The organism is Microbacterium sp. ARD31, from assembly GCF_031844425.1.
The window spans coordinates 1-213617 of record NZ_JAUZVE010000010.1; the positions used below are offsets into that span (position 1 = coordinate 1).

Genomic DNA, 213617 nt, shown 5'->3' on the forward strand with positions numbered 1-213617 from the left:
AAAGAACGGCGCATCATGCGGCGTCGTGACCACCAGAATCTCGTCGATCCCCGCCAACATCAACGTCGACAACGGGTAATAGACCATCGGCTTGTCATACACCGGCACCAACTGCTTCGACACACCCAACGTGATCGGATGCAACCGCGTCCCCGACCCACCCGCAAGAACAATGCCCTTCATGGGGCGACCCTTCGTGAATGCGCGAGTTCGAGGCCCTCGCGGCGACTTGCTTCGGACTCCGAGTGGAGATCTGCTACTAGTCGTAGAGAACTATGTATAGACGCGCCTAGATCGACCAGGTTGGAACTTCGCTCATTCGCGACGCCTGTAATGCTCAGGTGGGAATAGACAGTCTTCCGGATGTGCAGGCTGCCGGCAGTGAGTGTGCGGCTCCCGATCCGTTCCAAGATTTGGGGATGGCCCTTGCCGGTCGGGGTGCAGGTGATCAAACTCGCCTCCGGTCATCGAAGCGCTCAAATATGATAAGCGCAATCATTCCCGCGACGGCACCCGAAACGCTCGCCCAAGCAATTCCGACTTCGTTGTGTGTGGAAAGCGGCACTGATAGCACGAGAATAGTGGCTATGCCAAAAAGCGCCGAAACGCTGTTGCGATAGGCCTTTCCCCGAGAAAGATTCCTTTGGACGTAAAGCGTGGATAGGCCAAACAGTGCGAATGAAACTACCAGAACAAGCGCCACGGGCACCGATGCGGCGTACTGGTCGCCGAACAGAATGTGGATGACGGGAAATGCCACCGCCGCCATTATTGCGGCAACCGTCGCAATCAAGGTGGGTGTGACCCATGCTCCCCGCAGGCGATCCTCAATGTGGCCCGAAACCTTGCCCAGAGCTATGGTGTGAGCAAGCGGGTAAAGCATAAATGCGTAACTCCACCCAACAGAGTAGATGCCGCCAGCGGCGAGACCGAGAATGGCCGGTGCGATGAGTTGATCAACTCGCATGAGCATCAACTCGCCAAACTGCCCAGGTATCGAGGAAAGGGCATACTTCAGGCGGAACACTGGAGCGCTCTCCGACTCTTTCCAGACGAGAGGGCGGCTCGATATCGCGAACGTGATTATCGCTACGGACGCGTAGGCGAGACATACGCTTGTGACGGTCAGTGCATCTAGGGCGAAGAGTCCAGAGATAATGGCCAACGTCGAGATTCCCTGAACAAAGCTGTTTCGTGTGACGAGATCAACGCGCCCCAGAGCTATTGACGCCGAAAGAACCGCATTGCGGTAGCTCACTAGTGCCGCGATCGCGAGGAGAGCCGCTACGGACCATCTTTCCGCCGTACTTGAGAGCGGCATCGCGTGCGCTAACAGTACCGCCATAGTTGCGGAGACTGCGAGGCCAACCCACGAGTGATGGCGCAGGCGCCGATACGCGTCGGAAGGGGAAGATCCTGCCGCCGCGAGTGCTCGAAATAGTGCCGGTCCACCAAAGGAAACGACGGTTGGAAGAACGGCAAACAGCACCAGGACGATTGCGAGTAGTCCACGGTCTGTTGGACCGAGCGCGCGCGCCACCATGGGGCCGGTGATTAGTTGGGTTGCAAGCGAGAGATACTGTGATCCCCCTAGCGAGACAATGCGGCGCACTTAGAAAGCTACCGCTTCCATCATCGACTCGAGGTTGAGTCGAGCGGAATTCGCCGCGCGCAGGCGGGCCTCGCTCCTCAGATCATTCGGACGCGACCGGGCTTGTTTAACCATCATGGGCAATGTCGCCACGTCGGTGCAAACATCTACGACGTCTGGGGACCATGTGCGAGCGTAGTCCTCAAGCTTTTTCACACCGCCCAGTGCGACGCATGGCGTCTCGTTTGCAATCGACACGATATGACCGTGGAGGCTGCTGCCCGAAAACGTTGTGGCGTTTCTAATCACTTCCCAAATCTCAGATACGGACGAAGCGTCGTTCGCGGTCACACGCGCGCCGGCTCGTCTGAGGCGATCCAGCGCTTTTGCATCGCTATGGCCAGCGACCTGTCCGATCGATAGGAACTCAACTCGCCAGCCTTCAGCCGCCAGTTCATTGATCGCGTTCACAAGCTCGTGAACACGTGGGCGGACCCACTGATCCGAAGCCTGCAGGACAAATGTGCGGGGCAGGCGTTCCGTCGGCGGCGTATGCAATCCAAACACCGCCACCGAATCTGGAGCCAGCGCCGCATCCACGCCAATTGTGGCCAGGATGGCTTGGGTCTCTCGATCCCGTACTGATATGTACCGCGCGGCTTGCATTGCGGACCTTAGATACTCAATTTCGCGGCGATCGAGCGCATGGATGTGGCTCCCGCTTACGGAACTATATGCAACCGCGGTTGCGCTACATATGTCTGGAGGCGGAACGAATGGCAGGGGCCACGAACCACTAAGGGCGCGCCGTGCCATTTCGTTCATGACTGGCTGCGGAAGCAATCGATTTGCTGCACGAGCAACGAAATCAACCTTCTCTGACTGTAGATGCCACCACGCGCCCAACCACGAGGCCGACAACACATCCCCACCACCAACAATCAACGAATCACCAGGCGAGAGGACCACGTCTTGAACCGCTACTGTCTTGACGCCTCCCCGTTCAGACAGATCCACTCGCGTTGTACTGATATGCGACACGGGCTCCGGCGAATACCTATCTATTGCATGGGGGAAGAGGAGGTCTCCGAAGTTAAACCGGTCATATGCGCCAATGGAGTATCTCATGCGTTCGCTTGTCTGATAGGTAGGGCCCGGCGCGACATCAGCCGAGCGGCGCTACTCGCGTAGATCCGGAATCGCTCTGCCTGATATCTGTCTCTATGTCGATATGCAAGGTGACGGGCCTGAAACCCCCCCCACGTGGTCAGAAGCCAGATTGTGCGCCGGAACGTTCCAGGGCTGTAGCGAACGCAGTACAGATCAAACAAGTTTTCCAGCCATAGCGTGGAAACCCTACCGTCCTGCCCTGCGGAGCTTTGACCAGTTTCGTGGGTGGCGTTGACTTCGGAGTCGAGCGCGACGCGCCAGCCCGCATCTTTCAGCTTGAGGCACATGTCGATGTCTTCCGCGTACATGAACCATCGTTCGCTCAGTCCTCCGATCGACTCAAGGGCAGCGCGACGGACGAGTACGCACCCACCCGACACCCACTCCACATCGATCGATCCGCTACTGCGAAGTACATGCCGTAGTTGGGCATAGTGTCCCCGCAGGGCGCGCAGCGGCAGAGTAGAGAGCCCCGACATGTGGGTCATCATGCGAATGATCGTTGGGGCGCTGCCTGCGGCAATTGTTGGTCTAACCGGGCCAGAGGGCGTTACGAGCGGTGCGATTGCACCGACGTCAGCTTGTCGAGAAAGGCTCCCGGCGAGGGCGCGAAGAGCGCCAGCTGTTATGTAGGCGTCGGGATTTAGCAGGAGTACCGATGATCCCCTGGCGTGTCGGACGCCTTCATTCACTGCTACCGCGAACCCTCCGTTGTCTGTGCGCTCAACGACTTTGGCGGTCGGTGCGGCCTCCCGCGCCGCCTGCGCACTCCCATCGGAAGAGCAGTTGTCGACAACGACGATATCGACCTCGTCATCCAGCGCACTCAAGTGACTCAGGCATCCCCGGAGGAGATGTGCGCTGTTGTACGTGACCACCACGACGGTGATCATGCTGCCGCCTCCGCGCAGTCGAGCGAGCGGCGTATCCGGTGGACGATGGTGTGCCAGTCGTGAATAGTCGCGGGTGCCCGCCGCTGAGGTGACTGTGCCGCCACTACTCGCGCGATCGCCCGAACATCCAACGGATCGACTAGGCAAACGTGAGGGCCGAACTCCTCCCGAAAGACCTCTATATCACTCGCCAAGACTGGAGTGCCGAAGCCGACCGCCTCGGCTATCGGGAGCCCGTATCCCTCATCTAGCGAGAGCATCAAGAAAACGTCGGCGCGCCTGTAAAGCCAACTCAACTCAGCGTCGCTCACAGGACCGAGTAAGCGAACGCGGCCGTCGTCGATCGCCCTCCGGGCGCCGCTTGACCAGGATGTGTGTCTTCCTGAAGCCTCTCCCACGACGACGAGCGGTCGGTCGGGGCGAAGGGTGCCGGATTCAATGCATCCTTCGACTGCCGCGCTCAGGTTTTTCCTCACATTCAGTCGCCCTACCGCGAGTAAGAACGTCGACGGCGGGGTTGCGGCCGGCGCGTCTGGCAGGGTCTCAAGCAACTCGGGGGAGATTGCGAGTCCGACGGGAATTGCTTGTCGGGCGCAAAGTCGTTCGATTCTCCGTGCTTCGGTTTGCGAGGAAGTGACGAGGTGGCCACGTGTCCTTCGTGCCGATGCGGTCATCACCCGGAAGTATGAGTTTTCAGCCCTGGTGAACCACTCGGGGTGATCCATGAACATCAGATCGTGGATGAAAGTAGCGGAGATCGCGGTGCGTGGAGCAAAGTTATGGGCGATGATCGCGTCGACGCGGTGACGTCGAGCGAGTCGGGGGAGATGAACCAGATTGAGTGCCGCCTGGACCGGGGCATGATCCACCTGCAAGAGTTCAGCGTAATCAGGAACATCCTCTGCTGATCGGTGACTAGGCACCGCAACAACTAGATCGTCCGCTGGGAATTCTTGAGCCCACGTTTGGATGATCTGTCGTTGCACCATCCGGTTGCTAATGGGTCCGCGGAACCACCAGTAACCATCGAACATGACCCTCACGCTCGACTCCGAATCGGCACCGGAGCGTCGGCCGGCATGATCGCCCGGAGATTCTTCTCATATCCACTGCAGATTTCGTCCCACGAGTATCGAGAGCGGGCGCGGAGCCGATTTCGTCGGGAGCATTCGTCCTGACGTTCCGGATTGCCCAGAAGCGTAATGATGCTCGAGGCAATGTCGGAGCTGCTCGGTGCGCTCAGCTGGGAACTGTCACCGAGGACCTCTGCGTTGTAGACAGTGTCTCGCGCAACGACCGGGGCGCCCGAGGCCATCGCCTGGACCAACGCGGGATTCGTGCCTCCTACTGAGTGACCATGGAAATACACGCCCGCGTTCTGCCACAACGCCGATAGGAGGCTGTCATTGCTGACATGCCCGAGCCACTGCACACGGTCGTAAGTTCGGTCTAGTTCGGCGGCACGGTCGTCGAGGTCGCCGCCATAACCAGTCGATCCGACGATGATGACGGGCGCTTCCTGCTGGATTCGGGGTACAGCGTCAAAGAACGCTGAGATGCTGTTTTCCGGCACGAACCTGGCAACGACCAGGACATACTTGCGTCGCTCCAAATTCAGAGGAACTTCGAGCGGTTCCCCCGCCTCGCCACCGTAGGGCAGGAAGACGCCGTCCCGCCCTAAGTCCTTTCGCCAACGCGCGCCGATCGCCTCAGCGTCGAATACCAGTTCTGAAGCGTACTTCGCGGTGAGCTTAGCTCCTTGGATGAAGGCCCGCTTGGCCAAGCCATTCCACTTGTCTCGGTCCCACTCGATGCCGTCGACGTTGACAAGAGTCGGGATGCCCGCACGCTTGAGCATCGGCAGCCAGTAGCCATTCGCGACGTTCATGACCAGGGCGACGTCTACGCGGCGGCGAATAGCGTCGCGGGTCGCGAAATACCCATAGCTGAGTGTCGAGAGCGACTTGGATTCGATGCCCCATGTTTCGACGGCATCTACGCGCGGATCGCGGTCCTTATCGTCGCCGCGAGTTGTCCCGGGCCGCCCGTAGACTGTGACATCCCAGCCAGCGTCGCACAGGTAGGGCGCCAACTTCCGCACTGCAGTCTCGAAACCCCCGTAGTAGCTGGGGTAGCCTCGCGTACCGATGATCGCAACTGAAGGCATTTCTTCTCCTCGATGCTTGGGTCAATGTGCTGTCTCGCCGGGTGCGAGTGCAGCCTTGGCGGTCTTCGCGAGGATGGCGATGTCACCCACGAGTGACCAGTTCTCGACGTAAGAGAGCTCTAGCCGGACAGTGTCTGCCCACGAGAGGGTCGAGCGCCCGCTGACCTGCCACAGTCCGGTGATCCCGGGCTTCACGAGGAAGCGACGGTGAACGTGATCTGCATATTGCGCGACCTCGCTGGGTAGCGGCGGCCGAGGACCTACGAGCGACATAGAGCCGCCGATCACATTGCACAGCTGTGGAAGCTCGTCAAGGCTGAACTTTCGCATGATGCGACCGATCGATGTCACCCGCGGGTCGTTCTTCATCTTGAAGAGCACCTGGTTGCCCGTATCACGGTTCTGCTCGCGGAGGTCTACCAGCAACTCCTCCGCGTTGACGACCATAGAACGGAATTTGAGCATCGTGAACTCTCTGCCCCCCAGTCCGATACGGGTCTGACGGAAGAGGATTGGGCCTGTACTCGACAAACGCACGCCAATCGCAAGAAACAGCAGCAGCGGGCTGATCGCCACGATTCCAAGGAGGGAGATGATCAGGTCCATCACCCGCTTCACGACGCGTTGCCCTCGGCTGAACCGTGGCGTCTCCACGTGGATGAGAGGTAGTCCAGCGACAGGCCGCATGTGAATACGGGGACCCGCGACGTCGATAATGCTCGGGGCTAAGACGAGGTGTTGCTTGCCCGCTTCTAATCCCCACGAGATCTCTTTAACCTTCTGGGGAGGTAATTCATCGGTGCTCGTGACGGCGACGGTATCGGCACCAATGGCTGCGATGGCTCGATCAACGGCGTTGACACTGCCCATGATGGGGATGTCCGTGCCTTCGATAGTTCCTGCGATCCGCCCTGACGGAACACAGGCGCCAACCACGTGATACCCCGCGTGCGGTGATCGGGCCAGTTCTCTCGCGATCTCGGATACCGAGTGTTCGGAGCCGACGAGGAGAACGCGGGCGGCGTACCCGCCGAGTCGTCGCTGTGAAATCAACCATTGACGCCAGAGCCAGCGCACTGCAATAAGGACCAGCACGCCCGCTGGAAGGCTGATGAGGAGAAACCCGCGAGCAACTTCGACGCGGAAGAGGAACGCCGCGATCGCGACCACTCCGAATAGGCGGAAGCTCGCATCGACGACCCGAACGTACTCGGTGTTGCCGGAACCCATCACGCGGTGGCTGCGAGAGTCCGCAAGTGTCAGCGCCATCATCCATGCGATCACCAGTGCGCCCGAGAACAACCAATAGGAAACTTCGCTAGTGCGCGAGTCCTCGCGCATCGCGACCTGCGCGTTACCGAGTCCGAACCACGCAATCTGTGTGCCGTACACCACCCACACCAGCGCAAGCAGGTCGGTTGCCCAGATGCGACGCGCGTAGCGCTGCCGCCAGTTGTCGGCGGGTGGCGGCGTGGGAATGAACGCAACAGACCGCGGGACGAGTGACTCTGCACCCGTCACCGCGGCTCCCGCTGCTGACGGTTCCGGCATTCTCGAATGCGACGTCTGTGTCGCGTCGACCTGATCCAGGCTCGACGTCACGGACCGTCCTCTCGGCGTCTCGACTAGCTGCTTCGCGTTCGAGAGTAGCTAAGGATTGTGTCGTCGATGTGCAGGGTTGGCGTCGGCTTTGCGGCGAAATGCCGGAATATCGCGGGTTTGTCCCCCGAAGAGGGGACGCTTAAGTGGGGGGATGTGACCGGATTGTGATGAACCGATCCGCGTCGTAGCGACGCCCGGCTGGTCGCGCATGCATAGGGTGAGCGAAGCTGATGGGGAATCGGCAGGGGGAGCACCATCACATGCACGTTCGCGCGCGCGTGGCACTGATTGCCGCGGCATCCATCGTTTCGTCGTTGTTCATCGCGGCACCGGCGGCGCAGGCTGACACGATCACCGCGGCGCAGCTGCCTGGGCTGCTCACTGTTGCGGCCGAGACCACGACCCCGTCCTACGACCGCGACCTGTTCGAGCACTGGATCGACGCCGACAGTGACGACTGCAACACACGGTACGAAGTGCTCATCGACGAGTCCACGACGCGGGTCACCGTCGACGACGGCTGCTGGATCTCGGGCGGCACCTGGGTCTCGCCGTACGACGGCGTCACGGCTTACGCCCCCTCGGGCATCGAGATCGACCACGTCGTCGCCCTGGCGGAAGCGTGGCGCTCGGGCGCCTCGGGCTGGACGAACGAGCAGCGGCGTGCTTTCGCCAACGATCTGGACGTCCCGTACGCGCTGACTGCGGCATCCAGCACCTCGAACCAGTCGAAGGCCGACAAAGACCCGGCGGAGTGGCTGCCCACCAACTCCTCTTACGTGTGCGAGTACGTCACGTCGTGGGCGCTCGTGAAGTACCGGTGGTCGCTCACCGTCGACCAGGCAGAGTTCGATGCGCTCTCGTCCGTCCTGAGCGGCACGTGCGGATCGCAGTCGGTGACGCTGCCGCCCCTGGGCGACTCGACTCCCGCCCCCACTCCGGTCACGTTCTCGGACGTATCGACCAACCACGTGTTCTACGACGAGATCCGGTGGCTGGCCGACGCCGGCATCTCGCGCGGGTGGAAGGTCGGCGACACCTACGAGTTCCGCCCGGCACGCTCGATCGCGCGGGGCGAGATGGCCGCGTTCCTGTACCGGATGGCGGGAGAACCCGCGTACACGCCGCCGGCGACCTCGCCGTTCGTCGACGTGCGCACCTCGCACGTCTTCTACCGCGAGATCGCCTGGCTCGCCGATACCGGCATCTCGAAGGGGTGGAACACCTCGAAAGGCACGGAGTTCCGGCCGGGCTGGTCGACGTCACGTGAAGTGATGGCCGCGTTCCTCTATCGCTTCGAGGGCAGCCCCGCCTACTCGCCCGACGGGGAATCTCCCTTCCGCGACGTCTCGTCGTCCCGCACCTTCTATAAAGAGATCCGCTGGCTCGCCGCGGCAGGCATCTCCACCGGCTGGAACGTCGGCTACGGATGCCGGGACTATCGCCCGCTCGTCACGGTCAAGCGCGCCGAGATGGCCGCCTTCCTCTACCGTCTCGAGAACGGCGGCACGACCCCCATCACCGCGAGTGAGTGCTCGCCGCCGCCCTCGCCGCTGTACTCCGGCACGGTGACGGCCGGCGCGTTCTGCGCCCGCGATTACGCCGGATGGTACGGGTACACCTCGGGTGGAACGCTCATGCAGTGCAAGACCTCGTCCACCGACACGCGGCTGCGTTGGCGGCAGGTCTGAGCCCTAGGCCTGGGGTCGCGGCGACGCGTTGCGGTCACCAGGCGGCGGCGATCGTCTCGCCGATGATGCGCTGCCCGTCGCGATCGGTGTGCAGCTTGTCGTCCTGATACTCGAGCTCGAGGTCGAGGAGGGAGACGTACTGGACGCCGGCGTCTTCGGCCGTCTTGGCGAATGCCTCTTCTACGCGTTGCAGCGCCGCCGCGGTGCGAGCCGGGGGAGAAGGGGGACCGACCACCATCACCCGGTCGGCGTCGATCTCGTCGAGGACCGCGGCGAGAGCCTCGCGCAGACGGGTGCTCGAAGCAGTGGTGTCGTTGAGGCCGGCCTGGATGATGACGGCATCCGGCTCGATGCGGTTGATCTCGTCCACGCGCTCGGCGAACGACGCCTCGGGGCAGAAGGTCGAGCCCGTCACGCCCGAGCCGGCGAAGCCATCGACGTAGACGGCCGTATCGGTTTGCTCGCCGAAGGTTGCGGGCCAGGCCTCGCTCGGCCCGCCGACGGACCAGCCCTGAGAGTACGAGTCGCCGAGGACCGCGACGGTCTCGTCGCCTTCGGTGATCGGTGCCTCATCGAGGTGCTCCGAGACGGAGTGGATCTGCGAGCAGATCTCGGCGAGGCGGGCGTTCGCGTTGGCCTCGCGCACCGCGAGCAGGGATGCGACCGCGATCGCGAGGACGGCCACCGCAACGGCGGCGATCGTCCACGCCGGGTGGCGTTTCAGGAGCGCGGGCATCCGGCGATGCTCTCACGGGGTGGCTGGGGGATTGGTGGAGGCTCATGCGCCGAGCCGGCGAGAGTCAGCTACGCACGCTCCGGCCGAGTAGCCGCGCTGTCAACGCTTGATGTGTCGTTCACGCGCGGGGCGGCACCCCGAGCTCCCGTCAGGAACCAAGCCGCCGGGAGCGCGACAAGCGCCAGCCCCAGCGCCCACGAGGCGACGATCGTGATCAGGAGCCCGGCCACCGAGCCGTCTCCCAATGCGTCAAGGGCGCTGGCGATGGGCACGTGAACGAACATCACAACGAGTGACGACATCGACAGCCAAACCACCGTCACCGACAACGGACGCGGCATCCGTGAGAGGTACGCGCGAGCGGTCACGATGAGCCCGCCACCGATCAGGACGGCTGTGAGAATCCCCACGACGGGCACTCCGAAGTGCAGGCCTTTCACGTCTACGAAGCTGTCGGGGAAGAGCAGAACGAGCGCCACCCCGCCGGCCAGCATCGACGGGCCCACCACGCCGTCACGATTCATGCGCGCCTGAGCACGGCGCAGCGTCTGCCCCGCCACGACGAAGACGAATGCGCCAAGGCCTTGCCCTATCGCGAGCGGGAGAAACGCCAGCTGCGTGCCCGGCACATAGGCGGTCACGATCAGCAGAGCCAACGCAACGCACCACTGCCAGGGCAACGCGAGTCGAGAAACGGGAACGTACAGAATGGTCGCCACGAACAGTGCCGTGGGGAACCAGAAGGCCCAGAACGGTTCGGACTGAAGAGGGCCACCCCACACCTGTCCAGCCGCAACGCGTGGATTGAACGTTCCCTGTACCAGCTGGAATCCCCACGTGATCGAGGCGATGATCGCGAACCAGCACGCGTAGGGGACGAGCAACGTCCGCGCGCGTACCGCGGCCTCGCCCTTGATTCCGCGCCGACCGCTCCACAGGTAGCCCGTGAGGATGAAGAACAGCGGCAAATGCCATGTGTAGAGCCACTGGCGTGTTTCCGGGTTGATCCAGACGTGACCCGCCACGACGGCGACCATGCCCACCACGCGTACCGCGTCGATCGCCGCCGACCGTTCACCCATAGCAGCCGAGCCTAGCGATGCCGTGTCAGGCGTGGTCGGGTGGCTTCGCGGCATCCGATGGGGGCTAAAGCCAGTTGCGGCGCTTGAAGACGACGTAGAGGATCGCGCTGGAGGCGAGCATGAGGGTCAGGGCGAAGGGGTAGCCGAAGTCCCACGACAGCTCGGGCATGTAGTCGAAGTTCATGCCGTAGACCGCGCCGATCAGGGTCGGGGCGAAGAGGATCGCCGCCCACGACGAGATCTTCTTGGCCTGCTCGGTCTGAGCGAGGCTCATCTCCGACATGCGGTGCATCTCGAGGTTCTGGCGACGGGCGACGACGTTCGCCTCGACCGTGAGGGCGTTGTCGAGGATCGCGCGGAAGGACTCCGCCCGCTCGGTGACGCGGATGGCATGGTCGTGCACGTCTCGGAGGTTGTGCTGCAGTTCGACATCGACCTGGTACTTGTCGAATCCGCGGAGGAGGGCTTCCAGCATCCCGACCAGCGGCTGGGTCGCCCGCTGGAAGTCGAGCACCTCGCGCGACAGCGCGTAGATGCGGCGCGAGACGTCCACGCCGTCGTCGAAGAGCTGGTCTTCGATCTCGTCGATGTCGTTCTCGAGCCCGGCGATCACCGGTGCGTACTCGTCGACCACCTGGTCGAGCACCGCGTAGAGCACCGCCTCGGGACCACGCGCGAGCAGTTCGGGATCCGCCTCGAGGCGCTCGCGCACCGAGGCGAGGTCGCACGATTCGGCGTGGCGGACCGTGACGACGAAGTCAGGGCCGATGAAGACGTGCAGCTCGCCGAACTCGACCGTCTCGCTGTCGTCGATGTACCGGGCGGGACGCAACACGATGAAGAGCGTGTCGCCGTAGCGCTCGAGCTTGGAGCGTTGGTGGCCGGCGAGGGCGTCGTCGACGGCGAGCGGGTGCAGGCTGAACTCGGCGGCAACACGGTGCAGCTCGTCGAGGTCGGGACGGTAGAGGTCGATCCAGCTCATGCCGCCGCGTTCGCGCATGGTCTCGAAGGTCTCTTCAAGGCTCACCGGATTCGCCGTGCGGCGCCCGTCGACGTACACGCCGTTGTCGATCACCGTCATCGGTGGGCCTCCTGCTCGTGGGAACCTCTCGACGATACGCGCGTTGGGGCGCTTCGTCTCGCTGCGCTCGCTCAGCGACCGGGGGAGAAGGCGCGCTTGCTCAGCGACCGGGGGAGGCGAGGGGCGGTCGCTCAGCGGCCGGGGAGGGGAGGGGCGGTCGTTCGGCGGGCGGGGCGCTTCGTCTCGCTGCGCTCGCTCAGCGGCCGGGGCGGGCCGGTGCTCTGCGGGATCTCGATGTTGCTCGGCTACTCGAGCTACTCCTGGAGCTCGATAGTGAGCAGCGGATTGACGAACTCCGTGTGATCCAGTGTGTCGATGTGGCCGTTCGCGTAGAGAACGAACTCGTACTTCGGCTCCCACATCTCGAACGACAGCGTGGGTTGCAGCTTTCCGAAGAGCTCCGAGACCAGTCGTTCGGCGATGACATCGGCGCCCTGATCGTACATACCGCTGGTGGATGCGAACGTGCCGACGAACTCACGGAACTCCCTCATCAGGCTTCCGATCTCATTGACTGCTCGCTCCTCGATGGCGCCTGCCAAGCCGTCCGGGACCCCCGCCTTCCGCAACTTCGATGCCAGCTTCTCAGTGGCGGAAATGAACTTCCAACTCACCTCGGATGACCACTCGAGGAGCTCTGCATCGAACTCCGGAGAGCCGTAGCCGTATCTCACCAGGACCTTTTCGATCTTGTTCTTGAGCGCCTTGGTGGCCTTGTTCTCGATCTGCCCCTTCACCCCGAGCTTGTCGAACAAGACCATCGGATCGAAGTCGATGGTGAACACGGCGGAGGCGTAGGCGTGAGCCGGCGACGCGGGGGTACCGGCCTGGACATCGATGGATTCGGCTTCGTAGCCGACCTCGAAGCCGAAGAGATCGAGGACGGCAGTATCCAGGCCAGGGTCGGTCGCAGCCTCCCACGTGACGACGTCGAAGTCGGCCATCTGGCCGTTCCAGCAGGCGATGAAGGAAGGCCCGAAGGTGTACAGGTGTGCGTCCGGCGACAGCGCGACCACCACTCGAGCTGTGTATGTGGGATCGAACAGCTCCCACGACTTCTCGACCGAGTCGCAGGAGAAGTTCGACGGGCATCCCGTCGTCGCGTCTCCCGCGAGCAGGGGACACGCATCCCTTCCATCCAGAACGGTGTCTCCGTCAGAGTCGGGGTCGCGCGGGTCCAAGCCGGCACCTGGCTCGTCGGCATCCGCGTAGTCGTCGCCGTCGGCGTCGAGGTCGCAATCATCACCGGCGCCATCCCCGTCCAGGTCTGCTTGGCCGGCGTTGGCGACTGTCATGCAATTGTCGACGAAGTCGTTCACGCCATCTCCGTCGTAGTCGGGGCAGCCCCCCGCCGACGCAGGGCCTGCTATCGAAGGACAGTCGTCCGTGCTGTCGGGGATCCCGTCGCCATCGTTGTCGGGATCATTGTCGTCGGACGGGTCCGCGGGATTCGTGCCGTTCTCAAACTCGGTGCAGTCGCTGACTCCGCCGCTATCGGTGTCGACGGTGTCGTCGCAGACCGTGCGGCGAAGGTTCCACGTCGTCGTCTCCGTCGAGTTGACGGTGTACCCATTTGCGCTCGTAGATACCGTGTAGACACAAGCGCCCTGAGCGACCTGCGCATCCTCCGTTAGGTAGTAGTCGGTGAGTACGGCGTCCTCTTGACAGATCGTGCTGAGACTCTTCACTCCGACTGAACCTGATTCCGAACGCGAGACGGCTCCTTCGCCGCAGTCGCCGGAGCCGAAGACTTCGACGCTCCCGCTCATCGACTCGGTTATAGAAGTGGAGAACGCGGGGAAGTATCTGCCGCTCAGGTCCGGACCGTCGACGATGCCGCCGTAGCTTCCCGTTCCCGCACCAGAGAAATTGTTGGTCAGGGTATCGACGATCGTGTTGCACACACCCTCGTAGCTTGAGTAGAAGTCGGCGGTGTAGCTTCCCGCCCACTTCAGACCACACAACTCGCCATCGACGGGAGCTGAGACGACGCTCGTCCTCTCCTCTACGACCTGGCGGGAAAAACTGGTGGTGGTGTTCTCGATGAACTCCCGCGACATCGTGCCGTACCACTCGCACGCGTCCGAGGGCGGGACCGGCTCTTCGGACGTTGCGATCAGAACCTGATGCGGAAGGCTGCTTTCGTGTACGTCTGCGGCCAGCGCGGGCGTTGTGCTGGACAGCAGCAGCGCGAATATCGCGGCGGCGGCAATGGCTGCGCGCTTGGCGCTGATGAACCGGTGCATGTCGACCATCCCCACGCGAGGAAACGGCGTGCCCGTCGGGTAAGCGGACACCTCTGGTTCGCGTGTCGGCGTCGATGAGCGCTCCGCGCTGAACGCCCGTTGGACGGCATACTCCCCAGTTGGCCCTGACGATAGACCTCGGTTGCCGGGCGCGCAAGGTCGTCGGCGGGGCGCTTCGTCTCGCTGCGCTCGCTCAGCGGCCGGAGAAGGAGGCGTGCTCGCTCAGCGACCGGGGAGAGGCGTGCTCGCTCAGCGACCGGGGTGAGGGGGGTGCTCGCTCAGCGGCGGGCGCGAACCGCGAGGGCGCGATCAGGTGGCGGACGCGCGGATCAGCGGCACGGGGAAGGTGGACGCCCGCAGCGGGTCGAGGTGGGTGTCGGTGATGCCGGCGGTGAACGGATCGAGGTCCGCGATGCGGAAGAGGGCGTCGCGGCCGAACTTCCAGCTGTCGGCGACGAAGAAGGCTTCGTTCGCGACCGACAGCATGGTCCGCTTCAGCTCGATCTCATAGCTGGAGGTGCTGTAGAGCCCGTCGTCCATCACGGTGTCGCAGCCCAGAATCGCGACGTTCACACGCAGGTTGCGCAGCTGCTCGACAGCCGTCGGTCCCCACATCGACCAGTCGTTGGGCAGCAGCTCGCCGCCGATGAAGACGAGATTCGCCGTCTGGCGTTCGGCGATCGCCGTGCCGATCTGCAGGTCGTTCGTCACGACCGTGATTCGCGAGCTGCGAAGGTGCCGGGCGACCTCGAGTGTCGTGGTTCCGCTGTCCAGCAGCACCGTCTGCCCGTCGAGGATGCGATCGGCCATCGCCTTGCCGATGGCGATCTTCTCGCGCCTGTGAAGGGTCTTGTCGATAGCGACCGGCAGATCCGCCGCGCGGATCGGAAACGCGCCGCCGTGCGTGCGCTGGACGAGCTCGCGCGTAGCGAGATGCTCGAGATCGCGCCGAATCGTGGACGGCGCGACATCGAGCGCGTCGGCGAGTTCGGTCACCGACTGGAACCCCCGCTCGGTGAGCAGTTCCACGATCTGGGCTTGGCGCGTCATCGCGGGGCTGTCCTCTCTCGCTCCTTCGACGACTATAGCGGGACCGTCTGCGCGATATCGAGCATTCTTGCGCGTTATCGATTCGTAATGCTCGATAACGGTTGACGGGGTGAGTGATGCTGAGTAGTGTCGAGCCCCAGATCGTCGCGAATGCGCACCAGTGCCGCGACCGGATCACACAAAGGAGTGAGTATGAAGCGCAAGAGTTCTGCAATCGCGCTGCTGGCCGGCGCGACAGTGTTCGCCCTCGCAGGCTGCGGCACCACGGCCGGCGGCGGCTCGACCGACCCCGGCGCCGGCGCCGGCGACGGAGGAGATGGCGCCTCGGGCGCCTACGTCACCGTCGTCAAGGCGACCGGTATCGGCTGGTTCGACCGCATGCAGGTCGGCGTCGACGAGTGGGCTTCCGAGACGGGGGTCGACGCACGTCAGGAAGGTCCGGCCGACGCCACCAACGAGGGTCAGGTCGAAATCATCCAGAACCTGATCGCACAGGAGCCGGCAGCGATCACAGTCGTCCCGAACGATGTCGCCGGACTGGCTTCGGTACTCGGTGAGGCCCGGGATGCCGGAATCGTCGTCGTGTCGCACGAGGCAGCCGGCATCGAGAACGTCGACATCGACATCGAGGCGTTCGAGAACACCGCCTACGGTGCGCAGATCATGGACAACCTCGCCGAGTGCATGGGTGAGGAGGGCGGCTACGTGCAGTTCGTCGGCCGTCTCACCAACGGCTCGCACAGCGAGTGGGTGCAGGGCGCCCTGGACAACCAGGAGTCGAACTTCCCCGACATGAACCGTCTGGAAGACCCCATCGAGTCCGAAGAGGACGAAGAGGTCGCCTACAACAAGGCGAAGGAACTGCTGGCGAAGTACCCGGACATCAAGGGCTTCCAGGGCTCGGCCGGCACCGACGTCGTCGGCATCGCCCGCGCCGTCGAGGAGGCCGGCAAGGCTGACAGCGTCTGCGTCATGGGCACCTCGATCCCGTCGGTGGCGGGCAGCTACCTCGACTCGGGGGCGATCGACAAGATCTTCTTCTGGGACCCGGCCCTCGCGGGCAAAGCCCAGCTGGCGATCGCGCAGATCCTCGTCGACGGCGGCACGATCGAAGAGGGCACCGACCTCGGTATCGAGGGATACGAGTCGCTCGTGAAGCTCGAGGGCTTCGACAACGTATTCGCCGGCGAGGCCGGCGTCGTGGTCGACGCCTCGAACGCCGCCGAGTACGACTTCTGATCCCGTCCTCGCCCGTGCGGGGGCGCTCGCCCAGGTGAGCGCCCCCGCACGGCGACTCGAAGGAGCCCCACGCTCATGAGTCCCGCCGAAACGGTCCTCGAGGTGCGCGACGTCGTCAAGATCTACGGCGGCGTCCGTGCCCTCGGGGGCGTATCCCTCACGCTCGAAGCCGGCCAGGTGCACTGCCTTGCCGGCGAGAACGGCAGCGGCAAGTCCACCCTCATCAAGGTCATCAGCGGCGTCGAGCGCCCCGACTCCGGTGTGCTGATCATCGACGGCGAGAGCCACAGCCATGTCACCCCGTCGCAGGCCATCCGCGCCGGCATCCAGGTGATCTACCAGGACTTCTCGCTCTTCCCCAACCTCACCGCCGCCGAGAACATCGCGATGCTGAGCGAGCTGGCCGACCGGCGCAAGCTCTCGTCCCGCCGCCGCATCCGCGAGGCGGCGGAGAAGATCGTCACCGAGCTCGGCCTCCACCTCGACCTCGACGCCGATGTCGAGCACCTGTCGGTCGCCGACCGTCAGCTGATCGCCATCTGCCGTGCCCTCGTCGGCGAGGCGCGCGTCCTCATCATGGATGAGCCCACGACGGCACTCACCCACAGCGAAGTGGATCGTCTTTTCGCCATCGTGCGGCGCCTGCAGGAGCGCGGCGTCGCCGTGATGTTCGTCAGCCACAAACTCGACGAGGTGCTCAAGATCTCGCAGTACGTCACCGTGCTCCGAAACGGCGAAGTCGTCGAGTCCGGGCCCGCCTCCGACTACACCGGTCGCAGCATCGCCAAGGCCATGACCGGGCGCGACGTGAGCGAGGAGCGTCTCGTCGAAGAGCTTCCTTCGGGTCTCGCCCCTGTCATGCGCGTGTCGGGTCTCGGCCGCAAGGGCGCGTTCCGGGACGTGGACTTCGAGCTGCGCCCCGGCGAGATCCTCGGCATCACCGGCCTGCTGGGCTCGGGCCGCAGCGAGATCGCCGAGGCGATCTTCGGTGTCGCGCCCGCCGACTCAGGCCACGTCGACATCAATGGCTCGCCTCGCCGCATCCGCTCGATCAACGACGCCGTCCGCGCGGGCATCGGCTATGTGCCCGAAGACCGGCTGACCCAGGGCCTGTTCCTCGAGAAGTCGATCGCCGACAACATGGTCGCCGCGTCGCTGGACTCCTACCGAGGCAAGGCGCTGCTCCTGGACCGCGCACGCATCCGGCGGTCCATGGCACTGCTCTTCCAGCGGCTGCGTGTGAAGGCACCGAACGTGCAGGCCCCCGTCCGGTCGCTATCCGGGGGCAACGCCCAGCGCGTCGTCATCGCGAAGTGGCTCGACCGCAAGCCCACCGTGCTCATGCTCAACGGGCCCACCGTCGGCGTCGACATCGGCTCGAAGGAGGAGATCTTCGCGATCCTGCGCGAGCAGGCTGCGGAGGGGATGGGGATCATCGTCATCTCCGACGACATCCCCGAACTCGTCTCGAGCTGCCACCGCGTGCTCATCGTGCGCGCCGGGCGCATCGTGGCCGAAGTCACGGGCGACGACATCGCCGTCGACGCGATCCAAGAGAGGATGACCGCCTGATGGATGTGCTCCGTCGCCTCCGCGGCGCCAACAACGAAGGCGTGCTCGTCGCCGTCATCCTCGTCGTGATGATCGCGATGTCGCTGGCCAGCCCCGCCTTCCTCACCCCTGGCACGTTCTTCGGACTCGTGCGCAGCTCGCTCGTCCCGCTGATCTTCGCGCTCGGTGTGCTGCTGGTCATGATCTCGGGCGGCATCGATGTCTCGTTCCCCGCCATCGCGATATTCGCCGCGTACACGACGGTCGCGTGGTCGAGCGAGAACAGCTTCGATCCCACGCTCGTCGGCATCTTCGTCATCGCCATCGTGATCGGCGCCCTGTGGGGGCTGCTCAACGGCGTGGTGATCGCCCGCTTCCGTCTGCCCACGCTGATCGTCACCCTCGGTACGCAGGGGATCATCAAGGGCATCCTCCTCACCTACATCGGCTCGGCCTACATCTCCGCCAGTCGGCTGCCCCCGAGTGTCGCCGAAGCGGCGGACGCCCACCTCGTCGACGTGCCCGGAGCCGGGTACCTGCACGCCATGATGGTCCCGGTCGTCGTGATCGTCGCGGTGGTGTGGTGGATGCTGAGGTACACCACCTTCGGCCGGAGCATCTACGCCATCGGCGGCGACATCGAGGCCGCCCGCCGCGTGGGCATCCGGGTGGTCCGCACCCAGATCCTGCTGTACGTCCTCGTCGGTGCGCTCGCCGCCGTCGGCGGCGTGATCTTCGTCATCCTCGGCAAGAACGCCAACCCGCAGTCGCTCGTCGGCACCGAGCTCGACATCATCGCGGCCGTCGTGCTGGGCGGGGCGTCGATCTTCGGAGGACGCGGTTCTGTCCTCGGCACCGTCCTGGGTGTGCTGCTCGTCCAGTTGATCAACAACAACCTCGTGCTCATCGGGGTTCCGAGCACCTGGCAGCGCGCTGCCGTCGGGGTGCTGCTGCTCATCGGCGTCAGCGTCCAGGCGCTCGCCGCCCTGCGATCGCGGCCGTCCGCCGTGCTGCTCGAAGAGGAGGTGAGCCGCGCATGACCGACCACGGCTCCAACGGGCTCGGCCAGGCGAACCGCCGGCTCGACGAGAGATTCGGCTCGCTGATCTCGCGCATCCAGGTGCAGCGGGGCTCGGGACGCATGATCATCTTGCTCGTGGCGACGTTCATCCTGTTCGCCGTACTCAACCCGCGCGTCTTCCTCAATCCCGTCAACCTGCAGAACATCGGCGTCGGTGCACCCGAGATCGGCCTGATCTCGCTGGCGATGATGCTCGCGATGCTCACCGGCGGCATCGACCTCTCGGTGGTGGCGATCGCGAACATGTCGGCGATCACCGTGTCGTCGCTCTACACGGCGATCTCTGCATCAGCGGGCGCGGAGACCGCCGAAGGGCTGGCGCCGCTGCTCATGCTCGCGGGGCTCGCCGTGGGTGCCGCCCTCGGCGCGGTCAACGGTGCACTGATCAGCATCGTCGGCATCACTCCGATCCTCACCACCCTCGCCACGATGCAGCTGTTCAACGGCATCGCGCTCGTGTGGACCGGCGGCGTGACCATCTCGGGTGCGCCGACCGTGCTGCGCGACATCGGGCGGGCCACGGTCATCGGGGTACCGATCCTGTTCGTCATCCTCATCGTCGCGGCGATCGTCCTCGCGATCGTCGTCGACCGCACCCCGATCGGGCGCAAGATCCAGCTGCAGGGCGCCAACCCCGTCGCCGCGCGGTATTCGGGCATCAGCGCCCGCTCGACGCTCATGCTGACCTACATCATCAGCGGACTGCTGGGCGCCCTCGCCGGACTCATCTTCCTGGCGCGCAACCCGTCGGCCAGCGCCGACTACGGCTCCAGCTACATCCTGCTTGCGATCGTGATCGCCGTTCTCGGCGGGACGAACCCCAATGGAGGCTTCGCCACCGTCCTCGGCGTCATCCTCGCAACGCTCACGCTGCAGGTGGTGTCGAGCGGGTTCACCGCGCTGCGGCTCTCGGCATACGAGTACGCCATCGCGCAGGGCGTCCTGCTCATCGCGGTGATGGTCATCGACCAGATCAGATTCCGGCGCCGGGCGAAGGCCTCGCCGCCGGCGTCGAGCGAAACGGTGGCGGTCGCCACTCAGAAACGTGGACTCACACAGACCCGTGGAAAGGACGGATCCCAGTGAAGAAGATCATCAACGCCCCCGAGGCGTTCGTCGACGAGTTCGTCGAGGGCATTCTGCTCGCCCACCCCGACCTCGTTAAGACGCCCGGTGACGACCTGCGCGTGCTGGTGCGCGCGGACGCACCCCAGCAGGGCAAAGTGGGGATCGTGACCGGCGGCGGATCCGGTCACCTGCCGCTGTTCAAGGGATATGTCGGCAAGGGGCTGTGCTCGGGCGTGGCGATCGGCAACGTCTTCAGCTCGCCCAGCTCCGACCAGATCTTCCAGGCGACCAAGGCTGTCAACGGCGGCGCCGGCGTCCTCTACCTCTACGGCAACTACGGCGGCGACGTGTTCAACTTCGACCTCGCCGTCGACCTCGCCGAACTGGACGACATCCCCACCCGCACGGTGCTGGGTCGTGACGATGTGGCGAGCCAGCCCAAGGACCGCAAGCTCGACCGCCGTGGCGTCGCCGGCATCCTGTTCGCGTACAAGGCAGCGGGCGCCGCAGCCGAGCGCGGCGACACGCTCGACGAGGTCGCCGCGATCGCCGAGGACGTCATCGAGCACACCGCCACCATGGGGATCGGGCTCGCACCCACGATCCTTCCCACGACGGGTCAGCCCAGCTTCGAGCTGCCGGACGGCGAGATGGAGATCGGCATCGGTATCCATGGCGAGCCCGGCACCCGCCGCGGCCCCCTCGAGACCGCCGACGAGATCGCCGAGCATCTCGTCACGCCCCTGGTCGAAGACCTCGGGCTCACCTCGGGTGCGCGTGTGGCCGTGCTCGTCAACGGAATGGGCGCCACACCCCTCGAGGAGCTCTACGTGCTCTACCGCAAGACCCATCAGGTCCTGTCAGGCCTCGGCATCGAGATCGCCAAGAACTACGTCGGCGAGTACGCCACGAGCCTCGAGATGGCCGGCGCGTCGATCTCGCTGCTCGAACTCAACGACGACCGTCTCGCGCTGCTCAACGCACCCGCGCGCTCGCCCTTCTTCGAGGAGAACTGACGAATGAACCCCACTGACCTGAACGCCCGGCTGCGCGGCAGCCTCGCGCTGCTGGTGAACTCTGCGGACGAACTGCGCGACCTCGACCAGCAGCTCGGTGACGGAGACCTCGGCATCACCGTATCGGCCGGCTCCCATGCCGTCATCGAAGCGCTCCAGCAACTGCCGGCCGACGCCACACCGACCGACATCGCCCGTGCGACGGCGAAGGCCTTCGCGAACGCGAACCCCTCGACGATGGCGGCGCTCGTGGCCGGCGCACTGCTCGCCGGCTCACGCGTGTGGGCTGACAAGACAGACATCACCATCGCCGACACCCAGGCCTTCGCCGACGCCGCCGCCGCGAGCATCGCCCAGCGGGGCAAGACCCAGTTGAACGACAAGACCATCTACGACGGGCTGGCTGCCGTCGCCGACGCGCTCAAGGGCCAGACGGATGCCGCAACCGCGGTCGATGCATCCGTGGCGGCCGCAGCAGATGCGGTCGAGCGCACGAAGCCGCTGCAGTCCCGCCGCGGCCGAGCGTCGTGGCTGCAGGAGCGGAGCATCGGACTCGCCGACCCCGGAGCCACCGCTCTGCTTCGCTTCGTCGAGGCCTGGCGCGACGCCGACACCGCGAAGGAGTCGGCCGCGTGACCACCTGGCTCGACGAGGTCTTCAGCGTCCGCAAGCCGATCATCGGCATGTGCCACCTTCCGGCTCTGCCCGGTGACCCCGCCTACGACAAGTCCGCGGGGATGGATGCCATCATCGCGCACGCCCGGCACGAGATCGCCGCGCTGCAAGAGGGAGGCGTCGACGGCATCCTCATCTCCAACGAGTTCAGCCTGCCGTACCTGACGAAGACCGAGCCGATCACCGCCATCACCATGGCCCGCGTCATCGGGGAGGTGCGCGATGAGATCGCTGTGCCGTTCGGAGTCAATGTGCTGTGGGACGCCGTGCGGTCGATCGACCTCGCGGTGGCCACCGGAGCGGCCTTCGTCCGCGAGATCTTCACGGGCGTCTACGCCAGCGACTTCGGGATGTGGGACACCAACGTCGGACGGACCGCCCGCCACCGCCTCGCCGTGTCGGGCGAGGACGTGCGGCTGCTGTTCAACATCGTGCCCGAGGCCGCGTCGTACGTCGCCGAGCGCGAGCTGGCTGCGCTCACACGATCGACGGTTTTCAACTGCGTGCCCGACGGTCTGTGCGTATCCGGCCTCACAGCGGGCGCGCCCACCGACACATCGACGCTGAAGGTCGTGAAAGAGAACGCGGGAACCACCCCCGTGGTCGTCAACACCGGCGTACGGCCCGACACGCTGGCCGACAGCATGCAGTTCGCCGACGCCGGGATCGTGGGCACGTTCTTCAAGAAGGACGGCATCTTCGAGAACGATGTCGACGTCGCCCGGGTGAAGGACCTCATGAGCGTCGCCCGGAGCGTGCGCTGACGATGTTCCTCGGGATCGACGTCGGCACGTTCGAAAGCAAGGGCGTGCTCGTCGACGCCGGTGGTGTCGTGCTCGCACAAGCACGGCGCCACCACGGCATCGCCACTCCCGCGCCCGGACACGTCGAGCAGGATCCCGAGAGCGACTGGTGGGCGGATGTGTGCGCCATCTCGCGCGACCTTCTCTCCGGAGTGGACCCGCGCGAGGTCGCGGCCGTTGGCGTGAGCGCGATAGGGCCGTGCGTCGTCGCAACGGACGCCGCTTTCACTCCGCTCCGACCGGCGATCCTGTACGGCATCGACACGCGCGCAGGCGATCAGATCCGGGCCCTGACCGAGCGACTCGGCGTCGAGACCATCCGCAGCCGGAGCGGCAACGTGCTCACGAGTCAGTCGGCCGGACCCAAGATCGCGTGGCTGGCGGAAGCCGAGCCCGAGGTCTGGCAGGCGGCGCGGTGGTTCATGACGAGCCAGTCCTGGCTCGTCGCGAAGCTCACCGGCGAGGTCACGATCGACCATGCCACCGCCGGCTACTTCCACCCGCTCTACGACCTGGCGGCCGGCCGCTGGGATGTCACGGGGTGCGAGGAGTTCGTCGATGAGACCCGGCTGCCGCGGATCGGCTGGAGCAGCGAGATCGCCGGCACGGTGACCGATGCCGCGGCCGATGTCACCGGCATCCCCGTCGGCACACCGGTGATCATCGGAACGACGGATGCTCCGGCCGAGGCCGTCGGCTCGGGTGCCGTCGCCGACGGTGAACTCATGGCGATGTACGGGTCGAGCGGGTATTTCATCCGCGTCGGCGACCGGATCCGCACCAGCGAGCAGCTGTGGGCCGCACCGTTCGTGTTCGAAGGCACAGCGGTCCTGGCTGCCGGGACCTCGACGGCCGGGACGGCCACCCGCTGGATCGCCGACCTGCTCGGACTCACCGCCGACACCGATGAGGAGACGTTCGGACGCCTCATCGCGCTGGCTGCGGAGTCGACGCCGGGAGCCCGCGGAGTGCTCGCCATGCCCCACTTCTCGGGTGAGCGCACTCCGTTCCAGGATGCCGCCAGCCGCGCGGTCGTGATGGGGCTGGGGCTCGAGCACACCCGAGCCGACGTCGCCCGCGCGTTCCTCGAGGGGGTCGGCCACTCGATCGCCGCCGCGATCGGAGCCTACGCAGCCGAGGACGCGCCGATCGAGCGCGTCGTGGCGGTGGGTGGCGCGACCAAGAACCCCTTCATCATCGAGAGCGTGTCCGCCATCACCGGTTTCGACCAGCACGTCGTCGACTCGCCCGGCGCGTCGCTCGGCGACGCGTTCCTCGCCGCCTTCGGCGTCGGGGCGGTGTCGTCTGCCGAGGACGTGCGCGCGTGGGTGGGTCTGCGCGAGACCGTTCGTGCGGACGCGGTGCCCGTCGATGCGCTCCGCCGCGACCACGAGGACTACCTCGCGCTCTACGACGCGGTCGCGCCCCTGCAACGACGGAGAGCGGAATGAACGCGGAGACCAGTGACACGACCGCCGGCGCGGAGGAGTGGCGACGGATCGCCGTCCTCGTCGCGGACGGCGTCGCGGTCGCGGCGGGCGACCGGGTGTCGGTATTCGTCACGGACAGTTCAGCGATGGACGCGGTCGCCGCGTTCGTCGACGAGTGCTGGCGCCGGGGGGCCCTGCCGCAGGTCATCTCGACCGACGAGCGCTTCGATGCCGGGGCACTTCGATGGGCATCGCTCGACACGTTGACGCAGGCCCCTCCGCTCGAAGTCGCGGCCATGGAGTGGTGCGATGTGCACGTGTCGTTCCGGGCCATGACAGCGCCAGTGGTCGACGCCGACCCCGCCCGGATCGCTGCGTTGCGCCACGGCCGCGGTGTCGTCTCGACGCTGCGCTGGCAGGGGACGCGTTGGGCGCTGGTTCGGGTGCCGACTCCCGCGTGGGCCGCAGCGACGGGTCTCGACGATCAGGTGCTCCGCTCGGAATGGACAGCGTCGTTCGATGCGGACTGGTCCGACGCGGCCGAGCGCATGAACGCGCTGTGCGCGCGTCTGAACTCTGCGCAGACCGTCGTGATCGAGGACTCGGGGCGTCGGCTGGAGCTGCCGGTCGCGGGCCGGCGGTGGGTCGCCTTCGCGGGCGAGGCCAATTGGCCCGACGGTGAGATCGCCACAGCGCCGCTCGAAGGCGGCGTGAGCGGCAGCATCCGATTCCCTGGAGATTTCTACTTCGCCGGTGTGCGCGTGCGAGACCTCACCCTGGAGTTCGAGAACGGCCTCGTGGTCGGCGAATCCGCCGATGACGGCATCGAGTTCGTGCGCGAACTGCTCGATACGGATGCCGGGTCGCGCCGTGTCGGTGAGTTCGGTATCGGCACCAACGCCGCGCTCAGCACGCCGACCGGCGATCTGCTGATCGACGAGAAGATCCTCGGCACCGTCCACCTCGCGCTGGGTCGCGCCTACCCCCAGTGCGGCGGCGTCAACGACTCGGCCCTGCACTGGGACATCGTCCGCGATCTCCGCCGCCGCGGCGGCGCGCAGCACGGCACGCTCACCGTGGACGGCGAGCCCCTCATCCTCGACGGCGTGGTGCAGCCCGTGCTCCGCGACATCGCCGTCGCCCACCCCGTCGGGTCCTGACCCGTTCGACCGACACCCCTGACGACCGATCCAAGGAGAACCCACCGTGTACGCGAATCAGCTCGACACTCCCGCACCGCTCGACCAGCATCCGCTCGAATGGCGGGAGTCCCCGACGCCCGAACCCGGGCCCGGACAGCTGCTCATCGAGGTCGCGGGCTGCGGGGTTTGCCGCTCGAACCTGCACACGATCGAAGGTGACTGGGTGGACGGCGGCGTTCCGGCGATCAGCCCGATCGTTCCCGGCCACGAGGTCACCGGGCGCGTCTCGGCTCTCGGCGAAGGCGTCACCGGCTTCGCCGTCGGCGATCCCGTGGGCGTCCAGCCCCTGTGGTGGACGTGCGAGAAGTGCGAGTTCTGCACGAGCGGGCGCGAGCACCTGTGCCACGAGCGTCTCATCACCGGCGAGCACGTCGACGGCGGGTACGGGGAGTTCATGCTCTCGCACGCCGCCCACACCTATCACGTGCCCGACAACCTCGATCTGGTCGACGCCGCGCCGCTGTTCTGCCCCGGCATCACCGGGTACGGCGCGATCGCCAAGCTCGACCTCGGCCCGGGCAAGCGCGTCGGCGTCTTCGGGCTCGGCGGTGTCGGGCACCTCGCGCTGCAGTTCGCCGTGCTCACCGGTGCCGACGTCATCGCCGTCGCACGCAGCGCCGACCACCTCGACGTCGCCCGCGAGCTCGGTGCGCGCGAACTCGTCGATGCCTCGGTGGTCGACCCGGGCGAGGAACTCGAGGACAGCCTCGATGCGGCGGTGACCTTCGCGCCGTCGGACGAGGTCACAGCTCAGGCCCTGCGCGCGTTGAAGTGGGGTGGGACTCTGGTGTCGGGGGTGCCGCTGAACGTCGAAGGTTTCCACTTCAACAAGGAGCAGACCATCAAGGCCTCGATCCTCGGTCCGCGGAGTGCGATGCGCGAAGTGCTGCGCCTCGCATCCGAGGGCAAGATCCGCACCGTCGTCGACCGATACGCGATGTCGGATGCCGAGACCGCTCTCGAACTCCTCGCTGCGGGGCGTCTGCGCTCGCGGGCAGTCCTCGCCAACGAGTGACCGCAACCCGCGCTCGGGCGGGTTGCGGCATCCGATCAGACAGCCCTGGAGCGGGTAGGCCGGGGCTCGGTCGGGGCGCGGGTCAGGCGGGCTTGGTCGCCTTGCCGTCGAGCCAGAGCACGTCGGAGTCGTCGCGATGCGTGCCGGTCGTGCCGACGTGCTTCTGGTCGATCTGCGGCCCCTTCTTGATCACGTGCACGAGAGCCATGCCGTGGCCGCGCCCGAGGTCGTAGTCGGCCTTCAACCATTCGAGGATCTCGCCGGCCTTCACGTTCGGATCGTCGTACCCCTTGCTCTTCGCCATCTCGAGCAGCTGACGCGGCGTGAGACCGGTCTTGTCTTCGATGGTGTCGAGATAGGCCTGGAAAGACATGGCGGGTCCCCTCGTCGGGTCGTTGGCGGTGTTCCTTCAGTGTGGACCGTAGGGCTGACGTTGCGGCATCCGGCCTACGGCGGGTCAGCCGGTGGACTCGACCGTCCACCACGCGATGTCGACGATGCACAGGCCGTCATCTGTGTCGCGGAAGAAGAGGTCGCCCGGGAACACCCGGCCGTCCTCGGCTGAGCCGCCCATCTCAAGGTTGATGGACCAGTCCGGCTCGAGCGCGGCCTGGTCGGGCCAGTAGTCGGCCGTGAAGCCTTCGGGTTCGCCGGCGGAGAGTCCGCGCCAGTCCTCCGGTTCGCCGAAGTCGGCGGCCGAGTCCGCGCATGCGAAGGCGGTCATGTCATCGGCCGAGGCAGCGGCGATGGCCTGCTCGGTGGTGTCGATCACGCGGGCGCCGTCGGGCCCCCAGATGAGGAGGTCGGGGGAGCATCCGGTGAGTGCGACGGCGAGGAGGGCGATGGCGGCCGCTGCAGCGCGACGATGTGCGGTCGACATGGTCCCAACCTAAACGCGAGGGGGCGACCCCTGGTCGCGGACGCTCTGCGGGGATACGGTCGCGGTGAGCGCCGGTGCGATGGAGCCCCGGCTGAGGGGAACATCATGACCGCGCACACCTACCGCGTGACCGAGATCGTCGGCACGTCTCCTGACGGCACCGACGCCGCCATCCGCAACGGACTCGACCGCGCCGCCGAGACGCTGCGGCACCTCGACTGGTTCGAGGTCGTCAGCACGCGTGGTGCGCTCGCCGACGGGCAGTTGCACTTCCAGGTGACGATGAAGGTCGGCTTCCGGCTGGAGTGATGGGGCCGGCGGGGCGCTTCGTCTCGCTGTGCTCGCTCAGCGACCGGGGAGTGGCGTGTGCTCGCTTGCCGGGAGGGGCGCTTCGTCTCGCTGCGCTCGCTCAGCGGCCGGGGAGTGGCGTGCGCTCGCTCAGCGACCGGGGAGGGGCGTGCGCTCGCTCAGCGGCCGGAAGCGGGGGCGCGGCGGATCCGTGGAGTCGGTCCGTCACGAGGCTGCGTGTGCGACGATCGCAGCATGAACCGGCGGATGCTGCGCCTTGCGGCCGTCGCCCTCGCTTTCGGCGCGGCGGTGTGGCCGACGGGGTGCGCGCCCGGAGAGATCGGCACCGAGGCCGAGGCGTGCATCAGCTGGATCTACCTCGAGACCCCCGCCGACGCGGTGGAGCAGTCGGACGCCGTCGTGCGAGCCCGCGTCATCGACGAGGCGGGTACCCGGCCGTACGAAGTGCTGACCTCCACGACGTTCACCGTCGAGGTCGACGAGTGGATCAAGGGGTCGGGCGAGAGCGAGATCGTGGTCGCGTCCCTTCCGCGCAGCTGCGGCGACACCGGAGACTCGATGGCCGACGCGGCCGGCGGCGAGCCGGTCGTGCTCTTCCTCCGCTCGACGCCCGAGGGCTGGGAGACCTTGACGCCGTTCCAGGGGGTGGTCGCGCCGGGCCCCGACGGCGGCGCGCCCGAGAAGTGGCCCGAACCCTAGGCCGCCGAGCTCACTCCTGCGCGAACCCAGCCGCCGTCGTGCGCCACGATCGCACCGGCGCGGGCGAAGGCGTCCAGCCAGCCCCGCATCGGCCAGGTGCCCCAGCGCGCGGCGAAGATGCGGCCGTTGCGAAGGATGTCGTCCAGATGCGCCCACGGCGGCGACGACGTCGGATGCCACTGGTGATAGGCGTGGGCGCCGCCCACCCATCGCAGGGGGATGCCGTGCTCCCGAGCCCGCCACGCCAGGTCGGTGTCTTCGGCGCCGTACCCCTCGTAGTCGTCGGAGAATCCGCCGAGCCGCTGCCAGGTCGCGGGGGTCACCGCGAACGAGAGTGACCAGAAGAGGTCGTACGCATCGGGATCGGCCTGCTCGGTCGTGCCGTCGGACGGGGACGGGCGGGCGGGGTGCGGCCGGGTCATCGCGCCGAGCTCGTCGGCACGGGTCGGGCGCTGGATGCTGGGCAGATAGGTGACCGGACCCGCGAGCAGAGCGTCGGGATGCCGCTGGGCGGCGGCGACGTAGCGCGAGAGCAGGTCGGGACCGGGCAGGCAGTCGACGTCCAGAAAGACGAGCACGTCCGCACCCTCGCGCAGCGCGACCTCGGCCACGGCGTTGCGGGCCGCGCCGACCCGCATGCCGGACGCGCCGGGCGGAACATGAACGGTGGCGTCGGCCCCGGACCGCGGGCCGTGCGTCGCCCGCAGCGGTGGCTCCGGGTCGAGCCACGCCTCGATGCGCAGGATGTCGAGGTCGGCGGGCGCGACGTCGCGCAGCACGCCGCGCTGGGTCTGCAGGTGGCCGAAGCGGGACGCCGAGGCGACCGTCATGACGGCGACCCGGGTCATGCGGCGACCTCGTCACGGTCGGTCTCGGTCTTGGCGTCTGCTGCTATGGCTTTGGGGGCGAAGCCCGTGGGGGAGTCCGCACGTGCGGCGACCTCGTGGATGACGGCGGCGGCGCGGGCGGCGGCCCCGCTCACCTGCCACACCGACCAGTCGGCGGGCTCGGCCGCTGCCTGCTCGATCAGGCTCACGAGCTCGTGGGGGCTCGGATCTCCCGCGGGAACAGTCGCGCACCCCAGCGCCGCGACCGCTCTCGCGGTGTGGTGCTGCTCGTCGAAGGGACGCTCCTGCGGGATGACGACGGCGGGGATCCCTGCCGCAGCGGCGTCGGCGATGCTGTTCTGCCCGGCCGCGGTCACCACCACAGCACTGCGGCACAGCAGCGGCCAGACGTCGTCGACGCGGTCGTCGGCGGTGCCGGCCGACTCGACCTGCCAGCCGGCAGTTCGCAGCAGCTCGACCGTGTGCGCGAGGTGCTCGGGTGGCAGCATCCGACCGAGGAACAGCACCCGGCGCGGCTCGCGGGGCGTCAGGATGTCACGACCGTCGTGACGGGAGATGCCGCCGACGCGCACCACGCGCTCGCCGCGGGCGTCGAGTGACGGTGTGCGATGCGTCTCGGGCGCCCACGGGGCGAGGATGCGGTCGGCGAGGTCGTACGCGAGGGTGTGCGCGGGATCGGTGCGCTCGCCGGGCTGGGTGACGACGACGGTGCGCACGCCGAGCAGGCGCACGAAGGCGGACACCTCGGCGCTGACGTCGACGACGAAGGCGGCCGGGTGTATGTCGGCGATCCACGTCGCGATCGTCGCGAGCCGGGTGCGATGGCCCGCGTGGCCGATCGGCGCCCAATGCAGCGCCCCGTTCGCGGTGGGGTCGGCGTCGCGGGGGTCCCGTGTCGCACCATCCGGAGCGACCGTGACGTCGGCATCCGCAGGGAGAGCGACCCAGGTCGTCTCGGGCGGAAGCACGGCGGGCGCCTCCAGGCTCGAGAAGACGGTGACGGGCTCGCGCAGGTGCGGGCGCACGGCGAGGAACCGCGTCAGGTGCCCGTGCCCGTGATGATGCACGTACCAGCCGATCACCCGACCACCGCGCGTTCCACGGTCGCGGGGCTTCCCATGGCGGTGTGGGCGAGGACCCGCTCGACGTCGCGGTCGCGTCGGTCCAGCGAGTAGCGCGCGACCGCCGCCCGCCGGATCGCCGCGCGCTGGCCGATGCCCCGCGCCTGCGTCGCCAGCATGGTCGCGGCGTTCGACAACGCACGCACGTCGCCGGGTGCGACGACCGCGGCCCCCGGCATCCCGTCGAGCACTTCGCCGACTCCGCCGGCGTCGAACGCCGCCACGGGGGTACCGGTCGCGAGCGCCTCGGCCAGGACGAGACCGAACGGCTCGGACCAGACCGGGGTCACGAGCGCCACCGCAGACGAGCCGACGAGCCGGCTCAGCGCCGGCTGGTGCAGCGGACCCGCGTAGTGCGCGTCGTCGCCGAGCAGCGGGGCGATCTCGCGCACGAAGTACGTGGGGTCGCCGATGCGGCCGGCGAGCACGATGCGCGCCCCGGCGAGCCGGGCGGCGTGGATCGCGAGGTGCGGCGCCTTCTCGGGAACGATGCGCCCGAACCACACCCAGTCCTCGCGGGTCCTGCCGCCGCTGATGCCGCCTCCGTCGCCGAGTCGCCAGCGGGCCGTGTCGACGCCGTTCGGGAACACGAACGCGTCGACGCCCGCGGCCGACCAGGCCCGCGCGGTGTGCTGGCTGACGGCGACGAACCGATGCGGCGCATCGCCGACGTCTCCTGCGGCCTCGACGATCTCGGGCAGCGGCGGCGTGTGAAGGGTGGTCACGACGGGGATGCCGGCGGTGCTGCTCCAGCGGATCGGGTCGCCGTGCAGGCTGTGGTTGTCGACGACGTCGACGCTGCGGCCGGGGGCGAGCAGGCTCTCGAGCACCCGGTCGAACGCGGCCGTCATCGCCCGGCGGTGCCCCGGCGGGTTGGTGCTGTCGGACGCATCCTGCGCCCGCATCCACTGCGGACTGGGGAGCCTGAGCTCGGGGCGGTCGCCGAGGAAGTCCGACCCGTCGGCCGCGCACAGCGTCACGTCGTGTCCGCGTCGGCGCAGTCTGCGGACGCGGTCCCACACGACGGCCTCGAGCCCACCCGCGTGCGGCTGCCGCAGGGCGTGGCGCTCGGGCGCGACCACGAGCACGCGCAGCCGCCGGTGCCCCGCCGTCACGCGCCGGCCCGTTCGCCGAGCGCCTGGTTCGCCATCGCGCGGAGGTAGACGTCGAGGTGCTGTGCGCGCACTTCGTCGCGCTGGGTCTGACGACGGGCGCGGCGTCGCGCCACCTCGGCGTCGCGGTTGGGGCCGGTGCGGGTGCGTGATGCGACGTCGTCGAGCGCGTCGACGAGCGACGAGGCATCGTCGAGGTCGAAAGCGAAGAAATCGGCCGGATGCTGCGACCGCACATGCCCGACCCGCGTGCCGACCACGGGGACGGCGAGGTCGTAGCAGAGCTCCACCCAGCCCGAGTGAGTTCCGTGGCGGTACGGAAGGACGAAGGCGTCGAGAGTGGCGAGCCAGCCGGCGAGCTCGTCGTCGGACAGGCGCTCGCCGCGGTGGATGCGCACTCTGCTCTCGGCGGTGGCGGTGGCGGCGGCGTCGGCGGCGCGCGCGAGGCGGTCGGCGAGGTCTTCGTCGCGCACGCGCGTGTTCAGTCGCACCTCGACCTCGGCCGAGATGCCGCGCAGCCCCAGGGCGGCGACGGCCTCGGCGAGGACGGCGACCGCGCGCTCGGCATCGATGTTCGGGCGCAGGTCGCGCAGGTGCAACCCGATCCGAAGGGTGTCGGAGGCGTCGGTGATCGCGTGGGGCCCCGGCGCCGGGGACGTCTCGAGCAGGGAGGGGTGCGCGATGACGGTGCACGCGCGGTTCCAGCGGCGGCGCACCTCGGCGGCGGCCGTGGGCGTGAGCGTGAGGACTTCGTCGGCGGACGGCACGATGACATCGAGCAGTCGCAGGTACGCGGCCTGATCGGTCAGCTGCGGATTCTCGAGGTCGTGCACCGTGTAGATCACGGGTCGACCGTGCCTGCGCGCGCGATCGAGGGCGCGGGACAGTTGGTCGGGGGTGAAGGACTCGAGCCCGAAGTGGATGTGGAGCACGTCGAACTCGGGTGCGTGCTCATCGAGCCAGCTCGGTGACAGGACGCGGGGCGGCCACCACTGACCGGCCGGCGCGCCGGGGTGGACGGGATCGGGCAGCAGCTCGATGTGCTGCGGGTCGGTGATCGCGCGCACGTAGGGGTGGTCGGCCGGGACGGCGGCGACGCGAACGGGCGTGGTGTTGATGGGAACTCCCTCGTGCGTGGCGGTGCGAGCCGCACGCGTATAAAGCATTCGCGGGGGCGGCGCAATGCAACGGGTGAACAGAAGGGCGAGGAGTCCGACGATGTACGTTCACAGTATGAAGACGGCCTCTGACACCGGTGAGACCATTGCGTCACCGGCACCCGAGGTGATATCGCGTCGCCGGCACTACGGCGCGTTCTACGGGCTCGACCCGCTTCCCCAGGCCTTCGGACTCGTCGTCGGCAACTGCCAGGCCGAGTCGCTGCGGATCGTGCTGGACGGGCCCGAGCGGCCCACCCTACGCGTCCCACCCGTGCATGAGATGACAGTGGAGGACGCCGAGCTGCTCCACGGCCTCGTCGCGGGTGCGGAGTTCGTCGTCGCCCAGCCGATTCGCGACGACTATCGCGGTCTTCCGCTCGGCACGCGTCAGCTGGGCGAGAGCGCGCGGCGCGGCATCCCGGTGATCACCGTGCCCTCGGTGCGGTTCGCGGGACTGCATCCGTTCCAGGTGGCGATGCGGGTACCGGGAGTGGATGAAGACCCGCCGATCGTGGCCTACCACGACGTCCGCACGCTCTCCGTCGCGGCGGGCCTGCCGGTGGCCGACCGGCTCGATGCGGAGGGTGTGCGGCGGATCGCCGAGGCGTCCGTCGCCGAACTGCGTCGGCGCGAGGACAGCATCGACGTGCCGGTGTCGGACCTGCTCCAGCCGGTCGCCGAGGGCCTCATGCGGACGGTGAACCACCCCGGCAACGACCTGTTCCTGCCCCTCGCGGCGCGCGTGCTCGACAAGCTCGGCGGCGGGGACCCGACCGACCCCGGGCGGCCGCTGCTGGCCGCGGTGCAGGCGCCGCTCGAGGCGTGGGTGGTCGACGCGTGGCAGCTCGATACGGAACGGCGCGCGCACTGGATCGTGGGCGGGGAGCCGGTCGACCCCGACGAGGTGCGCGACGCGCATCGGGAGTGGTACGCACGTCATCCGCAGTTCGTGACCGGTGCCGCGGAGCGGCTCGGCGACCTGCTGGCCGTGTGGCGGGCGGCATGACCGACGCCGTCCACCCGGTGCTGCTGACGCACGAGGGACCCCACGGCGTCGCGATCTACGCGCGCGATCTGGCGGATGCCGTTCGCGGCATATCTCCGTCCGAGGTCGGTTCGTGCGACCTGTCCCGCCTCGACGAACTCGCGCCCGGAACTCCCGTGCATGCGCAGTTCACCGACCGGCTGTGGGGGAGTTCGCCCGAAGAGGCGGCGCGTGCTTTCGCGGGCGTGGCGCGGCGGCATCCGCTCTCGGTCACCCTGCACGACGTGCCGCAGGCCTCGGACGGCGCGCGCAACCTGCCACGGCGCCGGGCCGCGTATGCCGCGGTCGCGAGGGCGGCGACGAAGGTCGCGGTCAACAGCGAGCACGAGCGTGCCCTGCTGGTCGAAGAGCAGGTCTGGGACGACGGGGCGACCGTCATCGCGCTGCCCGTGCCGACTGTGTTCGGCGGCGGAGATGGTGAGGGCGGTCCCGGCGGCGGGGAGCGGCCGGTGCCCGACGGGTCGGTCGGCGTGCTCGGATACTTCTACCCCGGCAAAGGGCACGACGAAGCACTCGCGGCAGCGGTTGAGGCCGGCGCCGGGCGGCTGACCGTTCTGGGCCGCGCGTCGGACGGCCACGCCGGCGAGCTCGACGCCTTCGTGCGCCGTGCCGCGTCGACGGGAGTCCACGTCGAGGTGACGGGATGGCTCGACGACGACGCCATGGCCGCGCGGTGTCGGGCGGTGTCGGTGCCGGTCATCGCGCATCGGCACGTGTCGGCATCCGGATCGCTGGTGTCGTGGATCGGGTGGGGGCGTCGGCCCGTCTGCGTCGAGAACCGCTATGTGGACGAGATGGCGCGGCTTCGCCCCGGAACACTGACGCCGGTTCGCGAAGACCGCCTGGCGGATGCCGTGCGCACGGCGCTCGACGTTCCCGACAGCACGTGGCATGACATCGAGCGGATGCCGATGGCCCGCGCCGATGTCGCGGCGGCGTATCTGCGCTGGTGGGCGGGAGACGTCGTGTGAGCGAGCCGGGTGCGGTGCGGGATGCCGCGGCGTCGGGTCGCGGGGTGGAGGGACCGGGCCGGCCGGACGGTCAGCGCCGGGTTTCGGAGGACCGCTGGGTGCCGGGGAACCGCTGGAATCTCGTTGACGGACTGGTCCCGGACCCGCTGCCCCGGGTGTCGGTGATCGTCGCCCACTACGAGCAGGGCGATGCCTTGGCCCGAACGCTGCGCGCGCTGGCTCGGCAGGAGTATCCGCCCGAGCTGCTCGAGGTGATCGTCGCGGACGACGGGTCGCGGCATCCGATCGATGTTCCCGAGGGTGTGCGGGTGGTTCGGCAGGAGGATCGCGGGTTCCGGCTGTCGGCGGTGCGCAACCTCGGCGTGCGGGCGAGCACGGGCGAGGTGCTGTGCTTTCTCGATGCCGACACGGCGCCCGAGACGGGATACGTGCGCACGCTCACCCGCCTGCCGGCTCTGCTTCCGGACGCGGTGACCGTGGGGCGACGCCGGCACGCCGACCTTTCGCGGCTGCCGGCCGATGCGCCGATCAGCCGCGCGGCCGAGACCGCGCTGCCAGAACCCGAGTGGCTCGCCGACGAGTATGCGCGGACAGGGAACCTGCTCGAGGCCGACGACCGCTCCTATCGTTATGTGATCGGGGCGGTGATGGCGTGCTCGCGGGCGCTCTTCGACGAGGTCGGGGGCTTCGACGAGAGCTTCACCGAGTACGGCGGCGAGGACTGGGAGTGGACGCACCGGGCGTGGCAGGCCGGAGCCGTGCTCGCTCACGTTCCCGAGGCTGTCGCGTGGCACGACGGTCCCGACTGGGCCGGCCGCGAGGACGACCGACGCGACGCCGCCAACACCCAGACACTGCGGTTGGCGGCGGCGATCCCGGTCGCGGGCTCTGCGGGGCGCGGACTCCTGCCGAGTACGCCCGACCTGGTGGTGCATCTGCGCGGGGTGCACGCTGCGGCATCCGTGTTCGTCTTCGTCGATTCGGTGCTCGCGGCGTTCCCGCTCGCGCGTGTGGTGCTCGACGAGGTGCCGGATGTCGACGTGCTGCGCGGGGATCCGCGGGTCGTGCGGGCGGATGCCGGAGGCGGCGCGGGTTCCGTGGGTGGCGGGGGCGGGGTTGGCGACGGGGTCGGGTTCGGGGCTGGCGACGGTGGCGGCGTCGCGGTTGTCGGCGGGGCTGACGACGCGCGCGTGACCTGGACGCTCGACCATCCCGTCGGCGTCCTCGCGTCGGCGGGGCGGATGCTGGCCGATCGACTCTCCGGCCTCGGAACCGGCTCCGTGGGGAGCCTCGAACTGCGGGCGGGTGACGGCAGACCGGCGGGGACGGTCGTCTCGCGGCGCGCTCGCCGACGCGCGGCGCGGTGGGGGACGAGCGCGGGTTTCGACGTCGAGAGTCTGATCGTCGAGGGTCTGCGCGTCCTGACGGCCACCCCCCATGTCGAGGCCTATGTCGGCGGGTGGGGAACGCCGGATCGCATCGCGGGCCGGTAGGCCGCCGTCTCGCAAGTCCGATGTCGGAACCCTGTTCTAACGTTTCCGGTATGACATTCGATGATGCGTTCGATACACCGGGCGATGCATTGGAGCCGGGTCCCATCGGTCCTGATGATCCGGGTGCGGGGGCTTCGGCAGGCGCCGAACCGGACGGCTACGGACCGGAGGGCGTCGAGCCGGACGGTATCGGACCGTGCCAGGCCGGTGCCGATGGGCTGGATTGGGCCGACGCCGGCGAGGACTGGCCTGAGGTCGATGGTGATGTGAGCGCGGGTCCGTATGGTCCGTTTGGTCCGGATGAGTTCGACCGGGTGGTCGAGGTTGCCGGGTTGCGGGCGGTGATGTTCGCGGAGCAGGTCGCGGCGATTGATCGGTTGCGGTCGGTGCGGATCGAGCAGGCGGGTGTTGCGGGGCGGGCGTTGTCGGATGTGTTGGATCGGTCGTTGCGGTTGGAGCTGGTGGCGGGATTGGGGATCACCGAGCATGCCGCGCAGGAGTTGCTGACGATGACGGACGCTCTGGTGCACCGGTATCGGGGGGTGTTCGAGGTGCTGTCACGGGCGGAGGTCACGGAGCAGCACGCGCGGGTGTTCGTGTCGGTGATGGATGGGATCGAGCCCGCATTGGCTGCGTCGCTGGAGGGTGAGGCGGTGGGGTTGGCGGTGGCTCATCCGGTGGGTGTGTTCCGGCGGTTGCTGCGCAAGCTGGTGGATCAGGCGCGGGTGGACACGCTCGCGCAGCGGCAGGAGCGTGCCGTACAGGCACGGCGGGTGTGGGTGGAGCAGGTCGGGGATGGGATGGCGTGGGTGCATCTGTATGCCCCGGCGGTGGAGGCTCATGCGATCTTCGACCGGGCGACCCGGATGGGTAAGGAGTGGAAGAAGGCGGAGGGAGAGTCGCGGAGTCTGGATCAGGTGCGGGCGGATGTGCTGGCGGATCTGATGATCGACGGGACCGTGCCCGAGCATCCCACTGGGGTGCGGGGGATCCGGGCGAGTGTGGTGGTCACCGTTCCGGTGTTGTCGCTGCTGGATGACGAGCACGCTGCGCGGGCGGATGCGGCGGTGGTGGAAGGTATCGGGCCGATCCCGATCGCCACGGCCCGGGACTTGTGTGGTGTGGCCCGCTCATGGATGCGGGTCCTCACCCATCCCGAGACGGGGATGGTGCTGTCGGTGGGGCGGGATTCGTATGAGCCGCCTGCGGCGTTGCGGAAATTGGTGAAGTGGCGGGCGGACCGGTGTTTGGCGCCGGGGTGCAGCATGCCCGCGTCGCGGTGCGAGATCGACCACACCCTGGCGTGGTCCGCCGGGGGTGAGACCGCCGCCTGGAACCTCGGACCGTTGTGCAAGGGCCATCACATCGTGAAGACCCACGGCGACTGGGACGTCAGACAACGCCCCGGTGGGGTGCTGGAATGGGAATCACCCACCGGACGGGTTTACCTCGTCGAACCCGAACGCCGGGTCCCCACCTTCCGACCCCAACCCGACACCACCCCCGCACCCTTCTAACGCCCCACCCCCGACGCAGGGGAGAACTCTGCCTACTTCTCGGTCGCCTCGCTCGGGGCTGCGAGCTGCGCGAGGAACTCATCCGCCATCTGCACCTGCGCGGCCAGTTTGTCGCGCCGTGCCGACGCCTCTGCGCGGATCTCGGCAAGGCGCTCGGCGAGCTCGGCGCTCCGTGCGTCCGCGCCCGGAGCGCCTGTGCCCGGTGCTCCCGCGCCCGGTGCTCCCGCGCCCGGTGCGTCCGCGCCTCGCGCCTCCCCACCAGCCGCACGGATGCCGGCCACGACGGCCAGCACTTCGCTCATCTCCTCGAGTGAGTACCCGAGCGGCTTCATGCGACGAACCACCATCAGTCGAGCGACGTCGCTCTCGGTATAGAGCCGGAATCCGCCGTCCGTGCGCGCCGACGGGGTGGCCAAGCCGATCTCGTCGTAGTGGCGCAGTGTCCGGAACGACAGTGACGTCAACTCGGCGACCTCCCCGATCCGCATCGTCTTCTCGTCGTTCACGTCGCCTTCCACTTACGGTCGCCCTTCGATTCGCACTCAAACCTCACGTCACGTTAGAGTCATGGTCGAGCGCGATTCTCGTGCCCAACTCCCCATTCTTTCGCGTCGATCTGAACGACGCCTGCGCCCATGATCACCGCCGCCACCGGAGCCATCGCCCTCGTCGTCGCGCCCGTCGTCCGCGATCACGGCGTCGACTATCTGATCGCCACCGTGCTGCTCGGCGGACTCATCCAGATCGTGCTCGCCGCCCTCGGCGTCAAGCTCATGCGCTTCATCCCGCGCTCCGTCATGGTCGGCTTCGTCAACGCGCTGGCCATCCTCATCTTCACGTCGCAGTTCCCACAGCTCATCGGCGTGCCGTGGCTGGTGTACCCGCTCGTGGCCATCGGCCTGCTCATCATGTACTTGATGCCGCTGTGGACGAAGGTCGTCCCCGCCCCGCTCGTCGCGATCGTGCTGCTGACCATCGCCGTGGTCGCCCTCGCCATCAACGTGCCGAACGTGGGCGACCAGGGCGAACTGCCGCAGAGTCTGCCCGAGCTGTTCTTCCCGGCTGTGCCGTTCACGCTCGAGACGCTCGGCATCATCGCGCCCTACGCCCTCGGTGTCTCGGTCGTCGGCCTGCTCGAGTCGCTCATGACCGCCAAGCTCGTCGACGACATCACCGACACCCACTCCCGCAAGACCCGCGAGGCCTTCGGCCAGGGCGGCGCGAACATCCTCTCGGGCCTGTTCGGCGGCATGGGAGGCTGCGCAATGATCGGCCAGACCATGATCAACGTCAAGGCGTCGGGCGCCCGCACGCGCATCTCGACCTTCCTCGCCGGCGTCTTCCTGCTGATCCTCGTGCTCGTGCTCGGCGACATCGTCGCCATCATCCCGATGGCCGCCCTGGTCGCGGTCATGATCGTGGTCTCGGTCGCGACGTTCGACTGGCACAGCATCCGCCCCGGCACCCTCAAGCGGATGCCGAAGAGCGAGACCGCCGTCATGCTCATCACCGTGGTCGCCACCGTGTGGACCCACAACCTCGCCATCGGCGTCATCCTCGGCGTCATCGCCGCGATGCTCATGTTCGCCCGTCGCGTCGCACACTTCGTCACCGTCACCCGCACCGTGGACGACGAGCGCGCCGTCGCCCGCTACACGGTCGAGGGCGAGCTGTTCTTCGCCTCGAGCAACGACCTCACCACCCAGTTCGAGTACACCCACGACCCCGACCGCATCGTGATCGACATGACCCGCTCGCACATCTGGGATGCTTCGACCGTCGCTGCCCTGGATGCCGTCATCACCAAGTACGACCACCTCGGCAAGTCCGTCGTATTCGAAGGGCTGAATGACACCGCCGCAGCACTCCAGGCGCGCCTGACCGGAAACCTCGGCGCCGGGCACTGACCGACGGCGCCGACGGCGAAGCGCCCCCGACCTGAGATTTCCAGGTCGGGGGCACTTCGTCTCGCTTCGCTCGCTCAGCGTCCGGTGGGTGGGGCCTCCGGCGCAGAGCTCGCTCAGCGTCCGGTGGTTGCGAACCTCCGTCGCAGGAGGGCGAAGCCGCCCAGCATCGTGAGGATCAGCCCGAGCGCGATGCCGAGGGCACCGTCCGCACCGCCGGTGCTCGCGAGAGCCCCGCCGTTGCCGTTGCCGTTGCCATTCCCGTTGCCAGAACCGTTCCCGTTGCCGTTGCCGTTGCCGTTCCCGTTGCCGTTCCCGTTGCCGTTCCCGTTGCCGTTCCCGTTCCCGTTGCCGTTCCCGTTCCCGTTCCCGTCACCACCGCCGTTACCGCCGCCGTTGCCCGGGTTGCCCGGGTCGATCGGGTCGACGGGGTCGACGACCTCGGCGAGCAGTTGCAGACGATCCAGCGATACCCCGCCCGCGGCCGCGGCCGCCGGCATCCGCTCGTCATCGGTCGCCACCGCACCGGCGCTCACGCCGTAGCCGCGCACCGCGGTGAGCGTCAGGCCGTCGTTCGGTGCACCCTCGGGCTGCGTCGCCGACCGCTCGAACGCGTCGAACGGCACCTCGACGAAACGCCAGCCCTCGGTGTCGTCCGCGAACGACGCCTCGAAGCGCTCCGCCGTGTCGGGCGCCTGGTAGACGCGCACGTAGTCGACGAGCAGCTCCTGCGGGAACTGAAGGTCAGCACCCAGCGGGCCGCCGAAGTTGCCGCCCACGGCCATGTTCATCAGCATCGTGAACGGGTGCTCGAACACCCAGTCGCTCGGCGCGACGTCCTCGGGCGTAGCGGTGTGGAAGAGGATCTCTTCGCCGCCATCGCGCTGGACGTACCAGCGGATCTCGCCCTCTTCCCACTCCGCCGCGAACGTCAGCCACTCGCCGCCGAGGTTCTCGCCGAAGTCGTACGTGTCGCCGTACGCCTGACCGCCGCTGTAGCCGGGGCCGTGGATGGTGCCGAAGATCTCGTTCGGCAGCTTGCCGACGTACTCCATGATGTCGATCTCACCGGTGCGCGGCCAGCCGACGTCACGGAAGTCGTTGCCGAGCGTCCAGATCGCCGGCCAGATGCCCGGCTCGCCGTCCGGCATCTTCGCGCGCGCTTCCATGCGCCCGTGCTTGACCTCGACCTTGCCCTCGGTGATGAGGCGTGCCGACGTGTACTCGCAGTCGCCGTACCAGCAGTCCAGACCCGCGGCAGCCGGATCCTCGACCTTGCGGGTCGTGATCACCATGTTGCCGTCGCCGTCGTGCGCGGCGTTGTCGGTCGAGTCGCTGTAGTACTGCAGCTCGTCGTTGCCCCAACCCCAGCCGCCGGTCTCGTAGGTCCAGAACCGCGGATCGGCAGGCGTGCCCGCCGCGGCCTCGAACTCGTCCGACCATGCCAGCTCCCAGGCCTCGGGGCCCGGGTCCGCGGCGGCGTTGTCGTGCAGCGTCACCGTCACCGGCGCACCGTCGCCCTGACCGTAGAACCACATGCCGAGACCCTCGTCGCCCGAGAAGTCCCGCGGCTGCTGCAGCGTGCGCTCGAAGCCGCCGTCGCCGACCATGTCGAGCACGGTCTCGTACGAGTCCTGCGTCGGGTAGGCGTCGGCGTCGGATGCCGCGATCTCACGGTCGTCCAGCTCTGCGTCCCCGGTGGGACGCAGCAGGCCGATGCCGTTCTCGAAGTCCTCGAGCATCGTGCCGTCGGCCACGTCGTTGTCGGCGATGCTGACGCGCGCCAGCGCGAGCGGGTTGAGCTCGGCACCCTGCGGGTCGCTCAGACGAACGAGGAAGGTCTCGTCCACCTCGGGCTTGGCGTCGTCGATCGTCTCGACCGGGATGAAGGCGCTGCGCTCACCGGCCGGGATCGTCACGGTGCCCTCGGTCGAGACGTAGTCCCGCTCCGCCGTAGCCGGAAGGTCCTCCGTCGACGTGCGCTCGGTCGCCTCTTCGGTCCGGTACGAGACGGTGACGTCCTCGTCGGCGACGCGCGTGAGCCGCACCTCGACGTCGACGGTGTCGCCCTCGGTGACCGGGAACGTCGAACGCGCGACGTTGATCGTGACGGGACGCACCTCGGCCGTGCCGATCAGCTGCACGTCGTCGATGCGGATCGTCGGCGTCACGCGCGTGGAGGTCTGCTCCACGCCGATGCCGAAGCCGTGCACCTCGGTCAGGGTGAACCCGTCGTCGGGAGCGCCGTTGCCGATGTTCTTGCGCGCGAACTGGTCGAAGGGGACCTCGATGAACTTCCACCCGGTGAAGTCGTCGGCGAAGCGCACCGAGAAGCGCTCGGCGTCATCGACCTCGGAGTCGGGGTTGCGGTTGTCGAGCACGTCGAGGAACATCGGCGCACCCGAGTTGGTGCCGTACATCCAGAACCCGAGCGAGTTGTAGGTGCTCCAGTCCTGCGGGGCCCACGTCGACCCGTCCGGCGTGAAGTTGTCGATCACGACAGCCCACGAGGCGGTGTCGAGGCCGATCTGCAGTGCGTCGTTGCCCTCGGTCGCGTCAGGACGCGTGGTGTCGGGCGTGCGCTCGAACGTCGGAACGTTGCCCGCACCCGCGACCGCGAACCAGCCGAGCGGCGGAACCGCGGCCGGGTCGCCCAGGATCAGTTCGGACTCGAAGTCCTCGATCACGAAGCCGGGCTCGCTCGGACCGGTGGGCTCGCCCGCGTCGTCGTCGCGGATGGTCACCGTCGAGGTGCCCGCACCGAGCGTGGCGCCCGCCGGGCTCGACAGGGCGAGGGTGAATGTGCGGTTGCCGTCGGCGAGGTCGTTCGCCGTCGTCGGAACCGTGATGTTCGCGGTCGTCTCGCCCGCGGGGATCGTGAGCGTCCCCGAGGTCGCCGTGTAGTCGGTGCCGGCGACACCCGTGCCGTCGGCGGTGGCGTACTCGACGGTCACATCCGTGTCGGCTGCGGTGTTCAGCGACACCGGGATGACGGCATCCGACCCCTCGGTGACGTTCAGCGAGGTCGCACCCACGCCGACCGAGGGAGCCACGACGGCACCGGCGTACAGCTCGATGTCGTCGATCTTCACGACGCCTGCGCCGCTGTTGCCGGGGAAGAGGATGCCGCGCACGAAGTCCAGGTCGAGGCTGCCGTCATTGGGGGCGCCGCCGTCCTGGTAGTCGGTCGCGCGCTGGAAATCCGCGAACGGAACCTGCACCAGGCGCCAGCCGACCTCGCCGACGGGAACCACGATGTCATAGCGGTCGGTCACGCCGGGGTCGGCGCTGACCGCATCGAGCAGCTCGACCTGCATCGTGCCGCCCTGGCCGTCGCCGTACAGCCAGAACTGCACGCCGTCGTACGACGACCAGTCCTGCGCGGGCTGACCGCCGGCGAACTCGAAGCCCATGCCGCCGTAGTAGTTCGGCCCGGCGACCAGGTCGAAGCCGTACGAGAGCATGTGCGTGTTCGGCTCGGCGTCGGGGGTCGGGATGCCGGAACCCTCGTACGCCTGGACTCCCGCCCCGGCGTCACCCCACTGGATGTGGCTGGAGGTGCCGTCTTCGAAGTCGTAGAGCGTCAACTCGGTCTCGGCGGCGCCGGCTGCGGAGGCCGTGGCGCTCAAGGTGGTCGCCGTCAGCGCGACGGCGATCGCAGCCGCCGCTGGGCGGCGCAGGGCAGGGGTTTTTCGCATGGACTTCCTCGTCTTGTCTTCGTCCTCGAAGGATGCAGGAGTGCTCGCACGCCACGGCGAGTTTGTTGTGGGAGCGCTCTCACGGGGTCAGGCCATGTTAGGTAACGGGGTCCCCATGTGTCAACCGTTCAGGTCCGGGCGGGACCTCCGACCCTCCCGTCCGCGGCCGCATGGCCCATGCTGGGGGTATGAACGAAGCAACCGAGCGCGCCCCGCTGTATCGCCGCATCGTTGTCGGCGTCGACGGCTCGTCGCAGGCCGCGGCCGCTCTCGGTCACGCCTGGCAGCTCGCCGAGGCCACGGGTGCGGAGCTCGTCGTCGTCGCGGCCTGGACGTATCCGCCCGTCTTCACCGGCTACACCGACTCGATCGATCCCGAGGCCGACGCGTGGGCCGTGCTCGATCAGGCCCTCACCGGCCGGTTCGACGGCACCGTCCCCGAGGAGATCAGCAAGAAGACCGTCCCCGGCCCGGCCGCGGCCGCCCTCATCGAAGAGAGCAAGGACGCCGACCTGCTCGTCGTCGGCAGCCGAGGCCACGGCGGCTTCTCGGGCCTGCTCCTCGGCTCGGTCAGCGCCCAGTGCGCCGAGCACGCGCACTGCCCCGTTCTGGTCCACCACTGATGGTGGTGCACCGCTGATGCTGGTCGTCGGCTCGATCGTCATCCGCGTGCAGGATCTCGGCGCCCAGCTCGCCTTCTGGTGTGCGGCCCTCGACTACGTGCCGCGAGAGCCCGTCGAGGCGGACTTCGCCGTCCTCACGCCGCGCGCCGGCCGAGGTCCGAACGTCTCACTCGACGCCGTGCCGTCCGAGCGCGTGCTGCCACCGCGCATCCACCTCGACCTGTATGCCGACGACCAGGCCACCGAAGTCGAGCGGCTGCGACGGCTCGGTGCCCGGGAAGTCATCTGGGACAAACGCCCCGTCGATGCCGACTACGTCATCATGGAGGACCCCGAGGGCAACCGCTTCTGCGTCATCGACGCCGCGGACTGGTCCGACTGGCGCCCGCCGAGGGAGCTCGGGAACTAGCCGGCGGCTGACGTCTTCAAAGCGCCGGTCGCCGCATCCGGTTCGACAGGGCCGATCCGGCGAGGACGCCGAGGGCGATCGCGACCATCGTGGCGAGCGTCGTCACCAGAGAATCGGATGCCGCGGCGTCGCCGCCCAGCACATCGGCCACTCCGACCAGGCCCAGTGCTCCCGGAACCAGCAGCCAGAACGCCGGCGTGAAGGTCACCATCGGGGCGGGTCCCGTGGGCTGTCGCGCGACCAGCGACGTCACCGGCGTCACCACGAGCGCACCGATGAATGCCGACAGCACGCCGCCGACGGCGAGATCGCCGAGCACCTGCGCGGAGTACGCGACGTACAGCACGAGCAGCATCCACGGCAGCGCGCGCGGGGGAGCGGAGCGGTGTACGCAGATCCCCACGGCGAACACGGCGACCGCGATCCACGGTGCGATCTCGCCGAGGGGGCTGGGCTGCTCGCTGAAGTCGAGGTCGGGCACGCCGACGACCGCGCCCGCGGTCATGATGCCGGCGCCCAGCAGCACCAGCTGCATCGCACCGGCGGCGAGGCGTCCGGCGCCCGACAGCATCTGGCCGGTCGTGAGCTCGAGGACAGCCGTCGTCAGCAGCGCGCCCGGGAGCAGGACGACCAGCGGTGCGAGCAGGGCGGGAAGGATGCCGGTACCCAGCCCCGTGCGAAGGAGCAGGAACACCGTGAGCGCCACGACGAACGCGATCGCCACCGTGATGAGGGCGCCGTACCGCGCGGGCACCCGCTCGCTCACCAGCAGCGCCGTACCTGCCACGAGGCCGAGCGCGACCGACAGTGCGACGCCGTTCCAGGTGGCGCCCAGCAGGACCGAGAGCGCGCCGCTCAGGAACATGTAGCCCACGACGCGCAGCACCCGGCCGTACAGCGGCTTCATCTCGCGGATGCGGTGGATCTTCTCGACCACCGAGTGGGGGTCGATCACCCCGGTGCGCGCGCCGTCCGCCGTCCGCTGCACCTCGTCGATCTGAGACAGCAGCAGCTGGCCGCTGCCGCTCGAGACCGCACCGGTGCGCTGCTGCCCTCCGCCGCGCGCCGAGACGAGCAGGGCGTTCGGGAAGACGAGCGCCTCGCTCTCGGGCAGATTGTTCACCTTGGCGACGTCGGCGATGACGTCCTGGATGGTGTCGACGGAGTACCCCGCCTGGGTCATGATCGCCCCGAGCGATTCCGCCGCGGCGAGGGCGGCTGCGGCATCCGGCTTCTCGTCGGGCGACACCGGCACGGCGCCGGTGACGGCGGCCGCGCGCGCGGCGACGGTGATGTCGCGCTCGGCACGACCGCGCGAGGCGATCAGCAGGATCGCAGCGGCGACGAGCACGACGATCGCGGCGATGGTCGAGATCACGGGGTCTCTCTTCCGGCGGGGGTGCGAAGCATTCTGCCACGCGCCGGTGAGGATCCGGGCTGCCGGTTCATGCCTCGCGAGCGACCCCTCGCCCAAGAAATACTGATATATCGTCCCGTGTCCCCCAAAATACCGACATACATCCGCGCGGGAAGCGTCTACCGTTAGGACCACGGGCATCCCCAGTGCCCTTCTTCAACCGCCTTCGTCCACTCCGCTTCGGGTGCGTGAGCAGACGAGCTCCGGCGGTCAGCGGCCCGCGAGTCCCCAGCTTGCGGGCCGCTTCACTTTGTCCGGCGTGGGTGCGGGTCGTCCCCCGAAATGCCGACAGACAGCGCGGGGCGCCGCGCCTAGCCTGAGGCGTGGAGGCGCCATCGCCTTCACCCGTCGGGGCGAAGACTGATCGCCGCAAGCAGCCGACGGCATTGCCCCCGGGCGCACTTTCTCCCCCGCGTCCGGGGGCACGCCTGTTTCTTGTCCCCCAAAGTTCCGACAGACATCCGTTTCGCCGGCGCTTACCGTGGAAGCACAGAGGGTCCCCAGCTCTCTGTTCTGATCCGCCATCGTCGGCATCGCTTCGGGTGCGAGGGCCCACGAATTCTACGGCGGTCAGCGGCCCGCGAGTCCCCAGCTCGCGGGCCGCTCGTTCGTTTGACCGCCGGGTGCAGACAGAGCGCGACCGGCTCAGGCGTGCGTGAAGCCCTCGAGGTCCGGGTCGTAGCGTGCACCCTCGGGTTCCGTCACCCCGTCGGCGTCCGACTCGACCGCGCGATGCGGGTAGGCGTCATGCGACTTCAGCTCGTGCGCGGCATGCGAGAAGTCGGGCTCGGCGCCCTCCCACTCCACGGGCACCGACAGCACGTCGTTGCCGACGCCGATGACGAGCTCCGCCTCGCCGATCTCGTCGCTCTCTCGGAACACGATCGGGATGCTCACCGCCTCGGCCGCCCCCAAGGTCGCGATCGCGGCGGTCAATTCCACGAGCGCTTCGGCGACATCATCGGTCGTGATGACCGTCTCGCCCGCGTATGTGATGCATCTCATGCGCTCACTATCTCGTGCGCCGCTGTGCGCACGGGGCCCTTGCCGAATCGGGCCGCGCACGGTAAGCCGACGCCCGTCAAGCCGTACGCCGCGTCACGCCGCTGCGCCACACCACGGTGTTGCGGGTACCCGTACGGTCATCCCACTCGACCACCACGACCCGGTCGTTCCATCCGATCGCCCGGGCCGGGATGCGCTCGGCAGGCTTGTGGGGCCACGAGATCCAGGCCCACACCGCCTGCTTCTCTCCCGGCTTCGCCCAGCGCAGCTCCTGACGGCCATAGGCCTGATGGGGGAGCGTGCACGGCGGGATCCGTACCTCGTCGACGCCCTCGCGTGTCTGGCGGTCGTGCGCGAGGCGGTCGTAGTGCTGCGCGTAGCGCTTCGACGTCGACACGGTGAGCCGGATTCCCTTCTCCGGCCGAGACACCTACAGCGTACGACGAGGCCGCCGACATCGCTCGTCGGCGGCCTCGTCGCAGGGGTGTCAGCGGGTGGAAGGCGCCGTCAGTCCTCCGAGATCTCGGCGACCGTCTCGCCCGTCTCGGTCGGCGACATCGACAGCGCCACGTCGGCCTGGCTGATGATGCCCACCAGCCGGTGTCCGTCGATCACGGGGAGCCGGCGCACCTGGTGCTCCTGCATCATCGTGAGCGCGTCGCGGATGTCGTCGTCGGCGCCGATCGTCACCGGCTTGCCCTCGGCCAGATCGCCCGCGGTCACAGTCGACGGGTCGCCGCCGTCGGCGATGCACTTCACGACGATGTCGCGATCGGTGAGCATCCCCTTCAGCTTGTCGTCGCTGCCGCAGATCGGCAGGGCTCCGACGTCAAGCTGCCGCAGCAGCCGCGCCGCCTCCACCAGTGTGTCGCCCTCCTTGATGCAGGTGACATCTCTGGTCATGACTTCTCGTGCCGTAGTCATCCTCGGCTCCTTCCGACGGGTCGGGTTATGGACCCGTCCGACCTTCCTCCGTCGATGCCGTGCGCGCACGGGGGTTGACAGGACGCGGAAAGAGATCAGTGACGCGGGGGCGCGACCTCGTCGGCGGTCGGCGTCGCGGCATCCGCTCGCTCATCCGCGATCACCGTCCGGCGGTCGTCTCGACGCGTCTTGGCCAGGCTCGCCCACGTGGCCACGGCCACGGTCGCGGCGATGAACAGCAGCGAGAACCAGATCGGGATCTCGGGCGCCCACAGCACCGGCTCGCCGCCGTTGATGAACGGCAGCTCGTTGACGTGCAGAGCGTGGAACACGAGCTTGACCCCGATGAAGCCGAGGATGACCGCGAGTCCCTGCGCGAGGTACACCAGACGCTGCAGCAGACCGCCGATGAGGAAGTACAGCTGACGCAGTCCCATCAGCGCGAACGCGTTCGCGGTGAAGACGATGTACGCCTCTTCGGTCAGCCCGTAGATGGCCGGGATCGAGTCGACCGCGAAGATCAGGTCGATGAAGCCGATCGCGATGATCGTCAGCAGCATCGGCGTGACGAGGCGCTTGCCGTTTCGCACCGTGAAGAGCTTGTCGCCGTCGTACTCGTCCGCCACCGGGAGGTGACGGCGAACGAACCGCATGAACTTCCCGTCCGCGGGGTTGCTGTCGTGATCGCCGAAGGCCTGACGGTACGCCAGGAACAGCAGCAGCGCACCGAAGATGTAGAAGATCCACGAGAAGTTCGCCACCAGGCTCGCGCCGACGGCGATGAACGCTCCGCGCATGATGAGCGCGATCACGATCCCGATCATCAGCACCTTCTGCTGGTAGATCCTCGGCACCGCGAAGCTGGTCATGAGCAGCAGGAAGACGAAGAGGTTGTCGACCGACAGGGCCTTCTCGGTCAGGTAGCCGGCGAAGTACTCGCCGCCGAACCGCCAGCCCGACACGACGCCGATGCCGACGCCGAACAGCAGCGCGAGCCCGATGTAGAAGGCCGACCAGCGAGCCGCTTCGCCGATGCTCGGCTCGTGGGGTTTGCGCACATGCGCGTAGAACTCGTATACGAAGAACGCGATCGTGACCGCGATGGTGATGAGCCAGACGAGCGGGGTGACATCCATGGGTACTCCTGAGACCTGGGCGAACAGATGGGCCCAAGGTCTCTTCCACCCGGATCACCGGACCGACGACGCGGGGTCACATCTTCGGACCCGTAATGACGCATTCGTCGCGTGGGAGTACTCCCCTTGCTGCTGATCAGAGTAGGGGCGATTTGCTGAGAACGCGCCGAGAATGGATGCCGCGACCGGCGTCAGGGGCGTCCCATGCCGTGGTAGGTCCAGCCGGCGTTGCGCCAGGCGGTGGCGTCGAGGCAGTTGCGGCCGTCGATGATGATGGTGCCGCGGGTGAGGGTTTTGGCGTGGGTGGGGTCGAGTTCGCGGCGGTATTCGTCCCATTCGGTGACGACGATGACGGCGTCGGCGCCGGTGAGTGCTTCGTCGCGGTCGTGGATGTAGGTGAGTTGGGGGTGGATGTTCTTGGCGTTGGTGATGGCTTCGGGGTCGGTGACGGTGACGTGGGCGCCGAGGCCGTGGAGGCGGACGGCGACGTCGAGGGCGGGGGAGTCGCGGATGTCATCGGAGTGGGGTTTGAAGGCGGCGCCGAGGACGGTGACGTTCTTCTCGAACACGGATCCGCCGAGGGCTTGGACGGTGAGGGTGACGGCGTGGTCGCGGCGGCGGAGGTTGATCTCGTCCACTTCGCGCAGGAACGCCACGGATTCACCACGGCCGAGTTCTTCGGCGCGGGCGGAGAAGGCGCGGATGTCTTTGGGGAGGCAGCCGCCGCCGAAGCCGATGCCGGCGCCGAGGAAGCGGCGGCCGATGCGGGCGTCGTGGCCGATGGCGTCGGCGAGTTGGGTGACGTCGGCGCCGGTGACTTCGGCGATCTCGGCCATGGCGTTGATGAAGCTGATCTTCGTGGCGAGGAACGCGTTGGCGGCGACTTTGACCAGTTCCGCGGTGGCGTAGTCGGTGACGATGAACGGGGTCCCCTTGCCCACGGAGGGGTGGTAGACCTCGCGGAGGATGTCCGCGGCCCGTTCCCCCTCGGGCCCGGTGGGGACGCCGGCGACGAGACGGTCGGGGTCGACGGTGTCCTGCACGGCGAAGCCTTCGCGGAGGAACTCCGGGTTCCACACCAACGTCGCCCCCGTCGCGCTCACGCGGGGGGCGAGGTCGGCGGCGGTGCCGACGGGGACGGTGGACTTGCCCGCGACCAGGTCACCGGGGGACAGGTGGGGAAGGAGCGCGTCGACGGCGGCGTTGACGTAGGTGAGGTCGGCGGCGTAGCCGCCTTTCTGCTGCGGGGTTCCGACGCCGACGAAGTGCACGACGGCGCCCTTCGCGTCGGCCATGTCGGTGGTGAACCGCAACCGGCCGGCGCTGATGCCCTCGGTCAGGATCTCCTGCAGGCCGGGTTCGAAGAACGGCGCCCGCCCACTGGCCAGGGCCTCCACCTTCGCCTGGTCCACATCGATCCCCACGACCTCATGCCCGATCGACGCCATCGCCGCCGCATGCACAGCCCCCAGATACCCACAACCGACAACAGACAAACGCATGAGAACTCCTGGGGGCGCGAACGGACGCTCCCATCCTAGAAGTCGCGTCGGCGTGGTTCGGAGCGGATACTCCGCCCGGGTACCCTAGAGTCGGTGGCGCGAAGGTGTTCTTCGTGCCGCGATGCCCGTTGTCTGCCCCCGGACGAAACGTTCTTCACCCGTGCTCTCACTCCTCCTCGCGATCCTGAAGTGGTCCGCCGTCGCCCTGTGCACGGCGATCGGCCTCGCCCTCGCGGCCTACGCCACCACGGTGCTGAGCACCCGCCGCGCCGTCTACTTCCACTACGGCGACTGAGACGCGGAGAGCGGGACCCCCGGCATCCGGATCACGACCGGATCACATCGCGGCGAGCATCTGCTCCATCTGCTCGATCTCGGCGGTCTGCGATTCGACGATCGTCTGCGCGAGCTGCTGCACCTGAGGGTCGGAACCGTCGTCGATGACGTCTTCGGCCATGTCGATGGCGCCCTCGTGGTGCTCGATCATCTGCTCGAGGAACAGGCGCTGCGCCTCGTCGCCCGTGGCCTCTTCGAGCTCCTCGATGTCGTCGTCCGACATCATTCCGTCGCCGTGGTCCATTCCGCCCATGTTGCCCGCGGACGGCATGCCCCACTCGTCGAGCAGACTCTCCATGAGTTCGATCTCCGGCGTCTGGGCGTCCTTGATCTGCTGCGCGAGGGCCGCGACATCGGCGTCGATCCCATCCTTCGCCAGGAGGATGTCGCTCATCTCGATGGCCTGCTCGTGGTGGGGGATCATCATCTGCACGAACATCGTGTCGGCCATGTCGCCCGCGCCCGGTGACTGACTGGAGCCGTGGTCCATACCCGGCATCCCGTTGCCCGGTGCGGTGACGACCGTGCAGCCGGTCAGCGACAGCGCGACGGCGAGGGGAAGGGCGGCGAAGCGGGCGGTGCGTGACGTGCGGGGGGAGGTCATACGTCAACGATACCCCTGTGGGGTATGAAGTGGGGCGTCGTATGCACAGTACCCCCGCGTACGGCAACCCCCGGCTGACGCCCAGAAACCCCGCGATACACTGACGCCCACCCCGCAGACGACTGGGGACAGGGGCGAATGAGAAGATCTCGAGGCTCAGGCGGCACTCCGAAACCCGATCGGGCCGCCGGCAGCGACACACCGGAAGCCGGCGGAGACGACGGCGCACGCGGGAGCGCCGACGAGCGCGCCCTTACACTCTCCGACCTCTTCGGCTCCGGCGAGCGCGTCGACCCTCCCGCGCGAGACGTCTCTGACGACCGCCTCGCCGCCCTCTTCACTGTGCCCCCGCGTCCGCCGCTGCCGGGCGAGGCCGCGGTGTCCGCTGACGATGCCGCGAACGACGATGTCCCGGTCGACGAGGTCCCTGTCGACGATGCCGCGGACGACGACGCTCCCGTTGACGACGAGCCCGCCGACGAGGTCGTCGATGAGCCCGCCGACGAGGTCGTCGATGACGACGTAGACGACGTCGTGCCTCCTGCCGACGACGGCGATGACGACGATCTCGACGACACCACGGTTTTGCACCAGCCGCTCGCCGCCGGTGGGGGTGCTGCAGCGGCCACCGCCCTCCTGCCCGCCGCCGCGTCGACCCGCGCGACCGAGCCCGAGACCGAACTGCTGCCGGCAGACGCCGCGCGTCCGGCCTACGCCCGCTCGGTCGCAGATCTCGACGAAGAGCGCTCGGACGAGGATCCCGTTCCTCCGCGCGAGCGTCGCGGACTCGCGGCGTGGGGTGTGCGGCAGTGGTCTGTGGTCGCCGGAATCGTGCTGGTCATCGCCATCGTGCTGGCGGCCCTCTTCCTCTTCCCCGCACTGGCCGCAGGCGACCGCGTCGCGTCGGCCCGCGCCGGCCTCGAGCAGACCGAGGCCCGCATCGACGAGCCCCGATCGCAGCTGGATGCCGCGGCCGAGGCCTACGCGGCACTCGCCGCCGATGCCCGTGCCGCCGCCGACAGCGCCGCACCCGCCCTCGCGGTCATCGCCGGCATCAGCCCCAGCGGCGCACGCGTGGCGGCAGAGGACGCACTTCAGGCCCTCCGGGAACGGCTCGATCTCGCCTCGCCCGCGATGCCCGAAGAGTACGCGCGCGAGAACTTCGACGAGTCCGACCCTTCGGCGTACTCCGACGCCGCCGCCCGTGCCGACGAGTACCGCGTCGCGGTGGAAGCGGCCATCGCCGAATACGCCGATGCGACCGCCGCGCTCGAGCAGGCGCTCGCCGGACTCCGCGCCGCCCAGTCGGCCGTCGGAACGAGCCTGCCCGGCTTCGCCGAGGAGTTCGTCGCCGAGTTCACCCTGCCCGAGCAGAAGTTCCGCGACGCCGTCGTCTCAGCCGCGCGAGCCGTCGGCAAGGCGCAGGAGGCGGGCGGGTCGGGCGACGCCGAGCTGTGGGACTACTCCCGGGCCGTGTCGGCGCTGCGCGACGAGCAGGAGCGCATCGAGATCGAATCGCCGTGGCTGGTGCCCTTCACGCCCGTGAACCCGGCGCCGCCGCCACCGCCCGCTCCCAACCCGGCCCCGGCTCCCGAACCGGCGCCCGAGCCGGAGCCGGCCCCCGAGCCCGAACCGGAGCCCGAACCCGAGCCCGAACCGGAGCCGGAGCCGACCGTTCCGATCCCGGCGCCGACCCCATAGTCCCGCCCCGGTGCCGCCCGTTTGGCCGCGGCATCCGGATGACGTAGACTGACTCTTTGGTGCGTGCGTCCTGCTGACTGCGCACTGCGAACGTGAGCCCTCCACTGGCGTGTTCCGCCGGCCCTCGGCCGGAGAACCACCCCGGAGCGGGATTCACGAACTTCTCCGTTCGATCAAGAAAGCAGCACTACAGTGACGCGCACTTACACCCCCAAGGCTGGCCAGACCCAGCGCGAGTGGCTGGTCATCGACGCGACCGACGTCGTCCTCGGACGCCTCGCCTCGCACGCGGCCGCCCTCCTCCGCGGCAAGCACAAGCCGACCTTCGCCAACCACATCGACAGCGGTGACTTCGTCATCATCGTCAACGCCGACAAGGTCGCCCTGACCGGTCAGAAGCTCCAGAAGAAGAAGGCCTACCGTCACTCGGGCTACCCGGGCGGCCTCAAGTCGGTCACCTACGAAGAGCTCCTCACGAAGAACCCCGAGCGCGCTGTCGAGAAGGCCGTCCGCGGCATGCTCCCCAAGAACAGCCTGGGTGCCCAGCAGCTCACCAAGCTCAAGGTCTACCGCGGCGCCGAGCACCCCCACGGTGCGCAGCAGCCCAAGACGTACACCCTCGACCAGGTCGCCCAGTAAGCGCCGGACAGACTAAGGACACTTTCGTGGCGAACAACGACACCCCGCAGAACTTCTCGACCGAGACCCCCGTCGACACCGCCGCCGTCGCGGCCGAGCGCCCCGTGCTCTCGGTTCCCGGCGCCGCTGTCGGTCGTCGCAAGGAGGCCATCGCTCGCGTGCGCCTCGTTCCGGGCTCGGGCACCATCACCATCAACGGCCGCTCGTTCGAGGACTACTTCCCGAACAAGCTGCACCAGCAGCTGGTCACCGACCCCTTCACGGTGCTGAACCTCACCGACGCGTACGACGTCATCGCCCGCATCTCGGGTGGCGGCCCCTCGGGCCAGGCAGGCGCACTGCGTCTGGGCATCGCCCGCGCGCTCAACGAGATCGACGCCGAGCACAACCGCCCGACGCTGAAGAAGGCCGGCTTCCTGTCGCGTGACGCTCGCGTCAAGGAGCGCAAGAAGGCCGGTCTCAAGAAGGCCCGCAAGGCGCCTCAGTACTCGAAGCGCTGATCCCGCGGGTTCCGATGCCGCTTTTTGGCACGGACGGGGTGCGGGGGCTGGCCAACGGCCCCCTCACCGCCGACCTCGCACTCACCCTGGCCCAGGCGACCGCGGTCGTCCTGGGCCAGGGCCGTACGGCCGAGGCGCGCCGCGCCGCCGGCAAGCGCCTCACCGCCGTCGTCGCACGCGACCCGCGCATCTCGGGGGAGTTCCTCTCCGCCGCGGTCGAAGCCGGTCTCGCCTCGTCGGGTGTGGACGTCCTCGACGCGGGCGTTCTGCCGACCCCGGCGACCGCGTTCCTCATCGCCGACATGGACGCCGACTTCGGTGTCATGGTCTCGGCGTCGCACAACCCCGCGCCCGACAACGGCATCAAGATCTTCGCCCGCGGTGGCGTGAAGCTTCCCGACATCGTCGAGCAGCGCATCGAGGCGGCCCTGACCGGGCCGAAGCTGCAGCCGACGGGCGCACAGGTCGGCCGCATCCGGCGCTTCGCCGACGCCGAGGACCGCTACGTGGTGCACCTGCTCGCGTCGCTGCCCCACCGGCTCGACGGACTCCACGTCGTCCTCGACTGCGCGCACGGTGCAGCCTCGGGCGTGTCGCCCGAGACGTTCAAGGATGCCGGTGCTCAGGTCACCGTCATCGGCGCCGACCCCGACGGCTGGAACATCAACGACGGTGTGGGCTCCACCCACCTCGACGGACTCGCCCGCGCGGTGGTCGAAGCCGGTGCCGATGTGGGCATCGCCCACGATGGCGACGCCGACCGTTGCCTCGCCGTCGACGCGCAGGGGCGCGTCGTGGACGGCGACCAGATCATGGCCATCCTCGCGCTGTCGATGAAGACGCGCGGACGGCTCAAGGACGACACCCTCGTCGCCACCGTCATGAGCAACCTCGGCCTGCACCGCGCGATGGCCGATCACGGCATCCGCGTGCTGCAGACCGGCGTCGGCGACCGCTACGTGCTCGAGGCGATGACCGAGGGCGCCTACACGCTGGGCGGCGAGCAATCGGGTCACGTCATCATGAGCGACTACGCCACGACCGGCGACGGCCTTCTCACCGGCCTTCACCTCGTGGCCGAGATGGCCCGCACGGGCCGCACCCTCGCCGAACTCGCCTCGATCATGACCGTCTACCCCCAGGTGCTCGTGAACGTGAAGGGCGTCGACCGCGACGGCGTCTCGGACCCGGAGGTGACCGCGGCCGTCGCCGCCGCCGAGGCCGAACTCGGCGACACCGGACGCGTGCTTCTGCGGGCGTCGGGAACCGAACCGCTCGTGCGCGTCATGGTCGAAGCGGCATCAGAAGAGGACGCCCGCCGGCACGCCGACACCCTCGCCGACGTCGTCCGCGAGCGCCTCGCCCTGTAGCGACCGCGCCTCGGGGCGGGGTGCCCGGGTCCTCGCGCCATAGGCTGGGCGGATGGACGGCGGACGCACGGAGGCGAGACCGACCGGACGCGCGCGCGTCAGCGATGTCGCCAAGGCCGCGGGCGTCTCGCCCACGACGGTCTCGCACGCCCTGAGCGGCGCGCGGGCGGTCAATGCCGAGACACGCGAGCGCATCCTCGCCGTCGCGCGCGAGCTCGGATACGTCCCCGACCGCGTGGCGAGTGGTCTGCGCCGCCGCCGCACCGGCCTGGTCGCGCTCATCGGCGACGACCTCGCCGCGACGCCCTTCGCCGGCCGCATCATCGAAGGCGCCCGCCGTGCCGGACTCGAGCGGGACGTGCTGCTGATGGTGGGCGAGAGCGGCGGCGACGCCGAGGCAGAGCGCGACCTCATCGCCCGGTTCCTCGCCCAGCGGGCCGACGGGCTGCTCATCGCGCGCATGTACCACCAGCGCATCGCGAAGCCCGACGTTCCCGGCGACGTGCCGGTCGTCCTCGTGGATGCCGCTCCCGACCCCGACTGGGTCGTCGACGCGGTCGTGCCCAACGAAGCGCAGATCGCCGCCGTCGCGGTCGAGCGGCTGCTGCGCGACGGCCACCGCGACATCGCCTACATCGGCACGACCGAGTCCCGAGCGGCGCGGGGGCGTCTCGCGGGCATCCGCACCGCGCTCGGTGACGCGGGCATCGCGCTCCCCGACGAGCGGCTCGCCTTCTGCTTCGCGGATGCCGCCGGAGGGCGCCACGTCGGAGGCGAGCTGCTCGACTGCGAGCACCCGCCCACGGCCGTCATCTGCTTCAACGATCAGATCGCGATGGGTGTCATGCAGGCGGCCGCGCGTCGCGGCATCCCCGTCCCGGAGGGACTGTCGGTCATGGGCATCGACGACCTGCACCCGGTCGCCGACGCCCTCGACCCCGGACTCACCACGGTCGCCCTGCCCCACGACGAGATGGGGCGCTGGGGTATGGGGCGGCTGCTCGAGCGCATCGACGGCGCACCCGTGCTCGACGGCGTCCATCAGCTGCCCGGGCGGCTGGTCGAGCGGGGCTCGGTGGCCCCGCCCGCCCGCTGATCCGGCGTCAGTCGACCCGCTCGATGGGCGCCACGCGCAGCGGCGTCAGGCTCGCGTCCGACACCGTCACCGGACCGCGCGGGGCCTCGATGCGCACGTGGCGGTCGCCGGGGGCGCCGAACGTCGCCATAGTGAGCGAAGCCTCACCGTCGCCGGCGAACACCTCGATCGAGGCGACGTCGATCACGACATCGAGCGTCACGCGCCCGTCCCGCGTGGCGACGGGCGCCGTGCGCACGGTGCGGTACTCCTCCGGCATCCCCGCGGCGATCGCGTCGGCGTCGCGCGCGACGAAGGCGACCTGCGCGTCGAAGTCGTAGCCGACGGTCGCGAACCGCCCGTCGCCGGTGAGCACCTTGACGCGCACCTCGCCGGAGCCGTCCGCCGAGCCGGCGTCCAGCCGCAGCCGGTAGGCATCGGATGCCGGGTCGCCCACGTCGATCGTGCCACCGGCGTCCAGCGCCGCGTCCGCGAGGGGTCGCGGCTCGCCCTCCAGCATCCGCAGCTCTTCAGCCGGCGTCGACAGCAGCCGCACGGCTCCGTCACCCTCACCCTCGCCTGCGCCGGCGTCCGATGCGAGCCGGATGCTGCGGATGATCGAGTCGGATCCGCCCTGCCAGTCCTCGGTGGGGAACTCGCCGGCGTACGCCCAGTTGTTCATCCAGCCGATGCTGTAGCGCGAGGCGAGGCGCTCCTCGGGGGCCAGGCGCGGATCGTCCCACGTGACGGCGGCGTAGTAGTCCGCGCCGTGGTCGAGCCAGCGGTGGCCGGAATCGTCTGCGGTGAAGCGCTCGCCGTCCCACGTGCCCGTCCAGTAGACGGTGCCGGTCGTCTTGCCCTCGCCGGCGCCGTTCGCGCCGGCCATCAGCACCCACCGGATGTCATCGGGGTCGCCGTCGACGGCCATGGGGAAGATGTCGGGACACTCCAGGACTCCGAGCCCGTCGGTGTCGACGTCCGAGACGTACGTCCACTCCCGCAGGTTCGGCGACGTGTAGAACCCGATGCGGTCGTGTTCGGCCAGCGCCATCACCCAGTGTCCGGCGGCGTCGTCCCAGAAGACGCGCGGATCCCGCCAGTCGTCTGCGCCCGGATTGTCCATGACGGGGTTGCCCTCGTACGACGAGAAGCTGTACCCGCCGTCGGTCGAGACGAACAGCGACTGGCGCTGCACACCCTCGTGCTGCTGGGTGACGAGGGCGATGACGGCGCCGGCGCCGAATCCCGCGGTGTCGTCGTGATCGACCACGGCCGTACCGGTCCAGATGTCGCCGAGGCCGTTGCCGTACTTCTCGATCGCGACGCCCTGATCCTCCCAGTGGATGAGGTCGGTCGAGGTCGCGTGGTACCAGGCGGTGCCGTTCCCCTCGGGGTGGTCGGGGTTGTAGAGGTAGTAGTAGTGCCAGAGCCCGTCGAGGAAGAAGGGCTTCTGGGGGTCGTTCATCCAGTCCTGCCCGGGCGTGACGTGCACGGCCGGGCGGTGCTCCGACCACTCGGCCGGACGCTCGAAGGGGTTCGGGCCCGGAGCCGGCGCAGCCATCGGCGAGGGGTCGGGTGCGGCATCCGTCTCACCGGTCCGGGTCACCGCGACCGTGATGAGCGTCGCCACGAGGGCGACGGCCGCGACGATCGCCGCGATCACCAGAGCGCGGCGGCGGGCCGTGCCCGTGTCGGGGGTGTTGGCATCCTGATCGGTCATGTCGACGTCCTTCCGTCGGGCGAGGTGCCCGGAACGACACGCGTTCCGGGCACCTGCGGGGGAGGGGATCAGCGGATGGGCGTGATCTTCCCGCCCGGGTTGATGTTGAGGTTCGCCGGCACATCGGCCCAGCCGCCGAGGCCGCCGTCGCCGTAGGAGTAGTCGACGCTGGTGGTGTCGCCCGAGATGTCCATCTTCACCGTGGGAGCGAGGGTGCCGCCGCGGACGAAGTCGTCGTGCGTGCCGATGGTGTCGATGAACGACTGCACCAGACCGCCGGGCATCACGTAGTGCGAGTAGGCCTGGAAGGCGCCCGGGTGCTGGTTGTAGTCCGGCGCGAACGGCTGCCCCTGCGCGTAGTTCAGGTTGGTCGGGTTGCCCAGCGCCAGACCGGAACCGCCGTTGAGGGGCTGGAAGTCGGACCGGATGCCGTCGCCGACGAAGCCGTAGACGCCCTCGGGGCCGTCGATACCGGCCGCGTACGTGCCGCGGTGCGTGATGGTGAACAGGTACGCCTTGCCGTCCTTGAAGATGAACTGCGGACGCTCGGTCTGGTCGGTGACGCAGTTGGCCGACAGGATCGGCGGGAGGAACTCCCACTCGGTCAGGTCGTCGTTGGTCGCCTTGGCGAGGCCCACGTTCGCGATCTGGTACGGCGCGCCCGAGGCGTTGACCTCTTCGACCGTCTCGGCGAACGGGTCGCCCGGCTGGTAGCCGAGGTCCTCCTCGGTGCAGTAGGCCTCTTCACGGGGCATCGCGGTGTTGCCCTCGAAGACCATGTAGGTCTCGCCCGGGTTGGCGGGGTCCTCGAAGGTGAACGGGTCGCGGAAGTTGAAGAACGGGTTCTGCTCGCCGGTCTGGTAGTACTCGCCGTCGGCCTGCAGCAGGTCGTGCACGCTGTCGAAGCCGGTGAGCTTGACGTCCTTGCCCGTGGCGTGGACCTTGCCGACGCTCAGCGCCAGACGCGGGTCGTAGGGCTTGCGGTCCTTGCCCTCCTCGTCACGGTAGAAGGCCACGTCGGTGAAGAAGAGCTTCACCTCGCCGCCCTTGAACACGCGCGCCGAGCCCGACCACTGGGTCTGGTGGCTGAAGGACTTGTCCTCGAAGATCTCGCCGGTGACGCCCTCGTCGAACACGAGGCCGCCATAGGTCCAGCCGCCGTTCTCGGGACGCTCGTCGGCGGGGACGCCGGCCGGGCGGTGGAAGTAGCCGATCTTGGCGTAGACGTGACGCTCGTCGAAGCCGAGATCGCGGTCGGCCACGAGCGAGAAGATGACCTCCTGGCCGTTGATGGAGTACTGGTTGCCGTCCTCATCCGTCAGCGGCCACGTGTCCCACACCCACACCTGCTCGTTGGACATGTCGGGGAAGTCCTGGGGGACCTCCGGCATGGTCAGCGACGCGGGCATCGAGTTCTCGCGCGACGGCGTCGTGGGGTCCGACAGACGCTGCAGTTGGCGGGCGTCGGCCCGCGTCCACTTGGCGGTGAAGTCGTCCTCGGGGTCGTAGGCCTGCTGGGTGTGGACGGTGGGCTGGGGGCCGTCCTGCAGGTCGGGCAGTGCCGTGGCGGCGGGGGCCGCCGCAGCGGCCGAGGGCAGGCCGATCAGCGCGGACGCCACGAGGGCGGTCGCGGTGACACCGCCTGCCAGCAGGCGCCGCGCGCCCTGGGTGGGAGTGTTCATGGATGTCTCCTTGGGTTCCGTTACGCAACATGCAAATCGATTTGCATTGCGTATCCATAGTGACACGGTGCCGAGGATGCCGCATGTCGGACATTCGGGGGACACGGCTCTCGCGCGTGATCACGACGGGCGTTATGGACGTGTTACTTGACGCGGGCGGCGAAGGAGGTTCATAATCATGCCTGTCGGATAAATCGATTTATCACAAGGATGTGGAAGCGTGGTTCGGGCTCGGATCTCAGATGTCGCCGCGGCGGCGGGCGTGTCGGTGACGACCGTTTCGCTCGTCATGAACGACGTCGAATCCCGCATCTCGGCCGAGACGCGCCAGCGGGTCCGCGAGGCCGCCAAGGCGATCGGCTACGCCCCGAGCTCGGTGGCCCGAGGGTTGCGCACCCAGCAGACCCGCACCGTCGGTCTCATCTCCGACCAGATCGCGACGACGCCGTTCGCCGGTGACATGCTCGCCGGCGCGCAGGACGCTGCTCGCGAGAACGGCCACCTCGTCTTCCTCATCGACACCGGAGGCGACAGCGCGATCGAAGCGGACGCGATCCGTGCCCTCACCGCGCAGCAGGTCGACGCGCTCATCTACGCGTGCATGTGGCATCAGGTGGTCGCGGCGCCGGCCAGTCTGCCCGCGGGCACGGTCTTCCTCGACTGCCGGCCGGAGAACGGGGGATTCCGCTCGGTGGTCCCCGACGACCGCGCCGGGGGAGTGTCGGCCGTGCGCGAACTCGTGGCCGCCGGTCACCGGCGCATCGCCTACATCGACACCGACGACGCCCCGATCGCGTCGGAGCTGCGCCACGAGGGCTACCTCGAAGTGCTCGCCGATGCGGGCATCGCGGTGGACCCGGCGCTCCACGTGCGCGGCGAGACGACGGCCCGCGGCGGCCGCATCGCCACCGACCGGCTGCTCGAGCTGCCCGAGGATCAGCGTCCCACCGGCATCTTCTGCTTCAACGACCGCATGGCCGTCGGCGTCTACACCGCCGCGCACCACCGCGGCCTCGAGATTCCGCGAGACCTCTCGGTCGTCGGGTACGACGACCAGCAGCTGATCGCCGCGGAGCAGGACCCCCCATTGACCACGATCGCGCTGCCCCATTACGACATGGGGCGCTGGGCGATGGAGGTCGCGCTCGGCGTCCGCGCGGGGGACGAGGACGTCACGCACCTGATGGAGTGCCCCGTCATCCGACGAGACTCCGTGGGCCCGCCGCCGGCGTATGTCGGCAAACAGAACCGGCGACGGGCTTGACACACCGAAGGGCCGCCGACGGCGCCCCCCGACCGGTGCTCCACGTGGGAGTGGAGCACCAAGAAAAGGAAACCACAATGATGCGCAGGACGACGCCGATCTTCGTATCGGCAGGACTCGTCGGGGCTCTGGCCCTGACCGGATGCGGGCAGGCGGGTCAGGGCGACGCCACGACCGAGGACGGCCGCACCCAGCTGACCATGTGGACCCACTCCGCCGGCAACCCGGCCGAGCTCGAGGTCTACGAACGGATCATCTCCGACTTCAACGACTCGCAGGACCAGTACCAGGTCGTGCACGAGTCGTTCCCGCAGGGCGCCTACAACGACGCGATCGTCGCGGCCGCGGCATCCGGCGATCTCCCCTGCCTTCTCGACCTCGACGGCCCGATCATGCCGAACTGGGCGTGGGCGGGCTACCTGCAGCCGCTCGGGCTGCCCACCGAGCTCACCGACTCGCTGCTGCCGACCGCCGTCGGCGAGTGGGACGGCGAGATCTACTCCGCCGGGTACTGGGACGCCGCCCTTGCGATCTTTGCCCGCCAGTCGGTGCTCGAGGCAGCCGACATCCGCATCCCGACCGTCGAGGAGCCCTGGACCGCTGAGGAGTTCAACGCGGCCCTGGCGACGCTGAAGGCAGCCGGCTACGAGACGCCGATCGACATCGGCGCCGAGGACACCGGCGAGTGGTGGCCGTACGCGTACTCGCCGTTCCTGCAGAGCTTCGGCGGCGACCTCATCGACCGCGACAGCATGCTGACCGCCGACGGCGCCCTCAACGGACCCGAGGCGGTCGCGTGGGGCGAGTGGTTCCAGGGCCTCTTCGCCGACGGCTACGCCGGCAACAGCGGCACCGTGGGCAACCAGGAGTTCATCGACGACGAGGTGGCCCTGAGCTACACCGGCGTCTGGAACGCGGTCACGGCGCTCGACGAGGTCGGCGACGACCTGCTGATCCTGCCCCCGCCGGACCTCGGCAACGGCCCCAAGATCGGCGGCGGCTCGTGGCAGTGGGCCATCTCGTCGGAGTGCAACGACGCCGACGGCGCCCGCGAGTATCTGGAGTTCAGCTTCCAGGACGAGTACATCACCGAGTTCGCCGACAAGCAGATCGTGATCCCGGCGACCGAGAGCGCCGCCCAGGCGTCGCAGTACTTCGGCGACGACGGCGAGCTGCGCCCGTTCGTGGAGTTCTCGCAGGAGTACGCGGTGCTGCGCCCCGAGACCCCCGCCTACGCGGTGATCTCCACCACCTTCGAGACGGCCGCGAAGGACATCATGAACGGCGCCGACGTCCAGGAGACGCTCGACCGCGCCGTCTCCGAGATCGACGCGAACATCGCTTCGAACGACGGCTACGGCTTCTAGCCCATCATCCAGGTGCGCCGGCGGGGGCGATCCCGCTCCCGCCGGCGCGCTCGAGAAGAGCACACCATGACTGTCACACCTCCGACGGTCGCCGCCGAGCAGCCTCGGCGCGCCTCCCGTCGCTTCCGCTCCATCCGGGGCCGAGAGACCTGGGCGGGATTCGGCATGATCGCCCCCGCCGGCATCCTGCTGGTCCTGTTCCTGATCATCCCGGTGATCCTCGCCTTCACCCTGTCCTTCACCAACGCGCGGCTCATCTCGCCGAACCCGCCGCGGTTCGTCGGCTTCGACAACTTCATCCGCGCCTTCGCCGCCGACCCCGTCTTCGTGCAGTCGGCCTGGAACACCGCGCTGTTCGCCCTCGTGGTCGTCCCCGTTCAGGCCGGTATCGGCCTGCTGCTGGCGGTGCTGGTCAACCGCCGGATGCGCGGGGTCACCGCGTTCCGCGTGATCTTCTTCATCCCGGTCGTCACCTCGATCGTCGTGGTGTCGATCCTGTGGAAGTTCATGTACCAGCGCGACGGGCTCATCAACTCGCTGATCGACGCCGTCACGTTCGGCGCCTGGCAGGGCACCGACTGGCTGAACAACCCCGACACCGCGCTCGGCGCCATCATCGTGCTGTCGATCTGGCAGGCCGTCGGGTTCCACATGATCATCTGGCTGTCGGGGCTGCAGACCATCCCCGAGGAGCTCTACGAGGCCGCGAAGATGGACGGCGCGAGCCCCTGGCGCCAGTTCACCAACGTCACCTGGCCGGGCCTTCGCCCCACCATGGTCTTCGTCCTGGTCACCATCACCATCGCGGCCCTCGGCCTGTTCGTCCAGATCGACGTCATGACCCAGGGCGGTCCGGTGAACTCCACCTCCACCATCGTCTTCCACGCCGTGCGCAAGGGCTACGAGCAGCAGGAGATCGGCTACGCCGCCGCGATCTCGCTGATCTTCTTCGTGGCCGTGCTCATCATCGCGCTCATCCAGCGCCGGCTGACGCGAGAGAAGGACTGACATGTCCGCCACCAAGCCCCAGAGCGAGTCGTCCCACCGCATCCGCGGCAAGATCGCGCTCTACGTCACGATGTCGCTCTTCGGCATCCTGTTCCTGTTCCCGCTGGTGTTCATGTTCGTCTCGAGCCTCAAGCCCGACGCGCAGATCCTGCAGGACATCGACTCGCCCATGGCGTTCCTTCCCGTCGGCGACATCAGCCTCGACAACTACTTCGGGGTGTTCGACCGCGTGCCCGTCGCGCAGTTCCTGTTCAACTCGGTGCTCGTCACCGTGCTGACCGTGGGGCTCGGACTGGTCGTGAACTCCATGGCCGGCTTCGCCCTGTCGCGCCTGGAGTGGAAGGGGCGCTTCGTCGTCCTCGCGATCGTCATCGCCACCCTCATCGTCCCGTTCGAGACGATCGCGGTGCCGATGGTCTACTGGGTCGCGCAGCTGCCGACGCTCGTGATGGAGGGCGGCATCCTCAAGTACGACTTCGGCTGGCTGAACACCTACGAGGTCCAGATCGTCCCGTTCATCGCGAACGCGTTCTCGATCTTCCTGTTCACGCAGTACTTCTCCACGATCCCGAAGTCCCTCGACGAGGCCGCGCGCATCGACGGTGCGAGCTGGTTCACGATCTATCGCCGCATCCTCGTGCCCCTGTCGGGACCGGCGTTCGCGACCGTGGCGATCCTCACCTTCCTGCCGGCGTGGAACCAGTACCTGTGGCCCCTCATGGTGGTGCAGAAGGAGGAGCTGCGCCCGGTCATGGTCGGCATGCAGTACTTCTTCCAGCTGAACACCGCGTGGGGTGAGGTCATGGCCTACACGTCGCTCATCACGCTGCCGGTGCTCATCGTCTTCCTGGTGTTCCAGCGGGCGTTCGTCTCGAGCATCGCCGCGAGCGGGGTGAAGGGATGACCGGGCCATCGCGCATCGTCGTGGTGGGCGAGGCACTCGTCGACGTCGTCCACCGCGCCGACGGCACCGTCGACGAGGCCCCGGGCGGCAGCCCCGCCAACGTCGCGCTCACCCTCGGGCGCCTCGGACGCGACCCGCTGCTGATCACCCGACTCGCCGATGACGACCACGGCCGGCGCATCCGCGACTGGCTCGCCGCGTCGGGCGTCGAGGTCGCCGCGACCCCGGCGCCCCGTACCTCGACCGCGATCGCCCGCCTCGACGCCACCGGCGCTGCGCGCTACGAGTTCGACCTGGAGTGGAACCTGGCCGCGGATGCCGCGGGTGATGCCGCGGCATCCGCGGGCGTCCTGCACATCGGCTCGGTGGCCGCGGTGATCGAGCCGGGTGCCGGCCAGGTCGTCGCGCTGGTCCGACGCCTGCGGTCGTCCGCGACGGTCATGTACGACCCCAACATCCGCCCGTCTCTCGTCGACGATCCCGCAGCCGTGCGTGCGCGGGTGGACGAGCTCATCGGGCTCGCGGACGTCGTCAAGGCCAGCGACGAGGACGTGCGGTGGCTCCACCCGGGCCGTCCCGTCCAAGACGTCGCGCAGGAGTGGCAGCGGCGCGGTCCCGCGCTCGTCGTCATCACCCTCGGCGGCGAGGGCGCCCTCGCGGTGACCGCCGACGGCGTTCACCGCATCCCCGCCGTCCGCGCCGCCGTCGTCGACACGGTCGGCGCCGGCGACACCTTCATGGGCGCGATCGTCGACGGCCTGGTCTCGCTCGACGCGACCGCCGGCCGCCTGCGGGCGCCGGGGGGCGGCATCCGGCCCGACGACCTCGATCGGATGCTGCGACGCGCAGCCCGCGCCGCGGCCATCACCGTCTCGCGGCCCGGAGCCGACCCGCCCCGCCGCGACGAGCTCGAGCCGCTCGACACGCACCCCCATACCCCCGCGCCCAGCGCGCGCTGACGACCGAAGGATTCACCATGTTCGACCTCCCCGGCTCCTGGGTGTGGGACTACTGGTTCGCCGACGACGGCGAGACGTACCACCTGTTCTTCCTCTACGCCTCACGCGCGCTGCACGATCCCGACGCGCGCCACTACCGCGCCTCGATCGGCCACGCCGTCTCGACCGACCTCATCGAGTGGACGCAGGTCGCCGACGCCCTCGTGCGCAGCGACGCCCCCGCGTTCGACGACCTCGCCACGTGGACGGGCTCGGTCATCCGGCACCCGGACGGGACGTGGTTCCTCTTCTACACGGGCTCGTCGCTGGCCGAGAACGGCAAGAACATCCAGCGCATCGGCTATGCGACCTCACGCGACCTGCTGACGTGGACGAAGTCCGGGGGACCGGTGCTCGAGGCAACAGGGCCCTGGTACGAGAAGCTCGACAGCGACGCGTGGCATGACGAGGCCTTCCGCGACCCCTGGGTGTTCGCCGATCCCGAGGGGAACGGCTGGCACATGCTCATCACCGCACGCGCTCCCGAGGGACCCGTCGACGGTCGCGGCGTCGTCGGCCACGCATGGTCGGCCGACCTGCGCGACTGGGAGCTTCGCGAGCCGCTGTCGGTCCCGAGCGACGACGGCTTCGGTCAGCTCGAGGTGTTCCAGGTCGAGGTGGTCGACGGGCGCCCGGTGCTGCTGTTCTCGTGCCTGGAGGACCAGGCCACCCCAGCCCGGCGCGGATCTCGCGGCGGCACGTGGGCGGTGACGGCCGACAGCGTGCTCGGTCCGTTCGACATCAGCGCCGCGTACCCGCTCACCGACGACTCGCTGTACGTCGGGCGTCTGCTGCGGCGGCGCGAGGACGGGCAGTGGCTGCTGTTCGCGTTCCGCCACGCCGACGACGAGGGACGATTCGTGGGCGGAGTCACCGACCCGATGCCGGTGGCCTGGCACGGAGACCGGCTGGTCGCGCAGGGTGCTACGCGCCCGGGGCGTTCCAGCTGAGCGACTCGATGTAGCGCAGGAGCACGCCTTCGCGAAGCGCCCACGGCGAGACTTCGAGCTCCTCGACATCCATGGCCTTCATCGCCTGGTGCAGCACCACCGCGCCCGCGACGATCTGGAACGTCCGGTCGGCGGTGATGCCGGGCAGCTCCTGCCGCGTGTCGGCGGGGATGCGCGCGAGCCGTGGGATCCACGCCTTGAGCTCTTTGCGGGGGAGCACCATGCGCTCGATGCCCGACCAGCCGGGCACCGGGTAGCCGGCGAGCTTGGCGAGCGAGCGGATCGCCTTGGACGAGCCGACGACGTGGTCGGGGCGCGGCTGGGCGGAGAAGCGTTCGGCGACCGGCGCGAGCACCCCTGCCGCGTGCGCGCGCAGGGCGTCGATCGCGTCGGCGCCCGGCGGGTCGTCCGGCAGGAACTGCACGGTCATGCGGCCGGCGCCCAGCGGCACCGACTCGGCCACGTCGGGCAGCTCGTCGCCGCCCGCGGCCAGTTCGAGCGACCCGCCGCCGATGTCGAACAGCAGGATCTGCCCCGCCGACCAGCCGAACCACCGGCGGACGGCGAGGAAGGTGTAGCGCGCCTCGGTCTCGCCGCCGAGCACTTGGAGGGGCTGCCCGAGGGCCTCCTCGATCCGGGCGATGACCTCGGTGCCGTTGGCGGCCTCGCGAACGGCCGAGGTCGCCGTCGCGAGGAGCTCGTGGACGTTCTCGGCGGCGGCGACCCGTCTCGCCTCCGACACCGCGGACACGAGTGCGGCGACACCCTCGTCGGTGATCTCGCCGTCGGGTCCGAGATAGCGCATCAGGCGCAGCACCGTGCGCTGACTTGTGGCCGCGAGGGGCCGACCGCCGGGCCGGACGTCGGCGACGAGCAGATGGACGGTGTTCGACCCGATGTCGAGGACTCCCAAGCGCACGGACCAAGGGTAGTGGTGCGGAGTCGCCCCGCCGATTTCACGGATAGATACCCCCGGGGGTATTATTTCCACGAAGCGCGGACGATCGACGTCACGCAGAACAGGAGAGCACCCATGTGCCGAGCCGTCAGCTGCCGCACCTGCGGAAAGACCACGTGGGCCGGTTGCGGTCAGCACGTCGACCAGGTGCTGCGGGGCATCCCGAACTCGCAGCGCTGCCAGGGCCACGACCAGGCGCCCTCGTCCGGGTTCTTCGCGAAGCTCTTCGCCCGCGGGTAGATCCCGTCGGTCCGCAGCCGCCGCGGGGCCGGCTGGCGGTCCCGCTCGCGACGGGCGCACGACTCCCCACCGCGGCAGTTCGCGGCATCCGCTATACCGATCGATGGCGCGGATGCCGCAACCTGCAGCGGTGGTGTGACTCGGCTGCCGCGAGATGGCGCGGATGCCGGAACCTGCAGCGGGTCTCGTCTCAGAGCTTGCGCAGCAGCACTCGTTCGACCGTGTGGTCCACGGCCTTCTCGAGCACGAGCGTGGCGCGATGCTTGGTGGGGAGGACGTTCTGGCGCAGGTTCGGCAGGTTGATGTCGTTCCAGTAGCCGAGCGCCGTCTCGACCGCCTCGTCGTCCGAGAGGTGAGCGAACACGTTGAAGAACGAGTTCGGGTTGGCGAACGCCCCGCGCCGCAGCGCCAGGAAGCGGTTCACGAACCACCGCGTGATGTCGTCGGTGTCGGCGTCGACGTAGATCGAGAAGTCGAACAGATCGCTCACCGCCACGTCGTTCGGCGTGGGCGGCGGCTGCAGCACGTTCAGGCCCTCGACGATGACGACGTCGGGGCGGCGCACGGTCACGTGGGCGTCCGGCACGATGTCGTACCGCATGTGCGAGTAGAAGGGCGCCCGCGCCTCGGCCGCGCCGCTCTTGACCTCGGTGAGGAAGGCCACGAGCGCACGGCGGTCGTAGGACTCCGGGAACCCTTTGCGGTCCATCAGTCCCCGCCGCTCGAGCTCGGCGTTGGGGTAGAGGAAGCCGTCCGTCGTCACCAGCTCCACGCGGGGGGTTCCCGGCCAGCGGCTCATGAGCTCGCGCAGCAGGCGCGCGATCGTGGACTTGCCCACGGCGACGGAACCGGCCACCCCCACCACGAACGGGGTCGTGGCCGCGGCATCCCCGAGGAACTCCGCCGTATCGTCGCCCAGGCGCTTCGTCGCTTCGGCGTACAGCGACAGCAGGCGCGACAGCGGCAGGTAGACCTGCGCCACCTCGGCGATGTCGAGACGGTCGCCGAGGCCCCGGATCTGGACGATCTCGGTCTCGCTGAGCGGCTGCGCCATCCCCGCCGCCAGCCGCGACCACTCCGCCCGGTCGATCTCGCGGTACAGCGAGAGGGCGGGTGCGGTCGCGGTCGCGTCGTCGGCGGACATCGCGCCCATCGTAGCGTCAGGGATGCCGCGCCCGGCGGTCGCGGCATCCGATCCGTTCAGCCATCTTGCATGCCGGGCCGGGATAGCATCGAGCCCATGTGTGGAATCGTCGGATACGTGGGCCCGCGTCAGAGCCAGCCCATCCTCCTCGCCGGCCTGTCGCGGCTCGAATACCGCGGCTACGACTCGGCGGGGATCGCCGTCATCGACGGCGGCGGCGACCTGGGGATGCGCAAGCGCGCCGGCAAGCTGAAGATCCTGCGCGACGACCTCACGGCGCACCCGCTGAGCGACGGCACGACCGGCATCGGCCACACCCGCTGGGCCACCCACGGCGGCCCGACCGATGCCAACGCGCACCCGCACCTGGCCGACGACGACAAGCTCGCCGTCATCCACAACGGCATCATCGAGAACTTCTCCGAGCTCAAGAGCGAGCTCGTGGCCGAGGGCTACACCTTCCGCAGCGAGACCGACACCGAGGTCGCCGCCGTGCTCCTCGGCCGCGAGTACCGCGAGGCCGGCGGCAACCTGGTCGAGGCGTTCCGCATGGTCGTCGCCCGGCTCGAGGGCGCCTTCACCCTGCTGGCGATGCACCGCGACCACCCCGGCCTCGTCGTCGGCGCGCGCCGCAACTCGCCGCTGGTGATCGGCCTCGGCGACGGCGAGAACTTCCTCGCCTCGGACGTCGCCGCCTTCGTCGAGCACACCCGTCGCGCCCTCGCGATCGGACAGGACGAGATCGTCGCGATCACGCCCGAGGGCGTCGAGGTCACCGACTTCAGCGGCGACGAGGTCGACGTCGAGCCGTTCGAGGTGATGTGGGATGCCGCAGCCGCCGACAAGGGCGGATGGTCGTCCTTCATGGCCAAAGAGGTCTCGGAGGAGCCGGACGCCGTCGCCAACACCGTCCGCGGACGAGTGAAGGACGGCGCAGTGGCCATCCCCGAGCTCGACGGCCTCGACGGGCTGTTCGCCGACATCACGCGCATCATCGTCATCGCGTGCGGCACCGCCGCCTACGCCGGCGTCGTCGGCAAGTACGCCCTGGAGCAGTGGGCCCGGGTGCCGGTGGACGTCGAGCTGGCCCACGAGTTCCGCTACCGCGACCCGGTGATCGGACCCGACACGCTCGTGGTGTCGATCTCGCAGTCGGGCGAGACCATGGACACGCTCATGGCCGTCAAGTACGCCCGTGAGGCGGGGGCCAAGACGCTGTCGATCTGCAACACGCAGGGCGCGACGATCCCGCGCGAGTCCGACGCGATCGTCTACACCCACGCAGGTCCCGAGGTCGCGGTCGCCTCGACGAAGGCGTTCGTCGCGCAGATCACCGCCCTGTACCTGCTCGCCCTCCACATCGGCCGCGTGCGCGATGCGCTGACGGCAGAGCAGGCCGCCGACAACGTGCGCGAGCTCGAAGCCGTGCCGGCGAAGATCCAGCAGGTCCTCGACCGCGAGCAGAGCCGCATCGAGCAGTTCGCGCACTGGATGGCCGACACCCGGTCGGTGCTGTTCCTCGGACGGCATGTGGGCTACCCGATCGCGCTCGAGGGCGCGCTCAAGCTCAAGGAGCTCGCCTACATCCACGCCGAGGGCTTCGCCGCCGGCGAGCTCAAGCACGGCCCCATCGCGCTCATCGAGCCGGGACAGCCGGTGTTCGTCATCGTGCCGTCGCCGCGCGAGTCCGCCGAGCTGCACAAGAAGGTCGTGTCGAACATCCAGGAGATCCGCGCCCGTGGAGCGCGCGTGATCGTGATCGCCGAGGAGGGCGACGCCGCCGTGCTGCCCTTCGCCGACGAGGTGCTGCGCATCCCGCTGGCCGGCCCGCTCTTCGAGCCTCTCCTGGCCGTGGTGCCGCTGCACATCTTCGCGATGGGCCTGGCCACGGCCAAGGGCCTGGACGTCGACCAGCCGCGCAACCTCGCGAAGTCCGTCACCGTCGAGTAGGGGAGGTCCGGTGATCGTCGGCATCGGGGTCGATCTCGTCGACATCGCCCGCTTCGAGCGGACGATCGAAAGAACGCCGCGGCTCCTCGAGCGGCTGTTCTCCGACGCCGAACGCGCCCTCAAGCCTCGCTCCCTCGCCGCGCGGTACGCCGCCAAAGAAGCCCTCATCAAGGCGCTCGGCGGCTCGGACGGGTTGCACTGGACCGAGATCGAGATCACCCCCGAGGCCTCGGGCCGGCCCTGGTTCACCCTCACCGGCTCGACCGCCGCCGTCATCCGCGAGCGCGGCATCACCGCGCTGCACCTGTCGATGTCGCACGACGCGGGCCTGGCCACCGCCTACGTCGTCGCCGAGTCGACGCCCGCATCGACGCCCGCATCGGCGTCTGCGAACGAGCCCGCCGCCACGTCGCCCACGGGAGGCTCCGCATGACCCGCATGCCTCCCGGCGTCATGCGCGAGGCGCTCATCGACGTCTCGGCGATCACCGCGAACGTGCGCCATCTGCGGCGCCTCACCGACAGCGAGGTCATCGCGGTGGTGAAGGCCGACGGCTACGGCCACGGCGCGGTGCGCTCGGCGACGGCCGCCCTCGAGGGCGGGGCGGCACGACTGGGCGTCGCCGACGTGGCGGAGGCGATCGCCCTCCGGCGCGGCGGGATCAACGCACCCCTCGTGGCGTGGCTGCATGCTCCCGGCGCCTCGTTCGCCGAAGCGGCCGCCCTGAACATCGAACTCGGCGTCTCGAGCTCCGACCAGCTCCTCCAGGCCGCCGCCGCGGCGACGGTCGACCGTCCGGTCTCGGTGCACCTCAAGCTCGAGACCGGCCTCAGCCGCAACGGCATCGCGCCATCCGACTGGCGTGTCGTGCTCAGCGAGGCCGCGCGGCTGGAGCGCATCGGCAAGCTCCGCGTCCTCGGCATCTTCAGCCACCTGTCGAACACGTCCGCCGACGACGACCGCGCCGCGCTGCGCTCGTTCCACGAGGGGCTCGGCGTCGCGGCATCCGTGGGGCTGGCCCCGCCCCTGCGGCACATCGCCGCCACGCACGCCGCGATCGACCTGCCCGAGGCCCGTCTCGGGTGCGTGCGCCTGGGCATCGGGATCTACGGGCTCTCGCCCTTCGCCGACCGCACGTCGGCCGACCTCGGACTGCGGCCGGCCATGACCCTCCGCGGCGCGATCGCGGCCGTCCGCCGGGTGCCGGCGGGGCAGGGCGTGTCGTACGGGTACGTCCACCGCACGACCCGCGACACGACCCTGGCGCTCGTGCCGCTGGGGTACGCCGACGGCGTTCCCCGGCAGGGGTCCACGTGGGGGCCGGTGACCATCGGCGGCCGCCGCTTCACGGTGGCCGGCCGCATCGCGATGGACCAGTTCGTCGTCGATGTCGGCGACCACCCCGTCACCGTCGGCGACGAGGTCGTGCTGTTCGGCGACGCCACCCTCGGCGTCCCGTCCGCCGACGACTGGGGCGACGCCGCCGGCACCATCAACTACGAGATCGTCACCCGCATCGGGCCGCGCGTGGCGCGACGGCAGGTGTCGCAGTGAGCGGGGGAGGACGCCCATGACCGGACTCGACGTGCTGGCCGGGCGCCGCGAGATCGCCTCGCCCGACGACATGGAGGCACTCGGCGAGGAGATGGGCCGGATGCTGCGCCCCGGCGACCTGGTCGTCCTGACCGGTCCGCTCGGAGCCGGCAAGACCACCCTCACCCGCGGCATCGCTGCGGGACTGGGCGTGCGCGGACCCGTGCAGAGCCCGACGTTCGTGATCGCGCGCACGCACCCGTCGCTCGTCGGCGGAGCCCCGCTCGTTCACGTGGACGCCTACCGCCTCGGCTCGGCCGTCGAACTGGACGATCTCGACATCGACCTCGACGCCTCGGTCACCATCGTGGAGTGGGGACGAGGGATGGTCGACGCGCTCCGCGACACGTGGTGGGAGGTCGAGCTCGACCGGGAGTGGCACGGTCGCGGCATGGACGACGCGTGCGCGGCGAATCCCCAGGCCACCGCAGAGCTCGACGCCGACGCCCCCCGCATCGTCACGATCACCCGCCGGGCGCGCGACTAACCTGGTACGCGTGATCCTCGGCATAGACACGTCCCTCGGCACCGCGGTGGCGGTCGTCGAGCACGACGGCGTCGTCCGGGCCCAGCTCGAGAGCGCCGATCCGCGCGGGCACGCCGAAGTCATCGGCACGCTCCTGCAGCGCGTGCTCGCCGAGGCGCAGGTGGCGGCATCCGACATCACGCACGTCGCCGCGGGCATGGGGCCCGGACCCTTCACCGGTCTGCGCGTCGGGATCGCCGCCGCGCGCACCTTCGCCCTCGGCCGCGACGTGCCGGTCATCCCGGTGCCGAGCCACGACGCCGTCGCCCTCGAGCTGCTGCTGCACGACGCCCTCACCGGAGGCTACGAGGAGTCGATCGACCAGCCCTTCGCGGTGGCCACCGACGCGCGACGGCGCGAGTACGCCTACACCGTCTACCGCGGCCTCGACGACGACGGACTGCCGGTCCGCCTCTCCGAGGCAGCCCTCGTGCCCCGCGACGAGCTCGACGGCGTCCTCGAGGGCCGGGGGGCGCTCCGCCGGGATGCCGAGCGCATCCCCGCCGCCATGCTCGCGCTCGCCGGTGCCCGCGCCCTCGCCGCCGGACGCACGATCGGTCCCACCGACGCGCTGTACCTGCGCTCGCCCGACGTGACCGCGCCGACCGGCCCGAAGCGGGTGACGGCATGACCACGCGCCCTGCGACCGTCGACGACCTCGACGCGATCATGGCGCTCGAGCGCGCCTCGTTCCCGACCGACGCGTGGTCGCCGTCGATGATGCGCGAAGAGCTGACCTCGCCCCACGGCTGGTACGTGGTGGTCGAGGAGGCCGGGCGCCTCATCGGGTACGCGGGCCTGCGGGCGGTGCAGGGGGCGGCGGATGCCGACGTCCAGACCATCGCCATCGCCGACGGTGCGCGCGGCCGCGGTCGCGGCCGCGAGCTGCTGCGCACCCTCATCGCCGAGGCCGCGCGGCGGGGTGCCCACGACCTCTTCCTCGAGGTGCGCGCCGACAACCCGGTCGCGCAGGCACTGTACGCCTCGGAGGGCTTCCAGGAGCTCGGCCGCCGGGCGAACTACTACCAGCCGGACGGCGTGGACGCCGTCGTCATGCGACTGAAGGTCGCCGGATGGGCGGCGGCATGAACCGCGACGAACCCCTGGTGCTCGGCATCGAGACCAGCTGCGACGAGACCGGCATCGGCATCGTCCGCGGCCGGACGCTGCTGAGCAACACCATCGCCAGTTCCATGGACGAGCACGCCCGCTACGGCGGCGTCGTGCCCGAGGTGGCCGCGCGCGCCCACCTCGAGGCGCTCCAACCGGCGATCCACGCCGCCCTGGCCGAAGCGGGAGTCACCCTCGGCGACCTCGACGCCGTCGCGGTGACGAGCGGCCCCGGGCTCGCCGGTGCGCTCATGGTCGGCGTCGGTGCCGCGAAGGCCCTCGCCGTCGCGCTCGACCGGCCGCTCTACGCCGTCAACCACCTCGTCGGACACATCGCCGCCGACATCCTGGACGCCTCGGCGCCCCCGATCGAGTACCCGACGGTCGCGCTGCTCGTCTCGGGCGGCCACACCTCGCTGCTGCTCGTGCGCGACCTCACCTCGGACGTCGAGATGCTGGGCGAGACCATGGACGACGCCGCCGGCGAGGCGTTCGACAAGGTCGCCCGTCTGCTCGGCCTGCCCTACCCCGGCGGCCCCGAGATCGACCGCGCGGCCGCGAGCGGCGACCCCGCGGCGATCCGATTCCCGCGCGGGCTCTCGCGCGCCTCCGACATGGCGCGGCACCGGTACGACTTCTCGTTCTCGGGGCTCAAGACCGCCGTCGCGCGGTGGGTCGAGCAGCGCACCGCCGAGGGCGGCGACATCCCGGTCGCGGACGTCGCGGCATCCTTCCGCGAAGCGGTCGTCGACGTGCTCGTCACCAAGGCGCTCGCGGCGTGCCACGACCACGGCGTCCCGCGCCTCCTGCTGGGCGGCGGCGTCATCGCCAACAAGCGGCTTCGCGACGCCGCGATCGAGAGAGCGGATGCCGCGGGCGTCACGGTCCGCATCCCTCCGCTGTCGCTATGCACCGACAACGGGGCGATGATCGCCGCGCTCGCCGCCGAGCTGATCCGATCCGGTCGGCCGCCGTCGACGCTGGAGTTCGGCGCCGACTCGACCCTGCCGGTCACCGAGATCCAGGTCGCCGCGCGCACCGCAGGCGACCCGGACGACAGCCGTGACAGAGACGGCGACGCCGCGTGAGCGATCCCGCCGCCGAGAAGCCGCAGCTGCGGGTCGAGCCGCCGTCGTCGGACGTCGAGTCGTCCGCGGCCTCGTCGACGCTGCCCGGCCAGCACCGCGGCGGCTTCTCGCGCCTGCCCACCGGTCCAGTGGACGTCACCGTCCCCACCGGCCCGACCGTCGACACCGACGCGGTCTGGGCGCCGATCCAGCCCGCCGGACCACAGCGGGGCCTGGCGGCGTGGGCGCTCGCCTTCGCGGTGATGGGGCTCGCCGCGTCGCTCTTCGTCGGCTGGGGCTTCCCGATCGGGCTCGTCGCGGTGATCTCGGGCATCCTCGCCCTCCGCCGGCCCACCGAGAGCCGCTCGGTGGCGATCTGGGCCATCGTCCTGGCCGTGCTGTCGATCCTCTACAGCGCGGGGTGGCTGTGGTTCGCCGCCACGCAGGCCAACCTGCTGAGCGCGATTCCGACGAACTTCCTGGGCTGAGCCGGCGGTCGACCCGGTGTCAGGCGGCGTCGACGCGGTCGGCGAGGATCGTCGTGCGCCTCGACCCGATGCGGGTGACGAACAGCGTCGCGGCCTCGTCGCCGCGCAGCTTCAGTTTCGTGCGCAGCGTCGCGGGATCGATGTCGACGCCGCGCTTCTTGATCTCCAGACGCCCGATGCCGCGCGCCCGCAGCGCCGCGCCGAGCGCCTTGGTGTCGCTGGGCAGCACCTCGCGGACGCGGAAGGACTGCACGAACGGGCTCGTCACCGCGGCGTCGCCGGTGAGGTACGCGATGCGGGGATCGAGCGTGCCGGCCTCGAGCGAGCGCGCCACCTCGCCGATGAGGCGTGCGCGGATCACCGCGCCGTCGGGTTCGTGCAGGAAGGCGCCGAGCTCGCGGGCCGGCTCGTCCTCGGCATCCGCGGCCGCCGTCAGCTCCCAGGCCGCGTCCCCGCGCATCACCAGCGCCGCGCGCGCGATCCCGGGGCGCGCCAGCGCTCCCGACCAGATCACGAGCTCGATCGTCGACCCGTCCGCGCTCACCCACTGGGCCTCGCCGCCGTCCGGCAGGAGGTCGCGGTCGAGCCCCGGCCCGAGCTTGATGCCCGCCGGCACCCGATCGGTCAGAGCGAACGACCACTCCAGCGACGGCGACCAGTCCGAAGGCGCGGTCCGTGCGGTCTCGCCGTGGCCCGCCGCGCGCCGGGCGGGGTCCAGCCACACCGCCTGCGCAGCCTCGCTCGCGCCATCGGCGAACAGGTCTTCAGCCGCCTGCTCGGCCGTCGCATGACGCACCCGTGCGGTCTCGCCGAACGGAGCGAGGTTGTACGCCGCGATCGCCGCGGTCACCTCGTCGGCGTCGACGGCATCGACCGTGATGCCGAGCGCGGCGAGTCCGAGGGCGTCCCCGCCGATGCCGCAGCCGAGATCGGCGACCCGTGTGAAGCCGGCATCGCGGAAGCGCGCCGCATGGCGGGCGGCGACGCCCAGGCGCGTGGCCTGCTCGAGGCCCGCGCGGGTGAAGAGCATGCGGTCGGCGAAGGGGCCGAACTTCGCGGCCCCCTTGGCCCGCAGCCGTGCCTGACCGATGACGGCCGACACCAGATCGGGGGAGTGGCCCGCCTTCCGCAGGCGCGAGACGGCCGCGGCGACCTCATCGGTCGACGTCACCGTTCCCAGATCGTCGAGCAGGCGCAGGCCCTCGGGAGTGAGCAGCGCGGTCAGCTCGGCCATGTCCATCGCACCAGCCTAGGCGCGCTCGCGGTGGGCGCTCCGGGGGCGGCGGATGCGGCATCCGTCATCATCTGGCACTCACGTTGCGAGAGTGCCAGGTGCTTGCCTAGACTCTCGTTAGCACTCTCAGCGTGTGGGTGCTAACGAGTCTTGATTCTCAAGGAAAGCAGAGGTAGACCCGTGTCGGTTTCCATCAAGCCGCTCGAGGACCGCATCGTCATCAAGCAGGTCGAGGCCGAGCAGACCACGTCCAGCGGTCTGGTCATTCCCGACACCGCCAAGGAGAAGCCCCAGGAGGGCGAAGTCGTGGCGGTCGGACCGGGACGTATCGACGACAACGGCAACCGCGTCCCGCTCGACGTCGCCGTCGGCGACCGTGTGATCTACAGCAAGTACGGCGGCACCGAGGTCAAGTTCGGCGGTGACGAGTTCCTCGTCCTGTCGGCTCGCGACGTCCTCGCCGTCGTCGTTCGCTGACGCTTCGCGCACCACGCGCACAGAGAGGGTCGGATGCTTCGGCATCCGGCCCTCTTCGTCGTCCGGCCGTAGGCTGATCCGGTGAACCCAGATCCCCGCACGGCCGACACGGTCGTGCCCGCGGAGCCCGCTGCCGACGACCCCCGCGAACGCGCGCTGGGCGGTGTGTACGCCTTCACCGCGTACCTGCTGTGGGGCTTCCTGCCGCTGTACTTCCTCGCGCTCGCGCCGACCGGTCCGTGGGAGGTCGTCGCATGGCGCATCCTGCTGTCGCTGGCCTTCTGCGCCGTGCTGCTGACGGTCACCCGCGCGTGGCGGAAGCTCTGGGCGATCCTTCGCAACCGCCGGCTCGTGCTGTGGACGGTACTGGCCGGCGGGCTGATCTACGTCAACTGGCAGGTCTTCCTCATCGCCACCCTCACCGGGCACGTGATCGAGACGAGCCTGGGCTACTTCATCAACCCGATCTTCACGGTGCTGCTGGGCGTGCTCATCCTGCGCGAGCGGCTGCGGATCACGCAGTGGGTGGCGCTCGGCATCGCCGGTGTCGCCGTGGGCGTCATCATCGTCGGCTACGGCACGTTCCCGTGGATCGCGCTGTCACTGGCCTGCTCGTTCGCCCTGTACGGGCTGGTGAAGAAGCGGATCGGGCCCTCCGTCGACGCCGTCAGCGGCCTGACCCTGGAGTCCCTGTGGCTCGCGCCGGTGGCCGTCGCCCAGCTGATCGCCGTCGCCGCGACGGCAGGCATCACCCTCGGAACCCTCGGACCGTGGCACACGACGCTGCTGCTGCTGGCGGGCGTCATGACCGCGACGCCCCTGCTGTTCTTCGCCGCCGGCGCCCGCCGCGCCCCGCTCACGCTCATCGGGCTGCTGCAGTTCGTCGCGCCCATCCTGCAGTTCATCACCGGCGCGTGGCTGCTGGGCGAGCCGATGCCCCTCGAACGCTGGATCGGCTTCGCCCTCGTGTGGGTCGCTCTGACGGTGCTGACGATCGACTCGCTCAGCGCACGAGGCGCGCGATCGCCTGCGAAGCCTCGGTGATCTTCGCCTCGGCATCTGCACCGCCGGTGCGCGCGGCGTCGACCACGCAGTGCCGCAGGTGATCGTCGAGCAGCCCCAGCGCGACGGCCTCGAGGGCCGAGGTCAGCGCTGAGACCTGAGTCAGGATGTCGATGCAGTACTTCTCGTCCTCGACCATCTTGTGGATCCCGCGCGCCTGACCCTCGATGCGCTTGAGCCGATTGAGGTACTTCGCCTTGTCGGTGATGTAGCCGTGGTGGGCGTGCTCTTCGGCGTCGGCCTCGACGGGGCCGGATGCCTCGACGGGGCCGGATGCCTCGAACGAGGTGGATGCCGGTGCTTCGAGTGTCATGAGTGCTCCTGACGGGGGAGGTTCCGACTGCGGAAGCGCCGCAGCCGCAGACTGTTGCCGACGACGAACACGCTCGAGAACGCCATCGCCGCGCCGGCGATCATGGGGTTGAGCAGCCCGAGCGCCGCGAGCGGGATCGCGGCGACGTTGTAGGCGAAAGCCCAGAACAGATTGGTCTTGATCGTACCGAGCGTCGCGCGCGAAAGACGGACGGCATCGGCCGCGCTACGCAGATCGCCCCGCACGAGCGTGATGTCGGAGGCCTCGATGGCGGCGTCGGTGCCGGTGCCCATCGCCATGCCGAGATCGGCCTGCGCGAGCGCGGCGGCGTCGTTGACGCCGTCCCCGACCATTGCGACGGTCCGTCCCTCGGCCTGCAGCGCCCGCACCACGGCGACCTTGTCGGCGGGGAGCACCTCGGCGGTGACCCGGTCGATGCCGACCTGGCGTGCGATCGCGGCGGCTGCCGTGGCGTTGTCGCCGGTCAGCAGCACCGGCTCGAGTCCGAGGGCGCGCAGCTGCGCGACCGCTTCGGCGCTGGTGGGCTTGACCTGATCGGCCACGACGAGGACACCGCGAGCCGTGCCGTCCCACGCGACCGCCACCGCCGTGCGGCCGTGCGCCTCGGCATCCGTCATCGCCTGTTCGAGATCGGCGGGCAGCGCCACGGCCCACTCCGCGAGAAGGGCTCGGCGACCCACGACGACCGCATGGCCCTCGACGACCCCCGTGACGCCGTGGCCGGCGTGGGAGCGGAAGTCCTCGACCGCGGGCAGGTCGCCACCGGCGTCGGCGATCGCGCGGGCGATCGGATGCTCCGACGCGTGCTCGACGGCGCCGGCCCGTCGCAGCAGCTCGGCGCGATCCTGGCCGGCGACCGGGACGACGTCGACGAGCGCCATGCGCCCGGTGGTGACGGTTCCGGTCTTGTCGAGCACGATCGTGTCGACCCGGCGGGTGGACTCGAGGATCTCGGGGCCGCGGATGAGGATGCCCAGCTGCGCGCCCCGTCCGGTGCCGACCAGCAGCGCCGTCGGCGTGGCGAGTCCGAGGGCGCACGGGCACGCGATGATGAGGACCGTGACGGCCGCGGTCACGGCCGAAGCGGCGGGGAAGCCCAGCAGCAGCCACACGGCGAGGGCCGCGAGGGCGATGACCAGGACGATGGGCACGAAGACGCCCGAGATCCGGTCGGCCAGCCGTTGCACGTCGGCTTTGCCTGACTGCGCCTGCTCGACCAGCCGTGCCATCTGGGCGAGCTGGGTGTCATCGCCCACCCGGGTCGCGCGGACGACCAGCCGGCCGCCGGCGTTGACCGTCGCGCCGACGACGGGGTCTCCGGGCTCCACTTCGACGGGCACCGACTCGCCGGTGACCGTCGAGGCGTCGACCGCCGACGACCCCGAGACGACGACGCCGTCGGTGGCGATCTTCTCGCCGGGCCGCACGACGAACTCGTCGCCGACGAGCAGCTGGGCCACGGGAACCCGCAGTTCGACGCCGCCGCGCAGGACCGCCGCGTCTTTCGCGCCGACGTCCAGCAGCGCCCGCAGGGCGGCGCCGGCGCGGCGCTTCGACCGCAGCTCGAAATAGCGTCCGGCGAGGACGAAGGTCGTCACCCCGGCGGCGACCTCGAGATAGATGTCGCCGGCACCGTCGGAGCGCTGGATCGTCCACTCGAACGCGTGCGTCATGCCCGGCATCCCGGCGTGGCCGAGGAACAGTGCGTAGAGCGACCACAGGAAGGCGGCCGAGACCCCCATCGACACCAGGGTGTCCATGGTGGCCGCGCCGTGGCGCAGATTCACCGCGGCGGCGCGGTGGAAGGGCCACGCCCCCCACACCACGACGGGTGCGGCCAGCGCCAGCGACGCCCACTGCCAGTACGTGAACTGAAGTGCGGGGATCATCGCCAGGAGGATCACCGGCACCGAGAGGATCGCCGACCCGATGACGCGCTGGCGCAGCCTCGTCAGATCCGCGTCCTCGGCCGGCGCGGAGTCCGCCGCGGGCTCGCTCCGCGGGGGAGCGGGGACGGCGGCGGTGTAGCCGGTCTTCTCGACCACGGCGATGAGCGCGGCGGCGTCGACATCGGGGGGAACCGAGACGAGTGCCTTCTCGGTCGCGTAATTCACGGATGCCGCAACCCCCGGCATCCGGTTGAGCTTCTTCTCGATGCGCGCCGCACACGACGCGCACGTCATGCCTCCGATCTGGAGTTCGACGCGCGCGCCCGCGAGGCCGCCGCCGGTCGCGGACGCGGAGGTCATCAGGCCCGGACCGCCGCGTAGCCGGCCTCGTCGACGGCGGCGAGCACGTCGGCATCGGTCAGGGGCGCCTCGGACTCGACCACGAGTGTGCCGGTCTTCGCGCTCACGTCGACACCGGTTACGCCGGTGAGCTGCGACACCTCGCTGCGGACGCTGGCCTCGCAGTGGCCGCAGGTCATGCCGGTCACGCGGTACTCGTACTTCTCGGTCATCGTGTCGCCTTTCGCTCGGGGATACCCCTTGGGGGTACTGCTTCTCGAGTGTATACGCCTCAGGGGTATGCGGGGGCCGCCGGCGAGGCTTTCGGGTCCGTTACACATCGTTAACGAATGGCAACATTCACGAGACCCTCCCAGGGCTAGGTTTAGGGGAACTGGGGGCCCTCGGGCCTGCCCGACTCACACACAGCAAGGAGCACAATGAGCGTCTTCACACGTTCTCGCGCCGGCAAGTTCCTCGGCGGCATCGCCGCGGTCGGCGTCAGCGCACTCATCCTGGCCGGCTGCAGCTCGACCAACGGCGGCGGTGGCACGGATGACTCCGACGGCCCCGCGGAGCCGATGGACGAGATCAGTCTCAAGATCGGCACGGCCCTGCCCCAGACCGGAAACCTGGCCTTCCTCGGTCCGCCCGAAGAGGCCGGCGTCGCCTTCGCCGCGGCGCAGATCAACGAGGTGTCCGAAGAGACCGGACTCGACATCGAGGTCGTCTACGGCGACTCGGGCGACACCGACAACAAGGCGTACGAGACCGAGATCCCCCGCCTCCTGGGCGAGGACGTCTCGGCCGTGATCGGCGCGGCATCCTCGGGCACGTCGCTGCAGTTCATCGACCAGCTCGTCGGCGCCGGCGTCATCCAGTTCTCGCCGGCCAACACCTCGGACGCCTTCACCACCTACGAGGACAACGGGCTGTACTTCCGCACCGCGCCCTCGGACGTGCTGCAGGGCGACGTGCTCGGCAACCTGATCGCCGAGGACGGCAACCAGACCCTCGGCATGATCGTGCTGAACGACTCGTACGGCACGGGCCTGGCCCGCTACGTCACCGAGGCGTTCGAGGCAGCCGGCGGCGAGGTCGTGGCAGCGCCCACGTACAACACCGGCGACACCACGTTCGACGCCCAGATCAGCGAGGTCGTCGCGGCCGACCCCGACGCGATCGCCCTGATCACGTTCGAAGAGGTCGCCACGATCCTCCCGAGCCTGCTCGGCGAGTTCCCCGGCGAGAAGCTCTACTTCGTCGACGGCAACCTGTCGAACTTCGGGGACGACCTGCCCGAGGGCTCGCTGACCGGCGCCAAGGGCACCCTGCCGGGTCTGTCGATCGACACCCTGACCGACTTCACGTCGGAGCTCGACGCCTTCCTCGAAGAAGAGGGCGACGACCCGCTAACCGAGTACAGCTACGCGGCGGAGTCGTTCGACGCCACCGTGCTGCTGGCGCTCGCGTCGCTGGCCGCAGCCTCGGACGACCCGGCGGCCATCGCCGAGAAGCTCATCGAGGTCTCGGGCGGCTCCGGCGATGGTGAGAAGTGCGACACCTACGCCGCGTGCGCCGAGATCATCGTCGGAGGCGGCGTCGCCGACTACGACGGCATCTCGGGTCCGATCACCTTCAACGAGGTCGGCGACCCGACCGAGGCGTCGATCGGGATCTACGAGTACGGCGAGGACAACAACTACGTCGCGTACGAGGGCTGAGCACCTCTCGCGCTGACACGGTGAGGGCCCCGGATCTTCGGATCCGGGGCCCTCGCTCATGCCGCGGCCGTGTCGCCGGGGTGCCGGTGGCGCCGGGGTCCCGGTGGCGCCGGGGTCCCGGTAGCGCCGGGGCGGTGGCGCCGGGGTGCCGCGTGCGCACGCGCCCCCGGCGTGCGGGGGAATCACGCACGCGTGTGCCGCGTGCGCACGCGCCCCGGCCGCGCGCCACGCGCCCCGGCCACGCGCCCCGGCCTCGCCGCGGCCCGGCCCGACCACCCGTGCCGCGCGGCGGGGTGGTCAGGTGCCGAGCGTGCCGAGGTACAGCTCGGTGACCTTCGGGTCGTTCAGCAGGTCGCGGCCCGACCCGGTGTACGCGTCGCGCCCCTGGTCGAGGACGTAGCCGCGGTCGCAGATCTGCAGGCACCGGCGGGCGTTCTGCTCCACCATGATGCACGTGACGCCGGCCTTGTTGATCTCGGAGACGCGGATGAACGCCTCGTCCTGACGGACGGGCGACAGACCCGCCGAGGGCTCGTCGAGCAGCAGCACCTTCGGGTCCATCATGAGTGCGCGGCTCATCGCGACCATCTGCCGCTCGCCGCCCGAGAGCGAGCCGGCGCGCTGCTTCAGGCGCTTCTTCAGCTCGCCGAAGATGCCGGTGACGAACTCCAGCCGCTCGGCGTACGCGGACGGGCGCTGGTACAGCCCCATCTGCAGGTTCTCTTCGATCGTCAGCGACGGGAAGACGTTGTTGGTCTGCGGGATGAACCCCACTCCGCGCGAGACGAGCTGATTGGCCTTGAGCCCGGTGATGTCGTCGCCTTCGAGGATCACGACGCCGCTGCGGACGTTGACCTGGCCGAAGATCGCCTTCAGCAGCGTCGACTTGCCGGCACCGTTCGGGCCGATGATGCCGATGAGCTCGCCCTTGTGTGCGACGAGGTTGCAGCCGTTGAGGATGTTCACGCCGGGGAGGTAGCCCGCGTGGACGTCCTCGACGACGACGACCGGTGTCCCGGTGGCGGTGGCGCTGGTCACTTCGCGTCCCCCTGCTTCTCTTCGGACTCGAGTTCGGCGGCGGCTTCGGCCTCGATCTGGTCTGCGCTGGCCCGAGCGGATGCCGCGGCATCCGTCGTCCGGTCCGCATCGACGACGTCGATGCGTCCTGTCACGACACCGAGGTCGACCTCTTGGTGGGCCCCCAGGTAGGCGTCGATCACGGCGGGGTCGCGCATGACGCTGTACGGGTCGCCTTCGGCGACGATGCGGCCTTCGGCCATCACGACCACCCAGTCGGCGATGTGGCGGACCATGTGCATGTCGTGCTCGACGAACAGCACCGTCATGCCCTCGTCCTTGAGGTCGAGGATGTGGTCCAGCAGCGACTGCGTCAGGGCCGGGTTCACCCCGGCCATCGGCTCATCGAGCATGACCAGCGTCGGCTCGGTCATGAGGGAGCGCGCCATCTCGAGGAGCTTCCGCTGGCCGCCCGAGAGGCTGGCGGCGAAGTCGGACGCCTTCGTGTCGAGCTTGAACTTCCTCAGGATCTCCATCGCCCGCGTCTCGAGCGCCTGGTCCTGCTTGCGCCACAGTGCCGGGATGAGGCTGGCGAAGAACTTCTCGCCGCGCTGGTCCTTCGCACCGAGCTTCATGTTCTCGAGCACCGTGAGCAGTCCCAGCGCCTTGGTGAGCTGGAACGTGCGCACGAGTCCCATCCGCGAGACCTTGTACGCGGGGACGCCCGAGAGGTCCTTGCCGTCGTAGCTCCAGGTGCCCTCGTTGGGCTTGTCGAACCCGGTCAGCAGGTTGAACAGCGTGGTCTTGCCGGCGCCGTTCGGGCCGATGAGCGCGGTGATGGCCCCACGGGGGATCTCGAGGTGATCGACGTCGACGGCGTGCACGCCGCCGAACGAGCGACGCACGCCGTGGGCGATGATGATCGGGTCGACTTTGGCGCACCCGGGTGCGGCGTCGCCCTTGTGCAGGCCCGTGGTCTTGGGCCGGGCGACCGGCGCGGTCGACGGCGGCGGCTCGGCCGGAGCCTCGTAGGCGGAGTCACTTGACAAAGGTCAGCTCCTTCTTGTTTCCGAGCAGCCCCTGCGGCATGAAGATCACCAGCAGCATCAGCGCGACGCCGACGAGGATGAACCGCAGCGTGGCCGCCTGGATCGACGACATGCCGAACAGCAGGCCGGCCGACGCCAGTGCGGGGAGCACGTTGGAGAGGAACGTCTGCAGCACCCAGAAGATGAGCGATCCGAGCAGCGGTCCGAACACCGTCGCCGCGCCGCCCAGCAGCAGCGCCGTCCAGACGAAGAACGTCAGCGAGGTCACATAGACGCCCGGGCTGATGGCCGCAGGCAAGGCGTAGACGATCCCTCCCGCCGCGGCGATCACCCCGCCGAGGACCAGGGACTGCATCTTGTACGCGTAGACGTTCTTGCCGAGCGAGCGCACGGCGTCCTCGTCCTCGCGGATGCCCTTGAGAGCGCGGCCCCAGGGGCTGTGCGTCAGCATCCACACCACGAGCGCCGCGATCGCGATCGTGATGACGCCCATGATGCGCACCCACCACTGCGTCTCGTTGTACGTCCACGGACCGAAGCCGTAGATGCCGTCGGGGATCGGGTTGGATGCGCGGAAGCTGGCGTGGTACCCGCTCAGGCCGTCGGCCGAACCCGTCACATCGTCGAAGGCCGTCGTGAGGAACAGCAGGCGCAGCACCTCGGCGGCGGCGATCGTGACGATCGCGAGGTAGTCGCCGCGCAGTCGCAGCGTCGGGATGCCGAGGATGAGCGCGAAGATCGCCGCAGCCACGAGCCCGAGGATCGCCGCGAGCCACCACGGCAGCCCGAACGTGAGGATCGAGATCGCGTAGCCGTAGGCGCCGATGGCCATGAAGCCGGCGATGCCCATGTTGATCAGGCCCGCGTAGCCGAAGTGCATCGCGAGACCCAGTGCGGCGAGGGCGTAGCCCATCGTCGCCGGGCTCAGGATCGACGAGGCGGAGTTGGAGAGAATCTGCAACCAGTCCATGGGTTCGCCTAACCTATTCTCTCGCGCCGGCCGAGGATGCCTTGTGGCCGGAACAGCAGGATCACGATGAGGATGAACAGCGCGCTGGCGAACTTCAGGTCCGCCGGGATCCACAAGCTCGACGCCTCGACGAGGATGCCGACGATCAGCGCTCCGACGAGGGCGCCGTACGCCGTGCCGAGACCGCCGAGGACGACCGCGGCGAACATGAGCAGCAGCACCTGCGCACCCATGTCCCATCGGATGCCGGGACGGTAGTACGCGTAGAGCACGCCCGCGAGGCCGGCCAGACCCCCCGCGACGATCCACACCACCCGCACGACGGCGTCGACGTCGATGCCGGATGCCGCGGCCAGCGACGGATTGTCCGAGATCGCCCGCGTCGCCTTGCCGAGCTTGGAGCGGGTCAGCCACAGGGCGAAGGCGACGATCACGACGATCGAGATGCCGATCGACACCATGTCGATGATGCTCATCTGCACGACCCCGAACAGCGGGATCTTCGGCGTCGACGAGAAGGGCAGCTGTGCCGTGCCGCCGCCGATGAAGAACTGGAACAGGTAGCGCATCGCCAGCGAAAGGCCGATCGAGACGATCATCAGCTGGACGACCCCGACACGGCGACGGCGCAGGGGTCGCCAGATGATCATGTCGAGGACGAGTCCCAGCACGGCGCTGAGGATCACCGCCACGGGGAAGCCGAGCCACCACGGCAGGGCCAGGCTCGCCGGTCCCACCAGGATCAGGGCGGCGACGGCGCCGAAGGTCACCATCTCGCCATGCGCGAAGTTCGAGATGCCGGTCGTGCCGTAGACCAGGGTGAGGCCGACGGCGGCCAGGGCCAGCATGAGGCCGAAGCTGATGCCCTGCACGAGACGCTGCACCAGCTGGTCGAAGAAGCCGGTGACGTTGCGCTCGCCCTCGCCGATGAAGAAGTTGACGGTCACCCGACCGCCCTGCGACATCTCCACCTCTTTGACGTTGGGGGTGTCGTCCTCGTCATCGACCACGGCGATGCCCTCGGGGAGCGTGTTCTCGTCGAGCGTGATGACGTACTCCTCGCCCCGTTCGGGGACGCCTACGCGCCACTGCCCGTTCTCGTCGGTCTCGACCTCCTGCAGCCCGCCGGGACCGTCGATGGTGAGGCTCACTCCTTCGAGTGGCTCCCCGTCGAGCTGCACGTTGCCGCTGATGCGGTACGGGTCGTCCTCGGCGGCGAAGGCGGGCGCCGACGTCGCGAAGATCCCGAGGAGCACCAGGAACAGGGCGAAGAGTGCGAAGACCGTTCTCGGACGCGCGGCGCGCATCGCGACCTCAGTCACAGGACTCACGAAACCTCCCAGTACGGCACACCGCGCGCCGATTACCGGGTCGCATCGGCCGTGATGAACGACGGTACGAGCGTAATGTGTCCGCGGTGTTTCGGGCGAGACACGCTCGCAAGACGTGACCTAATCGGGATCGCTTAGAATCATGCGTGGCGCGGTAGCGCGCGCCGGCCGCCGTCGTCCCCCCTCGAGCAACGCGCCCGATGCAGGCCAGGCACGCGCGCAGGAGAACCACATGGACCAGCACGACCCGTTCGGCTTCGTCGGACTCACCTACGACGACGTCCTCCTCCTGCCCGGTCACACCGACGTGATCCCGAGCGAGGCCGACACCTCCAGCCGCGTCACCCGCCGCATCACGGTGGCGACCCCGCTGCTGTCGGCGGCGATGGACACCGTCACCGAGGCCCGTCTGGCGATCGCCATCGCGCGCGAGGGCGGCATCGGCATCATCCACCGCAACCTCTCGATCGAGGATCAGGCGGCGATGGTCGACCGTGTGAAGCGGAGCGAGTCGGGCATGATCACCGACCCGATCACGACCACCCCCGACGCCACCATCGAAGAGGTCGACACCCTGTGCGCGACCTATCGCATCTCGGGCCTGCCGGTCGTCGGCGAGGAGGGGCGCCTGGTGGGCATCGTCACCAACCGCGACATGCGCTTCGTCTCGGGCTTCGAGCGCCAGACGACGCTCGTCCGGGACGTCATGACGACCGAGAACCTCATCACGGCGCCCGTCGGCATCGGCGCCGGCGACGTCATCGCCACCTTCGCCAAGCACCGGGTCGAGAAGCTGCCGCTCATCGACGAGGACGGCAAGCTCGCCGGTCTCATCACGATCAAGGACTTCGACAAGAGCGAGAAGTACCCGCTGGCGACCAAGGACGAGCAGGGACGCCTCCGCGTCGGGGCGGCCATCGGCTTCTTCGGCGACGCGTGGGAGCGCGCCGGCGCGCTTCGCGACGCGGGTGTCGACGTCATCGTCGTCGACACCGCCAACGGCCAGTCCGCCGGTGTCATCGACATGGTCCGTCGCCTCAAGGCCGACGCGTCCTTCGCGCACATCGACGTCATCGGCGGCAACGTCGCCACCCGCGAGGGCGCCCAGGCTCTCATCGACGCCGGTGTCGACGCGGTGAAGGTCGGCGTCGGCCCGGGCTCGATCTGCACCACCCGCGTCGTGGCCGGCGTCGGCGTGCCGCAGGTCACCGCGATCTACGAGGCGTCCCTCGCCGCGCGCGAGGCCGGCGTGCCGGTGATCGCCGACGGCGGCCTGCAGTACTCCGGAGACATCGCCAAGGCGCTGGTCGCCGGCGCCGACACGGTCATGCTCGGCTCGCTCCTGGCGGGCACCGACGAGTCGCCCGGCGAGATCGTCTTCCAGGGCGGCAAGCAGTTCAAGCAGTACCGCGGCATGGGCTCGCTCGGGGCGCTGCAGACGCGGGGCAAGAAGACCTCGTACTCGAAGGACCGCTACTTCCAGGCCGACGTCCCCAGCGACGACAAGCTGATCCCCGAGGGCATCGAGGGCCAGGTCGCGTACCGGGGCCCCGTGTCGGCGGTCGCGTACCAGCTCGTCGGCGGCCTGCGTCAGTCGATGTTCTACGTCGGCGCCCGCACGATCGACGAGCTCAAGGCCAAGGGCAAGTTCGTCCGCATCACGCCCGCGGGGCTGAAGGAGTCGCACCCCCACGACGTGCAGATCGTCGTCGAGGCGCCCAACTACAAGCGCTGAGACCCACGCGCTGACGACCCCCGTGACGGATGCCGCGACGCGGCGTATCCTCGCGGGCATGTGCCGGAACATCCACACGCTCCACAACTTCGCGCCCGCCGCCACCTCGGACGAGGTGAACGCCGCCGCGCTGCAGTACGTCCGCAAGATCGCCGGGACGACCAAGCCGTCCAAGGCCAACCAGGAGGCCTTCGACCGGGCGGTCCACGACATCGCGCACGCCACCCAGCATCTGCTCGCCGACCTCGTCGCCACCACCCCGCCCAAGAACCGCGAGGAGGAGGCGGCTAAAGCGCGCGCCCGCGCCGTCGCCTCGGGCCGCTACTCCGCCGCCTGACCCACCGTCCGACCGCCCCGTTCCACGGCCCCGCCCCGCAGCCCCGCGGCGGCGTGAGCCCCGGCGGGTAGGCTTGACCCCGTGACCATGGAGATCGAGCTCGGCCGCGCCAAGCGGGCCCGTCGCGCCTACACGTTCGACGACATCGCGGTCGTGCCCTCGCGCCGCACCCGCAACCCCGAGGACGTGTCGACGGCGTGGACCATCGACGCCTTCCAGTTCGACATCCCCGTGCTCGGGGCGCCGATGGACTCGGTCGTCAGCCCCGAGACCGCGATCGCGCTCGGCAGGCTCGGAGGCCTCGGCGTCCTCGACCTCGAGGGCCTCTGGACCCGGTACGACGACCCGGCGCCACTGCTCGAAGAGATCGCTTCGCTTCCGGATGCCGGGGCGACGCGTCGCATGCAGGAGCTGTACTCCGAGCCCATCAAACCCGAGCTCGTCCGCGACCGTCTCGCCGAGATCCGCGCCGCCGGTGTCACGGTCGCCGGAGCGCTCACCCCGCAGCGCACCCAGGAGCTGTACGAGACGGTGGTCGCCGCCGGCGTCGACCTGTTCGTCATCCGCGGCACGACCGTCTCGGCGGAGCACGTCTCGAGCGTCGATCAGCCGCTGAACCTCAAGAAGTTCATCTACGACCTCGACGTGCCCGTGATCGTCGGCGGCGCCGCGACCTACACCGCGGCGCTCCACCTCATGCGCACCGGCGCCGCGGGCGTCCTCGTCGGCTTCGGCGGGGGAGCGGCCTCCACGACGCGCGCCACCCTGGGTCTGCACGCTCCGATGGCGACGGCCGTCGCCGACGTCGCCGGCGCACGCCGCGACTACCTCGACGAGTCGGGCGGACGCTACGTCCACGTGATCGCGGACGGCGGCGTGGGCACCTCGGGCGACATCGTCAAGGCGCTCGCCATGGGTGCGGACGCCGTCATGCTGGGCGTCGCCCTCGCCCGCGCCACCGACGCGCCCGGCCGGGGATTCCACTGGGGTCCCGAAGCCCACCACGCCAAGCTGCCCCGTGGGCGCCGCGTCGCCGTCGACCAGATCACCACGCTCGAGTCCGTGCTCTTCGGCCCGGCGCCCGTCGCCGACGGCACCGCGAACCTCATCGGGGCGCTCCGCAAGTCCATGGCCACGACCGGGTACTCCGACCTGAAGGAGTTCCAGCGCGTCGAGGTCGTCGTCGCGCCGTACAGCACGAGATGACCGACGCCCCGACACCGGCCGAGCCCGAGGTCGGGCCCGAGCCCGAGGTCGAGGTCTTCCCGCCGACGCTGCGCGAGGTCATGCTGCGTCCGCGGTGGATCGCGCTGCTGCTGCTGTGCCTCGTCGTCGCCGGCGTCCTGGGCTGGCTCGGGCAGTGGCAGCTCGGCCGCGCCATCGACACCGACCCGCTGCCCCCCGGCGCCACCGAGCAGGTGCAGCCGATAGGCGATGTCGTCGAGCCGGGCGCCTACCTTCCCGAGCCGCTCGTCGGGCAGAAGGTCGAGGTCGCCGGCTGGTGGATCGACACCGACTTCCTCATCGTCCACTCGCGCTTCAACGACGGCGTCGAGGGCTATTGGGTCACGGGGCAGTTCCGGCTGTGGGACGGCGAGGGGGGCTTCGATCAGACGCCGCCGGTGTCGCTGGCCGTCGCCGTCGGCTGGGCCGAGACCTTCGAGCAGGCGCAGGATGCCGCATCCGCCCTCGAGGCCGACTTCGCCGCCAGGGATGCGGACGCACCCCTCGAGCTCACCGGGCGCCTGGTCTCGGACGAAGGCCCCGCCCTCCCGCCGCGCGACGGCGACCCGCAGGTCATGACGCGGATGTCGTCGGCCGCTCTTCTCGGGCAGTGGTCCGAGACCGAGGACCTCGTCGTCTACCGCCCGCACCTCATCGCCGACGAGCCCGCCGGCGGTCTGCAGCCGATCTCGTCGCCCGCGCCGGCCGAAGGCTCCAGCGTCAACTGGCTCAACATCTTCTACGCCGCGGAGTGGGCCGTCTTCGCCGGCTTCGCCTTCTACCTCTGGTACCGCCTCGCCAAGGACGCGTGGGAGAAGGAGCTGGAGGACCTCGAGGATCTGGGCGATCCGGGCGACGGTTAGACTGGTGGCCATGCCTCGCGCCCCCAGACTCTCGTCTTTTCCGGCGATCCGCGGAGCGCTCAGGTTCTACCAGATCGCCTCGATCATCACCGGTGTGGGCCTGCTGCTGCTGGTCGCCGAGATGATCCTGAAGTACACGCCGCTGCACGTCGAGCTGTTCCTCGGCGGCTCCGGCGGCTTCCTGTGGTTCGCTCCCGCGATCGCCGGGCCCGAGTGCCTCTGGTACTCCCTCTTCATCCCCGGCGGCCAGGGGTGCGAGATGATCTCGACCGGCGACGGCATCAACATCTCGCTCGCGATCCTGGTCGCCCACGGCTGGTTCTACGTGGTGTACCTGTTCGCGTGCTTCCGCATCTGGAGCCTCATGCGCTGGCCGTTCCCGCGGTTCATCCTGCTGGCGCTCGGCGGCATCGTGCCGCTGCTGTCGTTCTTCATGGAGACCCGCGTGGCCCGTGAGGTCCGCACCCACCTCGACTCGCGGGAGGCCGCCGCCGCGGCATCCGCCCCTGACAGCGTCCCCACAGCGGAAGGCACCCGGTGACCGAACAGACCGACACGTCGCCCGATCAGGCTTCGGCCACCGAGCAGCGCCCCGTCCTCGTCGTGGACTTCGGCGCCCAGTACGCGCAGCTGATCGCGCGGCGCGTGCGCGAAGCCGGCGTCTACAGCGAGATCGTCCCGCACACCGCGTCGGCCGACGACATCGCCGCGAAGAACCCGGTCGGCATCATCCTCTCGGGCGGACCGTCGTCGGTGTACGAGGAGGGTGCGCCGCAGCTGGACAGCGGCGTGTTCGACCTGAACGTTCCCACGCTCGGCATCTGCTACGGCTTCCAGGTGATGGCGCAGGCGCTCGGCGGCGAGGTCGCCCACTCCGGGCTGCGCGAGTACGGAGCCACCGACGCCAGCATCATCCACGAGGAGGACATCCTCTTCGACGGGCAGCCGGTCGAGCAGAACGTGTGGATGAGCCACGGCGACCAGGTCTCGAAGGCCCCCGCCGGCTTCGAGGTGCTCGCGCGCACCGGTGCGACTCCGGTCGCCGCGTTCGGCAGTGCCGAGCGCAGGATGTACGGCGTGCAGTGGCACCCCGAGGTCAAGCACAGCGACCACGGCCAGCGCATCATCGAGAACTTCCTGCACAAGGCCGCGGGGCTTCCCGCCGACTGGAACAGCGGCAACGTCATCGCCGAGCAGGTCGCCCGCATCCGCGAGCAGGTCGGCTCGGCCCGGGTCATCTGCGGTCTGTCGGGCGGCGTCGATTCCGCCGTCGCGGCGGCGCTCGTCCACAAGGCCGTGGGCGACCAGCTCGTCTGCATCTTCGTCGACCACGGGCTGCTGCGGAAGGGCGAGCGCGAGCAGGTCGAGCAGGACTACGTCGCCTCGACCGGCGTGCGCCTGGTGACCGTCGACGCGCGCGAGCGCTTCCTCACGGCGCTGGCCGGCGTCAGCGACCCCGAGCAGAAGCGCAAGATCATCGGCCGCGAGTTCATCCGCACGTTCGAGCAGGCCGAGAAGGAGCTCGTCGCCGAAGCGGCCGCCGACGGCGAGCCGGTGCGCTTCCTGGTGCAGGGCACCCTGTATCCCGACGTCGTCGAGTCCGGCGGCGGATCGGGTACCGCGAACATCAAGAGCCACCACAACGTGGGCGGCCTCCCCGACGACCTGCAGTTCGACCTGGTCGAGCCGCTGCGCACCCTGTTCAAGGACGAGGTCCGCGCGATCGGCCGCGAGCTGGGACTGCCCGAGGTCATCGTCGCGCGCCAGCCCTTTCCGGGCCCCGGCCTCGGCATCCGGATCGTGGGCGAGGTCACCGCTGACCGCCTCGAGATTCTGCAGGACGCCGACGCCATCGCCCGCGCCGAGCTGACGAAGGCCGGCCTCGACGCCGAGATCTGGCAGTGCCCGGTGGTGCTCCTGGCCGACGTCCGCTCCGTCGGAGTGCAGGGCGACGGTCGCACGTACGGGCATCCCATCGTGCTGCGGCCGGTGTCGTCCGAGGACGCCATGACCGCCGACTGGACGCGCCTGCCCTACGACGTGCTCGCCCGCATCTCGAACCGCATCACCAACGAGGTGCGCGATGTCAATCGCGTCGTGCTCGATGTCACGAGCAAGCCCCCGGGGACCATCGAATGGGAGTGAGTCGCGGCAAGATGGGACGGTGACCACCTTCCCCGACGCCGAGTACCTGATCCTGTCGAGCCGGCTCATCCCGGACCACGACGGCGGGTACACGTTCGCGACCCTCGCCCGTGCCCGTCAGATGGCGGCGGCGGGCGTGCACGGCGGCGCAGGCCCGCTGCTGCTGACGGTCGATCCCGGCACGCGCGAGGACCACGCCCGCCACCGGGCGACCTTCGACGGACGCGACCTGGTCGTCGATCCGTCGCGCATGCGCAACCTGTTCGATGAGTCGGATGCCGCTCACGGCGGCGCGGCGGACTGGCTGCGCGCGGCATCCCACCCCGGCGAAGCCGACCCCGCGCTGCAGTACCGGGTCGTCGCCGGGCGCGACGGCTCGCCCGCCGTCGGGCTCCCCGTCATCGCGGGCGACCCCGACTGGCACATCAGCGACGCGCCGGTCGTGGTCTACGGCAGCGGGGGGCGCGTCGCGGGTATCGTCGACGGCTTCGGCGCGCTCTACCGGGCGTGGCTGGATCACGTCGTGGCGGAACTGCGCGCGGGCGACCCGGCACGTCCGGTGGTCGTGGTCTGCGAGTCCCGGCAGCTCGGCGAGCTGCTGGCCGGCTGGGCCGATCCGGGAGTCCGCCTCGTGCACGCCATCCACACCATCCACCTCGAGCCCCCGTTCGATCCCGAGGCCGACCTCAACCCGCTGTGGTCGCGCTGGTTCACCGTGGCCGAGAAGTTCGACGCCGTGCTGTGGCCGACGCGCGCGCAGCGCGCCGACGTCGCCGCGCGCTTCGGCGACGCGGGCGTCCACGTCGTGGTGCCCCACGCGGTGCCCGCCGGGTCTTCGGTGGTTCCGGCATCCGATCGCGTGCCCGGCCGCGCCGTGATGCTGAACCGGCTCGCGCCCGGCAAGCGGGTGGACCTCGCCGTCCACGCGTTCGTCGACGTCATCGCGCGCGTGCCGCACGCGACCCTCGACATCTTCGGCGCCGGCGCCGAGCAGGAGGCGCTCCAGCAGCTCGTGGACGCGCTCGGTCTCGGCGCGCACGTGGTGCTCCACGGCGCGACGGATGACCCCGGACGCGTGCTCGACGCCGCGTCGGTGTTCGTGTCGACGTCGGCCTACGAGGGCCAGGGGCTGTCGCTGGCCGAGGCGCTCGTGCACGGCACCCCCGTGGTGGCGTTCGACGTGCGCTACGGGCCGCGAGAGCTGCTCGCCGAGGGGGGAGGGGTGCTGGTTCCCGACGGCGACATCGGCGCGCTCGCCGACGCCCTCGTCCGCGTGCTGTCCGATCCCGACGAGCACGCCCGCCTCGCCCGCGAGGCGATCACCGCCGCACGCCGCGTCGACCCCGAGCACGCCATGACCGCCCTCGCGCAAGCCGCGCGCGACGTGCTGTCGCGTCCCTCGCGCCGCGGCTGACCGTCAGGTCTGCTGACCGTCAGGTCTGCTGACCGTCAGGTCCGGCCCTCCCACGGGTCGTAGTCCGCGATGAGGTCCTCCTGCGCCGGGCGCTCGTCCTCGGGCACGTGCTGCAGGTTCACCCGCACGCGATACCACAGCGAGCTCGAACCCCGCATGCCGTCGACGAGCACGTCGGCGGGGTGCAGATGCGAGACGGGGCCCGGATGCCGCGCCTTCCACTCCTCGAGGGCCTCCAGCGCCTCGGGCTTGGTCTTGGTGCGCGCGACCTCGATGAGCGGCATCACCGACTGCCGCCGCCCGTCGCCACTCGAGCCGCGAGGCGGCTTCTCGGCCGGACCCAGTTCTTCGGCGAGGGCGAGCAGGCCGTCGAGGGTGCCCACCGCGTCGTCGAGGCCGGCGTGCGGATCGCCGATCGCGGCGAAGCGCTCGGGCACGGTGAGCACGGTGAACTGCTCGGGTCGGCAGGCGCGCACCTCGTCCCATGCCAGCGGTGTCGACACGCGCGCGTCCGCCAGCGGCCTGATGGAGTACGCCGAGGCGACGGTGCGGTCCTTGGCGTTCTGGTTGAAGTCGACAAACACGCTCTCGCCGCGCTCCTCCTTCCACCAGCGTGCGGTGGCCAGACCCGGCGCCCGGTTCTCGACCTCGCGTGCCAGGGTCTCGGCCGCCAGGCGCACCTGGGTGTACGTCCACCGCGGTGCGATGCGCACGAGGATGTGGATGCCGCGCGACCCACTCGTCTTCGGCCACCCCACGAGGCCGACGTCGTCGAGCACGTCGCGCGCCACGAACGCCGCGTCGACGATCTGGGCCCAGTCCACGCCCGGCATGGGGTCGAGGTCGATGCGCAGCTCGTCGGGATGATCGAGGTCCTCGGCGCGGACCGGGTGCGGGTTCAGGTCGAGGCAGCCGAGATTGACCACCCACGCCAACCCTGCGGCATCCCGGATCACGGCTTCTTCGGCCGACGTCCCCCGCGCATAGTGCAAGGTCGCGGTGTCGACGAAGGACGGGTGGTTCTCGGGCACCCGCTTCTGGAAGAACGGCTCGGCGTCGATGCCTTTCGGGAAGCGCTTGAGCACCATGGGGCGACCGCCGGCTCCGCGCAGGGCGCCGTCGGCGATCGACAGGTAGTAGCGCACGAGGTCGAGCTTGGTCAGGCCCGGTTCGGGGAAGACCACCCGCGTGGGGCTCGACACCCGAACCTCGTGCCCGGCGGCCTCGACGGTGACGGCATCCGATCTCGACGGGCTCATAGCGCCAGCATGCCCCGCAACAGCAGCCACAGGTAGAAGGTCAGCGATGCCGCCGCCGACACCGACAGCAGGATGCGGTGCAGCAGCGTGCCGTCGTCCTGCACCCACGCGCGCACGAGGAGCACGATCAGCAGCACCGTCGTGACGAGGGCGCCGAGCGGCAGCAGAAGTGCCGGCCACACCGCCGGCGGCAGGCCGAATGCGAGCAGCTGCCGATCGGCGTTCACCAGGATCAGGCCGAGGATCCCCGCGAACCCGAGATGCAGGGCCGCGGAGGTGACGGCGGCGAGCACGCCGCCCTCGGGGATGTCTCCGCTCAGCCGCAGGCCACTGCGCAGGGCCACGACGGCACCGTAGACCAGGGTCGCCAGCAGCAGGATGAGCGAGACCCCGAGCACGCCGAGCTGCACGGGGTCTCGCTGCTCGAGGACGTCGCGGTCGAGGCGGTAGATCGCCGTGGTCGGGTCGATGTCGGCCGTGGTGAGGAAGGCGGCCGGTCCGGATGCCGCAAGGCACGACGCCTCGAGATCCTGCGCCGGATCGGCCAGGAACTGCCGGGCGAGCGCGCGCGCGCACGCCCCCGCATTCGCCGGCTCTCGGGCCCCGATCGTGCCGTGTCCCGCCCCGGAGACGAGCGCCACCGTCGCGGCCGGGAGCGTCTCCGCCGTCGCGAGTCCCCAGCGGTGGGGCGTGAGCGGGTCGAACGTGCCGGTGAGGATGAGCGTCGGCACCTCGCCGGCGACCGGGCTGGTCTCACGGTCGCCGAGCGCCGGCACCTGCCAGATCTCGCACTCCGCGAAACGGTCCGGCACCGGGACGAGGTGAGCTGAGATCGGGTCGCCGGCCGCGACCTCGACGACGGCGGCGGGGTCGTTGAACGGCACCTCCTCCGCGCACTCGAGCGAGAGTTCGAGGCCCTCCACGCGCGCGTCCGCGCGGTCGACGCTGCGCTGGACGAGCGGCAGGGCCGCCGAGACGTTCCCGCGATCGAGCTGGTCGATGAGGAAGGGCAGCGAGCGGGTGGCGTCGCCGCGTGCCAGGGCGTCGGACAGGCCCTGCGCGAGGACGGCGTCGTCCAGCTCGACCGTGAGCAGTGAGCCGTCCGCGGGGCTGTCCACCGCCACGTCGAGCGGTGAGCGCGCAGCATCCTCGAGCACGCCCGCGAGGGTGTCGTCGAGGTCCGGGTACCGGTCGGCGCAGGCGGCATCCGCCTTGCACGAGGCGACCAGCTGATCCACCGCCTGGGCGAACGCCACGGGCGTGCGCTGGTAGACGTCGACGTGCAGCGGCGCGGGCCCGTCGAGGATGAGCGCGCGCAGACCCGCCGCCTGGTCGCGCAGCACCGTCAGCGCCAGACGCGTGTCGTACGAGACGGCGAACAGGTTCCAGGTCTCGTAGCCGAGAGCCGCTCGCAGGTCGGCGAGGTCTCCCGCGGACGCGCGGGTCGTGTACGCGGCGAGGTCGACGCCGTCCTCCACGAGGCGGTCGCGGCACGCCTGCAGGCCCGCGAGCCGGCGATCACCGCGGGCGTCTCCCGAGGCCACGACGCCGTCGGACGCGAGCCGGTCGATCGCGACTTCGGGGCAGTCGAGCGTGGGCTCGGACAGGCCTCCGCCGCGCTGCTCGATCACGATGACGTCGCGGTCCGCGTTCGCCCAGGCGCCGTCGGCGGCGAAGGTGCGCACCGTGTGGGCGAATGCGCCCTCGGCCGAGACGGTCGCGGGGCGCCCGACCGGGACGACGAGCGGGTCTTCGCGGCGCTCGGTGTCCGTCGCGGAGATGACCGCGTAGGGGATCCGGATGACCCGCTCGGGATCGTTGTCGTCGCCGCGGCGCTCCGGCACGATGAGCACGCCGCACTCCACGCGATCGGCCGCCGTGGCGGGCACCGGGACCGGGCACTCCGTGCGCTCGATGGGCTCGGGCTCCACCTCGAACGCGGCGATGCCGGCGGGGGCGGCGGAGGCGGAAGCGGGTCCGAGTCCCAGCACGAGCGACGTCAGCACCGCCGCGATGATGGCCCCCACTCGTGCCCTCGGCGCAGACGGCGTGCGAGCGGCGACCATGCCGTCACTATACGGAGGTTCGCGGACGGTCACGCGCGACCCGCGCCGGACACGACGAAGGGGGCCGCCCTCGGGCGACCCCCTTCGCGTGATGCGTCAGGTGCGACGTGCGTCGCGTCAGTTGCTGCTGCGGACGATCGCGATGATGCGCAGGATCTCGACGTACAGCCACACGACGGTGACCATGATGCCGAAGCCGCCGAGCCAGCCGTACTGGCGGGGAGCGCCGTTGCGCACACCCTGCTGGATCTGGTCGAAGTCGAGCACGAGCGAGTACGCGGCCATGAGCACCACCAGGACGCCGATGATGACGCCCAGCGGAATACCCATGATCTCGACCGAGCTGTGGAGGCCGAACATCGCGCCCTCGGGCAGCACGCCGAAGAACATGAGCCCCACGTTCAGCAGCGAGAACACCAGGTAGCCGATCATCGCGATCATGAAGATCTTCGTGGCGCGCTTCGAGGCGCGGACCTTGCCGCTGGCGAAGAGGGCGAGGGTCACGCCGACGACCGCGAGGGTGCCGAGCGTGGCCTGCATGACGATGCCGGGGAAGAGCATCTCGAAGAAGGCCGAGATGCCGCCGACGAACAGACCCTCTGCGGCCGCGTAGGCGAAGATGAGCGCCGGGCGGACCTTCTTGCGCGAGGTGAAGATGATGACCATCGACAGCACGAAGCCGACGAGGCCGCCGATGATCCAGGGGAGGATGGTGGGGGCACCGGTCTCGGCGACGGGGGACATCGTCCACACCCAGCCGACGACGGCGGTGGCGACGAGGATCGCGAAGAGGCTCACGGTCTTGACGACGGTGTCCTCGACGGTCATGCGGTCGGTCTCACGGGCACCGGCGGCGGGAGCGGCGTACATGCCCTCCATCTGCGCCTGGGCTGCGACGTCCGCACCCATCCGCTGCGCGGAGGAGAACTGTCCGGGCCCGCCGATGCCTGCGGCCTGAGGGCCGCCCGGGTAGGTCTGAACGGCTCGAGGGTCCTGGAACGCCGGGTTGTTGAACGCGGGGTTGTTGAGGGCCACTGCTCTCACACTCCAAAGTCGGGGTATACAGCACCGTGCTGTGGATCCACGATAGCCGAGAACCGCGGTTTTCCGCCGTTGTCCGCTGAGAGAGGACTCGGAGCCGCGCGAGGGTAGCCTGAGACGGTGCCGCGCCGCAGACCGCTCGTCATCGGCCACCGCGGAGCTCCCGGCTACCGCCCGGAGCACTCGCGGTCGTCGTACGACCTCGCCCTCCAGATGGGGGTCGACGCCGTCGAGCCCGACATCGTCGTCTCGCGCGACGGGGTGCTGGTGGTCCGGCACGAGAACGAGATCTCGGGGACGACCGATGTCGCCGACCGGCCGGAGTTCGCCGATCGCCGCACGCGCAAGCGCGTCGACGGCATCGAGCTCACGGGCTGGTTCACAGAGGACTTCACGTGGGAGGAGCTCTCGACCCTCCGCTGCCGCGAGCGGCTGCCGGACGTCCGCCCCCACAGCGCCACGTTCGACGATCGCCAGCCGGTGCTGAGGCTCCGGGACGTGCTCGATCTCGTCCGTGCCGGGGGACTCGCGCAGGGACGTGAGATCGGCGTGGTGCTCGAGGTGAAGCATCCGACGTATTTCGCCTCGGTGGGCTGGGATGTCGCCGCCCTCATCGAGGACGAGCTGCGCGCGGCGGGCTGGGCGGACGGCGAGCTGCCGCTGATCGTGGAGTCGTTCGAGTCGACGCTGCTGCAGGACGTGAAGCAGCGCGGCATCCGGGGCTCGTACATCTATCTGCTCGAGGCGTCGGGGAGCCCGTTCGACCTCGTCGCGGCCCGGGGCGCGGCGGCACCCACCTATCGGGCCACGGCCGCGCCCGCGGGACTGGACGCCCTCGCGGGACTTGTCGACGGCATCAGCGTCGACAAGCGCATGATCCTCGCCCCCGACAAGCTCGGGCGGATCACCGGACCATCGCCCGTGATCGCCGATGCCCACGCCCGCGGGCTGCGCGTGTTCACGTGGACGTGCCGGCCCGAGAACCGCTTCCTGGTGCGCAGCCTGCGCCGCGGCGGGGGCCCCGGCGGCTATGGGGACTACGAGTCGGAGTGGGCGGTGATCCGGGATGCCGGGATCGACGGCGTCTTCGTCGACCACCCCGATCTGGGTGTGGACTTCTTCGGCTCGTCGGTCTGAGTCCCGTCACGACGTCCCCCTAGGCTGACGCCATGACGACCGCCGGCAGTGATTCGACGGGTATCCCCGCGACGGGTATTCACGCGAGAGGGGTGCGGCGGTCCTTCGGTTCCGTCCACGCCGTGCGCGACGTGTCGCTCGACGTGCCCGCCGGACGGGTGACGGGTCTGGTCGGCCCGAACGGCTCGGGCAAGACGACGCTGCTGCTGATGCTGTCGTCGCTGCTGGCCCCCGACGCGGGCGAGATCCGGATCGCGGGCATCGACCCGGTCGCCGAGCCGCAGAAGGCGCGGGCGCTGCTCGGCTGGATGCCCGACGCCCTCGGCGCGTGGGGCTCGCTGACCTCGCGCGAGACGCTGCGGGTGACCGGGCGGCTCTACGACCTGCCGGCGGCCGAGGCCTCCCAGCGCGCCGATGCCCTGCTGGCGGACGTCGGACTGACCGACCTCGCCGATGCGCCCGCGCGCGTGCTGTCCCGCGGTCAGAAGCAGCGCCTGGGACTGGCGCGCGCTCTCGTCCACGACCCGCGCGTGCTGCTGCTGGACGAACCCGCCTCGGGTCTGGACCCGCAGGCGCGCATCGACCTGCGGCTGCTGCTTCGCCGGCTCGCCGCCGAGGGCCGGACGATCCTCATCTCGAGCCATGTGCTGTCCGAGCTCGAAGAGGTCGTCGACGACGCGGTGTTCCTGCTCGAGGGCCGCACCGTCGATCCCGCGCGCGTCGAAGCGGCATCCCGGCGCGCGCAGCCGTGGCGCGTGCGCCTCGCCGGCCTGGCGCCTCTCGACGCGGTCGCGCCCGTGTCCGCCGCGCTCCGGCTCGACGCCGCACACGTCGGAACGGATCGTCGCGACCTTCTCGTGTCGTTCGCCTCGGACGACGACGCCGCGGCCGCCCTGCGGGAGCTGATCGCCGCGGGTATGCCGGTGGTGGAATTCGCCGCGGCCCAGGGGAGTCTGGAACGCACCTTCCTCGACCTGGAAGCAGGTGCGCCACCGGCATCCGCGGACCCGGCCTCGTCGGACGCACCGGAGGGACGAGCATGAGCGCCTCGCGCATCGGCACCATCGTGCGCCTGGAGCTCACCCAGCGCACCCGGAGCCTGGCATGGTTCGTGCTGCTGGGCGTGTTCGCGGTGCTGCTCATCATCGTGACCGTGCTCTCGTTCGCCGCGTGGGGCTTCGCCGAGGAGCCCGGGTCGGCGATCTTCTCGACCATCGTCTACATCACGCTGCTGCTGGTCGTGCTCGTCTCGCCGACCCTGAGCGGCAATGCCGTCAACGGCGATCGGGATGCCGCGACGCTCGCTCCGGTGCAGGTCACCCTCGCCACGACGGGGGAGATCATCGCCGGCAAGTTCCTGGCGGCATGGATCACCGGTCTGGCCTTCGTCGCCGTGTCGGTGCCGTTCCTGCTCATCGCCACGATCGGCGGGGGAGCGGACCCGCTGACGGTGCTGGTGTCGCTGGTGATCCTCGTGATCGAGATCGGGGTGATCTCGGCCGTCGGAGTTGCGTTGAGCGGCATCCTCGCTCGTCCGCTGTTCTCGGTGGCCAGCACCTACCTCGTCGTCGCCGCACTCGTGATCGGGACGCTCATCGCGTTCGCCCTGAGCGGCTACACCGTGCGTTCCGAGGCGACGAACTCCTATCGGTCCTACGACGTGGGCACCGGCGCAGCCGGGTCGTTCCCGTGCTTTCCGGGCGAGGAGCCCTCGGCGGACTACCCGTGCGATCCGGAGCTCGAGATCGAGTGCGGAGACTGGCAGACCGACACGTATGAGGTGCCGCGGTTCGACCGCGTGTGGTGGATGCTCGCCCCCAACCCGTTCGTGATCCTGGCCGACGCGACTCCTTCGCGGTTCGACGACTCCGGGTACCCGGTCGATCTGTTCGGCCAGATCAAGACCGGGGTCAGGCAGGCTCAGCAGCCGCCGGACCTCGAGACGCGCTGGGACGACTGCGCCCCCCTGGTGATGGAGGACTACCCCACGCCCGAGGAGATGGTCGACGGGTCGACGCCGAGCTGGTTCGTCGGCCTCGCGCTGCAGGTGGTCCTCGCCGCCGGGCTGCTGTGGTGGGCGTGGGCGCGCACGCGCACCCCCGCGCGCCGGCTGCCGCCCGGGACGCGCATCGCCTGACCTGCCGGAGTCGGCCGCGCTCGGGGTTCGGTTTCACGCCGGCGCGCCAGGTTGCGGCATCCGCTGTGTCGATCGGTGGCGCGGACGCCGCGAGGTGGCGCGGTGGTGTGGTTTGCGGTGCGGCGTGGTGGCGCGGATGCCGTGAGGTGGCGCGGTGGTGTGGTTTGCGGTGCGGCGCGGTGGCGCGGATGCCGTGAGGTGGCGCGGTGGTGTGGTTTGCGGTGCGGCGCGGTGGCGCGGATGCCGTGAGGTGGCGCGGTGGTGTGGTTTGCGGTGTGGCGCGGTGGTGTGGTTTGCGGTGCGGCTCGTGGCGCCCTGTCAACCCTGCCGTGCGGAACCGGGGGGTCGGGTAGCTTCGCGACAGGAGGTGCCCCCTTGCCGCACGACAGCCACGCCGCCCCGCACTCGCTCAGCCTCGTGCCCGGGCAGCCCGCTCCCGAGACCGTCGCCACCGCGCTTCAGACCGCCGCGGCGATCGAGGATTTCGGCACGGACCTCGGCGCGACGCTGGACTGGTGCCGGGAGGTCGGCCGGTGGGCGCCGCGCGCGGGCGAAGGGCGCACGCGCGAGCTGTGGGAGCTGCTGGCGGGCACCGCTCGGCTGAGCGTCGCGGCCGGTCGCATGCTCGAGCCGCACCTGGATGCGCTGACGATCCTCGCGCAGGCCGGCGCCGTCGATCTCGAGGGCATCGCCGCGGACTCCGACGCGACGTGGGGAGTGTTCGCCGCCGAGGGGCCGCACGGTCGGGTGCGCGCGACCGAGACGGAGGACGGCTGGACGCTCACGGGCACCAAGCCGTGGTGCTCGCTCGCTCAGCACCTGAGTCACGCGCTCGTCACCGCGTTCGTCGACGACACCGAGCGCGCGCTCTTCGCCGTCGACCTGCGCGACGCCGGAGTCGCACCCCACGCCGGCCCGTGGCACGCGCGCGGACTCCGGCAGGTGGTGAGCGCCCCCGTCGACTTCGCCGACGCACCGGCGGTGCCGGTCGGAGGACCGGGGTGGTACCTGCGGCGCCCTGGCTTCGCGTGGGGCGGCATGTCGGTCGCCGCCGTGTGGTGGGGAGCGGCGGAAGGCCTGCGGTCGCCGCTCGAGCGGGCGGCGTCGTCCGAACGAGCCGATCAGCTGTCACTCGTGCACCTCGGCACCGCGGACGCGGCCCTGTGGTCGGCGCGCGCGGTCCTCGCCGAGGCGGCGACCCTCATCGACGCCGACGCCGACGCCGACGCCGACGCCGACGCCCCGACCCGCGACAGCGACCCCACGGACGCCGGCGCGCAGCCCGACGCCCCCACCGCGGTCGATCACGGACTGCTCGCCCAGCGCGTCCGCACCGTCGTCGCCCAGGCGGCCGCCCGCGTGCTCGCCGAGGCCGACGCCGCGCTCGGACCCGGCCCGCTCGTGGCGGACGAGCACCACGCCGCCCGCGTCGCCGACCTGCACCTGTATCTGCGGCAGGACCACGCGGCCAGAGACGTCGCCCGCATCGGCCGCGATCTGCTGAGGAATGCGTGATGCCGGCCTTCTCCCACCTCGACGCCGGGACGTCCGAGCGCGTCTGGCAGGACGATGAGCGGATGCCGCGACTGCCGTCGTGGGCGGAGCCGGTGGACCATCTCGTCGTAGTGGCCGCGCATCCCGATGACGAGACCCTCGGCGCGGGCGGGCTCATGCGCACCGTGCACCGGGCCGGAGGACGCGTCACGGTTGTCGTCGCGACCGACGGCGACCGCTCGCACCCCGACTCGCCCACGCACACGCCGGCACGGCTCGCGGCCCTCCGCCGGGCCGAGGTGACCGCCGCGGTGCAGCATCTCGCCCCGGGTGCGACCCTCGTCTTCGCGGGGCTCCCCGACGGTGGCCTGGAGGATCGCCGCGATGACCTCGCCGCACGCGTCGCGGCGGAGCTCGAGGTGCGGGGCGACCACGGCGGCGATCGGGCGGTCGTCGCCGCTCCGTGGTCCGGTGACGGGCACCGTGACCACCGCATCGTGGCCGAGGTGGTCTCCGACGTCTGCGCGGGCCGGGCGGCGCTGCACCTGGGGTATCCCATCTGGCTGTGGCACTGGGGTGCACCCGATGACCTGCCGTGGGAGTCGGCCCGCGGCGTGCGCCTGGACGCGGACGCGCGGGGTGCGAAGGCCGCGGCGCTCGCGTTGCACGTCTCGCAGACGGAGCCGCTGTCGGACGCGCCGGGCGACGAGCCGATCCTGCACGACCGCGCTCTCGAGCACTTCGATCGTGATGTCGAGGTCTTCGTCGTGGAGGGCGAGTATGCGCACGGAGCCGGGCGCAACAGCCCCGGCGATGCGACGCTGACGGGGGAGTACTTCGAGCAGTTCTTCGGGCGGCACGACGACCCGTGGGGCTTCGACTCCCGGTGGTACGAACAGCGAAAGCGCAGCGTGCTGCTGGCAGCGCTGCCCACCCGCGGGCTCGGCAGGGTGCTCGAGATCGGCTGCGCCACCGGTGCGCTGACCGCCGAGCTCGCCTCGCGCGCCGACAGCGTGCTCGCCGTGGACGTCGCTCAGGCCGCGGTCGATCGGGCGCGCGCGCGTCTGGCCGGCGAGCCGCACGGCGAGCGGGTCACGGTGACCCGGCTGGACGTGCCCGGGCAGTGGCCGTCCGGCACCTTCGACACCATCGTGCTGTCGGAGGTGGGGTACTACCTCTCGGACGACGACCTCGCCGCGGCCATCGCCCGCATGGACGGTGCGCTCGCCGCGGACGGCGTGGTCGTGGCGTGCCATTGGCGGCATCCCGTGGCCGACTATCCGCGCAGCGGCGACAGCGTCCACCGCGCCCTGCGCGCGCACCCCGGCTGGGGGGTGTCCGTGTCGCATCTCGAGCGCGACTTCGTGCTCGAGGTCTTCGAGAGGTCGCCGGTGTCGTCGGTGGCCGAGCGGGAGGGGCTCGCATGACCCGGATGCCGGTGCGCACCGTCATCGTCGTCGTGCCCGCGCACGACGAAGAGCTGCTGCTCGGGCGGTGCCTCACCGCTCTGGACCGCGCGGTGGTGCGCGCCGATGCGCGGGGAGTGCGCTGCGTCGTGAGGGTGGTGCTGGATGACTGCTCGGACGGATCGGCGCTCGTCGCCGCGCGCCACAGGGCGCCGGTGGTGAGTGTCGCGCACGCTGCGGTCGGGTATGCCCGGGCGGCCGGCATCGCCGACGCCCTCGAGGCCGTCGAGGATGCGCGGGGCGTGTGGATCGCGAACACCGACGCGGATTCCGCGGTTCCCGAGAACTGGATCACCGCGCAGCTCGACGCCGCTGCGGCCGGCGCCGACGTCTACCTCGGCACGGTGCGGCCCGACTTCGCCGAACTGCCGGCGGTGTACGAGCGTCATTGGAGGGCGACGCATGTGCGTGGCCGGCCGGCGGGGCACGTCCACGGCGCGAGCCTCGGCATCCGGGCCGAGGTGTACGACGCGGTCGGCGGCTTCGGCGGGCTGAGGGAGCACGAGGACGTCGACCTCGTCACCCGGGCGCGTGCCGCCGGCGCACGGGTCGTCGCGAGCGATGTCGCCGAGGTGCTGACCTCGGGCCGGTTCGTCGGCCGCACGCCGGGCGGGTATGCCGAGTTCGTCAGGCGGCAGGCGGCCGTGCTGATGAGCGGCGCGTCGGTGCTGAGTCCGGCTGTCCGGTGACTCCGAGGAAGCGGATGAACACCGCGATCCACCCGAAGATGAGGGCGAACACGATGATCTCGAAGGCCGTCAGGGAGAAGTACTGCACGACGAACAGAACGAGCGAGACGACCAGCGCAGCCAGGAACGCCCACGACGACAGGAACTAGGTGCGCGGCATCCCTCGCAGCATGCGCGGCCCGCTGGCGAGCAGTATGAGGAACATCACCGCCATCCCCATGGCCGAGAGGTTGTGCAGCAGGAGGTTGACGTTAACGGGGAAGATCCCCACGCACGCCAGCATGATGCCCATCACCACGAACAGCACCGACACGAACCGCGGCGAGCCCGTGCGTGCGAGCTTGCCCTCGGCGACCAGCGACTCCATGTCGGCGGCGATGTAGACGGCGAACGTCGTCACGAGCAGTCCGCCCGCGATGAGGGTGCCGTTGAACACCAGGCTCGACAGCGCCCAGAAGCTGCCGAGGTGGCTGAAATGGATCATCCACCACTGCGGATCGGGCGTGGTGATCATGGCGGTCAGGGTGCCGATGACGATGAACGCCATGAGCAGCGACGACATGCGCTGGGTGTCGATGCGCGACACCGAGAGGTAGACCAGGTAGGCCGTCAGCCCGAGGGTGATCGCCATGAGGGTGATCGACCAGAACCTGCTGACGACCAACCCGATGAAGCCGCGGCTGAGCACGAGGTAGACCACCAGGGTCGCCAGAGCCGCGAGGACGACGTGGACCACGACCACCGACGTGGTGTTCACCGTGAACTTCCATGACGACAGGCGCAGGCGCCACTCCTGGCCGGTCAGGCCCCGGGAGCGCCAGTAGCCCGTGCCGGATGCCGCTCCGGCGACGATCGCGGCCCCGATCGCGGCAGCCGTGCCGAACGACCAGTCCTCACCGGAGAGGGGCAGGGCGGGCCAGATCAGCGCGACGATCAAGCCCCACAGTGCACCGACGACACCGGTGCCGAGTGCGGCGTAGACGGCTTCGGATTCCGCGCGCAGTGTCGGGCGCGCCGGAGGCGCGCCGGAGGATGCGGGGACAGCGGGCGAGGTGGGCGAGGGCGCCGTCATGGCCACAGTGTAGGGCCGGCCGCGCGCGTCCCGGAGGGACCTTCGACCCGCCCGCGCGACGCGACGTGACCTCGCCCCGACGTCTCGCGACACGCCCGGGGCGGTCTAGGGTGGAACGATGGCGACGGCGGCGCGCAAGGGCACACTCGCGGTGGCCCTCGCCACCGGGCTGGCGGTGCTGGGCGGGATCGCCGTTCCGCTCACCGCCGCGCTCTTCCTCGTGCGCCCCGGGGCGGCCGGCGACGCACCAGCCCTCACCTGGGCTGCGCGGGGGCTCCTCTTCCTCGCGCTCGCGTGGCTCGTGATCGGGATGCTGGCCGCCCGCACCCGTCTCGTCCGGCGTCCCGGTGCGGCTGCGGCCCGGGCGACGTGGATCTCGTCGACGCGGCCGTGGCGCGCGCGCGAGTCCTCGCTCGGGCTGCTCCCGCTCGACCGGTGGCTCATGCTCGGCGTGCCGGCGGCGCTCCTGGTCGGAACACGGGTCCTGCAGTCCGAGCTCACCGCCTGGAGCCACCTGATCGCCGTCCTGGCGGGGTGGGCCGTTTTCGCCGGCGTCGTGAGGCTCCTGGTCGGCCGGCGCTCGCCGTGGCCGGTCATCGCGGCGGTCGGCGGCGGCGTCGTGATTCACAGCATCCTGGCCCTGGCCGTCACCTCGATCGGCGGACCCGACCAGTGGTGGGGTGCCCTCGCGTCGTCGCGCATTCTGCTCACCATCAGCGCGGCCCTCGCGTTCGCCGCCATGGCGTGGACGTTCGTGGCGGGCGGCTGGGCGCTCGCCGGAACGTTCGGGGCTCGCCGTGCGGCGGGCACGATGCTCGCGGGAGTCGGTGCCGGCGTCGCGGTGACCGCCACCCTCCTCGCCGTCCTCGAGGATCCCGCGGGGCCGACGGCGCTGCCTTCGCCGTGGATGGTTGCGGTCGTGGCCGCGCTGGTGGCCGTCGCAGGTGCGGTGACCGCCCTGGTCGCGGGCGAGCGAGCGGTCCGTGACCGGGTCTGACGACGACCCGGACGGCGCCCTGGGCGATGTCGCCGCGAGGATCGTGCGCGCAGCGGCGGACGAGGTCCGCGAGACGTGGGGTGCCGCGAAGGCGGACGAGCCCGACGGCGTCCACCAGCACCGGGTGCGCGTGCGACGGCTTCGCAGCATCCTCGCCGGGCTGCGCGACGTGCTCGATCCCGCCGCCGCCCGGCGGCTGCGCGTGCGCTTCGACGAATGGGGCGCCGAACTCGGAACGGTGCGCGACCTCGAGGTCCTCGCCGAGCTCGCCCGGTCGGCGCTCGAGGACTGCGGCATCGACGATGCGCACATGTCCCGGCGGCTCGTGACCGACGTGCGTGCGGAGTACCACCGCGCACACGCGCGACTGCTCGTGCTCGCGGACCATCCGAGAGCACACGAGCGGGAGCGTCTGCTCGCCGCGTTCGCCGACGATCCGCCGATCGTGGAGCCCGCGGCATCCGCTCGATCGGCACTGGCGCGCGCTCTGCGACGCGAGGCTCGGCGCGTGCGCCGTGCGGCCAAGAGCGCGGACGGGACGATCGAGACCCTGCACGATCTGCGCAAGGCGGGTCGTCGGCTGAGGTACAACGCGGAGGCCGTGCTCGCCGCCGCGCCCGATCTGTTCGGTGACGAGGTGTCGGAGCTGGCGGAAGCGGGCGATGCGCTGCACGACGCGCTGGGAGACCACCGCGACGCCCTGGTGCTCGGGCGCTCGCTCGAGCTGACCCGGGCGCGCGCCGGGCGCGCCGGTGAGCCGGTCGCCGGCTACGACGTGCTCATCTCCCATGTCGCGGCCGGGGGCGAGCGCGCGCTCCACGAGGTCGACGACGCGGTCGCCCGGGCGCGCGCCGCCGCCGGGCGGCTGCCGTCCTGAGCTCGTCGGATCGGCGTGAGGACGGTGGTGCACGTCGCGCACGGCGCGGCTGTCGGCACCTCGACCTAGACTTGTCGGGCCATGACCGACGCCTCCATCCCCCTCATCGTCGGCGGTGACCGCGGGCCTCGCCCCGGTGCCGTGCGCCCTGACGAAGACCTTCTCGCCGGACTCAACCCCCAGCAGCGCGAAGCCGTGCTCTACCGCGGCCCCGCGCTGCTCATCGTCGCGGGCGCGGGATCGGGCAAGACGAGCGTGCTCACCCGCAGGGTCGCCTCGCTGCTGCGCACGAAGGACGCGTGGCCGAGCCAGATCCTCGCGATCACCTTCACCAACAAGGCCGCCGGCGAGATGCGCGAGCGGGTTCGGCAGCTCATCGGCGACCATGCCCAGGGGATGTGGATCTCGACGTTCCACTCGGCGTGCGTCCGGATCCTGCGCCGTGAGGCCGATCAGTTCGGGTTCACGAAGGCGTTCACCATCTACGACTCCGGCGATTCGCGAGCGCTCATCAAACGTCTCGTGAAAGAGCACGAGGCCGACGCGTACGGCCTCACCCCCGCCGCGACGCAGGGGCGCATCTCGAAACTCAAGAACGAGCTCGCCGACGCGGAGTCCTACGCCCGCCAGGCCAACATGAACGACCCCGCCGAGCGCGTCTTCGTCGATGTGTTCGCCGACTACCAGCGCGCCCTGCAGCGGGCGAACGCGTTCGACTTCGACGATCTCATCGCGCAGACGGTGTACCTCTTCCGCGCCTTCCCGAAAGTCGCCGACGTTTATCGCCGCCGCTTCCGACACATCCTCGTCGACGAGTATCAAGACACCAATCACGCCCAGTACGCGCTCATCAACGAGCTGACCAAGCCGATCGGGTCGGATGCCGCGCCCCTCGCCGCGGGCGGCGGAATGATGATCTTCGAGGCGGAGCCCGACGCCGACGACGCCGCATCCCTGACCGTGGTCGGTGACTCGGATCAGTCGATCTACGCCTTCCGCGGTGCGGACATCCGCAACATCACCGAGTTCGAACGCGATTATCCCGGTGCGAAGGTCGTGCTGCTCGAGCAGAACTACCGATCGACGCAGAACATCCTGTCGGCGGCCAACGCGGTGATCGGCCACAACTTCGACCGCAAAGACAAGAAGCTGTGGACCGACGTGGGCGCGGGGGAGCAGATCGTCGGGTTCACCGGCTATTCGCAGCACGACGAGGCGCAGTTCGTCGCCGACGAGATCGAGCAGCTGCGACGTGCGGGGGTCGACTACGCGCAGATGGCGGTGTTCTATCGCACGAACTCGCAGTCGCGCGCGCTCGAGGAGATCTTCATCCGCTCGGCCGTCCCGTACAAGATCATGGGCGGCACCAAGTTCTACGAGCGTGCCGAGATCAAGGACGCCCTGGCATACCTCGTCGCCGTGTCCAACCCCGCCGACGAGATGGCCATGCGCCGCATCATCAACCGGCCGCGCCGCGGCATCGGAGACGTCACGATCGAGGCCATCTCGCGATACGCGCAGGACGAGCAGATCACGTTCCGCGACGCGCTCGCCAACTCCTCGGCGCTCGCGGTCGGACCGAAGATCCAGGCGGCGATCGCCCACCTCGACGCCGTGCTCGCCGAGGCCACCGCGGTGATGCTGCCGGCTTCGGGTGAACTCGCCCCGCCGACGGCCGTGGCCGAAGGACTGCAGCTGCTGCTGAACAAGAGCGGCTACAGCGACGCGCTGCGCGCCAGCAAGGACCCGCAGGACGAAGCGCGTCTCGAGAACCTCGACGAGCTCGTGGCCGTCGCCCGCGAGTTCGCACGCAACAATCCCGAGGGCACCGTCATCGACTTCCTCGGCGAGGTCGCGCTGGTCTCGGATGCCGATGATCTCGACGACGCGACCGGTTCGGTCTCGCTCATGACACTGCATACCGCCAAGGGACTGGAGTACGACGCGGTCTTCCTCACCGGCGTCGAAGAGGACCTCATCCCGCACCGGATCTCGGCGGGCGAGCCGGGCGGGCCGCAGGAGGAGCGTCGCCTCTTCTACGTCGGCATCACGCGGGCGCGGAAGCGTCTCTACCTGTCGCTCGCGATGACCCGCGCGCAGTTCGGCGAGGTCACCGTGGCCATGCCGAGTCGCTTCCTGCAGGAGATCCCGGCCGAGCTGCTCCACTGGCGCCAATCGCCCGGCGACGTGAATTCGCGGGGCGGCACGCAGTCCCGCGCGTTGAACGCGCGGCGCGGGCCGGGCGGGGGATCCGGCGGCGGAGCGAAGCGGTACGGCGACGACCTCGTGCCGCTCGCGCGCCGCGAGCCGCGCGCCGACATCGAGAAGTTCGCCAACCGCATTCCCGCGAAGGTACGCGACAACGGCGACATGGAGCTGGCCGCCGGAGACCGCATCCGTCATGAGGACTTCGGCGAAGGACGCGTCGACGCCGTGACGGGCGAGGGCGCGAAGCGGGTGGCGCACGTGCGTTTCGACGGTGCGGGTGCCAAGAAGCTTCTGATCAAGATCGCGCCGATCCAGAAGCTCTAGCGGCCTTTCGGCATCGCCGGGGCCGCCGACGGGAGAGCGTTATCCGTTCGTTATGATCCTCGAGCGGAACATGCTCGCGTCGGAACATACCGCACCCCTAGAGTCGGATCGTTCGAGCGCAGTGCTGCGAGCCGCCGCCGGCGCCCCGGCGTGATGTGAAGGCCACCGCTGTGATCGACGCTCTCTTCTCGCGCGCGCGCATACTGCTCGCGATCCTCCTCTGCTCCGTCCTCGCGGGCGCGCTGCTCATCAGTGTCGAGCCGGCGCATGCGCTCGCGGGGTCGGTGCCCGCCGCGGAGGAATCGATCGAACTCGATGAGACCGAGAGTCCGACGGTCGAGGCGCTGCAGATCGCCGAGGGTGCGCCGCCGGCGCCCGCCGAGACGTCGGCGGAGGAGGTCGTCGCGCCGAGTGTGTCGGGCACCGTCACGGACGGGGACGGCATCGCCGGCATCGCCGGCGTTCAGGTGAGCGCATTCCGTCTGATCGGCGAGGAGTACGAGTTCGTCCAGACGGTGGCCACCGACGATGCCGGCGCGTACGCCTTCGCCGCGCTGCCGGCCGGCGAGTACGACTTCTTCTTCGATCCCGCCGAGCGCACCGACCTGGCCTGGGGCTGGTACGCAGGCTTCGCCGTGCCCTCGTATGCGATCCCCGCCACCGTGACCGAGGGCGGCTCCGTCCACCTCGAGCCGCGCAGGATGTACGAGGCGGGGGCCGCCTACGGCGTGGTCACCAACGCCCGCACGGGTAACCCCCTGCCCGGCGTCACCGTCACGCTGTGGGCGACCGACGGTGCGGACGAGACCGGGAGCGCCTTCTTCCAGCCGATCCTGCAGGCGACCACGAACGAGTACGGCTTCGTCTTCGTGCAGCTGCCTGCCGGCGACTATCTGGTCGAGTACGCGCCGCCGTCGGTCAGCTTCCGCGGCGAGTGGTGGGACGACACGACGACTTTCGACGACTCGACCATGCTCACCCTCGCACCCGGGGAGGAGCGCGAGGTCAGCGCAGACCTGCTCGTCCACCTCGCGGCCGCGACGCCGAGCATCTCGGGCACCGCCGCCGTCGGCGCGCTGATGACGGCGAAGCCGAACTCGTGGACCACGGGAGCGACGCTCACCTACCAGTGGCTGGCTGATGGGATCGCCATCGCGGGGGCGACGAGCTCGTCGTTCACAGTGGCGACGGCGCAGGACGGGAAGAGGATCTCCGTCGCCGTCACCGGGACCAAGCTCGGGTACACGACGGTGACGAAGACGTCGGGTCAGACAGCGGCGGTCATGAGATTCGCGACGCCCAAGATCGCGGGCCCGATCGCGGCGGGTCACACGGTTCGCGTGGACCGGGGCACGTGGACGTCCGGGGCCGCGTTTACGTATCAGTGGTACGCCGACGGCCGGGCGATCTCGGGCGCGACGTCCTCGTCGTACAAGATTCCGAGCACGCTCAAGGGCAAACGGATCTCGGTGAAGGTCACCGGCAAGAAGTCCGGTCACACGACCGTGTCGAGGACGTCGGCCGTCTCGGGCAAGGTCGGCACCGCGATCACCCCTTCCATCTCGGGCACCCGTGCGGTCGGGGCGACACTGACGGCCAAGCGGGGCACCTGGACCTCGGGCACCACCTACAGCTACCAGTGGTACGCGAACGGCAACGCCATCTCGGGCGCGACCGGATCCACCTACCGGCTGTCGTCGGGCACCGAGGGCAAGCGGATCACGGTCAAGGTGACAGGTCGGGCGTCCGGGTACGCGACGGTGTCGCTGACCTCGTCGGCGACATCGCAGATCCTGCGGGCCGGCACGCCCACGATCGGCGGCACGACCCAGGTCACCAAGACCGTGACCGCCTCTCGCGGCACGTGGACGACCGGGACGTCGTTCTCGTACCAGTGGTACGTCAACGGCTCGGCGATCAGCGGCGCCACCGGCTCCACCCTGAAGCTCACGACCTCGCACGTCGGCAAACGGATCACCGTGAAGGTGACGGGGCGGCTGTCCGGCTACGCCACCATCTCCAAGACGTCGGCCGCGTCGGCGACCGTCGGCTACCCGAGTCGGACGGCACCGATCAGCACGTGGAACTGTCCGTCGTGGGCGCCCATCAAGGGCAACGCCGACTCGATGATCTACCACATGCTCGGCGGACGATATTACAGCGCGACCCAGCCCGAGGAGTGCTTCCGGACCGAGACCGCCGCGGTGTCGGCCGGTTACCGCAAGTCGAAGCTGTGACCGTCGCACGGTGAGACCGGCGGGCTAGGCTCGAACGATGGCGATCTTCTCACGAGGCAAGCGTTCGAACGATCGAGCAGCCGAGCAGACTCCCGACGTCCCCGCGACGGAGCGGGGCGACGACACGCGGGCGGCTGAAGGTGCGGCGGCGGGGGAGACCCCGGCCGAACCGGTGCCGCACGTCGGGATCTCGCTGTCGACCTTCGGGCAGCCCGCTCCCGCGGCGGCTGCTCCTGCGGCGAAGCGCCCTCCGAAGCCCCGGTCGCAGGCCCCCGAGGTCGCCCCGGTGCCCACCGAGACGCTTCCGGGCCTGCGCGACAACACGCTCGTGGCGGCCACTCTCGCGACACTGCCCGAACAGCCCGACGGCGTCGACCTGATGAATGTCGCGCGTCAGCTGCTGCAGGGGCACCTCTTCCTCCGGGTCAAGGGAGACGCGCGCGCTCTCATCGCCGAAGGCAAGAACCTGCCGCTGGCCATGGCCACCCTCGGCGAGAAGAAGTTCGCCCTCGCCTACAGCAGCGGCGCCGCGCTGCAGGCGAGCGTCCGCGCCGACGGCGACACCGCCACCTCGGCCATGGGTCAGCCCGTCATCGCGGTGATCCGGCACGTGCTCAGCGGCGATTACGACGGTCTCGTCATCGACCACGCCTCCGCACCGGCGCGCGCCGTGCTGCCGACGGCGCTGCTGGAGAAGATGGTCGAGAACTTCGACGAGGAGCTCACGCTCAAATCGCTCCTCGCCGGCGAACGCGGCCCTGACACCGCGGCGCGCGTGGCTCAGGCTCTCACGCACGCCAAGCTCTGGGTCGCTGTCAACCGCGCCGAGGAGGACGGCCCGGTGGGCGTCGCCGAGTCCCGCTCCAGCGACGGCTCCCGCTATCTGGAGGTGTACTCGCACCCGCTCGAGGTCGTCGCCGGGGGTCGCGGCGACCAGGCAGCGCCCATCACGGGCGACCAGCTCGCCCGTTCACTGCGCGGCGACGCGAACCTCACGGGTGTCGTCGTCGATCCGCGCGGACCGTTCCTCCGTCTGACGCGGGACGATCTCGCACCCGTTCTCGCCCTCGCCGACTGACGTCGCACCGCTACCTTGGCATCATGGCCTCCGAGCGGATCACCCTCACCGTCCCCGGACCCGACGGCGACCGCGAGGTCGGACTGTCGAGTCCGAACCGCGTGCTGTGGCCCGAACTCGGCATCACCAAGCGCGAGCTCGCCGAATACCTGATCGCGGTTTCCGGACCGTTCCTCGCGGCCAACGGCGATCGGCCGGTCTCGCTGGAGCGGTTCCCCGAGGGCGTGGACGGTGAGCGGTTCTACTCCAAGAATCCGCCCAAGGGGGCTCCTGCCTATCTCGAGACGGTCACCGTCCGTTACAACAGCGGCCGGCGGCACCCGCAGATCGTGCTCACCGAACCTGCCACGGTGGTGTGGGCGGCGCAGATGAACACCGTCGTCTTCCACCCATGGGCCTCGCTCACGGCGAACACCGACAACCCGGTGGAGCTGCGCATCGACCTCGATCCGCAGCCGGGGACGGGTTTCTCGGATGCCGCCGCTGTCGCCCCGGCACTGCGAGAGGTGCTGGCCGAAGCGGGACTCACCGCCTTCCTCAAGACGAGCGGCAACCGGGGCATCCACGTGTTCTGCCCCATCGAGCCCACCCACGAGTTCCTCGACGTGCGGCACGCGGTCATCGCCGCCGGTCGCGAGCTGGAACGTCGCCTGCCCGACAAGGTCACCATGAACTGGTGGAAGGAGGAGCGTGGCGAACGCGTCTTCATCGACTTCAACCAGGCCAACCGCGACCGCACGATGGCCGGCGCGTACTCGCCCCGGGCACTTCCTGCGGCGACGGTGTCGACGCCGATCACGTGGGACGAGCTCGCCCACGTCGACCCGGCGGACTTCACCGTCCGCACCGTCCCGCAGCGGCTCGCCGACGTCGGCGACCCGTGGGCAGACCTGCTCGCCGAGCCGGGACGAATCGACACGCTGCTGGAGTGGTGGCAGCGCGACCTCGACGCCGGTCTGGGAGAGCTGGCGTTCCCGCCGGAGTTCCCCAAGATGCCCGGCGAGCCCCCGCGCGTCCAGCCGAGCCGCGCGAAGAAGCCCGACTAGCGCTACTCGAGCACCGCACCGACGTCGTACGCCGACACCGCCTCGAGCTGATCGAACCGGCACGATGCGGGATCGCGGTCGGGACGCCAGCGGGCGAACTGGACCGTGTGGCGGAACCGGTTCTTCTCGAGCTGGTCGTAGCGCACCTCGAGCACCCGCTCGGGTCGCAGCCTGACGAACGACGAGTCGCGGTCGGCCGCAGAGAATCGCGACTTCTCGCCCTCGCCCGTCAGTGCCGCCCCCGATTCGTCGGTCTCGACGAGCGGAGCCAGCTCGTCCACGAGTTCCAGACGCCGCTTGTCGCTCCACGCCGACACCGCACCCACGTTCCGCAGCGTCCCGCCGTCGTCGTAGAGGCCGACCAGCAGCGAGCCGACCCCGCGACCGGACTTGTGGATGCGGTACCCGATCGCCACGACATCGGCGGTGCGCGCGTGCTTGATCTTGAACATCGTGCGCTTGTTGGGGGCGTAGGGCTGCGCGAGCGGCTTGGCGATGACGCCGTCGAGCCCGGCCCCCTCGAACTCGTTCAGCCAGCGGCGCGCGATCGCGGCATCCCTCGTCGTGCGGGTGACATGGATCGGATGCGGCAGCCCGGCGACCAGGTCGACCAGCTGCGCCCGGCGCTCTTCGAACGGCTCGCTCTGCAGATCGCGGTCGCCGCGGGCGAGGAGGTCGAAGGCGATGAACATCGCCGGGGTGGTCTCGGACAGCATCGCCACGCGGGAGGCGGCCGGGTGGATGCGCTGCGTGAGTGAGTCCCAGTCGAGCCGCTGCGACCCCGGCTCGCCGCGGGGAACGACGACCTCGCCGTCCAGCAGGCAGGGTTCGGGCAGGAGCCGTGAGAACGCCTCGACCAACTCGGGGAAGTACCGCGTCAGGGGCTTGGCGCCTCGCGAGCCGATCTCGACCGTCTCTCCGTCCCACGACACCAGTCCGCGGAAGCCGTCCCATTTGGGTTCGTAGCTGAAGCCGCCGGTCGCGGCATCCTGCTCGGGCACCTCGGGAACCGACTTCGCCAGCATCGGCGCGGGGATCTCGTACGGCACGGCTACTCCTTCTCGAGCTCGGCCTGCTTCGGTCGCGCCCAGCGCGCGGGAGTCTTCGGCCCGTCCCACACCTGCACGACGCCCCAGGCGGCCGCAGCGATCGGGACGGCCAGGACCGCCCCGACGATGCCGCCGAGCACGGCGCCGACGGTCAAGGCGACGAGGATCACGAACGCGTGGAGCTTCATCGAGCGGCCCATCAGCACGGGCTGCAGGAAGTTGCCCTCGAGCTGGTTGACCAGCACGACGACGCCGACGACGATGAGCGCGTTGACCCAGCCGTTGGCGACGAGGGCCACGAGCGCGGCCAGGATGCCGGCGAGCGTCGCCCCGACGATCGGGATGAAGGCCAGGAGGAAGACCAGCACCGCCAGGGGGATCGCCAGCGGCACCTGCAGGATCAGCAGGCCGATCAGGATGCCGATCGCGTCGACCGCGGCCACGGTGGCCGTCCCGCGCACGTACGACCCGAGCACGGAGACCGTCTTGTCGCCGATGCGGTGGGCGCGGTCGTAGTCTTCACCGCGGAACGGTCGCAGCAGGAACTCCCACATGCGGGGGCCGTCCTTCAGGAAGAAGAACAGGATCGTGACCATCAGGATGAACCCGGTCACGAAGTTGAACACGGCGTTCACTCCGGCCAGGGCGCCCGAGCCGAACTGCGCGCTGGTGAGGAAGTCGGTCACCGCCTGCAGCCACTCGTCGAGCTGCTGCTGGGTCGGCGCGAAGGGGAGGTCCTGCGCCCATTCGACGACCGACTGCAGGCCCGTCTCGGCCTGCGCGTACAGCTCGTCCCACTGGTCGCGCACCGCCCACACGATGAGCCAGCCGATGCCGGTGAGCAGCAGCACGATCGACAGCAGCGTGATCACCGTCGCCAGAGCGGACGGCACCCCCCTGCGGCGCATGAACGCCATCACGGGGTGGAAGGCGCACGCGAGGATGAGCGCGATGACCAGCGGAATGGTCACGAGCGTGAGCTGACGGATGCCGAAGATCATCAGCGTCGCGAGGGCGACCACGATGAGCACCTGCAGGGCGCGGGTGGCGAGCTTGCCGAACCCGTCGCTCCACAGTCTGACCGGGGGAATCGCGGCGGCGATCGGAGCGCCCGCGCCAGCGCGGTCGGTGGTGCGTCGGAACAATCCCATGACAGCGACAGTAGCCGTCCGGCGATCCGGCGCAGAAGCCTTGCGCGTGCGCGAGGGAACCACTACGCCGTCGCCCGCCGGCGGCGGCGGGTCGGGGGATCAGGCGAACGCGCTCATCCCGGTGATGTCACGGCCGATGAGCAGCGCCTGCACGCTCTCGGTGCCCTCGTACGTGTGGATGGCCTCGATGTCGGCCATGTGCTGAATCACGCGATACTGCAGCAGGATGCCGTTGCCGCCGAGGAGGTCGCGTGCGGTCGCCGCGATCCGACGCGCCGCACGGGTGTTGTGGTATTTCGCCAGCGACGCTTGCGTGGGGCGCAGACCGCCCGAGGCCTCGAGATCGGCGAGATGACGGCAGTACAGCTGCATCGCCGTCAGCTCCTCGAGCATCTGGGCCAGGCGCTCCTGCACCATCTGGAACCTCGCCAGGGGCTTGCCGAACTGCTCGCGCTGCTGGGCGTACTGGAGTGCCGCCTCGTAGCATGCGGTGGCGTGCCCGAGCGCCGACCAGGCCACGCCCGACCGCGTGGAGTACAGGACGGTGGAGGCGTCCTTGAACGAGCGGGCACCGGGCAGGAGCGCGTCGGCGGGCACGCGCACACCGGAGAGGGTGATGTGGGCCTGGTGGATCGCCCGCAGCGAGGCCTTGGCGAGGATCGGCTCGCCGCGGTAGCCGGCGGCGTCCTGGGGGACGAGGAAGCAGCGCACCGCGCCGTCGTCGTCATCACCGGGTGCGGCGACCCGCGCCCAGACGAACGTGATGCCGCCGGAGGCGCCGTTGCCGATCCACTTCTTCGCCCCGTCGATCACGTACGAGCCGTCGGGCTCGCGCCGCGCGCGCGTCTCGAGCGAGACCGAGTCCGAGCCGTGATCGGGCTCGGTCAGGGCGAATGAGCCCAGCACCTCGCCTCGTGCCAGCGGCTGCAGGTGGGCGCTCTTCTGCGCGTCGCTGCCGAACAGCGCCAGCGTCCGCAGCGCGAGGCCGCCCTGCACGGCGAGGATCGTGCCCATCGAGCCGTCGCCGCGCGAGACCTCCATGTTGATCAGGCCCGCCGCCAGGGGGGACAGGTGGGTCAGGCCCGCGTGGTCGATGCCGTCGGTGAAGAGGTCGAGCTCTCCCATGCGGCGCGCGAAGCCGAGGTTGTACTCGCCGCGGTCCCAATACCCGTCGATGTCCGGAAGGATCTCGTCCACGAACGTCCGTGCCCGCTGCCATGCCTCGCGCTCGGCGGGACTCAGATCGGAGAACACGGCGTAGTAGTCGGTGTCGAGGGCGCGCGAGACGTCGTAGGACTCCGTCTGCTGGCCGGGCACGGGCAGGAACTCGCTCATGTGGCGAGTGTAACGGAACGGGATCTCAGGGAGGCTGGAACTGCGTCTCAGGAGCCTGGGTCGCGAAGCCGATCCTGAATGCGTCGGGCGACCTCGGCGTGCGGCATCCGCTTGGGGAAGACGGCGACCACGACGTCGTCGTCGCGGGCGTCCGCGGCCTCGAGGACGCCGAAACGGCGCATCGCGTCGTCGAGGGCGTGTCGCAGCGACGAGACCGGCACCCGCTTCGGGCCGCGCAGCAGCTGGCGGAGCACATGATTGTGCACGGCGGTGACGAGGGCGGCGAACCCGACGGCGTCGATCGGGTCGATGCCGGGCAGCGCGCGCCGGAGGTACTCGTCGAAGAGGCGCTCGTACCGGAAGACGGTCACGATCTCGCGCTCGCGGAGCGCCGGCACCTGGCGGACGACCTCGTAGCGGCGCCGGGCGAGCTCGGGGTCGGCGGCGAAGTGCGTGAAGACCCGGATGGAGGCCTCGCAGACCGCCGCCCACGGGTTCTCGTGGGCATCGGCGAGGAAGCCCCGCAGCTCGTCGAGCAGCAGCTCGTGGTCGGCGAAGACGACGTCGTCCTTGCCGCCGAACTGACGGAAGAAGGTCGACCGCGACACTCCCGCCGCCCGCGCGATCTGCTCGACGGAGGTCTGGTCGAAGCCCTGCTGCGCGAACAGCTCGAGGGCGGCTCCGACGACCGCGGTTCTCGCGGCGGGGGGCGCGGCCTCGTCTGTCACCCGTCGAGCCTATCGACGCGCGTGCCGCGTGGCACCATGCCCGGTGCGGTGTCAACCCCGTGGAGTCCGACGGGGAAACGGCGTTGGGTGGGTGGATGGAACCCCTGTGGCGGGCCGACGACGGCCCCGACGACACCCCGTTCGTTCCCGGAGCCACGCACGACGTGATCGTCGTCGGGGCGGGCGTGACCGGGCTCACCACCGCCCTCATGCTCGTGAGAGAGGGGTACGACGTCGCGGTCGTCGAGGCCGAGCGGATCGGGGCGCTCGCCAGTGGCGCGAACACCGGCAAGCTGTCGCTGCTGCAGGGGAGCGTGCTCTCCACGCTCCGCCGGCACCACCCCTCCTCGCTCGCGCGGGCGTATGTCGAGGCCAATCGCGACGGGGCGCAGTGGCTCCGGGACTTCGCTGCGGAAGCGGGCGTGCCGCTCTCGGCCCGCACCGCGTTCAGCTATGCGCAATCGGATGCCGGCGCCTCGACCATCGACGACGAGACGGCCGCGGCGGCCGAAGCCGGGCTGGCGGTGCGCCGCGTGCCGGCCGGGGCGGACGCAGACCTCCCGTTCCCGTTCGCCGCCGCCGTCGCGCTCGACGACCAGGCGGCCCTCGACCCGCAGCGACTGCTGCACGCGCTCGCGCGGGCGTTCCTGGCCGCGGGAGGGACCCTGCACACCGGCGCGCGCGTCACCCGCGTGCACGCCGTGCCGTCCCCCTGCATCGAGACGGATGCCGGGTCGATGCGCGCCGACCACATCGTGCTCGCGACCGGTGCGGCCATCCTCGACCGCGGGCTGTACTTCGCCAAGACCCGGGGACTGCGCTCGTACTGCGTCGCCTTCGCCTACGACGGCGACGTGCCCGACGGGCTGTACCTGTCGGTCGACGGTCCGACGCGCTCGATCCGCTCGGTGACGCCCGAGGACGGCCCGGGCGATCGCGCCCAGCTGATCGTCGGAGGGAACGGCCACCCGGTGGGCCGCGTCGGGTCCGAGCAGGAGCGCGTCGACGACATCGTCGCGTGGACGCGCGAGCACTTCCCCGGTGCGGAACCGGTCGCCCACTGGAGTGCGCAGGACTACGAGTCGCACAACCTCATCCCGTTCGTGGGCGCGCTGCCGCGCAGCCTCGGCCGCGTGCGCTTCGCCACCGGCTACGGCAAGTGGGGGCTGTCGAACGGCCCGGCGGCCGCGCTGCGGCTGAGCGCCGAGATCCGCCGCGTTCCCCGGCGGGAGCGCCCGCGGTGGATGTCGGTGATCGCGCACCGGCTGACCGTGCCGGCCGATCTCGGCCGCGGCGGTGTCGAGAACATCCGCGTCGGGTGGGAAGCGGCATCCGGGTGGCTCGGTGCCCAGCGCGTGCCGGTTCCGGTCCCGCGGCCCGCCGAAGGCGAGGGGGTCGTGGCCAGCCGTGGCGGGCAGCCGGTCGGGGTCTCGACCGTCGACGGTGTCACGCGCGCGGTGAGCGCCGTGTGCACGCACCTCGGCGGCGTGCTGTCGTGGAACGACGCGGAGTGCACGTGGGACTGCCCGCTGCACGCGTCGCGGTTCACCGCGGACGGCGAACGCATCGAGGGCCCCGCCCTCGACGATCTGCCGCGGCTCGACGACCCGTCCGCACCCGCGGTCGAGGGCGACCCCGGCGTCACGCGGTCGAGGGCGCAGGAGCGGCGGTAGTAGGCTGGGTGACCGGTCGAATATCTCGACGTCAAGACAATCCGGCGCTGATGTCGGCGCCGCCCATTCGCCACAGCGAAGGACTGCACGTGGATCTCTACGAGTACCAGGCACGCGATCTGTTCGAGAAGTACGAGGTGCCGGTGCTCGCCGGCATCGTCGCGGACACCCCAGAAGAAGTGAAGGCGGCCGCTGAGAAGCTCGGCGGCGTCGTCGTCGTCAAGGCTCAGGTCAAGACCGGCGGACGAGGAAAGGCCGGCGGCGTCAAGGTCGCCAAGAACCCCGACGAGGCGTACGAGGCGGCCAAGGCCATCCTCGGCCTCGACATCAAGGGCCACGTCGTCAAGCGCGTCATGGTCGCCGCAGGCGCCCGCATCGCCGAGGAGTACTACTTCTCCGTGCTGCTGGACCGCGCCAACCGCTCCTACCTGAGCCTGTGCTCGGTCGAAGGCGGCATGGAGATCGAGCAGCTCGCGGTCGAGAAGCCCGAGGCCCTCGCGAGGATCGAGGTCGACCCGCTGACCGGCATCGACCAGGCCAAGGCGCTCGAGATCGCCCGCGCCGCGAACTTCCCCGAAGAGCTCGTGCCCAAGGTCGCCGACGTCTTCGTCAAGCTCTTCGCCGTGTACAAGGGCGAGGACGCCACCCTGGTCGAGGTCAACCCCCTCGTCCGGACCGAGGACGGCGACATCATCGCCCTCGACGGCAAGGTCTCGCTCGACGAGAACGCCGAGTTCCGTCACGCCTCGCACGCGCTGCTCGAAGACAAGGACGCGGCCGACCCCCTCGAGGCCAAGGCCAAGGAGAACGACCTCAACTACGTCAAGCTCGACGGACAGGTCGGCATCATCGGCAACGGCGCGGGCCTGGTCATGTCGACCCTCGACGTGGTCGCCTACGCCGGCGAGAACCACGGCGGCGTCAAGCCCGCCAACTTCCTCGACATCGGCGGCGGCGCCTCGGCCGAGGTCATGGCCGCGGGCCTGGACGTCATCCTCGGCGACCCGCAGGTGAAGTCGGTGTTCGTCAACGTCTTCGGCGGCATCACCGCGTGCGACGCCGTCGCCAAGGGCATCGTCGGCGCGCTCGCCGAGCTCGGCTCGACGGCATCCAAGCCCCTCGTGGTGCGTCTGGACGGCAACCGCGTCGAAGAGGGCCGCAAGATCCTCGAAGACGCCGGCCACCCGCTCGTCACCCTCGCTGCGACCATGGACGAAGGCGCCGACAAGGCCGCCGAGCTCGCCAACGCCTGATCCCGGATAAGGACTTCCAGATATGTCGATCTTCCTCAACAAGGACTCCAAGGTCATCGTCCAGGGCATCACCGGCGGCGAGGGCACCAAGCACACCGCGCTCATGCTCAAGGCGGGCACCAACGTCGTCGGCGGCGTGAACGCGCGCAAGGCCGGCACCACGGTGCTGCACAAGGACAAGGACGGCGCCAGCGTCGAGCTCCCCGTCTTCGGCTCGGTCGCCGAGGCGATGGAGAAGACGGGGGCGGACGTGTCGATCGCGTTCGTGCCCGCAGCCTTCACCAAGGCCGCGATGATCGAGGCCATCGACGCCGAGATCCCGCTGCTCGTCGTCATCACCGAAGGCGTACCGGTCGGCGACAGCGCCGAGGCCTGGGCCTACGCGCAGTCCAAGGGCAACGCGACCCGCATCATCGGGCCGAACTGCCCGGGCATCATCACCCCCGGAGAGTCGCTGGTGGGCATCACCCCCGCCAACATCACCGGCAAGGGCCCCATCGGCCTGGTGTCGAAGTCGGGCACCCTGACCTACCAGATGATGTTCGAACTGCGCGATCTGGGCTTCTCGACCGCCATCGGCATCGGCGGCGACCCGATCATCGGCACGACGCACATCGACGCCCTCGCCGCGTTCGAAGCCGACCCCGAGACCAAGGCGATCGTCATGATCGGCGAGATCGGCGGCGACGCGGAGGAGCGCGCGGCGGACTTCATCAAGGCCAACGTCACCAAGCCCGTCGTCGGATACGTGGCAGGCTTCACCGCCCCCGAGGGCAAGACCATGGGCCACGCCGGCGCCATCGTCTCGGGCTCGGCGGGTACCGCCCAGGCGAAGAAGGAGGCCCTCGAGGCCGCCGGTGTCAAGGTCGGCAAGACGCCGTCCGAGACCGCCACCCTCATGCGCGAGATCATCGAGTCGCTGTAACGCACCACGAGGGGCGGATGCCGGAGTGCGAACTCCCGGCATCCGCCCTTCGTCGTTCCGCCGACGTTAGGGTGGGAGCCATGCCGCTGACCGGAGAGTACAAGCCGTCCACCTCGGAGTGGGCGCGCACGCAGGCCGAGGTCTTCGAAGCCTCGGGCGGGACCGAGATGAACACCCTGCGCGGGGTGCCGATCATCGTGCTCACGACCCTCGGCGCGCGAAGCGGCGCGCTGCGCAAGACCGCCCTGATGCGCGTCGAGCACGACGGGCGCTACGCCGTGGTCGCCTCGAAGGGCGGTGCTCCCGACGAGCCCCGCTGGGCGGCGAACATGCGCCACCAGCCGCTCGTGGAGCTGCAGGACGGCGCCGTCAAGCGCGACTATCTCGCACGCGAGCTCGAGGGTGCCGAGCGGGACGAATGGTGGCGGCGTTCGGTCGAGGTCTGGCCCGACTACGCGCAGTACCAGACCAAGACCGACCGGCTCATCGCCGTCTTCGTGCTCGAGCCGGTGGACGCGGACTAACCCAGCAGCGCCTCGAGCGGTCCCCGCGCGAAGTAGAGCACGAAGCCGGCCGCGACGATCCACAGCAGCGGGCTGATGCCGCGCGCCTTGCCCGACAGGGCCCGCACGATCACCCACGCGATGAAGCCGGCCCCGATGCCGTTGGCGATCGAGTACGTCAGCGGCATGACGGTCACCGCCAGGAACACCGGCAGCAGCACCGAGAAGTCCGAGAAGTCGATGAATCGGATCTGCGCCATCATGAGCGCCCCGACGATGACCAGCGCCGCGGCGGCGACCTCGGTCGGCACGATCGACACCAGCGGTGTGAAGAACATCGCCACGAGGAACAGTCCACCCGTCACGACGTTCGCGAGTCCCGTGCGCGCGCCCTCGCCGATGCCCGATCCCGACTCGATGAACACGGTGTTCGACGAGCTGGAGGTGAGACCGCCGGCGACGGCGCCGACTCCCTCGACGATGAGCGCCGAGCGGATGCGGGGGAAATCGCCCTTCTCGTCGGCGAGTCCGGCCTCCTTCGACAGCCCGGTCATGGTGCCCATGGCGTCGAAGAAGTTCGTGAACACGAGCGTGAAGACGAGCATGAGGGCGGCCAGGATACCGATGCGCTCGAACGAGCCGAACGAGATCTGGCCGACCAGCGACAGGTCGGGCACGCTGACCAGCGAACCCGGCAGCTCGGGCACCGACAGGCTCCAGCCGCCCGGGTTGACCTGGTCGCCGTCGAACTTCGGCCCGAGGTTCCAGATCGCCTCGACCACGACCGCGACGAGCGTTCCGGTGACGAGTCCGATGAGGATGCCGCCCTTCACCTTCCTGGCGACCAGCACGCCGGTCAGCAGCAGCGTGAAGACGAAGATGAGGGTCGGCACCGTGCTGACCGAGCCGTCCACGCCGAGCCCGACCGGGGGAGAGGACGCGCCGGTGGCGGTGACCAAGCCGGCGTCGACGAAGCCGATGAAGGCGATGAACAGCCCGATGCCGACGGTGATGGCGAGCTTCAGCTGGATGGGCACGGCGTCGAAGATCATGCGCCGAAGCCCGGTAGCCGCCAGCAGCACGATGATGAGCCCGTTGATCACCACGAGCCCCATCGCCTCGGCCCACGTCACCTGGCCGACGACCGAGACGGCGAGGAACGAGTTGATGCCGAGGCCGGCGGCGAAGGCGAACGGCAGGCGCGTCACCAGACCGAACAGCACCGTCATGACGCCGGCCGTCAGCGCGGTCGTCGCGGCGACCTGCGGGAACCCGAGGGTGCCGCCTTCGACGTCGACCCCGCTGGAGAGGATGATCGGGTTCAGGATGACGATGTAGGCCATCGTCACGAAGGTCACCACGCCGCCGCGGATCTCGGCGCCGACGGTCGAGCCGCGCCGCGTGATCTCGAAGAACCGGTCGACCCGGCTGCGGGGTTCGGGCGCGCCGGTCGACGTGGTCGCGGTGGACGGAATTGTGTTGCTCATTCGAGACCTCCGACGAGAACGTTAGTCGCTCCGCGGACCCCGGCTCGCCATCCGGGCACCGGCCACCGGCGCAGGTAGGGTCGATGGCGCATGCATCGCCTCACCGTCGTCCTCCTCGCCGCCGTCGACGCCGCCATCGCGGTGGCCGTCGGCATCGCGGCGACCCTCGCGCCGCTCACCCTGCTGTGGGTCGTGGCCTTCGGCGGTGTCGCCGACTGGGCGGCGCTCTGGCCCGCCGCCGCGTCCATCTGGCAGCTCGGCCACGCCGTGCCGCTCGACGTCGAGCTCGCCGGCGCGTACGTCGCCGCGGTGGGCGTCGATCCGTCCGCCGAGTCCTTCGCCCTCTCGCTGGGGCCGCTCGCGTTCGCGGCCTTCACCGCGATCTTCGCCGCTCGGTCGGGCATCCGCGCCTCCCGCGCCGAGGCGTGGGTGACCGGGGTGGTGACCGGTTCGGTGGTGGTGGCGGCGCTGTCTGCGCTCGTCGCGTTCACGTCGACGTCGGCGGTCGTGACCGCCACCACGTGGCAGGCCGTGCTGCACCCGACCCTCTTCTTCCTCATCCCCGGCGTCATCGCCGCGGTGGCCACCGAATGGCGCGAAGCCGGCTCCGGCGCGATCGCCCGTCTCCGCGACCGCATCGAGTCCGCACCGCACGGCTGGGGCCTCGTCCCGGCGCTCGTCGCGCGGGGCGCGGCGGTCGCCGTCATGGGGCTGCTGGGGGCGGGAGCCCTCGTCCTGGCGGTGGGGATCTTCACACGGGGCACCGAGATCATCGGGCTTTACGAAGCCGGCAACGTCGACCTGCTCGGAGCGATCGTGATCACCCTCGCCCAGCTGGCCTACCTTCCCACCCTCGCGATCTGGGGTCTGGCGTTCGTCGCCGGACCCGGATTCTCGCTCGGCGCCGGCACGGCGGTGTCGCCGGCGGCGACGCAGGTGGGCGTGATCCCCGGCATCCCCGTTCTCGGCGCGGTGCCCGAGTCGACCACCCCATGGCTGCTTCTGCTGGCGCTGCTGCCGGTCGCGCTCGGTGCGCTGGCGGGCTGGATCGCCCGATCCCGGCTCATCGCGCTCGAGAAGGATGCCGTCGCACGCGGCATCGGGCCGCAGCTGCGCCGCCCGGACGACGACGATCCCATCGCCGCCCGCCTCGCCGTCACCGGCGGCATCGCCGTCGTCGCCGCGGCCGCGACAGCGCTGCTGGCCTCGCTGGCGGCCGGGAGCATGGGACCGGGCCGCCTGACCGCCGTGGGGCCGGAGCCCGGCGCCGTGGCACTGGCGGTCGGTCTCGAAGTCTGCGTCGGAGCCGGCATCCTGCTGCTGGCCCCCCGGCGCCGGGAGGATCGCGTCCCCGAGGCCGCCGAGCTCGACCCCCAGGGACCGGTGTGGTTCGACACCGAGCCGATCGAGCCCCTGCGTCCCCCGGACGAGCACCCGACGGGAGCGTCGGGCACGCGCTTGTAGACTGTGCGGGTGCTCACCGTCGCCGTCCTCATCTCCGGCGCGGGCTCCAACATGAGGGCCCTCCTGGATGCCGCGGCCGACCCCGATTTCCCCGCCCACGTCGTCGCCGTCGGCGCCGACCGCGAAGCGGACGGCTTCGCGCACGCCGAGCACCACGGGATCCCGACGTTCCTGGTCCCCTACGAGCGCTTCGACTCGCGTGAGGAGTGGGGCGCGGAGCTCGGAGCCCAGCTCGACGTCTGGCGCCCCGACCTCGTGGTGCTGAGCGGGCTCATGCGACTGCTGCCGGCATCGCTCGTCGACGCGCGCTCGCCGCACATCATCAACACCCACCCGGCGTACCTGCCGGAGTTCCCGGGCGCGCACGGCGTGCGCGACGCGCTCGCCGCCGGGGTCTCCCAGACCGGCGCCAGCGTCATCATCGTCGACAACGGAGTCGACTCGGGTCCGATCCTCGCCCAGGAGCGCGTCCCCGTTCTTCCGGGTGACGACGAGCACTCGCTGCACGAACGCATCAAGCCCGTCGAGCGGCGTCTGCTGATCGACGTCGTCCACCGCATCGCCACCGGAGACCTCGATCTCGACGCGGTCGCGGCGACTCCGAAACCCTGAACCGCACCACCCCGAGGAGCCTGCATGGCCGCGCCGACCACCGATCCCGCTCTGTATCGACACCGCGACGAGGTCCCCGTCCGCCGGGCGCTCGTCTCGGTCAGCGACAAGACCGATCTGCTGGTGCTGGCCCAGGCGCTCGCCGCGGCCGGCGTCGAGATCGTCTCGACGGGGTCGACGGCAGCCACGATCCGCGAGGCCGGACACGAGGTCACGGACGTGGCGACGGTCACCGGCTTCCCCGAGTCGCTCGGCGGCCGCGTGAAGACGCTGCACCCGAGCGTGCACGCCGGACTGCTGGCCGATCTGCGTCTGGAAGACCACGAGCGGCAGCTCGGCGAGCTCGGCATCGAGGCCTTCGAGCTCGTGGTGGTGAACCTCTACCCGTTCGTCGAGACCGTCGCCTCGGGCGCCCAGGGCGACGACGTCGTGGAGCAGATCGACATCGGCGGCCCCGCCATGGTGCGGGCGTCGGCGAAGAACTTCGCCAACGTCGCCATCGTCGTCTCGCCCGAGTCCTACCCGGCGATCATCGACTCGCTGCGCTCGGGCGGCACGACCCTCGCACAGCGCAAGGAGCTCGCCGCGCGGGCGTTCGCGCACACTGCCGCCTACGACCGCGCCGTCGCGACCTGGTTCGCCGACCAGACGCTTCAGGACGAGCGCGATCTGCCCCAGCACCTCACCATCAAGGCGGAGCGGCTGGCCACCCTGCGCTACGGCGAGAACTCCCACCAGCGCGCCGCCATCTACACGCGCACGGGGGGTCACGGCATCGCTCAGGCGACCCAGCTCCAGGGCAAGGAGATGTCGTACAACAACTACGTCGACGCCGACGCGGCCCTCCGGGCGGCATTCGACATGGTCAAGCCCGCCGTCGCCATCATCAAGCACGCGAACCCGTGCGGCATCGCGGTGTCGGCGCCGCAGGCGCTCGACCCGATCGCGAGCGCCCACCTGCGCGCCCACGAGTGCGATCCCGTGTCGGCCTTCGGCGGCGTCATCGCGGCCAACCGCACGGTCACCCTCAAGATGGCCGAGAACCTGCGCGACATCTTCACCGAGGTGATCGTCGCCCCCGACTTCGAACCCGAAGCCCTCGAGCTGTTCCGCCTCAAGAAGAACCTCCGCGTGCTGCAGCTGCCCACCGACTGGCAGCAGGAGCGCATGGACGTCCGCCTGGTCTCGGGCGGCTTGCTGCTTCAGGACGCCGACCGGTTCCCCGACGACATCGAGTCCGTCGCGAAGGACTGGGAGCTCGTGTCCGGCGAGCGCCCCGAGGCGGACGACATGACGAACCTGATCTTCGCGTGGAAGGCGTGCCGCGCGGTGAAGTCGAACGCGATCGTCCTGGCGCAGGCGTCGGCGACCGTGGGAATCGGCATGGGCCAGGTCAACCGCGTGGACTCCTGCAAGCTCGCCGTCGAGCGCGCCGGCAGTCGTGCCGCCGGGTCGGTCGCGGCATCCGACGCCTTCTTCCCGTTCGCCGACGGACCGCAGGTGCTGATCGACGCCGGCATCCGCGCCATCATCCAGCCCGGCGGCTCGGTGCGCGATCAGGAGGTCATCGACGCCGCGCGCGCGGCCGGGGTGACGATGTTCTTCACCGGCGAGCGGCACTTCTTCCACTGACGCCGGGTTCCCGCAGCCGTCGGCGGCCGACCGTCACGGCGTCGGGCGGCCGTACTCCTCGAGGATGCGCAGCCACACCTCGCTGAGCGTCGGGTAGGACGGCACCGCATGCCACAGGCGCGACAGCGGAACCTCCCCGACGACGGCGATGGTGGCGGCGTGGAGCATCTCGGCGACGTCGGGGCCGACGAACGTGACACCCACGAGCACCTCGCGCTCCCGGTCGACGACGGCGCGCACGCGTCCGGTGTAGGCGTCGGCGTGCGTGGAGGCGCCGGCGATGTCCGCCAGGTCGTAGTCGATGACCTGGACGTCGATCCCGGCTTCCCGCGCCGCATCGGACGTCATCCCCACCGACGCGACCTCCGGATCGGTGAAGGTCACCTGCGGCACGGCGTCGTGGTCGGCCGTGGCGACGTGTGCCCCCCACGGGCCGTCATCGACCGTCCCGCCCTTCGCGCGGGCGGCGATGACGTCGCCCGCGGCGCGGGCCTGATACTTGCCCTGGTGGGTCAGCAGGGCGCGGTGGGTGACGTCCCCGACGCCGTAGAGCCAGTCGCTGCCGCGGACCCGCAGCGTGTCGTCGACGTCGAGCCACGCGCCCGGCTCGAGCCCGACGGTCTCGAGGCCGAGGTCGCTCGTCCGCGGCGTGCGGCCCGTGGCGACGAGCACCTGATCGGCCGTCACTTCGGATCCGTCGTCGAGGGTCACGACGGCGCTGCCGCCGTCTCGGCGTGCCGCCACGACCTCGACGCCGAGCCGTACGTCGACGCCCATCTCGCGAAGAGACGTCGTGACGAGCTCGCCCGCGAACGGCTCCATGCCGCCGAGGACCCCGGAGCGTGCGAGCAGGGTCACCGTCGTGCCGAACCCGGCGTACGCCGTGGCGATCTCGGCGCCGACGACACCGGCCCCGAGGATCGCAAGGCTCTTCGGCACGTCGCGGACGCTCGTGGCGTCGCGGCTCGTCCACGGCTCGATGTCGCGCAGTCCGGGGATGTCGGGAAGGAGCGCGGCCGAGCCGGTGCACACCGCCACGGCATGCCGGGCGACGAGGTCGACCGACGCGCCGTCCGCGCCGCTCACGGTGACAGCGCGCTCACCGGTGAACCGCGCGTGGCCGCGCACCAGATCGATCCCCGCGCCGCTCAGCCACTCCACCTGCGACGTGTCGTTCCACTCGTGCACCATGCCGTCCCGCCGGGCGAGCACGGCCGCAACGTCCACGTCGCCGGTGACGGCTTCGCGGGCCCCGCCGACGCGTCGCGCGGCGCGGACGGCCGCTCCCGAGCGCAGCAGTGTCTTGGACGGCATGCACGCCCAGTACGAGCACTCGCCCCCCACCAGCTCGGCCTCGACGATGACGGCCGTCAGTCCCCGCTGCACCGCACGGTCGGCGACGTTCTCGCCCACCGCACCGGCGCCGATCACGATCAGGTCGTATTCGCGTGCATTCATGGTGCACACGGTAGCGCCCGGTGATGCAGCCTCCGAGGGCTTGCGGAGACCGCAGGGGTGTGCCAGCCCGCGCGCTGCCGTGTCCGATTTCCGCCAGCCGAGATCGGGGACGCGTGTCAGGCTAGGGGCATGACAACGCCCACGACGACCGGCGGCGCGCGGGGGATGACCTTCCACGAGCGCTACGGCGTCATCAGCTCCCGCGATCCCCGCTTCGACGGCCAGTTCGTCACGGCGGTGCGCTCCACCGGCATCTACTGCCGGCCGAGCTGCCCCGCACGCACGCCGAAGGCGGCCAACGTCACGTTCTACGCCACGTCGGCGGCGGCCCACGAGGCGGGATACCGCGCGTGCAAGCGGTGCCTGCCCGAAGCGGCACCCGGCTCGCCGGAATGGGATCTGCGCAGCGACACGGCAGCGCGGGCGATGCGCCTCATCGCGGACGGCGTCGTGGACCGCGAGGGCGTTCCGGGGCTCGCGCGGCGGCTCGGATACTCGCCCCGTCACCTGACGCGCCTGCTCACGGCCGAGCTCGGGGCGGGGCCTCTCGCGCTCGCCCGCGCGCACCGGGCCCACACGGCGCGGATGCTCCTGGTGGGAACCGATCTGCCCGCCGCCGACGTCGCCTTCTCGGCGGGATTCTCGAGCGTGAGACAGTTCACCGACACGGTCGGCGAGGTCTTCGGGATGCCGCCGACCGAACTGCGCGCGCGTCGTCATCATGCCCCGTCGCCGGGGCCGCTCGATCTCGTGCTCCCGGTGCGGGGGCCGATCGACACGGTCGGGCTCTTCGGCTGGATGCGCGCGCACGCGGTGCCGGGCATGGAGGCGGGGGCGGCGGACGCCTTCGCGCGGGTCGTGCGCCTGCCGGGGGGCCCCGCGTGGTTCGAGCTGCGGCAGGACGCGGCGGGCCGGCTGCGGCTGCGCGGACAGCTGACCGCGCTTTCCGACCTGGGCACGCTCATCGCGCGTGTCCGCAGGCTCTTCGACCTCGACGCCGACCCGATCGCGGTCGACGAGTCGCTCGCGCGGCATCCCGAGCTCGCGGCCGCGGTCGCGGGCGTCCCCGGGGTGAGGGTGCCCGGCGCCGTCGACGCGGCCGAGATGCTCATCCGCGCCATGATCGGTCAGCAGATCAGCGTCGCGGCGGCGCGCACCGTACAGGGACGGCTGGTGGCGGCTCTCGGCGAGACCGTCGACACGCCCGACGGGCCGATGACGCTGTTCCCGACACCCGCGGCGATCGCCGAGCGCGGCGCCGACGTGCTGCGCGGTCCCGCCGCGCGCGTCCGTGCGGTCCTTTCCGCGGCGGCCGCGCTCGCCGACGGCACGCTGGCGGTCGGACCGGGCGACGACCCGCTCGAGCTGCGTCGCACGCTGCTCGCGCTTCCCGGCGTGGGGCCGTGGACGGCGGACTACGTCGGAATGCGCGTCCTCGGCGATCCCGACGTCCTGCTGCCCGGTGACGTCGCCGCCCGCGCCGGAGCCGCCGAACTCGGCATCCCCGCCGATGCCGCCGGGCTGACCGCCTGGGCGCCGCGCGCGGCCCCGTGGCGCAGCTACCTCATGGCGCACCTCTGGTACGCCGCCCCCGTCACCCGGGCATGGCGCTCGGCGCCGCCCGCGCAGACACAGGAGTCCATCGCATGACCGCCACCCTGCAGACCGTCACCACCCCGGACGGCCCTTTCACCATCCTCTCCGACGATGCCGGCCGGGTTCTCGCGTCGGGATGGACCGACGATCCCGAGGCGATCCTGGCCCGGCTGCACCCCGCGCGTCGACCCGCGTCGCTGCGCGACGGCGAGACGGATGCCGCCGCGGCCGTCGACGCGTATTACGCCGGCGATCTCGGGGCGCTCGACGAGGTCGAGGTGTCGCAGTACGGCACCGCGCTGCAGCGCGCGGGCTGGGCGGCATTGCGACGCATCGAGCCCGGACGGCCGCTGACCTACACATCGTTCGCGGCGGCGCTCGGTCAACCGCGCGCCGTGCGGGCCGCGGCATCCATCTGCGCCCGGAACGCCCCCGCCCTCTTCGTACCGTGCCACCGGGTGCTGCGATCCGACGGGTCGCTCGGCGGCTTCGCGTGGGGGACCGCGGTCAAGGAGCGTCTGCTCGCCCGCGAGTCCGCGGACTGATCCGTTCGAGTCCCGCGCCGAACGGATTCCGGAAAGCGCTTGCGTTCAGCATCCTCCCAGGCATACGCTTGAGGGCTGTCGCGCTCGCGACACCACCGCCCACCCCGAGGAGGATGCCATGTCTCTGATCGCCGTCGTCGCGAGCGTCGTCCTCCCTGCCGCCCTCCGCGGCGTCTCGGGTCTCGGGCGTCCTCGCCTCCAGGGGTGATCGCTCCCCGCTGAGCGCGACGCCGCGTCGCCCTCCACCTGCCTCGGCGCCGGTCCGATCCGGCATAACGCCGCCACCGGGAGCGTTCCCTCCGACGGGACCCCACTCTCCACTGCGCCCTGCGCGCCTTCCCGGCCCCACCCGGCCATCCGCTCCACCTCTCTGCAAGGATCATGACCCTCACCGCCGAAACGCCACGGTCCGATTTGTCCACCCTGCGCGCGCTCTCACGTCTCCTGCCGTTCGCCAAGCCCGTCCTGCCGCGCCTCGTCCTGGGCGCCGTGAGCGCGCTCATCGCGTCGCTCCTGGCCCTGTCGATCCCGCTCGTCCTCGAAGGCGTCGTCGCCGGGCCGATCTCGTCCGGCGATCTCGCCCAGATCGCGTGGGGCGCTGCGGCGATCCTCGGTCTGGGACTCGCCGAAGCGCTCATGGTGTGGCTGCGCCGCTGGTTCGTGCTCGGCCCCGCCACCGGGGTCGAGTACTCGCTGCGACAGTCGTTCTATGCGCGGCTGCAGCGGCTTCCCGTGGCCTTCCACGACCGTTGGCAGTCGGGGCAGCTCCTCAGTCGCATGATGCAGGACATGAGCATGCTCCGCCGTTGGATGGCGTTCGGCGTCGTCCTGCTCGTGGTGAACGTGCTGACGATCCTCGTCGGAACCGTGCTGCTGTTCCGCTGGCACTGGCTGCTCGGCACCATCTTCCTGGTGACCTCGGCGCCCCTGTGGTACGCCGGGTACCGGTTCGAGAAGACGTACGGCACCCTCGCCCGCCAGAGCCAGGACCAGGCCGGCGACCTCGCCACCTCGGTCGAGGAGAGCGTGCACGGCATCCGGGTGCTCAAGGCCTTCGGCCGGGGCAAGCACGCCCTGCAGAAGTTCACCCGGCAGGCGGAGACGCTTCGCGAGACCGAGCTGAGCAAGGCGCGCGCGGTGGGTGCCATCTGGTTCTGGCTCGTGCTCCTGCCCGACATCGCCTTCGCGCTGTGCCTGGGCGCCGGCATCTACCTGGTGCAGCTCGGGCAGCTGCAGACCGCCGAGCTGATCGCGTTCTTCGCGATGGGCACGGTGCTGCGCTGGCCCATGGAGTCCATCGGCTTCCTCTTCTCCTTCATGCTCGATGCCCGCACCGCCACCGACCGCATCTTCGAGGTCTTCGACGAGGAGAACACCATCACCTCGCCGGACCGACCGGTCTCGATCGAGCGGCCGCGCGGCGAGCTGTCGTTCGAGGGGGTCCACTTCCGCTACCAGGATGCCGCGCCCACCGAGCGGGACCTCCTGGACGGCGTGGATCTGACCCTCCGGCCGGGCGAGACGATGGCCCTCGTCGGGCTGACCGGGTCCGGCAAGACGACCCTGACGACTCTTCCGACGCGCCTGTACGACGTGACCGGTGGGCGCGTGACGCTGGACGGCGTGGACGTGCGGGACCTCGACCTGGTCGAACTGCGCCGGCACATCGGCATGGCGTTCGAGGACGCGACGCTCTTCTCGCAGACCGTGCGAGAGAACGTGCTGCTCGGCCGCGAGGACCTGCAGCCGGGATCGGCGGAAGCCGAGCGGGTGCTGCGCGAAGCGCTCGGGGTCGCGCAGGCGAGCTTCGTCGACGACCTGCCCCACGGCGTCGACACGATCATCGGCGAAGAGGGCATGAGCCTGTCGGGCGGACAGCGTCAACGCCTGGCGCTCGCCCGCGCGGTGGCGGCCCGCCCCGCGGTGCTCGTGCTCGACGACCCGCTGTCGGCGCTCGACGTCGACACCGAGGCGCTCGTCGAAGACGCCCTGCGGGAGGTCCTCCACGCCACGACCGCCCTGGTCGTCGCCCACCGTCCCTCGACGGTCACCCTCGCCGACCGCGTGGCGCTCCTCGAAGCCGGACGCGTCACCGCCGTGGGCACCCATTCCGAACTGCTGCGCACCAGCGAGCACTACCGACACGTGATCTCGAGCCTCGAGGTCGAAGAAGCCCGCCTGCGGGAGAGGGAGGTGAACCTGTGAGCACCACCGTCACCGGAACCAGCGGCGAAGACCGCTCCGACTACACCAAGGACGAGAGCAGGTCGATCCGCCGCCGCTCGCTGCGTCTGCTCGGTTCGCTCGTGTCACCCCTGCGGGGTCAGCTGATCCTCGCCGCGAGCGTGCTGATCGTCTCGACCGCCTTCCGCGTGGCCGGGCCCGCGCTCATCGCCTTCGGCATCGACCGCGCCCTGCCCGCCGTCGTCGACCGCATGGACTGGATGCCGACGATCGGCGTCGTGGTGGTCTACCTCGTCACCGCCGCGGGCGGCGCCGGCCTCATCGGCTGGTACGTCGTCGTCACGGCGCGACTCACCCAGGCGATCATGCTCGACCTGCGCAAGCGCATCTTCCTGCACACCCAGAAGCTCAGCCTGGAGTTCCACGAGTCGTACACATCGGGGCGCATCATCTCGCGTCAGACCAGCGACCTCGACTCGATCCGCGAACTGCTGGACGGCGGTCTCAACGAGCTCGTCTCGGGGCTGCTGTACGGCGGCTTCACCCTGATCGCGCTGCTGCTGCTGGACTGGCAGTCGGGCGTGATCCTGGCCGTCATGGGCATCCCGCTGATGCTGCTGATGCGCTGGTTCTACCTGCGCTCCCAGCTGGTGTACCGCGAGTCCCGGGTGGTCAGCGCGAAGGTGATCGTGAAGTTCGTCGAGACGATGACCGGCATCCGCGCCGTCAAGGCGTTCCGCAAGGAGCCGCGGAACGACGACGACTTCGGCGAGCTCGCGAGCGACTACCGCGAGGTCAACATGCGCTCGATCCGCCTGTTCGGCACCTTCGAGCCCGGACTCATGGCCGTCGCCTCGGTGTCCGTCGCGCTCGTGCTGCTGTGGGGCGGCATCCGCGTCGTGGACGGCGGCATCGCCGTCGGCGTGCTGCTGGCCGCCGTGCTGTACGTGCGGAACTTCTTCTCGCCGCTGCAGGAGGTCGCGTTCTTCCTGAACTCCTACCAGTCGGCCGCGGCCGCTCTCGAGAAGGTGTCGGGCGTGCTGGAGGAGGAGCCGACCGTGCCCGACCCCACGCGCCCGGTGGATCTGTGGAGCGCTCGTGGCCACGTCCGCTTCGAGGGCGTCGAGTTCGGGTACTCGCGCAACCGCGTCATCCTGCCGGATTTCAGTCTCGACATCCCGGCCGGACAGACGATCGCGCTGGTCGGGACCACCGGAGCGGGCAAGTCCACCCTCGCCAAGCTGGTTTCGCGGTTCTACGACCCGACCGCCGGCCGGGTGACGCTCGACGGCGTCGACCTGCGGTCGCTCCACCCCAAGGACCTCCGTCGCGCAATCGTCATGGTCACCCAGGAGGCGTACCTGTTCAGCGGGACCGTCGCCGACAACATCGCGCTGGGCAAGCCCGACGCGACGTTGGAGGAGATCCAGGCGGCGGCGCGCGCCGTCGGTGCTCACGGGTTCATCGAGGCGCTGCCGGACGGCTATGCCACCGACGTGAACAAGCGCGGCGGCCGGGTCTCGGCCGGTCAGCGTCAGCTGATCACGTTCGCCCGCGCGTTCCTCGCCGACCCGTCGGTGCTGATCCTCGACGAGGCGACCGCGTCTCTCGACATCCCGAGCGAACGGCTCATCCAGGATGCGCTGCAGACGCTGCTGGCGGACCGCACGGCGATCATCATCGCTCACCGTCTGTCGACCGTGGCGATCGCCGACCGCGTGCTGGTCATGGAGCACGGCCGGATCATCGAGGACGACGCCCCCGAGAACCTCATCGGCGGCGACGGCCGGTTCGCGAGGCTTCACGCCGCCTGGCGCGAATCCCTCGTCTGAGAGCGGATGCCGGGGCTCACGCGGTCTCGCGGGGTCCCGGCATCCGTCGTCTCAACCCGCTTCGCGCACGCCGCTCGACGGGAGCCCGAGGGTTGCGTGGTCGCCCGCCCGCGCGGACGAGACCGTTCCGGCCAGGGGATGACCGGAGGGCAGGTGGGCCAGAGCCACCGCGCCGTCGATGCCGTGGCCGCGCGGCTCGACCAGCGTGATGTCGAACTCGCTGGCGGCCAGGTGGGACGCGAACGCCTCGCGCAGCTGGGGCGAGCGGAACACCCCGCCGATGGCGCACACGTCGAACGCCTCGTCGGCCTCGCGCACGCGTCGGAGGGCCGTCTCGACGCTGTGGGCGAGCTCGCCGCCGGCGCGCACGGTGATGAACCGGCATACGGCGTCGCCTTCGCCGGCCAGACGTGCGACGTCCTCGGCGAACGAGGCGATGGTGCGAACCCTGTCGTCGCCGGTCTGCAGGGCGATGTACGCCTGCGTCAGGTCGGGCCAGTGCAACCGGGCCACGTCGGTGAGGGCGGTGGGTGCGCCGCGCCCGTCGAACGCGCGCATCACGGCGTCCAGGGCCTCGCGCCCGATCCAGTAGCCGCTGCCGGCGTCGCCCATGAGGTAGCCCCACCCGTCGACCCGCGCCGTCGTGGTCGCGCCGACCGCGAGGGTCACCACACCCGTGCCGGCCGCGACGACCGCGCCCCGCTCGTCTCCCATCGCCCCGAGGTACGAGGTGGTGGAGTCGTGGGTGAGCACCACCTCGCGGATGCGCGGATCGGCGATCGCCGCGAGCAGACCCCCGGCGTCGGCTTCGAGGGCCGTCAGCCCCGACACGCCCGCGGCGACCACCGAGATGTCCAGCGGACTGCGCGCCAGGACGGTGCGCACCACGTCGGCGAGCTGCGCGAGCAGCGGCTCATGGGTGCGGATTCCGGGGAAGACCTCGTCACGGGTGGCTGCGCCCGCCTGCACGCGCACCTTGATGCCGGTCTGGCCCGCATCGATGGCCAGCACGCCTCTCGTCTCGCTCACACTGACGACCTTCCACGGCTCGCGCGATGCGGTCAGCGTACCCGCACGTGGTCGCCGGCGGCGATGGCCCGCGCGACCGTACGTTCGACGTGGTCCCAGTCGTGTACGACCTGCGCATAGGTGAACCGCAGCACGGTGAAGCCGGCCAGGACCAGTTCCGCGTCGAAGCGCACGTCCTTCGTGCGCTGCGCTGACGACGAGTGGTGCTCGAAGCCGTCGATCTGCACGACGAGCCGTTCGCCGACCAGCAGATCGACAGGGCGGCCCAGCAGCACGACCTGCTGGGCGATGGGAACGCCGAGGGGAGCGAGGCGCACCAAGGCGATGGTTTCCAGCCGACACCCGCTCGGCGCACCGGCCCGCCGCAGGGCGGCTGTGGATGCGCACGCGTCTCCGAGGCGCGGGGGAGGAGAGGATGCGACCGGGCGACTCCGGATTCCGGACGGCGCTCACCGCACCGGGCTCCGGAAACCGGAGATCTGCGCGAATTCCGGACCCTGTGCGGCGCGGCATCCGGGAATCGCCCCCGCCTCCGGTTTCCGGACTCGCAACGCGCCGAAACGTCCGGTTCCCGGACTCGCAACGCGCCGGAACGTCCGGATGCCGGGCGAGCGGCTCAGGCGGTCAGAGCCGGATCTCGGCGATGACCTCGCTGTACTCGGTCTCTCCGACGGGGGTGAACCCGACCCGGCGGAAGAACGCCTCGGGCCCGCCCTCGCCGGCCTCGTAGATGACGTTGACGTGGGACATTCCCCGCTCGCGGGCTTCGTCGATCAGCTTCTCGACGGCGAACCGACCCACGCCGCGTCCCTGATCGTCCGCGTCGACGTTGATGCGCCAGAGCACGGACTTGAAGTGCTCCTCGGGAGCCTCGTCGTCGAAGTTGGCGCTGACGAAGCCGACGACCTCGTCGCCGTCCAGGACGACGCGCTGCCACGACGTCTTCGGGTTTATCACGGTCGCGGCGATGCCGTAGCTGACCGGGGCGAGGAACTGCTCCTGCCCGGGCTTGAGCGACAGATTGTTGACCGCCACGATGGTTGCGGCGGAGAGTTCCTCGAGTCGCAGTTCAGCCATGGACCACAGGGTATCCGCAATACCCGTGCCGGTCACGCGCGCATCGTCACATCCACCGGGTTTATCTTGACGTCGAGATACTTTCGCCCTGTGCGATAGGCTGATCGCCGACCCGCGACGAAAGACGACACCGGTGACTGATTCGACCATCATCTACACCTATACCGACGAGGCGCCGGCGCTTGCGACCGCGTCTTTCCTGCCGATCGTGCAGGCGCTGACCCGCCAGGCGGGGGTCGACGTCGAGACGCGAGACATCTCGCTCGGCGGCCGCATCCTCGCGGCGTTCCCGCAGCGGCTGACCCCGGAGCAGCAGGTGGGCGACGCCCTCGCCGAGCTCGGCGGACTCGCGACGCTCCCCGAGGCGAACATCATCAAGCTGCCGAACATCTCGGCCTCGATCCCGCAGCTCAAGGCGGCGATCGCTGAACTGAAGTCGCAGGGCTTCGACATCCCCGACTACCCGGACGAGCCGCAGACGCTCGAAGAGAAGGACGTCCGCGCCCGCTACGACCGCATCAAGGGCTCCGCGGTCAACCCGGTGCTGCGCGAAGGCAACAGCGACCGCCGCGCGCCGCTGTCGGTGAAGAACTACGCCCGCAAGCACCCGCACCGCAACAAGCCGTTCCCCGAGGGATCGAAGACGCGCGTGGCGACGATGGGCCACGACGACTTCCGCTCCAACGAGACCTCGGTCGTCATCCCGGCCGACGACGTGCTCACCATCGAGCACACCGCCGAGGACGGCACCACCACGACCCTGAAGTCGGGCATCAAGGTGCTCGAGAACGAGATCGTCGACGCCACGTTCCTGTCGGCGGCGGCACTGGACGCCTTCCTCGCCGAGACCCTCGAGACGGCCAAGGCCGAGGACGTGCTGTACTCGGTGCACCTCAAGGCGACGATGATGAAGGTCAGCGACCCCATCATCTTCGGCCACGTCGTGACGGCCTTCTTCGCCGACGTGTTCGACACCCACGGTGCCGCGCTCACCGCAGCGGGTCTCACCCCGAACGACGGACTCGGCTCGATCCTGTCGAGCCTCGACCGCGTCGAGGGCGGGGCAGAGATCGCCGCGGCGTTCGACCGGGCCCTCGCGGCCGGTCCGCGTGTGTCGTACGTCAACTCCGACAAGGGGATCACGAACCTCCACGTCCCCTCCGACGTGATCATCGACGCCTCGATGCCCGCGCTCGTCCGCAACGGCGGCAAGCTGTGGGGCGTCGACGGGGGAGAGGACGACACGCTCGCGGTCATCCCCGACTCGTCCTACGCCGGGGTCTACCAGACCGTCATCGACGACGTCATCGCCCACGGGCCGCTCGATCCCGCGACGATCGGGACCGTCCCCAACGTCGGTCTCATGGCGCAGGCCGCCGAAGAGTACGGCAGCCACGACAAGACCTTCGAGCTCGCCGCGGCCGGTGTCGTGCGGGTGCGCAACCAGGCCGGTGACGTGCTCCTGGAGCACGACGTCCAGGCCGGTGACATCTGGCGCGCCACGCAGACCAAGGACATCGCGGTGCGGGACTGGGTGAAGCTCGCCGTCACCCGGGCGCGTGCGACCGGCGCCCCCGCCGTGTTCTGGCTCGACGCGGGCCGCGCGCACGACGCCACGCTCATCGAGAAGGTCAAGACCTACCTCGCCGAGCACGACACCGACGGGCTCACCATCGAGATCCTCGCGCCCGCCGAGGCGACCCAGTACTCGCTGGACCGGCTGCGCGAGGGCCAGGACACCATCTCGGTCACCGGCAACGTGCTCCGCGACTACCTCACCGACCTGTTCCCGATCCTCGAGGTCGGCACGAGCGCCAAGATGCTCTCGATCGTGCCGCTCCTGGCGGGCGGCGGGCTCTTCGAGACCGGCGCCGGCGGCTCGGCCCCCAAGCACGTGCAGCAGCTCGTCGCCGAGAACTACCTGCGGTGGGACTCCCTCGGCGAGTTCTTCGCCCTGGCCGCATCCCTCGAGCACCTCGCGACGTACACGGGCAACGTCAAGGCCCAGGTGCTGGCCGACACGCTGGATGCCGCGACCGGCAGCTTCCTCGAGAACGACAAGTCGCCGGGGCGCGCACTCGGCACGATCGACAACCGGGGCAGCCACTTCTACCTCGCGCTCTACTGGGTGCAGGAGCTCGCCGCGCAGCAGGCCGACCCCGAACTGGCCGCGGTCTTCGCCCCTGTGGCGCAGGCGCTCGCCGAGAACGAGCAGCAGATCGTCGACGAGCTCGTCGCCGTCCAGGGCAAGCCCGCCGAGATCGGCGGCTACTACCGTCCCGACGCCGAGCTGGTCGAGGACGTCATGCGCCCGTCCCCGACCTTCAACCGCATCATCGACGGCATCGCCTGACGACGACGGAAGGACGAGGGGTGGATGCCGCGGCATCCGCCCCTCGTCTCGTTCCGCCCGCGGGCGGGTGACTCAGCCGAAACGCTCCCGGACGAAGCGCACCTGCTCGTCCCATTGGTACGGGCCGCCGCCCTCGTGGTCGTTCGCCTCGTACACCCGGATCTCCTTGTCCCTCGCCGGAATGCGGTTGAACGCTGCGTACACGGTGGACGGCGGGCAGGTGAGGTCGTGCAGCGCGACGGAGAAGAGCGTCGACGCCGAGATGCGGGCGGCGAAGTTCACCCCGTCGACGTACGACAACGTCTCGAACACCCGCTCCCCGGCGTGCCGGTGCACCGACAGGTAGCGCACGACCTCCTGGTACGGATCGCGGTCGGTCAGACCGACCGCGCGCTCGAAATGGCAGAGGAACGGCACGTCCGCGAGCACGGCGGCGACGTCGCCCGCCAATGCCCCGGCGGCGATCGCGATGCCGCCGCCCTGACTGCCGCCGGCCACCGCCACTTTCGAGGCATCGACGCGGTCGAGCCCGCGCACGGCGTCGACGGCGCGGACGGCGTCGGTGAAGACGCGGCGGTAGTAGTAGGACTCGGGAGAGTCGATGCCGCGGGTCATGAACCCCGAGGCGGCCGGGCCGCTGCCGTGCGGGTCCGGCGTCGCTCCGCCGCCGCCCCACATGGAGCCCTGGCCGCGCGTGTCCATGAACAGGTGGGCGAATCCGGCCGCCGACCACGCGAGACGCTCGTGCGGGAGGCCGCGGCCTCCGCCGTAGCCGTTGAACTCGACGACGGCCGGCAGGGGGCCCGCGTCCGCGGTCGGGAGGAGGAGCCACGCCTTGACCGGTTCTCCGGCGAAACCGGGGAAAGTCACGTCGTACACCTCGACGGTGCGCAGCGGCGACTCGATCCGGTCGAGGATCACCTCACCGCCGGCCGCGCGCGCGTCGCGCACGGTGGCGGTCCAGAACTCGTCGAAGTCGGCGGGTTCTCGGACGTCGGGGCGGTAGGTCGTCAGCTCTGCCAGCGGCAGGTCGAATCTCGGCACCGTGCCAGGCTAGCGAATCAGTCGTGGATCCAGACCTCGGTGCCGGTGGGGGACCAGTCGTAGACGAACTTGGCCACATCGACGGGCATGTTGATGCACCCGTGGCTCATCGGGTTGCCGAAGTTGTTGTGCCAGTAGGCGCCGTGGAAGGCCTGGTCGCCGTTGAAGTACATCACCCACGGGACGTCTTCGGTGCAGTACGGCGCCCCTTCGAAGCAGCCCATGTCCTGCATGCTGACGTGGGCGAAGACGCGGAACGAGCCGGTCTGCGTCAGCGAGTCCTCGAGGCCCGACGAGATCGCGTAGGTGCGGATGACCTGCTCGTTCTCGTACAGATACGTCATCTGCTCCGACAGGTCGACCTCGATCCGGCGGGAGACGGCCGCGGTGGCGAACTCCGTCTCGGCGACGGTGAGCTCGAAGGTCGCGTCACCCTCGGCCAGCTGCGCGGCGACGTCTTCGGCGAGGCCCTCGGTCGAGCCGAGCTCGCGGCCGGTCACGCCGGCGACGTCGGTGCGGAGCACGCCGCCGGACGAATCCGTGATCACGCGGGCATCCACGGGCTGGCGCTCGACGGCCTCGGGCAGTCCGTCGACGACCTTCTGGATCGCGGCCGGGTCCGCTGAGATCTCGAACGCGCCCTCCGCCGTCTGCGACACGGTGAGCCACGATGCGGTGACGGCCGGCTTGACCCGCACCACTCGCTCGTCGCCCACGTAGAAGCCCGCCGTCTCGAGAAGGCCGTTGAGCTCGGATGCCGCGGCCTCGGCGGCCTCGGTGGTCACCGTCGGCTCGATCGGAGCGGGCGTGACATCGATCTCGGTGCGCGCGGCACCGGAGTCGAAGGCTTCCTGGAGCGCGACACGCAGGGCGTCGACGTCGACGCCCACACCCTGCTCGGCCTCGGAGGCGACGTAGCGCACCTTGTCGGCGTCATAGGCGAGCGTGGCGTCGACCGGAGCCACGTACAGCTCGGGGAGCGCAGCGCGGACCGCGCTCTCTACCGCGGCGGCGTCCAGGCTGATGGTCGCCGTCGACGGGTCCGAGAACCACTGTGCCGGGTTCCACATGGGGTGCTGGGCGAAGGCGTCGTCGGCGAGGCCGCGGCCGTCGATCGAGGCACCGAGGTCGGCGCCGGTGAACTCGGCCTGTCCGGCTTCGCCGTCCAGCACCACGACCGTGCCGGCGAGGCGCTGGGTGATGGCATCGGCCGCGGCCCCCGCGGTCATTCCGCCCACCTGCACGCCCGCCACCGAAGTTCCCGGGGCGATGAGGACGAGGGATGCCGCGACGAGCGCGATCACCGCGATCGCTGCGGTGACCCCGACCCACATGCCCACACGCCGACGGCGCGGGGCGGGTTCGGCGGGCGCCCACGCGAGCGCGGCATCGCCGCCGAGCGGCACGGTCGCCGTGGACTGCGCCGACGGCTTCTCGTCTGCGCCCGGCTTGGTCGCCAGATCTGTCACGCCACCACCCCCTGCGATAAGCGTTCACCAATGGTAGGGGACTCCTCCGTGCGGGTGGCAGGGAATCGGGCCGTACAGGGGCTTTGCGGTCGAATCGTTGCGGTTCCGTTGCGAAAGCCGTTCCGGGTGCGCACCTCGCCTACGGCGTGAAGACCTTGCCGGGATTGAGGATGCCGGCAGGGTCGAACACCCGCGTGATGTCGCGTTGCAGCTCCCACTGATCGGTGCCCAGCTCGTCGGCCAGCCACTGGCGCTTGAGCACGCCGATGCCGTGCTCGCCCGTGAGTGTCCCGCCCAGTCGCAGCGCTGACCGGAAGAGATCGTCGGCGGCCGCCCAGATGTGCGCGGGCACCTCCACGGTGCCGTCGGCGAGGGGGGTCGCGGGGAAGACGAAGTTCGGGTGCAGATTGCCGTCGCCGGCGTGCGCCACGGTCGGGATCGTGACGCCGTGCTCGCGCTCGACGCGCGCGATCTCGTCGAACATGGCGGGCAGGGCGCTGCGCGGCACCGCGACGTCCTCGATGAGGGTGTGGCCGAGCGTCTCCATGGCGGGGTGCATCGAGCGCCGTATCGTGAGCAGGCGCTCGCCCTCCTCGCGATCCTGCGCGAGCACGACGGTGCCGCCGGCGTCGGCGAGGACGGCGCTGATCGCCTCGGCTTCGACGGATGCCGCAGGCCCGTCGGTCTGGATCGTCAGCTGCGCCGTGCCCGCAGCCGGGGGCGCGAGCGAGAGCAGCGCGTGCGCCGCCGCCAGCGATGCGGCATCCATCAGCTCCATGATCGCCGGCTGGATACCGGCGGCCGTCACCGCCGCGGCGGCGGTCGCGGCGGCGCGGACGTCGGGGAACGTCGCGGCGAGGGTGCGGACCTCGCCGGGAACGAGGCGCCGCAGCTTCAGCGTGGCGGCGACGATCACGCCGAGCGTCCCCTCGGAGCCGATGACGAGAGAGGTGAGGTCCAGGCCGGTGACGCCCTTCACGGTGCGGTGTCCCAGTCGCAGCAGGCGGCCGTCGGCGCGCACGAGGTCCACCCCCAGGACGGCGTCGCGGACGACGCCGTACTTCGCGCACAGCAGCCCGCCGGCGCCGGTGGCGATGTTGCCCCCGACGGTCGAGATCGCCCGGCTGGCGGGGTCGGGAGCCCACCACAGGCCGTGCGCGGCCAGGGCGGCGTTCAGTTCGGCGTTGATGATCCCCGGCTCTACGACGGCGACGAGGTCGTCGGGTGCGACCTCGAGGATGCGGTCCATGTCGCGCACCGACAGTGCGATCTCGCCCGCGCCGGCGTTCGCGCCGCCGGCCAGGCCCGTGCCGGCGCCGCGGGTGACGACGGGGGTCCCGGTGGCCGAGGCCACGCGCAGGGTGTGCTGCACGTCGTCGACGGATGCCGCATGGACGACGGCGAGCGGACGTCCGGATGCCGCGTGCCCGGACTTGTCGGCGCGCGCCGCATCGAGTGCAGCGGGCGAGACGTCGACGCGGTCGCCGAGGTGCTCCCGCAGACGGGCGATCACCTCGTCGTGGGTGCTCACGCGAACCGGCGCCGCCCGGCGAGGACCCCCACGACGACCGCGACGAGACCGTAGACGACGCCCACCCAGGTCGCGCCCATGCTCCACCACGCCATGGTGGCCGACAGATACACCAAGAGCTCGATGACGCCTCGCACGAACGGGTGCACCTCGAAGACCGCGCGCGGCGAGACGAACAGCGCCCACACCAGGATGGCGGCCACGGGTGCGGCGATGCCGGCGACGATGTTCCATGGGAACGCCCACATCGCGAAGCCCCAGATGGCGAGGGTGACGAACGCGAAGAGCTCGCACACGAAGGCGAGGATGTCGATCGCCGTCAGGGGAGTGCGCATGCCGGCCGGGGTGGCGCCGGCCGAAGTGGCGGCGGCAGGAGTGGCGGCGGCAGAGGGACGAGCCGTGTCGGACATGGCCTCCAGTCTACGGTCGGCGCTGCCGACGTGACCCGGGGGCACCTCCGAGGAGGGGGTCCGATAGGAGGTCAGAGCAGGGTGCCGACGCGCACGGCGATCGGCGCGCCGGAGAGTTTTCCCGCGACGTACCGCAGCTCGATCCGGGCATCCGTGGCGACCTGTTTCTCGGTGACGGTCACGACGAGAGTGCCGGCGCCGGATGCGTCGAGAGCGACAACGCCGACATCGGTGCCCGCGATGCGCGCCCGGACGGTCGCGCCGGGCTCGCCCCGCAGCCCCAGTGTCAGTGTCGCGGCGCCGGTGTCGTCGGTCGACACGGCGCTGGAGGAGACCGCCGGAGCCCCCGCGGGCAGCGCGGCCTTGGGCGTCTCGCCCGACGCGCCCGGTGCGGAAGGTTCCGGATCGGTCGGCTCCGGGTCGGTGGGCTTCGGGTCGGTCGGCTTCGGATCGGTGGGGGTCGGGTCGGTGGGCTTGGGGTCGGTCGGCTTCGGATCGGTGGGGGTCGGGTCGGTGGGCGTCGGCTCCGCCGGTCCTGCCGGCGGCAGCGGCTGGGCGTCGCCGCCGTCAGCGGGCGCGGGGTCCGGCTCGTCGGCCGGTCGCGGCGCGTCCGTCACCGGCACGCGCGCGTCGGGCGCCGCGTCGTCGTCGGGGGCGATCGGATCGAGAGGGCGGTCGGGCGCCGGGCTGTCGGGTGCGGGACGGGAGGGCGCGTTCCGACCGGGCGCGTCGACGCGCACGTCGATTCCGGCATCCATCGCCGCCGCGCCGGTCTCGGCGTCGGGCGCGCCCGCTCCCGACCACGGCAGGAGGAGTGCGCCGGCGAAGATCGACCCGACCACGACGGCGCTGGCGGCCACGAGGCTGATCACCCCGCCGATGCCCGAGCCCGCGGTATCCGGATGCCACGTCGCGGCGGGGACGGCGGCCGGGGGCGTCGCGACACCGGCCGCGGCCGTCGTGCCCGCGGCCGGCGCCACGTCGTCGGGCATGGTGGGGGCGGCTGCCGCGAGACCGCCCCCCTGGAGCGCCGCGAGGTAGCCGGCTGTACCGGCGATGCCCACCGTGAGCGGCAGCAGCACGAGCGCGAGCCGGTGCGACACCTCGTGGGCCTCGCCGGCGACGATCGTGCAGCGGGTGCAGTGCGCCAGGTGGGACTCGACGCGCGCGCGATCGCGGCGGCGGATGCGGGAGCGGGCATAGTCCCCGAGCCGCTCGACGGTCCACTCGCACGCCGACCCCGCGGGAACGGCGTGGACGTGCGCGTCGATCCATGCCTCGCGCAGACCGTCCTGGGCGCGCGCGGCCAGCTGCGCGACCGCGTTGGACTTCATGCCCAGGAGCGGGGCGGCCTCGGCCGGCGTCATCTGCTCGATCTCGATGTACCAGAGCACTTCCTGCCAGCGCGACGGCAGGCGCCGGAAGGCCTGGGTCGTGAGTCCGCGGTCCAGCGCTTCGGCGCTCGCGTGCTCGGCGGTGAGGGGATCCTCGGCGTCGGTCACCTCGATCGCGGTCTCGCGCTGCGCGCGCCCCCATGTCGCGGCCGAGTTCCGGATGCTGGTGAACAGGAATGCCCGGAACGAGCCGGACGGGCCCCCGCCGCTGGCGATGGACTGGTAGATGCGACTGAACGACTCCTGCGTCAGCTCGTCGGGGTCCAGGCTCGACGACACCGACCGGGCGACGGTGACGCCCGCGTGGTAGTGCCGGCGCCACAGCTCGCCGAAGGCCTCGGTGTCACCGGACCTGGTGCGCAGCACGAGCGCGGCATCGCCGAGCCCGGCGACATCGCGCCCGGTCGGCGCGGTCTGATACGTCATCGTTTCTCCGTGCGGGGTGGCAGTCAGCGCCTCCACAGCGGTGCCGACGACTCCGGTCGCGCGATGTCCCCATCCATCGTGCGACCGTCCCATTGTGGGGCCTGGAACCCGGTTCCACCAGAGTGAATCCGCGTATCGACTCCGGAGTCAGGTTCCGGCCCCGTCGCGCCGTACCGCTGCCGTCGGTGCACCCGTGGCCGGAGCTCCCGCGACCCGTGCCCCCGCCAGCCACACGCCCGCCACGCGCAGCCCGGCATCCAGGAGCACCGCGTCGGCGGGCGCTCCCGCCTCGAGGCGCCCGATGTCGGCGCGGCCGATCGCTTCGGCGGGCGTGCGCGTGAGGGCGGCGACGGCGGCGGCGAGGGGGACCCCGGCGCGGACAACGTGGCGAAGCGCGGCGTCCTGCGTCAGCGTCGAGCCGGCGATCGCACCGCCGTCGGCCAGCCGGGCGATCCCGGACGCAACCGCGACCGGAGCTCCGCCGAGCTCGTACGCGCCGTCGCCCGCTCCCGCGGCGGCCATCGCGTCGGTGACCAGGGCGATGCGCCCCGGGGCGGCGGCGAACAGCGTGGCCACCAGGTCGAGGTCCACGTGGGTGCCGTCGGCGATGACCTCGAGGACGACGCGACCGTCCCGCAGGGCTGCGACCACCGGCCCGGGGTCGCGGTGATGGATGCCGCGCATCGCGTTGAAGGAGTGGGTCAGCAGGCGCGCGCCCGCGTCGAAGGCGCGGCGGGTGAGGGCCGCATCGGCGTCGGTGTGCCCGATGCCCACCGTGATCCCCGCGGCCGCGAAGCGGCCGATGGCGGCGAACGCTCCGGGCAGCTCGGGGGCGAGGGTGACCTGTCGCATCGTCCCGCGCGCCGCGGTGATCAGCTGCTCGACGGTGGCCGCGTCGGGGGCCCGGAGGAGGGACGCGGTGTGCGCGCCGCGGTGGCCGGGATCGAGGAAGGGCCCTTCCAGATGCGAGCCCAGGATGCCGGGGTCGGCGGCCGCGGCATCCGCCACCGCCGACACCCGCTCGACCAGTGCCGGAAGGTCCGCCGTGACGAGCGACAGCACGGCGCGCGTCGTGCCGTGCGCGAGGTGGACGGCACGGGCCGCGCGTATCGCCGCCGGGCCGCCGTCGTACGAGAAGCCGCCGCCGCCGTGCCCGTGCAGGTCGACGAAGCCCGGCGTGAGGACGCCACCGTCGCCGGCCAGCACGGCGCCGTCGACGACGGCGTCTGCCGGCGGCCACGCGTCGCCGGCTCCCACATCGGACACCCGGCCCTCGTCGAATCGCAGCCACGCATCCGCGGTCTCGCGCCCGTCGTCGACGAGACGCACCGAGTGGATGACGAGGCTCACGCCGTCGAGGGTACAAGGGGGGCCCGACGAGGAGCGGTGGGGGCGGCATCCGTTATGCTCGACGGAGTCGCGACTGGCGTTGAGGTGGGCCACCACCGGGGAGCGACCGATACGGCATTCGACCGCACGCCTGGGCCGGGGTCTCGATACACCGTTGCTTCGCAACGGCACTCGACCACCGGGTAGCGTCGCATCGCGACGGCACCCGACCCACCGGAAGGAAAGCAGCGTCATGACCGACCCGTACTTCAACGCCCCGCTCAGCGAGGTCGACCCCGAGATCGCCGAGGTGCTCGAGCGCGAGCTGAACCGCCAGCGCGGCTACCTCGAGATGATCGCCTCCGAGAACTTCGTGCCGGTCTCGGTCCTGCAGTCGCAGGGATCCGTGCTCACCAACAAGTACGCCGAGGGCTACCCCGGCCGCCGCTACTACGGCGGCTGCGAAGAGGTCGACGTCGCCGAGGAGCTCGCGATCAGTCGCGCCAAAGCCCTGTTCGGCTCGGAGTTCGCCAATGTGCAGCCCCACTCCGGTGCCTCGGCCAACGCCGCCGTCCTGCACGCGATCGCCCGCCCCGGCGACACGCTGCTCGGCCTCTCGCTCGACCAGGGCGGCCACCTCACGCACGGCATGAAGATCAACTTCTCGGGCCGGCTCTACAACATCGTCGCCTACGGCGTCGACCCCGAGACGAGCATCATCGACATGGCCGAGGTGCGCCGTCTCGCCGTCGAGCACAAGCCGAAGGTCATCATCGCCGGCTGGTCGGCCTACCCGCGTCAGCTCGACTTCGCCGCCTTCCGGGCGATCGCCGATGAGGTCGGCGCACTGCTGTGGGTCGACATGGCCCACTTCGCGGGGCTCGTCGCCGCGGGCCTGCACCCGTCGCCGATTCCGCACGCGCACGTCGTGTCGTCCACGGTGCACAAGACCATCGGCGGACCCCGCTCGGGCATCATCCTCACCAACGACGCCGACACCGCCAAGAAGATCAACTCCGCGGTGTTCCCGGGCCAGCAGGGGGGCCCGCTCATGCACGTCATCGCCGCGAAGGCGACCGCGTTCAAGCTGGCCGCGACGCCGGAGTTCCGCGAGCGTCAGGAGCGGGTGCTGCGCGGTGCGTCGATCATCGCCGAGCGCCTGTCACAGCAGGACGTGAAGGATGCCGGGATCACGGTCCGCTCGGGCGGCACCGATGTGCACCTCGTGCTCGTGGACCTGCGGAATGCCGCGATCGACGGCAAGCAGGCCGAGGATCTGCTGCACGAGATCCGCATCACGGTGAACCGCAACGCCGTCCCGAACGACCCCCGTCCCCCGATGGTGACGTCGGGCCTGCGCATCGGCACCCCGGCGCTGGCCACGCGCGGATTCGGCGACGCCGAGTTCACCGAGGTCGCCGACGTGATCGCCCTCGCGCTGCAGCCCGGCGCCGACGTGGCCGCGCTCCGCGCCCGCGTCGAGGCGCTCACCGAGGCCTTCCCGCTCTACCCCGGCCTGCAGCAGTGACCGCCACCGTCCTCGACGGCAAAGCGGCGGCCGCCGCGATCAAGGACGAGCTGCGCGAGCGGGTCGCCGCGCTGAGCGAGCGCGGGATCACGCCCGGCATCGCGACCGTGCTCGTGGGGGCCGACCCCGCCTCGCAGCTCTACGTGGGCATGAAGCACAAGCAGTCGGTGGCGATCGGGATGAACTCGATCCAGCGCGAGCTCCCGGCCGATGCCACGCAGGCCGAGGTCGAGGCGCTGATCGACGAGCTCAACGCCGATCCCGAGTGCCATGGGTACATCGTCCAGCTGCCGCTGCCCAAGCACATCGACACCGACGCGGTGCTCGAGCGAATCGACCCGGCCAAGGACGCCGACGGACTGCATCCGACGAACCTCGGCCGTCTCGTGCTGAACGTCAACACCCCGATCGCCACGCCGCTGCCGTGCACCCCGCGGGGAGTCATCGAGCTGCTGCTGCGCAACGGCTACGACCTCGCCGGAAAGCACGTCGTGGTCGTCGGCCGCGGTGTCACGATCGGCCGCTCGATCGGACTGCTCCTGACGCGACGCGAGTACAACGCCACCGTGACCCTGACCCACACCGGCACGGCCGACCTGTCACAGCATCTGCGGCAGGCGGACGTGATCGTCGCGGCCGCGGGCGTCAAGCACATCGTGCGCGCCGAGGACGTCAAGCCCGGCGCCGCCGTGCTGGATGTCGGCGTCACCCGCGAGGCCGACGCCGAGGGCGTCTCGCGGGTCTTCGGCGACGTCCATCCCGACGTCGCCGCGGTGGCCGGCTACCTCTCGCCCAACCCCGGCGGGGTGGGGCCGATGACGGTGGCGCTGCTGATGACCAACGTCGTCGAGGCCGCCGAGCGCCAGGCCGCCGAGCGCCAGGCCGGCTGAGCCCCGCAGCGAGCGAGCGGATGCCGCGGCGTCACCGTCCGGCATCCGCTCGGTTCACGCGGTGAACCGCGCCAGAAACTCGCGCGTCCGCGCCTCGCGGGCGGCGCCGAAGATCTGCGCGGGGGGTCCCTGCTCGACGATGCGCCCGCCGTCGAGGAAGACCACCCGATCGGCCACGTCACGGGCGAAGGCCATCTCGTGCGTGGCCATGAGGATCGTGGTGCCGTCCGCCGCGAGCTGACGCACGAGCTCGAGCACCTCGGTGACCAGCTCGGGGTCCAGGGCCGAGGTGATCTCATCGAGCAGCAGCACCTCGGGATCGGTGGCGATGGCTCGGGCGATCGCGACGCGCTGCTGCTGCCCCCCCGAGAGGCGGTCGGGGTGCTCCCGTGCCTTGTCGGCGAGGCCGACGCGCTGCAGCAGCTCCCGCCCGCGATCTTCGGCGGCGGCCCGCGGCACGCGATGCACCACGCGCGAGGCGAGGGTGACGTTGTCGAGCACCGACAGGTGCGGGAACAGGTTGAAATGCTGGAACACCGCGCCGAAGCGGGCCCGCACGCGGTTGGCGTTCACGCGCGGGTCGGAGATGTCTTCGCCGCCGAGCTCGATGAGGCCGTCGTCGATCGGCTCGAGCAGGCCCAGGCAGCGCAGCAGGGTCGATTTGCCCGACCCGCTCGCACCGATGAGGGCGACCACGTCGTGGGCCGCGAGGTCGACGTCGACGCCGCGCAGCACTTCGCGCTCGCCGAACGACTTCCACAGTCCCGTGGCCCGCAGCAGCGTCGTCACAGCACCGATCCCGTCTGCTCCCGCTCGCGCAGCCGCGCGGTGTACCAGTCGGTCAGGCGGATGGTGGGAATGGCCAGCAGCACGAAGAGGATGCCGGCGACCACATACGGCGTGAAGTTGTAGGACTGCGACGCCTCGATCTGGGCGCCCCGCACGGCGTCGACCGCGCCGAGGATCGAGATGAGGCCGACGTCCTTCTGCATCGAGATGAAGTCGTTCATGAGGGGCGGTGTCATCTTGCGCAGCGCCTGGGGCAGCACGACGCGGCGCAGCGACTGCGCGTAGCCGAGGCCGAGGGCCCGGGCGGCGAGACGCTGCGACGGGTGCACCGACTCGATCCCCGCCCGGATCACCTCCGCCACGTACGCCGAGTAGGTCAGCGTCACCGCGATCACGCCGAGCACGATCGGCAGGATGCGCTCGCCGAGGATGGTCGGCAGGCCGAAGCCGATGAGGAAGAGCACGATGATGAACGGCACACCGCGGAACAGGTCGGTGTATGCCGCGGCGAGCATCCGCAGGGGGAAGAACACCGGCCCGCGGAGGGTTCGCGCCAGTGCCACGGCCGTCGCGGTCACCCCAACCGTGATCACGGAGAGGGCGAGCACCTGGAGGTTCAGCAGGAATCCCTCCCACACGCGCGGCAGGGATTCCCACGCCACCTGCGGGTCGAAGAAGGACTGCTGCACCGCTGCCCAGCCGGGCGTGCTGAGCACCGTCACCCACACCACCACCGCGAACGCGAGGGTGGATGCGACCGCGATGAGCACCGAGCGCAGCTCCTGGCGGCGCCGGAACGCGCGCCGCTCGAGTTCGAGCGCGCTGGGCTGATGCGAGGTCACGGAACGACGTTACGCGAGCTCGGCTCCGCCATCGGCACGGGCGCGGCTCACTGAAGCAGCGTCACGCCCTGGCCGGAGCCGAGCCACTCGTCGGTGATCTCCTCGAGCGTGCCGTCCTCACGCAGCGCGTCGACGGCGGCGGTGACGTCCTCGGTGAGGGGGGAGTCCTTCGGCAGCAGCAGGCCCCATTCGTCGGGCACGCCCGCGGCGGGCAGCTCGCCGACGATGAAGGAGTCCTCGATGTAGACCCCGGTGGCGTAGTACGCGGTCGGCAGGTCGAGCACGATCGCGTCGATCTGGTCGGCGATCAGGGCCGCGACGGCATCCTCGTTGGAGTTGTACAGCTGCGGCGCGGTGGTCGGCTGCACGGCCTCGTCGATCGTGGTCGCGCTGGTCGATCCGGCCATGGCGCCCAGGACCAGATCCTTCAGCCCCGCGATGTCGTCGACATCGTCGGCCGCGCCGCCTTCGATCGCGACGACCGCCTGGCTGGCGGAGTAGTACGGCGACGAGAAGTCGACCGCCTGCTTGCGCTCGTCCGTGATGGTGTATTGCTGGATGTTGATGTCGAAGTTCTTCGGGCCCGGTGCGATGGCGGCCTCGAAGCTGGTGCGCACCCACTCGACGTCCTCGGCGGCGAACCCGAGCTCCTCGGCGACGGCGTAGGCCACGGCAGCTTCGAACCCCTCGCCGCTGGCGGGGTCGTCGTCGATCACGTACGGGAAGTAGGCGGTCTCGCCGGTGGCGATCGTCAGCTTGCCGGGGGTGACGTAGGCGTCCTCGGAGATCTCGGTGTCGTCGGCCTCGCCGCCGTCGGCGGGGGCGGTGTCGCCCGAGGCGCAGCCGGTGAGCGCGAGGGCGGTGACGGCGATGCCGACGAGAGCGGCGCGGAGCGCGGGACGGCGCGACATGTGATCCTCCTGGGGTGGGGTGCCCTGCCCCGGGGTGCGGGCGGCGGCACGCGTTCCATTCTCCCTGCCCGGCGGGGCGGGAAGGCGGCCCGGAGTCGGACTGTTACGCCCGTGCGACGGTCACCGCAGGCGGACGAGGTGGTCCAGGTCGTCGCCCGGCAGCACGTCCGCGGTGGCCGACACGGTCATGTCGACGAGATCGGCGCGGCCGGCCGAGATCGTCAGGAACGCCGTGTCGGCGGCATCCCGTCCCGTCGCGATGCGCACGAGCGTCGAGCGCGGGGCCAGCGTGGTGGCGTCCACGACGTGCCAGCCGCCGTCGACCCACGCCTCGGCGACGGCGTGGAAGTCCATCGGGTGCAGGCCCGGCGCATAGACCGACACGAGCCGCGCGGGGACGTTGAGTCCCCGCAGCAGCGCGACGCACAGGTGCGCGTAGTCCCGGCACACGCCCCGTCGCGCCAGCAGCGTGCGCGCGGCGCCGTCGGTGGGCAGGGACGAGCCGGGGACATAGGCCAGTCGCGTGCCGACCCAGCTCGAGACCGCGGTCAGCAGCTGCGACGGGTCGTCGATGCCGACGAACTCGGCGGATGCCGTGGGCGCCAGTGCGTCGGATTCGGCGTAGCGGCTGGGCCGGGTGTAGACGAGCCGCTCGATGTCGTCGGCGGTGGCCTCCTGTCCGGTTCCGGCGATCGCGGCGGAGTACTCCACGACGAACTCGCCGACGCCGGGGCGCATCCGGTGCACGCGCGTGCCGTGCGCGTCGCGCAGCTCGACCACCTCGACCGGTGCCCCGTCGAGCGTTGCGGTGAGCGACTCCGACGCCGGAGCGTGGTGCGAGGACACCGCGATGGCGAACGCGAGGTCGGCCGGCTCGGTGACGGTCAGTGCGATACGGCTCGAGACGTCCCTGTGCATCGGGCAAGCATGACAGACCCGTGTGTCGGCGTCGTGACCGCTCCGTCACGGCTCGGTTCACTTCGCGGGCAGGACCCCCCGGGTCGTGCGGCTTCGGCCGCGCATCTCCGCCACGACACGTCCGTCCCCGGCGCTCACCCGCACGTCGTACAGTCCCGAGCGGCCACCTCGGGCCCGGCGCTCGGCGACGGCTTCGAGCTCGTCGCCCTCGCGGGCGGGGGAGAGGAACGCGATGTCGGCGCCGGCGGCCAGGGTCACGGCATCCGTCTCGTTGCACGCCAGGGCGAAGGCGGTGTCGGCGAGGGCGAACACCATGCCGCCGTGGGCGACGGCGAAGCCGTTGAGCATGTCGGGCCGCACCCGCATGCGCACGACCGCACGGCCGGGCTCGGCGCTGACCACCCGCATGCCCAGGGCGTTCGAGGCCGCGTCGCCGGCGATCATCCGACGGGTGTGTTCGGTGGCGAAGGCGTCGTCCATGGCCCTCCTCGGCGGCATCGCGCGGCGTTGAGTGCGGCGTCGCGCTATGCGAACATGGTGCCGAACGAACGTTCAGTAAGTCAACGTTCAGTTAGTCGAAGTGCGCCGGCACGGTCGCCGTCGCGCCGAAGGGAACCCACGCGATGACGCTCTTCCAGGACACCGATCGACCCGTGCAGACAGCCGACGTCCCCCTCGTCGCGAGCTACGTCGCGGGGCGCTGGTGGACGCCGCGCGACCTCGACGCGACCGACGGCAGCGGTCGCGGCGGCGGGACGGTGCTCGCCGACGCTGCGACCGGCGCGCCCGTGGCCCGGGTCGGCGCGGCGCCCGACGTCGCCGCCGCGGTCGATCACGCTCGATCGACCGGCCATGCCGCCCTCGCGGGCCTGCCCTTCCATCGCCGGGCTCTCGTCCTCAAGGGGCTGGCACAGGCGCTGACAGCGGCCAAGGACGACCTCTACGCCCTGAGCGCGGCGACCGGTGCCACCCCGCGCGACTCGATGATCGACATCGACGGCGGCATCGGCGTGCTGTTCACCTACGGGTCCAAGGGGCGGCGCGAGCTGCCGAACACGACGACCCTGATCGACGGCGCCCACGAGAACCTGTCGCGGGACGGCTCCTTCGGCGGGCGCCACCTGTGGCGGTCGCTGCCGGGAGTGGCGTTCCAGGTCAACGCCTTCAACTTCCCGGTGTGGGGCATGCTCGAGAAGTTCGCCCCCGCCTTCCTCGCCGGCGTTCCCTCGATCGTCAAGCCCGCGACCCCGACCGCCGAGCTCACCGAGGCCGCGGTGCGGGTCATGGTCGACTCCGGCCTCCTTCCCGACGGTGCGCTGCAGCTGATCGTGGGATCGGCGCGAGGGTTCCTCCAGCACCTCGACCTGCGCGACGCCGTCGGCTTCACCGGTTCGGCCGATACGGGACGGATGCTGCGACGCGACGACGCCGTCATCGTGCGCGGTGTGGAGCTGACCTGCGAGGCGGACTCGGTCAACGCTGCGATCCTCGGGCCCGACGCGGTCGGCGGCACCGCCGAGTTCGACGCGTTCGTGGCGTCCGTCGTGACCGAGATGACGGCCAAGGCGGGCCAGAAGTGCACCGCGATCCGTCGGGTGATCGTGCCGGCATCCGTGCTGGACGACGTCGTCGAGGCGGTGCGCGCGCGCATCGAGGCGAAGGTCGTCCTCGGCGACCCGCGCGCCGAGGGGGTCACGATGGGTCCGCTCGTCTCGGTCGCCCAGCGCGACGAGGTGCGCGCACGCGTCGGCGATCTCGTCGCCGCCGGCGGAGAGATCGTCGTCGGCTCGCTCGATGACCCCGAGGTCGTGGGCGTGGACGGCGTGCGCCGTGTGATGGCGGAGGGGGCGTTCCTGGCCCCCGTGCTGCTGCGCTTCGCCGATGCCGACACGCCCGCTGTCCACGAGGTGGAGGCGTTCGGGCCGGTCGCCTCGATCCTCGGGTACCGCGACGTCGCGGACGCGGTGCGCCTGGCCAACCTGGGTGGCGGGTCGCTCGTGGCGACGGTGTGCTCGGCCGACCCGGCCTTCGTGGCCGAGGCGGTCGAGGGGATCTCGCCGTGGCACGGCCGGGTCCTCGTGCTCGACGGCTCGGTCGCCCGTTCGTCCACCGGTCACGGCTCGCCGGTGCCGCACCTCGTGCACGGCGGCCCCGGGCGCGCCGGCGGCGGCACCGAGCTCGGCGGCATCCGATCGGTCCTCCACTTCATGAGGCGGACGGCGCTGCAGGGATCGCCCGACACCCTCACGCGCGCCACGGGGGAGTGGCACGCCGGCGCGACGGCGACCGACGGCATCCACCCCTTCCGCAAGCCGCTCTCGCAGCTGCGGGTCGGCGACCGGTTCGCTTCGCAGCCACGGCAGGTGACGCTGGACGACATCGAGCACTTCTCGTCGTTCACCGGCGACACCTTCTATGCGCACATGGACGAGGACGCCGCGGTCGCCAACCCGTTCTTCCCGGGGCGTGTGGCGCACGGATACCTGCTCGTGTCGTTCGCGGCGGGCCTGTTCGTCGACCCCGACCCGGGTCCGGTGCTGGCCAACTACGGCCTCGAGAACCTGCGGTTCGTGACGCCCGTCTCGCCCGGCGACGAGGTGCGGGTGACCCTCACGGCCAAGGCGATCTCGCCGCGCGAGAGCGAGGAGTACGGCGAAGTGCGGTGGGATGCCGTGCTGCTGAACCAGCGCGACGAGACGGTCGCGACCTACGACGTGCTGACGCTGGTCGCGAAGTCCTGACCCGCCGGCGCGGGCGGAGATGTGCGGGGCGGCGCGGCGGGGCGGCGGCGCGGCGGGGCGGCGGGGCGGTCAGCGGGAGCGCAGGCCGTCGAGGGCGACCGAGACCGTCGCGTCGGCGAGCGCGCGGGCGTCGAGCGGGCCGCCCGGGCGATACCACTCCACGATCGAGTTGATCATGCCGAACAGCAGGCGCGACGTGGTCCCCGGGTCGAGATCGGCCCGCAGCGACCCCTCGGCCTGCGCGGCTTCGACGAGCGCCGTCACCGCGCGGTCGATGTCGTGCCGGCGGCGCAGCGCCGTGCGCTCGATGTCGGTGTTCCCGCGCACGCGCAGCAGCAGCGTCACCGAGGGGAGCTCGTCCACGAGGACGCCGACGGCGCCGCGCAGCACGAACGCCAGCCGGTCCGCGGCCGTGCCCCCGGCATCCGTCGCCTGCTCGAGCACCGATTCCAGCCGGTCGAGCGCGCGATCGAGCGCTCGGGCGAGCAGCTCCTCCTTGCCGCTGACGTGGTAGTACAGCGCGGACTTGCTGGTGCCGAGGCGCTCGGCCAGCGCGCTGATCGAGGTCGCCTCGTATCCGCGCTCGTTGAAGAGGGCGACGGCAACGTCGAGGACGGCGTCGAGGTCGTAGGCGGGTCGGTCGAGGCGTCCGTTGCCCCGGCGGAAGGATGCCGCGGGCCGCACGCCTGCTGTCGTCGGGTTGTCGCCCATGGCACCAGAGAGTATCATTACTGAACGACCGGTAAGTAGCGCGAGGAGGCGCCGATGAAGCGGGTGACCGAGACCGACGCCGAGCGCGTCGTCGACGCGGATGCCGTCGCGGCCGGCCAGGCACGCTTCGACGCGATCATCGCCGCCGACGACAAGATCGAGCCGGCTGACTGGATGCCCGAGGCCTACCGGCGCACGCTGATGCGGCAGATCTCGCAGCACGCGCACTCCGAGATCATCGGCATGCAGCCCGAGGGCAACTGGATCACCCGCGCCCCGAGCCTGCAGCGCAAGGCCATCCTGATGGCGAAGGTGCAGGACGAGGCGGGTCACGGTCTGTACCTCTACTCGGCGGCGCAGACGCTCGGAACCCCGCGCGAGGAGATGTACGACCAGCTCCTGACCGGGCGGGCGAAGTACTCCTCGATCTTCAACTACCTCACCCCGTCGTGGGCCGACATGGGCTCCATCGGCTGGCTCGTCGACGGTGCCGCGATCTGCAACCAGGTGCCGCTGTGCCGGGCGTCGTACGGGCCGTACGCGCGCGCGATGGTGCGCATCTGCAAAGAGGAGTCGTTCCACCAGCGGCAGGGCTTCGAGATCCTGCTGACCCTCATGCGCGGGACCGAGGCGCAGCGCGAGATGGCGCAGGAGTCGGTGAACCGCTGGTACGCCCCCGCCCTCATGATGTTCGGCCCGCCCGACGACGCCTCGCCCAACTCCGCGCAGTCCATGGCGTGGAACATCAAGCGCTTCAGCAACGACGAGCTTCGGCAGCGGTTCGTCGACATGATCGTGCCGCAGGCCGAGATCCTCGGCGTGACGCTCCCCGACCCCGACCTGCGCTGGAACGACGAGCGCGGGCACTGGGACTACGGAGACCTCGACTGGGACGAGTTCCGGGCGGTGCTGGCAGGGAACGGCCAGGCCAACGCCACGAGGCTGGCCACGCGTCGGCAGGCGCATGACGACGGCGCCTGGGTGCGCGAGGCGGCCCGCGCCTACGCTGACCGGGTCGCGGCCGAGACGATCGAGGCGGTGGCGTCGTGCGCGCGGTGAACACCCCGGACGCCGAGCGAGCGCAGCGAGACGAGGCGGCGAGCGGGAACGGCGAGACGTGGCCTCTGTGGGAGGTGTTCGTCCGCTCGGCGCGCGGCCTCTCGCACGTCCATGCCGGCTCTCTCCACGCTCCCGACGCGCAGCTGGCCCTCCACAACGCCCGCGACCTCTACACGCGCCGCGGCGAGGGGGTCTCGGTGTGGGTGGTCCCGTCGGCGGCCATCGCGGCCAGCGATCCCGACGCCCGAGGGGCGTGGTTCGAGTCCCCGCAGGGCAAGGACTACCGCTATCCCACCGCCTACCGCGCGTCCGCCGACGTGCCGCACCTGTGAGGCTGCGATGACCACCGACCGTCTGACGATGCTGCGACCGGATGCCGCGGCATCCGGCCCCGCCTCGGGGGTCGCATCCGCCGAGGTGGCCGCCTACGCGCTCGGGCTGGGCGACGACGCGCTCATGCTGGCCCAGCGGCTGGGGGAGTGGATCGCCCACGCCCCCGAGCTCGAAGAGGACGTCGCCCTCGGCAACATCGGCCTCGACCTGCTCGGGCACGCCCGCGCGCTGCTGAGCTACGCCGGGTCGGCGTGGGGCAGGAGCGAGGACGATCTGGCGTTCTTCCGGGACGAGCGGCAGTTCCGAAGCCGCTGGCTGTTCGAGCTTCCGAACGCCGCCACCGGCGGACGCGACTTCGCATTCACCATCGCGCGGCTGACCGTCGCATCCGTGTGGTTCGGCGCTCTGTACCGTCGCCTCGCCACGTCGCGGGACGAGACGCTGGCGGCGATCGCGGCCAAGGCCGTCAAAGAGGTGGCGTACCACGCCGAGCATGCGACGCTGTGGATGCTGAGGCTCGGTCTCGGCACCGATGAGTCGCACCGGCGGCTCGCGGGCGCGGTCGATGACCTGTGGCCGTACGTCGGCGAGCTCTTCGCGCCCGATCCCGCCGCCGACGCGGCGGCGGAGGGCGTCGCGGTGCGGCCCGAGGATCTCCGCGACGAGGTGATGAGCACGCTCGTCGCCGTCATCGAGGACGCGGGGCTCATGGTGCCCGCCTCGCCGTTCCTGCGCGGCGGCGGTCGCGAGGGCGTGCACTCGGAATCCTTCGGGCGACTGATCGGCGAAATGCAGGTGCTCGCGCGTGCCCATCCGGGGGCGACATGGTGACCACGATCTCGCCCGACTTCGTCGCGCGCCCGAGACCTGCCGAGCCCGAGCTCGGCGCGCTGTGGGATGCCGCCGCGGCCGTCACCGACCCCGAGCTGCCGGTCCTGACGATCGCCGACCTCGGGATGCTCCGTGGTGTGCGGATCGAGGACGACGGCACCGCGGTCGTCCAGCTCACCCCGACGTACTCGGGGTGCCCGGCCGTCGAGGCCCTGCGCGCCGACATCGTCGCGGCGCTCGCCGCGGTCGGCCGCCCCGCCCGGGTCGAGGTCGTCCTCGCGCCCGCCTGGACCACCGACTGGATGAGCGGCGCCGGCCGCGCCAAACTCGAGGCCTACGGCATCGCGCCCCCGCGACCACGGGCGGACGGCGGTCCCGTCGCCCTCGGGCTCGGGGTGCGGTGCCCCCGCTGCCGGTCGCTGCACACGCGCGAGCTGTCGCGCTTCGGCTCGACCTCGTGCAAGGCGCTGTGGCAGTGCCAGGCGTGCGGCGAGCCCTTCGACCGGTTCAAAGAGCTGTGATGGCCTCGCGCGCCTCCGCTGCATCGGTCGCACAGGTTCCGGGTGCGGGTCTGGGTCCGGGTCCCGGTCCAGGTCGGGTTCCGCCCGATGTCGTCGCCCGCGCGGATGCCGCCCCCCGCCGCCGCGCTGCCTTCCACGCGCTGACCGTGACCGCCGTCCGCCCCCTCACCGCCGATGCGATCGAGATCGTCCTGGACGTGCCGCCGCAGCTCGCGGCCGCCTTCGCGTACGAACCCGGTCAGCACGTCGCCATCCGCGCGCGCATCGACGGGGAGGAGGTGCGGCGCAGCTACTCCATCTGCCGCGCACCCGCGCCGGGGCGACTGACCGTCGCCGTCAAGCGCGAAGAGGGCGGGGCCTTCTCGACCTGGGCGGTGCGGCACCTGGCGCCCGGTGACGTGCTCGAGGTGATGAGTCCCGACGGGCATTTCACCCCGCACGGCACCTACGACCGCCCCGCACGGTTCGCCGCGATCGCGGCCGGCTCGGGCATCACCCCGATGGTGGCCCTCATCGAGCACCGGCTGCGCGAGAGGCCGGGCGACACGTTCGACCTGGTCTACTCCAACCGGACCGCCGCCGATGCCATGTTCCTCGACGACCTCGCCGACCTGAAAGACCGCTTCCCCGCCCGGCTCGGGCTCCACCACGTCCTGACCCGCGAAAGCCGGCCCGCCGAGCTGCTGTCCGGCCGCCTCGACGAGGCGCGTCTGGAGGCGCTGCTCACCCGGGTCATCGGGTTCCCGCACATCGACGAGTGGTTCCTGTGCGGACCCCTCGAGCTCGTCGATCGAGCGCGCGCGGTGCTGCTGCGCCTCGGTGTCGACATCTCGGCGATCCGCGTCGAGCTGTTCTCGACCGGTCGCCCGCACGGCGCGGCGGCGGCCCCACCCCCGGCATCCGCGCCCGATGAGCCGCTGCGCACGATCGCGTTCCGCCTGGACGGCACGACCGGAACGGTCACCACGCCGGTGGGTGCGGGAGAGACGGTGCTCGCGGCCACGCTCCGTACGCGCGGCGACGTGCCGTTCGCGTGCGCCGACGGCGTGTGCGGAACGTGTCGGGCGGTGCTGCGACGCGGGACGGTCGAGATGGCGCAGAACTACGCGCTCGAACCCGAGGAGCTCGCGCGCGGGATGATCCTCACCTGCCAGGCGGTGCCGACGAGCGACGCCGTCGAGGTCGACTGGGACGCCTGATGCGGCATCCCCGGAGCCGAAGGAGCACGGCATGATCGTCTGGACCATCGCCGACGGCGTCGCCGAGGTCGTCCTCGACGCCCCGCACAAGCGGAACGCCGTCGACCTCGGCGACATCGCCGAACTCGATGCGGCTTACCTCGCCGCCGAGCGCGCCGGAGCGCGGGCGCTCGTGCTGCGGGGTGAGGGGCATGCGTTCTGCGCCGGACGCGACATCGCCGATGTCGACCCCGCGACCGACGACGTCCACGGCTACCTCGCCGCCGTCGAGCGGCTGATGCGGCGGATGTCGGAGTTCCCGGTCCCCACCTTCGCCGCCGTACACGGTGCGTGCCTGGGCGTCGGGTTGGGTCTCGCGATCGCCGCCGACGTCGTCTACGTCGCCGACGACGCCAAGGTCGGTTCGCCGTTCGTGAATCTCGGCGCCACGCTCGACTCCGGCGGGCACGCGCTGTTCTACGAGCGACTCGGCGCCCACCGGGCGCTGGACCTCATCTTCACGGGCGACCTCCTCACGGGCAGCGAGGCCGTCGCCGCCGGACTGTTCAGTCGCGCGATGCCCGCGGACGAGCTCGTGGAGTTCACCCGCGAGAGAGCGGCACGCGCGGCATCCGGCCCGACGCTGGCGTTCGCTGCGTCGAAGCGGATCATCGCCGACCTTCGCGGCGAGCGGCTGTGGCGCGCAGTGGATGCCGAGACGGCAGCCCAGGCGGACCTGGCCGCCACCGCCGACTACCGCGACGGTTTCGCGGCGTTCCGCGCCAAGCGCGCACCCGACTTCCGCGGCGCCTGACCCGCCGCCGGGGTCGCGTGCGCACGGGGACGCGTGCGCACGTGTCACGCGCGTGCGTGAGAATCCCGCACGCCGGGGGCGCGTGCGCACGCGTCCCCGGCGGGGGCTAGGAGTTCACGCGGATGATCTCGTGCTGGTACGGCGCGATCACCGAACCCGAGATGCGGCAGTCGAGCACGAGGAAGCGACGGGATGCCGCAGGCTCGGACGTCCACGCAGCCAGCCGGTCGAGGTCGTCCAGACTGCGCACCACGACGCCCTCCGCGCCGACGCCCTCGCCGAGCGAGGCGAAGTCGACCTCGGGGATGAGCATCGGCTCGCGGGCGAGTCCCTTCAGTCCGTAGAGGTTGACCTCGGCGCCGTAGGCGGCGTCGTTCCACACCACCGCCATGCCGCGGCCTCCCGCGACGCGGACGGCGGACTCGAGGTCGGCGAGGGCCATCAGCCCCCCGCCGTCGCCGGTCGTGAGGACCACCGTCGCGTCGGGCTTGGCCAGCGCCGCGCCGGGCACGGACGGCCAGCCCAGGCCGATCGACTGGAAGGCCGTGCCGATCATCAGCATGCGGTCGGGTGAGGCGACCGGCCAGTACATGTTGGCCCAGCCGATGAAGTGGCCGCCGTCCGAGACGACCACGCGGTCCTCGGGCAGCAGCTCGCCGATGCGCGCGGCCACCGACCGGGGGTCGAGCCGCCCGTCGGGGGCCGCCACGTCGCCGGCGTCGTGGCGGCGCAGCGGTGCCAGGTCCAGCTGCTCGCGCCAGCCGGACGGGCGCGCGCCGCCCGCGCGCAGGCGCTCCACCAGCTCGCGCGCGACGACCGCGGCGTCACCCCGCACGTATCCGCCGACATGCGGGTGAGTGGCCGTCGCGGCGACGTCGACCTGGAAGACCTGCGTCCCGGGGGCGAAGAGTTCGCCGAAGCGCATCGTGAACTGGTTCAGGGACGCGCCGAAGACCACGGCGACATCCGCCTCGCGCACGAGGTCCATCGCGCCGGCCGCGCCGAAGCCGCCGGTCACCCCGAGATCGAACTCCGGGCGGGGGAACACACCCCGGCCGAGCGCTGTCGATGCGGTGACGGCGCCTGTCGCGTCGGCCAGCTCGCCGAGCGCCTCGCCCGCTCCGGCGATCCATGCTCCGCGACCGGCCAGGAGGAAGGGCCGCGTCGCGCTCGCGAGGGCCGCGGCCACGCGCTCGAGTGCTCCCACGGCGAACTCGCCGCGCACCGGAACCGGTCCCGGCAGCCGCAGCGACGGCGCTTGGGGAACCTCGCCCGCCTCGACGGCGGCCACGTCGTACGGCACCGCGAGGACGGTGGGGACGCGGTAGGTGAGAGCGTGCTCGATGGCGATGATCGTCGTCGCGGCGGCATCCGTGCGACCGACGGTATAGGTGCGGGCACCGACCGCCGAGGCCAGCGCGATCTGGTCGACGTCCCACGGCCGCGGGCCCGACGTGGGCTCATCGCCCACCACGAGCACGAGCGGCACGTGCGCCTGCACCGCTTCGGCGAGGGCCGTGAGGGTGTTGGTGAAGCCGGCGCCGTACGTGGCGGTGGCCGCGGCCAGTCGACCCGAGGCGCGGTGATAGGCGTCTGCGGCGACCACGCCTCCGGCTTCGTGCCGGACGGCGGTGAAGGACACCGCCGTGGAGCGCTCGAGGGCGTCGAGGACGTAGGCGTTGCCGTTCCCCATCACCCCGAACACGTGATCGATGTGGTGAGCGAGGGTGAGGGCGACGTGCGCGGAGACGGTGGGCATGGCACAGCTTTCGAGACGGGACGACAGGGAGGCCGTATATGTCTCGCGCGTGCTTCGCCGCACGGCTGCGTGCCCATTTTTCGAGCACCGGCGCGCTCGTCGCACCGGACCCGTCGATTATACGGCCCGGCCCCGGAGCGGCATGATGGCGGCATGAGAACCGTTCAGCTGCGCCGCTACACGCTCGTCGAGGGAGAATACGACGCCTTCGTCGCCTGGTGGAACGAGTGGATGCCGCGCGTGCGGCCCGCCGCCGGGTTCCCCATCGAGTTCGCCTACGGCCTTCCCGAGACCAACGAGTTCGTCTGGGCGGTCTCGGCAGAGGGGGATGAGGACGCTTTCCTCGCGCGCGAGAAGGAGTACATGGCCTCGGACGCGCGCGCTGAGGCGTTCGCGGGCGTGCCGCAGCGTGTCGCGGAGTACAACATCCGCTTCGTGCGCGACGTCGTCGCCTGACACCTCGCGCGGCGCGGGATCGCGCGGTCTCGCGACCTGGGTCAGTACGACGTGCGCGGGGACGTGCGCGGGGCCGTGCCGCCCGCCCTGTCGGCGGCCGTATCTGCGACCGTGCCGCCGTCGCCGATGAAGCGTGCGGCGAGAGCCTCGGAGCCGCGGGCGAGGAGGGCGACGTCCGCTCCGACGAGGATGAACGACGCCCCCGCGTCGAGGTAACCCTGCGCGACCGCGGGATCGAACGCGTTCACGCCGACGGGCTTGCCCGCCTGGCGCACCGCCTCGAACGTCGACCGCACGGCGGCCACGACATCGGGGTGGGTCTGGGCGCCGAGCAGGCCCATCGAGGCGGCGAGGTCGCTCGGTCCGACGAACACCCCGTCGACTCCGTCGACGGCGGCGATCGCGGATGCCGCGGCCACAGCCTCGGCTGTTTCGACCTGGACGAACAGCGACACACGACCGTCCGCCTCAGCGAGGTAGTCGTCGACCCGGTTCCAGCGGGCCGAACGCCCGAGGGCCGAACCGACGCCGCGTCTGCCGCGCGGCGGGTAGCGGACGGCGGCGACGGCGGTTGCGGCATCCGCTGCGCTGTTGACCATCGGAACGAGGATGTTCTGGGCGCCGAGGTCGAGAACCTGCTTGATGAGCACCTGATCGAGGCTCGGCACGCGCACCACGGGAGTCACCGGGTACGCCGCGACCGCCTGCAGCTGGGCGAGCACCGACTCCAGCCCGTTGGGAGCGTGCTCCATGTCGATGAGCACCCAGTCCAGACCCGCGCCGGCCGCGATCTCGGCGACGAGAGCCGAGCCGGAGCACAGCCACATGCCCGCGAGGGGACGTCGCGTCGACGCGAGGGCGTCGCGGAAGGTCGGGGTCAGACGAAGCGGCATGTGATGGTCCCCATCGGTCCGTAATCGCAGTGGACGGTGTCGCCCCGCTCGACCCACATGGGCCGGGTGAACGAGCCGGCGAGGATGATCTCGCCCGCCTCGAGTCTGTCACCGTGCTGCGAGATCTTGTTCGCCAGCCACGCCACACCGGTCGCGGGATGTCCGAGCACTCCGGCGGCCACGCCGGTCTCTTCGATCTCGCCATTGCGCGAAAGCACCCCGGGAACCCACCGCAGGTCGATCTCGTCGGGACGACGGCGCTCGGACCCGAGGACCATGGCGCCGTACGCGGCGTTGTCGCTGATGGTGTCGACGATGGTCCTGCCCTCGAGCTCGATGTGGGAGTTGAGCACCTCGAGCGCGGGCACGGCGTAGTCGATCGCGGCGAGGGCGTCCTCCACCGTGCAGTCCGGGCCCTCGAGCGGCCCCTTCAGCACGAAGGCGAGTTCGACCTCGATCCGGACGTTCGAGAAGTGATCCACGGGGATCTCGTCGCCGTCCTGATAGACGGTGTCGTCGAACATCACCCCGTAGTCGGGTTCGGTGATCCCCGTCGCCTGCTGCATCGCCTTGGAGGTCAAGCCGATCTTGTGGCCGACCAGGCGTCGGCCGGCGGCCAGGTTCTTGTCGCGCCACACGCCCTGGATCGCATACGAGTCCTCGACGGTGGCGTCGGGGTAGCGGGCCGTGATCCTCGGGATCACGCCGTGCGCGCGATCGGCCTCGGCGAGCTCGGCGGCGATCTGCTCGATCTGCCCGGGCGTCAGACGTTCGCTCACAGCTGATGGCCGAGCTTGTACTCGCCCTGCTTGTACTCGGGCATCGAGTCCTCGCCGGGGCGGGTGTACGAGAAGCCGTCGGCGCCGATCGTGACCGCCATCTCGGAGTCGTCGGTGCGGGCGACGACCGGCTTCGGGTTGCCGTCGAGGTCCAGCACGAGCGAGGCCTCGGTGTACCAGGACGGCACGACGGGGTTACCCCACCAGTCCCGGCGCTGATTGTCGTGGACGTCCCACGTGATGACCGGGTTGTCGGGGTCGCCGGTGTAGTAGTCCTGCGTGTAGATCTCGACGCGGTGACCGTCGGGGTCGCGCAGATAGAGGTAGAACGCGTTGCTCACGCCGTGGCGTCCAGGGCCCCGTTCGATGGCGTCGGAGCGACGGAGCGCCCCGAGCTTGTCGCAGATGGCGAGGATGTTGTGCTTCTCGTGCGTGGCGAACGCGACGTGGTGCATGCGCGGGCCGTCGCCGCCGGTCATGGCGGTGTCGTGCACGGTGGGCTTGCGACGCATCCACGCGGCGTACACCGTGCCGGCGTCGTCCTGGATGTCTTCGGTGACGCGGAACCCCAGGTCCTGCATGAACGCCACAGCGCGGGGGACGTCCGGGGTCACCTGGTTGAAGTGGTCCAGCCGCACCAGTTCGCCCGGAGTGTGCAGGTCGTAGCGCCAGGACAGGCGCTCGACGTGCTCGGTCTGCGAGAAGAACTCGTACGGGAACCCGAGCGGATCCTCGACCCGCACCGAGTCTCCGATGCCCTTCGTGAACCCTCCGGGGCGGCGCTCGACGCGGCATCCGAGCTCTTCGTAGAACGCCACAGCCCTGTCGAGGTCGTCGGGGGTGCGCACCCGATATGAGAACGCGGCGACGGCGGCCACCTCACCCTGGCGCAGCACCAGGTTGTGGTGGATGAACTCCTCGGTGGAGCGCAGGTACACCGCCTGGTCGTCCTCCTCGGTGACGTACAGCCCCAGCACGTCGACGTAGAACTCCCGCGACGCGGCGAGGTCCGTGACGACGAGCTCCATGTACGCGCAGCGCAGGATGTCGGGCGCGGGGGATGAGGGGGTCGGGATCGGGTTGTCGGTGTGGATGGGCGCCTCCTGGCTGACGAAGAAGCCGGAGGAGGTGAGGGTCTTGTCGTGGGTCATGTCAGGCTCCCTTGCCGAACGTGGGGTTGTGGACCTCGCCGAGCGTGATGTGCACGGCCTGCTGGTCGGTGTAGAAGTCGATCGAGCGGTAGCCGCCCTCGTGCCCGAGGCCCGAGGCTTTGACGCCGCCGAACGGTGTGCGCAGGTCGCGGACGTTGTTGGAGTTCAGCCAGACCATGCCGGCTTCGACGGCCTGCGAGAAGTTGTGCGCGCGCGTGAGGTCGTTCGTCCAGATGTACGCGGCGAGGCCGTACTTGACCCCGTTGGCCAGCTCGAGGGCCTCGTCGTCGGTGTCGAACGGCGTGATCGCCACCACCGGGCCGAAGATCTCCTCCTGGAAGATCCGGGCGTCCGGCTTCACATCGGCGAACACGGTGGGCCGCACGAAGTTGCCGGTCTCGAACCCCTCCGGACGACCGCCGCCGGCGACCAGCCGCGCCTCGGTCTTTCCGATCTCGATGTACCCCATCACCTTGTCGTAGTGCTCGGGGTGCACGAGCGCGCCCACCTCGGTCGCCGGCTCGTGCGGGTAGCCGACCACGACGCGCTCGGCCTGTGCGGCGTAGCGCTCCACGAACTCGTCGTACACCGAGCGCTCCACGAGGATCCGAGAGCCCGCGGTGCAGCGCTCGCCGTTGAGCGAGAAGACGCCGAAGATGGTCGCATCGATCGCGGCTTCCAGGTCGGCGTCGGCGAAGACGACGGCGGGGCTCTTTCCGCCGAGCTCCATCGACAGGCCCTTGAGGAACGGGGCGGCGTTGCCGAAGATGATCTGTCCCGTGCGGCTCTCGCCGGTGAACGAGATCAAGGGCACATCCGGATGCTTGACGAGCGCGTCGCCGGCATCCTCACCGAGCCCGTTGACGAGGTTGAACACACCCTGCGGCAGCCCGGCCTCCTCGAAGATGCCCGCCCACAGCGACGCCGACAGGGGAGTGAACTCCGCGGGCTTGAGGACCACGGTGTTGCCGGTGGCCAGCGCTGGAGCGAGCTTCCACGACTCCAGCATGAACGGGGTGTTCCAGGGGGTGATGAGCCCGGCGACCCCGATCGGCTTGCGGTTGACGTAGTTGATCTGGCGACCGGGCACCTTGTAGGTGTCGTCGGCCTGCGCGACGATCAGGTCGGCGAAGAACCGGAAGTTCTCGGCCGCGCGTCGCGCCTGACCGAGCGCCTGGGTGATCGGCAGGCCCGAGTCGAACGACTCCAGCTCCGCCAGACGCGCGTCCCGCGACTCCACGATGTCGGCGATGCGGTTCAGGACGCGCGAGCGCTCCCGCGGCAGCATCCGGGGCCACGGCCCGTCGACGAAGGCGCGGCGGGCGGCGGCGACGGCCCGGTCGATATCGGCCTTCTTGCCGGCGGCTGCGCGCAGGTAGGTCTCGTTCGACACCGGGTCGAGCACCTCGAAGGTGTCGCCGTCGACGGAATCGACGAACGCGCCGTCGATGTAGTGCTGAATGTGCTCGGGAAGATCGGCGGGAACGTGCCGCTGCGTCGCGAGCGTGGTCGTGTCGGTCATTTCTCTCCTTCGAAAGGGCGTCAGAAGGCCGGGAGGCCGAGGGCCTCGTCGGGGTGCTCGTGGATCATGTAGGCGTCGAGAGTGGCCGAGCGGTGCCGGCGGGCGGCCTTCTCGATCTCGCCGAGAGGAGCGCCGCGCTCGATGAGCGCGAGGATGTTCTCGTGCTCGTGAACCGACTCCTGAGCGCGGCCGGGAACGAAGCTGAACGTCGAATCCCGCAGGTTCCCCAGGCGCGCCCACTCTGCCTCGACGAGCTCGAGCATCCTCGGGTTGGCGCACTTCTCGAACAGTGCGGCGTGGAACTCGTGGTTGAGCCTGGTGAACGAGGGCGGGTCGAAGTGCTGGAGCGTCTCGATCATGAGCTCGTTGATCGACCGCGCCCGGCGGATGTCGTCGGCCGTCAGCCGCCGCGCCGAGAGTGCCGTGGCGGCGCCCTCGAGGATCGACAGGGCCTGCATCGAGTGCCGGTACTGCGAGTCGTCGACCATCGACACCCGCGCGCCGACGTTGCGCTCGAACGTGACGAGTCCCTCGGCCTCGAGCTGCCGGATCGCCTCGCGCACGGGGACGACGCTCATGTCCAGTTCTCCGGCGATCGCGCCGAGCACCAGGCGATACCCGGGCGTGAACTGCTGCCCCGCGATGCGCTCCTTGACCCAGTGGTAGGCGACCTGCGACTTGCTCTGCGTCTCGGTCATCGATCGCTCCTCGACTCCTCGTACCGGGCGCGCCACGCCGCGTTCAGGGGGAAGAGCCCGTCCACCGGGTGCCCCTCGGCCACCCGGGCGGCGATCCAGGCGTCCTCGTCCTCCTGTGCCAGGGCGGCGTCGGCGACTTCTTCGGCCAGCGCCGGCGGGATCACGATGACCCCGTCCGCGTCGCCGACGATGACATCGCCGGGCTGCACCGTCGTTCCGCCGCAGGCGATGGTGATGTCGGCGTCCCACGGCACGTGCTTGCGGCCGAGGACGGCGGGATGCGCGCCCACGGTGTAGACCGGCATCCCGACGGCCGCGACGGCGTCGTGATCGCGGACGCCGCCGTCGGTGACCACGCCGGCGGCCCCGCGCGCGCGGGCGCGGATCGCGAGGACGTCGCCGAGGGTGCCGGAACCCGCTTCGCCGCGGGCCTCGATCACGATGACCTCGCCCTCGCCGACGGCATCGAAGGTGCGCTTCTGCGCGTTGTAGCCGCCGCCGTGCGAGGCGAAGAGGTCCTCGCGGTTGGGTACGAAGCGCAGTGTGCGCGCGGTGCCGACGAGCTTGAGCTCGGGATGCAGCGGGCGCACGCCGTCGATGGTGACGTTGTCGAGTCCGCGCTTGCGCAGCTGCTGCGAGAGCCCCGCGACCGGCGTGCGCTCCAGCTTCTCGCGCAGCTGCGCCGACAGACCCGGCGCGGGCAGTGCCGCCGCCTCGCGGGAGCCCCACGCCTCCGCGCGCTGGGTGTCGTCGACGGCGGGCAGCGACCCCAGCGACGGATCGAAGGCGGCATCCCCCTGGACGACGCGGCTGATCAGACGACCGGTCGACGCCCTGCCCGGGACGTCGACTTCGACCTCGACGACATCGCCGGGGACGACGACGGATGAGCCCGCGGGCGTGCCGGCGAGGATGATGTCGCCGCGTTCGAGCGTGGCGTGCTGGGACAGGTCGGCGACCAGCTGCGCGAGCGGGAAGATGAGACCCGAGGTGGAGTCGTCCTGGGCGAGCTCGCCGTTGACCCACGTCCGCACCCGCAGCGCGGCGGGGTCCAGTCCCGCGGCGTCCAGGAGCGCGGGTCCGAGGGGCGTGTAGCCGTCGCGGCCCTTCGACCGCACGTTCGAGCCCTTGTCGTTCTGCCGCAGGTCGTACACGCCGAAGTCGTTGGCCGCTGTGACCCAGCCGACGTGGTCCCACGCCGCCGCCGCCGCGACCCGGTGGGCGGGTGTGCCGATCACGAGCGCGATCTCGCCCTCGAACGCGAGCAGCTCGGTGCCCGCCGGGCGCTCGATGGTCGCGCACGAGGGTGCGACGGAGCTGGAGGGCTTGAGGAAGTACGACGGATGCGCCGGCCGGCGACCCCGCTGATCGGCGCGCGAGGCGTAGCTCAGATGGACCGCGATGATCTTGCCGGGGCGGCAGGGAAGGATCGCGAACCTCGGGTCGGCGGCGTCCTGCGAAGCGGTTTCGGTGGTCATGAGCTCCCTCGCTCTTGCGTCGTATCCGAAATCGTATATGATCGTCCACCAGACGGCAACCACCGCTCCGAGCGGGCGGATGAGCTGTCCAGACACCGACGTCACACATACGGGAGCACGACGATGAGCACACCCCCCGCCGCGAAAGCGGGCTTCACCCCCACCGGCACGATCGCCGCGAGCAAAGACCAGCGTCGCGTCGTCTTCGCCACGGTGGTGGGCACCACCGTCGAGTGGTACGACTTCTTCATCTACTCTTCGGCGGCCGGGCTCGTGTTCGGCCAGCTGTTCTTCGCACCTGCGGGCGAGGGCTTCGCGCAGATCCTCGCGTTCCTCACCGTCGGCCTCAGCTTCTTGTTCCGGCCACTCGGCGCCTTCCTGGCGGGCCACCTCGGCGACCGTTACGGCCGTCGCATCGTCCTCATGCTGACACTGATCCTGATGGGCGTCGCGACGACCCTCGTCGGCCTGCTTCCGACCTACGCCGCCATCGGCATCGCGGCTCCCATCCTGCTGATCGTGCTGCGGATCCTCCAGGGGATCTCCGCGGGCGGCGAGTGGGGCGGCGCGGTCCTCATGGCCGTCGAGCACGCCCCGAAGGCCAAGCGCGGGCTGTTCGGCGCCTCGCCCCAGATCGGCGTGCCGCTGGGTCTCCTGCTCGCTTCGGGCGTCATGGGGCTGATGGCCCTCCTCGCCCCGGGCGAAGCGTTCCTCGAGTGGGGCTGGCGTGTGCCGTTCCTGCTGAGCGTCGTGCTGATCCTCGTCGGCTACTACGTCCGCCGACGCGTCGAGGAGAGCCCGGTGTTCGCCGAGCTGAGCGAGCGCAAGGAGAAGACCCGGATGCCGATCGTGCAGCTGTTCCGCCGCCACGCTCTGCTCGTGGTCGTCGCCGCGCTCGTCTTCGCGGGCAACAACGCCGTCGGCTACATGACCACCGGCGGCTACATCCAGCGCTACGCCACCGATCCCAACGGATCGCTCGGCTTCGCGACCGCGGATGTCCTGGGTGCCGTCACTCTGTCGGCGGTGTCGTGGCTGGTCTTCACCTGGGTCGCCGGATGGCTGTCGGACCGCATCGGCCGTCGCACCACCTACCTCATCGGGTGGGGCCTGCAGCTGGTGGGCGTGTTCCTGCTCTTCCCCCTGGTCAACAGCGGCAGCATCGGTTTGCTCACCGTCGGCCTGGTGATCCTCACCGTCGGTCTGGGATTCACCTACGGCCCCCAGGCCGCGCTGTACACCGAGCTCTTCCCCGCTTCGATCCGCTTCTCGGGGGTCTCGATCTCGTACGCGATCGGCGCCATCCTCGGCGGGGCCTTCGCCCCCACGATCGCACAGGCCCTCGTTCAGGCGACCGGATCGACCGACGCCGTCACGTGGTACCTCGCCGGGATGACAGTGCTGGGGCTCATCGGAACGCTGCTGCTGCGCGACCGCAGCGGCATCCCGCTCGGACCCGACCACGAGGCCGAGCAGGCGAAGAGCCCCGTCTACGGCCTGTCGAAGGCCTGAGGGGAACCCCATGCAGTTCCATCACCACGGCTACGTCTCGGGCGATCCCACGCTCCTGCCCGCGGCGGGGACAGGGGTCGACCGGCCCGAGGACCTGCCGGACACCACCGACGTGCTCATCGTCGGGTCGGGCCCGGCCGGCATGCTCCTGGCCGCGCAGATGTCGCAGTTCCCCGACGTCACCACCCGCGTCATCGAGAAGCGGGACGGACGCCTGGTGCTCGGGCAGGCCGATGGCATCCAGCCGCGCAGCGTCGAGACGTTCCAGGCCTTCGGGTTCGCGGAGCGGATCATCGCCGAGGCCTACAACATCGCGTACATGAACTTCTGGGGCCCCGACCCCGAGGATCCCCGTGGCATCGTCCGCACGGCGCGCACCGAGGACTACGCGTTCAAGATCAGCGAGTTCCCGCACCTGATCGTGAACCAGGCGCGCGTGCTGGACTACTTCGCCGAGGCGGCCGCGCACGGCCCCGGCCGGATCGTGCCCGACTACGGCGTGGAGTTCGTCGGGCTCACCGTCGCGGACTCGGGAGAGCACCCGGTGGAGGTGCGGGTGCGGCACACGGCCGGCGAGAGCGCAGGCCGGGAGCGCACCATCCGCGCGAAGTACGTCGTCGGCTGCGACGGCGCCCGCAGCGGTGTGCGAGAAGCGATCGGTCGCACCCACGTCGGCGCGTTCGCCGCCCACGCGTGGGGCGTCATGGACGTCCTCGTCAACACCGACTTCCCGGACTGGCGGACCAAGTGCGCCATCAACTCCGTGGCCGGCAACATCCTCCACATCCCGCGCGAGGGCGGCTATCTCAGCCGCATGTACATCGACCTCGGAGAGGTGCCCGAGGACGACCATCATCGCGTTCGGCAGACGCCGATCGAGCGGATCATCGAGAAGGCGAACGAGATCCTGCACCCGTACTCGATCGACGTCAAGCAGGTCGCCTGGCACAGCGTGTACGAGGTCGGCCACCGCGTCACCGACAAGTTCGACGACGTCCCCGAGGGCGTCGACCGGACGCCGCGCGTCTTCCTCACCGGCGATGCCTGCCACACGCACAGCGCGAAGGCCGGCCAGGGGATGAACGTCTCCATGCAGGACGGCTTCAACCTCGGCTGGAAACTCGGCCACGTCCTCACCGGGCTCGCTCCCGAGACGCTTCTCGAGACCTACTCGGCGGAGCGCCAGCCGGTCGCGCAGCAGCTCATCGACTTCGACCGCGAGTGGTCGTCTCTGATGGCGCGCAAGCCCGAGGAGATCTCCGACCCCACCGAGCTGGCCAACTACTACCTGGGGACCGCGGAGTTCCCCTCGGGCTTCATGACCCAATACGGTGCCTCGGCCATCGTCTCGGGCGACCGGCACGCCGCACGCGCGACGGGCTTCCCGCTCGGCAAGCGGTTCGCGTCGGTCGAGGTCACGCGCGTGTGCGACGGCAACGTGATCCACCTCGGCCATCACGCGCGCGCCGACGGCCGCTGGCGGATCTACGCCTTCGCCGACGCTCCCGCCGCGGGGGAGGACTCCGCTCTGACCGCGTGGGCGCAGTGGTGGGCCTCGCCGGCATCCCCCCTTGCGCGCCACACCCCGGCCGGCGCCGACGCCGACGCGGTGTTCGACGTGAAGGCCGTCTACCAGCAGAGCTTCGACGAGGTCGACATCTCGCGCGTCCCGGACGTCTTCCGCCCGCGATCGGGCCCTCTCGGACTCACCGACTGGGAGAAGGTCTTCGCCGCCGGCGCAGACGGGTGGCGTGACGTGGACATCTTCGCCGAGCGCGGCATATCGCGCGACGGCGCCGTGGTGGTGGTCCGCCCCGACCAGTACGTCGCGGCGGTGCTGCCGCTGGAGGCCACCGACGAGCTGGCTGGCTTCTTCGCGGGAGCCCTGCGAGAGGTCCGCCGTTCGGGCGATGCCGCCGCACGCGATGTACACCGCGTATAGCGGCTGCCCCGGCGGCCGGGGGGCACAATGGCCCCGAGAGTCAATCGAGAGCGGATGCCGCGGCATCCGGTGGACGAGGAGAACCCGTGACCGACAACCGTGAGACCGAACTGCTGGCACGGGTTCCCGACGGACTGTACATCGGCGGCCAGTGGCGGCCGGCATCCGGGGGGAAGACGCTGACGGTGTCCGACCCGGCGACCGGCGCGGTCGTGAAGACGATCGCCGACGCGTCCGCCGAAGACGGCACCGCGGCGCTGGATGCGGCGACCGAGGCGTTCCCGGCGTGGGCGGCGACGCCGGCCCGCGAACGCGCCGAGATCCTCCGCCGGGCCTTCGATCTGCTGCAGGAGCGCAAAGAGGACTTCGCGCTGCTGATGACGATCGAAATGGGCAAGCCCCTCGCCGAAGCGCGCGGCGAGGTCGCCTACGGCGGCGAGTTCCTGCGGTGGTTCAGCGAAGAGACCGCGCGCGTCCAGGGACGCTACGGCCCGAACCCCGAGGGCACCGGCCGCATGATCGTCTCGCAGCACCCGGTCGGGCCCTGCTTCCTCATCACGCCGTGGAACTTCCCTCTCGCCATGGCGACCCGCAAGATCGCCCCGGCGCTCGCCGCCGGGTGCACCGTCGTGATCAAGCCTGCCGAGCTCACGCCGCTGACCACCCTCTACTTCGGGAAGCTCCTCGAGGATGCGGGGCTCCCGGCCGGTGTGGTGAACGTCTTCACCACCTCGACCTCGGGCGCCGTGTCGGAGCCGATCATCCGCGACCCGCGCCTGCGGAAGCTGTCCTTCACCGGCTCGACCGGGGTGGGGCAGCGCCTTCTCGAGCAGGCCGCCCAGGGGGTGCTGCGCACCTCGATGGAGCTCGGCGGCAACGCCCCGTTCGTCGTGTTCGAGGACGCCGACCTCGACAAGGCGGTCGACGGCGCGATGCTGGCGAAGTTCCGCAACATCGGTCAGGCGTGCACTGCCGCCAACCGCTTCATCGTGCAGCGATCGGTCGCCGACGAGTTCGCCCGGCGGGTCACCGAGCGCGTGCAGGCCATGAAGATCGGCCGCGGCACCGAGGACGGGGTCGCGATCGGACCGCTCATCAACGCCGCCGCCGTCGACAAGGCCGCCTCGCTCGTGGGCGACGCCGTCTCGCGGGGCGCGAGCGTCCGCACCGGCGGAAGCGCCGTCGACGGACCGGGGACCTTCTACGAGCCGACCGTGGTGACCGACGTGCAGCCGGGAAGCGACATCCTGCGCGAGGAGATCTTCGGACCGGTGCTCGCGATCGTGCCCTTCGACGACGAGGAGGACGCCGTCCGCATCGCCAACGACACCGAGTACGGCCTGGTCTCGTACGTCTTCACCGAGAGTCTCTCGCGCGGTCAGCGGATGATCGAGCGGCTCGAGACCGGCATGATGGGCCTCAACGTCGGCGTGGTCTCCAACGCGGCGGCGCCGTTCGGCGGGTGGAAGATGTCGGGCCTGGGCCGAGAGGGCGGAGCCGAGGGCATCCACGAGTACCTGCAGACGAAGTACACCCTCACCGCCAGCCCCTTCGCGTGAGCATACCCGGCTCGGGCGGGCATCTGCCAGGCTAGAGCCGTGCGCATCACGATCGACGCCGTCGCGGCCTGGCGCGAGGCGGGGGAGCGGTTCACCATGGTGACCGCGTACGACTACACCAGTGCCCGCCTGATCGAGCGCACCGAGGTGCCCCTCATCCTCGTGGGCGACTCGCTGGGGATGGTGATGCAGGGTCACGACACGACCCTGCCCGTCACGGTCGACGACATCGTCTCGCACACCCGCAGCGTCGTCCGCGGTGCCACGCGTCCGCTGATCGTCGCCGACGTGCCCTTCGGGGCCACCGCGACGGCCGACGACACCGTGCGCGCGGCGGTGCGCATCATGGCCGAGGGCGGCTGCCAGTCGGTCAAGATCGAGGGCGGCGTGCCCGTCGCGCCCACCATCCGCCGCATCGTCGATGCCGGCATCCCGGTTATGGGCCACGTGGGGTTCACGCCCCAGTCGGTCCACGTCACCGGTACGCGCGTGCAGGGTCGCACGGTCGAGCAGGCGCGCCGCGTCATCCACGATGCGCTGGCCGTGCAGGCCGCCGGTGCGTGGGCGGTCGTGTTCGAGCTCGTCCCGGCCGAGCTCGCCGCCGCCGTCACCGCGCGCCTGCGCATCCCCACGATCGGCATCGGCGCAGGCGCCGGCTGCAGCGGGCAGGTGCAGGTGTGGCACGACCTGCTGGGGCTGTACGAGGACTTCCGGCCCCGGCACGCGCGGCGCTTCCGCGACCTCGGCGTGGAAGTCCGCGCCGCGCTCGACGAGTACGCCGCGGCCGTCCGCGACGGGTCGTTCCCCGCAGCCGAGCACGCGGCGACCATGTCTGCCGACGACCTCGCCCGGGCGCTGGAAGACCCGGTGTGACGGGCGCCCGCTTCGCCGGGCGCACGGCGCTGATCACCGGAGCCCGCACCGGCATCGGTCTCGCCGTCGCGCGCAGGCTCGCGGCGGAGGGCGCCCACGTCCTCCTCGGCGGCCGTGATGCCGCGACGCTCGCACCGGTGGTCGCGGAGTTCCGTTCGCGCGGCCACGATGCCGACCCGTTCGTCGCGGATGTGACCGATCCGGATGCCGTCGCGGCCGCCTTCGCGGGGGCGGCGGCCGCGGGGCTCACACCCCGCATCCTCGTCGGCAATGTCGGCGTGCGCGACCGTCGCGGCGTGCGCGACATGGACACGGCGGCCTTCGGCGCCCTCGTGCAGGCGGACCTCGTCGCCGTCTACGACGTCATCCGCGGATTCCTCGCCGGGCATTCCGCGGCGGACGCCACGGGCGCGCGCGGCGGGGTGATCGTCAGCGTGTCCTCCCTCGCCTCGCTCCGCGGACGCGCGGGCGACGTCGCCTACCCGGCGGCGAAGGCCGGCGTCGACGGGATGACGAGATCGCTCGCGGCGGAGCTCGGCCCGCACGGCTACCGGGTCAACTCCGTCGCCCCGGGCGCGATCGACACCGACTCCAACGCGGACCTGCGCGGCGACGAGCGCATGACCGAGGTCGTCCGCACCCGCACGGCCCTCGGGCGGTGGGGGACACCGGACGAGGTCGCCGCGCTCGTGGCGTTCCTGTGCGCCGACGAATCGTCGTACATCACGGGGCAGACGATCGCGGTCGACGGCGGCCTGTCCACGCTCTTCTGACCCCTGCTCTTCTGACGCCTGCTGTTCTGAAGCCCGCCGGCCTAGACGGCGCGGTGGTCTCGGAGCCGCACCACCGCGTCCCACAGACCGTCCGCCACCTCGCGCTTGGTGCCCGCCAGCTCCGCGGCGAGGGTCCCATCGGCGGCGAGGAGAGTGACGGCATTGGTCGCCGCCCCGAAGGTCTCGGTCCAGCCCACGCGGTTCACGGCGAGGAGGTCCACGGGCTTGCGGGCGAGCTTGGCGCGACCGGCGGCGAGCAGCTCCTCGCCCGTCGCGGTCTCGGCGGCGAATCCGACCACGACGCGCCCCGCGACCGGCGCCGCCAGCACCTCGGCGAGGGTGTCGCGCGCGGGGACCAGCTGCAGCGTGAGGCCGTCGCCCGCGGCATCCTTCTTGATCTTCTGATCGAGCGGCTGCGCCAGGCGGAAGTCGGCCACCGCGGCGGCCATCACCGCGACATCGGCGGTCGCGGCGGCGTCGACGGCCGCCGTGGCGAGCTCGTCCGCCGTGGAGACCCGCACGACCGCGAGACGCTCTCCCGTCGGCAGCGGCACCTCGACGTGGCCGGCCACCAGGGTGACGTCCGCACCTCGCGCGCGTGCGGCCTCGGCGATCGCGATGCCCTGGCGGCCGCTCGACCGGTTGCCCAGGAAGCGCACCGGGTCCAGCGGCTCGCGCGTTCCCCCGGCGGTCACGAGCACCGACAGACCCGCCAGGTCGTGTGGACGGGGAGCGGCCGCGTCGAGGACCGCGGCGACGATCTCGGCCGGCTCGCTCATGCGCCCGGGGCCGCTGTCGTCGCCGGTGAGGGGGCCGTCGGCGGGGCCCACGACGGTCGCGCCGCGCTCGCGCAGCAGCGCCATGCTGTGCTGCGTGGCGGGATGCTGCCACATGGCCGGGTGCATCGCCGGCGCCACCACCAGCGGCGCGGTCGAGGCCAGCGAGGTGACCGTCAGCGGATCGTCGGCGGCGCCGGCGGCCAGGCGCGAGAGCGTGTTCGCGGTCGCGGGGGCGACGACGATCACATCGGCGCGGCGGCCGAGATCGACGTGCGCCACCGTCGAGACGTCGTCCCACACATCGGTGCGCACCGGATTGCGGCTGATCGCCTCCCACGTGGCGAGGCCGACGAAGCGGAGCGACGCCGCCGTCGGCAGCACATGGACGTCGTGACCGGCCAGCACGAGCGAGCGCACGACCTGCACCGCCTTGTAGGCGGCGATCCCCCCGCTGACCCCCACGACCACGGTGTGCGTTCCGGCCACAGGCACCTCCATGTCGCGCGTCGGACGGTGGCCAGCCTATCGCCGGGCCGGTGAGGGCGGCACACGCGCGCTACGCTCTGGCGGTGACCATCGACGCCGTCCCGACCGGACTCGCGCCGTCGCTGTACGCCTGCTTCGAGCGGGAGGACTGGGCAGCGCGGGCCCCCCGGATCCCCATGCCGCTGACGGCGGACGAGATCGCGCGGGTGCGCAGCCTCGGCGACCGGCTCGACCTGAGCGAGGTGGCCGAGGTGTACCTGCCCCTCAGCCGGCTGCTCAGCATCCATGCCGCCGCCGCACGGTCGCTGGGCGACCGTGCCAACGCGTTCCTGCAGCGGGCCGAGCCGCCGACGCCGTTCGTCGTCGGCATCGCCGGCTCGGTGGCGGCGGGCAAGTCCACCGTCGCGCGGGTGCTGACCGAGCTGGTCCGCCGCTGGCCCGGCCTGCCGTCGGTCGAACTGGTCTCCACCGACGGGTTCCTGCTGCCGAACGCCGAGCTGGAGCGGCGGGGGATCATGCACCGCAAGGGCTTCCCGGAGTCGTACGACCGGCGCGCGCTGCTCGAGTTCGTCTCCGATCTGAAAGCCGGGGCGCCCGAGGTGCGGGCGCCCGTGTACTCGCACCTCGTCTACGACCGCGTGCCCGACCAGGAGCGCATCATCCGCCGCCCCGACATGGTGATCGTCGAGGGCCTGAACGTCCTGCAGCCCTCATCGCGGGCCGATGAGCGGGCGGTCAGCGACCTCTTCGACTTCTCGATCTACGTCCACGCGGACCCCGACGACCTCGAGCGGTGGTACATCGAGCGCTGGCTCACGCTGCGCGACACCGCGTTCGCGGATCCGTCGTCGTACTTCCACCGCTACGCCGGGCTCACCGACGCCCAGGCGGTCGAGCGGGCGCGCGAGCTGTGGCGGGGGATCAATCTGCCGAACCTGCGCGAGAACATCCTGCCCACCCAGCACCGCGCGCGTCTGATCATCGACAAGCGCGCCGACCATGCCGCGCGCCGGATGCTGCTGCGCAAGCTCTGAGCGTCATCCGCAGCGCGTCGATCACCCGTGGATCACCCGTCGAGCGGGAGGTTGTCGATGAGACGCACCGCGCCCACCCGCGCCGCGACGATGGCGAGCGAGCCCGCCGCGGGGGTTTCGACCGGGGCGAAGGTGATCGGGTCGACCACCGCCCAGTACTCCGTCGCGACGTCGGCGTCCGCGAGCGCATCGAGGGCACGCGCGACGAGTGCCGCGGCGGATCGCTCGCCGCTGCGCACGGCCTCGCGCGCGGCGAACAGACTGCGCGACAGCGCCAGCGCGCGGGTGCGCTCGTCCGGCGACAGCCGGGCGTTGCGGCTCGACAGCGCGAGGCCGTCGGCGTCCCTGACCGTGTCGACCGCCCGCACCTCGGTGGCGAGGTTCAGATCCCTCGCCAGCCGGCGGACGACGGCGAGCTGCTGGGCGTCCTTGCGTCCGAACCAGGCGGTGTCGGCGCCGACCATGCCGAAGAGCTTGGCGACCACGAGCGCGACGCCGTCGAAGTGCGCGGCTCCGCGCGACGCCCCCTCCCACCGCTCGCTCACGCCGCCGACGTGGACGGCGGTGGCGAACCCGTCCGGGTAGACCTCGTCCGGGGTCGGCGCGAACAGCAGCGTCGCGCCGGCATCCGACGCCGCCGCGGAGTCGGACTCGAGCGTCCGCGGATAGGCGGCCAGGTCCGCGGGCTCGTCGAACTGGGCGGGATTGACGAACACCGAGACCACGACCGCGTCGCTCTCGGCCGCGGCAGAGGCGATGAGCCGGCGATGTCCGTCGTGCAGCGCGCCCATGGTCGGGACGAGCCCGATCCGACCCCCGGCGCGACGCACCGGGTCGAGCGCGGCGCGCAGTTCGGCGACGGTGGTGACGACGCGCACCCGCGCGGTTGTCCCGGCCATCACACGTGCCTGTCGAGGAAGTCGTAGACCTCGTTGTCGTCGACGCCGGGGAATGCGCCGCGGGGGAGGGGCGAGAACATCTGCATGTGCACGCGGGCGCTCGGCCACGCCTTTCCCTGCCAGCGCGACGTGACCTCGGCGGGGGCGCGACGGCAGCACGCCTCGTCGGGGCACGTCGAGACCGCGCGCTTCTGCGTCTCGCGACCGCGGAACCACCGCGCGTCGTCGAAGGGCACGCCGACGGTGATCGAGAACTCGCCGGCCGAGGTGGTGCCGGTCTGCGTGGAGCACCAGAACGTGCCGGCGGGCGTGTCGGTGTACTGGTAGTGCTCGGTCGTGCGGTTGTGCTCCGAGAAGGCCGCCCGCGCCGAGAAGCGCTTGCAGGCGATCTGGCCGTCGACGGCGCCGGTGACATCCATCGGCAGCGGCAGGTCGTCGTTCTCGTACACGCGGTTGATGGCGCCCGCTCCGTCGACGCGCAGGAAGTGCACCCGGATGCCGAGATGCCGCGTCGCGAGATTCGTCAGCCGCATCGCCGCAGCCTCGTGGGTGACGCCGAAGGCGTCGCGGAAGTCCTCGATGGCGAGGTTGCGGTCCTTCTTGGCCTGCTGGAGGAACGCCACGGATGCCGTCTCGGGCATGAGGCAGCACGCGGCGTAGTAGTTGATCTCGAGCCGCTGCTGCAGGAAGTCGGCGTAGTCGGTGGGGCGCTGGTGGCCGAGCAGCCGGTGCGCCATCGCCTGCAGGGCCATCGAGCGGAGTCCGTGCCCGCCGGGGATCGAGGCCGGGGGAAGGTAGATGCGCCCGTGCTCGAGGTCGGTGATCGACCTCGTCGAGGGCGGCAGGTCGTTGACGTACAGCAGCTCGAAGCCGAGCTGCTCGGCCATGATGCTCACGGTGCGGTGCGTCAGGGCACCCGAAACGTGACCCGCCGCGCGCAGCTGCTTCTCGGCGAGCTTCTCGATATCGGGCAGGTAGTTGTCGATCTCGCGCATCTTCAGTCGCAGCTCGGTGTTGGCCCGGCGAGCCTCTTCGGGGGTGGCGATCGCCTCGCGCTCGCGGCGCTGCAGCTCGCGGTGCAGACCGAGGATCGATTCGATCGTGTCGTCCGACATGCCCTTGGTGACCTTGATCGGGGCGACCCCGAGCTGCCGGAACACCGAGCTCGACTGCGCGCGGGCGAGTTCGATCTCGAGCGCCGCACGGCGGTTGGGGGGCTCGGTCGAAAGCAGGTCGGTCACCTCGACATCGGTGGCCGCGGCGATCGCCTGCAGGAGCGACAGCTTGGGCTCGCGTTTGCCGTTCTCGATGAGGCTCAGCTGGCTGCCGGCCACGCCGACCCGCTCTCCGAGCTCATCGAGGGTGAAGCCGTGGGCGAGGCGCTGGTGGCGGATGCGATGGCCCAGGGTCGACAGTTCGAGGGCGGTGGGGGGCATTCCTTGAGCATAGCGAAAGAATCCTGCTTCTTGACGGCACTCTCCTCCAGAAGACGGCGCGAGATGGCGCGAAAGTGGCTGTAGACCCTCGATCTGATCGTCGCAGACAAGGAGCACGAGCCATGGCGCTTGCCGACATCTTCACCCGCCCCGCCGATCCCGCCGGTGCCGGCGGCGGCGCGCATCCCCACACGAACGCCAAGAGCGTGCGCACCTTCGGTGCCGCACCGGCGATCGCGGGCGAGGGCATGGTCGCCCTCGTCGCGTGGGTCGACCAGATCGCGGCGCTCACCCAGCCCGATCGCATCCACTGGGTCGACGGCTCCCGTGCCGAGAACGACGCGCTGCTGCACGAGATGGTGGACGAGGGCAAGCTCATCAAGCTCAACCCCGAGTGGCGTCCGGGCTCGTACCTGGCCCGGTCGCACCCGAGCGACGTCGCCCGCACCGAGGCCCGCACGTTCATCGCCTCGGAGCGCGAGTCCGACGCGGGCCCGACGAACAACTGGGTCGCCCCCGACGAGATCCGTCGGACGATCACTCCGCTGTTCGAAGGGTCGATGCGCGGGCGCACCATGTACGTCGTGCCGTTCTCGATGGGCGCGGTGGGCGGGCCGCTGTCGCACATCGGCGTCCAGGTCACCGACAGCGCCTACGCCGTGACGTCGATCGGCATCATGACCCGCGTGGGCACGGAGGTGCTCCGCGAGATCGCCGGTGGCGCGCCGTGGGTGAAGACCGTGCACTCGGTCGGCGCGCCGCTGGAGCCCGGTCAGCAGGACGACGCGTGGCCGTGCAACGACGAGAAGTACATCGTCCACTTCCCCGACACCCTCGAGGTGTGGTCCTTCGGCTCCGGCTACGGCGGCAACGCGATCCTCGCCAAGAAGTGCTTCGCCCTGCGGATCGCCTCGGTGATCGGCCGCGACGAGGGCTGGCTCGCAGAGCACATGCTCCTCATCCGCGTGATCTCGCCCGAGGGCAAGGCGTACCACGTCGCCGCGGCTTTCCCCTCGGCCTGCGGCAAGACGAACCTCGCCATGCTCCGCCCGACGATCCCGGGGTGGCGCGTCGAGACCCTCGGCGACGACATCGCCTGGCTGCGTCCCGGCGAGGACGGGCGCCTCTGGGCGATCAACCCCGAGGCCGGCTTCTTCGGCGTCGCGCCGGGCACCGGGGAATCGACGAACGTCACCGCGGTCGAGACGCTGTGGGGCAACACGATCTTCACCAACGTGGCGCTGCGACCCGACGGGGACGTCTGGTGGGAGGGGCTCACCGACGAGGCCCCGCCGCAGCTCACCGACTGGGAGGGAAAACCGTGGACCCCGGCATCCGGTCGCCCCGCCGCCCACCCGAACTCGCGCTTCACCGTCGCCGCCGCTCAGTGCCCCCAGATCGCCGAGGACTGGGACGCGCCCGACGGGGTGCCGCTGGACGCCATCCTCTTCGGCGGCCGCCGCGCCACCAACGTGCCGCTGGTGGTCGAGGCCACGGACTGGACGCACGGCGTCTTCATGGGATCGAACATCTCGTCCGAGCGCACCGCCGCCGCGGAGGGGACGGTGGGCGAACTCCGCCGCGACCCGTTCGCGATGCTGCCCTTCTGCGGCTACAACATGGCCGACTACTTCGGGCACTGGCTGAAGGTCGGTCAGAAGCTGCGCTTCGATCGTGCGCCGCGGATCTTCCAGGTCAACTGGTTCCGCAAGAGCGCGGACGGCCGGTTCCTGTGGCCGGGTTTCGGCGACAACTCCCGTGTCATCGACTGGATCATCCGCCGCGTCGAGGGAGCCGTGCCCGCCGTCGACAGTCCCATCGGCCGGCTGCCGCGCACGTCTGACCTCGACCTCGGTGGCATCGAGGTCCCCGCAGCCGACCTCGACGCGCTCTTCGCCATCGACCCCGCGTCGTGGCTGCGCGAGGCCGAGCTCACCGAGGAGTTCTACCGCACGTTCGACGGCCGCGTGCCGGCGCCCCTGTGGGCCGAGCTCGCCGCTCTGCGCTACCGCCTGCAGCGCGCGTGATCGGGCCCGTCCTCGCCGGACGGCCCGATCACACCAGCAGCTGGTGCTTGGCCAGGTCGCGGTACAGCGGCGTCGACGAGACCAGTTCGGAGTGCGTGCCCTGACCGACCACGTGACCGTGATCGAGCACCACGATGAGGTCGCTGTCGACGACCGTCGAGAGCCGGTGCGCGATCACGATGAGCGTGCGTCCCTCGGCGACGGCGTCGATCGCCTCGCGCATCCGCTGCTCGTTCAGCCCGTCCAGCGACGATGTCGACTCGTCCATCAGCAGGATCGGCGGGGCCGCCAGGAGTGCGCGGGCGATCGCGAGGCGCTGGCGCTCGCCGCCCGAGAGCATGACGCCGCTCTCGCCGACAGGTGCGGCCAGGCCCAGCGGAGAGCGGTCGAGCACCTCTCCCAGGTTGACCGCGCGCAGCACCGCCTCGCACGCCGCGTCGTCGGCGTCCGGTGAGGCGAGCCGCAGGTTCTCGCCGAGCGTGCCGGCCAGTGTCGGCGCGTCCTGCTCGACGTAGCCCAGCTGGGCGCGCAGCGCGGTGCGGTCGAGATCGCGGATGTCGACGCCGCCCAGCAGGATCGCGCCTCCGGTGGGGTCGTAGAAGCGCTCGATGAGCGACAGCGCGGTGCTCTTGCCGGCCCCGGACGGCCCGACCAGGGCCACCCGGGCGCCGCGCGGAACCGTGAACGAGACGCCCCGGAGGACGTCGCCGTCGAGATCGGATGCCGCCTCGGCCGGCTCGCCGGGATGCTCGACGTGTGCGCTCTCGAGCACGGCGCGGGCCTCGGTGGCGGCACGGCGACGGGCTTCGACGACGTTCTCTGGGTACGCGAAGCGGACGCCGCGGAACTCGAGCGCCGGCGCGGCATCGCCGGCACCGCCGACCGCGGCGTCCGCCGGCGACGTCGATGGCCGCGCGTCCTGCTCCGACTCGGTGGGCAGGTCCAGGACCTCCTGGATGCGCCCCAGCGCGCCGAGCGCCTGATTGACCGAGGTGATGGCGCCGAAGAACGTGGTGAGGGGGCCGATGAGCAGGAACAGGAACATCACGAAGGTCACCAGCGACGCGATCTCAATCGCACCCGAGGCGACGCGGTAGCCGCCGAAGCCGAGCACCACGAGCAGCGACACCTGCAGCGCGATGCCCGCGATCGGGACGACGAGGGCCGAGACCTTCGCGATCCGCACGCCGATGCCGTACGCCTCGCGCGCGATCGCGGTCACGGACTGCTCCTCGCGCTCGCCGGCGCCGGCGGCGCGGATGGTGCGGATCGAGCCCACCGCCCGCTCCACTCCCGAGGCCAGCTCTCCCACCTTCTCCTGCTGGGCGGTCGTGGCCTTGCGGATCCGGCCGCTCAGAACGGCCACGACCGCGATCGACACCCCGAGCACCCCCACGATCGACACCAGCAGGATCGGGTCGATGACGGCCATCGCGATGATCGCGCCGAGGAAGATGAGGCTGTTGCCGACTGCATCCGCGAGCCCCTGCGTCAGCACGGCGTAGAGGAGAGTCGTGTCGGTCCCCACGCGCGAGACCAGGTCGCCGGTGCGGCGGGCGTCGAACTCGCTGATGGGCAGGTGGAGGATGCGGCGGATCAGCTGGCGCCTGCTCGAGAAGACGACCGCCGTGCCGGTGCGCTGCAGCAGGTAGTGCTGATAGCCCGAGATGACGGATGCCGCGACGACGAGTCCGATGATCGCCCACACCAGCAGCCCGAGCCCGTCGCCGGCCTGCACGCGTGCGATCACCTGGCCGACGACGACCGGCTGGGCCAGGGTCAGCACCGCGCCGACGATGCTGAGCACGGCGACGACGACGAGCACGCGCGTGTGCTCGAGGAGGAACGGGATCAGCTGGCGGAAGCTCGCGCGCGGCCCGTCGGAGGGCCTGCGGCCGCGCCCGCGCCGGGCGGGGGTCGGATCGGTCACAATCGACCCTAACCCGACCCGCCCGGTGCTCCTTCGGGAGACGGGGGCGATGTCGCCGACGGCCAGTACAGTTGTCCGGTGCCAGAAGCAGTGATCGCCGCCCACAATCTCGTCAAGGCCTACAAGGTCAAGGGCAAGCCCGACTTCCTCGCCGTGGACGGGCTGTCGTTCGAGGTCGCGCCGGGTGAGTCGTTCGGTCTCCTCGGACCCAACGGCGCCGGCAAGTCCACGACGATGAAGATGATCGGCGCCGTGTCGTCCCGCACCGGCGGCGAGCTGTCGATTCTCGGCCTCGATCCCGACCGCCACGGCCCCGAGATCCGCTCGCGGCTCGGCGTCGTGCCCCAGCAGGACAACCTCGACGGCGAGCTCAACGCACGCGAGAACCTCTTCATCTACGGCCGGTACTTCGGCCTGCCGGCGAAGGTCTGCCACGAGAAGGCCGACGAGCTGCTGGCGTTCGCGCAGCTGGAAGAGAAGGCCAAGAGCAAGGTCGACGCGCTCTCGGGCGGCATGAAGCGGCGCCTCACCATCGCGCGCGGCCTCATCAACGATCCGCGCATCCTGCTGCTCGACGAGCCGACCACGGGGCTCGACCCCCAGGCGCGCCACGTGCTGTGGGACCGCCTGTTCCGGCTGAAGGAGCGCGGCACGACCCTCGTCCTGACCACGCACTACATGGACGAGGCCGAGCAGCTGTGCGACCGCCTCATCGTCGTCGACAAGGGCCGCATCATGGCCGAGGGCACTCCCGCGTCGCTCATCCGCGAGCACTCCAGCCGCGAGGTGCTCGAGGTGAGATTCGGGTCCGACCGCAACGAGCAGGTCGCCCCGCAGCTGGAGGGCATCGGCGAGCGCGTCGAAGTGCTCCCCGACCGTGTGCTCGTCTACGCCCACAACGGCGAGCACGCGCTCGAGCAGGTCGCCGAGCGGGGCCTGCACCCGGTGACGAGCCTCGTCCGCCGATCGAGCCTCGAGGACGTGTTCCTGCGCCTCACGGGAAGGTCGCTGATCGAATGAGCGACCACGAAGAGCGGATGCCGCACCCGACCGCCACCGCGACGACGCAGCCCGGTCTCGACGAACTGCGCGCCGAAGCGCTGGAGTGGGGGCGCCGGCCGCGCCGCAGCGGCACCTGGTACGTCACCGAGCACATGGTCCGCGCCATGCGGGCCTACGGCTGGACGATCATCGTCGGCGCCTTCGGGCAGCCGGTCCTCTACCTGCTGGGGCTTGCGGTGGGCCTGGCCGCCCTCATCGATCAGGACGTCGCCGACGGCGGCGTCGAGGTGTCCTACCTCGTGTTCGTGGCTCCCGCCCTGCTCATGACCTCGGCGATCTCCGTCGCGAGCGAGGAGTTCACCTACCCGGTCATGTCGGGCTTCAAGTGGCGCCGTTACTTCTACGGCTTCAGCGCCTCGCCGCTGTCGGCCGGGCAGATCGCGAACGGCGTGGTCGCGGGCGCCACCGCCCGCATGCTCGTCACCGTCGTGCTCTACTACCTTTTCATCTGGCTGTTCGGCGCGGTGCCGAACCCCGAGACGGGATGGGTGTCGATCCTCGTCGGCATCGCCGGCGGCTGCGCGTTCGGCATCCCCCTCATGGCCTACGCAGCGACCATCGAGGACGACAAAGGGCAGTTCGCCCTGGTCCAGCGGTTCCTGTTCATGCCGATGTTCCTCTTCTCCGGCACGTTCTACCCGCTGGTCAACCTGCCGCTGTGGCTGCAGTGGATCGGCTGGGTCTCGCCGCTGTGGCACGCCACCGAGCTCGGCCGCTGGGCGACCTACGGCAAGCCGATCGAGCCGGCCATGCTCGCGGTGCACGTCGGCTATCTGCTGCTGCTCGCGGTCGGCGGGCTCGTCATCGGCCGTCGTCTGTTCACGAGGAGGCTGGCGAAGTGACCACCACCACAGCGACCGCGCCGGTGCGCTCCGGAGGAGTCCGCGCGCTCTGGGCCGGAAACCCCCAGGCCGTCGTCCAGCGCGGTGTTCTCGCCGCCCGCTCGTCGAGCTGGATCGTCGTGCTGTCGGGCTTCTTCGAGCCGGTGTTCTACCTCGCCTCGATGGGCATCGGGCTCGGCAGCCTCATCGGCACCGTCCAGACGTCGCAGGGTGTCGAGGTGTCGTACGCGGCGTTCATCGCTCCGGCGCTCCTGGCGGTGTCGGCGATGAACGGGGCGATCTACGACTCGACCTGGAACGTCTTCTTCAAGCTCAACTACGGAAAGCTCTACGAGGGCATGCTCGCGACGTCGCTCGGGCCGCTGGACGTGGCCCTCGGCGAGATCCTCTACGCCCTGCTGCGAGGTCTGCTCTACGCGACCGGCTTCATGCTGATCATGCAGATCCTCGGGCTGAATCTCGCCTGGACCGCGATCCTCGCCCTGCCCGCCGTCCTGCTCATCGCGTTCGGGTTCGCCAGCGTGGGCATGGCGATCACCAGCTACATGAAGACCTTCCAGCACATGGACTGGATCAACTTCGTCCTGCTGCCGATGTTCCTCTTCTCGGCGACGCTGTATCCCATCACCGTCTACCCGGAGTGGGTGCAGTCGATCGTCATGGCCTTCCCGCTGTGGCACGGGGTCGAGCTCGTCCGGGGGCTGACCACCGGCGTCCTCAGCACCGACATGCTGTGGCACGTGCTCTACTACGTCGTGATGATCGCCGTGGGCCTGGTGTTCACCACCAAGCGCCTCCGGGCTCTCTTCCTCGACTGAGCCGGCCGGGGCGGGATCGGGTGCCGATCAGAGCGAGCCGGTCACCCCGGCGCCCAGGTCGGCGTCGTAGTCGACGTCCTTGGTCTCGGAGGCCAGGATCACCGCGATGAAGGTCAGCACGCCCATCGCCGAGAGGTACACGCCGACCAGCCACGGGCTGCCGCCGGCCGCGGCCCACAGGGCCACCGCGACGATCGGCGCAAGGGCGGCGCCGAGGATCGACGACAGGTTGTAGGCCACCGCCGAGCCGGTGTAGCGGACGTTCGTCGGGAACAGCTCCGGAAGCACGGCTCCCATCGGCCCGAACGTCGCTCCCATCAGCATGAAGCCGAAGATGAGGAAGGCCTGCGCCAGCGCCCCGGTGAACCTCGGGTCGGCCTGCGGCAGCAGGAACAGGTTGAAGGTCAGGCCGAAGACGATGATGAGGGCGGTCACCCACAGCAGCAGCCGGCGGCGGCCGATCGCATCCGCGATGGGCCCCGAGAGCATCGTGAAGATGCCGAAGAAGACCACGCCGATGATCTGCATCAGCACGAAGTCGGTGTAAGCGAAGCCGAGTCCGGGGTAGAACTGGGCGGCGAACGCCGCGGCGTCGAAGGTCTTGCCGGCGGCCTCGGCGGCGGCCTGTGCGGCAGCGGAGGCGGTCTCGAGGTCGGCGGCCTTCGTGCCGTACGACAGCGTGAAGTTCGTCATCAGGTAGAACAGCACGTAGGTGGCCAGCATGATGAACGTGCCGAGGATCAGGTGCCACCAGTGGCGGCGGACGACCGTGCCGAGCGGGAACCTGCGGATCGCGCCCTTCTGCTCGGCCTTGGTGAACGACTCCGACTCGACCAGGCGCAGTCGCACCCACAGGCCGATGATCACCATGACCGCCGAGAAGAGGAACGGCACGCGCCACCCCCACGCGAGGAAGTCCGCCGAGCGCTGGCCGGCGCCGTCCGGGTGGGGGAGCAGGAAGTTGATCGCGAGGAACACCGAGTTCGCGATGATGAACCCCAGCGGTGCGCCCAGCTGCGGGAACGTGCCGTACCAGGCGCGCTTGCCGGCCGGGGCGTTCTCGGTCGCCACCAGCGCGGCGCCCGACCACTCGCCGCCCAGGGCGAAGCCCTGCGCGAGCCGGAGCACGAGGAGCAGCAGCGCCGCCCACCAGCCGATGTCGTTGTAGGTGGGCAGGCAGCCGATGAGGAACGTCGCGACGCCCATCGTCAGGAGCGAGCCGACGAGGGTCGCCTTGCGGCCGAAACGGTCGCCGAAGTGCCCGAAGATGACCGCTCCCAGCGGGCGGGCGATCATGGCCGCGCCGAAGACCCCGAACGAGGCCAGCAGTGCGGTGGTGTCGTTGCCGGTCGGGAAGAAGAGGATCGGGAAGACGAGGACGGCGGCCGTCGCGTAGACGTAGAAGTCGTAGAACTCGATCGTGGTGCCGACCAGGCTCGCGGTGATGACGCGGGAGCGGGGATTGGCCGGCGCGGCCGGCGCGGAGACCGGAGTGGGTGCCGTGGTGGGGGAAGACATGGCTGACCTTGCAGGAGGCGGGCGGAGAACCCGCCCATCTTACGCGGGAGGTCAGCGCCAGATGACGGCGAGGGCGGCGTTGAGGGCGGTGAGGATGCCGATCCCCCAGAACATCGCCGCAGGCACGCCCGCCTTCCGACGCTGTCGTGCCGCGCCGATCCCGAGCAGGGCGCCGATGACGAGCAGGATCACGAGCTTGACGCCGATCTTGGCGTAGTTGAGGTCGTGGTCGACGCCCCACGGGGCGGCGAGGGCCAGGCCGGCGATGCCCGCGATCAGCAGGCCCCAGTTCATCAGCCGCGTGATCTCCACCCGGCGGGCGACGGCCTCGACCGCCCACGCGCCGAAGAGCAGCGCGAAGCCGATGAGGTGGATGAACACGACGATGTGGCGAAGGGTCTCCATGGTGCAGAGACTACCCGCCACGACTCAGGGACGCAGGGACCTCAGCAGCACGGCGGTGCGCAACGCGGCATCCGCGGCTTCGAAGCCCTTGTCCTCCTCGGAGCCCGGAAGGCCCGCACGCGCGATGCCCTGCGCCTCGTCGTCGAGCGTCAGCACGCCGAAGCCGACGGGCTTGCCGGTGTCGAGCGCCACGCGCGTGAGTCCGTCGGTGGCCGCCGACGACACGAACTCGAAGTGGGGCGTGCCGCCGCGGATGATGACCCCGAGTGCGACGACGGCGTCCGTGCCGGCCTCCAGCACCGCTTTCGCGACGACGGGCAGCTCGAACGAGCCCGGAACCCGCACCAGGCGCCACGTCGCCCCCGACTGCTCGAGCGCACGGCGGGCGCCCTCGATGAGGCCGTCGGTGATGACCTCGTGCCACGTGCCGGCCACCACGACGACGTCGAGGCCCGTGCCGTCGACGGTCTCGGTGGTCTGGGGGACGCCCTTGCCGCTCATCGGTGTGCTCCTTCGCCGGGTTCGTCGTCATGCGCGCTGCCGGCGTGCGCGGTGCTGTCATGCATCTGGGCGACCGCGTCGGCGAAGTCCGCGTCGGGCAGGACGTGCCCCATGCGGTCGCGCTTGGTCGCCAGGTACTGGTGGTTGTTCGGGCCGACGCCCACCAGCAGCGGCACCTGCTCGACGATCTCGAGGCCGAGGGCCGTCAGCTGTACGACCTTGTCGGTGTTGTTGGTGAGCAGCCGCACCTTCTCGATGCCGAGGTCGGCGAGGATCCCGGCGGCTGCGGCGTACTCGCGCGCGTCGGCGGGGAGCCCCAGAGCGAGGTTGGCGTCGACAGTGTCGAGCCCGCGCTCCTGCAGGCTGTACGCGCGCAGCTTGTTGATGAGGCCGATGCCCCGGCCCTCGTGGCCGCGCATGTAGATGACCACACCGCCCTCGCGGGCGATCGTGTCGAGAGCGGCGTCCAGCTGCGGCCCGCACTCGCATTTGAGCGAGCCGAAGGCTTCTCCGGTGAGGCATTCGGAGTGCACGCGCACCAGCGGGGCGGCATCCGAGAGATCGCCCGAGACCACGGCGAGCTGGTCGGTCCCGGTCACACGGTCCTTGTACGCCAGGAAGCGGAAGGCGCCGTGCGAGGTGGGGACCAGCGACTCGGCGCGCAGGCTCACCCGGCGGCGGTGAGCGGGGCGCGCGCTGTCGCCGTCGATCGGATGGTGCTCCTGCAGGTACGCGATGAGCTGCTCGATCGTGATGACGGGCACGCCGTCGCGCTCGCCCAGCTCCATGAGCCCGGGCAGGCGCATCATCGAGCCGTCCTCGGCGACCACCTCGGCGATCGCGCCGACGGGCTCGAGCCCCGCCAGACGCATCAGCTCGACAGCCGCCTCGGTGTGGCCACCGCGCTCGCGCACGCCGCCGTCGACCGCCCGCAGCGGCAGGATGTGCCCCGGGCGGATGACGCTCGTGGGCACCGACGCGGGGTCGGCCAGCACGTTCAGGGTGTGGGCGCGATCGGACGCGCTGATGCCGGTGCTCACGCGGTCGGCGGCGTCGACGCTCACGGTGTAGGCGGTGCCGCGCGCGTCCTCGTTCACCTCGACCATCGGCGGAAGGTCGAGGCGGTCCGCCCACTCGGCGGGCATGGGGGCGCAGATGAAGCCGCTCGACCAGCGCACGGTCCACGCCACCCACTCGGGGGTCGCGAGGGCGGCCGAGAGGACGACGTCGCCCTCGTTCTCGCGGTTCTCATCGTCGGCGACGATGACGGGGCGTCCGGCGCGCAGCGCCTCGAGCGCCTCGGGAATGGGGGACAGGCTCACCGCGAGCCTCCTTCGGTCGGGACGGCGACGGCCGTCGAGGGGAAAGCGAGCAGACGCTGCACGTGGCGCGCCAGGATGTCGGTCTCGAGGTTCACGCGGTCGCCGACGGCGCGGGCGCCGAGGGTGGTGGCCTCGAGCGTCTCGGGGATGAGGGAGACCTCGAACCAGTGGCCGCCGGCGTCGGCAGCGCTCACGGCGCTGACCGTCAGCGAGACGCCGTCCACCGCGATCGAGCCCTTGTCGACGACGAGCGGGGCGAGGGATGCCGGCAGGCCGACGCGCACGACGCGCCACTGCGCGCCGGGACGGACCTCGAGCACCTCGCCGGTGCCGTCGATGTGCCCCTGCACGATGTGCCCGCCGAGCCGTCCGTGAGCGACGGTGGCGCGCTCCAGGTTCACCGCGCGGCCCGGCGCGACGTCGGCCAGCGTGGACATGTCGAGCGTCTGGCGCATGACGTCCGCCGCGAACCAGTCGTCCCCGCGGTCGACGACGGTGAGGCACACGCCGCTGACGGCGATCGAGTCGCCGTGTGCGGCATCCGACACCGCCCTGGGTGCGCGGACGGTCACCCGCACACCGTCTCCGGCGGCGGCGACCTCGGTGATCTCGCCGATCTCTTCGACGATTCCGGTGAACATCAGTGGACTCCTTCGGGGGAGGGGTGCGCGACGACGAGGAGGTCGTCGCCGAGTCTGTCGATGCGGGACGTCTGCAGGCGCAGCGCCTCGCCGATGGTGCCGACCCCGATGTCGGTGAGGGCGAGGCGATCGCCGCCCAGGAGGACGGGGGCGACGTAGACGAGCACCTCGTCGGCGAGCCCGGCACGCAGGAAGGCGCTGGCGAGGGTGGGTCCGCCCTCGACGAAGACGCGGTGGACGCCCTGGGCGCCGAGCTCGGCGAGGGCGGTGCTGAGGTCGTCGAACTGCCGGAGCGGCTTGGGGTGGCGGCGGACGGCGGCCGTCTCGGGGATCGGGCGGCGTCCGATCACCACGGGGACGGGCTGATCGGGCAGGAGCCCGCCGGCGTCGTCGCGCGCCGTGAGGGCGGGATCGTCTGCCAGCACGGTGCCGGTGCCGGCCACGATCGCGTCCGCACGGGCTCGTCTGCGGTGGACGTCGGCGCGCGCGTCGGGCCCGGTGATCCACTGGCTCGAGCCGTCGGATGCCGCGGCCCGGCCGTCCAGGCTCTGCGCCCACTTCACGGTGACGTGGGGACGGCCCAGGCGCTGCACCGTCAACCACGACGCGATGAGCTGCTCGGCGTCTTCGGCGCGGACGCCGGCGTCGACGTCCACGCCGGCCGCGCGCAGGCGCTCCGCTCCACCGGCGGAGTGCGGGCCCGGGTCGGAGGCGGCGTACACGACACGCGCGACACCGGCGGCGATGAGCGCCTCGGAGCACGGGCCGGTGCGTCCGGTGTGATTGCAGGGCTCCAGCGTCACCACGGCGGTGGCCCCGCTCGCCCCGCCGGGGGCGAGCCTGGAGAGGGCGTCGACCTCGGCGTGCGGGGTGCCCGCGCCGCGGTGCCAGCCCTCGGCGAGGACCGTGCCGTCGGGTGCCAGGATCACCGCACCGACCTGGGGGTTGACCCCGCGGGGGCCCCGCGCAGCGAGCGCGAGGGCACGATGCATCGCATCGCGCTCGATCCCGCTCGCTGTCATGTGCCGTCCTTGTCTCTGTCGAGAGCCGTCATCGGCGCTCCGGGGCAGGCAGGACAGCGACGGCGCGCGCGGCGCCGCCCGTGCTGCCTCCCATCCGGACTAGCGACGATCTTCCGTCGCATCACCGTCGGTTCCGGATTTCCACCGGATCGGCGGTGGCGGCATCCCAGGGATGCGCGGCCACCGCTCGCGGACTGTCACCGCCGGTTCGGATTCACACCGACCCCGGAGCACGTTGTTGCTCCGAGTGTACTCAACGCCCCGGTCGGGGTTTCATTCCGCGGTGTCGGGGTCGAGAGAGCGCGCGGCGACCTCGTCGATGACGAGGTCGGTGACGAGCCCTGCCGCGAGCGCTCCGCGCAGGCTCGCGAGCTTCGACACCCCCGACACCACGCACATGCGGGTCTGGACGCGACGGAGGTCGGCGAAGCGGGGTCCTGTCGCGCGCTCGTTCAGGGCGATGCCCTCGCTCGAGCCGTCGGCGCGGAAGAACACGGTGGCGACGTCGCCCACCACGCGGTCGCGGCGGAGGGCCTCGAGGTCGGCGCCCTCGAGGTATCCGCCGGAGTAGACATGGCTCGGCACGGGCGCCCCCGCCGATCCCACGCTGAAGACGACCAGATCCATGCGCGCCTGGAGATCGAGGATGCGGCGCGTGCTGCGCTCGCGCCACATCGCCAGACGGGTGGCCGGGTCGTCGAAGAACGCCGGCACCGGGAACTGCTCCACCGCCCCGCCGTAGGCCGCGCCGAAGCGGTGGAGGATCTCGGTGGCGTACACCAGCCCCGCCGCGCGGGTGTTCCCCGAGCCGTTCAGCTGGACGAAGACCGTGTCGGGGGTGTGGCGGGGCACCAGATGCCGGCTGAGGGCCGCCACCGTCGAGCCCCACGCCACGCCGACGGTCATCCCCGGGCCGATCATGTCGTTGAGGGTGTGGGCGGCCGCGATCGCGACGCGCTCCTGGCGCTCTTCTTCGCTGAGGTCGCCGGCGACGGGGACGACGAAGGCGCGGATGTCGTAGACCTCGCTCAACCGCGCCTCGAGCTGCGCCGGCGCCTCGCGCGGAGAGGTGATGCGGATGTCGACGATGCCGGCGGAGCGGGCCAGCGCCAGCAGACGCGACACCGTCGATCGCGAGGTCGCCAGCTCGTGCGCGACGGCCTCCATGGTGCGGTTCTGGATGTAGTAGAGGTGCGCCGCGGTGAAGGCGCGCTGCAACTGCTGTTCATCACGGACGTCGGGCACGTGCCCAGTCTGCACGTTTGTGCAGATGGCCTGCAACAACGGTCAGAGTTGAGAGAATGGGGCAGTCGCGAACCGAAAGGCCCCGAGATGACCCGCACGAGCAACGCCCGCGCCTCCCGCGCCGTCTTCGACCGCCCGCACGCCGACGTGCTCATCATCGGCGGCGGGATCAACGGCATCGCCACCTTCCGCGACCTCGCGCTCCAGGGCGTGGACGTCGTCCTCGTCGAGCGCGACGACTTCGTCTCGGGTGCCTCGGCCGCCTCGTCGCACATGATCCACGGCGGCATCCGCTATCTCGAGAACGGCGAGTTCCGACTCGTGGCCGAGGCGGTCAGCGAGCGCAACGCGCTGCTGCGCACCGCGGCCCACTACGTGAGGCCGCTGCGGACGACCATCCCGATCTACACGACCTTCTCGGGCATCCTCAGCGCGCCGCTGCGGTTCCTCCGCCACGGCAAGGGCGCGCGCCGCGAGCGCGGGGCGGTCCTCATCAAGATCGGCCTGGTGATCTACGACGCGTTCTCGCGCGGGGGCGGGCGTGTGCCGCGCCACTCGTTCCACGGCCGCCGCCGGTCGTTGCAGGAGCTTCCGGCGCTCAACCCGGGCGTGAAGTACACCGCCACCTACTGGGACGCCTCGCTGCACGACCCGGAGCGCCTGGCGATCGACCTGGTCCGCGACGCCCGCGCCGCCGGGGGAGACCGGGCCCGGGCCGCCAACTACACCGCGGCCGTCGCGGGCGAGGACGGGAGCGTCGTCCTCGAGGACACCGTCACGGGCGCGCGCGTGCCGTTCGCGGCATCCGTCGTCATCAACGCCTCGGGCCCGTGGACCGATGTCACCAACCGCGCCCTCGGGGCGCCCACCCGCTTCATGGGGGGCACCAAGGGCTCGCACATCGTGCTCGATCACCCCGAGCTGCTGGCGGCGACGGCGGGGCGTGAACTGTTCTTCGAGCACAAGGACGGCCGCATCGTCCTCATCTACCCCCTCAAGGGGCGCGTGCTCGTGGGCACCACCGACCTGCCCCACGACATGGCCGACCCGATCGTGTGCACCGAGGCCGAGGTCGACTACTTCATCGACCTCATCGGGCACGTGCTGCCGGGGATCCCGGTGGACCGCTCGCAGATCGTCTACCGATTCTCGGGAGTGCGGCCGCTGCCGGGCCACGACGACGTCGCTCCCGGTTTCGTCTCTCGCGACTACCGCATCGAGTCCGCGACGCTCGGCGGGTCGGGCGTGCCGGTGCTGAGTCTCGTCGGCGGCAAGTGGACGACCTTCCGCGCGTCGGCTGAGAGCCTCGCCGATCGGGCTCTCGAGCTGCTCGGCCGCCCCCGCGCCCGCACCACCCGAGGCGTGCCGATCGGAGGCGGCCGCGGCTATCCCGTCACCGACCGCGGCCGGGAGCGGTGGCTGAGCGTGCATTCGTCCGATGTCGGCCGCGAGCGGGCGGCCGTGCTGCTGGACCGGTACGGCACCCACGCCGAGTCCCTCATCCGCGCGCTCGCCGACGACCCCGACGACGCGCCGCTGTCGACGCTGCCGGACTACAGCACCGCCGAACTGGCGTACCTCGCCGGTGACGAGGACGTCGTGCACCTCGACGACCTGCTGCTGCGCCGCACCAGCATCGCCTTCACCGGAGCGGCGACCGAGGCGACCGTCGCCGAGATCGCCGACGTCGTCGCCGAGACGATGGGGTGGGATGCCGCCGCGCGCAGCACCGAGGTGGCGCGGGCTCTGCAGCGCGTACACGCGGCCGACCCCTCGTGGGGTTCCGCGGCGACCGCGATAGCCTGACCCCACCCGCAGCCCGCGACGCCGCGGGCCGACCACGACGCGCGCAGCCGCCGTCGGGAAGGAGACGCCGTGCCCGGGCACGTGATGGCCATCGACCAGGGGACCACCTCGACGCGAGCGATCGTGTTCGACGACCACGGCGTCCCCCGTGCGACGGCGCAGCGGGAGCACGAGCAGATCATGCCGCGCGCCGGATGGGTGGAGCACGATCCGGTCGAGATCTGGACCAACACCGAATGGGTGGTCTCGGCCGCGCTGGACCGAGCGGACATCGCCGCGGCCGACCTCGCGGGGATCGGCGTGACCAATCAGCGCGAGACCGCCATCGTGTGGGATCGCACCACCGGACGCCCCGTGCACAACGCCCTCGTGTGGCAGGACACCCGAACGCAGCCTCGGATCGACGAACTCGCCTCGGGGGAGGAAGGCACGTTCCGCTTCGCCGCGCGCACCGGTCTGCCGCTGGCCACCTACTTCTCCGCGTCGAAGATCGCCTGGATGCTCGACAACGTTCCGGGGGCGCGCGCGGCCGCCGAGCGCGGCGACCTGCTCTTCGGCACCCCCGACACGTGGATCGTGTGGAACCTCACCGGAGGCACACGGGGCGGCATCCACATCACCGACGTCACCAACGCCAGCCGCACCCTGCTGATGGACCTCACCACGCTGGACTGGGCCGACGACCTGCTCGAGGTGTGGGGGATCCCGCGCGCGATGATGCCCGAGATCCGCTCGTCCAGCGCCGTGCTCGGCGAGACGCTGCTGCCCGGCGTCGCCACCGGCGTGCCCATCGCGGGGATCCTCGGCGACCAGCAGGCGGCCACCTTCGGGCAGGCTGCGTTCGACGCGGGCGAGTCGAAGAACACCTACGGGACCGGCAACTTCCTGCTCGTGGGGACCGGCACCGAGATCGTGCGCTCCGAGCGCGGGCTCATCACGACCGTGGCGTACCGGATCGGCGACGAGCCGGCGCATTACGCCCTGGAGGGCTCGATCGCCGTGACGGGTTCGCTCGTGCAGTGGCTGCGCGACAATCTCGGCATCATCCAGCGCTCCGAAGACGTCGAGAGCCTCGCCGGCACCGTCGACGACAACGGCGGGGCGTACTTCGTCCCGGCCTTCTCCGGTCTGTTCGCCCCCTACTGGCGCCCGGACGCCCGTGGCGCGCTGGTGGGTCTCACGCGCTACGTCAACAAGGGGCACATCGCCCGCGCGGCGCTGGAGTCGGCGGCATTCCAGACCCGCGACGTGATCGAGGCCGTGATCGCCGACAGCGGGCAGCAGCTGGCCGAGCTGCGCGTGGACGGCGGCATGACCCGCAATGACATGCTCATGCAGTTCCAGGCCGACATCCTCGGCATCCCCGTGGTGCGCCCGACCGTCGTCGAGACGACGGCACTGGGAGCGGCGTACGCCGCCGGTCTCGCCACGGGCGTGTGGGGGAGCCTCGACGAACTGCGCGCGCACTGGCGCGAGGACGCCCGGTTCGAGCCGCGGATGGAGGAGGAAGAGCGCGCGCGGCGCTACCGCATGTGGAAGAAGGCCGTCACGAAGTCCCTCGACTGGGTCGACGACGACGCCCGGACGCTCATGGGCACCACCGGGCCCTGACGCCGCCGATCCTCACTTGAGCAGGCGCGACAGCCGGCGGTCGGCGAGGATCTTGCCGCCCGTCTGACACGTCGCGCAGTACTCCAGCGAGTTGTCGGCGAAGAACACGCTCCGCACCTCGTCGCCGCACACCGGGCACGCTTCGCCGCGTCGGCCGTGCACGCGCATCCCGCGGCGCTTGGCGTCCTTGAGGTCGGCCGGCGGCTTGCCGGATGCGGTGGCGACGGCATCCGCCAGCGTGTCGGTCAACGCGATGTGGAGCCGGTCGATGTCGGCGTCGTCGAGGGTCGCGGCCAGCGCGTACGGCGACATCTTCGCCACGTGCAGGATCTCGTCGCTGTAGGCGTTGCCGACGCCGGCGATCACGGACTGGTCGCGCAGCACCCCTTTGATCTGCGTGCGGCGGCCCGCGATGAGACCGGCGAGGGTATCGCGGTCGAAGTCCGGATCCATCGGGTCGGGACCGAGGCGGGCGATGCCGGGCACGTCGCCGGGCTCTCGCACCACGTAGACCGCGAGCGACTTCTTGGTGCCGGCCTCGGTCAGGTCGAACCCCGCGCCGTCGGCGAGCGCGACGCGAAGCGCGATGGGCGTCTTCCCGGGGCGGATGACGGTCTTCGGCAGCTCGTCGTACCACCGCAGCCACCCGGCCTTGGCGAGGTGGAACACGAGGTGTCCCGAGCCCGTGGCGAGATCGACGAACTTGCCGTGCCGCTGCGCGCCGGTCACCTCGGCGTCATGGAGGGCGGTCGTCGGCGGATCGTACGTCTTGAGCGCCGCGATGTTCGCCACCGTGATGCGCTCGATCCGCACACCGGTCACCCGCTCGCGGAGGAAGTCCACGAGCCCCTGCACCTCGGGCATCTCGGGCATGCGCCCATCCTGGCACGCCCCCGGGGGATCGGGTCAGGCGCGGCGGAGCAGCCCGACCTTCTCGTACACGTCCGAAAGCGTCCGCCCGGCCACCTCGGCGGCGCGGTCGGCGTTGGCGGCGAGGACCCGATCGAGCTCGGCGGGGTCGTCCAGCAGCTCGAGCGCGCGCTGGCGCACGGGTCCGAACTCGTCGACGACGACCTCCGCGAGCCCCTTCTTGAAGTCCCCGTATCCGCGGCCGGCGTACTCGTCCTCGATCGAGGGGATCTGACGTCCCGTCAGCGCGGCGTAGATCACGAGCAGGTTCGACACTCCGGGCTTGCCCTCGCGGTCGTAGCGCACCGACCCCTCGCTGTCTGTGACGGCGCGCATGATCTTCTTCGCTGATTTCGCCGGGTCGTCCAGGAGCCACAGCACGCCGGCGTCGGTCTCGGCCGACTTCGACATCTTCGCCGTCGGATTCTGCAGATCGTAGATGCGCGCGGTGTCCTGCTGGATCACGGGCATCGGCACGCGGAAGGTCTGCCCGTAACGGCTGTTGAACCGCTCGGCGAGGTCGCGGGTGAGCTCGACGTGCTGCTTCTGGTCGTCGCCGACCGGGACGATGTCGGTCTGGTAGAGCAGGATGTCGGCGGCCATCAGCACCGGGTAGGTGAACAGTCCCACCGAGGTCGCGTCGGCGCCGTAACGCGTGGACTTGTCCTTGAACTGCGTCATCCTCCCGGCCTCGCCGAAGCCGGTGAGGGTCGACAGCACCCACGCCAGCTCGGCGTGGGCGGGCACGTGCGACTGCACGTACAGCGTCGAGCGAGACGGCTCGATGCCGGCGGCGATGTACTGGGCCGCCGTCCGCCGCGTCTTCTCGCGCAGCTCGGCCGGGTCGTTCGGCTGCGTCAGGGCGTGCAGGTCGACGACCGAGAAGAACGCGTCGTACGTGGCTTGAAGGTCGCGCCACTGCATGAGAGCCCCGATGTAGTTGCCGACCTGAAGAGAGTCGGCCGAGGGCTGCATGCCGGAGTAGAGGCGCGGTTTGGTCATCCCTCCATCCTAGAGAGCGGATGCCGCCCGCCTCGGTCGCGGTGATTGCCCCACGGGAAGGAACCGCATTTCTTGCGGGCCCAATGGCCCTAGAACCCGCCGTGAGCCCGCCCTACCGTGAGGAGTGCGGGGCCGCCCGGCCCGGCATCCTCATCGAAAGCGCTCCATGATCGATCCGTCCGTCCCCGTCGCGACCACCACGGCCCCGGTGCCGGTGGCCCACCGCGCGGCGTTCTTCGTGTCGGACAGCACCGGCATCACGGCCGAGACCCTCGGCAGCGCTCTGCTGGTCAACTTCCCCGCGATCCGCTTCGACCACCACACCATCCCGTTCGTCGACACCGAAGACGGTGCGCGTCGCGTGGTGGAGCAGATCGACCGGAGCGCGGATGCCGGCAAGGCGCCCGTGGTCTTCACCACCGTGAAGCAGGCGGACCTGCGGGCCGTCCTCGGCCGGGCGCGCGCGGTCATCGTCGACCTCCTCGCCGGACACCTGACCGAGCTGGAGGAGGCCTTCGGCGCGGACGCGTCCGAGCAGCGCGGACAGTTCCACGGCGTGGGCGACATGGAGCGCTATCACGCCCGCATGCGGGCGGTGGAGTACGCCATCGAGCACGACGACGGGCAGAGCATGCGCGCGCTCGACATCGCGGACGTGATCATCATCGCCCCGTCGCGATGCGGCAAGACACCCACGACGATGTACCTGGCGCTGCAGTACGGACTGCTCGTGGCCAACTACCCGCTCACCGAGGACGACTTCCCGTCCGAGGGCCTGCCCCGCACCGTCGCCCCCTACGCCGCGCGCTGCTTCGGGCTGACGACGACGCCGCTGCGCCTCAGCCAGGTGCGTCATGAGCGGCGCCCGAACTCCCGGTACGCCAGCCTCGAGCAGTGCACGAGAGAGCTGCGTCGCGCCGAGGACCTGTACCGGCGCACCCGCGTCCCCTTCCTCAACTCCGCCACGAAGAGCGTGGAGGAGATGTCCGCGGTCATCATGCAGACCATGAAACTGCGTGCGTGACCGCCCCGCGAAAGGCACCCCGATGACCAACATCCTCTGGTTCCATGAGATCGGCATGGCCGACCTGCCGCAGGTGGGCGGCAAGAACGCTTCGCTCGGCGAGATGGTGTCCCACCTCGCCGATGCCGGAGTGACCGTGCCCGGCGGCTTCGCCACCACCGCCGACGCCTATCGCTCGTTCCTGGCGGCGGACGGGCTGGTCGATCGCATCCGGACGGCCGTCGAGGCGATCGACATCGACGACGTCGCCGCGCTGTCGCGGGTGGGGGCCTCGGTGCGGGCGTGGATCGAGCAGCAGCCGCTGCCGGCGGACCTCGAGCGCGACATCCGCGAAGCGTACGCGCGGCTGCTCGCCGGCGACCCCGACCCCGACGCGGTCACGTGGGCGGTGCGCTCCAGCGCCACCGCCGAGGACCTTCCCGACGCCTCGTTCGCCGGCCAGCAGGAGACCTTCCTCAACATCGGCGGCGTCGAGAACATCCTGCACGCCGTGCGCGCCGTCTACGCCTCGCTGTACAACGACCGCGCGATCGCCTACCGCGTGCACAACGGTTTCGACCACCACGACGTGGCCCTCTCCGCCGGCATCCAGCGGATGGTCCGCTCGGACGTGGGCGCGTCGGGGGTGATGTTCACCGTAGACACCGAGTCGGGATTCGACCGGGCGGTCTTCATCACCAGCGCGTACGGGCTGGGCGAGGCGGTCGTGCAGGGAGCGGTGAACCCCGATGAGTTCTACGTCTACAAGCCGGCGCTCGCCGCCGGTCGGCCGGCGATCCTGAAGCGTTCGGTCGGCGAGAAGGCCATCGCCATGCGCTACACCGCCGGCACCCACGTCGGCGGGAGCACCGTGTTCGCCGACGTCGGCATCGAGGATCGTCGGCGGTTCAGCATCGACGACACCGACGTCACGGAGCTCGCCCGCCAGGCGGTCACCATCGAGGAGCACTACGGCCGCGCGATGGACATCGAGTGGGCCAAGGACGGCGTCGACGGTCGCCTGTACATCCTGCAGGCGCGGCCGGAGACCGTCGTCTCGCGCGAGGACGGCAACGTGATGCGCCGGTTCTCCCTCGCCGCCCGCGGCGAGGTCGCCGTCGTCGGTCGCGCCATCGGGCAGAAGATCGGCGCCGGCCCGGTGCGGGTGCTGACCGACCTCTCGCAGATGGACGCCTTCGCCGTCGGCGACGTCCTGGTGGCCGATATGACCGATCCCGACTGGGAGCCGATCATGAAGAAGGCCGCCGCGATCGTCACCGACCGCGGCGGGCGCACGTGCCATGCGGCGATCATCGCGCGGGAGCTGGGCATCCCCGCCGTCGTCGGCACCGGGGACGCCACGCGCGTGCTGGTCGGAGGCGACGACGTCACCGTCTCGTGCGCCGAGGGCGACGAGGGCTTCGTCTACCGCGGGATCCTCGACTTCGCCGAAGAGCTCACCGAGCTCGACCGGATGCCGGAGGTGCCGGTGAAGATCATGATGAACGTCGGCACTCCCGACCAGGCCTTCTCGTTCTCGAAGCTCCCGCACGCCGGAGTCGGACTCGCACGGCTGGAGTTCATCATCAACCGGCAGATCGGCATCCACCCGCGGGCGCTGCTGGAGCACGACACGCTCCCGGCGGAGCTGCGGGACGAGATCTCGGAGCGGATCGCCGCGTATCCGTCACCCCGGGACTACTTCGTGGAGCGCATCGCCGAGGGGGTGTCGATGATCGCCGCAGCCTTCGCCCCCGAGCCGGTCATCGTGCGCATGAGCGACTTCAAATCCAACGAGTACGCGAACCTGCTGGGCGGGGATCGGTACGAGCCGCACGAGGAGAATCCGATGCTCGGCTGGCGGGGCGCTTCGCGGTACGTCTCGCCGGACTTCCGGGCGTGCTTCGACATGGAGTGCGACGCGCTGCGGTTCGTGCGGGACGAGATGGGTCTCACCAACGTCAAGGTGATGGTGCCGTTCGTCCGCACCGTCGCCGAAGGCGCCGGTGTCGTCGGGCTCCTCGCCGAGAACGGACTGCGCCGCGGCGAGAACGGGCTCGAGGTCATCATGATGTGCGAGGTGCCCTCCAACGCGCTGCTGGCGGACGAGTTCCTCGATCATTTCGACGGCTTCTCGATCGGCTCCAACGACATGACCCAGCTCGTGCTGGGCCTGGACCGGGATTCGTCCCTGGTCGCCTCGACCTTCGACGAGCGGGACCCGGCGGTGCTGAAGGTGCTCGCGATGGCGATCGAGGCGGCCACGCGACGTGGCAAGTACATCGGGATCTGCGGACAGGGTCCCTCGGACCATCCGGACCTCGCCGATTGGCTCGTCGACCGGGGGATCGGATCCATGTCGCTGAACCCCGACACGGTCGTCGAGACCTGGATGCGGCTCGCGCGCAGGACGGCGGGGGCGGCTCAGCCGATCTCGTAGTCCGCGATGACAGGGGCGTGGTCGCTCCAGCGGGTGTCCCACGACGGCGCGCGGTCGACGCGGTAGCCGTGCGCCCCGTCCGCCAGGGCGGGCGTGGCGAGGTGGTAGTCGATCCGCCAGCCGGTGTCGTTGTCGAAGGCGCGTCCGCGCATGGACCACCACGTGTAGGGCCCGTCGACATCGCCCGCCGCGCGCCGCCCCACGTCGATCCAGCCGAGCCCGGTGCCGCGCGTGCCGTCGACGCAGGCGACCTCGGCGCCGGCGTCGCCGAGGAAGCGGTCGAAGTACGCCCGCTCTCGCGGCAGGAACCCCGATTTCTTGACGTTGCCCTTCCAGTTTCGGATGTCGAGTTCGCGGTGGCCGACGTTCAGATCGCCCATCACGAGCGCGTGCCGCGCGTGCGCGGCCAACTGCGGCAGACGGATCTCCATCGCGTCGAGGAACGCCCACTTCGGATCCTGTCGCGCGGTGCCGGCCTCGCCCGTGTGGACGTAGGCGCTCACGACGGTGAGCGCCGTGCCCGCGATGTCGAAGTCCGCCTCGATCCACCGGCCCGCGGCGTCCAGCGGCTCGAGGTCGGGGTCGTCGTCCCGCAGGATGCGGCGGACCTCGCCCGCCGGCATCCGGCTGGCGATCGCCACGCCCGCGCGCCCCTTCGCGGCGGCTTCGTCGTTGACGATGTGCCATCCCGGCAGGGCGGTCGCGAGGTCATCGGCCGTGGCCCGCACCTCCTGCAGCGCCATGATGTCGACGCCGGCCGTCTCGAGCCAGTCGCTCATCCCCTTGCGGACTGCGGCCCGGATGCCGTTGACGTTGATGGAGGCGATGCGAAGGCGGGAAGACACGACGCACAGCCTAACCGGGGCCACCGACACCGGCGCCCCGGGGCCCGGTCACTCCAGCAGAGAGCCCCGTTTCGGCGGCGGGGGCGCCGACGCCTTAAGTTCCGACAGGGCGCGCTCGGCTGCGGCCACCTCGCGTCGTGCGCCCCACCGGGAGTACCACGACGCGTGCTCGAGGCGCTCGCGGGCATCGCGGAGGCGCACCTTGGCCGCCACCGCGAGGGCGCGGTGCTCCGAGGCGCGGCGCTCCTCCTCGGTCCATTCCACCAGCGGCATATCGGCGTCGATCGTCGACACGGCCATCCATGAGGCCGCCACCAGGACCACGATCCCGACGAGCCGGAACCACAGGAGCAGGCCGATGAAGACGGCGAAGGTCGCCAGCAGCACGTTCGTCGGGGTGTAGGTGAACGCCAGGCCCGCTCCGATCTGCAGGATCGCCGTGGCGGTGCCGCCGAGGATCGCGCCCGGCCACACGCGCCGCCACCGCAGAGCCGTTCCGGCGAGGAACTTCACCAGCACGGCCAGCACGGCGGTGTTGAGGGCGAACAGCAGGACCAGCGCGATCGCGCTCACCCCGAGGCTGAACCAGACCGAGCCGGTGCTCCAGCCGAGGAACGTGAAGAGCACGTCCAGAGCCCACGTGCCGGCGGATGTCAGCGCCCATCCCACCAGCAGTGCCGTCCCGAACGCGGCCGCCGCGAGGAAGTCGGTCGCTTTGAGCAGCAGGTAGGAGCGCGGGTCGGGCGGGATGCCGAAGATGTCGCGGACGGCGCGGCGGGAGAAGGTGATCGAGCCGATCGCGGTCCAGATCAGCGCGCCTGCGGCGATCGCACCGGTGATGCTCAGCACGCCGCTGCTGCCGGTGGCGATCCGCGTCACCTGCGCGGGGGTGAACAGACCGCCGCTGTTGGAGATGATGCCGGGGATGTAGCTGTTGATGAGGTCGATGAGTCCGTTGACGGCCTCTTGGCTGCCGCCGAGCCACAGACCGACGCTCGCGAAGACGACGTAGACCGTCGCGAACGCGGCGAACAGGGCCTGATAGCTCACGCCGGCCGACAGCAGGAACCCGTTGTGCTGCAGGAAGTGACGCCACACGCGGATCGGGAACCACTCCAGCGTGCGCCGGGTCACCGCGGTGGCACGCTGTAGTGCCCGGACCCCCGTTTCGCTCACCACGCCACACTATCGATCAGCGCGACGACCGATGACCGCGAGATCGCTCGTGCCCGGGCGGGGAGTCAGCCCCGCAGCACCGCCTGCTTGACCTCGGCGATCGCCTTGGTGACCTCGATGCCGCGCGGGCAGGCCTCGGTGCAGTTGAAGGTCGTGCGGCACCGCCAGACGCCCTCTTTGTCGTTGAGGATGTCGAGACGCACGTCTCCGGCGTCGTCGCGCGAGTCGAAGATGAAGCGGTGCGCGTTGACGATGGCCGCGGGGCCGAAGTACTGACCATCGGTCCAGAAGACCGGGCACGACGAGGTGCACGCGGCGCACAGGATGCACTTGGTCGTGTCGTCGAAGACCTCACGGTCGACGATCGACTGGATCCGCTCCTTGCCCGGCTCGGGCTTCGTGCTCGAGATCAGGAACGGCTGCACTTCGCGGTACGACGCGAAGAACGGCTCCATGTCGACGACGAGGTCCTTCTCGAGCGGCAGGCCCTTGATCGCCTCGACGTAGATGGGCTGCGAGATGTCGAGGTCCTTGATGAGCGTCTTGCACGCCAGGCGGTTCCGGCCGTTGATGCGCATCGCGTCGGACCCGCAGATGCCGTGCGCGCAGGACCGGCGGAAGGTCAGCGACCCGTCCACCTCCCACTTGATCTTGTGGAGGGCGTCGAGCACCCGGTCGGTGGAGTAGAGCTCGACGTCGTAGTCGACCCAGCGCGGCTCGTCGTCGACCTCGGGGTCGAAACGGCGGATGATGAAGGTCACGAGGAACGACTGGATGCCGGTGTCGTTCGCCGCCTCGTCCGCGCGTGCGGGTGCATCGGCGTCGGTGCGCTCGATGACGTCGGTTGCCGAGGTGGCCATCAGTACTTCCTCTCCAACGGCGGGTAGCGCAACTCGCCGGCGTCGTTCTTCGTGAAGACGACCGGCTTCCAGTCGAGGCGGATGTGGTCCTCGGCGTGCGAAGACCCGGCATCGCCGGAGAGATACGCCATGGTGTGCTGCATGTACTGCTCGTCGTCGCGCGTGGGGAAGTCGTCGCGCATGTGACCGCCGCGACTCTCCTTGCGGTTGCGGGCGGTGACGACGACGACCTCGGCGATGTCGAGCAGGAAGCCGAGCTCGACCGCCTCGAGCAGGTCGGTGTTGAACCGCTTGCCCTTGTCGTCGACGTGGATGTTCTTGAAGCGCTCGCGCAGCTCGGCGATCACCTCGAGCACCTCGCCGAGGGACTCCTCGGTGCGGAAGACCTGGGCTTTGCGGTCCATCTCGTCCTGCAGCGTCTTGCGCAGCACCGCGATCCGCTCGGTTCCCGGGTTCGATCGCAGGCCCTCGATCATGTCGCGGACCTCCTTGGCGGGGTCCTCGGGCAGCGGCACGTAGTCCGCGGTCTGGACGTACTCCACGGCGTAGCGCCCGGCGCGCTTGCCGAAGACGTTGATGTCGAGCAGCGAGTTGGTGCCGAGGCGGTTCGAGCCGTGCACCGACACGCACGCACACTCGCCGGCGGCGTACAGGCCGGGGACGACCGTGTCGTTGTCGCTGAGGACCTCGGCCTTGATGTTCGTGGGGATCCCGCCCATCGCGTAGTGCGCGGTCGGCATCACGGGGACCGGCTCGACCACGGGGTCGACGCCGAGGTAGGTGCGGGCGAACTCGGTGATGTCGGGAAGCTTCGTCTCGAGCACCTCGGCGCCCAGGTGCGTGCAGTCCAGCAGGACGTAGTCGCGATGGGGGCCCGCACCGCGGCCTTCGGCGACTTCCTGCACCATGCAGCGGCTGACGATGTCGCGCGGGGCGAGGTCCTTGATGGTCGGCGCGTAGCGCTCCATGAAGCGCTCGCCCGAGACGTTGCGCAGGATCGCGCCTTCTCCTCGCGCACCCTCGGTGAGCAGGATGCCGAGACCGGCCAGGCCGGTGGGGTGGAACTGGAAGAACTCCATGTCCTCCAGCGGCAGGCCCTTGCGCCAGACGATTCCCACGCCGTCCCCGGTGAGGGTGTGGGCGTTGGAGGTGGTCTTGAAGATCTTGCCGAAGCCGCCCGTGGCGAACACCACGGCCTTCGAGTGGAAGACGTGCAGGTCGCCGGTGGCCAGCTCGTAGGCCACGACCCCGGCGACGCCGGTGGCGCCGTCCTCGCCCTTCACGGTGATCAGGTCGAGCACGTAGAACTCGTTGAAGAAGTTGATGCCCAGCTTCACGCAGTTCTGGAACAGCGTCTGCAGGATCATGTGGCCGGTGCGGTCCGCGGCATAGCAGGCGCGACGCACGGGGCTCTTGCCGTGGTCGGCGGTGTGCCCGCCGAAGCGGCGCTGGTCGATCTTGCCCTCGGGAGTCCGGTTGAAGGGCAGACCCATGTTCTCGAGGTCGATGACCGCGTCGATCGCCTCCTTGGCGAGGATCTCGGCGGCATCCTGATCGACGAGGTAGTCCCCGCCCTTGACCGTGTCGAAGGTGTGCCACTCCCACGAGTCCTCTTCGACGTTGGCCAGCGCCGCGGCCATACCTCCCTGCGCCGCGCCGGTGTGCGAGCGCGTGGGGTAGAGCTTGCTGATGACCGCGGTTCGGGCACCGGGCCCGGCCTCGATGGCCGCGCGCATGCCCGCGCCTCCGGCGCCGACGATGACGATGTCGAACTGGTGGTAGTGGACGCCGTCCTTGACGTAGCTGTCGGGGGTGTCAGTGGTCACGCTGGATGCTTTCCGTCCGGATTGCTGCTCGGCAGAGATGGGGATCGTCGAGTGGGTGGGAGGTCCGCGCCTACGCGCAGACCTCCTGGAGCCATTCGGGGCTGGTCTGGCTGAGGCCCAGGCACGGGTCGAAGGTGAACACGACCAGGGTGCCGAGGAGGATGAGGAAGGCGGCCGAAACCCAGAGGGCGGCCACGAGGATGCGCCGGGTCGTCTCGCCCGCGACGTAGTCGTTGACGATCGTGCGCATCCCGTTCGCACCGTGGATCAGCGCGAGCCAGAGCATCAGGACGTCCCACCACTGCCAGAACGGCGTGGCGAACTTGCCCGCCACGAACGCGAAGTCGATGCCGTGGATGCCCTCGCCCAGCATGAGGTTGACGAAGAGGTGGCCGAAGATCAGCACGACGAGGACGACCCCCGACACGCGCATGTAGATCCAGCCGGCCTTCTCGAGATTCGGACCCTTCCGGCGGGGTGCCGCCGGGGTGCGCGGGTCGGCGATGGTCGCCGCGGACATCAGTTACCCCCTCCGAAGTCGCCGAAGACGTTCATGAGGTGTCGGATGGTGAACGGCACCATCGTCACCACCCACAGGCCCAGCACGCCCCACCACAGCTGCCGCTGGTGCCGCGTGGCCCACGACCAGAAGTCGACGAGGATGATCCGCAGCCCGTTGTAGGCGTGGTACACGACGGCGCCGACGAGCGCGACCTCGCCGAGCCCCATGACGGGGTTCTTGTACGAGGCCATCACCGCGTCATAGGCCTCGGGCGCGACGCGGATGAGCGCCGTGTCGAGCACGTGCACGAGCAGGAAGAAGAAGATGGCGATGCCGGTGATGCGGTGCAGCACCCATGACCACATGCCCTCGTTGCCGCGGTAGAGCGTGCCACGCGGGACCTTCGAAGTGGTCTCGGATACCGACGGTGTGACGCGTGCTGGTGCAGACACGGCCGTCCTCCCTGGATCGATCACGGTGGGGGCGGGTCGATGCCCCTCAGGGCGGCCCGCTCTGGTCGATCGGGTCGCCGGCGTCACGCGGGCGCTCCTGTCATCCTATTCCCGGTTCGGACGCAGGCGCCGCTTAGGCGGGCCTAAGTATCTCGATGTCAAGATAAACGAGACCGATGGGCCCGCGGTGGCCGTCACACGCCCGACATGGGGCGGCCACATGACCGACCACATCACCCGGATACGCTGAGCCCATGCCTGAACCGATCGAGGACTTCTACGCCGTCATACCCGCGGGCGGCATCGGGAGCAGACTGTGGCCGCTGTCGCGCGCCGATGCACCCAAGTTCCTGCATGACCTCACCGGGTCGGGCCACACACTGCTGCGCGACACCTGGAATCGACTCGAGCCCCTCTCGGGTCCCGATCGCATCGCCGTGGTGACCGGTCGCGCGCACCGCGCCGCCGTGGAGCGCGAACTGCCCGGCATCCCCGACATGAACGTCTTCCTCGAATCCGAGCCGCGGGACTCCACCGCGGCGATCGGCCTCGCCGCGGCCATCCTGTCCAAGCGCGAGCCCGACGTCATCATCGGGTCGTTCGCCGCCGACCACGTCATCCGCGTGCCCCACCTGTTCGACTGGGCGGTCCGCCAGGCGATCGCCGTGGCGCGCGAAGGCTACATCTGCACGATCGGCATCCCGCCGACCGAGCCGTCCGTCGGGTTCGGCTACATCAAGAAGGCGGGGGAGCTGATCGTGGACGGGGCCCCCGAGGCGGCGATGGTCGACCACTTCGTGGAGAAGCCCGACCTCGACACCGCCAAGGAGTACTTCGCCGACCGGTCCTACCTGTGGAACGCCGGCATGTTCATCTCCCGGGCCGACGTGCTGCTGGGCGAGATCGCGGAGCAGGAGCCGCAGCTCTACGCCGGTCTCATGGATCTCGCCGAGGCGTGGGACGACCGGGATGAGCGGGGACCCGTCGTCGACCGCGTCTGGCCGACGCTGAAGAAGATCGCCATCGACTACGCCGTCGCCGAGCCGGCCGCCGAGAAGGGTCGCCTCGCCGTCATCCCCGGACACTTCGACTGGGACGACGTCGGCGACTTCGCCAGCCTGGCCAAGCTCAACTCGCACGGCCGCAAGAACGACCTGGCGATACTCGGCGAGAACGCCCGCATCCTCTCCGATGCCGCCAGCGGCATCGTGGTCAGTCAGACGCAGCGGGTGATCAGCCTGATCGGCGTCCGCGACATCGTCGTCGTCGACACCCCCGACGCGCTCCTGGTCACCACCAGCGAGCACGCTCAGCGGGTGAAGGGCGTCGTGGACGCGCTCAAGCTGACCGGTCGCGGCGACGTGCTGTGAGGCCGGTCGCGAGCCCGCCCCGTTGCGGCTTCATTGCGTCTTTGTAACCATTCGGCTCGGCGAGCCGCGCACGAATGCAAGACGCGCGTCACAGTGGGTAACTTTATGCAGTCCCCGTGACGGACTCGGGGCATTGATGGGGAGGCTGAGTTGACCATCTCACGCACCAAGAAGCTCGCAGGCGCCACCGTTGCCGCGGGCCTGCTCGTGGCCCTTGCCGGCTGCGGCACCGCTCCGGAAGGCGCCGGCTCGACCACCGAGCCCGACGACGGCGCGGCCATGACCGACTTCAAGGCCTGCATGGTCTCGGACGAGGGCGGCTTCAACGACAAGTCGTTCAACCAGCTGGGTCTCGCGGGCCTCGAGATGGCGGCCGACGAGCTCGGCTTCGAGATCGCGACCACCGAGTCGCAGTCCGCCAGCGACTACGCGGCCAACCTCGACAACCTCGCGTCGGAGGGCTGCAACCTCATCGTCTCGGTCGGCTTCCTGCTGAGCGCGCCGACCGTCGAGGCGGCCCTGGCCAACCCCGACATCGACTACGCCATCATCGACGACTACGCCGACAACGACTTCGACGGCGAGACCGACGCACCCAACATCAAGCCCCTCGTCTTCGACACCGCCCAGGCGGCCTTCCTCGGCGGCTACGCCGCGGCCTCGTACAGCGAGACCGGCAAGGTCGGCACCTTCGGCGGCGCCAAGATCCCGCCCGTGACGATCTTCATGGACGGCTTCCAGCTCGGCGTGGAGTACTTCAACGAGCAGAACGACGCCGACGTCCAGGTCGTGGGCTGGGACGTCGAGTCGCAGGAGGGCCAGTTCACCGACGAGTTCGCCGCGAACGACCGCGCCAAGCAGGTCGCCCAGGGCATCATCGACCAGGACGTCGACGTGCTGCTGCCCGTCGGCGGCCCGATCTACCAGTCGGCCGCTGAGGCCATCCGCGACTCCGGCGGCGAGATCGCCCTCATGGGCGTGGACGCGGATGTCTACGAGACCGACCCGAGCGTGGCCGACCTGCTCCTCGTGTCGATCCTCAAGGGCATGGACGTCGCGGTGTACGAGGCTGCCGTCTCGGCCGCCAACGACGAGTTCGACGTGACCCCGTTCGTCGGCACGCTCGAGAACGACGGCGTCGGCATCTCGGAGTTCCACGACTTCGAGTCGCTGGTCGACGAGGGTCTGACCGACGAGCTCGAGACGGTGCGTCAGGGCATCATCGACGGTTCGATCCCGGTCGAGTCGCCCGCCTCCCCGTAATCGGCCC

The 213617-nt window shown here is 70.3% G+C and carries 193 protein-coding genes; 102 read left to right on the forward strand and 91 right to left on the reverse strand.

The features are described from left to right. From Q9S36_RS22515 to Q9S36_RS22545, 7 genes are all read right to left on the reverse strand, one after another. The coding region (locus tag Q9S36_RS22515; protein WP_311287095.1) for a sugar phosphate nucleotidyltransferase at nt 1-183 on the reverse strand (183 nt) is incomplete at its 3' end. Nucleotides 184-448: 265 nt separating this feature from the next. Continuing rightward, complete coding sequence (locus Q9S36_RS22520; protein ID WP_311287253.1) at nt 449-1543, reverse strand: oligosaccharide flippase family protein; 1095 nt, start codon at nt 1541-1543, stop codon at nt 449-451. 69 nt (nt 1544-1612) lie between these two features. Further along, entirely contained in the window at nt 1613-2719 is a 1107-nt protein-coding gene (locus tag Q9S36_RS22525) for a polysaccharide pyruvyl transferase family protein (protein WP_311287096.1), read from the reverse strand. Then, complete coding sequence (locus Q9S36_RS22530) at nt 2716-3654, reverse strand: glycosyltransferase family 2 protein (RefSeq protein ID WP_311287097.1); 939 nt, start codon at nt 3652-3654, stop codon at nt 2716-2718. Before Q9S36_RS22530 ends, Q9S36_RS22525 begins: the two co-directional genes overlap by 4 nt. After that, complete coding sequence (locus Q9S36_RS22535; RefSeq protein WP_311287254.1) at nt 3651-4688, reverse strand: glycosyltransferase family 1 protein; 1038 nt, start codon at nt 4686-4688, stop codon at nt 3651-3653. Before Q9S36_RS22535 ends, Q9S36_RS22530 begins: the two co-directional genes overlap by 4 nt. Nucleotides 4689-4693: 5 nt before the next feature. Continuing rightward, nucleotides 4694-5821 (reverse strand): glycosyltransferase, encoded by a 1128-nt coding sequence (locus Q9S36_RS22540; RefSeq protein WP_311287098.1) that lies wholly within the window; start codon nt 5819-5821, stop codon nt 4694-4696. A gap of 21 nt (nt 5822-5842) precedes the next feature. After that, on the reverse strand, nt 5843-7372 hold the full coding sequence (locus Q9S36_RS22545; protein ID WP_396653830.1) for a sugar transferase: 1530 nt from the start codon (nt 7370-7372) through the stop codon (nt 5843-5845). A gap of 329 nt (nt 7373-7701) precedes the next feature. Between Q9S36_RS22545 and Q9S36_RS22550 the strand changes: the two genes are divergently transcribed. Next, nucleotides 7702-9114 carry an S-layer homology domain-containing protein gene (locus Q9S36_RS22550; protein ID WP_311287100.1) on the forward strand — a complete coding sequence of 471 codons (1413 nt, stop codon included), beginning with the start codon at nt 7702-7704 and terminating at the stop codon, nt 9112-9114. A 34-nt stretch (nt 9115-9148) separates the two neighbouring features. Here the strand turns inward: Q9S36_RS22550 and Q9S36_RS22555 are convergent, their stop codons facing one another. The 5 genes from Q9S36_RS22555 to Q9S36_RS22575 form a co-directional block, all read right to left on the reverse strand. Beyond that, a complete protein-coding gene (locus tag Q9S36_RS22555; RefSeq protein ID WP_311287101.1) occupies nt 9149-9850 on the reverse strand; it encodes an SGNH/GDSL hydrolase family protein in 702 nt (233 codons plus the stop codon). A gap of 68 nt (nt 9851-9918) precedes the next feature. Beyond that, nucleotides 9919-10932 carry an acyltransferase family protein gene (locus tag Q9S36_RS22560; protein ID WP_311287102.1) on the reverse strand — a complete coding sequence of 338 codons (1014 nt, stop codon included), beginning with the start codon at nt 10930-10932 and terminating at the stop codon, nt 9919-9921. 64 nt (nt 10933-10996) lie between these two features. Further along, the gene (gene corA / locus Q9S36_RS22565) at nt 10997-12013 is read right to left on the reverse strand and encodes a magnesium/cobalt transporter CorA (protein WP_311287103.1); all 1017 of its coding nucleotides are present in this window, start codon (nt 12011-12013) and stop codon (nt 10997-10999) included. A 254-nt stretch (nt 12014-12267) separates the two neighbouring features. Further along, nucleotides 12268-14259, reverse strand: a complete 1992-nt coding sequence (locus Q9S36_RS22570) for a thrombospondin type 3 repeat-containing protein (RefSeq protein ID WP_311287104.1) — start codon at nt 14257-14259, stop codon at nt 12268-12270. 309 nt (nt 14260-14568) lie between these two features. Beyond that, nucleotides 14569-15309, reverse strand: a complete 741-nt coding sequence (locus Q9S36_RS22575; protein WP_311287105.1) for a DeoR/GlpR family DNA-binding transcription regulator — start codon at nt 15307-15309, stop codon at nt 14569-14571. A 192-nt stretch (nt 15310-15501) separates the two neighbouring features. On the opposite strand from Q9S36_RS22575, the gene Q9S36_RS22580 reads away from it, so the two are divergent. From Q9S36_RS22580 to Q9S36_RS22625, 10 genes are all read left to right on the forward strand, one after another. Next, nucleotides 15502-16548 carry an autoinducer 2 ABC transporter substrate-binding protein gene (locus Q9S36_RS22580; protein ID WP_311287106.1) on the forward strand — a complete coding sequence of 349 codons (1047 nt, stop codon included), beginning with the start codon at nt 15502-15504 and terminating at the stop codon, nt 16546-16548. 75 nt (nt 16549-16623) lie between these two features. Beyond that, nucleotides 16624-18120, forward strand: a complete 1497-nt coding sequence (locus Q9S36_RS22585; RefSeq protein WP_311287107.1) for a sugar ABC transporter ATP-binding protein — start codon at nt 16624-16626, stop codon at nt 18118-18120. Beyond that, nucleotides 18120-19139, forward strand: a complete 1020-nt coding sequence (locus Q9S36_RS22590; protein WP_311287108.1) for an ABC transporter permease — start codon at nt 18120-18122, stop codon at nt 19137-19139. Before Q9S36_RS22585 ends, Q9S36_RS22590 begins: the two co-directional genes overlap by 1 nt. After that, nucleotides 19136-20266: an ABC transporter permease gene (locus tag Q9S36_RS22595; RefSeq protein ID WP_311287109.1), complete on the forward strand. Its 1131-nt coding sequence runs from the start codon at nt 19136-19138 to the stop codon at nt 20264-20266. The genes Q9S36_RS22590 and Q9S36_RS22595 overlap by 4 nt, the downstream gene beginning before the upstream one ends. Beyond that, nucleotides 20263-21264, forward strand: coding sequence for a dihydroxyacetone kinase subunit DhaK (locus Q9S36_RS22600; protein ID WP_311287110.1), 1002 nt, complete (start codon nt 20263-20265; stop codon nt 21262-21264). Before Q9S36_RS22595 ends, Q9S36_RS22600 begins: the two co-directional genes overlap by 4 nt. A 3-nt stretch (nt 21265-21267) precedes the next feature. Continuing rightward, the gene (locus Q9S36_RS22605) at nt 21268-21900 is read left to right on the forward strand and encodes a DAK2 domain-containing protein (protein ID WP_311287111.1); all 633 of its coding nucleotides are present in this window, start codon (nt 21268-21270) and stop codon (nt 21898-21900) included. Next, nucleotides 21897-22703 (forward strand): BtpA/SgcQ family protein, encoded by an 807-nt coding sequence (locus tag Q9S36_RS22610; protein ID WP_311287112.1) that lies wholly within the window; start codon nt 21897-21899, stop codon nt 22701-22703. Before Q9S36_RS22605 ends, Q9S36_RS22610 begins: the two co-directional genes overlap by 4 nt. A 2-nt stretch (nt 22704-22705) precedes the next feature. Continuing rightward, the gene (locus Q9S36_RS22615) at nt 22706-24193 is read left to right on the forward strand and encodes an FGGY family carbohydrate kinase (protein WP_311287113.1); all 1488 of its coding nucleotides are present in this window, start codon (nt 22706-22708) and stop codon (nt 24191-24193) included. Beyond that, nucleotides 24190-25332 carry an aminopeptidase gene (locus Q9S36_RS22620; RefSeq protein WP_311287114.1) on the forward strand — a complete coding sequence of 381 codons (1143 nt, stop codon included), beginning with the start codon at nt 24190-24192 and terminating at the stop codon, nt 25330-25332. The genes Q9S36_RS22615 and Q9S36_RS22620 overlap by 4 nt, the downstream gene beginning before the upstream one ends. A gap of 46 nt (nt 25333-25378) precedes the next feature. Then, nucleotides 25379-26389, forward strand: coding sequence for an alcohol dehydrogenase catalytic domain-containing protein (locus tag Q9S36_RS22625; RefSeq protein WP_311287115.1), 1011 nt, complete (start codon nt 25379-25381; stop codon nt 26387-26389). Between the two features lie 82 nt (nt 26390-26471). Here the strand turns inward: Q9S36_RS22625 and Q9S36_RS22630 are convergent, their stop codons facing one another. Then, on the reverse strand, nt 26472-26762 hold the full coding sequence (locus Q9S36_RS22630; protein ID WP_311287116.1) for a DUF4287 domain-containing protein: 291 nt from the start codon (nt 26760-26762) through the stop codon (nt 26472-26474). A gap of 84 nt (nt 26763-26846) precedes the next feature. Further along, nucleotides 26847-27269, reverse strand: a complete 423-nt coding sequence (locus Q9S36_RS22635; RefSeq protein WP_311287117.1) for a hypothetical protein — start codon at nt 27267-27269, stop codon at nt 26847-26849. Between the two features lie 105 nt (nt 27270-27374). Between Q9S36_RS22635 and Q9S36_RS22640 the strand changes: the two genes are divergently transcribed. Next, nucleotides 27375-27578 carry a dodecin gene (locus Q9S36_RS22640; protein ID WP_251453531.1) on the forward strand — a complete coding sequence of 68 codons (204 nt, stop codon included), beginning with the start codon at nt 27375-27377 and terminating at the stop codon, nt 27576-27578. Nucleotides 27579-27812: 234 nt separating this feature from the next. Beyond that, complete coding sequence (locus Q9S36_RS22645; protein WP_311287118.1) at nt 27813-28277, forward strand: hypothetical protein; 465 nt, start codon at nt 27813-27815, stop codon at nt 28275-28277. Here the strand turns inward: Q9S36_RS22645 and Q9S36_RS22650 are convergent. Genes Q9S36_RS22650 through Q9S36_RS22665 form a run of 4 tightly spaced genes read right to left on the reverse strand, consistent with a single transcriptional unit; the run spans nt 28274 to nt 32524 of the window. Continuing rightward, nucleotides 28274-29125 carry a galactosyltransferase-related protein gene (locus Q9S36_RS22650; protein WP_311287119.1) on the reverse strand — a complete coding sequence of 284 codons (852 nt, stop codon included), beginning with the start codon at nt 29123-29125 and terminating at the stop codon, nt 28274-28276. The genes Q9S36_RS22645 and Q9S36_RS22650 overlap by 4 nt on opposite strands. Beyond that, the gene (locus Q9S36_RS22655; RefSeq protein WP_311287120.1) at nt 29122-30192 is read right to left on the reverse strand and encodes a glycosyltransferase; all 1071 of its coding nucleotides are present in this window, start codon (nt 30190-30192) and stop codon (nt 29122-29124) included. Before Q9S36_RS22655 ends, Q9S36_RS22650 begins: the two co-directional genes overlap by 4 nt. Before the next feature lie 11 nt (nt 30193-30203). Then, complete coding sequence (locus Q9S36_RS22660) at nt 30204-31361, reverse strand: glycosyltransferase (RefSeq protein WP_311287121.1); 1158 nt, start codon at nt 31359-31361, stop codon at nt 30204-30206. Further along, the gene (locus Q9S36_RS22665; RefSeq protein WP_311287122.1) at nt 31358-32524 is read right to left on the reverse strand and encodes a glycosyltransferase; all 1167 of its coding nucleotides are present in this window, start codon (nt 32522-32524) and stop codon (nt 31358-31360) included. The genes Q9S36_RS22660 and Q9S36_RS22665 overlap by 4 nt, the downstream gene beginning before the upstream one ends. Nucleotides 32525-32591: 67 nt before the next feature. On the opposite strand from Q9S36_RS22665, the gene Q9S36_RS22670 reads away from it, so the two are divergent. The 4 genes from Q9S36_RS22670 to Q9S36_RS22685 are packed head-to-tail and all read left to right on the forward strand — an operon-like array spanning nt 32592 to nt 37544. Continuing rightward, nucleotides 32592-33524 (forward strand): WcbI family polysaccharide biosynthesis putative acetyltransferase, encoded by a 933-nt coding sequence (locus Q9S36_RS22670; protein ID WP_311287123.1) that lies wholly within the window; start codon nt 32592-32594, stop codon nt 33522-33524. Then, nucleotides 33521-34534: a hypothetical protein gene (locus Q9S36_RS22675; protein ID WP_311287124.1), complete on the forward strand. Its 1014-nt coding sequence runs from the start codon at nt 33521-33523 to the stop codon at nt 34532-34534. The genes Q9S36_RS22670 and Q9S36_RS22675 overlap by 4 nt, the downstream gene beginning before the upstream one ends. After that, nucleotides 34531-36027 (forward strand): glycosyltransferase, encoded by a 1497-nt coding sequence (locus Q9S36_RS22680; RefSeq protein WP_311287125.1) that lies wholly within the window; start codon nt 34531-34533, stop codon nt 36025-36027. The genes Q9S36_RS22675 and Q9S36_RS22680 overlap by 4 nt, the downstream gene beginning before the upstream one ends. Before the next feature lie 50 nt (nt 36028-36077). Further along, on the forward strand, nt 36078-37544 hold the full coding sequence (locus Q9S36_RS22685; RefSeq protein WP_311287126.1) for a DUF222 domain-containing protein: 1467 nt from the start codon (nt 36078-36080) through the stop codon (nt 37542-37544). A 32-nt stretch (nt 37545-37576) separates the two neighbouring features. Here Q9S36_RS22685 and Q9S36_RS22690 read toward each other — a convergent pair whose 3' ends face one another. Beyond that, entirely contained in the window at nt 37577-38050 is a 474-nt protein-coding gene (locus Q9S36_RS22690; RefSeq protein WP_396653817.1) for a MerR family transcriptional regulator, read from the reverse strand. A 129-nt stretch (nt 38051-38179) separates the two neighbouring features. Between Q9S36_RS22690 and Q9S36_RS22695 the strand changes: the two genes are divergently transcribed. Continuing rightward, nucleotides 38180-39451, forward strand: a complete 1272-nt coding sequence (locus Q9S36_RS22695) for a SulP family inorganic anion transporter (protein WP_396653818.1) — start codon at nt 38180-38182, stop codon at nt 39449-39451. 113 nt (nt 39452-39564) lie between these two features. On the opposite strand, the gene Q9S36_RS22700 is transcribed toward Q9S36_RS22695, so the two are convergent. Beyond that, the gene (locus tag Q9S36_RS22700) at nt 39565-43146 is read right to left on the reverse strand and encodes a carbohydrate binding domain-containing protein (protein ID WP_311287127.1); all 3582 of its coding nucleotides are present in this window, start codon (nt 43144-43146) and stop codon (nt 39565-39567) included. 188 nt (nt 43147-43334) lie between these two features. Between Q9S36_RS22700 and Q9S36_RS22705 the strand changes: the two genes are divergently transcribed. Beyond that, nucleotides 43335-43769, forward strand: coding sequence for a universal stress protein (locus Q9S36_RS22705; RefSeq protein WP_311287128.1), 435 nt, complete (start codon nt 43335-43337; stop codon nt 43767-43769). Between the two features lie 16 nt (nt 43770-43785). Then, on the forward strand, nt 43786-44178 hold the full coding sequence (locus Q9S36_RS22710; RefSeq protein ID WP_311287129.1) for a VOC family protein: 393 nt from the start codon (nt 43786-43788) through the stop codon (nt 44176-44178). A gap of 16 nt (nt 44179-44194) precedes the next feature. Here the strand turns inward: Q9S36_RS22710 and Q9S36_RS22715 are convergent, their stop codons facing one another. The 6 genes from Q9S36_RS22715 to Q9S36_RS22740 form a co-directional block, all read right to left on the reverse strand. Then, nucleotides 44195-45556, reverse strand: a complete 1362-nt coding sequence (locus Q9S36_RS22715) for a threonine/serine exporter family protein (protein WP_311287130.1) — start codon at nt 45554-45556, stop codon at nt 44195-44197. A gap of 684 nt (nt 45557-46240) precedes the next feature. Continuing rightward, nucleotides 46241-46600 (reverse strand): hypothetical protein, encoded by a 360-nt coding sequence (locus tag Q9S36_RS22720; RefSeq protein ID WP_311287131.1) that lies wholly within the window; start codon nt 46598-46600, stop codon nt 46241-46243. 76 nt (nt 46601-46676) lie between these two features. Then, nucleotides 46677-47030, reverse strand: coding sequence for a hypothetical protein (locus Q9S36_RS22725; RefSeq protein WP_251453511.1), 354 nt, complete (start codon nt 47028-47030; stop codon nt 46677-46679). Nucleotides 47031-47107: 77 nt separating this feature from the next. Next, complete coding sequence (locus Q9S36_RS22730; RefSeq protein ID WP_311287132.1) at nt 47108-47524, reverse strand: CBS domain-containing protein; 417 nt, start codon at nt 47522-47524, stop codon at nt 47108-47110. A 95-nt stretch (nt 47525-47619) separates the two neighbouring features. Then, on the reverse strand, nt 47620-48660 hold the full coding sequence (locus Q9S36_RS22735) for a TerC family protein (RefSeq protein WP_311287133.1): 1041 nt from the start codon (nt 48658-48660) through the stop codon (nt 47620-47622). Between the two features lie 191 nt (nt 48661-48851). Beyond that, nucleotides 48852-50162, reverse strand: a complete 1311-nt coding sequence (locus Q9S36_RS22740) for a UDP-glucose/GDP-mannose dehydrogenase family protein (protein WP_311287134.1) — start codon at nt 50160-50162, stop codon at nt 48852-48854. A 160-nt stretch (nt 50163-50322) separates the two neighbouring features. Here Q9S36_RS22740 and Q9S36_RS22745 point away from each other — a divergent pair, with 160 nt between their 5' ends. Then, on the forward strand, nt 50323-50457 hold the full coding sequence (locus tag Q9S36_RS22745) for a hypothetical protein (protein ID WP_311287135.1): 135 nt from the start codon (nt 50323-50325) through the stop codon (nt 50455-50457). Between the two features lie 42 nt (nt 50458-50499). Here the strand turns inward: Q9S36_RS22745 and Q9S36_RS22750 are convergent, their stop codons facing one another. Then, nucleotides 50500-51102 (reverse strand): DUF305 domain-containing protein, encoded by a 603-nt coding sequence (locus Q9S36_RS22750; RefSeq protein WP_311287136.1) that lies wholly within the window; start codon nt 51100-51102, stop codon nt 50500-50502. Between the two features lie 156 nt (nt 51103-51258). Further along, nucleotides 51259-51693, reverse strand: coding sequence for a hypothetical protein (locus Q9S36_RS22755; protein WP_311287137.1), 435 nt, complete (start codon nt 51691-51693; stop codon nt 51259-51261). Here Q9S36_RS22755 and Q9S36_RS22760 point away from each other — a divergent pair. The 5 genes from Q9S36_RS22760 (at nt 51637) to Q9S36_RS22780 (ending at nt 56408) form a co-directional block, all read left to right on the forward strand. After that, nucleotides 51637-52803, forward strand: a complete 1167-nt coding sequence (locus Q9S36_RS22760) for a hypothetical protein (RefSeq protein ID WP_311287138.1) — start codon at nt 51637-51639, stop codon at nt 52801-52803. The genes Q9S36_RS22755 and Q9S36_RS22760 overlap by 57 nt on opposite strands. Nucleotides 52804-52995: 192 nt before the next feature. Further along, nucleotides 52996-53442 carry a 50S ribosomal protein L13 gene (rplM, locus tag Q9S36_RS22765; protein ID WP_251453503.1) on the forward strand — a complete coding sequence of 149 codons (447 nt, stop codon included), beginning with the start codon at nt 52996-52998 and terminating at the stop codon, nt 53440-53442. A 26-nt stretch (nt 53443-53468) separates the two neighbouring features. Continuing rightward, on the forward strand, nt 53469-53942 hold the full coding sequence (gene rpsI / locus Q9S36_RS22770; protein ID WP_285814596.1) for a 30S ribosomal protein S9: 474 nt from the start codon (nt 53469-53471) through the stop codon (nt 53940-53942). Between the two features lie 14 nt (nt 53943-53956). Further along, entirely contained in the window at nt 53957-55312 is a 1356-nt protein-coding gene (glmM, locus tag Q9S36_RS22775) for a phosphoglucosamine mutase (RefSeq protein WP_311287139.1), read from the forward strand. 52 nt (nt 55313-55364) lie between these two features. Continuing rightward, nucleotides 55365-56408, forward strand: a complete 1044-nt coding sequence (locus Q9S36_RS22780) for a LacI family DNA-binding transcriptional regulator (RefSeq protein WP_311287140.1) — start codon at nt 55365-55367, stop codon at nt 56406-56408. A 7-nt stretch (nt 56409-56415) separates the two neighbouring features. Here Q9S36_RS22780 and Q9S36_RS22785 read toward each other — a convergent pair whose 3' ends face one another. Together Q9S36_RS22785 and Q9S36_RS22790 are read right to left on the reverse strand one after the other, a co-directional pair. Next, nucleotides 56416-58107, reverse strand: coding sequence for a glycoside hydrolase family 32 protein (locus Q9S36_RS22785; RefSeq protein WP_311287142.1), 1692 nt, complete (start codon nt 58105-58107; stop codon nt 56416-56418). Between the two features lie 68 nt (nt 58108-58175). Continuing rightward, nucleotides 58176-59789 (reverse strand): glycoside hydrolase family 68 protein, encoded by a 1614-nt coding sequence (locus Q9S36_RS22790; protein WP_311287144.1) that lies wholly within the window; start codon nt 59787-59789, stop codon nt 58176-58178. A gap of 220 nt (nt 59790-60009) precedes the next feature. Between Q9S36_RS22790 and Q9S36_RS22795 the strand changes: the two genes are divergently transcribed. The 6 genes from Q9S36_RS22795 to Q9S36_RS22820 all read left to right on the forward strand — a co-directional run bounded on the left by Q9S36_RS22795 (nt 60010) and on the right by Q9S36_RS22820 (nt 66280). Then, nucleotides 60010-61053 carry a LacI family DNA-binding transcriptional regulator gene (locus tag Q9S36_RS22795; protein ID WP_311287145.1) on the forward strand — a complete coding sequence of 348 codons (1044 nt, stop codon included), beginning with the start codon at nt 60010-60012 and terminating at the stop codon, nt 61051-61053. 77 nt (nt 61054-61130) lie between these two features. Further along, nucleotides 61131-62420, forward strand: coding sequence for an extracellular solute-binding protein (locus Q9S36_RS22800; RefSeq protein ID WP_311287146.1), 1290 nt, complete (start codon nt 61131-61133; stop codon nt 62418-62420). Nucleotides 62421-62486: 66 nt separating this feature from the next. After that, on the forward strand, nt 62487-63428 hold the full coding sequence (locus Q9S36_RS22805; protein ID WP_251453499.1) for a carbohydrate ABC transporter permease: 942 nt from the start codon (nt 62487-62489) through the stop codon (nt 63426-63428). Nucleotide 63429: 1 nt separating this feature from the next. Further along, nucleotides 63430-64332: a carbohydrate ABC transporter permease gene (locus tag Q9S36_RS22810; RefSeq protein ID WP_251453498.1), complete on the forward strand. Its 903-nt coding sequence runs from the start codon at nt 63430-63432 to the stop codon at nt 64330-64332. After that, nucleotides 64329-65291 (forward strand): carbohydrate kinase, encoded by a 963-nt coding sequence (locus Q9S36_RS22815; RefSeq protein WP_311287147.1) that lies wholly within the window; start codon nt 64329-64331, stop codon nt 65289-65291. The genes Q9S36_RS22810 and Q9S36_RS22815 overlap by 4 nt, the downstream gene beginning before the upstream one ends. 17 nt (nt 65292-65308) lie before the next feature. Next, the gene (locus Q9S36_RS22820; RefSeq protein WP_311287148.1) at nt 65309-66280 is read left to right on the forward strand and encodes a family 43 glycosylhydrolase; all 972 of its coding nucleotides are present in this window, start codon (nt 65309-65311) and stop codon (nt 66278-66280) included. On the opposite strand, the gene Q9S36_RS22825 is transcribed toward Q9S36_RS22820, so the two are convergent. Next, nucleotides 66255-67199 (reverse strand): Ppx/GppA phosphatase family protein, encoded by a 945-nt coding sequence (locus Q9S36_RS22825; protein WP_251453495.1) that lies wholly within the window; start codon nt 67197-67199, stop codon nt 66255-66257. The two genes, Q9S36_RS22820 and Q9S36_RS22825, sit on opposite strands and share 26 nt — an antisense overlap. 114 nt (nt 67200-67313) lie before the next feature. On the opposite strand from Q9S36_RS22825, the gene Q9S36_RS22830 reads away from it, so the two are divergent. Next, complete coding sequence (locus Q9S36_RS22830) at nt 67314-67478, forward strand: hypothetical protein (protein WP_251453494.1); 165 nt, start codon at nt 67314-67316, stop codon at nt 67476-67478. Nucleotides 67479-67668: 190 nt separating this feature from the next. Here Q9S36_RS22830 and coaA (Q9S36_RS22835) read toward each other — a convergent pair whose 3' ends face one another. Then, entirely contained in the window at nt 67669-68622 is a 954-nt protein-coding gene (gene coaA / locus Q9S36_RS22835) for a type I pantothenate kinase (protein WP_396653819.1), read from the reverse strand. A gap of 96 nt (nt 68623-68718) precedes the next feature. Here coaA (Q9S36_RS22835) and glmS point away from each other — a divergent pair, with 96 nt between their 5' ends. The 8 genes from glmS to Q9S36_RS22875 are packed head-to-tail and all read left to right on the forward strand — an operon-like array spanning nt 68719 to nt 75356. After that, nucleotides 68719-70572: a glutamine--fructose-6-phosphate transaminase (isomerizing) gene (glmS, locus tag Q9S36_RS22840; RefSeq protein ID WP_311287150.1), complete on the forward strand. Its 1854-nt coding sequence runs from the start codon at nt 68719-68721 to the stop codon at nt 70570-70572. A gap of 10 nt (nt 70573-70582) precedes the next feature. Then, nucleotides 70583-71005: a holo-ACP synthase gene (locus tag Q9S36_RS22845; RefSeq protein WP_311287151.1), complete on the forward strand. Its 423-nt coding sequence runs from the start codon at nt 70583-70585 to the stop codon at nt 71003-71005. Next, nucleotides 71002-72126 carry an alanine racemase gene (gene alr / locus Q9S36_RS22850; RefSeq protein WP_311287152.1) on the forward strand — a complete coding sequence of 375 codons (1125 nt, stop codon included), beginning with the start codon at nt 71002-71004 and terminating at the stop codon, nt 72124-72126. Before Q9S36_RS22845 ends, alr begins: the two co-directional genes overlap by 4 nt. A 16-nt stretch (nt 72127-72142) precedes the next feature. Beyond that, nucleotides 72143-72652, forward strand: coding sequence for a tRNA (adenosine(37)-N6)-threonylcarbamoyltransferase complex ATPase subunit type 1 TsaE (gene tsaE / locus Q9S36_RS22855; protein ID WP_311287153.1), 510 nt, complete (start codon nt 72143-72145; stop codon nt 72650-72652). 10 nt (nt 72653-72662) lie between these two features. Then, nucleotides 72663-73322, forward strand: a complete 660-nt coding sequence (gene tsaB / locus Q9S36_RS22860) for a tRNA (adenosine(37)-N6)-threonylcarbamoyltransferase complex dimerization subunit type 1 TsaB (protein WP_311287154.1) — start codon at nt 72663-72665, stop codon at nt 73320-73322. Then, nucleotides 73319-73780, forward strand: a complete 462-nt coding sequence (rimI, locus tag Q9S36_RS22865) for a ribosomal protein S18-alanine N-acetyltransferase (protein ID WP_311287155.1) — start codon at nt 73319-73321, stop codon at nt 73778-73780. The genes tsaB and rimI overlap by 4 nt, the downstream gene beginning before the upstream one ends. Further along, nucleotides 73777-74889, forward strand: coding sequence for a tRNA (adenosine(37)-N6)-threonylcarbamoyltransferase complex transferase subunit TsaD (tsaD, locus tag Q9S36_RS22870; RefSeq protein WP_311287156.1), 1113 nt, complete (start codon nt 73777-73779; stop codon nt 74887-74889). Before rimI ends, tsaD begins: the two co-directional genes overlap by 4 nt. Next, entirely contained in the window at nt 74886-75356 is a 471-nt protein-coding gene (locus Q9S36_RS22875) for a hypothetical protein (protein WP_251453485.1), read from the forward strand. Before tsaD ends, Q9S36_RS22875 begins: the two co-directional genes overlap by 4 nt. Nucleotides 75357-75375: 19 nt before the next feature. On the opposite strand, the gene Q9S36_RS22880 is transcribed toward Q9S36_RS22875, so the two are convergent. Continuing rightward, nucleotides 75376-76596, reverse strand: coding sequence for a class I SAM-dependent methyltransferase (locus tag Q9S36_RS22880; RefSeq protein WP_311287157.1), 1221 nt, complete (start codon nt 76594-76596; stop codon nt 75376-75378). Nucleotides 76597-76770: 174 nt separating this feature from the next. Between Q9S36_RS22880 and groES the strand changes: the two genes are divergently transcribed. Then, a complete protein-coding gene (gene groES, locus Q9S36_RS22885; protein ID WP_251453483.1) occupies nt 76771-77067 on the forward strand; it encodes a co-chaperone GroES in 297 nt (98 codons plus the stop codon). Between the two features lie 81 nt (nt 77068-77148). Then, on the forward strand, nt 77149-78111 hold the full coding sequence (gene rarD / locus Q9S36_RS22890) for an EamA family transporter RarD (RefSeq protein WP_396653821.1): 963 nt from the start codon (nt 77149-77151) through the stop codon (nt 78109-78111). On the opposite strand, the gene Q9S36_RS22895 is transcribed toward rarD, so the two are convergent. The 3 genes from Q9S36_RS22895 to Q9S36_RS22905 are packed head-to-tail and all read right to left on the reverse strand — an operon-like array spanning nt 78071 to nt 80924. Continuing rightward, nucleotides 78071-78442 (reverse strand): metal-sensitive transcriptional regulator, encoded by a 372-nt coding sequence (locus tag Q9S36_RS22895; RefSeq protein WP_311287158.1) that lies wholly within the window; start codon nt 78440-78442, stop codon nt 78071-78073. The two genes, rarD and Q9S36_RS22895, sit on opposite strands and share 41 nt — an antisense overlap. Then, nucleotides 78439-80712: a heavy metal translocating P-type ATPase gene (locus Q9S36_RS22900; protein WP_311287159.1), complete on the reverse strand. Its 2274-nt coding sequence runs from the start codon at nt 80710-80712 to the stop codon at nt 78439-78441. The genes Q9S36_RS22895 and Q9S36_RS22900 overlap by 4 nt, the downstream gene beginning before the upstream one ends. Beyond that, entirely contained in the window at nt 80712-80924 is a 213-nt protein-coding gene (locus Q9S36_RS22905; protein ID WP_311287160.1) for a heavy metal-associated domain-containing protein, read from the reverse strand. Before Q9S36_RS22905 ends, Q9S36_RS22900 begins: the two co-directional genes overlap by 1 nt. A 207-nt stretch (nt 80925-81131) precedes the next feature. Between Q9S36_RS22905 and Q9S36_RS22910 the strand changes: the two genes are divergently transcribed. Further along, nucleotides 81132-82415 (forward strand): ABC transporter substrate-binding protein, encoded by a 1284-nt coding sequence (locus tag Q9S36_RS22910; RefSeq protein WP_311287161.1) that lies wholly within the window; start codon nt 81132-81134, stop codon nt 82413-82415. Nucleotides 82416-82712: 297 nt separating this feature from the next. Here the strand turns inward: Q9S36_RS22910 and Q9S36_RS22915 are convergent, their stop codons facing one another. From Q9S36_RS22915 to Q9S36_RS22930, 4 genes are all read right to left on the reverse strand, one after another. After that, a complete protein-coding gene (locus Q9S36_RS22915; protein WP_311287162.1) occupies nt 82713-83453 on the reverse strand; it encodes an ABC transporter ATP-binding protein in 741 nt (246 codons plus the stop codon). Continuing rightward, complete coding sequence (locus tag Q9S36_RS22920) at nt 83450-84400, reverse strand: ABC transporter ATP-binding protein (protein WP_311287257.1); 951 nt, start codon at nt 84398-84400, stop codon at nt 83450-83452. The genes Q9S36_RS22915 and Q9S36_RS22920 overlap by 4 nt, the downstream gene beginning before the upstream one ends. Nucleotides 84401-84470: 70 nt before the next feature. Continuing rightward, nucleotides 84471-85451 carry a branched-chain amino acid ABC transporter permease gene (locus Q9S36_RS22925; protein ID WP_251453477.1) on the reverse strand — a complete coding sequence of 327 codons (981 nt, stop codon included), beginning with the start codon at nt 85449-85451 and terminating at the stop codon, nt 84471-84473. 8 nt (nt 85452-85459) lie between these two features. Beyond that, on the reverse strand, nt 85460-86758 hold the full coding sequence (locus Q9S36_RS22930; RefSeq protein WP_396653831.1) for an ABC transporter permease subunit: 1299 nt from the start codon (nt 86756-86758) through the stop codon (nt 85460-85462). A 256-nt stretch (nt 86759-87014) separates the two neighbouring features. Here Q9S36_RS22930 and guaB point away from each other — a divergent pair, with 256 nt between their 5' ends. The 7 genes from guaB to Q9S36_RS22965 all read left to right on the forward strand — a co-directional run bounded on the left by guaB (nt 87015) and on the right by Q9S36_RS22965 (nt 94500). Beyond that, nucleotides 87015-88517 (forward strand): IMP dehydrogenase, encoded by a 1503-nt coding sequence (gene guaB, locus Q9S36_RS22935; RefSeq protein WP_311287164.1) that lies wholly within the window; start codon nt 87015-87017, stop codon nt 88515-88517. Nucleotides 88518-88575: 58 nt separating this feature from the next. Then, a complete protein-coding gene (locus tag Q9S36_RS22940) occupies nt 88576-88854 on the forward strand; it encodes a DUF2277 domain-containing protein (RefSeq protein WP_311287165.1) in 279 nt (92 codons plus the stop codon). Between the two features lie 87 nt (nt 88855-88941). Continuing rightward, a complete protein-coding gene (locus Q9S36_RS22945; protein ID WP_311287258.1) occupies nt 88942-90060 on the forward strand; it encodes a GuaB3 family IMP dehydrogenase-related protein in 1119 nt (372 codons plus the stop codon). An 80-nt stretch (nt 90061-90140) separates the two neighbouring features. Beyond that, entirely contained in the window at nt 90141-90941 is an 801-nt protein-coding gene (locus Q9S36_RS22950; protein ID WP_396653832.1) for an SURF1 family cytochrome oxidase biogenesis protein, read from the forward strand. Between the two features lie 10 nt (nt 90942-90951). Beyond that, the gene (locus tag Q9S36_RS22955; RefSeq protein ID WP_311287167.1) at nt 90952-91482 is read left to right on the forward strand and encodes a DUF3817 domain-containing protein; all 531 of its coding nucleotides are present in this window, start codon (nt 90952-90954) and stop codon (nt 91480-91482) included. Further along, nucleotides 91479-93086, forward strand: coding sequence for a glutamine-hydrolyzing GMP synthase (gene guaA, locus Q9S36_RS22960; RefSeq protein ID WP_311287168.1), 1608 nt, complete (start codon nt 91479-91481; stop codon nt 93084-93086). The genes Q9S36_RS22955 and guaA overlap by 4 nt, the downstream gene beginning before the upstream one ends. A 19-nt stretch (nt 93087-93105) precedes the next feature. Then, nucleotides 93106-94500: a glycosyltransferase gene (locus tag Q9S36_RS22965; protein ID WP_311287169.1), complete on the forward strand. Its 1395-nt coding sequence runs from the start codon at nt 93106-93108 to the stop codon at nt 94498-94500. Between the two features lie 35 nt (nt 94501-94535). On the opposite strand, the gene ligD (Q9S36_RS22970) is transcribed toward Q9S36_RS22965, so the two are convergent. The 3 genes from ligD (Q9S36_RS22970) to Q9S36_RS22980 form a co-directional block, all read right to left on the reverse strand. After that, nucleotides 94536-95759, reverse strand: coding sequence for a non-homologous end-joining DNA ligase (gene ligD, locus Q9S36_RS22970; RefSeq protein ID WP_311287170.1), 1224 nt, complete (start codon nt 95757-95759; stop codon nt 94536-94538). After that, nucleotides 95756-97825, reverse strand: a complete 2070-nt coding sequence (locus tag Q9S36_RS22975; protein WP_311287171.1) for an alpha/beta hydrolase — start codon at nt 97823-97825, stop codon at nt 95756-95758. Before Q9S36_RS22975 ends, ligD (Q9S36_RS22970) begins: the two co-directional genes overlap by 4 nt. Nucleotides 97826-97942: 117 nt before the next feature. Beyond that, nucleotides 97943-98860, reverse strand: a complete 918-nt coding sequence (locus Q9S36_RS22980) for a Bax inhibitor-1/YccA family protein (RefSeq protein ID WP_251453607.1) — start codon at nt 98858-98860, stop codon at nt 97943-97945. A 126-nt stretch (nt 98861-98986) separates the two neighbouring features. Here Q9S36_RS22980 and Q9S36_RS22985 point away from each other — a divergent pair, with 126 nt between their 5' ends. The 7 genes from Q9S36_RS22985 (at nt 98987) to Q9S36_RS23015 (ending at nt 105938) form a co-directional block, all read left to right on the forward strand. Then, nucleotides 98987-100003: a glycerophosphodiester phosphodiesterase family protein gene (locus Q9S36_RS22985; RefSeq protein ID WP_311287172.1), complete on the forward strand. Its 1017-nt coding sequence runs from the start codon at nt 98987-98989 to the stop codon at nt 100001-100003. A gap of 32 nt (nt 100004-100035) precedes the next feature. Then, a complete protein-coding gene (locus Q9S36_RS22990) occupies nt 100036-101046 on the forward strand; it encodes an ABC transporter ATP-binding protein (protein ID WP_311287173.1) in 1011 nt (336 codons plus the stop codon). Then, a complete protein-coding gene (locus tag Q9S36_RS22995; protein ID WP_311287174.1) occupies nt 101043-102140 on the forward strand; it encodes an ABC transporter permease in 1098 nt (365 codons plus the stop codon). The genes Q9S36_RS22990 and Q9S36_RS22995 overlap by 4 nt, the downstream gene beginning before the upstream one ends. Nucleotides 102141-102515: 375 nt before the next feature. Then, the gene (locus Q9S36_RS23000; RefSeq protein WP_311287175.1) at nt 102516-103655 is read left to right on the forward strand and encodes an acyl-CoA dehydrogenase; all 1140 of its coding nucleotides are present in this window, start codon (nt 102516-102518) and stop codon (nt 103653-103655) included. Then, nucleotides 103655-105061: a bifunctional PIG-L family deacetylase/class I SAM-dependent methyltransferase gene (locus tag Q9S36_RS23005; RefSeq protein WP_311287176.1), complete on the forward strand. Its 1407-nt coding sequence runs from the start codon at nt 103655-103657 to the stop codon at nt 105059-105061. The genes Q9S36_RS23000 and Q9S36_RS23005 overlap by 1 nt, the downstream gene beginning before the upstream one ends. After that, nucleotides 105058-105789, forward strand: coding sequence for a glycosyltransferase (locus tag Q9S36_RS23010; RefSeq protein WP_311287177.1), 732 nt, complete (start codon nt 105058-105060; stop codon nt 105787-105789). The genes Q9S36_RS23005 and Q9S36_RS23010 overlap by 4 nt, the downstream gene beginning before the upstream one ends. Before the next feature lie 14 nt (nt 105790-105803). After that, nucleotides 105804-105938 carry a hypothetical protein gene (locus Q9S36_RS23015; protein WP_311287178.1) on the forward strand — a complete coding sequence of 45 codons (135 nt, stop codon included), beginning with the start codon at nt 105804-105806 and terminating at the stop codon, nt 105936-105938. Here the strand turns inward: Q9S36_RS23015 and Q9S36_RS23020 are convergent. Further along, the gene (locus Q9S36_RS23020; RefSeq protein ID WP_311287179.1) at nt 105935-106861 is read right to left on the reverse strand and encodes a hypothetical protein; all 927 of its coding nucleotides are present in this window, start codon (nt 106859-106861) and stop codon (nt 105935-105937) included. The genes Q9S36_RS23015 and Q9S36_RS23020 overlap by 4 nt on opposite strands. A gap of 118 nt (nt 106862-106979) precedes the next feature. Here Q9S36_RS23020 and Q9S36_RS23025 point away from each other — a divergent pair, with 118 nt between their 5' ends. The 6 genes from Q9S36_RS23025 (at nt 106980) to ligD (Q9S36_RS23050) (ending at nt 115628) form a co-directional block, all read left to right on the forward strand. Next, the gene (locus Q9S36_RS23025; protein ID WP_311287180.1) at nt 106980-107858 is read left to right on the forward strand and encodes a hypothetical protein; all 879 of its coding nucleotides are present in this window, start codon (nt 106980-106982) and stop codon (nt 107856-107858) included. Further along, the gene (locus tag Q9S36_RS23030) at nt 107845-108735 is read left to right on the forward strand and encodes a CHAD domain-containing protein (RefSeq protein WP_311287181.1); all 891 of its coding nucleotides are present in this window, start codon (nt 107845-107847) and stop codon (nt 108733-108735) included. Before Q9S36_RS23025 ends, Q9S36_RS23030 begins: the two co-directional genes overlap by 14 nt. Before the next feature lie 81 nt (nt 108736-108816). Next, nucleotides 108817-111267 (forward strand): UvrD-helicase domain-containing protein, encoded by a 2451-nt coding sequence (locus tag Q9S36_RS23035; protein ID WP_311287182.1) that lies wholly within the window; start codon nt 108817-108819, stop codon nt 111265-111267. Between the two features lie 170 nt (nt 111268-111437). After that, the gene (locus Q9S36_RS23040; RefSeq protein ID WP_311287183.1) at nt 111438-113504 is read left to right on the forward strand and encodes a carboxypeptidase regulatory-like domain-containing protein; all 2067 of its coding nucleotides are present in this window, start codon (nt 111438-111440) and stop codon (nt 113502-113504) included. Between the two features lie 37 nt (nt 113505-113541). Continuing rightward, the gene (locus Q9S36_RS23045; protein WP_311287184.1) at nt 113542-114582 is read left to right on the forward strand and encodes an SseB family protein; all 1041 of its coding nucleotides are present in this window, start codon (nt 113542-113544) and stop codon (nt 114580-114582) included. Nucleotides 114583-114605: 23 nt separating this feature from the next. Further along, the gene (gene ligD / locus Q9S36_RS23050; protein ID WP_311287185.1) at nt 114606-115628 is read left to right on the forward strand and encodes a non-homologous end-joining DNA ligase; all 1023 of its coding nucleotides are present in this window, start codon (nt 114606-114608) and stop codon (nt 115626-115628) included. A 2-nt stretch (nt 115629-115630) separates the two neighbouring features. Here ligD (Q9S36_RS23050) and Q9S36_RS23055 read toward each other — a convergent pair whose 3' ends face one another. From Q9S36_RS23055 to Q9S36_RS23070, 4 genes are all read right to left on the reverse strand, one after another. Beyond that, nucleotides 115631-116677: an ATP-dependent DNA ligase gene (locus tag Q9S36_RS23055; protein ID WP_311287186.1), complete on the reverse strand. Its 1047-nt coding sequence runs from the start codon at nt 116675-116677 to the stop codon at nt 115631-115633. Between the two features lie 2 nt (nt 116678-116679). Then, nucleotides 116680-117828, reverse strand: coding sequence for an AI-2E family transporter (locus tag Q9S36_RS23060; RefSeq protein ID WP_311287187.1), 1149 nt, complete (start codon nt 117826-117828; stop codon nt 116680-116682). A 99-nt stretch (nt 117829-117927) separates the two neighbouring features. After that, complete coding sequence (locus tag Q9S36_RS23065) at nt 117928-119163, reverse strand: acyl-CoA dehydrogenase family protein (RefSeq protein ID WP_311287188.1); 1236 nt, start codon at nt 119161-119163, stop codon at nt 117928-117930. A 47-nt stretch (nt 119164-119210) separates the two neighbouring features. Further along, nucleotides 119211-119891, reverse strand: coding sequence for a TetR family transcriptional regulator (locus Q9S36_RS23070; RefSeq protein ID WP_311287189.1), 681 nt, complete (start codon nt 119889-119891; stop codon nt 119211-119213). A 95-nt stretch (nt 119892-119986) separates the two neighbouring features. On the opposite strand from Q9S36_RS23070, the gene Q9S36_RS23075 reads away from it, so the two are divergent. From Q9S36_RS23075 to Q9S36_RS23090, 4 genes are all read left to right on the forward strand, one after another. Beyond that, entirely contained in the window at nt 119987-121564 is a 1578-nt protein-coding gene (locus Q9S36_RS23075) for an FAD-dependent oxidoreductase (RefSeq protein ID WP_311287190.1), read from the forward strand. Nucleotides 121565-121653: 89 nt separating this feature from the next. Beyond that, nucleotides 121654-122817, forward strand: a complete 1164-nt coding sequence (gene sucC, locus Q9S36_RS23080) for an ADP-forming succinate--CoA ligase subunit beta (protein WP_311287191.1) — start codon at nt 121654-121656, stop codon at nt 122815-122817. A 22-nt stretch (nt 122818-122839) separates the two neighbouring features. Continuing rightward, nucleotides 122840-123742, forward strand: coding sequence for a succinate--CoA ligase subunit alpha (sucD, locus tag Q9S36_RS23085; RefSeq protein ID WP_251453413.1), 903 nt, complete (start codon nt 122840-122842; stop codon nt 123740-123742). Between the two features lie 80 nt (nt 123743-123822). Next, on the forward strand, nt 123823-124266 hold the full coding sequence (locus Q9S36_RS23090; RefSeq protein WP_311287192.1) for a nitroreductase family deazaflavin-dependent oxidoreductase: 444 nt from the start codon (nt 123823-123825) through the stop codon (nt 124264-124266). Here the strand turns inward: Q9S36_RS23090 and Q9S36_RS23095 are convergent. Further along, nucleotides 124263-125732: an NCS2 family permease gene (locus tag Q9S36_RS23095; RefSeq protein ID WP_251453405.1), complete on the reverse strand. Its 1470-nt coding sequence runs from the start codon at nt 125730-125732 to the stop codon at nt 124263-124265. The two genes, Q9S36_RS23090 and Q9S36_RS23095, sit on opposite strands and share 4 nt — an antisense overlap. A gap of 90 nt (nt 125733-125822) precedes the next feature. Here Q9S36_RS23095 and Q9S36_RS23100 point away from each other — a divergent pair, with 90 nt between their 5' ends. From Q9S36_RS23100 to purH, 3 genes are read left to right on the forward strand one after another with little or no spacing between them, the layout of a single operon-like run. Next, nucleotides 125823-127196 carry a DUF6350 family protein gene (locus Q9S36_RS23100; RefSeq protein ID WP_311287193.1) on the forward strand — a complete coding sequence of 458 codons (1374 nt, stop codon included), beginning with the start codon at nt 125823-125825 and terminating at the stop codon, nt 127194-127196. A 9-nt stretch (nt 127197-127205) separates the two neighbouring features. After that, on the forward strand, nt 127206-127808 hold the full coding sequence (gene purN / locus Q9S36_RS23105) for a phosphoribosylglycinamide formyltransferase (protein ID WP_251453402.1): 603 nt from the start codon (nt 127206-127208) through the stop codon (nt 127806-127808). A gap of 24 nt (nt 127809-127832) precedes the next feature. Then, nucleotides 127833-129440: a bifunctional phosphoribosylaminoimidazolecarboxamide formyltransferase/IMP cyclohydrolase gene (purH, locus tag Q9S36_RS23110; protein WP_311287194.1), complete on the forward strand. Its 1608-nt coding sequence runs from the start codon at nt 127833-127835 to the stop codon at nt 129438-129440. Nucleotides 129441-129473: 33 nt separating this feature from the next. Here purH and Q9S36_RS23115 read toward each other — a convergent pair whose 3' ends face one another. Further along, on the reverse strand, nt 129474-130898 hold the full coding sequence (locus tag Q9S36_RS23115; RefSeq protein WP_311287195.1) for an NAD(P)/FAD-dependent oxidoreductase: 1425 nt from the start codon (nt 130896-130898) through the stop codon (nt 129474-129476). Between the two features lie 129 nt (nt 130899-131027). Here Q9S36_RS23115 and Q9S36_RS23120 point away from each other — a divergent pair, with 129 nt between their 5' ends. The 4 genes from Q9S36_RS23120 to Q9S36_RS23135 all read left to right on the forward strand — a co-directional run bounded on the left by Q9S36_RS23120 (nt 131028) and on the right by Q9S36_RS23135 (nt 137055). Then, on the forward strand, nt 131028-132548 hold the full coding sequence (locus tag Q9S36_RS23120) for an AlkA N-terminal domain-containing protein (protein WP_311287196.1): 1521 nt from the start codon (nt 131028-131030) through the stop codon (nt 132546-132548). Beyond that, nucleotides 132545-133039 carry a methylated-DNA--[protein]-cysteine S-methyltransferase gene (locus tag Q9S36_RS23125; RefSeq protein ID WP_311287197.1) on the forward strand — a complete coding sequence of 165 codons (495 nt, stop codon included), beginning with the start codon at nt 132545-132547 and terminating at the stop codon, nt 133037-133039. Before Q9S36_RS23120 ends, Q9S36_RS23125 begins: the two co-directional genes overlap by 4 nt. 381 nt (nt 133040-133420) lie before the next feature. After that, nucleotides 133421-135244, forward strand: coding sequence for an ABC transporter ATP-binding protein (locus Q9S36_RS23130; protein WP_311287198.1), 1824 nt, complete (start codon nt 133421-133423; stop codon nt 135242-135244). Continuing rightward, nucleotides 135241-137055 carry an ABC transporter ATP-binding protein gene (locus tag Q9S36_RS23135; protein WP_311287199.1) on the forward strand — a complete coding sequence of 605 codons (1815 nt, stop codon included), beginning with the start codon at nt 135241-135243 and terminating at the stop codon, nt 137053-137055. Before Q9S36_RS23130 ends, Q9S36_RS23135 begins: the two co-directional genes overlap by 4 nt. 51 nt (nt 137056-137106) lie before the next feature. Here Q9S36_RS23135 and Q9S36_RS23140 read toward each other — a convergent pair whose 3' ends face one another. The 3 genes from Q9S36_RS23140 to Q9S36_RS23150 all read right to left on the reverse strand — a co-directional run bounded on the left by Q9S36_RS23140 (nt 137107) and on the right by Q9S36_RS23150 (nt 139161). Then, on the reverse strand, nt 137107-138084 hold the full coding sequence (locus tag Q9S36_RS23140; RefSeq protein WP_311287200.1) for a BadF/BadG/BcrA/BcrD ATPase family protein: 978 nt from the start codon (nt 138082-138084) through the stop codon (nt 137107-137109). Between the two features lie 32 nt (nt 138085-138116). Continuing rightward, the gene (locus Q9S36_RS23145) at nt 138117-138401 is read right to left on the reverse strand and encodes a DUF559 domain-containing protein (RefSeq protein ID WP_311287201.1); all 285 of its coding nucleotides are present in this window, start codon (nt 138399-138401) and stop codon (nt 138117-138119) included. A gap of 307 nt (nt 138402-138708) precedes the next feature. Then, nucleotides 138709-139161: a GNAT family N-acetyltransferase gene (locus Q9S36_RS23150; protein WP_311287202.1), complete on the reverse strand. Its 453-nt coding sequence runs from the start codon at nt 139159-139161 to the stop codon at nt 138709-138711. 133 nt (nt 139162-139294) lie between these two features. Here Q9S36_RS23150 and Q9S36_RS23155 point away from each other — a divergent pair, with 133 nt between their 5' ends. Further along, nucleotides 139295-141514 (forward strand): NADP-dependent isocitrate dehydrogenase, encoded by a 2220-nt coding sequence (locus tag Q9S36_RS23155; RefSeq protein ID WP_311287203.1) that lies wholly within the window; start codon nt 139295-139297, stop codon nt 141512-141514. A 72-nt stretch (nt 141515-141586) separates the two neighbouring features. Here Q9S36_RS23155 and Q9S36_RS23160 read toward each other — a convergent pair whose 3' ends face one another. The 6 genes from Q9S36_RS23160 to Q9S36_RS23185 form a co-directional block, all read right to left on the reverse strand. Continuing rightward, nucleotides 141587-142558, reverse strand: coding sequence for an acetylxylan esterase (locus tag Q9S36_RS23160; protein WP_311287204.1), 972 nt, complete (start codon nt 142556-142558; stop codon nt 141587-141589). Between the two features lie 17 nt (nt 142559-142575). Then, nucleotides 142576-144027, reverse strand: coding sequence for a L,D-transpeptidase family protein (locus Q9S36_RS23165; protein WP_311287205.1), 1452 nt, complete (start codon nt 144025-144027; stop codon nt 142576-142578). 139 nt (nt 144028-144166) lie between these two features. After that, entirely contained in the window at nt 144167-145558 is a 1392-nt protein-coding gene (locus Q9S36_RS23170) for an FAD-linked oxidase C-terminal domain-containing protein (RefSeq protein ID WP_311287206.1), read from the reverse strand. Continuing rightward, a complete protein-coding gene (locus tag Q9S36_RS23175) occupies nt 145555-145968 on the reverse strand; it encodes a YrdB family protein (protein WP_251453366.1) in 414 nt (137 codons plus the stop codon). The genes Q9S36_RS23170 and Q9S36_RS23175 overlap by 4 nt, the downstream gene beginning before the upstream one ends. A 71-nt stretch (nt 145969-146039) precedes the next feature. Then, the gene (locus Q9S36_RS23180) at nt 146040-147788 is read right to left on the reverse strand and encodes a sigma-70 family RNA polymerase sigma factor (RefSeq protein ID WP_311287208.1); all 1749 of its coding nucleotides are present in this window, start codon (nt 147786-147788) and stop codon (nt 146040-146042) included. A 147-nt stretch (nt 147789-147935) separates the two neighbouring features. Next, nucleotides 147936-149138, reverse strand: coding sequence for an amidohydrolase family protein (locus tag Q9S36_RS23185; RefSeq protein WP_311287209.1), 1203 nt, complete (start codon nt 149136-149138; stop codon nt 147936-147938). Nucleotides 149139-149370: 232 nt separating this feature from the next. Between Q9S36_RS23185 and glyA the strand changes: the two genes are divergently transcribed. Together glyA and Q9S36_RS23195 are read left to right on the forward strand one after the other, a co-directional pair. Next, nucleotides 149371-150645, forward strand: a complete 1275-nt coding sequence (gene glyA / locus Q9S36_RS23190; RefSeq protein ID WP_311287210.1) for a serine hydroxymethyltransferase — start codon at nt 149371-149373, stop codon at nt 150643-150645. Next, the gene (locus tag Q9S36_RS23195) at nt 150642-151535 is read left to right on the forward strand and encodes a bifunctional methylenetetrahydrofolate dehydrogenase/methenyltetrahydrofolate cyclohydrolase (RefSeq protein ID WP_311287211.1); all 894 of its coding nucleotides are present in this window, start codon (nt 150642-150644) and stop codon (nt 151533-151535) included. The genes glyA and Q9S36_RS23195 overlap by 4 nt, the downstream gene beginning before the upstream one ends. Before the next feature lie 54 nt (nt 151536-151589). Here the strand turns inward: Q9S36_RS23195 and Q9S36_RS23200 are convergent, their stop codons facing one another. From Q9S36_RS23200 to paaI, 5 genes are all read right to left on the reverse strand, one after another. Beyond that, nucleotides 151590-152324 (reverse strand): amino acid ABC transporter ATP-binding protein, encoded by a 735-nt coding sequence (locus Q9S36_RS23200; RefSeq protein ID WP_285814593.1) that lies wholly within the window; start codon nt 152322-152324, stop codon nt 151590-151592. Next, a complete protein-coding gene (locus Q9S36_RS23205; RefSeq protein WP_251453341.1) occupies nt 152321-153166 on the reverse strand; it encodes an amino acid ABC transporter permease in 846 nt (281 codons plus the stop codon). The genes Q9S36_RS23200 and Q9S36_RS23205 overlap by 4 nt, the downstream gene beginning before the upstream one ends. A 47-nt stretch (nt 153167-153213) precedes the next feature. After that, nucleotides 153214-154077, reverse strand: coding sequence for a transporter substrate-binding domain-containing protein (locus Q9S36_RS23210; protein ID WP_251453340.1), 864 nt, complete (start codon nt 154075-154077; stop codon nt 153214-153216). A gap of 120 nt (nt 154078-154197) precedes the next feature. After that, nucleotides 154198-154995 carry a transglutaminase family protein gene (locus Q9S36_RS23215; protein WP_311287212.1) on the reverse strand — a complete coding sequence of 266 codons (798 nt, stop codon included), beginning with the start codon at nt 154993-154995 and terminating at the stop codon, nt 154198-154200. Nucleotides 154996-155052: 57 nt separating this feature from the next. Next, a complete protein-coding gene (gene paaI, locus Q9S36_RS23220) occupies nt 155053-155475 on the reverse strand; it encodes a hydroxyphenylacetyl-CoA thioesterase PaaI (RefSeq protein ID WP_311287213.1) in 423 nt (140 codons plus the stop codon). Between the two features lie 143 nt (nt 155476-155618). Here paaI and paaZ point away from each other — a divergent pair, with 143 nt between their 5' ends. Beyond that, the gene (paaZ, locus tag Q9S36_RS23225) at nt 155619-157736 is read left to right on the forward strand and encodes a phenylacetic acid degradation bifunctional protein PaaZ (RefSeq protein ID WP_311287214.1); all 2118 of its coding nucleotides are present in this window, start codon (nt 155619-155621) and stop codon (nt 157734-157736) included. Between the two features lie 69 nt (nt 157737-157805). Here the strand turns inward: paaZ and Q9S36_RS23230 are convergent, their stop codons facing one another. Then, on the reverse strand, nt 157806-158447 hold the full coding sequence (locus Q9S36_RS23230; RefSeq protein ID WP_311287215.1) for a TetR/AcrR family transcriptional regulator: 642 nt from the start codon (nt 158445-158447) through the stop codon (nt 157806-157808). Nucleotides 158448-158501: 54 nt separating this feature from the next. On the opposite strand from Q9S36_RS23230, the gene paaA reads away from it, so the two are divergent. The 6 genes from paaA to Q9S36_RS23260 all read left to right on the forward strand — a co-directional run bounded on the left by paaA (nt 158502) and on the right by Q9S36_RS23260 (nt 163183). Beyond that, entirely contained in the window at nt 158502-159506 is a 1005-nt protein-coding gene (gene paaA / locus Q9S36_RS23235) for a 1,2-phenylacetyl-CoA epoxidase subunit PaaA (protein ID WP_311287216.1), read from the forward strand. Between the two features lie 65 nt (nt 159507-159571). Continuing rightward, a complete protein-coding gene (gene paaB / locus Q9S36_RS23240) occupies nt 159572-159838 on the forward strand; it encodes a 1,2-phenylacetyl-CoA epoxidase subunit PaaB (RefSeq protein WP_251453604.1) in 267 nt (88 codons plus the stop codon). A 7-nt stretch (nt 159839-159845) separates the two neighbouring features. Beyond that, the gene (gene paaC, locus Q9S36_RS23245; protein WP_396653823.1) at nt 159846-160670 is read left to right on the forward strand and encodes a 1,2-phenylacetyl-CoA epoxidase subunit PaaC; all 825 of its coding nucleotides are present in this window, start codon (nt 159846-159848) and stop codon (nt 160668-160670) included. Then, the gene (gene paaD, locus Q9S36_RS23250) at nt 160664-161191 is read left to right on the forward strand and encodes a 1,2-phenylacetyl-CoA epoxidase subunit PaaD (protein WP_311287217.1); all 528 of its coding nucleotides are present in this window, start codon (nt 160664-160666) and stop codon (nt 161189-161191) included. Before paaC ends, paaD begins: the two co-directional genes overlap by 7 nt. Then, entirely contained in the window at nt 161191-162390 is a 1200-nt protein-coding gene (gene paaE / locus Q9S36_RS23255) for a 1,2-phenylacetyl-CoA epoxidase subunit PaaE (protein WP_396653824.1), read from the forward strand. The genes paaD and paaE overlap by 1 nt, the downstream gene beginning before the upstream one ends. A gap of 31 nt (nt 162391-162421) precedes the next feature. Next, a complete protein-coding gene (locus tag Q9S36_RS23260) occupies nt 162422-163183 on the forward strand; it encodes an enoyl-CoA hydratase-related protein (protein ID WP_311287218.1) in 762 nt (253 codons plus the stop codon). Nucleotides 163184-163289: 106 nt separating this feature from the next. On the opposite strand, the gene Q9S36_RS23265 is transcribed toward Q9S36_RS23260, so the two are convergent. Continuing rightward, nucleotides 163290-164942, reverse strand: coding sequence for a thiamine pyrophosphate-binding protein (locus Q9S36_RS23265; protein WP_311287219.1), 1653 nt, complete (start codon nt 164940-164942; stop codon nt 163290-163292). Nucleotides 164943-165095: 153 nt separating this feature from the next. On the opposite strand from Q9S36_RS23265, the gene Q9S36_RS23270 reads away from it, so the two are divergent. Beyond that, on the forward strand, nt 165096-165398 hold the full coding sequence (locus Q9S36_RS23270; RefSeq protein ID WP_311287220.1) for a hypothetical protein: 303 nt from the start codon (nt 165096-165098) through the stop codon (nt 165396-165398). Nucleotides 165399-165439: 41 nt separating this feature from the next. On the opposite strand, the gene Q9S36_RS23275 is transcribed toward Q9S36_RS23270, so the two are convergent. From Q9S36_RS23275 to Q9S36_RS23300, 6 genes are read right to left on the reverse strand one after another with little or no spacing between them, the layout of a single operon-like run. Beyond that, nucleotides 165440-166291, reverse strand: a complete 852-nt coding sequence (locus Q9S36_RS23275) for an HpcH/HpaI aldolase/citrate lyase family protein (protein WP_311287221.1) — start codon at nt 166289-166291, stop codon at nt 165440-165442. Beyond that, nucleotides 166276-167070 (reverse strand): fumarylacetoacetate hydrolase family protein, encoded by a 795-nt coding sequence (locus tag Q9S36_RS23280; RefSeq protein ID WP_311287222.1) that lies wholly within the window; start codon nt 167068-167070, stop codon nt 166276-166278. Before Q9S36_RS23280 ends, Q9S36_RS23275 begins: the two co-directional genes overlap by 16 nt. Beyond that, nucleotides 167067-168221 carry a 3,4-dihydroxyphenylacetate 2,3-dioxygenase gene (gene hpaD, locus Q9S36_RS23285; protein WP_311287223.1) on the reverse strand — a complete coding sequence of 385 codons (1155 nt, stop codon included), beginning with the start codon at nt 168219-168221 and terminating at the stop codon, nt 167067-167069. Before hpaD ends, Q9S36_RS23280 begins: the two co-directional genes overlap by 4 nt. Before the next feature lies 1 nt (nt 168222). Further along, nucleotides 168223-169743, reverse strand: coding sequence for a 5-carboxymethyl-2-hydroxymuconate semialdehyde dehydrogenase (gene hpaE / locus Q9S36_RS23290; RefSeq protein ID WP_311287224.1), 1521 nt, complete (start codon nt 169741-169743; stop codon nt 168223-168225). Nucleotides 169744-169763: 20 nt separating this feature from the next. After that, entirely contained in the window at nt 169764-170441 is a 678-nt protein-coding gene (locus Q9S36_RS23295; protein ID WP_251453325.1) for a GntR family transcriptional regulator, read from the reverse strand. Next, nucleotides 170438-171919 carry a fumarylacetoacetate hydrolase family protein gene (locus tag Q9S36_RS23300; protein ID WP_311287225.1) on the reverse strand — a complete coding sequence of 494 codons (1482 nt, stop codon included), beginning with the start codon at nt 171917-171919 and terminating at the stop codon, nt 170438-170440. The genes Q9S36_RS23295 and Q9S36_RS23300 overlap by 4 nt, the downstream gene beginning before the upstream one ends. A gap of 123 nt (nt 171920-172042) precedes the next feature. On the opposite strand from Q9S36_RS23300, the gene Q9S36_RS23305 reads away from it, so the two are divergent. The 5 genes from Q9S36_RS23305 (at nt 172043) to Q9S36_RS23325 (ending at nt 178578) form a co-directional block, all read left to right on the forward strand. Further along, a complete protein-coding gene (locus Q9S36_RS23305; RefSeq protein ID WP_311287226.1) occupies nt 172043-173431 on the forward strand; it encodes an MFS transporter in 1389 nt (462 codons plus the stop codon). A 10-nt stretch (nt 173432-173441) separates the two neighbouring features. Beyond that, nucleotides 173442-175373, forward strand: a complete 1932-nt coding sequence (locus tag Q9S36_RS23310; RefSeq protein WP_311287227.1) for an FAD-dependent monooxygenase — start codon at nt 173442-173444, stop codon at nt 175371-175373. A gap of 86 nt (nt 175374-175459) precedes the next feature. Continuing rightward, nucleotides 175460-176932 carry an NAD-dependent succinate-semialdehyde dehydrogenase gene (locus Q9S36_RS23315; protein ID WP_311287228.1) on the forward strand — a complete coding sequence of 491 codons (1473 nt, stop codon included), beginning with the start codon at nt 175460-175462 and terminating at the stop codon, nt 176930-176932. 39 nt (nt 176933-176971) lie between these two features. Then, complete coding sequence (panB, locus tag Q9S36_RS23320) at nt 176972-177805, forward strand: 3-methyl-2-oxobutanoate hydroxymethyltransferase (RefSeq protein ID WP_311287229.1); 834 nt, start codon at nt 176972-176974, stop codon at nt 177803-177805. Further along, nucleotides 177802-178578, forward strand: coding sequence for an SDR family oxidoreductase (locus Q9S36_RS23325; RefSeq protein ID WP_311287230.1), 777 nt, complete (start codon nt 177802-177804; stop codon nt 178576-178578). The genes panB and Q9S36_RS23325 overlap by 4 nt, the downstream gene beginning before the upstream one ends. 41 nt (nt 178579-178619) lie before the next feature. Here the strand turns inward: Q9S36_RS23325 and coaBC are convergent, their stop codons facing one another. After that, nucleotides 178620-179855: a bifunctional phosphopantothenoylcysteine decarboxylase/phosphopantothenate--cysteine ligase CoaBC gene (coaBC, locus tag Q9S36_RS23330; protein WP_396653825.1), complete on the reverse strand. Its 1236-nt coding sequence runs from the start codon at nt 179853-179855 to the stop codon at nt 178620-178622. Nucleotides 179856-179926: 71 nt separating this feature from the next. On the opposite strand from coaBC, the gene coaA (Q9S36_RS23335) reads away from it, so the two are divergent. Further along, nucleotides 179927-180877, forward strand: a complete 951-nt coding sequence (coaA, locus tag Q9S36_RS23335) for a type I pantothenate kinase (RefSeq protein ID WP_311287232.1) — start codon at nt 179927-179929, stop codon at nt 180875-180877. A 32-nt stretch (nt 180878-180909) separates the two neighbouring features. On the opposite strand, the gene panC is transcribed toward coaA (Q9S36_RS23335), so the two are convergent. Both panC and Q9S36_RS23345 read right to left on the reverse strand, forming a co-directional pair. Next, on the reverse strand, nt 180910-181776 hold the full coding sequence (gene panC, locus Q9S36_RS23340; RefSeq protein ID WP_311287233.1) for a pantoate--beta-alanine ligase: 867 nt from the start codon (nt 181774-181776) through the stop codon (nt 180910-180912). Then, complete coding sequence (locus Q9S36_RS23345; protein ID WP_251453317.1) at nt 181776-183212, reverse strand: XRE family transcriptional regulator; 1437 nt, start codon at nt 183210-183212, stop codon at nt 181776-181778. Before Q9S36_RS23345 ends, panC begins: the two co-directional genes overlap by 1 nt. Before the next feature lie 122 nt (nt 183213-183334). On the opposite strand from Q9S36_RS23345, the gene Q9S36_RS23350 reads away from it, so the two are divergent. Continuing rightward, the gene (locus Q9S36_RS23350) at nt 183335-185239 is read left to right on the forward strand and encodes a phosphoenolpyruvate carboxykinase (GTP) (RefSeq protein ID WP_396653826.1); all 1905 of its coding nucleotides are present in this window, start codon (nt 183335-183337) and stop codon (nt 185237-185239) included. Nucleotides 185240-185267: 28 nt separating this feature from the next. On the opposite strand, the gene Q9S36_RS23355 is transcribed toward Q9S36_RS23350, so the two are convergent. Beyond that, complete coding sequence (locus tag Q9S36_RS23355) at nt 185268-187172, reverse strand: ABC transporter ATP-binding protein (RefSeq protein ID WP_396653833.1); 1905 nt, start codon at nt 187170-187172, stop codon at nt 185268-185270. Nucleotides 187173-187247: 75 nt separating this feature from the next. Here Q9S36_RS23355 and Q9S36_RS23360 point away from each other — a divergent pair, with 75 nt between their 5' ends. Genes Q9S36_RS23360 through Q9S36_RS23370 form a run of 3 tightly spaced genes read left to right on the forward strand, consistent with a single transcriptional unit; the run spans nt 187248 to nt 189891 of the window. Then, a complete protein-coding gene (locus tag Q9S36_RS23360) occupies nt 187248-188189 on the forward strand; it encodes an ABC transporter ATP-binding protein (protein ID WP_251453314.1) in 942 nt (313 codons plus the stop codon). Then, nucleotides 188186-189073 (forward strand): ABC transporter permease, encoded by an 888-nt coding sequence (locus Q9S36_RS23365; protein WP_311287235.1) that lies wholly within the window; start codon nt 188186-188188, stop codon nt 189071-189073. The genes Q9S36_RS23360 and Q9S36_RS23365 overlap by 4 nt, the downstream gene beginning before the upstream one ends. Beyond that, nucleotides 189070-189891: an ABC transporter permease gene (locus Q9S36_RS23370; RefSeq protein WP_251453312.1), complete on the forward strand. Its 822-nt coding sequence runs from the start codon at nt 189070-189072 to the stop codon at nt 189889-189891. The genes Q9S36_RS23365 and Q9S36_RS23370 overlap by 4 nt, the downstream gene beginning before the upstream one ends. Before the next feature lie 27 nt (nt 189892-189918). Here the strand turns inward: Q9S36_RS23370 and Q9S36_RS23375 are convergent, their stop codons facing one another. The 7 genes from Q9S36_RS23375 to Q9S36_RS23405 form a co-directional block, all read right to left on the reverse strand. Then, nucleotides 189919-191409, reverse strand: coding sequence for an MFS transporter (locus Q9S36_RS23375; RefSeq protein WP_311287236.1), 1491 nt, complete (start codon nt 191407-191409; stop codon nt 189919-189921). A gap of 51 nt (nt 191410-191460) precedes the next feature. Beyond that, a complete protein-coding gene (locus Q9S36_RS23380) occupies nt 191461-191814 on the reverse strand; it encodes a Fe-S protein (RefSeq protein ID WP_311287237.1) in 354 nt (117 codons plus the stop codon). A gap of 24 nt (nt 191815-191838) precedes the next feature. After that, nucleotides 191839-192315, reverse strand: coding sequence for a 6,7-dimethyl-8-ribityllumazine synthase (gene ribH, locus Q9S36_RS23385; protein ID WP_311287238.1), 477 nt, complete (start codon nt 192313-192315; stop codon nt 191839-191841). Further along, complete coding sequence (gene ribA, locus Q9S36_RS23390) at nt 192312-193637, reverse strand: GTP cyclohydrolase II (protein WP_311287239.1); 1326 nt, start codon at nt 193635-193637, stop codon at nt 192312-192314. The genes ribH and ribA overlap by 4 nt, the downstream gene beginning before the upstream one ends. After that, complete coding sequence (locus Q9S36_RS23395; RefSeq protein WP_311287240.1) at nt 193634-194278, reverse strand: riboflavin synthase; 645 nt, start codon at nt 194276-194278, stop codon at nt 193634-193636. The genes ribA and Q9S36_RS23395 overlap by 4 nt, the downstream gene beginning before the upstream one ends. Then, nucleotides 194278-195300 carry a bifunctional diaminohydroxyphosphoribosylaminopyrimidine deaminase/5-amino-6-(5-phosphoribosylamino)uracil reductase RibD gene (gene ribD, locus Q9S36_RS23400; RefSeq protein ID WP_311287241.1) on the reverse strand — a complete coding sequence of 341 codons (1023 nt, stop codon included), beginning with the start codon at nt 195298-195300 and terminating at the stop codon, nt 194278-194280. Before ribD ends, Q9S36_RS23395 begins: the two co-directional genes overlap by 1 nt. Nucleotides 195301-195573: 273 nt before the next feature. After that, nucleotides 195574-196545, reverse strand: coding sequence for a sugar-binding domain-containing protein (locus tag Q9S36_RS23405; protein WP_311287242.1), 972 nt, complete (start codon nt 196543-196545; stop codon nt 195574-195576). Nucleotides 196546-196632: 87 nt separating this feature from the next. Between Q9S36_RS23405 and Q9S36_RS23410 the strand changes: the two genes are divergently transcribed. Together Q9S36_RS23410 and glpK are read left to right on the forward strand one after the other, a co-directional pair. Beyond that, nucleotides 196633-198351 (forward strand): glycerol-3-phosphate dehydrogenase/oxidase, encoded by a 1719-nt coding sequence (locus Q9S36_RS23410; protein WP_311287243.1) that lies wholly within the window; start codon nt 196633-196635, stop codon nt 198349-198351. 69 nt (nt 198352-198420) lie between these two features. Next, nucleotides 198421-199962: a glycerol kinase GlpK gene (gene glpK, locus Q9S36_RS23415; protein ID WP_311287244.1), complete on the forward strand. Its 1542-nt coding sequence runs from the start codon at nt 198421-198423 to the stop codon at nt 199960-199962. 12 nt (nt 199963-199974) lie between these two features. Here the strand turns inward: glpK and Q9S36_RS23420 are convergent, their stop codons facing one another. Together Q9S36_RS23420 and trpS are read right to left on the reverse strand one after the other, a co-directional pair. Then, nucleotides 199975-200835 carry a DNA-formamidopyrimidine glycosylase family protein gene (locus tag Q9S36_RS23420; protein WP_311287245.1) on the reverse strand — a complete coding sequence of 287 codons (861 nt, stop codon included), beginning with the start codon at nt 200833-200835 and terminating at the stop codon, nt 199975-199977. Between the two features lie 33 nt (nt 200836-200868). Then, the gene (gene trpS, locus Q9S36_RS23425; RefSeq protein ID WP_251453301.1) at nt 200869-201873 is read right to left on the reverse strand and encodes a tryptophan--tRNA ligase; all 1005 of its coding nucleotides are present in this window, start codon (nt 201871-201873) and stop codon (nt 200869-200871) included. 166 nt (nt 201874-202039) lie between these two features. Here trpS and Q9S36_RS23430 point away from each other — a divergent pair, with 166 nt between their 5' ends. Further along, nucleotides 202040-202897, forward strand: coding sequence for a pyruvate, water dikinase regulatory protein (locus Q9S36_RS23430; protein ID WP_311287246.1), 858 nt, complete (start codon nt 202040-202042; stop codon nt 202895-202897). Nucleotides 202898-202919: 22 nt separating this feature from the next. Next, entirely contained in the window at nt 202920-205316 is a 2397-nt protein-coding gene (gene ppsA / locus Q9S36_RS23435) for a phosphoenolpyruvate synthase (protein ID WP_311287247.1), read from the forward strand. Here the strand turns inward: ppsA and Q9S36_RS23440 are convergent. From Q9S36_RS23440 to sdhC, 6 genes are all read right to left on the reverse strand, one after another. Further along, a complete protein-coding gene (locus Q9S36_RS23440) occupies nt 205301-206161 on the reverse strand; it encodes an exodeoxyribonuclease III (RefSeq protein ID WP_311287248.1) in 861 nt (286 codons plus the stop codon). The genes ppsA and Q9S36_RS23440 overlap by 16 nt on opposite strands. A 48-nt stretch (nt 206162-206209) precedes the next feature. Continuing rightward, nucleotides 206210-207337, reverse strand: a complete 1128-nt coding sequence (locus tag Q9S36_RS23445) for a YihY/virulence factor BrkB family protein (protein WP_311287249.1) — start codon at nt 207335-207337, stop codon at nt 206210-206212. A gap of 65 nt (nt 207338-207402) precedes the next feature. Beyond that, nucleotides 207403-208197 (reverse strand): succinate dehydrogenase iron-sulfur subunit, encoded by a 795-nt coding sequence (locus Q9S36_RS23450; protein WP_251453296.1) that lies wholly within the window; start codon nt 208195-208197, stop codon nt 207403-207405. Further along, complete coding sequence (sdhA, locus tag Q9S36_RS23455; RefSeq protein ID WP_251453295.1) at nt 208197-210023, reverse strand: succinate dehydrogenase flavoprotein subunit; 1827 nt, start codon at nt 210021-210023, stop codon at nt 208197-208199. The genes Q9S36_RS23450 and sdhA overlap by 1 nt, the downstream gene beginning before the upstream one ends. Before the next feature lie 70 nt (nt 210024-210093). Then, entirely contained in the window at nt 210094-210543 is a 450-nt protein-coding gene (locus Q9S36_RS23460) for a succinate dehydrogenase hydrophobic membrane anchor subunit (RefSeq protein WP_251453294.1), read from the reverse strand. Then, nucleotides 210543-210977, reverse strand: coding sequence for a succinate dehydrogenase, cytochrome b556 subunit (gene sdhC, locus Q9S36_RS23465; RefSeq protein ID WP_251453293.1), 435 nt, complete (start codon nt 210975-210977; stop codon nt 210543-210545). The genes Q9S36_RS23460 and sdhC overlap by 1 nt, the downstream gene beginning before the upstream one ends. Nucleotides 210978-211231: 254 nt before the next feature. Between sdhC and Q9S36_RS23470 the strand changes: the two genes are divergently transcribed. Together Q9S36_RS23470 and Q9S36_RS23475 are read left to right on the forward strand one after the other, a co-directional pair. Then, complete coding sequence (locus Q9S36_RS23470; RefSeq protein ID WP_311287250.1) at nt 211232-212347, forward strand: mannose-1-phosphate guanylyltransferase; 1116 nt, start codon at nt 211232-211234, stop codon at nt 212345-212347. Between the two features lie 150 nt (nt 212348-212497). Next, nucleotides 212498-213610: a BMP family ABC transporter substrate-binding protein gene (locus Q9S36_RS23475; protein WP_311287252.1), complete on the forward strand. Its 1113-nt coding sequence runs from the start codon at nt 212498-212500 to the stop codon at nt 213608-213610. The last annotated feature ends 7 nt before the right edge of the window (nt 213611-213617 follow it).

What these genes read in the sequence shown, in the direction of transcription:
- Q9S36_RS22520 (WP_311287253.1), bottom strand. Translation starts at nt 1,543, where the DNA reads ATGGTGGCGCGCGCGCTCGGTCCAACAGACCGTGGACTACTCGCAATC.
- Q9S36_RS22525 (WP_311287096.1), bottom strand. Translation starts at nt 2,719, where the DNA reads ATGAGATACTCCATTGGCGCATATGACCGGTTTAACTTCGGAGACCTC.
- Q9S36_RS22530 (WP_311287097.1), bottom strand. Translation starts at nt 3,654, where the DNA reads ATGATCACCGTCGTGGTGGTCACGTACAACAGCGCACATCTCCTCCGG.
- Q9S36_RS22535 (WP_311287254.1), bottom strand. Translation starts at nt 4,688, where the DNA reads ATGTTCGATGGTTACTGGTGGTTCCGCGGACCCATTAGCAACCGGATG.
- Q9S36_RS22540 (WP_311287098.1), bottom strand. Translation starts at nt 5,821, where the DNA reads ATGCCTTCAGTTGCGATCATCGGTACGCGAGGCTACCCCAGCTACTAC.
- Q9S36_RS22545 (WP_396653830.1), bottom strand. Translation starts at nt 7,372, where the DNA reads ATGCCGGAACCGTCAGCAGCGGGAGCCGCGGTGACGGGTGCAGAGTCA.
- Q9S36_RS22555 (WP_311287101.1), bottom strand. Translation starts at nt 9,850, where the DNA reads ATGCCCGCGCTCCTGAAACGCCACCCGGCGTGGACGATCGCCGCCGTT.
- Q9S36_RS22560 (WP_311287102.1), bottom strand. Translation starts at nt 10,932, where the DNA reads ATGGGTGAACGGTCGGCGGCGATCGACGCGGTACGCGTGGTGGGCATG.
- corA (WP_311287103.1), bottom strand. Translation starts at nt 12,013, where the DNA reads ATGACGGTGATCGACAACGGCGTGTACGTCGACGGGCGCCGCACGGCG.
- Q9S36_RS22570 (WP_311287104.1), bottom strand. Translation starts at nt 14,259, where the DNA reads ATGCACCGGTTCATCAGCGCCAAGCGCGCAGCCATTGCCGCCGCCGCG.
- Q9S36_RS22575 (WP_311287105.1), bottom strand. Translation starts at nt 15,309, where the DNA reads ATGACGCGCCAAGCCCAGATCGTGGAACTGCTCACCGAGCGGGGGTTC.
- Q9S36_RS22580 (WP_311287106.1), top strand. Translation starts at nt 15,502, where the DNA reads ATGAAGCGCAAGAGTTCTGCAATCGCGCTGCTGGCCGGCGCGACAGTG.
- Q9S36_RS22585 (WP_311287107.1), top strand. Translation starts at nt 16,624, where the DNA reads ATGAGTCCCGCCGAAACGGTCCTCGAGGTGCGCGACGTCGTCAAGATC.
- Q9S36_RS22590 (WP_311287108.1), top strand. Translation starts at nt 18,120, where the DNA reads ATGGATGTGCTCCGTCGCCTCCGCGGCGCCAACAACGAAGGCGTGCTC.
- Q9S36_RS22595 (WP_311287109.1), top strand. Translation starts at nt 19,136, where the DNA reads ATGACCGACCACGGCTCCAACGGGCTCGGCCAGGCGAACCGCCGGCTC.
- Q9S36_RS22605 (WP_311287111.1), top strand. Translation starts at nt 21,268, where the DNA reads ATGAACCCCACTGACCTGAACGCCCGGCTGCGCGGCAGCCTCGCGCTG.
- Q9S36_RS22615 (WP_311287113.1), top strand. Translation starts at nt 22,706, where the DNA reads ATGTTCCTCGGGATCGACGTCGGCACGTTCGAAAGCAAGGGCGTGCTC.
- Q9S36_RS22620 (WP_311287114.1), top strand. Translation starts at nt 24,190, where the DNA reads ATGAACGCGGAGACCAGTGACACGACCGCCGGCGCGGAGGAGTGGCGA.
- Q9S36_RS22630 (WP_311287116.1), bottom strand. Translation starts at nt 26,762, where the DNA reads ATGTCTTTCCAGGCCTATCTCGACACCATCGAAGACAAGACCGGTCTC.
- Q9S36_RS22635 (WP_311287117.1), bottom strand. Translation starts at nt 27,269, where the DNA reads ATGTCGACCGCACATCGTCGCGCTGCAGCGGCCGCCATCGCCCTCCTC.
- Q9S36_RS22640 (WP_251453531.1), top strand. Translation starts at nt 27,375, where the DNA reads ATGACCGCGCACACCTACCGCGTGACCGAGATCGTCGGCACGTCTCCT.
- Q9S36_RS22645 (WP_311287118.1), top strand. Translation starts at nt 27,813, where the DNA reads ATGAACCGGCGGATGCTGCGCCTTGCGGCCGTCGCCCTCGCTTTCGGC.
- Q9S36_RS22650 (WP_311287119.1), bottom strand. Translation starts at nt 29,125, where the DNA reads ATGACCCGGGTCGCCGTCATGACGGTCGCCTCGGCGTCCCGCTTCGGC.
- Q9S36_RS22665 (WP_311287122.1), bottom strand. Translation starts at nt 32,524, where the DNA reads ATGCTTTATACGCGTGCGGCTCGCACCGCCACGCACGAGGGAGTTCCC.
- Q9S36_RS22670 (WP_311287123.1), top strand. Translation starts at nt 32,592, where the DNA reads ATGAAGACGGCCTCTGACACCGGTGAGACCATTGCGTCACCGGCACCC.
- Q9S36_RS22675 (WP_311287124.1), top strand. Translation starts at nt 33,521, where the DNA reads ATGACCGACGCCGTCCACCCGGTGCTGCTGACGCACGAGGGACCCCAC.
- Q9S36_RS22685 (WP_311287126.1), top strand. Translation starts at nt 36,078, where the DNA reads ATGACATTCGATGATGCGTTCGATACACCGGGCGATGCATTGGAGCCG.
- Q9S36_RS22695 (WP_396653818.1), top strand. Translation starts at nt 38,180, where the DNA reads ATGATCACCGCCGCCACCGGAGCCATCGCCCTCGTCGTCGCGCCCGTC.
- Q9S36_RS22700 (WP_311287127.1), bottom strand. Translation starts at nt 43,146, where the DNA reads ATGCGAAAAACCCCTGCCCTGCGCCGCCCAGCGGCGGCTGCGATCGCC.
- Q9S36_RS22705 (WP_311287128.1), top strand. Translation starts at nt 43,335, where the DNA reads ATGAACGAAGCAACCGAGCGCGCCCCGCTGTATCGCCGCATCGTTGTC.
- Q9S36_RS22710 (WP_311287129.1), top strand. Translation starts at nt 43,786, where the DNA reads ATGCTGGTCGTCGGCTCGATCGTCATCCGCGTGCAGGATCTCGGCGCC.
- Q9S36_RS22720 (WP_311287131.1), bottom strand. Translation starts at nt 46,600, where the DNA reads ATGAGATGCATCACATACGCGGGCGAGACGGTCATCACGACCGATGAT.
- Q9S36_RS22730 (WP_311287132.1), bottom strand. Translation starts at nt 47,524, where the DNA reads ATGACTACGGCACGAGAAGTCATGACCAGAGATGTCACCTGCATCAAG.
- Q9S36_RS22735 (WP_311287133.1), bottom strand. Translation starts at nt 48,660, where the DNA reads ATGGATGTCACCCCGCTCGTCTGGCTCATCACCATCGCGGTCACGATC.
- Q9S36_RS22740 (WP_311287134.1), bottom strand. Translation starts at nt 50,162, where the DNA reads ATGCGTTTGTCTGTTGTCGGTTGTGGGTATCTGGGGGCTGTGCATGCG.
- Q9S36_RS22750 (WP_311287136.1), bottom strand. Translation starts at nt 51,102, where the DNA reads ATGACCTCCCCCCGCACGTCACGCACCGCCCGCTTCGCCGCCCTTCCC.
- glmM (WP_311287139.1), top strand. Translation starts at nt 53,957, where the DNA reads ATGCCGCTTTTTGGCACGGACGGGGTGCGGGGGCTGGCCAACGGCCCC.
- Q9S36_RS22780 (WP_311287140.1), top strand. Translation starts at nt 55,365, where the DNA reads ATGGACGGCGGACGCACGGAGGCGAGACCGACCGGACGCGCGCGCGTC.
- Q9S36_RS22785 (WP_311287142.1), bottom strand. Translation starts at nt 58,107, where the DNA reads ATGACCGATCAGGATGCCAACACCCCCGACACGGGCACGGCCCGCCGC.
- Q9S36_RS22790 (WP_311287144.1), bottom strand. Translation starts at nt 59,789, where the DNA reads ATGAACACTCCCACCCAGGGCGCGCGGCGCCTGCTGGCAGGCGGTGTC.
- Q9S36_RS22800 (WP_311287146.1), top strand. Translation starts at nt 61,131, where the DNA reads ATGATGCGCAGGACGACGCCGATCTTCGTATCGGCAGGACTCGTCGGG.
- Q9S36_RS22805 (WP_251453499.1), top strand. Translation starts at nt 62,487, where the DNA reads ATGACTGTCACACCTCCGACGGTCGCCGCCGAGCAGCCTCGGCGCGCC.
- Q9S36_RS22810 (WP_251453498.1), top strand. Translation starts at nt 63,430, where the DNA reads ATGTCCGCCACCAAGCCCCAGAGCGAGTCGTCCCACCGCATCCGCGGC.
- Q9S36_RS22815 (WP_311287147.1), top strand. Translation starts at nt 64,329, where the DNA reads ATGACCGGGCCATCGCGCATCGTCGTGGTGGGCGAGGCACTCGTCGAC.
- Q9S36_RS22820 (WP_311287148.1), top strand. Translation starts at nt 65,309, where the DNA reads ATGTTCGACCTCCCCGGCTCCTGGGTGTGGGACTACTGGTTCGCCGAC.
- Q9S36_RS22830 (WP_251453494.1), top strand. Translation starts at nt 67,314, where the DNA reads ATGTGCCGAGCCGTCAGCTGCCGCACCTGCGGAAAGACCACGTGGGCC.
- coaA (WP_396653819.1), bottom strand. Translation starts at nt 68,622, where the DNA reads ATGTCCGCCGACGACGCGACCGCGACCGCACCCGCCCTCTCGCTGTAC.
- glmS (WP_311287150.1), top strand. Translation starts at nt 68,719, where the DNA reads ATGTGTGGAATCGTCGGATACGTGGGCCCGCGTCAGAGCCAGCCCATC.
- alr (WP_311287152.1), top strand. Translation starts at nt 71,002, where the DNA reads ATGACCCGCATGCCTCCCGGCGTCATGCGCGAGGCGCTCATCGACGTC.
- tsaE (WP_311287153.1), top strand. Translation starts at nt 72,143, where the DNA reads ATGACCGGACTCGACGTGCTGGCCGGGCGCCGCGAGATCGCCTCGCCC.
- rimI (WP_311287155.1), top strand. Translation starts at nt 73,319, where the DNA reads ATGACCACGCGCCCTGCGACCGTCGACGACCTCGACGCGATCATGGCG.
- tsaD (WP_311287156.1), top strand. Translation starts at nt 73,777, where the DNA reads ATGAACCGCGACGAACCCCTGGTGCTCGGCATCGAGACCAGCTGCGAC.
- Q9S36_RS22880 (WP_311287157.1), bottom strand. Translation starts at nt 76,596, where the DNA reads ATGGACATGGCCGAGCTGACCGCGCTGCTCACTCCCGAGGGCCTGCGC.
- Q9S36_RS22895 (WP_311287158.1), bottom strand. Translation starts at nt 78,442, where the DNA reads ATGACACTCGAAGCACCGGCATCCACCTCGTTCGAGGCATCCGGCCCC.
- Q9S36_RS22900 (WP_311287159.1), bottom strand. Translation starts at nt 80,712, where the DNA reads ATGACCTCCGCGTCCGCGACCGGCGGCGGCCTCGCGGGCGCGCGCGTC.
- Q9S36_RS22905 (WP_311287160.1), bottom strand. Translation starts at nt 80,924, where the DNA reads ATGACCGAGAAGTACGAGTACCGCGTGACCGGCATGACCTGCGGCCAC.
- Q9S36_RS22910 (WP_311287161.1), top strand. Translation starts at nt 81,132, where the DNA reads ATGAGCGTCTTCACACGTTCTCGCGCCGGCAAGTTCCTCGGCGGCATC.
- Q9S36_RS22925 (WP_251453477.1), bottom strand. Translation starts at nt 85,451, where the DNA reads ATGGACTGGTTGCAGATTCTCTCCAACTCCGCCTCGTCGATCCTGAGC.
- Q9S36_RS22930 (WP_396653831.1), bottom strand. Translation starts at nt 86,758, where the DNA reads ATGCGCGCCGCGCGTCCGAGAACGGTCTTCGCACTCTTCGCCCTGTTC.
- guaB (WP_311287164.1), top strand. Translation starts at nt 87,015, where the DNA reads ATGGACCAGCACGACCCGTTCGGCTTCGTCGGACTCACCTACGACGAC.
- Q9S36_RS22940 (WP_311287165.1), top strand. Translation starts at nt 88,576, where the DNA reads ATGTGCCGGAACATCCACACGCTCCACAACTTCGCGCCCGCCGCCACC.
- Q9S36_RS22945 (WP_311287258.1), top strand. Translation starts at nt 88,942, where the DNA reads ATGGAGATCGAGCTCGGCCGCGCCAAGCGGGCCCGTCGCGCCTACACG.
- Q9S36_RS22950 (WP_396653832.1), top strand. Translation starts at nt 90,141, where the DNA reads ATGCTGCGTCCGCGGTGGATCGCGCTGCTGCTGCTGTGCCTCGTCGTC.
- Q9S36_RS22955 (WP_311287167.1), top strand. Translation starts at nt 90,952, where the DNA reads ATGCCTCGCGCCCCCAGACTCTCGTCTTTTCCGGCGATCCGCGGAGCG.
- ligD (WP_311287170.1), bottom strand. Translation starts at nt 95,759, where the DNA reads ATGAGCCCGTCGAGATCGGATGCCGTCACCGTCGAGGCCGCCGGGCAC.
- Q9S36_RS22975 (WP_311287171.1), bottom strand. Translation starts at nt 97,825, where the DNA reads ATGGTCGCCGCTCGCACGCCGTCTGCGCCGAGGGCACGAGTGGGGGCC.
- Q9S36_RS22990 (WP_311287173.1), top strand. Translation starts at nt 100,036, where the DNA reads ATGACGACCGCCGGCAGTGATTCGACGGGTATCCCCGCGACGGGTATT.
- Q9S36_RS22995 (WP_311287174.1), top strand. Translation starts at nt 101,043, where the DNA reads ATGAGCGCCTCGCGCATCGGCACCATCGTGCGCCTGGAGCTCACCCAG.
- Q9S36_RS23005 (WP_311287176.1), top strand. Translation starts at nt 103,655, where the DNA reads ATGCCGGCCTTCTCCCACCTCGACGCCGGGACGTCCGAGCGCGTCTGG.
- Q9S36_RS23010 (WP_311287177.1), top strand. Translation starts at nt 105,058, where the DNA reads ATGACCCGGATGCCGGTGCGCACCGTCATCGTCGTCGTGCCCGCGCAC.
- Q9S36_RS23015 (WP_311287178.1), top strand. Translation starts at nt 105,804, where the DNA reads ATGAACACCGCGATCCACCCGAAGATGAGGGCGAACACGATGATCTCG.
- Q9S36_RS23020 (WP_311287179.1), bottom strand. Translation starts at nt 106,861, where the DNA reads ATGACGGCGCCCTCGCCCACCTCGCCCGCTGTCCCCGCATCCTCCGGC.
- Q9S36_RS23025 (WP_311287180.1), top strand. Translation starts at nt 106,980, where the DNA reads ATGGCGACGGCGGCGCGCAAGGGCACACTCGCGGTGGCCCTCGCCACC.
- Q9S36_RS23035 (WP_311287182.1), top strand. Translation starts at nt 108,817, where the DNA reads ATGACCGACGCCTCCATCCCCCTCATCGTCGGCGGTGACCGCGGGCCT.
- Q9S36_RS23045 (WP_311287184.1), top strand. Translation starts at nt 113,542, where the DNA reads ATGGCGATCTTCTCACGAGGCAAGCGTTCGAACGATCGAGCAGCCGAG.
- ligD (WP_311287185.1), top strand. Translation starts at nt 114,606, where the DNA reads ATGGCCTCCGAGCGGATCACCCTCACCGTCCCCGGACCCGACGGCGAC.
- Q9S36_RS23060 (WP_311287187.1), bottom strand. Translation starts at nt 117,828, where the DNA reads ATGGGATTGTTCCGACGCACCACCGACCGCGCTGGCGCGGGCGCTCCG.
- Q9S36_RS23065 (WP_311287188.1), bottom strand. Translation starts at nt 119,163, where the DNA reads ATGAGCGAGTTCCTGCCCGTGCCCGGCCAGCAGACGGAGTCCTACGAC.
- Q9S36_RS23075 (WP_311287190.1), top strand. Translation starts at nt 119,987, where the DNA reads ATGGAACCCCTGTGGCGGGCCGACGACGGCCCCGACGACACCCCGTTC.
- sucD (WP_251453413.1), top strand. Translation starts at nt 122,840, where the DNA reads ATGTCGATCTTCCTCAACAAGGACTCCAAGGTCATCGTCCAGGGCATC.
- Q9S36_RS23090 (WP_311287192.1), top strand. Translation starts at nt 123,823, where the DNA reads ATGCCGCTGACCGGAGAGTACAAGCCGTCCACCTCGGAGTGGGCGCGC.
- Q9S36_RS23095 (WP_251453405.1), bottom strand. Translation starts at nt 125,732, where the DNA reads ATGAGCAACACAATTCCGTCCACCGCGACCACGTCGACCGGCGCGCCC.
- Q9S36_RS23100 (WP_311287193.1), top strand. Translation starts at nt 125,823, where the DNA reads ATGCATCGCCTCACCGTCGTCCTCCTCGCCGCCGTCGACGCCGCCATC.
- purH (WP_311287194.1), top strand. Translation starts at nt 127,833, where the DNA reads ATGGCCGCGCCGACCACCGATCCCGCTCTGTATCGACACCGCGACGAG.
- Q9S36_RS23115 (WP_311287195.1), bottom strand. Translation starts at nt 130,898, where the DNA reads ATGAATGCACGCGAATACGACCTGATCGTGATCGGCGCCGGTGCGGTG.
- Q9S36_RS23120 (WP_311287196.1), top strand. Translation starts at nt 131,028, where the DNA reads ATGACAACGCCCACGACGACCGGCGGCGCGCGGGGGATGACCTTCCAC.
- Q9S36_RS23125 (WP_311287197.1), top strand. Translation starts at nt 132,545, where the DNA reads ATGACCGCCACCCTGCAGACCGTCACCACCCCGGACGGCCCTTTCACC.
- Q9S36_RS23130 (WP_311287198.1), top strand. Translation starts at nt 133,421, where the DNA reads ATGACCCTCACCGCCGAAACGCCACGGTCCGATTTGTCCACCCTGCGC.
- Q9S36_RS23150 (WP_311287202.1), bottom strand. Translation starts at nt 139,161, where the DNA reads ATGGCTGAACTGCGACTCGAGGAACTCTCCGCCGCAACCATCGTGGCG.
- Q9S36_RS23175 (WP_251453366.1), bottom strand. Translation starts at nt 145,968, where the DNA reads ATGTCCGACACGGCTCGTCCCTCTGCCGCCGCCACTCCTGCCGCCGCC.
- Q9S36_RS23180 (WP_311287208.1), bottom strand. Translation starts at nt 147,788, where the DNA reads ATGACGTATCAGACCGCGCCGACCGGGCGCGATGTCGCCGGGCTCGGC.
- glyA (WP_311287210.1), top strand. Translation starts at nt 149,371, where the DNA reads ATGACCGACCCGTACTTCAACGCCCCGCTCAGCGAGGTCGACCCCGAG.
- Q9S36_RS23210 (WP_251453340.1), bottom strand. Translation starts at nt 154,077, where the DNA reads ATGTCGCGCCGTCCCGCGCTCCGCGCCGCTCTCGTCGGCATCGCCGTC.
- Q9S36_RS23215 (WP_311287212.1), bottom strand. Translation starts at nt 154,995, where the DNA reads ATGCACAGGGACGTCTCGAGCCGTATCGCACTGACCGTCACCGAGCCG.
- paaI (WP_311287213.1), bottom strand. Translation starts at nt 155,475, where the DNA reads ATGGACGACGCCTTCGCCACCGAACACACCCGTCGGATGATCGCCGGC.
- paaZ (WP_311287214.1), top strand. Translation starts at nt 155,619, where the DNA reads ATGACGCTCTTCCAGGACACCGATCGACCCGTGCAGACAGCCGACGTC.
- Q9S36_RS23230 (WP_311287215.1), bottom strand. Translation starts at nt 158,447, where the DNA reads ATGGGCGACAACCCGACGACAGCAGGCGTGCGGCCCGCGGCATCCTTC.
- paaA (WP_311287216.1), top strand. Translation starts at nt 158,502, where the DNA reads ATGAAGCGGGTGACCGAGACCGACGCCGAGCGCGTCGTCGACGCGGAT.
- paaC (WP_396653823.1), top strand. Translation starts at nt 159,846, where the DNA reads ATGACCACCGACCGTCTGACGATGCTGCGACCGGATGCCGCGGCATCC.
- paaD (WP_311287217.1), top strand. Translation starts at nt 160,664, where the DNA reads ATGGTGACCACGATCTCGCCCGACTTCGTCGCGCGCCCGAGACCTGCC.
- paaE (WP_396653824.1), top strand. Translation starts at nt 161,191, where the DNA reads ATGGCCTCGCGCGCCTCCGCTGCATCGGTCGCACAGGTTCCGGGTGCG.
- Q9S36_RS23260 (WP_311287218.1), top strand. Translation starts at nt 162,422, where the DNA reads ATGATCGTCTGGACCATCGCCGACGGCGTCGCCGAGGTCGTCCTCGAC.
- Q9S36_RS23265 (WP_311287219.1), bottom strand. Translation starts at nt 164,942, where the DNA reads ATGCCCACCGTCTCCGCGCACGTCGCCCTCACCCTCGCTCACCACATC.
- Q9S36_RS23270 (WP_311287220.1), top strand. Translation starts at nt 165,096, where the DNA reads ATGAGAACCGTTCAGCTGCGCCGCTACACGCTCGTCGAGGGAGAATAC.
- Q9S36_RS23275 (WP_311287221.1), bottom strand. Translation starts at nt 166,291, where the DNA reads ATGCCGCTTCGTCTGACCCCGACCTTCCGCGACGCCCTCGCGTCGACG.
- hpaD (WP_311287223.1), bottom strand. Translation starts at nt 168,221, where the DNA reads ATGACCCACGACAAGACCCTCACCTCCTCCGGCTTCTTCGTCAGCCAG.
- hpaE (WP_311287224.1), bottom strand. Translation starts at nt 169,743, where the DNA reads ATGACCGACACGACCACGCTCGCGACGCAGCGGCACGTTCCCGCCGAT.
- Q9S36_RS23295 (WP_251453325.1), bottom strand. Translation starts at nt 170,441, where the DNA reads ATGACCGAGACGCAGAGCAAGTCGCAGGTCGCCTACCACTGGGTCAAG.
- Q9S36_RS23300 (WP_311287225.1), bottom strand. Translation starts at nt 171,919, where the DNA reads ATGACCACCGAAACCGCTTCGCAGGACGCCGCCGACCCGAGGTTCGCG.
- Q9S36_RS23305 (WP_311287226.1), top strand. Translation starts at nt 172,043, where the DNA reads ATGAGCACACCCCCCGCCGCGAAAGCGGGCTTCACCCCCACCGGCACG.
- Q9S36_RS23310 (WP_311287227.1), top strand. Translation starts at nt 173,442, where the DNA reads ATGCAGTTCCATCACCACGGCTACGTCTCGGGCGATCCCACGCTCCTG.
- coaBC (WP_396653825.1), bottom strand. Translation starts at nt 179,855, where the DNA reads ATGGAGGTGCCTGTGGCCGGAACGCACACCGTGGTCGTGGGGGTCAGC.
- panC (WP_311287233.1), bottom strand. Translation starts at nt 181,776, where the DNA reads ATGGCCGGGACAACCGCGCGGGTGCGCGTCGTCACCACCGTCGCCGAA.
- Q9S36_RS23345 (WP_251453317.1), bottom strand. Translation starts at nt 183,212, where the DNA reads ATGCCCCCCACCGCCCTCGAACTGTCGACCCTGGGCCATCGCATCCGC.
- Q9S36_RS23350 (WP_396653826.1), top strand. Translation starts at nt 183,335, where the DNA reads ATGGCGCTTGCCGACATCTTCACCCGCCCCGCCGATCCCGCCGGTGCC.
- Q9S36_RS23365 (WP_311287235.1), top strand. Translation starts at nt 188,186, where the DNA reads ATGAGCGACCACGAAGAGCGGATGCCGCACCCGACCGCCACCGCGACG.
- Q9S36_RS23375 (WP_311287236.1), bottom strand. Translation starts at nt 191,409, where the DNA reads ATGTCTTCCCCCACCACGGCACCCACTCCGGTCTCCGCGCCGGCCGCG.
- Q9S36_RS23380 (WP_311287237.1), bottom strand. Translation starts at nt 191,814, where the DNA reads ATGGAGACCCTTCGCCACATCGTCGTGTTCATCCACCTCATCGGCTTC.
- ribH (WP_311287238.1), bottom strand. Translation starts at nt 192,315, where the DNA reads ATGAGCGGCAAGGGCGTCCCCCAGACCACCGAGACCGTCGACGGCACG.
- Q9S36_RS23395 (WP_311287240.1), bottom strand. Translation starts at nt 194,278, where the DNA reads ATGTTCACCGGAATCGTCGAAGAGATCGGCGAGATCACCGAGGTCGCC.
- ribD (WP_311287241.1), bottom strand. Translation starts at nt 195,300, where the DNA reads ATGACAGCGAGCGGGATCGAGCGCGATGCGATGCATCGTGCCCTCGCG.
- Q9S36_RS23410 (WP_311287243.1), top strand. Translation starts at nt 196,633, where the DNA reads ATGACCCGCACGAGCAACGCCCGCGCCTCCCGCGCCGTCTTCGACCGC.
- Q9S36_RS23420 (WP_311287245.1), bottom strand. Translation starts at nt 200,835, where the DNA reads ATGCCCGAGATGCCCGAGGTGCAGGGGCTCGTGGACTTCCTCCGCGAG.
- trpS (WP_251453301.1), bottom strand. Translation starts at nt 201,873, where the DNA reads ATGACCAAACCGCGCCTCTACTCCGGCATGCAGCCCTCGGCCGACTCT.
- Q9S36_RS23430 (WP_311287246.1), top strand. Translation starts at nt 202,040, where the DNA reads ATGATCGATCCGTCCGTCCCCGTCGCGACCACCACGGCCCCGGTGCCG.
- ppsA (WP_311287247.1), top strand. Translation starts at nt 202,920, where the DNA reads ATGACCAACATCCTCTGGTTCCATGAGATCGGCATGGCCGACCTGCCG.
- Q9S36_RS23450 (WP_251453296.1), bottom strand. Translation starts at nt 208,197, where the DNA reads ATGGCCACCTCGGCAACCGACGTCATCGAGCGCACCGACGCCGATGCA.
- Q9S36_RS23460 (WP_251453294.1), bottom strand. Translation starts at nt 210,543, where the DNA reads ATGTCCGCGGCGACCATCGCCGACCCGCGCACCCCGGCGGCACCCCGC.
- Q9S36_RS23470 (WP_311287250.1), top strand. Translation starts at nt 211,232, where the DNA reads ATGCCTGAACCGATCGAGGACTTCTACGCCGTCATACCCGCGGGCGGC.